At 72.7% G+C, this 222,485-nt stretch carries 219 protein-coding genes, 2 pseudogenes and 2 riboswitches (2 of these 223 only partly in view); of the genes and pseudogenes, 102 read left to right on the forward strand and 119 right to left on the reverse strand.

The annotated features are described in order from the left end of the window. Positions 1–31 carry the final stretch of an HNH endonuclease signature motif containing protein gene (locus HHX30_RS14945; protein ID WP_283246792.1) on the forward strand. 1,877 nt of this gene lie to the left of the window's left edge, so 31 of the gene's 1,908 nt are visible here — the last part of the coding sequence; its start codon lies beyond the left edge, outside the window; the stop codon is at positions 29–31. Between the two features lie 16 nt (positions 32–47). On the opposite strand, the gene HHX30_RS14950 is transcribed toward HHX30_RS14945, so the two are convergent. Then, on the reverse strand, positions 48–395 hold the full coding sequence (locus tag HHX30_RS14950; RefSeq protein ID WP_169982551.1) for a VOC family protein: 348 nt from the start codon (positions 393–395) through the stop codon (positions 48–50). 138 nt (positions 396–533) lie between these two features. Between HHX30_RS14950 and HHX30_RS14955 the strand changes: the two genes are divergently transcribed. Together HHX30_RS14955 and HHX30_RS14960 are read left to right on the forward strand one after the other, a co-directional pair. Then, complete coding sequence (locus HHX30_RS14955; protein ID WP_169982552.1) at positions 534–1,091, forward strand: YceI family protein; 558 nt, start codon at positions 534–536, stop codon at positions 1,089–1,091. Positions 1,092–1,163: 72 nt separating this feature from the next. Next, positions 1,164–1,979, forward strand: coding sequence for an NAD-dependent protein deacetylase (locus HHX30_RS14960; protein ID WP_169982788.1), 816 nt, complete (start codon positions 1,164–1,166; stop codon positions 1,977–1,979). On the opposite strand, the gene HHX30_RS14965 is transcribed toward HHX30_RS14960, so the two are convergent. From HHX30_RS14965 to HHX30_RS15030, 14 genes are all read right to left on the reverse strand, one after another. After that, positions 1,976–2,845 (reverse strand): sirohydrochlorin chelatase, encoded by an 870-nt coding sequence (locus HHX30_RS14965; RefSeq protein ID WP_169982553.1) that lies wholly within the window; start codon positions 2,843–2,845, stop codon positions 1,976–1,978. The two genes, HHX30_RS14960 and HHX30_RS14965, sit on opposite strands and share 4 nt — an antisense overlap. Further along, positions 2,842–3,450 (reverse strand): precorrin-8X methylmutase, encoded by a 609-nt coding sequence (locus tag HHX30_RS14970; protein ID WP_169982554.1) that lies wholly within the window; start codon positions 3,448–3,450, stop codon positions 2,842–2,844. Before HHX30_RS14970 ends, HHX30_RS14965 begins: the two co-directional genes overlap by 4 nt. Next, positions 3,414–3,602, reverse strand: coding sequence for a 4Fe-4S binding protein (locus HHX30_RS14975; protein WP_169982555.1), 189 nt, complete (start codon positions 3,600–3,602; stop codon positions 3,414–3,416). The genes HHX30_RS14970 and HHX30_RS14975 overlap by 37 nt, the downstream gene beginning before the upstream one ends. Next, a complete protein-coding gene (cobJ, locus tag HHX30_RS14980) occupies positions 3,581–5,308 on the reverse strand; it encodes a precorrin-3B C(17)-methyltransferase (protein WP_169982789.1) in 1,728 nt (575 codons plus the stop codon). The genes HHX30_RS14975 and cobJ overlap by 22 nt, the downstream gene beginning before the upstream one ends. A gap of 2 nt (positions 5,309–5,310) precedes the next feature. Beyond that, positions 5,311–6,486, reverse strand: a complete 1,176-nt coding sequence (gene cbiE / locus HHX30_RS14985) for a precorrin-6y C5,15-methyltransferase (decarboxylating) subunit CbiE (RefSeq protein WP_169982556.1) — start codon at positions 6,484–6,486, stop codon at positions 5,311–5,313. Then, entirely contained in the window at positions 6,480–7,622 is a 1,143-nt protein-coding gene (locus tag HHX30_RS14990; protein WP_311922413.1) for a cobalt-precorrin-5B (C(1))-methyltransferase, read from the reverse strand. Before HHX30_RS14990 ends, cbiE begins: the two co-directional genes overlap by 7 nt. Next, the gene (cobM, locus tag HHX30_RS14995; protein ID WP_169982557.1) at positions 7,619–8,416 is read right to left on the reverse strand and encodes a precorrin-4 C(11)-methyltransferase; all 798 of its coding nucleotides are present in this window, start codon (positions 8,414–8,416) and stop codon (positions 7,619–7,621) included. The genes HHX30_RS14990 and cobM overlap by 4 nt, the downstream gene beginning before the upstream one ends. Then, on the reverse strand, positions 8,413–9,147 hold the full coding sequence (gene cobI / locus HHX30_RS15000) for a precorrin-2 C(20)-methyltransferase (RefSeq protein WP_169982558.1): 735 nt from the start codon (positions 9,145–9,147) through the stop codon (positions 8,413–8,415). Before cobI ends, cobM begins: the two co-directional genes overlap by 4 nt. Further along, positions 9,144–10,457, reverse strand: a complete 1,314-nt coding sequence (locus HHX30_RS15005) for a cobyrinate a,c-diamide synthase (RefSeq protein WP_169982559.1) — start codon at positions 10,455–10,457, stop codon at positions 9,144–9,146. Before HHX30_RS15005 ends, cobI begins: the two co-directional genes overlap by 4 nt. Next, positions 10,451–11,065 (reverse strand): cob(I)yrinic acid a,c-diamide adenosyltransferase, encoded by a 615-nt coding sequence (cobO, locus tag HHX30_RS15010; RefSeq protein WP_169982560.1) that lies wholly within the window; start codon positions 11,063–11,065, stop codon positions 10,451–10,453. The genes HHX30_RS15005 and cobO overlap by 7 nt, the downstream gene beginning before the upstream one ends. Continuing rightward, positions 11,066–13,003 carry a putative cobaltochelatase gene (locus HHX30_RS15015; protein WP_169982561.1) on the reverse strand — a complete coding sequence of 646 codons (1,938 nt, stop codon included), beginning with the start codon at positions 13,001–13,003 and terminating at the stop codon, positions 11,066–11,068. It abuts the gene before it with no gap. Further along, the gene (gene cobN / locus HHX30_RS15020; RefSeq protein ID WP_169982562.1) at positions 13,000–16,557 is read right to left on the reverse strand and encodes a cobaltochelatase subunit CobN; all 3,558 of its coding nucleotides are present in this window, start codon (positions 16,555–16,557) and stop codon (positions 13,000–13,002) included. Before cobN ends, HHX30_RS15015 begins: the two co-directional genes overlap by 4 nt. Next, a complete protein-coding gene (locus HHX30_RS15025) occupies positions 16,554–18,125 on the reverse strand; it encodes a cobyric acid synthase (RefSeq protein ID WP_169982563.1) in 1,572 nt (523 codons plus the stop codon). Before HHX30_RS15025 ends, cobN begins: the two co-directional genes overlap by 4 nt. 47 nt (positions 18,126–18,172) lie before the next feature. Beyond that, positions 18,173–18,296: riboswitch (cobalamin riboswitch) on the reverse strand. 96 nt (positions 18,297–18,392) lie between these two features. After that, on the reverse strand, positions 18,393–19,856 hold the full coding sequence (locus HHX30_RS15030) for a serine/threonine-protein kinase (RefSeq protein WP_169982564.1): 1,464 nt from the start codon (positions 19,854–19,856) through the stop codon (positions 18,393–18,395). Between the two features lie 103 nt (positions 19,857–19,959). Between HHX30_RS15030 and HHX30_RS15035 the strand changes: the two genes are divergently transcribed. From HHX30_RS15035 to HHX30_RS15050, 4 genes are read left to right on the forward strand one after another with little or no spacing between them, the layout of a single operon-like run. Continuing rightward, positions 19,960–22,614: an FtsX-like permease family protein gene (locus HHX30_RS15035; RefSeq protein WP_169982565.1), complete on the forward strand. Its 2,655-nt coding sequence runs from the start codon at positions 19,960–19,962 to the stop codon at positions 22,612–22,614. Then, positions 22,611–25,073, forward strand: coding sequence for an FtsX-like permease family protein (locus tag HHX30_RS15040; RefSeq protein ID WP_169982566.1), 2,463 nt, complete (start codon positions 22,611–22,613; stop codon positions 25,071–25,073). Before HHX30_RS15035 ends, HHX30_RS15040 begins: the two co-directional genes overlap by 4 nt. After that, complete coding sequence (locus HHX30_RS15045) at positions 25,057–26,010, forward strand: ABC transporter ATP-binding protein (RefSeq protein ID WP_311922415.1); 954 nt, start codon at positions 25,057–25,059, stop codon at positions 26,008–26,010. Before HHX30_RS15040 ends, HHX30_RS15045 begins: the two co-directional genes overlap by 17 nt. Beyond that, positions 26,003–26,671: an ABC transporter ATP-binding protein gene (locus HHX30_RS15050; RefSeq protein ID WP_169982567.1), complete on the forward strand. Its 669-nt coding sequence runs from the start codon at positions 26,003–26,005 to the stop codon at positions 26,669–26,671. The genes HHX30_RS15045 and HHX30_RS15050 overlap by 8 nt, the downstream gene beginning before the upstream one ends. Positions 26,672–26,674: 3 nt before the next feature. On the opposite strand, the gene HHX30_RS15055 is transcribed toward HHX30_RS15050, so the two are convergent. Then, positions 26,675–27,655 carry an aldo/keto reductase gene (locus HHX30_RS15055; protein WP_311922417.1) on the reverse strand — a complete coding sequence of 327 codons (981 nt, stop codon included), beginning with the start codon at positions 27,653–27,655 and terminating at the stop codon, positions 26,675–26,677. 352 nt (positions 27,656–28,007) lie between these two features. Here HHX30_RS15055 and HHX30_RS15060 point away from each other — a divergent pair, with 352 nt between their 5' ends. Further along, entirely contained in the window at positions 28,008–29,033 is a 1,026-nt protein-coding gene (locus tag HHX30_RS15060) for a family 2 encapsulin nanocompartment cargo protein polyprenyl transferase (protein WP_311922418.1), read from the forward strand. Between the two features lie 11 nt (positions 29,034–29,044). On the opposite strand, the gene HHX30_RS15065 is transcribed toward HHX30_RS15060, so the two are convergent. The 4 genes from HHX30_RS15065 to HHX30_RS15080 are packed head-to-tail and all read right to left on the reverse strand — an operon-like array spanning position 29,045 to position 35,374. Next, positions 29,045–30,094, reverse strand: coding sequence for a glucose 1-dehydrogenase (locus HHX30_RS15065; protein ID WP_169982568.1), 1,050 nt, complete (start codon positions 30,092–30,094; stop codon positions 29,045–29,047). Positions 30,095–30,115: 21 nt separating this feature from the next. Beyond that, positions 30,116–30,592, reverse strand: a complete 477-nt coding sequence (locus HHX30_RS15070) for a MarR family winged helix-turn-helix transcriptional regulator (protein WP_169982569.1) — start codon at positions 30,590–30,592, stop codon at positions 30,116–30,118. Beyond that, positions 30,589–33,603, reverse strand: coding sequence for an FAD-binding and (Fe-S)-binding domain-containing protein (locus HHX30_RS15075; protein ID WP_169982570.1), 3,015 nt, complete (start codon positions 33,601–33,603; stop codon positions 30,589–30,591). Before HHX30_RS15075 ends, HHX30_RS15070 begins: the two co-directional genes overlap by 4 nt. Positions 33,604–33,607: 4 nt before the next feature. Continuing rightward, entirely contained in the window at positions 33,608–35,374 is a 1,767-nt protein-coding gene (locus HHX30_RS15080) for a thiamine pyrophosphate-dependent enzyme (protein WP_169982571.1), read from the reverse strand. 103 nt (positions 35,375–35,477) lie between these two features. On the opposite strand from HHX30_RS15080, the gene HHX30_RS15085 reads away from it, so the two are divergent. Further along, positions 35,478–36,566, forward strand: a complete 1,089-nt coding sequence (locus HHX30_RS15085) for an enolase C-terminal domain-like protein (RefSeq protein WP_169982572.1) — start codon at positions 35,478–35,480, stop codon at positions 36,564–36,566. A 4-nt stretch (positions 36,567–36,570) separates the two neighbouring features. Here the strand turns inward: HHX30_RS15085 and HHX30_RS15090 are convergent, their stop codons facing one another. Continuing rightward, positions 36,571–37,266, reverse strand: a complete 696-nt coding sequence (locus HHX30_RS15090) for a response regulator transcription factor (RefSeq protein WP_169982573.1) — start codon at positions 37,264–37,266, stop codon at positions 36,571–36,573. After that, positions 37,263–38,468 (reverse strand): sensor histidine kinase, encoded by a 1,206-nt coding sequence (locus HHX30_RS15095; protein WP_169982574.1) that lies wholly within the window; start codon positions 38,466–38,468, stop codon positions 37,263–37,265. The genes HHX30_RS15090 and HHX30_RS15095 overlap by 4 nt, the downstream gene beginning before the upstream one ends. Before the next feature lie 180 nt (positions 38,469–38,648). Here HHX30_RS15095 and HHX30_RS15100 point away from each other — a divergent pair, with 180 nt between their 5' ends. Both HHX30_RS15100 and HHX30_RS15105 read left to right on the forward strand, forming a co-directional pair. Next, positions 38,649–38,882 (forward strand): hypothetical protein, encoded by a 234-nt coding sequence (locus HHX30_RS15100; RefSeq protein WP_169982575.1) that lies wholly within the window; start codon positions 38,649–38,651, stop codon positions 38,880–38,882. Continuing rightward, positions 38,869–39,849, forward strand: coding sequence for a hypothetical protein (locus HHX30_RS15105; protein WP_169982576.1), 981 nt, complete (start codon positions 38,869–38,871; stop codon positions 39,847–39,849). The genes HHX30_RS15100 and HHX30_RS15105 overlap by 14 nt, the downstream gene beginning before the upstream one ends. A 20-nt stretch (positions 39,850–39,869) precedes the next feature. On the opposite strand, the gene ligD is transcribed toward HHX30_RS15105, so the two are convergent. Beyond that, positions 39,870–40,880, reverse strand: a complete 1,011-nt coding sequence (gene ligD, locus HHX30_RS15110) for a non-homologous end-joining DNA ligase (RefSeq protein WP_311922420.1) — start codon at positions 40,878–40,880, stop codon at positions 39,870–39,872. Positions 40,881–40,974: 94 nt separating this feature from the next. On the opposite strand from ligD, the gene HHX30_RS15115 reads away from it, so the two are divergent. The 4 genes from HHX30_RS15115 to HHX30_RS15130 are packed head-to-tail and all read left to right on the forward strand — an operon-like array spanning position 40,975 to position 44,072. After that, on the forward strand, positions 40,975–41,688 hold the full coding sequence (locus HHX30_RS15115; protein WP_169982577.1) for an ABC transporter ATP-binding protein: 714 nt from the start codon (positions 40,975–40,977) through the stop codon (positions 41,686–41,688). Further along, positions 41,685–42,374: an ABC transporter permease gene (locus HHX30_RS15120; protein ID WP_169982578.1), complete on the forward strand. Its 690-nt coding sequence runs from the start codon at positions 41,685–41,687 to the stop codon at positions 42,372–42,374. The genes HHX30_RS15115 and HHX30_RS15120 overlap by 4 nt, the downstream gene beginning before the upstream one ends. 4 nt (positions 42,375–42,378) lie before the next feature. After that, positions 42,379–43,476, forward strand: coding sequence for a sensor histidine kinase (locus HHX30_RS15125; RefSeq protein WP_169982579.1), 1,098 nt, complete (start codon positions 42,379–42,381; stop codon positions 43,474–43,476). Further along, complete coding sequence (locus HHX30_RS15130) at positions 43,476–44,072, forward strand: response regulator transcription factor (protein ID WP_169982580.1); 597 nt, start codon at positions 43,476–43,478, stop codon at positions 44,070–44,072. The genes HHX30_RS15125 and HHX30_RS15130 overlap by 1 nt, the downstream gene beginning before the upstream one ends. 54 nt (positions 44,073–44,126) lie before the next feature. Here the strand turns inward: HHX30_RS15130 and sigJ are convergent, their stop codons facing one another. Next, complete coding sequence (gene sigJ, locus HHX30_RS15135) at positions 44,127–45,086, reverse strand: RNA polymerase sigma factor SigJ (protein ID WP_169982581.1); 960 nt, start codon at positions 45,084–45,086, stop codon at positions 44,127–44,129. 102 nt (positions 45,087–45,188) lie between these two features. On the opposite strand from sigJ, the gene HHX30_RS15140 reads away from it, so the two are divergent. Beyond that, a complete protein-coding gene (locus HHX30_RS15140; RefSeq protein ID WP_169982582.1) occupies positions 45,189–45,566 on the forward strand; it encodes a hypothetical protein in 378 nt (125 codons plus the stop codon). On the opposite strand, the gene HHX30_RS15145 is transcribed toward HHX30_RS15140, so the two are convergent. The 6 genes from HHX30_RS15145 to HHX30_RS15170 all read right to left on the reverse strand — a co-directional run bounded on the left by HHX30_RS15145 (position 45,563) and on the right by HHX30_RS15170 (position 49,320). Next, positions 45,563–46,012 (reverse strand): hypothetical protein, encoded by a 450-nt coding sequence (locus HHX30_RS15145; protein WP_169982583.1) that lies wholly within the window; start codon positions 46,010–46,012, stop codon positions 45,563–45,565. The two genes, HHX30_RS15140 and HHX30_RS15145, sit on opposite strands and share 4 nt — an antisense overlap. Next, on the reverse strand, positions 46,009–46,242 hold the full coding sequence (locus HHX30_RS15150) for a hypothetical protein (RefSeq protein WP_169982584.1): 234 nt from the start codon (positions 46,240–46,242) through the stop codon (positions 46,009–46,011). The genes HHX30_RS15145 and HHX30_RS15150 overlap by 4 nt, the downstream gene beginning before the upstream one ends. Further along, positions 46,239–47,294 (reverse strand): GDSL-type esterase/lipase family protein, encoded by a 1,056-nt coding sequence (locus HHX30_RS15155; RefSeq protein WP_169982585.1) that lies wholly within the window; start codon positions 47,292–47,294, stop codon positions 46,239–46,241. Before HHX30_RS15155 ends, HHX30_RS15150 begins: the two co-directional genes overlap by 4 nt. 50 nt (positions 47,295–47,344) lie before the next feature. Next, complete coding sequence (locus tag HHX30_RS15160; protein ID WP_169982586.1) at positions 47,345–47,812, reverse strand: hypothetical protein; 468 nt, start codon at positions 47,810–47,812, stop codon at positions 47,345–47,347. Between the two features lie 4 nt (positions 47,813–47,816). Continuing rightward, complete coding sequence (locus tag HHX30_RS15165; RefSeq protein WP_169982587.1) at positions 47,817–48,383, reverse strand: hypothetical protein; 567 nt, start codon at positions 48,381–48,383, stop codon at positions 47,817–47,819. Between the two features lie 196 nt (positions 48,384–48,579). Next, positions 48,580–49,320: a hypothetical protein gene (locus HHX30_RS15170; RefSeq protein WP_169982588.1), complete on the reverse strand. Its 741-nt coding sequence runs from the start codon at positions 49,318–49,320 to the stop codon at positions 48,580–48,582. 417 nt (positions 49,321–49,737) lie between these two features. On the opposite strand from HHX30_RS15170, the gene HHX30_RS15175 reads away from it, so the two are divergent. Continuing rightward, positions 49,738–50,484 carry an SDR family oxidoreductase gene (locus HHX30_RS15175; protein WP_169982589.1) on the forward strand — a complete coding sequence of 249 codons (747 nt, stop codon included), beginning with the start codon at positions 49,738–49,740 and terminating at the stop codon, positions 50,482–50,484. A gap of 39 nt (positions 50,485–50,523) precedes the next feature. Here HHX30_RS15175 and HHX30_RS15180 read toward each other — a convergent pair whose 3' ends face one another. Beyond that, positions 50,524–51,204 carry a TetR/AcrR family transcriptional regulator gene (locus HHX30_RS15180; protein WP_169982590.1) on the reverse strand — a complete coding sequence of 227 codons (681 nt, stop codon included), beginning with the start codon at positions 51,202–51,204 and terminating at the stop codon, positions 50,524–50,526. Between the two features lie 132 nt (positions 51,205–51,336). On the opposite strand from HHX30_RS15180, the gene HHX30_RS15185 reads away from it, so the two are divergent. Together HHX30_RS15185 and HHX30_RS15190 are read left to right on the forward strand one after the other, a co-directional pair. Next, positions 51,337–51,786: a hypothetical protein gene (locus HHX30_RS15185; protein WP_169982591.1), complete on the forward strand. Its 450-nt coding sequence runs from the start codon at positions 51,337–51,339 to the stop codon at positions 51,784–51,786. 182 nt (positions 51,787–51,968) lie between these two features. Beyond that, complete coding sequence (locus tag HHX30_RS15190) at positions 51,969–52,379, forward strand: hypothetical protein (protein ID WP_211592046.1); 411 nt, start codon at positions 51,969–51,971, stop codon at positions 52,377–52,379. Here HHX30_RS15190 and hpnH read toward each other — a convergent pair. From hpnH to HHX30_RS15225, 7 genes are all read right to left on the reverse strand, one after another. Next, positions 52,307–53,311: an adenosyl-hopene transferase HpnH gene (gene hpnH / locus HHX30_RS15195; protein WP_169982592.1), complete on the reverse strand. Its 1,005-nt coding sequence runs from the start codon at positions 53,309–53,311 to the stop codon at positions 52,307–52,309. The two genes, HHX30_RS15190 and hpnH, sit on opposite strands and share 73 nt — an antisense overlap. Further along, positions 53,311–54,837 carry a 4-hydroxy-3-methylbut-2-enyl diphosphate reductase gene (gene ispH / locus HHX30_RS15200; protein WP_169982593.1) on the reverse strand — a complete coding sequence of 509 codons (1,527 nt, stop codon included), beginning with the start codon at positions 54,835–54,837 and terminating at the stop codon, positions 53,311–53,313. Before ispH ends, hpnH begins: the two co-directional genes overlap by 1 nt. After that, the gene (shc, locus tag HHX30_RS15205; RefSeq protein WP_169982594.1) at positions 54,834–56,717 is read right to left on the reverse strand and encodes a squalene--hopene cyclase; all 1,884 of its coding nucleotides are present in this window, start codon (positions 56,715–56,717) and stop codon (positions 54,834–54,836) included. The genes ispH and shc overlap by 4 nt, the downstream gene beginning before the upstream one ends. Then, a complete protein-coding gene (gene hpnE, locus HHX30_RS15210; RefSeq protein WP_169982595.1) occupies positions 56,714–58,072 on the reverse strand; it encodes a hydroxysqualene dehydroxylase HpnE in 1,359 nt (452 codons plus the stop codon). Before hpnE ends, shc begins: the two co-directional genes overlap by 4 nt. Further along, positions 58,069–59,049, reverse strand: a complete 981-nt coding sequence (locus HHX30_RS15215; RefSeq protein ID WP_311922421.1) for a squalene/phytoene synthase family protein — start codon at positions 59,047–59,049, stop codon at positions 58,069–58,071. The genes hpnE and HHX30_RS15215 overlap by 4 nt, the downstream gene beginning before the upstream one ends. After that, positions 59,024–59,875: a squalene synthase HpnC gene (gene hpnC / locus HHX30_RS15220; RefSeq protein WP_169982596.1), complete on the reverse strand. Its 852-nt coding sequence runs from the start codon at positions 59,873–59,875 to the stop codon at positions 59,024–59,026. Before hpnC ends, HHX30_RS15215 begins: the two co-directional genes overlap by 26 nt. Before the next feature lie 171 nt (positions 59,876–60,046). After that, positions 60,047–60,817 carry a polysaccharide deacetylase family protein gene (locus HHX30_RS15225; protein ID WP_169982597.1) on the reverse strand — a complete coding sequence of 257 codons (771 nt, stop codon included), beginning with the start codon at positions 60,815–60,817 and terminating at the stop codon, positions 60,047–60,049. Between the two features lie 47 nt (positions 60,818–60,864). On the opposite strand from HHX30_RS15225, the gene HHX30_RS15230 reads away from it, so the two are divergent. Next, positions 60,865–61,992, forward strand: coding sequence for an MGDG synthase family glycosyltransferase (locus tag HHX30_RS15230; protein WP_169982598.1), 1,128 nt, complete (start codon positions 60,865–60,867; stop codon positions 61,990–61,992). Here the strand turns inward: HHX30_RS15230 and HHX30_RS15235 are convergent. Next, positions 61,916–62,821 carry a DMT family transporter gene (locus HHX30_RS15235; protein WP_169982599.1) on the reverse strand — a complete coding sequence of 302 codons (906 nt, stop codon included), beginning with the start codon at positions 62,819–62,821 and terminating at the stop codon, positions 61,916–61,918. The two genes, HHX30_RS15230 and HHX30_RS15235, sit on opposite strands and share 77 nt — an antisense overlap. 230 nt (positions 62,822–63,051) lie before the next feature. Between HHX30_RS15235 and HHX30_RS15240 the strand changes: the two genes are divergently transcribed. Next, positions 63,052–63,519, forward strand: coding sequence for an SPW repeat protein (locus HHX30_RS15240; protein ID WP_169982600.1), 468 nt, complete (start codon positions 63,052–63,054; stop codon positions 63,517–63,519). An 80-nt stretch (positions 63,520–63,599) separates the two neighbouring features. On the opposite strand, the gene HHX30_RS15245 is transcribed toward HHX30_RS15240, so the two are convergent. The 11 genes from HHX30_RS15245 to HHX30_RS15295 form a co-directional block, all read right to left on the reverse strand. Continuing rightward, positions 63,600–66,206: a glycosyl hydrolase 2 galactose-binding domain-containing protein gene (locus HHX30_RS15245; protein WP_169982601.1), complete on the reverse strand. Its 2,607-nt coding sequence runs from the start codon at positions 66,204–66,206 to the stop codon at positions 63,600–63,602. Positions 66,207–66,277: 71 nt separating this feature from the next. Continuing rightward, positions 66,278–70,663: a caspase, EACC1-associated type gene (locus tag HHX30_RS15250; RefSeq protein ID WP_169982602.1), complete on the reverse strand. Its 4,386-nt coding sequence runs from the start codon at positions 70,661–70,663 to the stop codon at positions 66,278–66,280. Continuing rightward, positions 70,653–71,027, reverse strand: a complete 375-nt coding sequence (locus HHX30_RS15255) for an effector-associated constant component EACC1 (RefSeq protein ID WP_169982603.1) — start codon at positions 71,025–71,027, stop codon at positions 70,653–70,655. Before HHX30_RS15255 ends, HHX30_RS15250 begins: the two co-directional genes overlap by 11 nt. A gap of 145 nt (positions 71,028–71,172) precedes the next feature. Continuing rightward, a complete protein-coding gene (locus HHX30_RS15260; protein ID WP_169982604.1) occupies positions 71,173–72,933 on the reverse strand; it encodes a glycoside hydrolase family 15 protein in 1,761 nt (586 codons plus the stop codon). Positions 72,934–73,093: 160 nt separating this feature from the next. After that, positions 73,094–74,005 carry a LysR family transcriptional regulator gene (locus HHX30_RS15265; protein ID WP_169982605.1) on the reverse strand — a complete coding sequence of 304 codons (912 nt, stop codon included), beginning with the start codon at positions 74,003–74,005 and terminating at the stop codon, positions 73,094–73,096. 34 nt (positions 74,006–74,039) lie between these two features. Further along, positions 74,040–74,885 (reverse strand): serine hydrolase, encoded by an 846-nt coding sequence (locus tag HHX30_RS15270; protein WP_311922423.1) that lies wholly within the window; start codon positions 74,883–74,885, stop codon positions 74,040–74,042. 13 nt (positions 74,886–74,898) lie between these two features. Continuing rightward, a complete protein-coding gene (locus HHX30_RS15275) occupies positions 74,899–76,515 on the reverse strand; it encodes an amidohydrolase family protein (RefSeq protein WP_169982606.1) in 1,617 nt (538 codons plus the stop codon). After that, positions 76,512–77,285 (reverse strand): amino acid ABC transporter ATP-binding protein, encoded by a 774-nt coding sequence (locus HHX30_RS15280; protein WP_283246784.1) that lies wholly within the window; start codon positions 77,283–77,285, stop codon positions 76,512–76,514. Before HHX30_RS15280 ends, HHX30_RS15275 begins: the two co-directional genes overlap by 4 nt. Next, entirely contained in the window at positions 77,282–78,196 is a 915-nt protein-coding gene (locus tag HHX30_RS15285; RefSeq protein WP_311922425.1) for an amino acid ABC transporter permease, read from the reverse strand. Before HHX30_RS15285 ends, HHX30_RS15280 begins: the two co-directional genes overlap by 4 nt. Next, positions 78,187–79,071 carry an ABC transporter substrate-binding protein gene (locus HHX30_RS15290; protein ID WP_169982607.1) on the reverse strand — a complete coding sequence of 295 codons (885 nt, stop codon included), beginning with the start codon at positions 79,069–79,071 and terminating at the stop codon, positions 78,187–78,189. Before HHX30_RS15290 ends, HHX30_RS15285 begins: the two co-directional genes overlap by 10 nt. A 113-nt stretch (positions 79,072–79,184) precedes the next feature. Further along, positions 79,185–80,729 carry a pentapeptide repeat-containing protein gene (locus HHX30_RS15295; protein ID WP_169982608.1) on the reverse strand — a complete coding sequence of 515 codons (1,545 nt, stop codon included), beginning with the start codon at positions 80,727–80,729 and terminating at the stop codon, positions 79,185–79,187. 133 nt (positions 80,730–80,862) lie between these two features. On the opposite strand from HHX30_RS15295, the gene HHX30_RS15300 reads away from it, so the two are divergent. Then, the gene (locus tag HHX30_RS15300) at positions 80,863–81,726 is read left to right on the forward strand and encodes an SDR family oxidoreductase (protein ID WP_169982609.1); all 864 of its coding nucleotides are present in this window, start codon (positions 80,863–80,865) and stop codon (positions 81,724–81,726) included. A 59-nt stretch (positions 81,727–81,785) separates the two neighbouring features. On the opposite strand, the gene HHX30_RS15305 is transcribed toward HHX30_RS15300, so the two are convergent. Continuing rightward, the gene (locus HHX30_RS15305; protein ID WP_169982610.1) at positions 81,786–81,986 is read right to left on the reverse strand and encodes a DUF3072 domain-containing protein; all 201 of its coding nucleotides are present in this window, start codon (positions 81,984–81,986) and stop codon (positions 81,786–81,788) included. 59 nt (positions 81,987–82,045) lie between these two features. Next, a complete protein-coding gene (locus tag HHX30_RS15310; protein WP_211592047.1) occupies positions 82,046–82,582 on the reverse strand; it encodes a hypothetical protein in 537 nt (178 codons plus the stop codon). A 378-nt stretch (positions 82,583–82,960) separates the two neighbouring features. Here HHX30_RS15310 and HHX30_RS15315 point away from each other — a divergent pair, with 378 nt between their 5' ends. The 3 genes from HHX30_RS15315 to HHX30_RS15325 are packed head-to-tail and all read left to right on the forward strand — an operon-like array spanning position 82,961 to position 85,700. Then, positions 82,961–83,602, forward strand: coding sequence for a GPP34 family phosphoprotein (locus tag HHX30_RS15315; RefSeq protein WP_169982611.1), 642 nt, complete (start codon positions 82,961–82,963; stop codon positions 83,600–83,602). A gap of 29 nt (positions 83,603–83,631) precedes the next feature. Then, complete coding sequence (locus HHX30_RS15320) at positions 83,632–85,104, forward strand: APC family permease (RefSeq protein WP_310742246.1); 1,473 nt, start codon at positions 83,632–83,634, stop codon at positions 85,102–85,104. Then, on the forward strand, positions 85,101–85,700 hold the full coding sequence (locus tag HHX30_RS15325; protein WP_211592048.1) for a GNAT family N-acetyltransferase: 600 nt from the start codon (positions 85,101–85,103) through the stop codon (positions 85,698–85,700). Before HHX30_RS15320 ends, HHX30_RS15325 begins: the two co-directional genes overlap by 4 nt. 32 nt (positions 85,701–85,732) lie before the next feature. On the opposite strand, the gene HHX30_RS15330 is transcribed toward HHX30_RS15325, so the two are convergent. Next, positions 85,733–85,993, reverse strand: a complete 261-nt coding sequence (locus tag HHX30_RS15330; RefSeq protein WP_211592049.1) for a GntR family transcriptional regulator — start codon at positions 85,991–85,993, stop codon at positions 85,733–85,735. A 183-nt stretch (positions 85,994–86,176) separates the two neighbouring features. On the opposite strand from HHX30_RS15330, the pseudogene HHX30_RS41645 reads away from it, so the two are divergent. Continuing rightward, a pseudogene (locus HHX30_RS41645) lies at positions 86,177–86,466 on the forward strand (IMP dehydrogenase); the annotation flags it as partial. A gap of 22 nt (positions 86,467–86,488) precedes the next feature. Here HHX30_RS41645 and HHX30_RS15340 read toward each other — a convergent pair. Together HHX30_RS15340 and HHX30_RS15345 are read right to left on the reverse strand one after the other, a co-directional pair. Beyond that, on the reverse strand, positions 86,489–87,715 hold the full coding sequence (locus HHX30_RS15340; protein WP_169982614.1) for an MFS transporter: 1,227 nt from the start codon (positions 87,713–87,715) through the stop codon (positions 86,489–86,491). 321 nt (positions 87,716–88,036) lie between these two features. Continuing rightward, the gene (locus HHX30_RS15345; RefSeq protein ID WP_169982615.1) at positions 88,037–88,852 is read right to left on the reverse strand and encodes a DeoR/GlpR family DNA-binding transcription regulator; all 816 of its coding nucleotides are present in this window, start codon (positions 88,850–88,852) and stop codon (positions 88,037–88,039) included. A 70-nt stretch (positions 88,853–88,922) separates the two neighbouring features. On the opposite strand from HHX30_RS15345, the gene HHX30_RS15350 reads away from it, so the two are divergent. Next, on the forward strand, positions 88,923–89,903 hold the full coding sequence (locus HHX30_RS15350; protein WP_169982616.1) for a YafY family protein: 981 nt from the start codon (positions 88,923–88,925) through the stop codon (positions 89,901–89,903). Between the two features lie 185 nt (positions 89,904–90,088). Here the strand turns inward: HHX30_RS15350 and HHX30_RS15355 are convergent, their stop codons facing one another. Then, entirely contained in the window at positions 90,089–90,925 is an 837-nt protein-coding gene (locus HHX30_RS15355; protein ID WP_169982617.1) for an MBL fold metallo-hydrolase, read from the reverse strand. A gap of 291 nt (positions 90,926–91,216) precedes the next feature. On the opposite strand from HHX30_RS15355, the gene HHX30_RS15360 reads away from it, so the two are divergent. The 7 genes from HHX30_RS15360 to HHX30_RS15385 all read left to right on the forward strand — a co-directional run bounded on the left by HHX30_RS15360 (position 91,217) and on the right by HHX30_RS15385 (position 96,775). Beyond that, positions 91,217–91,753, forward strand: coding sequence for an RNA polymerase sigma factor (locus HHX30_RS15360; protein WP_169982618.1), 537 nt, complete (start codon positions 91,217–91,219; stop codon positions 91,751–91,753). Continuing rightward, positions 91,750–92,232, forward strand: a complete 483-nt coding sequence (locus HHX30_RS15365; protein WP_169982619.1) for a hypothetical protein — start codon at positions 91,750–91,752, stop codon at positions 92,230–92,232. The genes HHX30_RS15360 and HHX30_RS15365 overlap by 4 nt, the downstream gene beginning before the upstream one ends. Before the next feature lie 255 nt (positions 92,233–92,487). After that, positions 92,488–92,736, forward strand: coding sequence for a hypothetical protein (locus HHX30_RS40635; protein ID WP_211592051.1), 249 nt, complete (start codon positions 92,488–92,490; stop codon positions 92,734–92,736). Beyond that, a complete protein-coding gene (locus tag HHX30_RS40640; RefSeq protein ID WP_211592052.1) occupies positions 92,733–93,044 on the forward strand; it encodes a nucleotide disphospho-sugar-binding domain-containing protein in 312 nt (103 codons plus the stop codon). The genes HHX30_RS40635 and HHX30_RS40640 overlap by 4 nt, the downstream gene beginning before the upstream one ends. A 110-nt stretch (positions 93,045–93,154) precedes the next feature. Beyond that, positions 93,155–95,302 carry an RNA polymerase recycling motor ATPase HelR gene (helR, locus tag HHX30_RS15375; RefSeq protein WP_169982620.1) on the forward strand — a complete coding sequence of 716 codons (2,148 nt, stop codon included), beginning with the start codon at positions 93,155–93,157 and terminating at the stop codon, positions 95,300–95,302. 94 nt (positions 95,303–95,396) lie between these two features. Continuing rightward, on the forward strand, positions 95,397–96,035 hold the full coding sequence (locus tag HHX30_RS15380; protein ID WP_311922430.1) for a LysE family translocator: 639 nt from the start codon (positions 95,397–95,399) through the stop codon (positions 96,033–96,035). After that, positions 96,032–96,775 (forward strand): alpha/beta fold hydrolase, encoded by a 744-nt coding sequence (locus tag HHX30_RS15385; protein WP_169982621.1) that lies wholly within the window; start codon positions 96,032–96,034, stop codon positions 96,773–96,775. Before HHX30_RS15380 ends, HHX30_RS15385 begins: the two co-directional genes overlap by 4 nt. A gap of 88 nt (positions 96,776–96,863) precedes the next feature. Here the strand turns inward: HHX30_RS15385 and HHX30_RS15390 are convergent, their stop codons facing one another. From HHX30_RS15390 to HHX30_RS15400, 3 genes are read right to left on the reverse strand one after another with little or no spacing between them, the layout of a single operon-like run. Continuing rightward, on the reverse strand, positions 96,864–97,844 hold the full coding sequence (locus HHX30_RS15390; RefSeq protein ID WP_169982622.1) for an aldo/keto reductase: 981 nt from the start codon (positions 97,842–97,844) through the stop codon (positions 96,864–96,866). After that, positions 97,841–98,083 carry a MerR family transcriptional regulator gene (locus HHX30_RS15395; protein ID WP_169982623.1) on the reverse strand — a complete coding sequence of 81 codons (243 nt, stop codon included), beginning with the start codon at positions 98,081–98,083 and terminating at the stop codon, positions 97,841–97,843. Before HHX30_RS15395 ends, HHX30_RS15390 begins: the two co-directional genes overlap by 4 nt. Positions 98,084–98,129: 46 nt before the next feature. After that, a complete protein-coding gene (locus tag HHX30_RS15400) occupies positions 98,130–100,202 on the reverse strand; it encodes a cellulose binding domain-containing protein (protein ID WP_169982624.1) in 2,073 nt (690 codons plus the stop codon). Between the two features lie 312 nt (positions 100,203–100,514). Between HHX30_RS15400 and HHX30_RS15405 the strand changes: the two genes are divergently transcribed. Further along, positions 100,515–100,994: a pyridoxamine 5'-phosphate oxidase family protein gene (locus HHX30_RS15405; protein ID WP_169982625.1), complete on the forward strand. Its 480-nt coding sequence runs from the start codon at positions 100,515–100,517 to the stop codon at positions 100,992–100,994. Here the strand turns inward: HHX30_RS15405 and HHX30_RS15410 are convergent. The 3 genes from HHX30_RS15410 to HHX30_RS15420 all read right to left on the reverse strand — a co-directional run bounded on the left by HHX30_RS15410 (position 100,981) and on the right by HHX30_RS15420 (position 103,007). Further along, positions 100,981–101,448, reverse strand: a complete 468-nt coding sequence (locus HHX30_RS15410) for a hypothetical protein (protein WP_169982626.1) — start codon at positions 101,446–101,448, stop codon at positions 100,981–100,983. The genes HHX30_RS15405 and HHX30_RS15410 overlap by 14 nt on opposite strands. A 172-nt stretch (positions 101,449–101,620) precedes the next feature. After that, positions 101,621–102,394: an SDR family NAD(P)-dependent oxidoreductase gene (locus HHX30_RS15415; protein WP_169982627.1), complete on the reverse strand. Its 774-nt coding sequence runs from the start codon at positions 102,392–102,394 to the stop codon at positions 101,621–101,623. Positions 102,395–102,440: 46 nt separating this feature from the next. Continuing rightward, the gene (locus tag HHX30_RS15420; RefSeq protein WP_311922432.1) at positions 102,441–103,007 is read right to left on the reverse strand and encodes a MarR family transcriptional regulator; all 567 of its coding nucleotides are present in this window, start codon (positions 103,005–103,007) and stop codon (positions 102,441–102,443) included. A 112-nt stretch (positions 103,008–103,119) separates the two neighbouring features. Between HHX30_RS15420 and HHX30_RS15425 the strand changes: the two genes are divergently transcribed. The 6 genes from HHX30_RS15425 (at position 103,120) to HHX30_RS15450 (ending at position 111,869) form a co-directional block, all read left to right on the forward strand. After that, positions 103,120–106,395 carry an efflux RND transporter permease subunit gene (locus tag HHX30_RS15425; protein ID WP_169982628.1) on the forward strand — a complete coding sequence of 1,092 codons (3,276 nt, stop codon included), beginning with the start codon at positions 103,120–103,122 and terminating at the stop codon, positions 106,393–106,395. Positions 106,396–106,626: 231 nt separating this feature from the next. Further along, positions 106,627–107,559 carry a hypothetical protein gene (locus HHX30_RS15430; protein ID WP_169982629.1) on the forward strand — a complete coding sequence of 311 codons (933 nt, stop codon included), beginning with the start codon at positions 106,627–106,629 and terminating at the stop codon, positions 107,557–107,559. 87 nt (positions 107,560–107,646) lie between these two features. Beyond that, on the forward strand, positions 107,647–108,276 hold the full coding sequence (locus HHX30_RS15435) for a transcriptional regulator (protein WP_169982630.1): 630 nt from the start codon (positions 107,647–107,649) through the stop codon (positions 108,274–108,276). Continuing rightward, positions 108,273–109,592 carry an MFS transporter gene (locus HHX30_RS15440; protein WP_169982631.1) on the forward strand — a complete coding sequence of 440 codons (1,320 nt, stop codon included), beginning with the start codon at positions 108,273–108,275 and terminating at the stop codon, positions 109,590–109,592. The genes HHX30_RS15435 and HHX30_RS15440 overlap by 4 nt, the downstream gene beginning before the upstream one ends. 91 nt (positions 109,593–109,683) lie before the next feature. After that, on the forward strand, positions 109,684–111,111 hold the full coding sequence (purB, locus tag HHX30_RS15445; RefSeq protein WP_169982632.1) for an adenylosuccinate lyase: 1,428 nt from the start codon (positions 109,684–109,686) through the stop codon (positions 111,109–111,111). A gap of 8 nt (positions 111,112–111,119) precedes the next feature. Further along, positions 111,120–111,869: a GNAT family N-acetyltransferase gene (locus HHX30_RS15450; protein ID WP_211592054.1), complete on the forward strand. Its 750-nt coding sequence runs from the start codon at positions 111,120–111,122 to the stop codon at positions 111,867–111,869. Positions 111,870–112,092: 223 nt separating this feature from the next. Here HHX30_RS15450 and HHX30_RS15455 read toward each other — a convergent pair whose 3' ends face one another. Then, positions 112,093–112,692, reverse strand: coding sequence for a YdeI family protein (locus tag HHX30_RS15455; protein ID WP_169982633.1), 600 nt, complete (start codon positions 112,690–112,692; stop codon positions 112,093–112,095). Positions 112,693–112,908: 216 nt separating this feature from the next. Between HHX30_RS15455 and HHX30_RS15460 the strand changes: the two genes are divergently transcribed. Then, positions 112,909–113,904 (forward strand): YafY family protein, encoded by a 996-nt coding sequence (locus HHX30_RS15460; protein WP_169982634.1) that lies wholly within the window; start codon positions 112,909–112,911, stop codon positions 113,902–113,904. A gap of 101 nt (positions 113,905–114,005) precedes the next feature. Here HHX30_RS15460 and HHX30_RS15465 read toward each other — a convergent pair whose 3' ends face one another. The 3 genes from HHX30_RS15465 to HHX30_RS15475 form a co-directional block, all read right to left on the reverse strand. Next, positions 114,006–114,383 carry a GntR family transcriptional regulator gene (locus tag HHX30_RS15465; RefSeq protein ID WP_169982635.1) on the reverse strand — a complete coding sequence of 126 codons (378 nt, stop codon included), beginning with the start codon at positions 114,381–114,383 and terminating at the stop codon, positions 114,006–114,008. Further along, on the reverse strand, positions 114,380–115,195 hold the full coding sequence (locus HHX30_RS15470) for a hypothetical protein (protein WP_169982636.1): 816 nt from the start codon (positions 115,193–115,195) through the stop codon (positions 114,380–114,382). The genes HHX30_RS15465 and HHX30_RS15470 overlap by 4 nt, the downstream gene beginning before the upstream one ends. 524 nt (positions 115,196–115,719) lie before the next feature. Next, positions 115,720–116,484 carry an HAD family hydrolase gene (locus HHX30_RS15475; protein WP_169982637.1) on the reverse strand — a complete coding sequence of 255 codons (765 nt, stop codon included), beginning with the start codon at positions 116,482–116,484 and terminating at the stop codon, positions 115,720–115,722. Positions 116,485–116,582: 98 nt separating this feature from the next. Here HHX30_RS15475 and HHX30_RS15480 point away from each other — a divergent pair, with 98 nt between their 5' ends. Together HHX30_RS15480 and HHX30_RS15485 are read left to right on the forward strand one after the other, a co-directional pair. After that, positions 116,583–117,020 carry a metalloregulator ArsR/SmtB family transcription factor gene (locus HHX30_RS15480; protein WP_311922434.1) on the forward strand — a complete coding sequence of 146 codons (438 nt, stop codon included), beginning with the start codon at positions 116,583–116,585 and terminating at the stop codon, positions 117,018–117,020. Continuing rightward, positions 117,017–117,463: an SRPBCC domain-containing protein gene (locus HHX30_RS15485; protein ID WP_169982639.1), complete on the forward strand. Its 447-nt coding sequence runs from the start codon at positions 117,017–117,019 to the stop codon at positions 117,461–117,463. Before HHX30_RS15480 ends, HHX30_RS15485 begins: the two co-directional genes overlap by 4 nt. Before the next feature lie 98 nt (positions 117,464–117,561). Here HHX30_RS15485 and HHX30_RS15490 read toward each other — a convergent pair whose 3' ends face one another. After that, on the reverse strand, positions 117,562–118,320 hold the full coding sequence (locus HHX30_RS15490) for a MerR family transcriptional regulator (protein ID WP_169982640.1): 759 nt from the start codon (positions 118,318–118,320) through the stop codon (positions 117,562–117,564). Between the two features lie 244 nt (positions 118,321–118,564). Here HHX30_RS15490 and HHX30_RS15495 point away from each other — a divergent pair, with 244 nt between their 5' ends. The 4 genes from HHX30_RS15495 (at position 118,565) to HHX30_RS42700 (ending at position 122,136) form a co-directional block, all read left to right on the forward strand. After that, positions 118,565–120,019, forward strand: a complete 1,455-nt coding sequence (locus HHX30_RS15495) for a pectinesterase family protein (protein WP_169982641.1) — start codon at positions 118,565–118,567, stop codon at positions 120,017–120,019. Positions 120,020–120,173: 154 nt separating this feature from the next. Continuing rightward, positions 120,174–121,037 carry a polysaccharide lyase family 1 protein gene (locus HHX30_RS15500; protein WP_169982642.1) on the forward strand — a complete coding sequence of 288 codons (864 nt, stop codon included), beginning with the start codon at positions 120,174–120,176 and terminating at the stop codon, positions 121,035–121,037. Positions 121,038–121,147: 110 nt separating this feature from the next. Continuing rightward, a complete protein-coding gene (locus HHX30_RS15505) occupies positions 121,148–122,005 on the forward strand; it encodes a GyrI-like domain-containing protein (RefSeq protein WP_311922435.1) in 858 nt (285 codons plus the stop codon). After that, positions 122,002–122,136, forward strand: coding sequence for a hypothetical protein (locus HHX30_RS42700; RefSeq protein ID WP_259401403.1), 135 nt, complete (start codon positions 122,002–122,004; stop codon positions 122,134–122,136). Before HHX30_RS15505 ends, HHX30_RS42700 begins: the two co-directional genes overlap by 4 nt. 7 nt (positions 122,137–122,143) lie before the next feature. Here HHX30_RS42700 and HHX30_RS15510 read toward each other — a convergent pair whose 3' ends face one another. The 3 genes from HHX30_RS15510 to HHX30_RS15520 all read right to left on the reverse strand — a co-directional run bounded on the left by HHX30_RS15510 (position 122,144) and on the right by HHX30_RS15520 (position 124,736). Continuing rightward, a complete protein-coding gene (locus tag HHX30_RS15510; RefSeq protein ID WP_169982643.1) occupies positions 122,144–123,271 on the reverse strand; it encodes a tyrosine-type recombinase/integrase in 1,128 nt (375 codons plus the stop codon). 52 nt (positions 123,272–123,323) lie between these two features. Further along, on the reverse strand, positions 123,324–123,791 hold the full coding sequence (locus HHX30_RS40645) for a ribosomal protein L7/L12 (RefSeq protein ID WP_211592055.1): 468 nt from the start codon (positions 123,789–123,791) through the stop codon (positions 123,324–123,326). Between the two features lie 93 nt (positions 123,792–123,884). After that, positions 123,885–124,736 carry a DUF5937 family protein gene (locus HHX30_RS15520; RefSeq protein ID WP_211592056.1) on the reverse strand — a complete coding sequence of 284 codons (852 nt, stop codon included), beginning with the start codon at positions 124,734–124,736 and terminating at the stop codon, positions 123,885–123,887. Between the two features lie 177 nt (positions 124,737–124,913). Between HHX30_RS15520 and HHX30_RS15525 the strand changes: the two genes are divergently transcribed. Next, positions 124,914–125,423: a cupin domain-containing protein gene (locus tag HHX30_RS15525; protein WP_169982645.1), complete on the forward strand. Its 510-nt coding sequence runs from the start codon at positions 124,914–124,916 to the stop codon at positions 125,421–125,423. A 53-nt stretch (positions 125,424–125,476) separates the two neighbouring features. Further along, positions 125,477–126,787 carry an FAD-binding oxidoreductase gene (locus HHX30_RS15530; protein WP_169982646.1) on the forward strand — a complete coding sequence of 437 codons (1,311 nt, stop codon included), beginning with the start codon at positions 125,477–125,479 and terminating at the stop codon, positions 126,785–126,787. A 145-nt stretch (positions 126,788–126,932) separates the two neighbouring features. On the opposite strand, the gene HHX30_RS15535 is transcribed toward HHX30_RS15530, so the two are convergent. After that, on the reverse strand, positions 126,933–127,883 hold the full coding sequence (locus HHX30_RS15535; protein WP_310742251.1) for a DUF2218 domain-containing protein: 951 nt from the start codon (positions 127,881–127,883) through the stop codon (positions 126,933–126,935). A gap of 120 nt (positions 127,884–128,003) precedes the next feature. On the opposite strand from HHX30_RS15535, the gene HHX30_RS15540 reads away from it, so the two are divergent. Then, entirely contained in the window at positions 128,004–128,621 is a 618-nt protein-coding gene (locus tag HHX30_RS15540; RefSeq protein ID WP_169982647.1) for a transcriptional regulator, read from the forward strand. Here the strand turns inward: HHX30_RS15540 and HHX30_RS15545 are convergent. After that, the gene (locus HHX30_RS15545) at positions 128,531–129,361 is read right to left on the reverse strand and encodes a phosphotransferase enzyme family protein (protein ID WP_169982648.1); all 831 of its coding nucleotides are present in this window, start codon (positions 129,359–129,361) and stop codon (positions 128,531–128,533) included. The two genes, HHX30_RS15540 and HHX30_RS15545, sit on opposite strands and share 91 nt — an antisense overlap. Before the next feature lie 9 nt (positions 129,362–129,370). Then, complete coding sequence (locus HHX30_RS15550) at positions 129,371–129,931, reverse strand: HIT family protein (protein ID WP_169982649.1); 561 nt, start codon at positions 129,929–129,931, stop codon at positions 129,371–129,373. 86 nt (positions 129,932–130,017) lie between these two features. Between HHX30_RS15550 and HHX30_RS15555 the strand changes: the two genes are divergently transcribed. Beyond that, entirely contained in the window at positions 130,018–130,551 is a 534-nt protein-coding gene (locus tag HHX30_RS15555) for an ATP-binding protein (protein WP_169982650.1), read from the forward strand. Here the strand turns inward: HHX30_RS15555 and HHX30_RS15560 are convergent. Further along, the gene (locus HHX30_RS15560) at positions 130,533–131,300 is read right to left on the reverse strand and encodes a group II truncated hemoglobin (protein WP_169982651.1); all 768 of its coding nucleotides are present in this window, start codon (positions 131,298–131,300) and stop codon (positions 130,533–130,535) included. The genes HHX30_RS15555 and HHX30_RS15560 overlap by 19 nt on opposite strands. A 138-nt stretch (positions 131,301–131,438) precedes the next feature. Between HHX30_RS15560 and HHX30_RS15565 the strand changes: the two genes are divergently transcribed. Beyond that, positions 131,439–132,275 (forward strand): sugar nucleotide-binding protein, encoded by an 837-nt coding sequence (locus tag HHX30_RS15565; protein WP_169982652.1) that lies wholly within the window; start codon positions 131,439–131,441, stop codon positions 132,273–132,275. Between the two features lie 871 nt (positions 132,276–133,146). Here the strand turns inward: HHX30_RS15565 and HHX30_RS15570 are convergent. The 4 genes from HHX30_RS15570 to HHX30_RS15585 form a co-directional block, all read right to left on the reverse strand. Beyond that, positions 133,147–133,704 carry a hypothetical protein gene (locus tag HHX30_RS15570; protein WP_211592057.1) on the reverse strand — a complete coding sequence of 186 codons (558 nt, stop codon included), beginning with the start codon at positions 133,702–133,704 and terminating at the stop codon, positions 133,147–133,149. Positions 133,705–133,751: 47 nt separating this feature from the next. Further along, positions 133,752–134,558, reverse strand: a complete 807-nt coding sequence (locus tag HHX30_RS15575; protein ID WP_311922440.1) for a metalloregulator ArsR/SmtB family transcription factor — start codon at positions 134,556–134,558, stop codon at positions 133,752–133,754. Between the two features lie 368 nt (positions 134,559–134,926). Continuing rightward, entirely contained in the window at positions 134,927–135,883 is a 957-nt protein-coding gene (locus tag HHX30_RS15580) for a diacylglycerol kinase family protein (RefSeq protein ID WP_169982653.1), read from the reverse strand. 29 nt (positions 135,884–135,912) lie between these two features. Continuing rightward, complete coding sequence (locus tag HHX30_RS15585; protein ID WP_169982654.1) at positions 135,913–136,308, reverse strand: DUF3224 domain-containing protein; 396 nt, start codon at positions 136,306–136,308, stop codon at positions 135,913–135,915. Positions 136,309–136,508: 200 nt separating this feature from the next. Here HHX30_RS15585 and HHX30_RS15590 point away from each other — a divergent pair, with 200 nt between their 5' ends. Beyond that, complete coding sequence (locus HHX30_RS15590; RefSeq protein WP_169982655.1) at positions 136,509–137,186, forward strand: ATP-binding protein; 678 nt, start codon at positions 136,509–136,511, stop codon at positions 137,184–137,186. A 27-nt stretch (positions 137,187–137,213) separates the two neighbouring features. On the opposite strand, the gene HHX30_RS15595 is transcribed toward HHX30_RS15590, so the two are convergent. Continuing rightward, entirely contained in the window at positions 137,214–137,663 is a 450-nt protein-coding gene (locus tag HHX30_RS15595) for a universal stress protein (RefSeq protein ID WP_169982656.1), read from the reverse strand. A gap of 154 nt (positions 137,664–137,817) precedes the next feature. On the opposite strand from HHX30_RS15595, the gene HHX30_RS15600 reads away from it, so the two are divergent. From HHX30_RS15600 to HHX30_RS15610, 3 genes are read left to right on the forward strand one after another with little or no spacing between them, the layout of a single operon-like run. After that, entirely contained in the window at positions 137,818–138,753 is a 936-nt protein-coding gene (locus tag HHX30_RS15600; protein ID WP_310742253.1) for an ABC transporter ATP-binding protein, read from the forward strand. A gap of 1 nt (position 138,754) precedes the next feature. After that, positions 138,755–139,528 (forward strand): ABC transporter permease, encoded by a 774-nt coding sequence (locus HHX30_RS15605; protein ID WP_169982657.1) that lies wholly within the window; start codon positions 138,755–138,757, stop codon positions 139,526–139,528. Beyond that, a complete protein-coding gene (locus HHX30_RS15610) occupies positions 139,528–140,328 on the forward strand; it encodes an ABC transporter permease (RefSeq protein ID WP_169982658.1) in 801 nt (266 codons plus the stop codon). The genes HHX30_RS15605 and HHX30_RS15610 overlap by 1 nt, the downstream gene beginning before the upstream one ends. 50 nt (positions 140,329–140,378) lie before the next feature. On the opposite strand, the gene HHX30_RS15615 is transcribed toward HHX30_RS15610, so the two are convergent. Together HHX30_RS15615 and HHX30_RS15620 are read right to left on the reverse strand one after the other, a co-directional pair. After that, positions 140,379–141,479 carry a winged helix DNA-binding domain-containing protein gene (locus HHX30_RS15615; protein ID WP_169982659.1) on the reverse strand — a complete coding sequence of 367 codons (1,101 nt, stop codon included), beginning with the start codon at positions 141,477–141,479 and terminating at the stop codon, positions 140,379–140,381. 41 nt (positions 141,480–141,520) lie between these two features. Next, positions 141,521–141,943, reverse strand: coding sequence for a VOC family protein (locus HHX30_RS15620; RefSeq protein ID WP_169982660.1), 423 nt, complete (start codon positions 141,941–141,943; stop codon positions 141,521–141,523). A gap of 167 nt (positions 141,944–142,110) precedes the next feature. On the opposite strand from HHX30_RS15620, the gene HHX30_RS15625 reads away from it, so the two are divergent. Continuing rightward, entirely contained in the window at positions 142,111–143,109 is a 999-nt protein-coding gene (locus tag HHX30_RS15625; protein ID WP_169982661.1) for a YafY family protein, read from the forward strand. Between the two features lie 43 nt (positions 143,110–143,152). Here the strand turns inward: HHX30_RS15625 and HHX30_RS15630 are convergent, their stop codons facing one another. After that, complete coding sequence (locus HHX30_RS15630; RefSeq protein WP_169982662.1) at positions 143,153–144,592, reverse strand: MFS transporter; 1,440 nt, start codon at positions 144,590–144,592, stop codon at positions 143,153–143,155. Between the two features lie 139 nt (positions 144,593–144,731). Here HHX30_RS15630 and HHX30_RS15635 point away from each other — a divergent pair, with 139 nt between their 5' ends. Genes HHX30_RS15635 through HHX30_RS15645 form a run of 3 tightly spaced genes read left to right on the forward strand, consistent with a single transcriptional unit; the run spans position 144,732 to position 147,229 of the window. Further along, the gene (locus HHX30_RS15635; protein WP_169982663.1) at positions 144,732–145,424 is read left to right on the forward strand and encodes a TetR/AcrR family transcriptional regulator; all 693 of its coding nucleotides are present in this window, start codon (positions 144,732–144,734) and stop codon (positions 145,422–145,424) included. Then, a complete protein-coding gene (locus HHX30_RS15640; RefSeq protein ID WP_169982664.1) occupies positions 145,411–146,235 on the forward strand; it encodes an AraC family transcriptional regulator in 825 nt (274 codons plus the stop codon). The genes HHX30_RS15635 and HHX30_RS15640 overlap by 14 nt, the downstream gene beginning before the upstream one ends. A gap of 58 nt (positions 146,236–146,293) precedes the next feature. Continuing rightward, the gene (locus tag HHX30_RS15645) at positions 146,294–147,229 is read left to right on the forward strand and encodes a sterol desaturase family protein (protein ID WP_169982665.1); all 936 of its coding nucleotides are present in this window, start codon (positions 146,294–146,296) and stop codon (positions 147,227–147,229) included. A gap of 24 nt (positions 147,230–147,253) precedes the next feature. Here HHX30_RS15645 and HHX30_RS15650 read toward each other — a convergent pair whose 3' ends face one another. Both HHX30_RS15650 and HHX30_RS15655 read right to left on the reverse strand, forming a co-directional pair. Further along, complete coding sequence (locus HHX30_RS15650; protein WP_169982666.1) at positions 147,254–147,577, reverse strand: VOC family protein; 324 nt, start codon at positions 147,575–147,577, stop codon at positions 147,254–147,256. A 183-nt stretch (positions 147,578–147,760) separates the two neighbouring features. Beyond that, a complete protein-coding gene (locus HHX30_RS15655) occupies positions 147,761–148,159 on the reverse strand; it encodes a TetR/AcrR family transcriptional regulator C-terminal domain-containing protein (RefSeq protein WP_211592092.1) in 399 nt (132 codons plus the stop codon). On the opposite strand from HHX30_RS15655, the gene HHX30_RS40650 reads away from it, so the two are divergent. From HHX30_RS40650 to HHX30_RS15670, 4 genes are all read left to right on the forward strand, one after another. Next, entirely contained in the window at positions 148,095–148,412 is a 318-nt protein-coding gene (locus HHX30_RS40650; RefSeq protein ID WP_211592060.1) for a hypothetical protein, read from the forward strand. The two genes, HHX30_RS15655 and HHX30_RS40650, sit on opposite strands and share 65 nt — an antisense overlap. A 254-nt stretch (positions 148,413–148,666) precedes the next feature. Continuing rightward, positions 148,667–149,155 carry a GNAT family N-acetyltransferase gene (locus HHX30_RS15660; RefSeq protein ID WP_169982667.1) on the forward strand — a complete coding sequence of 163 codons (489 nt, stop codon included), beginning with the start codon at positions 148,667–148,669 and terminating at the stop codon, positions 149,153–149,155. A gap of 90 nt (positions 149,156–149,245) precedes the next feature. Beyond that, entirely contained in the window at positions 149,246–149,965 is a 720-nt protein-coding gene (locus tag HHX30_RS15665; RefSeq protein WP_169982668.1) for a helix-turn-helix domain-containing protein, read from the forward strand. A 337-nt stretch (positions 149,966–150,302) separates the two neighbouring features. Continuing rightward, positions 150,303–151,697 (forward strand): MFS transporter, encoded by a 1,395-nt coding sequence (locus tag HHX30_RS15670; RefSeq protein WP_311922477.1) that lies wholly within the window; start codon positions 150,303–150,305, stop codon positions 151,695–151,697. Between the two features lie 379 nt (positions 151,698–152,076). Here the strand turns inward: HHX30_RS15670 and HHX30_RS15675 are convergent, their stop codons facing one another. The 4 genes from HHX30_RS15675 to HHX30_RS15690 all read right to left on the reverse strand — a co-directional run bounded on the left by HHX30_RS15675 (position 152,077) and on the right by HHX30_RS15690 (position 154,106). After that, positions 152,077–152,475: a VOC family protein gene (locus HHX30_RS15675; RefSeq protein ID WP_169982670.1), complete on the reverse strand. Its 399-nt coding sequence runs from the start codon at positions 152,473–152,475 to the stop codon at positions 152,077–152,079. 52 nt (positions 152,476–152,527) lie between these two features. Then, the gene (locus HHX30_RS15680; RefSeq protein ID WP_169982671.1) at positions 152,528–152,845 is read right to left on the reverse strand and encodes a DUF952 domain-containing protein; all 318 of its coding nucleotides are present in this window, start codon (positions 152,843–152,845) and stop codon (positions 152,528–152,530) included. After that, positions 152,842–153,510: a TetR family transcriptional regulator gene (locus HHX30_RS15685; RefSeq protein WP_211592061.1), complete on the reverse strand. Its 669-nt coding sequence runs from the start codon at positions 153,508–153,510 to the stop codon at positions 152,842–152,844. Before HHX30_RS15685 ends, HHX30_RS15680 begins: the two co-directional genes overlap by 4 nt. A gap of 200 nt (positions 153,511–153,710) precedes the next feature. Then, entirely contained in the window at positions 153,711–154,106 is a 396-nt protein-coding gene (locus HHX30_RS15690) for a cupin domain-containing protein (protein ID WP_169982673.1), read from the reverse strand. Between the two features lie 52 nt (positions 154,107–154,158). Between HHX30_RS15690 and HHX30_RS15695 the strand changes: the two genes are divergently transcribed. After that, positions 154,159–155,169: a GlxA family transcriptional regulator gene (locus HHX30_RS15695; protein WP_169982674.1), complete on the forward strand. Its 1,011-nt coding sequence runs from the start codon at positions 154,159–154,161 to the stop codon at positions 155,167–155,169. Positions 155,170–155,172: 3 nt separating this feature from the next. On the opposite strand, the gene HHX30_RS15700 is transcribed toward HHX30_RS15695, so the two are convergent. Further along, the gene (locus tag HHX30_RS15700) at positions 155,173–155,496 is read right to left on the reverse strand and encodes a multidrug efflux SMR transporter (protein ID WP_169982675.1); all 324 of its coding nucleotides are present in this window, start codon (positions 155,494–155,496) and stop codon (positions 155,173–155,175) included. Positions 155,497–155,739: 243 nt separating this feature from the next. On the opposite strand from HHX30_RS15700, the gene HHX30_RS15705 reads away from it, so the two are divergent. Then, a complete protein-coding gene (locus HHX30_RS15705) occupies positions 155,740–157,287 on the forward strand; it encodes an amino acid permease (RefSeq protein ID WP_169982676.1) in 1,548 nt (515 codons plus the stop codon). Here the strand turns inward: HHX30_RS15705 and HHX30_RS15710 are convergent. After that, positions 157,219–157,959 (reverse strand): TetR/AcrR family transcriptional regulator, encoded by a 741-nt coding sequence (locus HHX30_RS15710; RefSeq protein WP_311922442.1) that lies wholly within the window; start codon positions 157,957–157,959, stop codon positions 157,219–157,221. The two genes, HHX30_RS15705 and HHX30_RS15710, sit on opposite strands and share 69 nt — an antisense overlap. Positions 157,960–158,110: 151 nt before the next feature. Here HHX30_RS15710 and HHX30_RS15715 point away from each other — a divergent pair, with 151 nt between their 5' ends. From HHX30_RS15715 to atzF, 4 genes are read left to right on the forward strand one after another with little or no spacing between them, the layout of a single operon-like run. After that, positions 158,111–158,926, forward strand: coding sequence for an urea amidolyase associated protein UAAP1 (locus tag HHX30_RS15715; RefSeq protein WP_169982678.1), 816 nt, complete (start codon positions 158,111–158,113; stop codon positions 158,924–158,926). Next, positions 158,923–159,549: an urea amidolyase associated protein UAAP2 gene (locus tag HHX30_RS15720; protein WP_169982679.1), complete on the forward strand. Its 627-nt coding sequence runs from the start codon at positions 158,923–158,925 to the stop codon at positions 159,547–159,549. Before HHX30_RS15715 ends, HHX30_RS15720 begins: the two co-directional genes overlap by 4 nt. Next, entirely contained in the window at positions 159,546–163,151 is a 3,606-nt protein-coding gene (locus HHX30_RS15725) for a 5-oxoprolinase/urea amidolyase family protein (protein ID WP_169982680.1), read from the forward strand. Before HHX30_RS15720 ends, HHX30_RS15725 begins: the two co-directional genes overlap by 4 nt. Next, the gene (gene atzF / locus HHX30_RS15730; protein ID WP_169982681.1) at positions 163,144–164,799 is read left to right on the forward strand and encodes an allophanate hydrolase; all 1,656 of its coding nucleotides are present in this window, start codon (positions 163,144–163,146) and stop codon (positions 164,797–164,799) included. The genes HHX30_RS15725 and atzF overlap by 8 nt, the downstream gene beginning before the upstream one ends. Positions 164,800–164,845: 46 nt before the next feature. Here the strand turns inward: atzF and HHX30_RS15735 are convergent, their stop codons facing one another. Next, positions 164,846–166,039, reverse strand: coding sequence for a cytochrome P450 (locus HHX30_RS15735; protein WP_311922478.1), 1,194 nt, complete (start codon positions 166,037–166,039; stop codon positions 164,846–164,848). Between the two features lie 103 nt (positions 166,040–166,142). Between HHX30_RS15735 and HHX30_RS15740 the strand changes: the two genes are divergently transcribed. Both HHX30_RS15740 and HHX30_RS15745 read left to right on the forward strand, forming a co-directional pair. Then, complete coding sequence (locus HHX30_RS15740) at positions 166,143–167,204, forward strand: TetR/AcrR family transcriptional regulator (protein WP_169982683.1); 1,062 nt, start codon at positions 166,143–166,145, stop codon at positions 167,202–167,204. 164 nt (positions 167,205–167,368) lie between these two features. Then, positions 167,369–168,322: a radical SAM protein gene (locus HHX30_RS15745; protein WP_211592062.1), complete on the forward strand. Its 954-nt coding sequence runs from the start codon at positions 167,369–167,371 to the stop codon at positions 168,320–168,322. Positions 168,323–168,415: 93 nt separating this feature from the next. Here HHX30_RS15745 and HHX30_RS15750 read toward each other — a convergent pair whose 3' ends face one another. Next, the gene (locus tag HHX30_RS15750) at positions 168,416–169,060 is read right to left on the reverse strand and encodes a TetR family transcriptional regulator (protein ID WP_169982684.1); all 645 of its coding nucleotides are present in this window, start codon (positions 169,058–169,060) and stop codon (positions 168,416–168,418) included. Between the two features lie 117 nt (positions 169,061–169,177). Here HHX30_RS15750 and HHX30_RS41655 point away from each other — a divergent pair, with 117 nt between their 5' ends. From HHX30_RS41655 to HHX30_RS40655, 4 genes are read left to right on the forward strand one after another with little or no spacing between them, the layout of a single operon-like run. Then, positions 169,178–169,504, forward strand: coding sequence for a sigma-70 factor domain-containing protein (locus tag HHX30_RS41655; RefSeq protein ID WP_249350090.1), 327 nt, complete (start codon positions 169,178–169,180; stop codon positions 169,502–169,504). 41 nt (positions 169,505–169,545) lie between these two features. Beyond that, positions 169,546–169,782 (forward strand): sigma-70 family RNA polymerase sigma factor, encoded by a 237-nt coding sequence (locus HHX30_RS41660; RefSeq protein ID WP_311922449.1) that lies wholly within the window; start codon positions 169,546–169,548, stop codon positions 169,780–169,782. A 23-nt stretch (positions 169,783–169,805) separates the two neighbouring features. Then, positions 169,806–170,462 carry a CatB-related O-acetyltransferase gene (locus HHX30_RS15760; protein ID WP_169982685.1) on the forward strand — a complete coding sequence of 219 codons (657 nt, stop codon included), beginning with the start codon at positions 169,806–169,808 and terminating at the stop codon, positions 170,460–170,462. Positions 170,463–170,467: 5 nt separating this feature from the next. Beyond that, complete coding sequence (locus HHX30_RS40655; protein ID WP_211592063.1) at positions 170,468–170,605, forward strand: hypothetical protein; 138 nt, start codon at positions 170,468–170,470, stop codon at positions 170,603–170,605. A gap of 12 nt (positions 170,606–170,617) precedes the next feature. Here the strand turns inward: HHX30_RS40655 and HHX30_RS15770 are convergent, their stop codons facing one another. Beyond that, the gene (locus tag HHX30_RS15770; protein WP_169982686.1) at positions 170,618–171,577 is read right to left on the reverse strand and encodes a YafY family protein; all 960 of its coding nucleotides are present in this window, start codon (positions 171,575–171,577) and stop codon (positions 170,618–170,620) included. 62 nt (positions 171,578–171,639) lie between these two features. On the opposite strand from HHX30_RS15770, the gene HHX30_RS15775 reads away from it, so the two are divergent. The 3 genes from HHX30_RS15775 to HHX30_RS15785 all read left to right on the forward strand — a co-directional run bounded on the left by HHX30_RS15775 (position 171,640) and on the right by HHX30_RS15785 (position 174,653). After that, positions 171,640–172,788, forward strand: a complete 1,149-nt coding sequence (locus HHX30_RS15775) for an epoxide hydrolase family protein (protein ID WP_169982687.1) — start codon at positions 171,640–171,642, stop codon at positions 172,786–172,788. A 173-nt stretch (positions 172,789–172,961) separates the two neighbouring features. Beyond that, the gene (locus HHX30_RS15780; RefSeq protein WP_169982688.1) at positions 172,962–173,723 is read left to right on the forward strand and encodes a phytanoyl-CoA dioxygenase family protein; all 762 of its coding nucleotides are present in this window, start codon (positions 172,962–172,964) and stop codon (positions 173,721–173,723) included. A gap of 234 nt (positions 173,724–173,957) precedes the next feature. Next, on the forward strand, positions 173,958–174,653 hold the full coding sequence (locus HHX30_RS15785; protein WP_169982689.1) for a GNAT family N-acetyltransferase: 696 nt from the start codon (positions 173,958–173,960) through the stop codon (positions 174,651–174,653). Between the two features lie 73 nt (positions 174,654–174,726). Here the strand turns inward: HHX30_RS15785 and HHX30_RS15790 are convergent, their stop codons facing one another. Further along, positions 174,727–175,158, reverse strand: coding sequence for a helix-turn-helix domain-containing protein (locus tag HHX30_RS15790; protein ID WP_169982690.1), 432 nt, complete (start codon positions 175,156–175,158; stop codon positions 174,727–174,729). 130 nt (positions 175,159–175,288) lie between these two features. Here HHX30_RS15790 and HHX30_RS15795 point away from each other — a divergent pair, with 130 nt between their 5' ends. The 11 genes and pseudogenes from HHX30_RS15795 to HHX30_RS15845 all read left to right on the forward strand — a co-directional run bounded on the left by HHX30_RS15795 (position 175,289) and on the right by HHX30_RS15845 (position 183,331). Further along, complete coding sequence (locus HHX30_RS15795; RefSeq protein WP_142623945.1) at positions 175,289–175,468, forward strand: hypothetical protein; 180 nt, start codon at positions 175,289–175,291, stop codon at positions 175,466–175,468. A gap of 361 nt (positions 175,469–175,829) precedes the next feature. Further along, a complete protein-coding gene (locus tag HHX30_RS42705) occupies positions 175,830–176,945 on the forward strand; it encodes a Tn3 family transposase (RefSeq protein ID WP_169982691.1) in 1,116 nt (371 codons plus the stop codon). Then, positions 176,870–177,358 carry a Tn3 family transposase gene (locus tag HHX30_RS42710; RefSeq protein ID WP_169982692.1) on the forward strand — a complete coding sequence of 163 codons (489 nt, stop codon included), beginning with the start codon at positions 176,870–176,872 and terminating at the stop codon, positions 177,356–177,358. Before HHX30_RS42705 ends, HHX30_RS42710 begins: the two co-directional genes overlap by 76 nt. Beyond that, complete coding sequence (locus tag HHX30_RS15810; protein ID WP_249350091.1) at positions 177,277–177,531, forward strand: transposase; 255 nt, start codon at positions 177,277–177,279, stop codon at positions 177,529–177,531. The genes HHX30_RS42710 and HHX30_RS15810 overlap by 82 nt, the downstream gene beginning before the upstream one ends. Positions 177,532–177,942: 411 nt before the next feature. Then, positions 177,943–178,341, forward strand: a complete 399-nt coding sequence (locus HHX30_RS15815; RefSeq protein ID WP_169982694.1) for a VOC family protein — start codon at positions 177,943–177,945, stop codon at positions 178,339–178,341. A 22-nt stretch (positions 178,342–178,363) separates the two neighbouring features. Beyond that, entirely contained in the window at positions 178,364–178,702 is a 339-nt protein-coding gene (locus HHX30_RS15820; RefSeq protein WP_169982695.1) for a YciI family protein, read from the forward strand. Then, positions 178,699–179,913: an RNA polymerase sigma factor gene (locus HHX30_RS15825; RefSeq protein ID WP_169982696.1), complete on the forward strand. Its 1,215-nt coding sequence runs from the start codon at positions 178,699–178,701 to the stop codon at positions 179,911–179,913. Before HHX30_RS15820 ends, HHX30_RS15825 begins: the two co-directional genes overlap by 4 nt. 111 nt (positions 179,914–180,024) lie before the next feature. Further along, positions 180,025–180,408, forward strand: a pseudogene (locus tag HHX30_RS15830) (arsenate reductase ArsC); the annotation flags it as partial. A 503-nt stretch (positions 180,409–180,911) separates the two neighbouring features. After that, positions 180,912–181,751, forward strand: coding sequence for a helix-turn-helix domain-containing protein (locus HHX30_RS43260; RefSeq protein WP_211592064.1), 840 nt, complete (start codon positions 180,912–180,914; stop codon positions 181,749–181,751). 65 nt (positions 181,752–181,816) lie between these two features. Then, the gene (locus HHX30_RS15840; RefSeq protein ID WP_169982698.1) at positions 181,817–182,398 is read left to right on the forward strand and encodes a dihydrofolate reductase family protein; all 582 of its coding nucleotides are present in this window, start codon (positions 181,817–181,819) and stop codon (positions 182,396–182,398) included. Positions 182,399–182,746: 348 nt separating this feature from the next. Continuing rightward, positions 182,747–183,331 carry a dihydrofolate reductase family protein gene (locus HHX30_RS15845; protein ID WP_169982699.1) on the forward strand — a complete coding sequence of 195 codons (585 nt, stop codon included), beginning with the start codon at positions 182,747–182,749 and terminating at the stop codon, positions 183,329–183,331. 196 nt (positions 183,332–183,527) lie between these two features. Here HHX30_RS15845 and HHX30_RS15850 read toward each other — a convergent pair whose 3' ends face one another. The 5 genes from HHX30_RS15850 to HHX30_RS15870 form a co-directional block, all read right to left on the reverse strand. Then, positions 183,528–184,535, reverse strand: a complete 1,008-nt coding sequence (locus HHX30_RS15850) for an RNA polymerase subunit sigma-70 (RefSeq protein WP_169982700.1) — start codon at positions 184,533–184,535, stop codon at positions 183,528–183,530. A gap of 252 nt (positions 184,536–184,787) precedes the next feature. Beyond that, positions 184,788–184,919, reverse strand: coding sequence for a hypothetical protein (locus HHX30_RS42715; RefSeq protein WP_283246786.1), 132 nt, complete (start codon positions 184,917–184,919; stop codon positions 184,788–184,790). Between the two features lie 8 nt (positions 184,920–184,927). Continuing rightward, positions 184,928–186,094 carry an Ig-like domain-containing protein gene (locus HHX30_RS15860; protein ID WP_311922454.1) on the reverse strand — a complete coding sequence of 389 codons (1,167 nt, stop codon included), beginning with the start codon at positions 186,092–186,094 and terminating at the stop codon, positions 184,928–184,930. A 191-nt stretch (positions 186,095–186,285) separates the two neighbouring features. After that, the gene (locus HHX30_RS15865; protein WP_169982702.1) at positions 186,286–187,095 is read right to left on the reverse strand and encodes an isocitrate lyase/phosphoenolpyruvate mutase family protein; all 810 of its coding nucleotides are present in this window, start codon (positions 187,093–187,095) and stop codon (positions 186,286–186,288) included. Further along, a complete protein-coding gene (locus HHX30_RS15870; RefSeq protein WP_169982703.1) occupies positions 187,092–188,159 on the reverse strand; it encodes a cytochrome P450 in 1,068 nt (355 codons plus the stop codon). The genes HHX30_RS15865 and HHX30_RS15870 overlap by 4 nt, the downstream gene beginning before the upstream one ends. A 319-nt stretch (positions 188,160–188,478) precedes the next feature. Here HHX30_RS15870 and HHX30_RS15875 point away from each other — a divergent pair, with 319 nt between their 5' ends. Next, positions 188,479–189,573, forward strand: a complete 1,095-nt coding sequence (locus tag HHX30_RS15875; protein ID WP_169982704.1) for a hypothetical protein — start codon at positions 188,479–188,481, stop codon at positions 189,571–189,573. Between the two features lie 38 nt (positions 189,574–189,611). Here HHX30_RS15875 and HHX30_RS15880 read toward each other — a convergent pair whose 3' ends face one another. From HHX30_RS15880 to HHX30_RS15895, 4 genes are all read right to left on the reverse strand, one after another. Continuing rightward, positions 189,612–191,867 (reverse strand): ATP-dependent RecD-like DNA helicase, encoded by a 2,256-nt coding sequence (locus HHX30_RS15880; protein ID WP_169982705.1) that lies wholly within the window; start codon positions 191,865–191,867, stop codon positions 189,612–189,614. A gap of 109 nt (positions 191,868–191,976) precedes the next feature. After that, positions 191,977–192,813, reverse strand: coding sequence for an SDR family oxidoreductase (locus HHX30_RS15885; RefSeq protein ID WP_169982706.1), 837 nt, complete (start codon positions 192,811–192,813; stop codon positions 191,977–191,979). A 62-nt stretch (positions 192,814–192,875) separates the two neighbouring features. Next, positions 192,876–193,064 carry a hypothetical protein gene (locus HHX30_RS15890; protein WP_169982707.1) on the reverse strand — a complete coding sequence of 63 codons (189 nt, stop codon included), beginning with the start codon at positions 193,062–193,064 and terminating at the stop codon, positions 192,876–192,878. A 311-nt stretch (positions 193,065–193,375) separates the two neighbouring features. Further along, positions 193,376–193,966, reverse strand: coding sequence for a TetR/AcrR family transcriptional regulator (locus HHX30_RS15895; RefSeq protein ID WP_169982708.1), 591 nt, complete (start codon positions 193,964–193,966; stop codon positions 193,376–193,378). A gap of 207 nt (positions 193,967–194,173) precedes the next feature. Between HHX30_RS15895 and HHX30_RS15900 the strand changes: the two genes are divergently transcribed. The 4 genes from HHX30_RS15900 to HHX30_RS15915 all read left to right on the forward strand — a co-directional run bounded on the left by HHX30_RS15900 (position 194,174) and on the right by HHX30_RS15915 (position 197,910). After that, positions 194,174–195,088: an alpha/beta fold hydrolase gene (locus HHX30_RS15900; RefSeq protein ID WP_169982809.1), complete on the forward strand. Its 915-nt coding sequence runs from the start codon at positions 194,174–194,176 to the stop codon at positions 195,086–195,088. Positions 195,089–195,153: 65 nt separating this feature from the next. Continuing rightward, complete coding sequence (locus HHX30_RS15905) at positions 195,154–195,591, forward strand: MarR family winged helix-turn-helix transcriptional regulator (protein WP_169982709.1); 438 nt, start codon at positions 195,154–195,156, stop codon at positions 195,589–195,591. Then, positions 195,588–196,433 carry an alpha/beta fold hydrolase gene (locus tag HHX30_RS15910; RefSeq protein WP_169982710.1) on the forward strand — a complete coding sequence of 282 codons (846 nt, stop codon included), beginning with the start codon at positions 195,588–195,590 and terminating at the stop codon, positions 196,431–196,433. The genes HHX30_RS15905 and HHX30_RS15910 overlap by 4 nt, the downstream gene beginning before the upstream one ends. A gap of 124 nt (positions 196,434–196,557) precedes the next feature. Next, positions 196,558–197,910: a serine hydrolase gene (locus HHX30_RS15915; protein WP_169982711.1), complete on the forward strand. Its 1,353-nt coding sequence runs from the start codon at positions 196,558–196,560 to the stop codon at positions 197,908–197,910. A 4-nt stretch (positions 197,911–197,914) separates the two neighbouring features. On the opposite strand, the gene HHX30_RS15920 is transcribed toward HHX30_RS15915, so the two are convergent. The 4 genes from HHX30_RS15920 to HHX30_RS15935 are packed head-to-tail and all read right to left on the reverse strand — an operon-like array spanning position 197,915 to position 201,559. Beyond that, positions 197,915–199,111 carry an ABC transporter permease gene (locus HHX30_RS15920; protein ID WP_169982712.1) on the reverse strand — a complete coding sequence of 399 codons (1,197 nt, stop codon included), beginning with the start codon at positions 199,109–199,111 and terminating at the stop codon, positions 197,915–197,917. Further along, positions 199,108–199,983: an ABC transporter ATP-binding protein gene (locus tag HHX30_RS15925; RefSeq protein WP_169982713.1), complete on the reverse strand. Its 876-nt coding sequence runs from the start codon at positions 199,981–199,983 to the stop codon at positions 199,108–199,110. Before HHX30_RS15925 ends, HHX30_RS15920 begins: the two co-directional genes overlap by 4 nt. Continuing rightward, the gene (locus HHX30_RS15930) at positions 199,980–201,041 is read right to left on the reverse strand and encodes a peptidoglycan-binding protein (RefSeq protein ID WP_311922460.1); all 1,062 of its coding nucleotides are present in this window, start codon (positions 201,039–201,041) and stop codon (positions 199,980–199,982) included. The genes HHX30_RS15925 and HHX30_RS15930 overlap by 4 nt, the downstream gene beginning before the upstream one ends. Further along, positions 201,038–201,559 carry a hypothetical protein gene (locus tag HHX30_RS15935; RefSeq protein WP_169982714.1) on the reverse strand — a complete coding sequence of 174 codons (522 nt, stop codon included), beginning with the start codon at positions 201,557–201,559 and terminating at the stop codon, positions 201,038–201,040. The genes HHX30_RS15930 and HHX30_RS15935 overlap by 4 nt, the downstream gene beginning before the upstream one ends. A 152-nt stretch (positions 201,560–201,711) precedes the next feature. On the opposite strand from HHX30_RS15935, the gene HHX30_RS15940 reads away from it, so the two are divergent. The 3 genes from HHX30_RS15940 (at position 201,712) to HHX30_RS15950 (ending at position 204,555) form a co-directional block, all read left to right on the forward strand. Continuing rightward, entirely contained in the window at positions 201,712–202,365 is a 654-nt protein-coding gene (locus HHX30_RS15940) for a response regulator transcription factor (protein ID WP_169982715.1), read from the forward strand. After that, the gene (locus tag HHX30_RS15945; protein WP_311922463.1) at positions 202,362–203,603 is read left to right on the forward strand and encodes a HAMP domain-containing sensor histidine kinase; all 1,242 of its coding nucleotides are present in this window, start codon (positions 202,362–202,364) and stop codon (positions 203,601–203,603) included. Before HHX30_RS15940 ends, HHX30_RS15945 begins: the two co-directional genes overlap by 4 nt. Positions 203,604–203,730: 127 nt before the next feature. Beyond that, positions 203,731–203,869, forward strand: a riboswitch (cyclic di-AMP (ydaO/yuaA leader). A gap of 14 nt (positions 203,870–203,883) precedes the next feature. Further along, the gene (locus HHX30_RS15950; protein WP_169982716.1) at positions 203,884–204,555 is read left to right on the forward strand and encodes a CHAP domain-containing protein; all 672 of its coding nucleotides are present in this window, start codon (positions 203,884–203,886) and stop codon (positions 204,553–204,555) included. A 90-nt stretch (positions 204,556–204,645) separates the two neighbouring features. Here HHX30_RS15950 and HHX30_RS15955 read toward each other — a convergent pair whose 3' ends face one another. The 5 genes from HHX30_RS15955 to HHX30_RS15975 all read right to left on the reverse strand — a co-directional run bounded on the left by HHX30_RS15955 (position 204,646) and on the right by HHX30_RS15975 (position 209,470). Next, positions 204,646–205,449 carry a MerR family transcriptional regulator gene (locus HHX30_RS15955; RefSeq protein WP_169982717.1) on the reverse strand — a complete coding sequence of 268 codons (804 nt, stop codon included), beginning with the start codon at positions 205,447–205,449 and terminating at the stop codon, positions 204,646–204,648. A gap of 22 nt (positions 205,450–205,471) precedes the next feature. Further along, positions 205,472–205,843: an alpha/beta fold hydrolase gene (locus HHX30_RS40660; RefSeq protein WP_249350092.1), complete on the reverse strand. Its 372-nt coding sequence runs from the start codon at positions 205,841–205,843 to the stop codon at positions 205,472–205,474. A gap of 251 nt (positions 205,844–206,094) precedes the next feature. After that, a complete protein-coding gene (locus tag HHX30_RS15965; RefSeq protein WP_169982718.1) occupies positions 206,095–208,485 on the reverse strand; it encodes an excinuclease ABC subunit UvrA in 2,391 nt (796 codons plus the stop codon). Positions 208,486–208,604: 119 nt separating this feature from the next. After that, the gene (locus tag HHX30_RS15970; protein ID WP_169982719.1) at positions 208,605–209,015 is read right to left on the reverse strand and encodes a VOC family protein; all 411 of its coding nucleotides are present in this window, start codon (positions 209,013–209,015) and stop codon (positions 208,605–208,607) included. A gap of 5 nt (positions 209,016–209,020) precedes the next feature. Next, entirely contained in the window at positions 209,021–209,470 is a 450-nt protein-coding gene (locus tag HHX30_RS15975) for a helix-turn-helix transcriptional regulator (RefSeq protein WP_169982720.1), read from the reverse strand. Positions 209,471–209,756: 286 nt separating this feature from the next. On the opposite strand from HHX30_RS15975, the gene HHX30_RS15980 reads away from it, so the two are divergent. Next, positions 209,757–210,959 (forward strand): PAS domain-containing sensor histidine kinase, encoded by a 1,203-nt coding sequence (locus HHX30_RS15980; RefSeq protein ID WP_169982721.1) that lies wholly within the window; start codon positions 209,757–209,759, stop codon positions 210,957–210,959. 25 nt (positions 210,960–210,984) lie between these two features. Here HHX30_RS15980 and HHX30_RS15985 read toward each other — a convergent pair whose 3' ends face one another. The 7 genes from HHX30_RS15985 to HHX30_RS16015 all read right to left on the reverse strand — a co-directional run bounded on the left by HHX30_RS15985 (position 210,985) and on the right by HHX30_RS16015 (position 219,284). Then, the gene (locus HHX30_RS15985; RefSeq protein ID WP_169982722.1) at positions 210,985–212,313 is read right to left on the reverse strand and encodes a glycosyltransferase; all 1,329 of its coding nucleotides are present in this window, start codon (positions 212,311–212,313) and stop codon (positions 210,985–210,987) included. Then, positions 212,306–212,908, reverse strand: coding sequence for a TetR/AcrR family transcriptional regulator (locus HHX30_RS15990; RefSeq protein ID WP_169982723.1), 603 nt, complete (start codon positions 212,906–212,908; stop codon positions 212,306–212,308). Before HHX30_RS15990 ends, HHX30_RS15985 begins: the two co-directional genes overlap by 8 nt. A 173-nt stretch (positions 212,909–213,081) precedes the next feature. After that, the gene (locus HHX30_RS15995; protein ID WP_169982724.1) at positions 213,082–213,837 is read right to left on the reverse strand and encodes a GntR family transcriptional regulator; all 756 of its coding nucleotides are present in this window, start codon (positions 213,835–213,837) and stop codon (positions 213,082–213,084) included. Continuing rightward, positions 213,834–214,649 carry a tryptophan synthase subunit alpha gene (gene trpA / locus HHX30_RS16000; RefSeq protein ID WP_169982725.1) on the reverse strand — a complete coding sequence of 272 codons (816 nt, stop codon included), beginning with the start codon at positions 214,647–214,649 and terminating at the stop codon, positions 213,834–213,836. The genes HHX30_RS15995 and trpA overlap by 4 nt, the downstream gene beginning before the upstream one ends. Continuing rightward, on the reverse strand, positions 214,646–215,851 hold the full coding sequence (gene trpB, locus HHX30_RS16005) for a tryptophan synthase subunit beta (protein WP_249350093.1): 1,206 nt from the start codon (positions 215,849–215,851) through the stop codon (positions 214,646–214,648). The genes trpA and trpB overlap by 4 nt, the downstream gene beginning before the upstream one ends. A 461-nt stretch (positions 215,852–216,312) precedes the next feature. Next, on the reverse strand, positions 216,313–217,737 hold the full coding sequence (gene rox, locus HHX30_RS16010) for a rifampin monooxygenase (RefSeq protein ID WP_211592065.1): 1,425 nt from the start codon (positions 217,735–217,737) through the stop codon (positions 216,313–216,315). 350 nt (positions 217,738–218,087) lie between these two features. Further along, on the reverse strand, positions 218,088–219,284 hold the full coding sequence (locus tag HHX30_RS16015; protein ID WP_169982726.1) for a hypothetical protein: 1,197 nt from the start codon (positions 219,282–219,284) through the stop codon (positions 218,088–218,090). Positions 219,285–219,902: 618 nt separating this feature from the next. On the opposite strand from HHX30_RS16015, the gene HHX30_RS16020 reads away from it, so the two are divergent. Together HHX30_RS16020 and HHX30_RS16025 are read left to right on the forward strand one after the other, a co-directional pair. After that, positions 219,903–221,765: a hypothetical protein gene (locus tag HHX30_RS16020; protein ID WP_169982727.1), complete on the forward strand. Its 1,863-nt coding sequence runs from the start codon at positions 219,903–219,905 to the stop codon at positions 221,763–221,765. Then, a protein-coding gene (locus HHX30_RS16025; RefSeq protein WP_169982728.1) for a TOMM precursor leader peptide-binding protein crosses the window boundary here: on the forward strand, positions 221,755–222,485 show its 5' end (the start). The gene runs 1,243 nt beyond the window's last position; 731 of the gene's 1,974 nt are visible here — the first part of the coding sequence; the start codon lies at positions 221,755–221,757; the stop codon falls past the right edge of the window. Before HHX30_RS16020 ends, HHX30_RS16025 begins: the two co-directional genes overlap by 11 nt.

The following is a 222,485-nucleotide window of genomic DNA, read 5'->3' on the forward strand; positions in this document are numbered from 1 at the left end:
GCCCCGGAAACCGCAAAAATCTACAACGTAAAGGAGGCGGGTTGTGATCATGCGGGAGAGTAGAAGACGACGTCCCAGCCACTTGGCCCACGTACCGTGCACCTGCGCTCGTGCGGACCCTGCTCGACCTCACCGACCGTGAGGCCGTGTGCGGCGGCCCGCTCCCTGGCGCGCTCGACGTCGGGCACCTTCACCATGACGGACGGCGCGGTCGTCGCCTGGTCGGTGCCGGCCAGTGCCAGGCGCCCCGACGGCAGGTCGAACTGGGCCCAACGGTCGCCGTCGACGAATGTCGGGGTGGTTCCCAGCAGGGCCGACCACGCCTCGACCGCCGTGCCGAGGTTCGTGCACGGCACGACGGGTGCCAGCGAGAGCGCCTTGTCGTCCTGGTCCACGCTGCTACCGCCTTTCGTCAGGGATGCGGCTTCGAGCACGGTAGACCACGCGGTGGATCATCGCCAGGGGGCAGGGCGACCTTCAGCCGGGTGTCCGGCACTGACATCTCCGGCCCGTTTGCCGGGAATGCCCATGAAATGGACGTCGAGGCGGGCACGTACGCGCTGGGACCGAGGTCGGGCAGGCTCCTGGTCCTCACCGGCCGGGCCGGGCTGGGCGCCAAGGCCGGGCACGACCTGACGATCGAGGTCACGCGGTGGCGGGGCGAGGCGGTGGTGACGCCGGGCGACCCGGCGGGCTGCCGGGTGACGGTGGAGGCCGAGGTGGCCTCGATGCGGGTCCGGGAGGGCACGGGCGGGGTCAAGCCGCTCACCGACTCCGACCGGGTCGAGATCGAGAAGAACATGCGCGACAAGGTCCTCAAGGCGGACCAGCACCCTCTGGTCACGTTCCGGTCGACCCGGGTGGAGGGCGGCCCCGAGGCGTTCCGCGTCGAGGGCGACCTGACGATCCTGGGGGTCTCCCGGCCGGTCACGGTGGACGGCGCGCTCGCGGATGGGCGGGCGCGTGGCAGGGCGACCGTCGTGCAGTCCCAGTGGGGGATCCGCCCCTACTCCGCCCTCTTCGGTGCGCTCAAGTTGCGCGACGAGGTCGAAGTGATCTTCGACGTACGGCTGGGGGAGGGCCGGGGCTGACATGCGGCGGGCGTCGGGCACCATGGAAGCGTGACTGTGGTGCGCGACGCGGGGACCGCCGAGCGGTGGGGCATGCTGGCCGATCTCGTGGCAGACGGTGAGGTGGTGGTCCTCAGCGGGGCCGGCCTGTCGACCGAGTCCGGGATTCCCGACTACCGGGGGGAGACCGGCCGCAGGCGCAGGGCCGAGCCGATGACCTACCACACCTTCGTCAGCAGTGCCGCCGCCCGCAGGCGCTACTGGGCGCGCAGCCACCTGGGGTGGCGTCACATCGTGGACGCCGCGCCCAACGCCGGTCACCGCGCGGTCGCGGAACTGCAGCGCCGCGGCCTGGTCGCCGGGATCATCACGCAGAACGTGGACGGCCTGCACCAGGCGGCGGGCGCGGACGGGGTCGTGGAGCTGCACGGCAGCCTGCACCGGGTACGCTGCCTCGCCTGCGGGCGGCGCACCCCGCGCCACACGCTCGACCGGCGGCTGCACGCGGCCAACCCCGGCTGGCACGCCCGCCGGGAGGTGATCAACGCGATGATCAACCCCGACGGTGACGCGGTGCTGGGCGCCGACGAGGTCGAGACGTTCCGCACGGTGGACTGCGAGGGCTGCGGTGGCGTGCTCAAGCCCGACGTGGTGTTCTTCGGCGAGAACGTGCCGCCGTCGCGGGTCGAGGAGTGCTACGGGCTCACCGAAGGGGCCGGCCTGCTGCTCGTCCTGGGGTCGTCGCTGACCGTCATGTCCGGCTACCGGTTCGTCCGGCACGCCGCCGCCCGCTCGATCCCCGTCGCGATCATCAATCAGGGGCCGACCCGGGGCGACGGCGAGGCGCTGATGACCTTCGACGCCCCGCTCGGCCCGGCCCTCACCACGCTCGTGCAGGAACTGGCCTAGACGTGCACGTGCGCCGGGTCGTCCGGGTGGTGGTGCGGGTGCTGCGCCGCGCCCACCCGGTGCTCGTGGCCCGGCAGCGGCACGCGGTAGAGGCAGGTGTCGCAGTTCATCCGGATGTCGCCGCGCAGCGCCTCGTCGTAGCGCTCCAGCACCAGGCCGGCCAGGGCGGGCGCGGGCCCGATGACGCCGGCGCAGCGCACCTCGACCTCGGGGTGCGCCGTGGCCCACTCACGCGCCTGGGCGGCGGTGCGGTCCGGCAGCACCCCGCTGAACAGGAAGTACGGCAGGACGACGATCCGGCGGGCGCCGAGCGACCGGGCCCGCTCCAGCGCGGCGGCGACGCCGGGATCGGCGAGGCTGATGAACGCGGGTTCGACACCGGCCAGGCCGCGTCCCTCCCACAGCAGCCGGGCCACCTTGACGTGCTCGGCGTTCGCGTCCGGGTCCGAGGAGCCGCGGCCGACGAGCACCACGGTCGTCTCCGCGCGCTCGGACGGGTCGAGCACGGCGTCCAGCCGCTCGTCCAGCAGGCCGAGCAGTGTGGGGTGCGGCCCGAGCGGCCTGCCGTACGCGTAGCCGAGACCGGGGTGGCGCAGCGCCTCCCGGCGGAGCGCCGCGGGCACGTCGCCCTTGGCGTGCCCGGCGGCGACCAGCACGAGCGGGACCACGCCGAGTCTGGTGTGCCCGGCCCCGGTGAGCGCGGCGACCGCCTCGCGCAGGGGTGGGCGGGACAACTCGATGAACCCGCCGGCGACCGGGACGGGGGCGCGGGCGGCCACCTCCTCGACCAGCAGGTGGAAGTCGCGGACACCGGCCGCGTCGCGCGTGCCGTGACCGACGAGAAGCAGCGCCGGCGAGCCGGTCATAGGGGATCCTCCCAGTACAGCAGTGCGTTGACGGCGGCCGCGGCGACCGCCGAGCCGCCTTTCTCGCCGCGGTTGCTGACCGCGGGCAGTCCCGACGCGCGCAGGGCCGCCTTGCTCTCGGCCGCTCCGACGAACCCGACCGGCAGGCCGACGACGAGCGCGGGGCGTACGCCGAGGCGCAGGATCTCCTCCAGCGCGGTGGGGGCGTTGCCGACGGCCCACACCGCCCCCGGGCCCACCTCGTCGTAGGCGAGGCGGACGGCGGCGGCGCTGCGGGTCAGGCCGTCCCGGGCGACGGCCCGGCGGACGTGGCAGACGGGGGTGACGGCGGTGACGCCCGCGGCGACCATCTCGACGTCGGTGACCACGGGGGCGCCGGCGCGCAGGGCGGCGGCGGCCCGCCGCAGGTCCTCCTCGGCCGAGACGACCAGGTCGGTGAGGTAATCGAGGTCGGCGCTCGCGTGGATCACCCGCTCGGTCACGGCCCGGGTCAGCGGCGACAGCCCGGAGGTGTCCGCGCGCGAGCGCAGGATGTCGTACGACCGGGCTTCGATCGGGTGCACCCTCCTCAACCTGACACCTCCAATACGGCGTCGACGGGGCATACTTCGGCGCACTCGCCGCAGCGTGTGCACCGGGACCCGAGCACGATCAGCGCGCCGTCGGCGCCGGGCCGGATGGCGTGCTCGGGACAGGTGAGCAGGCAGGCGCCGCAACCGGCGCACGCGCTGGTGACTACGTAGGAGAGGGCTGCCACGCGTACCCCCTCGGTGTCACGAAGCGGCCCGCCACGGCCCGGCTGGACGTGGCGCCGACGATCACGAGGCTGCGCATGGTCACGGCGGACACGTCGAGCCCGTCGAGCGTGGTCAGCGCGACGCTCTCGCCGGGGCGGCTCGCGTCGGTCACCACGGCGGCCGGAGTGTCCGGGCGGCGCCGCTCGCCGAGGATCTCCAGCGCCCGGGGAAGCTGCCAGTCGCGGCCGCGTGAGCGGGGGTTGTAGAAGGCCACCACGAGGTCGGCGTCGGCCGCCGCGCGCACCCGCCGCTCGATGGCCTCCCACGGCGTGTGCAGGTCCGACAGGCTGATCGCGCAGTGGTCGTGTCCGAGCGGCGCGCCGAGCAGCGCACCGGCGGCGAGCATGGCCGTCACCCCCGGCACGCCGACCACGTCGAAGGTGTCGTCGGCGAACTCCAGAGCGGGTGCGGCCATCGCGTAGACGCCCGCGTCGCCGCTGCCGACCAGCGCGACCGCGTGGCCCTCGCGGGCCAGCCGTACGGCGGTGCGGGCGCGTTCCTCCTCCGCGCCGAGGCCTGAGGTGATCACCCGGGTGCCGGGGCGCAGCAGGTCGCGGATCTGGTCGACGTACTGGTCCAGGCCGACGAGGTAGCCGCAGCGGCGTACCTCGGCCACGGCGCGCGGGGTCATCAGGTCGCGGGCGCCGGGACCGAGTCCGACGATGGCCAGCCTGCCGCGGGGGCGCAGCCGGGCGACGGCGGCGGTCGCCATCGCCGACCTGCGTTTGGGCACGACCAGGTCGCCGCCGTCGGCCAGCGCGGCGGCCTCGGCCACGCTGGGAGTGCCGACCGCCCGCCGGACGACCTCGCTGGGATGCGGCACCTCGACCCCGGCGAGCCGTTCGGCGGGGTGGGTGACGAGCGGCACGCCGAGCACGCGGGCGGCCGCCACGATGCCGGCCTCGTCCGCCTTCACGTCGGCGGTGGCCAGGCGTACGACCGAGCGGGGCGACAGCCCGGCCTCGGCCAGCGTGTCGCGGATCAGTGCGAGGACCTCATCGGCGGCTACGCCCCGGCTCGCGCCGACGCCGACGACGAGGCTCGGCGGCCGGACGACGACGGCCGGGCGCGGCGGGTCCACGACCCGATCCGTCACCCACACACACGGGGGGCGTGGCGTGGCCGACGGGGTGGCGGGCAGCGGCGGCAGCGGCCAGGTGGCGTCGGCGGTGAGCGTCACCTCCTCGCCGTCGGGCAGACCGCCGGGCAGACCGCCGGGCAGACCGCCGGGCAGACCGCCGGGCAGGCTGTCGAGCATGGCCCGGGTCACGGCCGCGACGTCGCCCTCGACCGGCAGGCCGAGTGTGTCGAGCGCGCCGGTGCCGGTGGCGTCGGTCGCGGTGGTGACGACCGGCGTCGCGCCCAGCACGGAGGCGACCTCGTGCGCGAGCCGGTTGGCGCCCCCGTCGTGGCCGCCGGTCAGGGCGACCGCGAAGCGGCCCGCCTCGTCGACGCACACCACTCCGGGGTCGTCGTGCTTGTCGCCCAGCAGCGGCGCGAGCAGCCGTACGGCCGCGCCGACCGCGAGGAAGCACACGACGCGGTCGCATTCGCGCCAGGCCCGGGCCAGGTCGGCCACCGGATACCACCGGGTCTGCGGCCACGCCCGCTCCAGCAGACCGGCGGCCGTCCGCCCCGCCCTCGTGGCCGTCACCAGGCCGATCACTGTCAACGATGCCCCCATACGAGAAAGACCGGATTGGCCGCGGCGAGACGTGTGGCGCCGCCGGGCAGATCGGCGAACCTGCTCGCCGCGAGCGACACGCCGCCGACGTCGTACGCCGCGGCGCGCAGCGCGTCACGTACGGCGGGCACCCTGTCGACGGCGGCGAGCGCGGCGACCACGGATCGCGGGCCGAGACCCGCCACGTGGCCTACCACATCGGCGCCGCCCCCGCCGACGAACACCGCGTCGGGGCCGGGCAGCCCGGCCAGGCATCCGGGGGCCTCGCCGTGCACCACCCGCACCTCGACGCCGTACGCGGCGGCGTTGCGGCGCGTCCGGTCGCACTGGGCGGGGTCGCGGTCGGCGGCGACGACGGCGGCACCGAACCGGGCCGCCTCGACGGCCACGGAGCCGCTGCCGCAGCCGAGGTCCCAGACCAGGTCGCCCACGCCGGGACCGAGGTGGGCGAGGGCCAGCGCCCGCACCTCCGCCTTGCTGATCATGCTGTCGCGGTGCTCGAAGCGCTCCTCGGGCAGCGCCCAGCGCTCCGGAGTCAGGCGCGGTGGCGCCGCCCAGCCGCGCGGAGACGGGCGATCCACCAGGGAGAGCACCACGTTGGGGTCGGTCCACTCCCGCCGGGCGGCCTCGTCAGGCGTGCATTCGGTCACCCGCCGTCCGGCGGCGCCGAGGCGCTCCGCGACCAGGAGCCGGCGTGGCCAGCCGCGCAGCGCGGCGCCGATCTCGGCGGGACCCGCGCCCGGCGCGGTGAGCACGGCGACCTTCGCCAGCGCCCGGCAGGCGTTGACGGCCCGGCGCGGGTCGCGCCCGTGCGCGCTCACCACGACGGCGTCGTCCCAGTTCAGGCCGGCCAGCCCGAAGGCCGCCGCGACCGAGGAGACGGCGGGTGCGACCTCGACGCCGAGACCGTGCTCGCGCAGCAGGCGGACGAGGCCGAAGAACCCGGGGTCGCCCGAGGCGAGCACGACGGCCGGGCCGTCATGGGCCGCGAGGGCCCGCACTCCCGCCGCGACGTCCCCCAGCACGACGCGCGCGGCCCGCGCGGGCACCGGCAGCGCGTCCAGGTGGCGGGCGGCGCCCGCCACCAGCGTCGCCCCGGCCAGCCGCGCGGCGGCCCATGGAGCGAGGGGACGTCCGTCGACGCCGATGACCGTCACCACCCGACGGCCTCCCCGCTGGAGGCGACCGGGGCGTGGCCGTCCGGATCGACCATGATCACCGAGGCGGTGAGCGCGCCGTCGCAGAACCGCTCCAGCACGTTCTTGACCCGCGCGCACAGCACGCGCCCGGCGGGTTCGAGCAGCCCGGCGGCCTCCCACAACTCGTACGCGTGCCGGGCGGTGTTGGCCTCGGCGACCCGCCCGGCCAGGGCCTCGTCGCCGCCCGCCTCCCGGGTCATCCCGGCCAGCAGGTCCTTGTCGATCTTCGACCGGGTGTAGTGCGTCATGAGCACGCCCGCGGCGAGCTTGGTCAGCTTGCCGACCATGCCGACGAACAGCACGTCGGTCAGCCCCGCGTCGGCGGCCCGGCGCAGCGCGGCCCCGGTGAAGTCGCCGACCTCGACGAAGCACACGGCGGGCAGGCCGGGCCGCAGCCGCATCGCGGCCCGGTCGGTGCGCCCGCCCGTGGACAGCACCAGCGTGCGCTCGCCCTGCGCCGCCATCACGTCGATCGCCTGCAGGACGGAGGAGCGCCACGACTCGGTGGAGAACGGCCGCACGATCCCGGTGGTGCCGAGGATCGAGATGCCGCCGAGGATCCCGAGCCTGGCGTTGGTGGTCTTGCGGGCCATCCGCTCGCCCTCGGGCACGCTGATGACCACGCGGACGCCGCGCCGCCCGAGGTCCACGACCTCACCGACGGCCTGGGTGATCTGCGCCCGGGGGACCGGGTTGATGGCCGGGCCGCCGACCTCCAGGCCGAGGCCCGGCCGGGTGACCACGCCGACGCCGACGCCGCCGTCCAGTTCGATGCCGGCTTCGGGACGCCAGGACACGGTCGCGGTCAGGTGCGCGCCGTCGGTCACGTCGGGGTCGTCGCCGGCGTCCTTGACGACCACGGCCGTGGCCCTGGCGTCGCCTACGGCGTAGGAGTCGACCGGCAGCGTCACCCGGCCGCCGCCGGGCAGCGGCGTGTCCACGGTGGGCGGGGTGTCGCCGTGCGCGAGCGCGATGCTGGCGGCCTTCGCGGCGGCGGCGCCGCAGGTGCCCGTCGTCCATCCGGTGCGCAGCGCCCGCTTGCGCACCCGCATCGTGCGCGGCAGGTCCGGCTCGCGCAGCTCAGGGCCCTCGGTCACCGGGATCCCTTCAGCTCGCGCCGGGCCGCGGGCTCGGAGCGGCGGTGGCCGTGGAAGTGGCCCGGGTGGTAGAGGTGTGAGCGCGTCCCGTGGGCCTCCAGCGCGGGCCCGACCAGCACCAGCGTGTGCTTCCAGAGCCGATGGGCGCGCACGGCTGCCGCCAGCTCGTCCAGGCGGCAGCGCAGCACCAGCTCGTCCTCCCACGTGACCCGGTAGCCGACCACGCAGGGCGTCTCGGGCGGGTAGCCGCCCGCCAGCAGTTCCTGCTGCAACTGCGCCGAGCGGGCCGCCGACAGGAACAGCGCCATCGTCGTGCCGTGCGCGGCGAACTCCCGCACGGTCTCGCCCTCGGGCATCGGCGTCTTGCCGCCCTCCAGCCGGGTGAGCACGACCGACTGCGCGACCTCCGGCACAGTCAGCTCCCGCCGTACGGCGGCGGCGACGGCGGTGAAGCTGGAGACCCCCGGCACGACCTCGGTCTCCAGCCCGAGCGCGGTGCACCGGTCGAGCTGTTCCTGCACGGCCCCCCACAGGGCGGGGTCGCCGGAGTGCACGCGGGCGATGTGCAGCCCGTCGAGGGCCGCCTCCTCGTACACGGCGACGACCTCCTCCAGGGGCACCGCGGCGGAGTCGACGATCCGGGCGCCGGCCCGGGCGTGGCCGAGCAGGCCGGGGTGCACCAGGCTGGAGGCCCAGACCACGACGTCGGCGGCCGCGATGGCCGCCGCGCCGCGCAGCGTGAGCAGGTCGGGCGCGCCCGGCCCCGCGCCGACGAAAGTGACCTTCCCGCTCACAGCCGGCCTCCCCGGCCCGTACGCTCCCGGGTGACCAGCAGCGCGGACAGGTACGGCCCGGTCCCGGCCGGGTCGAGCCCGGCGGCGGGCCGCACGTCCTCCTGCGGCAGCCCGAGCGACGCGCCGTACACCGCGCCGGCCAGCCGGCCGGACTCGCGGACGGCGGCCAGCACTCCCGGCAGCATGCGCCCTCCCTTGTAGGCGACGACGGTGTCGTGGACGTCGAGCGCCGCGCGCAGGGCGTCCAGCCCCGCCGTCAGCGGCATCAGCGCCAGCGACTCCCGGCCCTCGACCAGGACGGTCCCGCTGCTCGCCGCGAGCGCCTGCATGGCGGTGACGCCGGGGACCGTGCGGACCTCCAGCTCCGGCACGAGCCCGCGCACGGTCCCGGCCAGGTAGGTGAAGGTGCTGTAGACGTTGGGGTCGCCGATCGTCGCGAACGCGACCGTCCGCGCGCCGGTCTCATAGACGGCGGCGACGGCGGCGCCCGCCGCGTCCCAGGCCGCCTCACGCCGGGGACCGCTGCCCGGCGGATCGGCCAGGGCGAACTCGAGGCGGGTCACCTCGCGGCCGGTGTGGGCGCGGACGATGCGCTCGGCGCGGCCCTCCTCCCCGGTGTCGGCCACCGGCACCACGACCACGTCGGCCTCGCGCAGCACGCGCACGGCCTTCACCGTCACCAGGTCCGGGTCGCCCGGGCCGACGCCGACCCCCATCAGCACGGGCCTCATGCGGCAGCCTCCACGAGATCGCGCGCCAGGCGCGGCGCGCCCGCCCAGTGCGGGTGGAGGTAGGAGGCGTGCACGCCGCCCCGGACGAATCCCTCCCGCCTCGGCAGCACGTACGCCGGGGACTCCCCGGCGGGCGGAGAGCAGGCGGTGCGGTGGAACTCGTGGGCGCGTACGACCGTGCCGTCGGGCCGTACGGCCTCCCGGTAGCCGAGCGTCAGCCGCTCGGTCATCCGCGCCTCCACCGGCAGCACCCCGCACATCGGCGCGCCGTCGAGCGAGGCGGCCAGGTAGAGCAGACCCGCGCACTCGGCCGCGATCGGCAGGCCGCGGGCGGCGAGGCGGGCGACCTGTCCCCGCAACGGCCTGTTGGCGGCCAGGTCGGCGGCGTGGACCTCGGGGAACCCGCCGCCGATCACCAGCGCCCGGGTGCCCGGCGGCAGCGCCTCGTCCCGCAGCGGGTCGACGTACGCCACCTCGGCCCCGGCGGCGCTCAGCAGCTCGGCCGTCTCGGCGTAGGAGAACGTGAACGCCGCGCCGGCGGCGACCGCGACCACGGGCCGCCCGGAAACCGGGATTCCCACCGCGTCGGCGGCCGACCAGGGGGCGGCCGGAAGCGGCGGCGCGGCCGACGCCAGGCGCAGCACGAGGTCGAGGTCGCAGTGCCGCTTCACCAGCGTCCCGAGGGCGGCCACGGCCCGCCGCGCCTGCGCGTCGCGCTCGGCGGCGGGCACCAGGCCGAGGTGCCGCGACGGCACGTGGACGGCCGCGTCGCGCGGCAGGACCCCGGCCACCGGGATGCCGAGCGGCCGCAGCGCCTCGCGGAGGATCTCCTCGTGGCGGGCCGAGCCCACCCGGTTGAGCACCACCCCGGCGATCCGTACGGACCGGTCGAAGGTGGCGAAGCCGTGCACGAGGGCCGCGACGGACGCCGACTGGGACGACGCGTCCACCACGAGCAGCACGGGCGCGTCGAGCAGGCGGGCGATGTGCGCGGTCGAGGCTTCCGAGGTCGGCCCCCGGCCATCGAACAATCCCATGACGCCTTCGACGACCGCGACGTCCGCGCCGCGCGCGCCGTGCGCGAACAGCGGGGCCACCAGGTCCTCCCCGACGAGGAACGCGTCGAGGTTGCGGCCCGGACGGCCGGTGGCGAGCGCGTGGTAGCCGGGGTCGATGTAGTCGGGGCCCGCCTTGTGCGGCGAGACGGCCAGGCCGCGCGCGGTCAGCGCCGCCATCAGCCCGGTGGCCACGGTGGTCTTGCCCGTGCCCGAGGCCGGGGCGGCGACGACGAGCCGGGGGACGCTCACCATTCGATGCCCCTCTGGCCCTTCTGTCCCGCGTCCATCGGGTGCTTGACCTTGGTCATCTCCACCACGAGGTCGGCGGCCTCGACCAGGCGGTGATCGGCGTCGCGGCCGGTGATCACCACGTGCTGGCGGCCGGGCCGGGCGCGCAGGGTCTCGACCACGTCGTCCACGTCGACCCAGCCCCACTTGAGGGGATAGGTGAACTCGTCGAGGACGTACAGGCCGTAGGTCTCGGCGGCGAGGTCGCGCCTGATCTGCGCCCAGCCCTCGCGGGCGTCGGCGGCGTGGTCGGCCTCGGTGCCGGGCCGCCGGATCCACGACCAGCCCTCGCCCATCTTGTGCCAGGTCACCGGCCCGCCCTCGCCGGTCTGCTCGTGCAGCCGGCCGAGGGCGCGCAGGGCGGCCTCCTCGCCGACCCGCCACTTGGCGCTCTTGACGAACTGGAACACTCCGACGGGCCAGCCCTGGTTCCAGGCGCGCAGCGCCAGGCCGAAGGCGGCCGTCGACTTCCCTTTCATCTCCCCGGTGTGCACGATGACCAGCGGGCGGTTGCGCCGCGCGCGCGTGGTCAGCCCGTCGTCCGGCACGCTCGCCGGCCTGCCCTGCGGCATCTACGCCACCCTCCTGACGTCACGGACCACCGCGGCCAGGTGATCGGCCGCCAGCTCTTCCAGACGGATCGCCGTTCCGCCCAGCGCGGCGGCGAGCCGCCCGGCCAGGCCGAGCCGTACGGGGCCGTGCTCGCAGTCGACGACCACGCTCGCGACCCCGGCCAGCCGCCGGGCGGCGTCGACCGGGTCGGGGCCGAAGGTGTGCCTGCCGTCGGTGACGACCACGAGCAGCGCGCGGCGGCGGGGGTCGCGCAGCCGCTCGGCGGCCAGCACCCGTTCCGCCCGGCGCAGCCCGGCGGCCAGCGGGGTGCGCCCGCCGGTGGCCAGCCGGGCCAGCCGGCCGGAGGCCAGCTCGACACTGGAGGTCGGCGGCAGCGCGACCGTCGCGTCCTCGCCCCGGAAGGTGACCAGGCCGACCTTGTCGCGGCGCTGGTAGGCGTCCAGCAGCAGGGACAGCACGGCGCCCTTCACGGCGCGCATCCGGGCCCGGGCGGCCATCGAGCCGCTGGCGTCCACGCAGAACAGCACGAGGTTCGACTCGCGTCCCTCGCGTACGGCCTCGCGCAGGTCGTCGCGGCGCAGCACGAGGCCGGAACCGGCACGGCCGCGTTCGCGCTGGTGGGGCGCGGCGGCGGCCAGCGTCGCCGGCAGGTCGAGCCGCCGCAGCCGCCCGCCCGGCGTACGGGCGCCGACGGTGCGGCCGGACTCACCCGTGGTGCGCCCGCGCCGTCCGGCGGGCCCGCCCCGGCCGACCGCGGCGGGGGCGAGGAGCCGGGTCCGATAGGGCGCCCCCGGCTGGGCGGGCTGGGACGCCGCGCCGCCCCCGGACCCGTCGCCGTCGCCGGAACCGTCGCCGGACGCGCCCCCACCACCCGGCCCGTCGTCGTCCGGTCCGTCGTCGCTTTCGGAAGCGGCCTCCGACAGGGCCTGTTCCAGGCGTTCCTCGTCGAGTCCCCGGCCCGGGTCGTCGAACGGGTCGCGGCGGCGCCGGTGGGGGAGTGCCAGGCGGGCGGCCGCCCTGACGTCGCCGGAGGTGACCTCGGCCCTGCCCTCCCACGCGGACAGGGCGACCGCCGTACGCGCCATCACGAGGTCGGCGCGCATCCCCTCGACGTCGAAGGCCGCGCACACCGCCGTGATGCCCCGCAGCGCGGCGTCGGGAAGCGCCACGCCGGGCAGCCGGTCACGCGCCGCCGTGATGCGCCGGGCGAGGTCGCGCTCGCCGCCGGCGTACGCGGCGGCGAAGCCGGCCGGATCGGCGTCGAAGGCGAGGCGGCGGCGCACCACCTCGGCACGCTCGTCCGGGTCGCGGGAGGCGCGCACCTCGACGGCGAGGCCGAACCGGTCGAGCAGTTGCGGCCGGAGCTCGCCCTCCTCGGGGTTCATCGTGCCGACCAGCAGGAAACGGGCGGCGTGGCGGACCGACACGCCCTCGCGCTCAACGTGGGCCACACCCATCGCCGCCGCGTCGAGCAGCAGGTCCACCAGGTGGTCGTGGAGCAGGTTGACCTCGTCCACGTAGAGCACGCCACGGTGCGCCGCCGCCAGGAGGCCCGGCTCGAACGCCTTGACCCCCTCGGTCAGCGCCCGCTCCAGGTCGAGCGACCCGGCCACCCGGTCCTCCGACGCGCCCACCGGCAGTTCGGCCAGGCGGGCGGGGCGTGGCCGCCCGGACAGGCCGCTCTCGTGCGGGCCGTCGGGACACGACGGATCGGGCGCGGCGGGATCGCAGGAGAACCGGCAGCCCGCCACCACCGTCACCTCGGGCAGCAGCGCCGCGAGCGACCGCACCACGGTCGACTTCGCCGTGCCCTTCTCGCCCCGCACGAGCACGCCGCCGATCGCGGGCGACACGGCGTTGAGCAGCAGCGCCAGCTTGAGGTCGTCGTGCCCGACGACCGCGCTGAACGGATACGCGGTGAAGGGATGTCCGGTCACTTGCCCGCCTCCAGGTCGCCTTCCATCTCCAGGTACGTCGCACGCAGGCCGTCGAGGGTCTCCGGCGACGGCTCGGCCCACAGGCCCCGGTCGGCCGCCTCCAGCAGCCGTTCGGCGATGCCGCGCAGCGCCCAGGGGTTGGAAGCCCGCATGAACTCCCGCACCTGCGGGTCGAAGACGTAGGAGGCGGCGAGCGACTCGTACATCCAGTCGTCCACCACCCCGGCCGTGGCGTCGAACCCGAACAGGTAGTCCACCGTGGCCGCCATCTCGAACGCCCCCTTGTATCCGTGCCGCCGCATCGCCGCGATCCAGCGCGGGTTGACCACCCGGGACCGGAACACCCGCCGCGTCTCCTCGCCCAGCGTCCGGGTGCGCACCGCGTCGGGGACGTGCGAGTCGCCCACGTACGCCGCGGGGGACGTGCCGGTCAGGTGGCGGACCATGGCCACCATCCCGCCGTGGTACTGGAAGTAGTCGTCGGAGTCGGCGATGTCGTGCTCGCGGTTGTCCTGGTTCTTGGCCGCCACGTCGATGCGCCGGAACGCCGCCTCCATGTCCGCGCGTGCCTCCCGGCCGTCCAGGCCCCGGCCGTAGGCGTAGCCGCCCCACACCGCGTACACCTCGGCGAGGTCGGCGTCGTCACGCCAGTTGCGGGCGTCGATGAGCGGCAGCAGGCCCGCGCCGTACGCGCCGGGTTTGGAGCCGAAGACGCGGCTGGTGGCGCGGCGCTCGTCGCCGTGCCGGCCGAGGTCGGCGTGGACGTGCGCCCGCAGCGGGTTGACCTCGGCGGGCTCGTCCAGCGCGGCGACCGTCCGTACGGCCTCGTCGAGCAGCGTCACGACGTGGGGGAACGCGTCGCGGAAGAAGCCGCTGATGCGCACGACCACGTCCACCCGGGGGCGGCCCAGCTCGCCGGCCTGTATGACCTCGAACCCGGTCACCCGGCGGGAGGCGTCGTCCCACTCCGGCCGCACGCCGAGCAGCGCCATGATCTCGGCGATGTCGTCGCCCTGGGTGCGCATCGCGCTGGTGCCCCAGACCGTCAGGCCGACCGTGCGCGGCCACTCGCCGGTGTCGGCGCGGTAGCGCTCGACCAGCGAGGCCGCGAGCGCCGAGCCGGTCTCCCAGGCCAGCCGCGACGGGATCGCCTTGGGGTCGACCGAGTAGAAGTTGCGGCCGGTGGGCAGCACGTTGACCAGCCCGCGCGTGGGCGACCCGGACGGCCCGGCGGGCACGTAACCGCCGTCCAGCGCGTGCAGCACGTGCGCGACCTCGTCCGTCGTCCGGTCGAGCCTCGGCACGACCTCCTCGGCGGCGAAGCGCAGCACCCGGGCGGCCTCCGGCACGTCCGTGACCGCGCCGGCCGCCGCCGGGTCCCAGCCGTGGTCCTCCATGGCCTGGACCAGCCGCCGCGCCTCGCCCTCGAACGCGTCCACCTCCGCCGTCCCGGCGTCTCCCGGCAGGCCAAGGGTCTCGCGCAGGCCGAGAGCCTCGCGCAGGCCGGGCAGCGCCCCGGCGGCGCCGGCCCAGACCTGACGGGCGCGCAGCACGGCGAGCACGAGGTTGACTCGGGCCTCCCCGGTGTGGACCTGGCCGAGCACATGGAGGCCGTCGCGGATCTGGGCGTCCTTGATCTCGCAGAGATAGCCGTCGACGTGCAGCAGGAAGTCGTCGAACTCCGCGTCCTGCGGCCGCTCGTCCACGTGCAGGTCGTGGTGGAGCTGGGCGGCCTGGATGAGCGTCCAGATCCGCGCTCGTACGGCCGGCAGCTTGGCCGGGTCGAGGGCGGCGACGGTGGCGTGCTCGTCCAGCAGCTGCTCCAGCCGGGCCAGGTCGCCGTACGAGTCGGCCCTGGCCATCGGCGGGATCAGGTGGTCGACGACGGTGGCGTGCGCGCGGCGCTTGGCCTGGGTGCCCTCGCCAGGATCGTTGACGATGAACGGGTAGACCAGCGGCAGCGCGCCGAGCGCGGCGTCGGGCGCGCACGACGCCGACAACCCGAGCCCCTTGCCCGGCAGCCACTCCAGCGTGCCGTGCTTGCCGAGGTGGACGACGGCGTGCGCGCCGAACTCGCGGGCCAGCCACCAGTACGCCGCGAGGTAGTGGTGGCTCGGCGGCAGGTCGGGGTCGTGGTAGATGGCCACCGGGTTCTCGCCGAACCCCCGGGGCGGCTGGATGGCGAGCATGACGTTGCCGAACCGCAGCGCGGCGACCACGATGTCGCTCCCGTCGACGTAGAGGGAGCCGGGCGGCGGGCCCCAGTGGGCGGTCACCGCCTCGCCCAGCTCGGCGGGCAGCGCCGCGAACCACTCCCGGTAGGCGTCCAGCGGCACCCGGGCCGGGGCGGCCTCCAGCTGCTCCTCGGTGAGCCACTCAACGTCGTGGCCGCCCGCCGCGATCAGGGCGTGGATCAGCGCGTCGCCGTCGTCCGGCGCGCCACCCACGTCGTACCCGGCCGCGCGCAGGGCCCGCAGCAACACGACGGCGGAGGCGGGGGTGTCGAGCCCGACGGCGTTGCCGACCCGGGCGTGCCGGGTGGGGTAGGACGACAGCACGATCGCCAGGCGCTTGTCGCCGTTGGGCACATGGCGCAGCCGGGCGTGCGCGACCGCGAGGGCGGCCACGCGGGCGCACCGCTCGGGGTCGGCGACGTAGACCGGCACGCCGTCGGGCCCGTCCTCCTTGAAGGAGAACGGCACGCCGATCAGCCTGCCGTCGAATTCGGGCACCGCCACCTGCATCGCGGCGTCCAGCGGGGACAGGCCGGCGTCGGAGTCCGCCCAGACCGCGCGGGGGGTGGTCAGGCACAGCGCCTGCAGCACCGGCACGTCGAGGGCGGCGAGCGCCCCGGCGTCCCAGGCGTCCTCGTCGCCGCCCGCGCTCGCGGCGGCGGCCACCGCGCCGCCCGCGGCCAGCACGGTGACGACGAGGGCGTCCACCGGCCGCAGCGGTTCGAGCAGGTCGTCGCCCGCCCCGCGCAGCGACCCGCAGAAGACCGGCAGCACGTCGGCGCCCGCCGCCTCGACCGCGTCGCACAACGCGTCGACGAACGCCGTGTTGCCCGACAGCTCGTGGGCCCGGTAGTAGACCACGCCGACCAGCGGGCGGCCCTCCCGGCGGGCGCGGCCGGGCCGCACGCCGCAGGCGGGGGTGGGTCTGGGCGGCGCGAAGCCCTCGCCGGTCAGCAGAAGCGTGTCGGACAGGAAGCGCCGCAGCTCCGCCAGGTTGTCCGGGCCGCCCTCCGCGAGATAGGCGAGCGCCTGGGCCGCGACCCCCGACGGCACGGTGGACAGCGCCATCAGCGCGGCGTCCGGGGCCTGCTCGCCGCCGAGCACGATCGTGGGCAGCCCGGCGGCCAGCACGGCGTCGAGCCCCTCGGGCCACGAGCGCCTGCCGCCGAGCAGCCGGACGACGACGGCGTCCACGCCGTCCACGAGCGCGGGCACGTCCCCGACGTCCGTACGCGCGGGGTTGGCGACCCGCCAGCCCGCCCCGCCGCGGGTGGCGGCGAGCAGCTCGGTGTCGGCGGTGGACAGCAGCAGCATCGTCATGGACGGTCCTCCCGCAACGCGATCTCGGCGGTGGGCAGGCCGCCGGGCACGCCCCGCTCGATGAGCCGCCACACGGCCTCGGTGTCCAGGTGCTCCTCGACGAGGTCGCCCAGCGCGTCGAGACGGGCCTCCCGGTGCGCGGCGAACGTGCCGCTCCCCGGCAGCCAGGCCCGGCCGCCGGCGGCGGCGACCTCGGCGAGGAAGGCCCGGCGGAAGCCGTCCCGTTCGAACAGGCCGTGCCAGGTCGTGCCCCACACCGCTCCCGCCCGGCAGCCGTCGAGGAACGGCTCGCCGCCCTCTGCCGTGACCCGGCCGTGGTGGATCTGGTAGCCCGCCACCTCGTGGCCCCGCCACTCGCCCTCCGCGAGCGCCAGCACCTTGTCCGGCGCGTACGCCGTGCGGGCGGGCAGCAGGCCCAGGCCGGGAACCCGGCCCGCCCGGCTCTCCACGTCGTCGTCGACGACCGTGCCGAGCATCTGGTAGCCGCCGCAGATCCCGAGCACCGGGCCGCCCTCGGCGGCGCGGCGGCGCAGCGCCTCGTCCAGGCCCCGCTCGCGCAGCCAGGCGAGGTCGCCGACGGTGGCGCGGGTGCCGGGCAGCACGACGAGGTCGGCGTCGGCGAGCTCGGCGGGAGTGGTGACCAGGCGCACACTCACCCCCGGTTCGGCGGCCAGCGCGTCGGCGTCGGTGACGTTGGACATCCGCGGCAGCCGTACGAGGGCCACGCGCAGGATCTCATCTCCGACCGGCGGGGTGAGCAGGCCGGGACGGCTGTCGAGGTCGAGAGAGTCCTCCACGTCGAGCCAAAGGCCCGAGCGCCACGGCAGCACGCCCAGACACGGACGGCCCGTCGCCTCCGCCAGCCAGTCGAGCCCCGGCCGCAGCAGCGCGAGGTCGCCGCGGAACTTGTTGACCACGAAGCCGGCGATGTGCCGCTGGTCGTCCCGGTCCAGCACCGCGAGGGTGCCGGCGAAGTGCGCGAGCACGCCGCCCCTGTCGATGTCGCCGACGACGAGCGCCGGCAGACCGGCCGCGCGGGCCAGGCCCATGTTGGCGATGTCGCGGTCGCGCAGGTTGACCTCGGCCGGGCTGCCCGCCCCCTCGCAGATCACCACGTCGTAGCGGCGGCGCAGGCCGTTCAGCGCGTCGAGGGCGACGTCGAGCAGGCGCATCTTGTGGTCGCGGTAGGACACGGCGTCCACGTCGGCGTGCGCCCGGCCGAGCACGACGACGTGGGAGTGCCGCTCCCCGGCCGGTTTGATGAGCACCGGGTTCATCGCGGCCTCGGGCTCGACCCGGGCCGCCGCGGCCTGCATCGCCTGGGCCCGTCCGATCTCGCCGCCGTCGGCGGTGACCATCGAGTTGAGCGCCATGTTCTGCGCCTTGAAAGGCGCGACCCGTACGCCGCGCCGGGCCAGCCACCGGCACAGCCCGGCCACCAGGACGCTCTTCCCGGCATCGGAGGTCGTGCCCGCCACGAGCAGGCCGCCGCCGGCCGCCACGTCAGGTGATGGAGCGCGAAACCGGCAGTGAGGCGCGTCTGCGCAGGCCTGTCCGGGCCATGGCATGTCCCCCCTGGGGGTGTCCGCGCCCCCGGTAGAAGGTCCGACGGCCGGAGTATCCTGGCTCCCGGATCGGCGCTTCCCTCAGCCTTCCCGCCCGTGCTGGGCAGTGGCGTGGGTGAGGGTCGCTCCCCGGTGACAGTGGCGGGACCGCGCCGGATTCACACCGGCTTCCTCCGCGTCCGTCGCTTGCGGTGGTCAACATACACCTTTGTGTCGGATGTCCCGCAAGTGTGGTCTGTCTGATCTAGTGGGGACGCTAGGTGCGCTTGGTCACATGCGCTTCAAGGTGGCGATCATGTAGAACGGCTCGTTCTTCGTCCACTTGTTCTCGCCGTGCCCGTTGTAGTCGAACGTCATCGTGCCGTTGTCGTGGACGGTGAGATAGATCGTGCCGTTGCGCACGCAGTTGCCCCGCATCGAGACCCGCTTCAGCCGCACCGTCGTCCCGCTGACCACCTGGAGCCTGGAGGTGCCCACGCAGTGGTAGTCGACGAACTGCTCGGTGACCGTGTCGCCGCCCTTCGGCACGGTCAGCACGAGCGTGTCGTACGCGCCGGGCTCGTAGTCCACCCTGCCGCGCCACACGCCCGCGAAGCGCGCGGTGAAGCGCAGCGGCACGCGTGCAGTGGGCGTCGGAGCGGACGCCGGGGTGGGCGAGGGGCTGAGTGAGGGGCTGGGACTCGCCGCCGGAGTGGACACGGCGGCGGCGACCGCCGTGCCGCGCGCGTCGCCCCCGGCGACGTTTTCGGCGGCGCCTTCGGACGGCGGCACCGACAGCAGCACGCCCCCGGTCGTCGCGGCCGCGAGGGTGACCGCCGCCCCCGCGAGCAGCCCGCGGCGGCGGCCGGAGCCCCGCCGTGAGGGGACGGTGCCGGGTTCCGGAGCCACGGAATGCCGTCCGGCGGTGAGCACGGCGGGGAGGCTCCCGGCGGTCCCCTCCGGAACCGCGGCGAGCAGCCGCATCGTGATGTCGAGGATGCCCGGGCGCTCGGCGGGGTTCTTGCGGAGGGCCAGCGCGACGATGGAGCGCAACGGCTCTTCCAGGTCGCCGAGGTCGGGCTCCTTGGTGAGCACGCGGTTCAGCACGGCGGGCAGCGCGTCGTCGCCGAACGGCGGCCTGCCGGTGGCCGCGAACACCATCACGCCGCCCCACGCGAACACGTCCCAGGCGGGCGCGGGCGGCTCGCCGGCGATCTGCTCGGGCGCCATGTAGGCGGGCGTGCCGACGGTGCCGCCGGTCGCCGTGGTCGCGCCGAGACCGCGGGCGACCCCGAAGTCGACGACCCTCGGACCGTCGGACCCCAGCAGCACGTTGGCGGGCTTGAAGTCGCGGTGGACGATCCCGGCCTGGTGCACGGCGGCGAGTGCGGTCGCGGTCGCCACGGCCAGCCGGTGCAGGGCGGGCCCGGACCGCCGTCCTGCCCGCTGCAGCGTGGGGCCCTCCACGTACTCGCTCACGACGTAGGGCCGCGGGCCGTCCAGGTCGAAGTCGAGCACCCGGGCCACGCAGAACGGCGCGACCCGCCCCGCGGCGGCGATCTCCCGTGCGAAGCGGCGGCGGGCGTCCTCGTCCCCCGACCAGCCCTCATGCAGCAGCTTGACCGCCACCGGCGCGCCCCCGGCCGCGCGGCCGAGGTAGACCACCCCCTGGCCGCCCGCGCCGAGGCGGCCCTCCAGCCGATAGCCGCCGATCTCGGCCGGATCTCCCGTGAGCAGCGGCCCCACCGCAGGCATGCAGCCCTCCTCGGCCCGTTTTCCCCACACCTTAGATGAACGTAACGGTGGTGCTTCTCGATCATGCTTGTCATGATGCCGGGATGAGCGTGGTCAGGCCCGGATGGTGAGGATGGTGCGGGCGCGGCTGCCGCTGGTGGTCCGGCGCGCGCCGGCCGAGCCACTGCTGCTGGCCGCCGCGTTCGGCTCCATCCTGCTCGCCACCACCGCGATCTCGGCTCTGCTGCTGCACGCGGGGTCGGCGACCCAGGCGGGTGTGCGCCGGGCCCTGGAGACGGCGCCGCTCGCGTCCACCGCCACCGTCGTCACCTCCTCGGTCACGGCCGGGGACTTCGCCCGAATCGACCGCGCCGTCCGCGCGGGGATCGCCCACGCCCACGAAGAGGTGCCCGTACGGGTCACCGTACGCGTCGAGTCCGCCTCGTACGCGCTGAAGGGACAGGATCGAGGCGACCAGCCCGTCCTGACCCGGTTCGCCGCGTACGAGGGACTGGACGGCCAGGCGGACCTGGTGAGCGGGCGCTGGCCCACGGAGAAGACGGCGGTGGCGCTCTCGGAGCCGGCCGCCCGGGCGATGGGCGTGTCCGCAGGCGACGAGTTCACCGTCGTCGGACGCCTGGACGGAGAGCCGGTCCGCGTGCACGTCACCGGCGTCTTCCGGCTCCGCGACCCCGACGACCCGCGCTGGAAGGGGGAGGACCTGCTGCGTTACGGCACGCGGACCGGCGACTTCACCTCCCGCGGGCCCCTGGTCGTGCCGGAGGGCGCCTTCCTCGGCCGCTTCGGGACCGGTGTCTCGGCCCGCTGGCTCGCCGAACCCGACCTGCGCCGGCTTTCCCCCGACCGGCTGCGGCCGTTCGCGGCCTCGGTCGCCGGGACCTCCGCCGCCGTGCGGTCCGGCTGCCCACGGTGCACGGTCACCGAGACGCTGTCCGGCATGCTGCTGCGGCTCGACCGCGGCGCCCTGGTCGCCCGCTCGACCATGCTGGTGCCGGTGCTCCAACTGCTGGTGCTGAGCGCGTACGCGCTGGCGCTGACCGCGCGGCTGCTCGCCGAGCACCGCCGGATGGAGACGGCCCTGCTGCGATCGAGGGGCGGCGGGTCACCGCGGCTCGCCGCCATGGCGGCGGGGGAGGCGCTGCTGATCGCGCTGCCCTGCGCGCCCGCGGCGCCGTTCCTCGCGCCCGTGCTCCTGCGACTGGTGAACGCGTTCCCCTGGATCGAGGCCACCGGCGTGGCGCCGCCCCGCGCGCCTGACGGGGCCACCTTCGCGGTCGCGGCGGCGGTCGCGCTCGCCTGCGCCGTTATGCTGGCCGCCCCGCCGCTGCTCGCCGCCCGCCGCACGTACGTCGAGGAGCAGGCGGCGCGCGGACGCGCCGACCGGCCGGGCCTGCTCCAGCGGGCCGGAGCCGACGTGGCGCTGCTCGTCCTGGCGGCGCTCGCCGTCTGGCGCCTGCGCGGACAGGACGCGCCGGAGACCACGCGCCTCGGCGGCGAGCTCGGGCTCGACCCGCTGGTCGGGGCGGGACCGGCGCTCGCCCTGCTCTGCGGGGGGATGGCCGCCCTGCGGCTGGTGCCCGCAGTCGCCAGGGTCGCCGAGCGGGCGACGCGCCGGCGCCCCGGGTTCGGGCCGGCGACGGCCGCCCGGCAGGTGAGCCGGCGCCCGGCCCGCTATTCGGGTCCGGCGCTGCTGCTGACGATGGCGACGGCGATCGGCGTGCTGTCCCTGACCACCGCCGCGACCTGGCGCGGCGCCCAGGAGGACCGGGCCAGGCATCTCGCCGGCGCCGGCCTGCGCGTCCCGGCCCTCCCCGGGGACGACGCGCGAACCTTCACCACGCTGCCTGGGGTCGCGGCGGCGGTGCCCGCGCACCGCGCCACGGTCGTCGCGGACGGCGCGGACGCCACCCTTATCGCCGCGGACGCGGCGCAGCTGGGCCGTGTCCTGCTGCTGCGCCCCGACCTGTCGGAGCTGTCGCCGGCCACGCTGGCCTCCCGGATCGCCGGGTCCGCCGGACAGGCGCTTCCGGTCGTGGTGACCCCCGGATTGGCGGACACCACCAGGATCACGGCCGGCACGGCGGCGATCCCGATCCGGGTCGTGGGCGTCGTCACCGCGATGCCCGGCACGCCGGAGGGCGCCCCGGCCCTGCTCGCCGACCTTACGGCGCTTCGGGGGAAAGGCGCCGAGGGGCAGGCGACGGAATGGTGGCTGGCCGCCGACGGGCACGACACCGCGCGAGCCGCCGCCGCGCTGGCCGCCGGCCGCGGGGACGTCGTCGACGTGGCCGCGCTCACCGCGAGTCTCAGGGACGACCCCACGGCGGCCGGCCTGCAGGGCGCGCTGCTGCTCGGCTTCGCGGCGGCGCTGGCGTTCGCCGTGCTGGGATTCCTGGTCAACGCCGCGGTCGCGGCGCGCGAGCGGAGGGGCGAGTTCGCCGTGCTCGGCGCCCTCGGCGTGAGCTTCCGGCAGACGCTCGGCCTGCTCGCCGCCGAGCAGTCGTTCGTGATCGGGCTGTCGCTGGCCGGCGGAGCGGCGCTTGCCGTGGCAGTGTCCGCCGCGGTGGTGCCGCCGATGGTGACCGCGGGATACGCGACCGCAGGCGGGCTGCCGGTGCTGCTCCACGTGCCGTGGTCTCAGGTGGCGGCGCTGGCCGCCGCGGTCCTCGTGGTGCTCCTCGTGATCGTGGCGGGACTCGCGCGGTCGCTGCACCGCCGTGAGCCGGCCGCCGCGCTGCGTGCGGGGGAGGCGTCGTGATCCGCCTTCTGGGTGTGCACAGGGGGGTGGCGGCGCTGCTGGCCGCGCTGGTGTTCGGCGCCGCCCTGGTCGTCTCGGCTCTGCCCCGGATGGTCGAGTCCTCCCTCGACGCGGCGGCAAGGTCGGTCATCGGCTCCGCCCCGCCCGCCACGGCGTCGCTGGCGGTCCAGTTCACCCGCCGCTTCGACCTGACGCCGATGCGGACGACGGCCGAGGCGGCCAGGGCGGACGCCGCCTGGCGCGAGCTGCTCCCCCCGGCGCTGCGGGAGGTCGCCGACCCCGTCCCGTTCTTCGATTTCTCCGCCCCGCCGATGCTGCTGAACGAGCAGACGCATCGGTATCTGACGCTGAAATGGGTCTCCGGGGCGGACCGGCGGGTGCGGTACGTCGAGGGCGGCCCCCCGGGCCCCGGCTCGGGCACCCGTCTCGAGGTGGCCGTCCCCGTGGTCGCCGCCACGGAGATGTCGATCAAGACGGGCGACACGCTCCGCCTCGGCGCTTTGACCGCGAAGGTCACCGGCCTGTTCGAGCCGGCGCGTCCCGCCGACCGGTTCTGGGCCATCGAGCCGGAGCTCACCTACGTCATCCACCACCGCGTGCCGCTCGCCACGGAGGACGACCTGATCGTCACCGCGCTCACCGACGGCGACAGCCTCGCGGGCGCCGAACTGCCGATGGTCTTCCGATGGCTCGTCACCCCGGCGGCGGACCGCGTCACCGCGGGCAACGCGGCGGCCGTGCTCGCCGCCACGGAGGAGTTCGGCCGCCGCCTGGGCAGGCAGGACCTCGAACTCGCCCTGTCGACCGGGTTCGACCGGATCCTGCGGGAGTACCTGGACCGGTTGGCCGTCACACGCGCGCTGATCACGGTGTTCCTGGGAGGGCTGGCCGTCGTGTGCCTGGGCACCACGGCCCTGGCCGTGCTGCTGCTCGTCGGGCGGGTGCACGGCGATCTGCTGCTGATGCGCGCCCGCGGTGCGTCCCTGGCCCAGGTCGTGCTCGCCTGCGGGGGAGCGGTCGCGCTCGCGGCGGTGCCGGCGGCCGCGGCGGGCCAGGTGGCCGCGGGCTTCGTGCCGGGCGCCCCGACGGCGGTCGCGCGGCTGGGACCGGCCGCGCTGGCGGCGGGGACCGTCGCGATCGCCTGCGCCGCCGTCGCGATGCGCCAGTCCACCGACCGACGGTCCGGGAAGGCTCTCCGCAGGATGGTGATGGAGATCCTGGTGCTCGTGGTCGCCGTGACGAGCCTCCATCTCCTGCGCACCCGCGGCCTCGCCACCGGCGACGCCTTCCTCGCACTGGCGCCCGTGCTGCTGGCGCTGGCGGCCGCGCTGGCGGTGCTGCGCGCCGGCCCGGCCGTGATCCACCTGGCCTTCCGGGCCGCCGCCCGGCGCTCCGCCGCCGTGCCGTTCCTCGGCCTCGCCGCCGCCCGGGCCGTGCCGGGCGCCGCGCTGCCGGTGCTCACGCTGCTGCCGGCCGTCGCGCTGGCGGCGTACGGCATGGTCACCGCCGGAGGGCTGGAGGAGGCCCAGCGGCAGGCGGCGTGGGAGCGGATCGGCGCCGAGATCAGGGTGGAGCGCGCGCAGGGAATCGCTCCGGAGACGCTGGAGCGGATCCGCCACGCGCCGGGCGTCAGGGCCGTCGTCCCGGCCGCGGCCGGGGCGACGGTCGCCGAGGTGGGCTTCGGCGGGCGGCCGGCCACGGTCGTCGCGGTCGACCTCGGCGCCTACCGCCGGCTGGTCGCGGGCAGCCCGCTCCACCTGCCTGCGCCGGGGACCGGTGTGCTCGTCTCGCCCGACCTGTCCGCCATGCGGAGCTTCGAGATCGGCTGGCCCGCGCGGATGACGGTCACCCCGGCGGGGACCGTCGACGCGATGCCGGGGGTGCGGGCGGGGGACGGCGCCCTCATCGTCCTCCCCACGGCTCCCGAGCACGTCAACACGTTGCTGATCGCGGGAGACGCCGGCGCGGTCAGGCCGCTGCTGCCGTCCGGCGCGAGCATGACCACCGTGGCGGACGCGCTCGCCGACATCACCGGCACGCCGCTGACGGCGGCGCTGACCGCCGCGCTGCGGGTCGCCGCCGCGGCGCTGGCCGCGTACGCGCTGGCGGCCGTCGCGATCGCGCTGACCGGAGGCGCGGCCCGGCGGGCGGAGGACCTCGGCCTGCTGCGCGCCCTCGGCCTCAGCCGCAGGCAGGCCGGCCTGATCACGGTCCTGGAGGCGGCCCCGCTGCTCGTCCTGACCGCCGTCGCCGGGCTGGCGGCCGGTCTCGCCATGCCCGCGCTGCTCGGGCCCGGAATCGACCTGTCGGCGTACGCGGGCGGGCGCCAGGGCGCCCTCGCGGCCGCCGCGCTCCTGCCCGTCCTGCCCTGTGTCCTGGCCGGTGCCCTCGCCGCCGGGGTCGCCGCCGTCGCCCTCGCGGGCGCCTATCTGGGAGGAAGCCGTGGACACGCTGGCTGACCTGGAGGCCCGGGCCACGCGGGGTGGCCCCGCGTTCGGCGCGGACGCCCACATCCTGTGCGACAACCTCGTGCGGATCTACAAGACCGAGGGATCCGCCGCGGTCGAGGTGGTCGCCCTGCAGGGCCTCGACCTGCTCATCGGCCGGGGTGAGCTGGTGGCGATCGTCGGGGCCTCGGGGTCGGGCAAGTCGACGCTGCTCAACATCCTGTCGGGGCTCGACGTGCCCACAGCCGGGCTGGCCCGGGTCGCCGGGATCGACCTGCTGTCCATGACCCCGCGCGACCGCCTCCGCTACCGGCGCTCGGCCGTGGGCTTCGTCTGGCAGCAGACCGCCCGCAACCTGCTGCCGTACCTCACCGCCCGGGAGAACGTCATGCTCCCCATGCGGCTGGCCGGCGGCACGTCCCGGCCGGTCAGGTCGTCCCGTACGGACGAGCTGCTGGAACTGACGGGGATGGCGGACCGCGCGGACCGGCGGCCCGGGGAGATGTCCGGCGGCGAGCAGCAGCGGGTGGCCGTCGCCGTCGCCCTCGCCAACGCGCCCGAGGTGGTGCTCACCGACGAGCCCACCGGGGAGCTGGACAGCGAGAGCGCCGAGACGGTCTTCGGCGTGCTCCGCCACGCCAACCGGGAACTCGGCGTCACGACCGTCGTCGTGACGCACGACCCGATGGTGTCGGAGCGGGTCGACCGGACCATCGGCATCCGGGACGGCCGCACCTCCAGCGAGACGTTCCGCCGCACGTCCTCCGACGGGAGGGTGGTCGCCGAGGAGTACGCGGTGCTCGACCGGGCCGGGCGCCTGCAACTGCCGAGAGAGTTCATCAACGCCCTGTCGATGGAGCACCGGGTGCGCCTGGAGCTCGAACGCGACCACATCGGGGTCTGGCCCTCGGCCGCCGGCGACGACACGGAGGAAGAGACGAATGAGTGAGCCGCTGGTCGTCGTCGAGGGCCTGCGCAAGACCTATCCCAAGGGCGTGCGCGCGCTGAGAGGGGTCTCCTTCGAGGCGCACCCCGGCGAGCTGGTCGCGATCCGCGGTCGTTCCGGCGCGGGCAAGACGACGCTGCTCAACCTGGTCGGCGGCCTGGACCGGCCCGACGAGGGGCGGGTGCGGGTAGCAGGGCAGCCGGTGCCCGAGCTGCCCGAGGAGGGCCTGCTGCGGCTGCGTCGCGACGTCGTCGGGTTCGTCTTCCAGTCGTTCCGGCTGATCCCGGTGCTGTCGGCCGCCGAGAACGTGGGCGTGCCGCTGCGGCTGGCGCGGGTTCCGGCCAAGGGCAGGGAGGAGCGGGTGAAGGTGCTGCTGTCCCTGGTCGGGCTGTCCGATCAGGCCGAGCAGCGGCCCTACGAGCTGTCGGGTGGCCAGCAGCAGCGCGTGGCCATCGCCAGGGCCCTGGCCAACCGGCCCCGCCTGCTGCTCGCCGACGAGCCGACCGGTCAGCTCGATTCCCAGACCGCCCGCCAGATCATGGAGCTGCTGCGGGTGCTCGTCCGGGGCGAGGGCGTCACCGCGCTGGTGGCCACGCACGACGAGGGCCTCGTCGGCCTGGCCGACCGCGTGCTGGAGCTCATGGACGGCGAGTTCCTGAGCTGACCGTCAGGTCCAGGGGAGGGCGGCGCGGCGGGCCCAGTAGGTCTCGGCGTCCTCCGCCAGTCCGGCGAGGGTCTCCTCGGCCTCCTCGTCCCAGGTGACGGCGAGCGCCGTCAGGTTCCCGGAGAGCTGAGCGGTCGTGGCCGCGCCGCTCAGCACGACCCCCGCCCACGGGCGGGCGAGCACGGCGGCGAGTGCCAGGGCGTCGGGGGTGACGCCGCGTTCGCGTGCCGCGCGCGCCAGCGCCGGCGGCGCGCCGTGGGCGGTCAGCCTGCCGTTGGCCACGCCCTCCTTGACGATCACGCCCAGGCCGGCGGCGTGCGCCCGGGCCAGGGCCTCGCCCGCCGAGCGCTCCAGCAGGTTCCACGTCGACTGGACGGTGTCGAAGAGCCCGGTCGCGACCGCCTTCTCGATGGTCGCCGCCTGGCGGGGGCCGGTGGTGGACAGGCCGACCGCGACGCCCTCCGCGCGCAGCGCCCGCAGCTCCCCGAGGACCTCCTCGTCGTCGAGCACACCGCTCTCGACGGTGGCCGAATGGATCTGGTAGAGCGACAGATGGCCGCCGAGCAGCTCCCGGGTCTCGCCGAGCTGACGGCGCAGCCGCTCGGCGGACAGGTCCTTCTCCTCGTGGCGGCCGGCGTCCATCCGCCAGCCGCCGACGTACTCGTAGCCCCACTTCGAGCCGACGGCGACCTCGCCGGGCCGGACGCCCCGATCGGCCAGCCAGCCCGCGAGGAACTCCTCCGCCAGGCCGTAGGAGCGGGCCGCGTCGACGTACCGCACGCCGGCCGCCCACGCGGCGTCCAGCACCTCCCAGGTGCGCGCCCGCATCGCCGCCACGTCACGGTCGCCGCCGAGGTCGGCGTCCCGGCCGAGCGTGATGTACGCGGGCCGGCCGAGCGCGGCGAGCCCGAGACCCATCGGGGTGACCTGAAGGCGACCGCGGCCCAACGGCCGCAGGACCATCTCCTGAACGCTCTCCTGCACGGGACACACGTTAGTGACTCCGCCGGGTGCCGCTAGCAGCGGGTGCGAGCGCACGCCGGCCGAGCTCGCTCCAGCGGTAATCACCTTGCAGTCTCGACTGCAATCCCCATTTTGGGCGGCGCGCCACATTCGTTGTCGCGGTCCTCGGCGAGGAGGGCGACTACGGCCCCACGGTGTCATTCCGGTCGGCGTGAAGCAGTCGATCCGGCGAGCTCGGTCCGACCACCGGTGGCGGGTTCCGGGCCCTGCCTGACCCGATGGGGCGAGGGGTACGTGTCGTGAGGTGACGGCCGGGGTATGCCGACAAGTCCAACCGGCCTGTGGGTCCACTCGAGCCCGAGGTGGTGGGAGCGTGACGGAACCGGTGGCAGCGGGAGTGCGGACCGCGGGAGACGTGCTCGCCCGGACGCGCGACCTGGTGGAACCCGCCCTGCGCCATGCGGTCGGCACCCTGCCTCCGTCGATGCGCAGGGTGGCGGGGTACCACTTCGGCTGGTGGGACGCGCGGGAGCACCCGGTGCGGGCGAGCGGGGGCAAGGCCCTGCGGCCCGCGTTCACGCTGCTGGCGGCGGAGGGCGCCGGGGGAGACGCGGACGCGGCGCTGCCGGCCGCCGTCGCGGTCGAGCTGGTGCACAACTTCTCCCTGGTCCACGACGACGTGATGGACGGCGACACGGTCCGCCGCCACCGCCCCACGGTGTGGAACGTCTTCGGCCGCGCCGAGGCGATCCTGGCCGGCGACTCCCTGCTGGCGCTGGCCTTCACCGTGCTCGCCGGGGGCGGCAGGCCCGCCGAGAGCACGCGGGCGCTGGCCCGCTGCGTCCAGTCGCTGCTGGACGGCCAGAGCGCCGACCTCGGCTTCGAGCAGCGCGCGGACGTGAGCCTGGGGGAGTGCGTGCGCATGGCGGAGGGCAAGACGGGCGCCCTGTTCGGCTGCGCGTGCGCCCTCGGCGGGCTGCACGGAGGCGCCACCACCGAGCAGGTGGCCGCCCTGCGCGTGTTCGGCGAGCGCGTGGGCCTGGCGTTCCAGCTCGTCGACGACCTGCTGGGTATCTGGGGCGACCCGGCCGTCACCGGCAAACCGGTCCATTCCGACCTGCGCAACCGGAAGAAGTCCCTGCCGGTCGTCGCCGCGCTGACGTCGGGCACGCGGGCGGGCGGCGCGCTCTCCGTGCTGTACCGCCGCCCGCTCGCGCAGACCGACCTTCCGCGGGCGGCGCGGCTGGTGGAGGAGGCGGGTGGGCGGGCGTGGAGCCTCGCCAGGGTCGACGACCTGCTGTCCGAGGCGCTGGAGGCGCTGCGGTCGGCGGAGTCGGCGCCCGGGGCGGCGGCGGGTCTGGAGGCCCTGGCCCGCCTGGCCACCGACCGCGACCGCTGACTCGTCCGTCCTCAGCCGAGGGTGAGCACCACCTTGACGTCGTCGTCCCGGCGCTCGAAGGCCTCGGTGTAGCGGTGCAGCGGCACCCGCCGGGAGATCAGCCGGGCGAGCCAGCCGGAGTCGGCCCGGGCGAGGGCGCCGGCCGCGAAGGCGTAGTGGTCGTGGTTGGCGTTCACGGTGCCGATGACGACCTCGTTCTCCAGCACGATCTCCCGGTTGAGCGTCCCGGCGTCCAGGGTGAGCCGCCGCCCGCTCGGAGAGACCCCGGTCAGGCAGACGATGCCGTACGGGCCGGCCGCGGCGATGGCGCCGAACACCACGTCGGCGGCGCCGGTGGCCTCGATGACGACGTCCGGCCGGGTCGAGCGCACCACGTCCTCCACCCAGCCGGTGTGGTACTCCGCGCCGAGGTCCGCGACGAGTGCCGGCTTGGGCCCTGTGGCGACGCGGTCGAGCACGTGCACGGCGAGGCCGCGCTGCACGCCGAGCAGCGCGGCGAGCAGGCCGATGGGGCCCGCGCCGGTGACCAGCGCCGTACGCGGCTCGAACCACGAGCGCGCCCCCACCTTGTCGACCTGCTCCCACGCCTTGGCCACCACCGACGCGGGTTCGAGCAGCACGCCGCACTCGCCGAGGCCGGGGGCGAGCCGGACCGCGTAGGACGCGTCGACGCACCACGTCTCGCTCGCGTAGCCGTCGAGCTCCTTGATGCCCCGCTCCGTGTAGCGGCCGTTGCGGCACATGTCGTACTGCCCGTGCGCGCAGGCTCCGCACGGCACGGGGTCGGGCCGGCGCACGAGGCCCACCACGAGGTCTCCCGGCGCGAAGCCGGAGCCGGGCGGGGCCTGCCGTACGCGGCCGAGGGACTCGTGCCCGATGACCAGCCGTTCCCGGTCCGGCGGAGCCCAGCCGTAGTCGCCGGCCACGATCTCCCGGTCCGTTCCGCAGACCCCGACGGCCACGCCCTCCACGAGGAGGCCGCCCGGCCCGGGCTCGGGATCGGGCACCTCGGTCAGCTCCGGCGAACCGGCGCGGTGCGGGACGACGGTGAGGGCACGCATGCGGGACTCCTCTCCCGGTGGTCAGTCGTGGCCGCCTGCGCCGGGGCCGTCCGACGCCGCCGCGGTGAACTCGCGCAGTGTCCGGGCGAGCGTACGGCGGCTGTCCGGCGGCAGACGGCGCAGCGCGGCCGCGATGTGCCGGCGGCGCGCGGCGCGGACGCGTTCGAGCGAGCGTCTGCCGGTCTCCGTGACGTCGATACTGACCTCGCGGCGGCTGTGCGGGGACAGCAGGCGCGTCAGCAGCCCGGCGGTGTGCAGACGGGCCACGAGGCGGCCGGTGGCCGAGACCGACATGCCCAGCAGGTCGGCGAGCCCGCTCAGGTTCAGCGGGCCGTGCCGGTCGACCGCGAGCAGCACCCGCAACTGCGTGACCGACAGGCCGGCGCCGCGCGTCACCGCGGTGAGGGTCATCTCCACCAGGGCGAGGGAGGCGTCCTCGACCGACCACGCGTCCTCCTCGAGCGCGGGGTCGGTCTCCTCCGCGATTTCGGCGCTCATCGCGTCCCCAGGACCCGCGCCGGGCCGGGCCTGCACGCGACGCGGCACTCGGGAAGGTCGCCGAGCGGGGTGCCGCGCACCCCGGCCGCCAGCAACTCCGCGAGGTGGACCGCCCGCCGTCCCACTCCCGCCTGCTCGATCTGCGTACGGCAACTGAACCCGTCGGCGAGGACGAGCGTCCCGGCCCCGGCGGCCCGGATCGCCGGCAGGATCTCGTGCTCGGCGCAGGTCATCGACACCTCCAGGTGACCGGCGGTGAAGCCGAAGTTCCCGGCGAGGCCGCAGCAGCCGCCCACCGCCTCGGCCCGCACCCCGGCGCGGGCCAGCAGGGCCAGGTCGGCGCCGAAGCCGAGCACCGAGTGGTGATGGCAGTGCGGCTGGGCGACGGCGTCCCGGTCGATCCGGGGCGGGTCCCAGCCGTCGGTCTCGCCGAGCAGTTCGGCGAGGGTTCTGGTCTGCTCGCGCAGCCGGGCGAAGTCCCGGTCGTGCGCGAACAGCTCGGGCGCGTCGGCGCGGAACACCGCCGTGCAGCTCGGCTCCAGCCCGACGATCGGGATGCCGCGGCGCAGCGCCGGGGCGAGGGTCCGCACGGTGCGCCGCAGCACCCGCCGCGCCACGCCGAGCTGGCCCGTCGAGATCCAGGTCAGACCGCAGCACAGCGTGCGCGGCGGGATCAGCACGCGATAGCCCGCCGACTCCAGCACCTCCACGGCGGCGCGGCCGACGTGGGGATGGAAGTTGTCGGTGAAGGTGTCCGGCCACAGCACCACGGGCCCGCGCTCGCCCCCGCGCTCCCCTCCACCCCGGGGCCCGCGCGTCCGGTACCAGTCGCGGAAGCGGACCGGCGCGAAGTCCGGCACCGGCCGGGCCGTTTCGAGGCCCGCCAGGCGCTTGCCCAGCGCGGACAGCACGGGCGCGTGCGCCAGCGCGTTGACCACGCCGGGGGCGAGCGCGGCGACGCGGGCCCACACCGGCAGCCACCCCATCGCGTAGTGGTCCGCCGGCCGGATCCGCCGGGCGTAGTGATGGGCGAGGAACTCGGCCTTGTACGTCGCCATGTCGACCTGCATGGGACAGTCGTGCCTGCAGCCCTTGCAGGCCAGGCACAGGTCGAGGGCGTCGCGCACGGCGGCGGAACGCCAGCCGTCCCGCACCGCGGAGTCGGCGTGGCCGTTCAGCATCTCGAACAGCAGCCGGGAGCGTCCGCGGGTGGAGTGCTCCTCCTCGCCGGTGGCCCGGTAGGACGGGCACATCACTCCGCCGGTGTGCTCGCGGCACTTGCCGACCCCCACGCACCGCATGACGGCCCGCTGGAAGCTGCCCTCGTCGTCGGGATAGCCGAAGTGGACGGGCGGGTCGGCGGGTGTCCACTCGGGGCCGAGCCGCAGGTTCTCGTCCAGCTTGTACGGTGCGACGATCTTTCCCGGGTTCATCCGGTCGCCGGGGTCGAAGACGGCCTTGACCCGCTCGAAGGCGGTCATGACCTCGGGCCCGAACATCCTGGTGAGGAGTTCGCCCCTGGCCTGCCCGTCGCCGTGCTCGCCCGACAGCGAGCCGCCGTAGGAGACGACGAGGCCGGCGGCCCGTTCAAGGAAGGCCCGGAAGGCCGCCACCCCGTCGGCGGTCACCAGGTCGAACGGGATGCGGGTGTGCACGCAGCCCTGCCCGAAGTGCCCGTACAGGGAGGCGTCGCCGTAGCCGAACTCCTCGAACAGGCGGCGCAGGTCGCGCAGGTAGTCCCCGAGCCGGTCGGGCGGGACGGCGGAGTCCTCGAAGCCCTCCCACGTCTCGCGCATTCCGGGAACGCGCGCGGTGGCGCCGAGCCCGGACTCGCGAACCTCCCACAGCTTCTTCTCGATCTTCGCGTCGTCGATGAAGGAGATGTGCGGCGCGTGCTCGCTGCCCTTCAGCTCCTCGAGAAGGTCACATGCCCTGGCGTCCGCCTCCTTCTGCGAGTCGGCGCCGAAGGAGACCATGAGCCAGCCGCCGCCCTCCGGCAGCCGCTTGAGCGCGTCGGGGTGCATGTGCTTGCGCCGCTCGAAGTCCACGAGCTTGTCGTCCACCCCTTCGAGCTGGAGCGGGCCGTAGCGGGCGATGCGCGGCACGGCGTCGGCGGCCACGCCGATGTCGTGGTAGCCGAGCAGGACGAGGCACTCCGCCTTCGGCGCGGGCACCAGGCACAGCTCGGCCCGCAGCACGGTGACCAGCGTGCCCTCCGACCCGACCAGCGCCCGGGCCAGGTCGAACCCGGCCTCGGGCAGGAGCTGGTCGAGGTTGTAGCCCGACACCCGCCGGGGGATGTCGGGGAAGCGCCGGTGGATCTCGCCGGCGTGCTCGTCCACGATGGCCCGCAGCTCGCGGTAGATGCGCCCCCGCGGCCCGCCCTCGGCGACGATCCGGCCGAACTCCTCGTCGCCGGTCGGCCCCACCCACATGCGCTGCCCGTCGTAGGTGAGGATCTCCAGCCGTGAGACGTTGTCGGCGGTCTTGCCGTACGCCTGGGCGGTCGAGCCGCAGGAGTTGTTGCCGATCATGCCGCCGAGCGTGCACTGGGAGTGCGTGGACGGGCGCGGCCCGAACATCAGGCCGGTGTCGGCCAGCAGCCGGTTCAGCACGTCGAGCACGATGCCGGGCTCGACCACGCAGGTGCGCGCCGCGGCGTCCACCGACACCAGCCGGTGGCAGTACTTGGACCAGTCGATCACCACGGCGGCGTTGCAGGTCTGACCGGCCAGGCTCGTCCCGCCGCCCCGTGAGGTGACGGGCGCGCCGTGCTCCCGGCAGACCGCGATCGCCTCGGCCGCCGCGTCCACCGTGCGCGGCACCACCACGCCCAGCGGCACCTGGCGGTAGTTCGACCCGTCGGTGGAGTAGGCGCCCCGGCTGCCGGGGTCGAACCTGACCTCGCCGTCCACCCGGGCGGCGAGGTCCCGCTCCAGGTCGCGCACCCGCACGTACGGCTGTCGCGGCCGCTCCGTCACGGGTGCGGGTACGAGAACCTGGCCGGTCATGGCGTCACCGCCCCAGTTGAGAGATCTTGTCCTTGAACAGCGTCGTCGCGATGGCCGCCTTGTGCGGCTGCCCCTTGAGGAACGCCTCGGCGAACTTGACCGCCTGGTCGCGGGCGACCTTGCCCGGCATGGGCGGCTCGTTCGGGTCGACGTCGACGTCGACGAGCGCCGGCCCGGGATGGGCGAGGGCCTGCCGTACGGCCTCGTCCACCTCGGCGGGGTCGGTCACCTTGCGGCCGTACCCGCCGCAGGAGCGGGCCCAGGCGGAGAAGTCGGAGGTGGGCGGACCGAACCTGACCCCGTGCTCGGGGAACCCCAGCACCATCTGCTCCCACAGGATCTGGCCCAGCGAGCCGTTGTTGTTCACCACCACCGTGATCGGCAGGCCGAGACGCGCCGCGGTGAGGAACTCGGCCATCAGCATCGCGAAGCCGCCGTCGCCGATGAAGGCGATCACCTGTCGCCCGGGGTGGGCGAGCTGCGCCGCGATCGCGTACGGCAGGCCGGGGGCCATGCTGGCGAGGTTGCCCGACAGGTAGAACTCACGGTCGCCGCGGATCGTCCAGTGCCGGGCCGCCCAGGTCGCGATCGTGCCGGAGTCGCAGGTGAGGATGGCGTCGTCGGCGGCGGCCCGGTCCACGCAGCCGATCAGGTACTGCGGGGCGACGGGGGTGCGCCCGGGGTTCTCCAGGGCGGTCATGTTCTCCCGCCACCCGGCCATGGCCTTCTGGTACTTCTCCAGGTGCGCCCGGTCCTCGTTCCGGTGCAGCAGCGGCAGCAGCGCGGCGAGCCCCTCCTTGGCGTCCCCGATCATCGGCACCTCGGTCGGCATGCGCACGCCCGCGCGGGCGGGGTCGGCGTCGATCTGCACGACGCGGACCTTGCCGGGCTCGGGCAGGTGCTTGGTGTAGGGGAAGTTGGTGCCGACCATCAGCAGCGTGTCGCAGTCCTCGACCAGTTCCTCGCCGGGCCTCGTGCCGAGCAGGCCGATCCCGCCCACGGCGTACGGCGAGTCGTCGGGGATGACCGCCTTGCCGGGCAGCGTCTTGATCACGGGGGCGCCCAGCGTCTCGGCGACGGCCAGCACCTCCGCGCGGGCGTGCAGGGCGCCGGCCCCGGCCAGGATCGCGGGCCGCCGGGCCGCGTTCAGCACCTCGGCGGCGGCGGTCAGGTCGTCGGTGCGCGGCACGCCGGGCGGGGACAGGTAGACGGGGGAGGCCGCGGGCGGCCGGGCGGGGGCGACGTGCTGGTAGGGGTCGGCGTCGGCCGGGGCCACCTGCACGTCGTTGGGCAGGCACAGGTGGGCGACCCCGCGCCGGGCGTAGGCCGTGCGGATGGCGATGTCCACCACCCCGGGCAGCTGCGCGGGGTTGTCCACCACCAGGTTGTACTCGGCCACGTCCTCGAACACCCGGTCGAGGTGGACCTCCTGCTGGTAGCCGGTGCCCAGCACGCTGGTCTCCTGCATGCCGGTGATGGCCAGCACCGGCTGGTGGTCGAGCTTGGCGTCGTACAGGCCGTTGAGCAGGTGGATGCCGCCGGGGCCCGAGGTGGCCAGGCACACGCCGATGCGGCCGGTGGCCTTCGCATGCGCGGCGGCCATGAACGCGGCCGCCTCCTCGTGGTGCACCAGCACGAACCGGACACGGTCGGATTGGCGGCGCAGCCCCTCCATGATGCCGTTGATCCCGTCCCCGGGGAGCCCGAAGACGGTGTCGACACCCCAGTCGGTGAGCCGTCTGATGAGTACTTCGGAGGCGATTTCCGTCATATAGGCCGCGCTGCCCGGGGAATGGGAAGCCGAACACTCACCACATGGAAAATCTTTCCTCTGTGCCAGAGTCGGAGGGTCATGCCCGGGTAGGGGCACGCCTGTGATCAGAGACCTCCACGTGGCGGCGTACCGCGTGCCGACCGACCGCCCGGAGGCCGACGGCACGCTGAGCTGGGACGCGACCACGATCGTGGTGGTCCGCGCCGACGCGGGCGAGGCGGCGGGGCTCGGCTGGACCTACGCGCCGGCCGCCGCCGCGACGGTCGTCACGGACCTGCTCGCGCCCCTGGTGCGCGGCGGCGACCCGATGGACGTGCCGCGCCTGTGGACCGCGATGGTCCGCCGGGTGCGCAACGCGAGCCGCACCGGCGTCGCCGGGTACGCGATCTCCGCGGTCGACGTCGCGCTCTGGGACCTCAAGGCCCGGCTGCTCGGCGTGCCGCTCGCCCGCCTGTTCGGCCTGGCCAGGGAGCGCGTGCCCGTGTACGGCTCGGGCGGGTTCACCACGTACGACGACGACGTCACGACGGCGCAGCTCGCGCGCTGGGCGCACGAGCAGGGCATCCCCCGCGTCAAGATCAAGATCGGGGAGTCGGCCGGCACGGCGCCCGGCCGCGACCTGCACCGCGTCGCGCTCGCCCGCCGCGTCATCGGGGACGCCGCCGAGCTGTACGTGGACGCCAACGGCGGTTACAGCGCGAAACAGGCCGTGCGGATGGAGCGCCGGATGCGCGACCACGACGTGCGGTGGTTCGAGGAGCCGGTGTCCTCCGACGACCTGGCCGGGCTGCGCCTGGTGCGCGAGCGGGCCGACGCCGACGTCGCGGCCGGGGAGTACGGCGGCGACCTCGTCTACTTCACCCGCATGTGCGCGGCCGGCGCGGTCGACTGCCTGCAGATCGACGCCACCCGCTGCGGCGGCTACACGGGCTGGAACGGCGCGGCCGCGATCGCCGCCGGGCACGGCCTGGAGGTGTCGGCGCACTGCGCGCCCAACCTGCACGCGCCGGTCGCCGCGGCGACGCCGAACCTGCGCCACATGGAGTGGTTCCACGACCACGTGCGCATCGAGGGCGACCTGTTCGAGGGCGCGGCCGACCCGGCAGGCGGCGCGGTGCGCCCGCCGGACGCGCCCGGCCACGGCCTGACGCTGCGCGACGACGTGGCCGAGCCGTACCGCGTCGCGTAGGGGGTCAGCCGTCCGTGCCGAGCGGATCGTCGAGCAGCCCGGCGTCGTGGACGAGCAGGGCGATCTGGACGCGGTTGTTGAGGCCGAGCTTGGCGAGGACGCTCGACACGTGCGTCTTGACGGTGGGGACGCTCAGGTGGAGCCGGGCGGCGATCTCGGCGTTCGGACTGCCCCGGCCGACTGCCACCGCGACCTCCCGCTCCCGGTCGTTGAGCAGCGCCAGGCGCTCCGCGGCCCGGGCCCGCCGCCGGTCCTGACCGTCCTCGGCCACCCGGGCGATGAGCCGCCGGGTGACCGCCGGCGACAGGACCGGATGCCCGGCGGCCACCCGGCGGATGGCGTCGACGATCTCGCCCGGCGGGGTGTCCTTGAGCAGGAACCCGGCGGCGCCCGCGCGCAGGGCGCGCAGCACGTGCTCGTCGGCGTCGAAGGTGGTCAGCACGATCACCTCGGGCGCGCCGTCGCGGGCGCGCAGCGCCTCGGTGGCGGCCAGGCCGTCCATGACCGGCATCCGGATGTCCATCAGCACCACGTGCGGCCGCGCCCGCCCGGCCATGGCCAGCGCCTCGGCGCCGTCACCGGCCTGGGCGAGGACGCGGATGTCGGGGGCGCCGCCGAGCATCATCACCAGGCCGGCCCGGACCAGGGGGTCGTCGTCGGCGATGAGCACGCCGATCGGCGCGGCTTCTGGCGTGATCATGTAGGCCACGGTAGCCAGGCCCGCACGCGCCAGCCACCCGGGCCCCCGTCGCCGTCGCGACGCACGGGCCCGTGCTCCAGCCGTCCCCCCGCCAGCGTGACGCGCTCGGCGAGGCCGGCGAGGCCGTGGCCCCCACCGGCGGCGTCCGGTGCGACGGCGGCGGGGGCGTCGTTGACCACGTCGTTGACCACTTCGACCGTCAGGCCCTCGCCGGGAGCGCCCGTCAGCCGCAGGCGGACGCCGGCCCCCGGCGCGTGCTTGCGGGCGTTGGTCAGGGCCTCCTGCGCGACGCGGTAGGCGGTGCGGCCCGTCCCGTCCGGAACCGTCTCGCGCGCGCCGAGGTCGTCGCACAGCTCGACCCGCATGCCCGCCTGCCCCGACTCCGCGACGAGCCGTTCCAGGTCGGCGAGGGCGGGCGGGCCGGGCCGTGTGGGCGAGGACGCCTCGCCGGTCGGGGCGCGCAGCACACCGATCACCTCGCGCAGGTCCTGCAGGGCCTGGTGGGCGCTCTCCCTGATCACCCGCGCCGCGCGGGCGACGTCGGCGGGGTCGGCGCCGGGGTTGAACTCCAGCGCCCCCGCGTGCACGCTCAGCAGCGACAGCCGGTGGCCGAGCACGTCGTGGATCTCGCGGGCGATGGCCTCGCGGACCTGGTGCTGCGCCTGCTCGGCCCGCAGCCTCGCCTCGGTCTCCATCCGGGCCACGCGGTCGCGCTGGGCCAGCACGAGGCGGCGCCGGTGGTGGACGAACAGCCCCCAGCCCACCGCCGCGCCCTGGAGGGCCAGGCCCAGCGTCAGCAGCGCGAGCGGCGGCATGTCCGGATCGGGGCGCAGATATGTGAAGACGACCGCGGCGAGGACGCTGAGCCCGAACACCGCTCCGGAGGTCCGCGGGCGGCGGTGGACCGCGACCGAGAAGAGCGCGACCAGCATCGGGCCCGCGACCATCTCGAAGACGGCCGACAGCGCGACGAGCGTCACCGCGAGCCCGACCGGCCATCTGCGGCGCAGCCACAACGCCGCGCAGCCGAGCATGCTCACGAGCTGGTCGAGGGAGAAAAGCCACGCCGGTGGCAGGGGCGTGGCGTGCAGACGCTCCACCGACGTGTAGAAGCCGAAGGCGACGGCGAGCACGAACATCGCGGAGTCCACGAGCCAGTCGCGCCGGCTGCGCCGGTGCCGGGGGGCGGCGGAGGGATCCATAACCCCCGCAGCGTACGACCCGGCGGAAGGCGCGTTCACGGCCGCGTGGCGAAGACCATACCGAAGTCGGGCGCCGTCCGACTTCGGTCGGCGGACACCCGTGCGCCGGCGACCTTCGCCGGACGGGAGCATGCCGACGCCCGATCCCCGGCGGGTCCGCCGGTCCCTAGCGTCGGCGCCATGCGTAACGTCACCCGACTCGCCGGGGCGTTCCTGGTCCTCGCGGGCATCAGCGGGACCATCGACCACCTGGCCGTGCAGCCGTTCTGGGGCGCGATACTGAACGTCTTCAACCGTCAGGTCATCCCGCGCCTGGACTTCCTGACCGGCTACGAGATCTACGCCAACCTTCTCGTCGCCGTCGTCGGCGCCGTCGTGCTCGCCGCCGCCTGGAGGCGCGATGACGAAGCCTGATCCGCGGCGTCTCGCCATCGCGGCCGCGCTGCTGGTGCTGGCACCGATGTGCGCCGAATACGTCACCGGCTACGACGACAGCACGGGCGACCCGCTCGCGCTCGCCGCCGGACTGCTGATCTTCGGCCCGCTGTACGGCGCGCCCGCGCTGCTGATCCGTGAGACGGCCCGCCGCCTGGGCCTGGGCTGGCCGGCGATCCTCGCCCTCGCGGCGGCGTTCGGCGTGCTGCAGGCCGGCGTCGTCGACCAGTCCATGTTCAGCGAGGGCTATCGGGACATCCCGTACTGGGAGGAGATGGTCCGCCCGACGTACGTCGCGCCGCTCGGACTGGCGGCCCACACCACGGTGTCCTTCGTCGCGGGCCACGCGATCTGGAGCTTCGGCGTGCCGATCGCGCTGACCGAGGGGCTGAGCCCCCGGCTGTCGCGTACGCCCTGGCTGCGGGCGCCCGGCCTGGTGACGGCCGCGGCCTGCTACCTCGCGGCGGCGGCGCTTGTCCTGCGCGACCACCTGCGGACCGAGGACGACCACGCCTCCGCCGCCCAGATCGGGGGATCGCTGGCCGCGGTCGCGCTGCTCGTCCTCTTCGCGCTGAGCCGGCGACCACGGGACCGTGCCGTGCGGGACGGCGTGCCGCCCCGGCCGATCGCCGTGGCGGCGGGTGGCCTGCTGGCGGGCCTGGTCTTCGACTTCCTGCCGTCTACCTGGGCCGGGGTCGCGGCAGGGCTCACGGTGATCGCCCTGTGCGGAGCGGTCGTCGCCCGTCTGGCCCGTTCGCCGGGGTGGACCGTCCGCCACGCCGCCGCGCTCGCCGCCGGAGCCCTGGCCGCGCGTGCGGCCGTCGGCTTCTTCGCGGTCCCGCTGGGGGAGGTCGCGCCGGTCGCGAAGTACGCGCACAACGTCGCGTTCCTCGCGGGGGCGGTGCTGCTCGGCGTGCTGGCGGCGCGGCGTCGCGGCACCGCGTGATTCGACGTGACCCGGCGCATTCATCCCTCCCCGCGGACGACCTCGCCGGGGTCCTTGTCGTCGCGCAGGCCCCGCCAGGAGGGGTGGCGCAGCCGCCCCTCGCCGGTCCACTCGGCGAACTGCACCTCGCCGACCAGGACCGGGTCCACCCACCGGCCGCCTCTGGCCTCCTCACGGGTGATCCCCTCGAACGGGGGCGTGTCCCGCCGCAGCGGGGCCAGGCGCTCGCCGAGCCGCCGCAGCGCCTCGTCGGTGAACCCGGTGCCGACGCTCCCGGCGTACCGCAGGCGCCCGCCGTCGTCGTTGACGCCCACGAGCAGCGAGCCGACGGTGTTCGCGCGGCGGCCCTCCCCGGCCCGCCAGCCGCCGACGACGACCTCCTGCGTACGGACGTTCTTGACCTTCACCCAGTCCGGGGAGCGGCGGCCGGGGCGGTAGGGGGAGGCGAGCCGCTTGGCCACCACGCCCTCCAGCCCCAGCCGCCGGGAGTCGGCCAGCGCGTGCTCGCCCCCGTCGGTGTAGTGGGGCGGGACGGCCCAGTGGCGTCCGGCGCGGACGAGGTCCTCCAGGCGGCGCCGCCGCTCGGTGTAGGGCATGGTGATCGCGGCCGTGGCGTCGACGTGCAGCACGTCGAACAGCAGGTACGTCACGGGCGTGGTGACCACGAGCTGCCTGATCTTGAGCGGGTTGCGCTGGTGCATGCGCGGCTGCAGCGCCTCGAACGACGGCCTGCCCTGCTCGTCGAAGGCGACGATCTCCCCGTCGAGCACCGCCGCGTGGCCGCCCGTGGCGTCGGCGAGACCGGCGAGTTCGGGGTAGGCGGCGGTGATGTCCCTGCCGTTGCGGGAGATCAGCCGCAGCGTGCCGTCCTCGACGTACCCGAGGGCGCGGACCCCGTCCCACTTCATCTCGTGCGCGTAGTCGCCTTCGGGCTCGGGCAGCCGCCCGAGCTGAGCCATCATCGGCGCGTACGCCGGAAGGGCGGCCATGCCCTGCTGGTACCCCAGCGAGCCCGCCGCGTACCTCCTCACCTGCGGTGACGCGCTCCACCATCCTCCAAAGGGGGGATGCCGGGCGACGAGTCGGGTGATGCCGCGCGAACGGCGCCGCCGCGAACCTTGAGGCATGGAAGCCATCGAGGTGACAGACCTCCGCAAGGCGTACGGGGACACCCACGCCGTGGACGGGGTGACGTTCGCGGTCCGGGCCGGTGAGACGTTCGGGATCGCCGGCCACAACGGCGCCGGCAAGACGACGACCGTGGAGTGCCTGATCGGGCTCAGGCGAGCCGACGCGGGCACGGTCCGCGTGCTCGGCGAGGATCCGGCGCGCAGGCGGCGGGCCCTGGCGCAGCGCCTGGGCGTGCAACTTCAGGACAGCTCGCTGCCCGAGCGGATGAAGGTGGCCGAGGCGCTGCGCATGTTCGGCTCCCTCTACCGCGACGCGGCCGGCTGGCGGCAGGTGATGGATCGCTGGAGCCTGCGGCCGCTGGCGAGGAAGGCGTTCGGCGACCTGTCGGGCGGGCAGAAGCAGCGGCTGATGCTCGCGCTCGCCATGGTCGGCGACCCCGAGGTGGTCGTACTCGACGAGCTGACCACGGGCCTCGACCCGGTCGCGCGCCGGGAGACCTGGCGGCTGATCGGCGACCTGAGGACGGCGGGCACCACCGTGGTGCTGGTCAGCCACTACTTCGACGAGATAGAGGCGCTCTGCGACAGGGTCGCCGTCTTCGCCCGCGGCCGTGTGGAGGCGGTGGGCACCCCCGCCGAACTCATCGCCCGGACCGGTACCGCCTCGCTGGAAGAGGCCTACCTCGCCCTGGAGGGTGTGGACCGATGAAAGCGTTCACGGCTCTGACGGCCGCCGAGCTCAGGCTGCTGGCGCGCGACCCCGCCTCGCTGTTCTTCATGGTGGCCTTCCCCCTCATGCTGCTGGTGCTCAAACGCGGCGACGGCGGCGCGGTCCCGGGCTATCTCGCGATGATCGCCGCCATCGGCGGCATGGGCGCGCTGCCGGGCCTGCTGGCCTCCTACCGCGAGCGCAAGGTGCTCAAGCGGCTGGCCACCACGCCGATCTCCCCCGTTCTGCTGCTCGGCGCCCAGCTGGTGGCACAGGTCGCCGCGGCCCTGGCGGGCGCCGTGCTGCTGGTGGCCGTGACGATCACGGTGTTCGGCGCGCAGGCCCCCGCCGACGTCCTCATGCTGGCCGCGGCCTTCCTGCTCTGCTCGGTGATGGTCTGCACGCTGGGCTTCGTGATCGCCGCCGTCGTGCGCAACACCAGGGGCGCGAGCCTGATCGGCATGCTGGTCATGTTCCCCATGATCTTCCTGTCCGGCGCGGCCGTGCCCAGGAAGGCCCTGCCCGGCTCGCTGCGTCAGATCGGCGACTTCCTGCCCCTGACCCCGGCCGTGGAGGCACTGGGGGACGCCTGGTCCGGCACCGCCGCGATCTTCCCCCTGCTGATCCTGGCGGGGATAATCGTGGCGGCCACGGCCGCCGGCGCCGCGCTGTTCCGTTGGGAGTGAGGACGTGAACGTCTGGGAGGCGCGCTGGCTGCGCGCCTTCCACATGTTGTACTACGCCTGCCTGGCACTCGGACTTGTCCTCTCGACCGGGGAGGGCACGGGCGGGGGCGAGGCCCCCGGCCCGCTGACGCTGGCGATCGTCGCGCTCATGGCCGGCTGGCACGGTTTCTTCGTGGCACGGCGGCCGCGTCTGCTCGGGCGGCCGAATCCGATGGCGTTCCACCTGGCGGTCGTCTGCGCGCTCTACATTGCGCTGGTGACGCGGGACCGGTCCTTCGACGTGGTCGTCTTCGGGCTCATGCCCCAGCCGTACCTGATGCTGGCGAGCCCCTGGTCGTACGTGGGGGCGGTGGCGACGGTCCTCAGCACGTTCGCCGCCAGAGGCTATCTGGACGAGCCCGGCGTCCTGTGGCGGCTCGTCGGCAGTTCCGGCCTCGTCGTGGCGATCGGGCTGTTCGTCGACTACGTGTCCCGGCAGAGTGCGCAGAACCGGACGGTCGGGGTGCTGGAGGAGCGGGCGAGGCTGGCCAGGGAGATCCACGACACCCTCGCCCAGGGGCTGAGCGGCATCGTCACCCAGCTGGAGGCGGCCGAGCAGGCGATGCCCGACCTGCGCGCCGTACGCACGAGGATCGCGCTGGCCAAGGAGCTGGCGCGCGACAACCTGCGGGAGGCGCGGCGCTCGGTCGACGCGCTGCGGCCGGGCCCTCTCGCCGGCGCGGGTCTCGAGACGGCGCTCGCGGAGGTGGCCGCGCGGTGGTCGCGGACGTCGGGAGTGGCGGCGGCCGTGTCGGTGGAGGGGACGCCCCGGCCGCTGCCCGGTGAGGTGCAGACGACGCTGCTGCGGGCGGCGCAGGAAGGGCTGTCGAACGCGGCCAGGCACGCCCGGGCGGGCAGGGTCGCGATCACGCTGACCTACATGGACGACGAGGTGACGCTGGACGTGTTCGACGACGGGGTGGGTTTCGACCCGGACGCGCCCGGCGCGGGGTACGGGCTGGCGGCCATGCGGGAGCGGGCCGGCGGCGTCGGGGGAACGCTGACGGTGGAGTCCGCACCGGGAGAGGGGACGGCGCTGTGCCTGCGGATCCCCTCAAATTGATGATCGTCGACGACCATCCGGTGGTCCGCGACGGGCTGCGCGGGATGTTCGACCACGTGGCGGACATCGAGGTGGTGGCGGAGGCGTCCGACGGGTTCGAGGCGCTGGCCATGGCCAGGCGGGCGCGGCCGCACGTGGTGCTGATGGACCTTCGCATGCCCGGCCTGGACGGCGTCGGGGCGATCGAGCGGCTCCGGGCGGACCACCCGGAGATCAAGGTGGTCGTGCTGACCACCTACGACACGGACGCCGACGTGGCCCGGGCCATGGCCGCCGGGGTGGCGGGCTACCTGCTGAAGGACGCGCCACGTGAGGAACTGCACCGGGCGGTGCGTACGGCCGCCGCAGGCGGAGCCGTCCTGGCTCCGTCGGTCGCGTCCGCGCTGATGAGCAGGCCCGCGACGCAGGAGCCGAGCCCGCGCGAGCTGGAGGTGCTGCGCCTGGTGGCGCGGGGCTCGGCGAACAAGGAGATCGCCAGGGCCCTGCTGATCAGCGAGACGACGGTGAAGACGCATCTCAAGCACGTCTTCGCCAAGCTCGGCGTCGACAGCAGGGCCGCGGCCGTCGTCGTCGCCATGGAGCGAGGGCTCATCTAGGGCCCGCGTCGAAACCGCGTCGAAACCGCGTCGAAACCGCGTCGAAAGCGGAGCTCAGCCGTCGCGCGCCCACGGCCGCAGCTTCTCCGGGTTGCGGACCGCCCAGATCCGGGTGACGCGGCCGTCGGCGACGTCGAACGAGGCCACGGCCATGACGACGCCGGCACTCCGGGCCACCAGGCCCGGCACGCCGTTGACCGGCCGCTCCAGGAGTTCGAGCTCCGGAGCCTTGCCGGCGATCGCGACCATGTACTGGGCGATGCGCGCGGCGCCCTCGATCGGGCGCAGGGCGGTCCCGGCGATGCCGCCGCCGTCCGCGGTCATCACGGCGGCCGGGTCGAGGAGCTCGACGAGGGCCGCGACGTCCTTCGTCTCCCATGCCTGTTTGACCCGCCGCACCACGCTGGCCTGGCCGGCCTGCCCGGCCGCCGTCATCGGGGCGCGCGCGGCGGCCACCCGCCGCCGGGCGGAGGCCGCCAGTTGCTTGCAGGCCGCGGGGGTCCGGCCGAGGACGCCGGCGATCTCGGCGAAGGGGTAGCGGAAGACGTCGTGCAGGACGAACGCCACCCGCTCGGCGGGCGTCATCGACTCCAGGACGACGAGGAAGGCCATGGTCACCGATTCGTCCATGACCACCTGGTCGGCGGGGTCGGCGCCGCGGCCATGCGGCGCCCTGTGCAGCGGCTCGGACAGCGGCTCGGACAGCGGCTCGGACAGCGGCCCGGACAATGACCCGGGCAGCGGCTCGGGCAGCCACGCGCCGACATAGCGTTCGCGCCGGGCCCGTGCCGAGCCCAGCAGGTCCAGGCAGACGCGCCCGGTCACCGTCGTCAGCCAGGCGCCGGGGGACACGATCTCCTCCTGCCGGCTTCGCGGCAGCGCGTACCAGCGTGCGTAGGCCTCCTGTACGGCGTCCTCGGCCTCGGCCAGCGAACCGAGCAACCGGTAGGCGACATTGATCAGTTGGCGCCGCTCACCGGTTATCTCATCGGTGCTCGTCCCAGCCGTCCCCATGCTCCCGGCGGCCCCCTCGCCTTACCTTTCGCAGGCCCGCGTCGTCGGGCTGGTGAGACCTTATCGATCTACTGCCCCCGGGGCGGAACAGGGGACCGTGACATGGCCATCCAGGCGACGGCACAGCGCACCTTCTCGTTTCTGCGGATCGCGATCATCCTGCAGACCCTGACCATCTTCCTCCAGGCGGTCTCCGCCGGACTGCTGCTGACCGCGTCCTACGGAGAGACGCTGCACAGTGCCGGAGCCCGCGTGATGTACGGGGCGTCGCTGCTGTACCTGCTCGCGGCGGTGCTGGCGTGGAAGCCGGGCGGCGGCTCGCCCCGGCCCGTCTGGCACGCGGCCGGCTTCCTCGTGCTCGCCTCCGTCCAGGTCGTGCTCGGCATCGCGCACGTGCCGGCGGCCCATCTCCCCCTGGGCGTCCTGATGTTCGGGCTGAGCGTGCTGGCGCTGGTGCGGCCCCGTCGTTCGCACGTCTAGGGGAGGATCTCCAGGCGGATGTCGAGGCCCTCGTACAGGTAGGGGGTCGCCGTGATGATCCGCCAGCCGCGGCGGGTGGCGTGGACGGCGGCGTGGGCGGCCACCAGGACGTCGGGCAGGTGCGCGTCGGCGGCCGCCGGCCGGTGGCGCCGCAAGCTCGCCATGATCGCCTGCGCGTACGGCCCGCCTTCGACGGCGTCGTCGGGGGAGAGCGCGCCGGTGACCACCATCGACATGCGCAGGAACCGTTCGAGCCGGGGCTGGATGGGGCCCAGCGACAGCACCTGGACGGCGAGCGCGGGGACGAGGAGGGTGACGCCGTGGGCCGAGGACTGGCGCACGACGGCCCTGCCGTACATGCTCTTGCCCTCGATCAGGTGGACGACGGCGTCGAGGTCCAGCACGTGGCCGGACAGGACGCCGGCCGGTGGGACGGGGTCGGTCACGCGGCGTCCGCCTTGGCGCCGCCCGTCATCAGGCGCGCCGCGCGGGCGCTGTCGTCATCGGTGATCCCGTCCTGCCAGCCCGGCCCCCATAAATCGGCCATGATGGCCAGGTCGCCCTGGATGCGCCGCCGCTCCCGCAGCGCCGCGGCGATGTAGGCCGAGGCGTTGCCGGACGCCTGCGCCTCGTCGGCCAGTTCGTCCGGCAAGGAGATCGTAATCTTCTTGGTCATACTTGGGAGGCTACCCAGTCATACTGTCGGCGGTCCACCGGTTCGCGGAAAAGCGCCGATGTGGCGGCGGGCACACGGCAGGCGAACCGGACGGCTCTGGTCGGCGCGGTCTCCTGGTCGCCGCGGGCCGCGCTCACCCGCACCTCGTACGTCCCGTCGCCGGGCAGCCGCAGGTCGCAGCCGCAGGCCGCGATCGGCAGCGGCGAGCGCTCGAATCCCGTTCCGGCGTCCACGTCGCGCAGGTCGAGCCAGTAGCCGCTCGCGCCGAAGACCCGTGACCAGGAGACCCGGGCCGTGGAGCCGTGGAGCGCCACGGCGATCTCGCCGGGCGGGCGGATCGGCAGCGGCTCGGCGACGGCGGGAACCGGCGTGGCGAAGGCCGGCCCCCCACCGTGGAAGGCCCGGGAGTACGCGTCCGCGAAGGCCTTAGCGATCTTGAACTCGCCGACGCTGTTGGGGTGCAGCCCGTCGTAGGTGTCGGTGTACGGGTCGTAGACGGCCGCGAGGCCGACGGGGACGACGGGGGAGCCGGGCGTGGACAGGGCGGCCAGGACGCCCGGCAGACGCGCGTTGTACGTCTCGACGATCCCCGGCAGGTGCGGCAGGTGGGGCAGCGGAGTGCGCCGGACGACGTCGGCCACGAGGAAACGCAGGTCCGGGCGGGCTTCGCGGGCCCGGCGCACGAACTCCCCGACGTTGGCCAGCAGCCGCTCGGGGCCGCTCACCCCCCAGGCGAGGTCGTTGAACCCCAGCGCGACCATGAGGTGGTCGGGCCGGTGGGCGGCGACGGCGTCCGCGACGCCGCCCCTGGCCTCGTCCATGAGGCCGCCCCAGCGGGCGTGGTGCCGGTCGCCGGGGAAGACGATCCCCGGGCGGTAGCCGCCCGCGCGCACCTCGGCGGCGCCCTCCTCCGGCGCCAGGTCGGGCAGGGCGCAGGTGCCCGTCCACGGCCCGGCGAACCGCACGGGCGCGCCGCACGCGGCGAAGTGGCGGGCCAGCCGGTATCGCCAGGTGTAGTCGCCCTCCAGGCCGTGGCTGATCGAGTCACCCACGATCATGATCGTCGGACGCGGAATGGCACGCCTCCCGGGTGGATCGTCGGTCACCGACCGGCCGTCGCGGTGGTGCGGGCACCGAGCAGGTTCCGCACCGGCCGGCCGTACGCGGCGTACAGGATGCCGAGCGCGGCCAGCAGCAGCAGCGCGGTGAACACCCACTCCATCGAACCACCGGGGCCGTAGACCCGGTTCTGCCGCCCCACGTCCACGGCCGGGGTCCGCTGCCCCTCGCGCAGCATCTCGCGGTCGGCGCCGTACAGCGCGACGCCGGTCCGGAGGACCGCGCCGTCGGACGACCGGAAGTCGCCCGTCCAGGTGCAGGACTCGTGCCCGGGGTGCCGGACGCACTCCACCTGCCGGGCGGTGAAGGACCCGGGGACGCCGTCCGCCCTGGCGGCCCGTACGACGGGACCGATGCTCGGCACGGCCAGGAAGAGCAGGAAGGCCGCGAGGAACGTGAGGACGGCGATGAAGAACGGGGAGCGGCGGCCTGCCCCGGGCCCGGCCGTCACGCCGTCACCTCGCGAGCGCCGGGGCGCAGGAGCAGGCCATCAGCGTGCGCTCGGCGGTGCTGGGACGACGGTGCAGGATCATCGCGACGACCATCGGGATCGTCACGAGGGTGTTGTAGAACAGGTGCAGCTCCATGCGCGGCACCAGCAACTGGATGATGCTGGTCGGCGCCGGGCGGCCCAGCAGGTTGGCTCCGACCAGCACCTGCATGAGCAGCAGGAAGTGCTCGAAGTGGTGCCAGACCTGGATGCCGAGGGACACGTTCCACCAGACGCGGGCCCGGCCGGTGAAGCCGTGCCTGAGCATGATCAGCCCGACCAGCATCAGCAGCGCGTAGCCGTAGTGCATCCACTCGGACGTGACCAGCCACGGGAAGGGCAGGCCGAGCACGCCGCGGGCCTCGGGGAGCTTCCAGCCGAGCACGTAGACCTGGACGGCCTGGGCGATGTGCTCGGCCCAGTGGGCCACGACGATGAAGGCGAAGACGTTGAGCGCGGCCCGGTGGTGCCGGGCGTTGAGCTCCCCTCCCCGGCGGGAGGGGTGGAATGCGGAAACCGCTTCGGTCGCCATGCGCAAACCTCGATCCGGGAAGGGTGGTCTGCGGGCCCGGCACGGGATCACGGGCCCGTACGCCCCATTGTTCGATCACGCTCGCGCGGCGCCTTCTCCCATCGTGCGGTGTTCCGGTCACCGGCCGGCACGCGGACGGCCCCGCACTCGCGGAGTGCGGGGCCGTCTCTGATACCGGGCGGTGGCGCCGAACCGGTCAGTGCGTCCGGAAGGACGAACGGCGCTCGTACCGGACGCTCTTGAACTGCCGCTGCTCGTACCGGCCGCCGCCCCGATACGCCGTCTCCCGCACGCGCTCGCTGCGCCGGGACTCCACCCGTTTGACGAGGCGGTCACGCCGGCCCGACACCCTCTCGAGCAGGCGGGAGCGCCGCTCATCGACCCTCTTGGACACCCGCGCGGTCCGGGCCGACTCCCTCACGCGCAGCTCGGACAGCCGTTCCCGCATCCGGTAGCGCACCGGGGCCGTGCGGACCGTGCCGTAGCTCACCGACCGTGCCCGGTAGCGCTCGGAACGGTACTCGGACCGGGTGCGTGAGCCGTCGTGGTACGAGGCGGGCGGGTCGGACCCGGCGCTCCCGGACGACTGCCACTCGCTCGCCCTGATCCGGTCGCGTTCGGCGCGGGCCTCGGCCCGGATGCGGTCCCGGTCGGCCCGGCCCTGGGCCCGGATGCGGTCGCGTTCCGCCCGCGCCTGATCGACGATGCTCTGCTCCTCGGCCCGCGCCTGTTCGGCGGTCATCATCAAGGGGCTCTCCGAGTACGAGTACGTCGTGGTCTGTACCGAGCCGCCGGGCTCGCTCGCCTGGGGCGCGATACCGGCTATGGCATAACCGTCGGTGGCGAGGGCGGGACCGCTCAGGACCGCGGTGCCTCCGGCCGTCATCGCCGAGACGAAGACAGTCGCTAATGCCAGCTGTCTGCACTTCCGGTACATGGTGCCTCCTTGAGCCCGACTGGGCTGGGCAGATCAGATCACCAGGGTTTCGTGGTCCTGGATCCGGCCGCGGCTCACCCCTGGGTCGTTCCGTCGGACGACGGGAATCGGTGTGATGGACGAGGGGTCGGTTTCGCCAGGCGGCATCGCGCATTACGGCCTTGTCTCGATCCTCCGCCGGGCCGCGCGAAGCCGTCTAGGGCGTTTGACCCAAGCGTTCCCTCCGGCCTTGGAGGATCTGACCGCCGGGGGCAGTGCTGCGGAAGTATCCGCCGGGGTGTTTGCGGCCGCTTGTACGCGCGAGCAGCTTGGGGTTGCCCCAGCCCTTCTCCGGTCACATCCGCCACTCCCGGCACGTGCGGCAAGCCGGGCGCCTCCCGCGAGGCGGGTACACCCAGGGACGAGGGGGTGGGGCGGATGCGGCTTGCGGGGGCACGGGTGCTCGTCACGGGCGCGTCGTCGGGCATCGGCGCCGCCACGGCGCTGGAGCTGTCGGCGCGCGGCGCGCGGCTGGTGCTGTCCGGGCGCGACGAGGAGGCGCTCGCCGGCGTCGCCGCCCGGACCGGCGGCGAGGCGCTGCCCGCCGACCTGTCCGACGGCACCGTCGACCGGGGCGCGGACCTCGCCGTACGCGCCGGGCGGGTGGACGTGCTGGTGGCGTGCGCGGGCGAGGGCTGGAGCGGGCCGCTCGCGCGGATGTCCGGCGGCACGGCCGAACGCGTGATCGCGGTCAACCTGACGGCCCACCTGCAGCTCACCCGGCTGCTGCTGCCCGGGATGATCGAGCGCGGCCGGGGGCACCTCGTCTACGTCGCCTCGATCGCCGGCGTGGTCGGCGTGCGGGAGGAGGCGGTGTACGCCGCGACCAAGGCGGGGCTGCTGGCCTTCGCCGAGAGCCTGCGCTACGAACTGCCGGCGGTCGGCGTGACGGCCGTGGTGCCCGGGGTGGTCGACACGCCGTTCTTCGCCCGGCGCGGCCGGCCGTACACCCGCCGCAGACCGACGCCCGTCCCACCCGAGCGGGTGGCCCGGGCCATCGCGGTCGCCGTCGAGCGCGGGCGCGCCGAGGTGTACGTGCCGGCCTGGCTGCGGCTGCCCGCCCGCCTGCACGGGGCCGCGCCCGGCGTGTTCCGCGTCCTCGCCCGCCGCTTCGGCCGCCCCTGAGCGTTCCTCCGAGGTGTACGACTGTCCCGATCTGGTGATCTACATCGTAAAGGAACTCGATGGGGGAGGCGCCGAGGTGCCGGGGTGATCGCGCTCGGAGGACGGATGCGGTGCGCTCCAGATGCTGCGTAGGGGCCGCATGCCTTCCTCGACGTAGTCGGCGATAGGGCGGTTGCCGCCGTCGAGGTACCACTGCTCGAGTGCGGCGAAGTAGCCGAAGGCGAGGGCCTTCGCGATCACGCGAGCCTGCGTTTCGCTCACCTCTCCAGGCACGGTGATCAGCGGCGCGATCCGCTGGCTGGCGCGGTCGAGTGTGCCGCAGACGGCCATGCGCACCGATGGCTCGGCGAAGAAGTAACGGACCCTGCGCCACGGGCTCCTGGTGGCCTGAGAGCCTTCGCCCGCGTTGCCGGAACCGGATTCGCCTTCTGGTGGGGATTCGTACGCACGGACGGCTCGGAGCAGGCTTCCGATGGGATCGGCGGGGTCCAGGATGCTCTCGAGTGCCTCCGGGCTCATGCTGTCGAACTCGACGTCGGCGACCACGATCCCTTCCTTGGTGCCGAAGATGCGGTACACCGACGACGGCGAGACCTCGGCCGCCGCCGCGATCTCCTCGATGGTGACGGCGCCGAACCCTCTCTCGTCGAACAGGTCGAGGGCACGTTCCTGGATGGTGCGCATGGCCTTGAGCCGCCAACGCTCACGAAGCCCGCTCATGTGCTCACGGTAGCAGACAGTCACGCTCTCAAGCGTGTGACTGCTGTCCGGACATTGACTGTCTGAAAACAGATCCCTACAGTCACTTGCTGGAGACAGTGACTTTCTCTTTACTCCGGAAGGACTCATGCCATGACCACGCTGAAGCAGAGATCGCGCACCCGGACCGCGTTGGCGATGATGTACATCGGGGCAGGACTCACCTCGATCGCCGCCCTCTTTCCGTTCGTCGACCGGGCCACCACGACCGTCTTGGCGGACCACATCAAGGCCGGCTACCCGGCCTACGCGCCCGGTGCGATCGACACTGCCGTCACCGCCTACCTGGTCATCCTGTCTGTGGTCGGGGCGCTGGGACTCCTGGGCTGGATGGGCACGATCTGGGCGGCCCGCGCCGGTAAGCGCTGGACTTCCCCGCTGGCGATCGGGCTGTTCGGGATCGCGCTCTGCGTCGCGATCGCCGCACTGACCGTCCAGGACACCTCGGGTGATGTCGGTCTGGCCCCGCTGCTGGGCTGGCTGCTGGTCCTTCCTTGTGTTCCCGGTCTCGCCGCGGTCGTGCTGTGGAGAAGGGCGGGATGACCAAAGGTCCCACGGCGGCGCAAAGCGTCGGCCGTGCTCTGACACGCGGGGTCGCCGCACTCAAGCGTGCGATGTATCGAGGAGGGCGGCCGAACGCGCTCATGCGGCTCGGGAACCGGCTTGACGTCCTGCTGTATGGGGCTCGGTGGCTGTCACCGCGGCGTGCCGCCGTCTTGAAGGTGGTGGGGCGCCGCAGCGGGACCATCACGCCGGTTCCGGTCGCGGTCACCCACTACCGCGGCGCCGACTTCCTCGTCTCGATGCTCGGGCCGGACGCGAGCTGGGTGCGCAATGTCGAGGCCGCGGGCGGCAAGGCCGCGCTTCGCCGTCAGGGGCGCGAGTGTCCGATCCTGCTCGAGGAGATCCCGTCTGAGCATCGTGCGCAGATCCTGCGTCGCTACCTTGCCGGCGCGCCGGGTGCGCGGCCTCATCTGGGGCTGGGGCCGACGGCGCCGCTGCCGGAGTTCCACCGGATAGCGCCTCGGCACCCCGTCTTCCGCATCCATGAGCGCCCCGGCTCCTATGTGCCGCGCAGGGCGCGCAGGGACTCGCGCAGCGAGCCGAGGGTGGCGAAGACCGCCGTCGGCTCGTAGCCGCAGTGCGCCATGCAGTTGGCGCAGCGCGCGTCCCGCCCCCGGCCGTAGGAGTCCCAGTCGGTCTCCTCGACCAGCTCCCGGTAGGTCTTCGCGTACCCGTCGGCCATCAGGTAGCAGGGCCGCTGCCAGCCGAACACCGAGTAGGACGGGATCGCCCAGGCCGTGCAGGGGAAGTCGGTCTTCCCCTCGAGGAAGTCGAGGAACAGCGGCGAGTGGTTGAACCGCCAGCGCCCGCGGTTGCCGCCCGCGAACGCGGCGCGGAACAGCTCCCGCGTCTGCCGCACGCCCAGGAAGCAGTCCTGGTCGGGCGCCTTCTCGTAGGCGTACCCCGGCGAGATCATCATCTGGTCGACGCACAGCTCGTCATTGAGGAAGTCGAGCACCTCGACGACCGTGCGCGGGCTGTCCCCGGCGAAGAACGTGGTGTTGGTGGTGACGCGGAAGCCGCGCCGCCGGCACTCGCGCACCGCCGCGACCGCCTCGTCGAACACGCCCTCCTTGCACACCGACGCGTCGTGCCGCTCGCGCAGGCCGTCGATGTGGACCGCCCAGGCGAAGTAGGGCGACGGCTCGAACCGGTCGATCTTGCGCGGGATCAGCAGCGCGTTGGTGCACAGGAAGACGTACTTCCTGCGCGCCACCAGCTCCTCGACCATCTCCCCGATCTGGGGGTGCATGAGGGGCTCCCCGCCCGCGATCGACACCATCGGGGCGCCGCACTCCTCGACGGCGGCCACCGCCTGCTCGACCGGCATGCGCTGTTTCAGCACGCCGGCCGGGTGCTGGATCTTCCCGCAGCCCGCGCACTTCAGGTTGCACGCGAACAACGGCTCGAGTTCGAGCAGCAGCGGGAACCTCTCCCGCCGGCGAAGCCGCTGGCGCAGGATGTAAGCGCCGACACGCAGGCTCTGGCGTAAGGGCATCGGCATCAGGGTCGCACCTCCTTCGGCAACGTGAACTCGACGTTCTCCTCGATCACCCGGCGCTCCTCCACCTCCAGCGGGCCGAGTCCGCCGAGGGCCGCCACGACGGCGTCCACCAGCGAGCCGGGCGTCGACGCCCCGGCGGTCAGCCCGACCGTCCGCACTCCGCGCAGCCAGTCGAGCGCGACGTCGCCCGGACCGTCGACCAGGCGGACGAGCGGCGCCCCACCGTGACCTGAGCGCCCGGCGACCTCGGTGAGGCGCAGGGCGTTGGAGGAGTTCGCCGAACCGACGACCAGGACCAGGCCGGCCTCCGCGGCGACGGCGCGCACCGCGCGCTGCCGGTTGGTCGTCGCGTAGCAGATGTCGTCGCCGCGCGGGCCCTCGGCGTCCGGGAAGCGCCGCCGGACCGCCGCCGCGACCCGCCCGGCCTCGTCGGCCGCGAGCGTGGTCTGGGTGAGGTAGGCGACCCCGCGCCCCGGCCGCAGGCCCTCGACCGCGCCCTCCACCCCGGCCTCGTCCTCGACCAGCACGCCCGCGCCGGGCACCTCCCCGAGCACGCCCTCGACCTCCTCGTGCCCCGCGTGGCCGATCAGCACGACGAGATCGCCCCGCGCGGCGAACCTGCGGGCCTCCGCGTGGACCTTCGCGACCAGCGGACAGGTCGCGTCGACGACGCGCAGCCCGCGCCGCGCCGCCTCCTCCCGCACGGCGGGCGCGACCCCGTGCGCGGAGAAGACGGTCACCGCGCCCTCCGGCACCTCGGCCAGGTCGTCGACGAACACCGCGCCGAGCCGCTCCAGGTCGCGTACGACGTGGATGTTGTGCACGATCTGCTTGCGCACGTACACCGGCGCGCCGAACCGGTCCAGCGCGCGCTCCACGATCTCGATGGCCCGCTCGACCCCGGCGCAGAACGAGCGGGGCGAGGCCAGCAGGACCCGGCGCGGGCCCACGGCCGCCGCCCACCGCGCCAACACCGGGCCGATCCGGGTGAGCGCGCGGCGCGCGGCGACCGCGCCGCCCAGGGTGGCGGGGTTCAGCAGGGGGACACCCGGGGTGTCCACGATGACCCGCACGGCCGCGAACGGCCGCCCGTCCGCGGCTTCCGCGATAACAGCGCTCTCCATGTCGACGGCGCAGGCGCCCTCGCGGGCCAGGGCGAGCCGGGCCCGGCCCGTCACTATCCCCGGCGAGGTGACGAGCGGGCCGGTGCGGGCGGGCAGCCCCGCCCGGACGAGCTCTCCGGCGAGCAGCGGGGCCGACGGGCACGGCCACACCCGGCCGCCGGAGCGGACCTCGGTGGCGACGAGCACGTCCCCGGGACGCAGGCCCTCGTGGAGGGCCCCGCCGAAGCCGGTGACGGCGAGGGCGGCGGCGGGCGGGAGCAAGGCCGCCGCGCGCGCCGCGCGCTCCGGCCCCATCCCGATCCGGAAGACCCGGACGCGGGGGTGGTCACGCGCGGGCCGCAGGCCGCGGGCGACGGCCCGCGCCTCCATCCCCAGCGCGGTGCACACGATCAGGCCGGTCATGGCGTCACCTCCCGGGCGCGCAGGTAGCGGCCGAGCGCACTGAGGGGGAAGACGAGGCGGTAGAGGTGGTAGTTGATGAAGAAGTCGCCGGGGAAGCCCGTCCCGGTGTAGTGCGGCTCGTCCCACGTGCCGTCGGGGCGCTGGCTGCCGGCCAGCCAGGCCGCCCCCCTGTCCACGGACCGGCCGCGCTCCCCGGCGGCGAGCAGGCCGATGAGGGCCCACGCCGTCTGCGAGGCGGTCGGCTCGCCCCGCCCGATCCACGCGGGGTCGCGGTAGGAGCGCATGTCCTCGCCCCAGCCGCCGCAGGGGTGCTGGTGGGCCTTGAGCCAGGCCACGGCCCGCCGTACGCAGGGGGCGCCGGGCGGCATCCCGGCCGCCGCGAGTGCGGGCAGCACCGCGCCGGTGCCGTACACGTGGTTGGCCCCCCATCTGCCGAACCACGAGCCGTCGGGCTCCTGCGCCCGCAGCAGCCACCTCACGGCCCGCCGTACGACGGGGGAGCGGGCCAGGCCCTCGGCGGCCAGCGCCTCGACCACGTGCGCGGTCACGTCGGCCGTCGGCGGGTCGATGACCGCGCCGAAGTCGCAGAACGGCAGCCGCAGGCACAGCGTGCGGGTGTTGTCGGCGTCGAAGGCGGCGAACCCCCCGTCGCGGCAGGCCATCCCGGCCATCCAGCGCAGCCCCCGCTCCACCGCCGGGCGGGCGTCGGGCCGGCCCCACCGGCGCAGCGCGAGGACCACCTCCGCCGTGTCGTCGACGTCGGGGTAGCCGTCGTTGTCGAACTCGAACGCCCAGCCGCCCGGCGCGAGCCCGGGCCGCCGCACCGCCCAGTCGCCAGGCCCGCGCACCTCCTCGCGCAGCAGCCACTCGCCCGCTCTGTCCAGCGCGGGGTGGTCGCGGGGCAGGCCGGCGTCCAGGAGAGCGGTCATCGCGAGCGCGGTGTCCCAGACCGGCGACTGGCACGCCTCCAGCCGGCGCGTGCCGTTCTCCCTGATGGTGAACCTGTCCAGCCCGGCCAGGCCGGCCCGCATGACGGGATGGTCCAGGCCGTACCCGCTCAGGCTAAGGGCGATCAGCGAGTAGACCCAGGGAGGCTGGATGCCGCCCCAGGAGCCGTCGGCCTCCTGGCGGGCCACGACCCACTCGGCGGCCCGCCGCAGCGCGGCGCGGCGCAGCCCCGCGAGCGGCCGCCGTTCGTACCGGTGCAGAGCGCGGTCGAGCGCCGCGAACGCCGCGTCCCAGCCGGTACGCGCGGCGCGGCGCGGCGGATGCCCGGCCCGCAGCTCCGGCAGGGCGAACGGCAGCGGGCGGACCGGCCGGTGCGCGGTCACGATCGTGAGCGGCACGATGGTCTGCCGCGCCCAGCAGGCCCAGTCGTAGACGTTCAGCGGGCACCACGGCGGCAGGAACATGATCTCCGGTGGGATGACCGGCAGGTCCTCCCACCGCCACTGGCCGAACAGGGCGAGCCAGATCCGGGTGAAGACCCGGGCCGACTCGACGCCGCCGGCCCCGCGCGCGCACGCCGCCGCGGCGCGCATGTGCGGGGCCGAGGGCGGGTCGCCCGCCAGGCGCAGCGCGGCGTACGCCTCGACCGTGGTGGACAGGTCGGCGGGACCGTCGTGGAAGTTGGCCCAGCCGCCGTCCGCCCGCTGCTGCGACCTGATCCACCGGGCTGCCTCGGCCGTCTCCCGCGCGGTCCGCACGCCGAGGAACTCGCGCAGCAGGAGGTCCTCGGCGTCCATCGTCACGTTGGCCCGCAATTCGCCCTTCCACCATCCCCCGGGCGACTGCAGGCCGAGCAGGTGGTCACGGGCCGCCTCGAGGGCGGTCTCGGCGCGGGCGGCGCCGGTGGCGACCCCGGTGGTGACGCCGGTCACCGCGCCTGCTCCCGTTCGAGATGCCGCCTCACGAGGCGGGCCGCCTGGAGTCCGCTGCGCACGGCACCCTCCATCGTGTCGGGCCAGCCCGTGTCGGTCCACGCGCCGGCGAGGAACACACCCGGCCACCGGGTGGCCGCGCCGGGGCGCAGCCCCCCGCTCCCCGGGACCTGCCGGAAGGTCGCCCGCCGCTCCCTGGTGATGAACAGGTCCACGACCCGCGCCGCCCGCGCGGCCGGCAGCAGCCGCTCCAGCTCGGGCAGGAACACCTCCCGCATCACCGCCGTGGGCACGTCGATCCAGTGCCGCGCCGCCGACACCGAGACCGTCAGGTACTGGCCCCGGGCGAGCCCGCCCGCCTCGGTCCTGTCGAAGATCCACTGCACCGGTGAGCCGACGACGGCGGCGAACGGCAGCCGGGTGACCGGCCGGTCGTAGACCACGTGCACGTTGACGATCGGGCTCGCGCCGAGGCCGGCCCAGGCGTCCCGGTCCGGCGCCGCCTCCGCGGGGACGAGCCGCGCGGCCTGGCCGTGCGGGGCGGCGACGACGACGGCCGGCGCCTCGACCCGCCGGCCGCCCACGAGGACCGAGGGCCCCGGCAGCACCGCGTCCACCTTCGCCCGCAGCCGCACCTCGCCGCCCAGGCGGGCGATGGCCGCGAGCGCGGCGCCGCCGTGCAGGTCGCCGAGCGGCACGGACGGCACGCCGATGTCGGCGGCGTCGGCGCGGCCCAGTAGAGCCGTTTTGAAGACCATCGCCGCCGGCCCCAGCGCGGCCTCGTCGGACGGGATGTTGAGCGCCGCCACCGCGAACAGGTCCCACAGCGCCCGGCGTACGGCCTCCCGCTGGCCGTTGGCGGCCAGCCAGCCGCCGAGCGCGGCCCGGTCGAGGGCGGGCGCGGCCGGGTCGAGCCCGCGCAGCGCGAGCGCGCCGCGCGCCGCGCGCAGCCGGTCGGCGGGGGACAGCAGGCGGTAGCCCGCGAGCGCCGGGAGCAGGTGGAACGGCCCGGGCAGCGCGGCCCGGCGCAGCCGTCCCCGCCCGCCGTGCGGGGTGAGCACGCACACGTCGAAACGCTCCTGCAGGCGCACCCGCCCGGTCCCGCCGAGCCGGTCGAGCAGGCCGAGGTACGCCGTGCAGCAGCGCAGGAAGACGTGCTGCCCGTTGTCGGCCGTCAGGCCGCCCCTGGCGAAGGAATGGGTTGCCCCGCCGAGCCGGGGCCTCGCCTCGTACAGGGTCACCGGCCGGCCGGCCTCCGCGAGCGCGAGGGCCGCGGTGATGCCGGCGAGGCCGCCGCCCACCACCGCCACGGGCGCAACCCCGTCGTAACCCGTGCCGTTCGTCGGGCCGTTCATCGGGCCGCTCCCGCGATCGCGCGGGCCGCGACCATCGCCTTCGCCCAGGGCGTGAGCGACAGGCGCCCGGCCAGCGCCCGGGCCGGGTCGGCGGCGATTCGGGCGAGCAGGCGCCGGTAGATGCCGGCCATCGCCGCGGTGCAGGCCGCGCTGCGCCGGTCGAGCAGCGGGATCAGGCGCATCCCCTCGGCGTACCAGGCGAGCGCCCGCCCGGCCTCGTACCGGACGAGCCGCGCCAGCCGCTCGGGCGGGTCGGTGAACGCCCCCGACGCGTCCAGGCCGAGCGTGCAGCCGAACCTGCGCAGGTCGTCGGCCGGCAGGTACACCCGCCCGGCGCACCGGTCCTCACGCAGGTCCCTGAGCACGTTGGTGAGCTGCAACGCCACCCCCAGGGAGTCCGCGAGCCGCGCCGCGCGCCGCAGCGCCCCGGGATCGCGGCCCGGGCCGCCGGCCAGGCCGAAGACGCCGAGCGACAGCCGCCCGATGGACCCGGCGACCTCCCGGCAGTAGCCGACGAGGTCGTCGTGGGACTGGTAGCGCGCGCCCGCGACGTCGGCGGCGCATCCGTCGATCAGCTCCTCGAACGCCTCCAGCGGGATGGGGAAGCGCGCGGCGGTGTCACGCAGGGCCACCAGCACGGGGTCGGCGGGGTCCGGCCGCGGCGCCCGCAGCCCCGCCCGCGCCTCCTCCAGCGCCGACAGCCGCTCGTCCACCGGCCCGGCCGCGTCGCCGATGTCGTCGATCCGCCGGGCGAAGGCGTAGAGCGCGCAGAGCGCGCGGCGCTCGGGCGGGGCGAGCAGGCGGATTCCGTAGGCGAAGTTGCGTGCCCGGGTGCGCACGACGCGCTCGCAGTGCCGGTAGGCCAGCGGCAGCGGTACGGGCGCCGGCGTGCGGGCCGGTCCCGCGCCGACGGGGCGCAGCGCGGGGCCGGGCGGGCGGTCGGGGACGGGATCAGGAATCGCGCCGGGAACCGTCACCGTTCACCTCCTTCAGCACGCGTGCCCACTCGCCGAGCACCGCGCGGCGGCGCGCGCGGACCGCCCGGCCGAGGACGTCGTGCCGCCCGCGCTCCAGCGCCGCGAGCGCGGCCCGCCCGCCCGCGACGTACCCGGCCACCGCGGTGCGCGCGAACCCGCTCAGCGTCTCCAGCAGCGGCATGCCCTCGTCCAGCAGCGTGGCGGCGCGGCGGGCCTGCAGGGCGACGGCCCGGCGCAGCCGCGGGGACGCGTGCGGGGCGCCGAGGTCGGCCTCGCGGCAGCCGAACCTGCGCAGGTCCTCGGCGGGGAGGTAGACCCGGCCGCGGGCGTGGTCCTCACCCACGTCCTGGCAGTGCTCGATCACCTGCAGGGCCGAGCAGATGCGGTCCGACAGCCGCGCCCGCTCCGGCGTGGCCGCGCCGAAGACGTGCAGGACGATCCGGCCGACCGGGTTGGCGGACAGCTCGCAGTAGGCCAGCAGTTGCGCGAATGTGTCGTAGCGCCGCACCACCTGGTCGCGCCGGTTGGCCTCCACGAGGTGGAGGAAGTGCGCCCGCGGCACGCCGCGCCCGGCGACCAGCGGCGTCAGCGCCCGCACGGCGGGCAGCCGCGGGCTCCCCCCGGCGTAGAGCCGGCCCAGGTCGGCCTCCACCGCGTTGAGCAGGGCGGGCCGCTCGGCGGGGTCCGCCTCGTCGCCGACGTCGTCCACGTAACGGGCGAAGCAGTACACCGCCATCAGGTCGAGGCGGTACGCGCGCGGCAGCAGGCGGGAGGCCACCGGGAAGTTCTCCCGGCGCGCGGCGTCGCGTACGTCCGCTGCGGACATGCCTGAAGAATCTCCACCGCAATTCACCACAAAACCCGATAGAGCGGGCGGGCGTTTTTACGTGCGCAACCTCCCGGGAAAAGCGGCGTACACCGCCGCGCCGCTAACGGAAGAAGCGGTAAAAACGTGGTCGGGAAAGACGGTGGAAGTAAGCGGCCTTTTTCCCGCTTCTTACGCTTCCGGCCGTGGGTAAAAGCTTGCCGGGAGCGGGAGCCGGTGGGCCCCCGCGCCGCCGGGTACACCCACGCCGTGGGCGCCCAGCGGTCCGACCCGCAGTCCGGCGGCGCGGCAGCGGCCGACCACGCCGGCGAGCGCGCCCAGCGCCGAACGCCAGGAACCCGGGGCGGAGGTGTGGTCGCAGTCGTGCAGCAACAGCGTCGCCCCGCCGCGCAGGCCGGGCTCCAGGGTGCGCAGCACCGAGCCGGGCGTGGCCCGTGCCGTCCAGTCCGCGCCCCAGGCCGTCCACAGCACCGGCCGCAGGCCGTGCCACCGGGCCGCGAGCAGCGCCTCGGCGCTCAGCACGCCGTACGGCGGGCGGTACCACGAGGGCGGTACACCGGTGACGGCGGCGACGAGGCGCGCGGCCCTGCCGATCTCCGCGGCGACCCTGCCCGGCCGGGCGACCAGGGCGTTGCCGTGCCGCCAGCCGTGCACGGCCACCTCGTGACCGGCCCGCGCGACGCTCCGCCCGACCTCGGGGTGGCGTTCGAGCAGCTCGCCGAGGAGGAAGAAGGTCGCCCGGCACCCGAGCCGGTCCAGCTCGTCGAGGAACAGCGGGGTAGAGCGCGGGTCCGGCCCGTCGTCGAAGGTCAGCGCCACGTGCCCGGGATCGCCCTCGCCCGCCAGAGACGGCAGCAGGCGGCGGACCGGAGGCAGCCAGGCCGCCCCCGGTCCCGCGTGGAGCAGGGCCAGTCCGGCGGCGGCGAGCGTGTGAGGTCGCATCGCCTTCCAGTGTCCGCCACGCCGCCCCCCACCCCGGAAGGAGGGCCATGAGGGACAGGGCATTGATCGTCAGCGCCTCGATGGGCGCGGGCCACGACGCCGTCGCCGCCGAACTGGCGCGCCGCCTGACCGCCGCCGGGGTGCGCGCGGAGATCGTGGACGTGCTCGCCCTGCTGCCGCTGCGGCTCGGCGCGCTGCTGCGGTGGTGGTACCGCGTGGTGATGCTGCGGGCGCCGTGGCTGTACGCGCTGGTCTACCGCGTCTTCTTCGTCTCACGCCGGGCCCCGTCCACCTCGCCGCTGACGGTGGTGGCCGCCGCCGGGCTGGCCCGGGCGGTGCGCCGCGTCCGCCCCTCGCTGGTCGTGCCGGTCTTCCACGTGGCCGCGCAGGCCGCGGGGCACCTGCGGGCGCGGGGGCGGCTCGCGGCGCCGAGCGTGGTCGTGCTGACCGACTTCGCCGTGCACCGCCTCTGGCTGCACCCCGGCAACGACCGCTACCTGTGCCCGGACGCGGCCACGGCCCTCGCCGTGACGGCCGCCCTCGGCCGTCCGGCCTTCCGCTGCGCCCCGATCGTCCGCCCCGGGTTCGCGGCGCCCCGGGACCGCGCCGGCATGGCGGACGTCCGGACCCGGATCGGCCTGCGGGACGGCGGGCCGATCGTGCTCGTCTGCGCGGGATCCTGGGGGGTCGGCCGGGTCGCGGAGACCGCCGGGATCCTGGCCCGGTCGGGCCGGTACGCGCCCGTCGTGCTGTGCGGGCGCAACGAGCGGCTGCGCCGCCGTCTCGTGCGGCTGCTCGGCCGCGCCGGAGCGGGCGCCGCTCTCGGCTGGCGTGACGACCTGGCGGACCTGCTCGCCTCCGCGTACGCGCTGGTCGACAACGCGGGCGGGCTGACCTGCAGGGAGGCGTTCGCCGCGGGGGTGCCGGTCGTCACGTACCGGCCCATCGCGGGTCACGGCGGGGACGGCGTGCGCGCGATGGCACGCGCCGGGGTGAGCGTCCACGTGCGCCGCCGCGCGGACCTGCTGCGGGCGCTCGACCGGCTCCAGCCCGGCCTGCCCGGGCGGGCCGCGCTCACCGCGCGGGCCGCCGCCCTGTTCAGCGCTTCGCCGGCCGAGTCCCTTCTTCTCCCGGACCTCGCCGCCGCGTCCCGATCATGTGAGCCTGCCTCCTGAGCGGCGCGTACCGCGACAGCAGCACGCTGCCGTACAGGATGAGGGCCATGCCCGTCAGCTCGGGCACCACCCACGGGCCGGTGCGGATGTCCTCGCCGAACATCGCCACGCCGTACGCCGTGCTCGCCACGGGGTCGGTCACGGTCAGCGCGGGCTGCACGGCGACGAGCGGACCGCTGTGCAGGGCGTTCTGCAGCAGGAACAGGCTGCACAGCCCGGCGGCCACCATGGCCCACAGCGACCAGGAGCCGGCGAGCGTCCGCGCGCCGGCCGGCAACTCGTCCACCGTGCGCTTCATGAGGACGGCGGTGTAGGCGAAACCCAGCCCGGCGGCCATCCCGAGCAGCACCGCGCGGGCGGCCCCGCCGGCGGCGATCGCGGCGGTCACGAAGCAGGCGAGGAGCCCGATGGTCACGCCCGCCGAGATCACCCAGGTCAGCAGGCCGGGAAGCCGGTGGCCGGGGGTGGGCGAGGCCGCCGCGAGGAACCCGGCCAGGCCGGCCGTCAGTAAGCCGACGGCCAGCCAGGTCTTGGGGTCGAGGCGGACCCGGAACATCCAGCCGGCCACCAGCATCGTGATCGGCAGTTCCGCGACGAGCAGGGGCTGGACGAGTGCGAGTCCTCCGCTCGTCAGGGCGCCGGCCTGCAGCAGGAAACCCGCGATGAGCGCGGCGATGCCGCCCAGCCAGGTGGGCCGCCGGACGAGGTCCCAGATCAGGCCGGGCCGGAACGCCTCGGTGGCGGGGGCGGCGCGGGCGGCCCGGCGCTGCAGTACGGACGCGACGGCGTTGGCCGCCGCGGCGAGCACCGCCAGGACAACAGCGATCATGACCCCCGCGCCCCGTCTCAGGCTTCTCGTCGTCGCGGGCCCTCTGATCGAGGCCCTGTCAGTACCCTCCCCGGCGATGGCCGCCGCATGTCGGCGTGAACGCTCCGAACCCTTTTTATTGGGCTATAACCAAAGAAAGACACGATTATTAATACAAAGCGAGAATGCCGGGATTTTTGGGGGTATGGCCGTTTGCACAAACGCACGCAGCAGGAAAGGCGGAACCAGACATGGTTGGACCCACCGGCCTCGAGCGTCATCCCGACGTCACCGAACTGCGACAGACCTACGATCGGGCGGGCTCGACGGCCCCCGCCCAGGTATTGGAGGGGTTGTCCTTCCTGGCCGGCCTTTACCTGGCCCTCTCGCCGTGGATCGTCGGGTTCTTCGGACTCCGCGGCCTGACCGTCAGCAACCTCGTCACCGGCCTCGTGATCTCCGCTCTCGCTCTCGGGCTCGCGTCCGCCTACGGCCGCACGTACGGACTGGGGTGGCTGCTCCCGCTGCTCGGCGTGTGGGCGATCGTCTCGCCGTTTGTGGTGCGCGCGGGACGTGAGGCCACGGCGACGACCATCTGGAACAACGTGGCGATCGGCATCGTGACCCTTGCGCTGGGAGCCGCCGCACTGGCGATGGCACAGGCGTTCCGCCGGCATGAGCGGGGCGAGCGGAGCGCGCGCAGACTGGGCAACTGGTGACAGAAGCGGCGCCCGGCCCGCGGCAGGCGGGCCGGGCGCCGTTTTCACCTCGCCTGGCCCTGTTGTGGCCTTGTCGCCCCTCACGATACGGGGATCGATGTGGCGGGCACGTTGTAGCCGCCGACCCGGAGGTGGAGAGGCCGGCCGCGCAGATCGTCGCTGTGGTAGGAGGCCGTGATGATCGTGCGTTCGCCGGGCCAGAGCGACACGTAGTTGTCGCTGTACGAGATCGGCAGGATCTCGGTGCCGCCGTCGCCGGCGATGAGTTCGGCCCGTACGAAGAAGGCGATGTCCGTCGCGCTCGCGTTGGTCAGGATGACGGTGACCGTCTCCCGGTCACCGTGCCGGGCTCGTGAGGCGGCGGCGGTCAGATCAGAGTCGAGGGGCAGCCTGTTCAGCCCGCTGAGATCGGCATAGGCGGCCACCGGTGTTCCCTTGTAGTCACCTCCGGGGCCGAGCACGTCCGGCGAGGCCGAGTACCAGTACAGGTTCTCGCTGACGACGACGCCGTGCGCGTCCCGAAGCCGCAGCCTGATGAGATGGGTGGCCGGCGGCCCGGTGAGAGCCGGGATCGTCGTCACCCGTGTGGAGGCGTTCGCTGGGACGTCCAGTGTGACTTCGGTCTCGTACCTCGTGGTCAGGTCCGGGACGCCGTGAACGGTGACGGTGGCGGACAGGTCACGTCGCCCGGACAGGGTGGAGTTGGCGACGTACACGTCACGCGTGACGTAGTCGTACATGATGTGCACCGGTTCGTTGGCCTTCTTCGCGCCGAAGTAGGCGCCGCCGGGTTTGAAGTAGTAGTCGTACAGGCTCCATCGCATCGACGGCCATGCGCTGTCGAGCATCCAGAAGACCGTCCCGAAGGTTCTGGTGTGCTGCTGCGCGTTCCAGGCCTCGAAGAACGATCGGGTGGTCTCGTAGGCCTGCAGTTCCGCCTTCCTCGCGTAGTCGGTCACATCGGTGACCTCGCCGTACCGGCGGGTCAGGCCGCGGGTGAAGGGGGCGAGACTCGCGAAGGGGCTGCCGGGCCTGCCCGCGTGGTAGTCCCAGACGCCGCCTATCGGCCACAGGTGCGCGGGCGGGATGAAACGCCGCAGGCTCTCCAGCGGCGGCGGCGCCTCGGTTCCGGCCTCGGCGGTCGTCCCGGACGCGCCGCCCGCCCTGGTCCGATCCCACCACAGGACGGGCGGCTCCCACTGATAGGGGCCGTCCATCTTGACTCCCGCGTGCGGGTTGGACCAGGTGGCGACGTTGTCGAGAGTGGGATTCGGCCAGTGGAGGCGGTGGGCGATCTTCTTGTAGGCCGTCAGGTGGGCCGCGCTCACGGGCTTGTCACTGCCGTATGCCCAGACGAAGGCGCTCGGGTGCGCGCGCAGGGCGCGCATCTGGCTGTTCAGGGAGGCGAGCGCGATGTGCTCCTGCTGTGCGGACCAGCGGCGGTCGTTCTCCCACGCGCTGCAGCACGCGAAGCCGGCCATGATCAGGATGCCGGAGCGGTCCGCCAGATCGTACAGCTCCTCGTTGCCGAGCGTGCCTTCGAGGCGGATCATGTTCAGGCCCATCTCCTTGGCGTACCTGATGTGGGTGGCGTTGGTGCGGGTGTCCCACCGCTGGAGCAGGTCCCAGGTGTATCCGCCGCCCCGGAAGAGCAGATCGCGCCCGTTGACCCGGTAGCCGACGAACGAGGTGCCGTTCACGGCGGTCCGATGCGCGGTGACCTGCCGCACGCCGAAATCGATCGCCGTGGTGTCCGAGAGGACCGTGCCGGCGTGCGCCGACATGGTGAGCCGATACAGCTCGGGAGAGCCGAACCGATGCGGCCACCAGAGAGCGGGCTCGGTGAGGTGCAGCGCCGGGTGCGTCTCCGTGGTGAAGGCGATCTCGCGCCGCTCACCGGGCTTCAGCCTGATGTCCCGGCTGAAGCCGATCGCCGGACGGCCCGGCTTGGTGACGCTTCCGCGCACGGTGGCGTCCACGGGACTGTCGGTGGCGTTGACCGCGTCGACGTAGACGGTCAGGTCCGCGCTGTCCGTCCTCGGCAGCGGCAGGGTCGTCGTCACGTGCGGATCGCGCAACGCGACCGGGCCGCTCGTGATGATCGAGGTCTTTCCCCACAGGCCGGCGTTCATGTCGGGGGCCTCGGGGTTCCAGTCGACGGTGCAGAAGGACAGGTCCGCGCAGCGGTGCCGGGGCGGGGTCACCAGGACCGCCAGCGCGTTCCTGTCCGGCCTGAGCAGGCCGGACACGTCGTACTCGTGGACGACCATGCTGCCCGCGGTGCCGGCGTCGAGCGGCCTGCCGTTCAGCCAGATCCGCGCCCGGTAGCCGATGCCCTTGAACCGGAGCCACCGCACCCGTCCCGGTCCGGTGGCGGGGGTGGTGAACTCGCCCCTGAACCACCACCGCCGCCGGGTCAGATCCGGGACGGACCGCAGGTTCGTTCCGCGGTAGATGTCCTGGTAGACGCCGTTGGCCACCAGCCCGGCCAGGACGGTGGACGGCAGCGTGACCGGTTTCCAGCCCGTCGTGTCGTAGCCGGTGCGGGAGACGGCGGCGCCGCCGTCCGCTACCTCGTCCGCCGGCCGGAGGAACCACCCGGTCGTCAGGTCCCGCGAGCCGACGGCCGCCGACCGCCGGGGAGCGGCGGCGGAGCCGCAGGTCAGGACCAGCAGCGTGATCAGCATCGCGCACAGAAGACGCCCGGCCGCCGCCGGCCGCCGGTGCGCGTGAGCGGCCGGGCTTATGCGGCCGGCACTCAGGGGCACCGCGGGTCGTACTCCCTGCCCGGCAGGTAGCGGTGCCACTCCTCCTCGGTGATTGTGGCGGTTCCCGCGCTCTGACAGATGTGCGTGAGCGCCTGGCCGAGGTCGTCGTTCCACATCTGGACGTCGCCTTTCTGCCCGGCGGTGACCACCGTCCGGGGGGTGAGGAACACCACGCCGTAAAGTCCCAGGCCGCCCCTGCCGATGGGGTAGACCAACCGGGAGCGGGGATGTGCGCGGTCGGTTGTGTCCCACAGATGCAGGAGGCCGACCCCGGCGGCGGCGAGCGTCCGCCCGTCGGGGCTGAAGGCCGCGTCGACGACCTCTTCCGTCGGCTCGATGAGCCTGGCCAGCGGGTGCGGCCGGAGCGGATCGGAGACGTCCCACAGGCGTGCGGTGCCGTCGGTGGCGGTCGTCACCAGTGTGCGCCCGTCGGGTCCGAAGGTCACCGCCTGCAGTCTCCCGGTGTGACCGGAGAGGACGGCCGTCCGAACCGGCCGCCGCGCGGTGCCGATGTCGTAGAGGTAGGCGTTGCCGTCGGCCGCGGCGAGGGCCAGGAGCCGCCCGTCGGGGCTGCGCGCCAGGTCGCGTATCTGCGCCGGCATGTTCGGCAGGGTCAGGAGTGGCTTTGGCGACCGGGGTCCGGCGACGTCCCAGAACTCCACCCTCTCGTCCACGGCGATGACGAGCGTCCGGCCGTCGGCGCCGAACTCCACCCCGGACGCCTTGTCCACGCCGCACCGGATGACGGCGAGCGCCTTCGAGGGCCTATCGGGATCACGGACGTCCCACAGCCGTACGGTGGCGTCGTCGGAGGCGGTCGCCAGGAGACGTCCGTCCGGGCTGAACGATGCCTTGGTGACGGCTTTCGTGTGCCCGGTGTGCACGGGAAGCGGACGCGGATGCCGAGGGTCCCGGACGTCGCTCAGGTGCACGGTCGTGTCGTCCGACACGCTGGCGAGCGTGCGCCGGTCTGGACTGAGCGCCACGTGATCGGCGTCCTTGCCCGGCCCGTGGCCGAACAGTCGCGGCAGCGGAGGGACGAATCCCGATGTGTCGACGTGCCACAGCCGTACGGTGCGATCGGCCGATCCGGTGGCTATCGTGCCGTTCCTCGGATTGACCGCGACCGCCTGGCAGTCGTTGGTGTGTCCCTGCAGGCTCCGGAGGAGTCGCGGACCGCCCTTGTCGGAAACATCCCAGATATGGGCGAAATTGTCGATCGAGGCGCCGACCAGGATGCGGCTGCCGGGACGGAACGCCAGATCGTGGATGGGCGTTTCGCCGTCGAGAGGCAGGGGGATCGGCGGCCTGGCCAGATTGCGCGGGTCCCATTTCAGCACCTCGTTGCCCCCCCCGCCGGCGACCAGCGCACCGCCGTCCGGGGAGAAGGCGACGGCCTCCAGAGGTTTCGCCCGCCTCCGCGACTCCCACAAGGGCCACGGCGACCCGGGGTCGGCGACGTCCCACAGCCGGACGCTGCGGTCGGAGGACGCGGTCGCCAGCCACCTGCCGTCCGGGCTGAACGCGACGTCCCGCACCTCGCCGGCATGGCCGTGCAGGTTCCCGGCGAGCCGGGGACGCGAGGGGTCGCGCACGTCCCACAGGGTCGCCGTCCCGTCGGCGGAGGACACCGCGAGCAGAGGCTCCCGAGGGCTGAAGGCGATCTCGTTCAACGGCCGGGCGCCGGCGCGGAACGACGAGAGCAGGCGGGGACTGCGTGGATCGGCGGGGTTCCACAGTGTGACCGCGCCGTCATGGGAGGAGACCGCGAGCAGGCCGCCCCCGGCGCTGAAGGCCACGCCGCGCATCTCGTCGCGGCCCACGTGCCGGAACACCTGCCTTGCCGGTCGCCCGCCGGTGTCCCACAGCCGCAGCGTCCTGTCGGCCGAGACGGAGGCGAGGGTGCGGCCGTCGGGGCTGAAGGCGACGTCCCACACCGTCCGAGTGTGACCGAACAACCGAGCGCTGATCGGCTGGCTGCGGGAGGCGAGGACGGCGCCGCGGGTCTCGGGCAGGTCGGCCAGGTGATACGCGGCGAGGGAGAGATAGGCGGCGAGGCTCCTGTCCTTCACTTTTTGCGCCGTGTCCACCAGCTGGCGGGCGACCGCCTCGTTGCGCTGCCGGTCCGCCTCGTTCCGCTTGACCAGAGCGAGGACGCCTGTCGAGACCGCCGCCAGGAGCAGGACCGTGAGCGTGGCGATCACGGCGGCCGCCGTACGTCTGCGCCTGCTGGCGCGGCGGGCAGACGCGTCGAGGAAGCGCCGCTCCAGGTCGGTCGGCTCCGTGTCCGGAGCGTCGCGTACGGCGGTCTGCGCCGCGGCGAGACGGCTGTCGGGGTAGAGGTAGGCGGGGTCGCGCCCGTGCTCGTCCCACGCTTCGGCGTCCGCGACCAGGTGCTGGCGGACGAGCAGGCTCGCCCGATCGGCGTCGATCCACGTACGCAGACGCGGCCAGGCGTGGATGAGGGTCTCATGGGTGAGTTCGGCGCTGTCCTCGCTCACGGTGACGAGACGGGCGTGGACGAAGGCTCCGAGCACGTCGCGCGCGACCGGTTCCTGACCGGCGAGCAGGTTGCGGAGCGCGACGCGCTGCCGGGTGTCGTCGGTCCTGTCGTCGAGGTGCACCAGACGCAGGAGCAACTGGTGGGCGACCGCCTGTGCGTCCGGCCCCAGTCGGCCGAGGGTCTCGTCGGCGCTGAGGGACAGGGACCGGGAGATGCCGCCGGAAGCGCGGTAGGCGGCCATGGTGAGAAGACGGCCGCTGCGGCGCTGCCATGTGGACAGCAGGGCGTGGGAGAGCAGGGGAAGCACACCCGCGAGTCCCGGCCCGCCCACGTCGTCCGCTCTCAGGTCCTCCAGCAGCAGGTCCGCCAGTCCCTCCTCCAGAACCAGGCCGTAGCGTTCCGCGGGTCTCTCGATGACCTCGCGGAGCTGGGCCTTCGTCATCGGGCCGACGATCTCGGGGTGCTTGAGCGCCTCCAGCAGCTCGGGATAGGAGGCGCAGTATCCGAAGAAGTCGGCCCGGATGCCTATCACGACCGTCGCGGGCGGCTCTTCCCGCCGGTCGCCGGGGCGGCAGGCGCCCGCAAGGGCCTCGACGAAGACCCGCCGCCGGGACTCGTCCCGGCATACGGTGAACAGCTCCTCGAACTGGTCGGCCAGGATGAGCGGAGGACTGGGACAGGCCTGTACGACGCGGCGCAGCGTGAGCGGGTCGGCCTCCAGTTTCGTCCTGAGGTCGTCCGGATCGAGGTCGGTCAGGGCGGCGATCCGCCGGGACAGCTCCCGCAGCGGGTCGGCTCCCGGCGTGAAGATCGCACAGCAGAGACCCCCGCTCGAACGCCGCAGGGCGGGAATCACGCCGGCCTGCAGCACCGACGACTTTCCCGAACCCGACGGACCCGTGACCAGCAGGGGGCCGCCTCTGCGGCGCCGGGTCTCCACCCGCCGCACGAGCGTCCGCGTCAGCTCCTCACGGCCGAAGAAGACGTCCTCGTCCTGAGGCCCGAACACGGCCAGGCCCCGGTAGGGGCTCTCCTCCCCGTCGGGCGATATCTCCGGCGCCCCAGGTGCGGCCGGCGCGCGGTAGGCGGGATTCATCAGGAAGGGGGAACGGTCCCCGAGGTCGGTCGCCTGCCGTCGCGGCCGCGGAAACCCCTTCTCCGCCAGAGCGTGCACCAGGCTCCGGTAGACGTGGTCGAGCGTGAGGACCGGCGGGCCGGCCGGATCGCCCTCGTCCATGAGCCGGATGAGTTCTCCGCTGAACGCGGTGTACCGCTCGCCGGGTAAAGCCCACGACGACTCGTCTCTGCTGGAGGAGGTGAGCAGGTAGGCCCCCGACCAGGCCGTGTCGAAGACGGCGCCCACGGAGTCGTGCGCGACGCCGTGCGCGCGGCCGGCGAAGCAGCAGTCGAGCACGATGACGACGAGTTCGGCCCGGCACTGGGAGAGCACCTCGTGGACCACGGAGAACGGCAGCGCCTGATACGCGGGGACGCCCCGGGTGAGGTCGGCCGTGGCCCGGGTGGCCAGGTGTAACTCGTTGCGCGGGCTGACCACCCCATGCCCGACATAGTGGAACATCACGACCGATGTGGCCTCGGCCGCCGTACGCACCAGAGCGTCGCTGAGAGCCCGGGGGTCGGGCGGGTCGACCACGCGCGTGAGCGCGGCCGGGTCGAGCCCGGCCCGCTCGACGAGGCGGTCGCCCAGGTCGCCGAGAGTGGCCGGCACGGCGGGAATGGCCGGCAGCCGCGACGGAGGGTCATGGACGCCGGTCCCCGCGACGAGCACCCGAGCGCCGGGAGAGGACAGCATGAGCGGGCAGACCCGGGGAGCCGCGCCGGCGCCGGCCGGGACGGGTCGCTCATCCGCCATCTGATGTCCCCAGGTTCGCGACGATCTGCCTCGTCAGGTCGGCGACTCCATCGGAGTCGAGGTTCTTCACCCCCTTCGCGCTGACCTCGATCTCCTTGGTAGCGCGGTTGAGCCTGATGCTCACCTCGCCCGAACGGGTGTGGAGCCAGGCGACGACGGCCGAGGCCAGGGCGGCGATCGCCTTCCCGCCGGCGAGCACGATCTCCAGCGCCGCCACGGGCGCTCCCATCGTCCCGGGTGCGGGCTCCTCTTCGGCCACCTGTACGCAGCCGCGTAGATCGGGCTCCTCCGCCAGCCAGGCGTACAGCTCCCGGAGCTGGTCCGGGTTCGCGGACTGTACGAGGAGCGGCGCGTTGTCGTCCATGAAATCCACGCTAGGAAGGAGCGGGTCTGGGGTGAGCATGGACAGAGTTCACATCCGGTTCAGGGTCCTCCAGGAGAGCGTCAATGGAACCGCTCGGGCATATGGTGCGGAGGCCTGATCCGTGAAGGCATGTCGTACTGCCGGATCACCCCAGGGCCAGCGCGGTGCGGATCAGGTGGATGTGGCTGAACGCCTGGGGGAAGTTGCCGACTTGGCGGCTCGACCGAGTGTCGTACTCCTCGGCGAGCAGGCCGACGTCGTTGCACAGCCCGACGAGGTGCTCGAACAGTTCGACGGCCTCCTCTCGGCGGCCGATCAGGGCGCGTGCCTCGGCGAGCCAGAAGCTGCAGGCGAGGAAGGCGCCCTCGCCGCCCCGCAGGTTGTCGATCGGGTTCTGCTCGGCGACGGGGTAGCGCAGGACGAGGTCGTCGACCATCAGCTCGCGTTCGATGGCCTCCACAGTGCCGATCACCCGAGCGTCGTCGGGTGGGAGGAAGCCGAGGATCGGTATCTGCAGCAGGGCCGCGTCCAGTTCGCGGGAGCCGTAGGACTGGGTGAAGGTGTTGCGTCCGGGGTCGTAGCCCTTGTCGCAGACCTCGGCGTGGATGCGGTCGCGCAGGGCACGCCAGCGCTCGACCTCGCCGTGCTGGCCGAGTTCTTCGATGATGCGGACCATGCGGTCGGCGGCGACCCAGGCCATGACCTTGGAGTAGACGAAGTGCCGGCGTGAGCCGCGCACTTCCCACAGTCCCTCGTCCGGCTGGGTCCAGTGGCTCTCGAAGAACTCCATGATCTCGGTGACCATGGCCCACGCGCGATCGTCGGGCGATATGCCCTGCTTGCGGGCATGGTAGAGCGTGTCGACGACCTCGCCATAGATGTCGAGCTGGAGCTGATCGGTCGCGTCATTGCCGATGTGGACCGGCCGTGATCCCTCGTAGCCGCACAGCCACTTGAGCGTCATCTCCGGCAGCCGGCGCTCGCCGGCCACGCCGTACAGGACCTGCATGTCCTCAGGGCGGCCGGCGATGGCGCGCAGCAGCCAGGTCTGCCAGGCGCCGGCCTCCTCGACGTATCCCGACCGCAGGAGCGCGTCGAGCGTCATCGCCGCGTCGCGCAGCCAGCAGTAGCGGTAGTCCCAGTTGCGCTCGCCGCCGATGTGCTCGGGCAGCGAGGTCGTGGGCGCCGCGACGATGCCACCGGTGGGCTTGTACGTCAGCGCCTTGAGAGTGATCAGCGAGCGGACCACGGCGTCGCGCCAGCGGCCGCGATACCGGCACTGGGAGGACCACTCCTCCCACATCAGCCTGGTCTCCTCAAGCTGGTCCAGAGGATCGATGTGCTCGGGTTCCCCCTCATGGGAGGGCCGCCAGGTGAGCACGATCGGCACCTGCCTCCCGGCGGTCACCGTGAACGTCGCCGTATGCCGGTAGTCGCCGCCCCGGAGGGGAACGTCCGTGTGCGCGTGGATCCAGACGGCGTCCGGCCCGCCGATGGCGAGCGGGTGGCCGCCCTCCCTGCGCACCCACGGGACCAGGCGGCCGTAGTCGAAGCGGACGCGGATCTCCGTCGTCATCTCCACGGTCCCTGAGAGGCCCTCGACCACCCGTACGAGATCGGGACTGGCGTGCCGCGGCGGCATGAAATCGAGCACCCTGGCCGTTCCCGTGGGGGTTTCCCAGACGGTTTCCAGGATGAGCGTGTTTCCGACATAGGATCGCCGGGCGGCCGTGTGCTGTCCAACGGCGGCCAGGTGCCAGAAACCGTTGGACTCGTCGCCCAGCAAACGCGCGAAGCAGGCGGGGGAGTCGAATCGGGGCAGGCAAAGCCAGTCGATTGATCCGTCCCTGCCGATGAGGGCGGCTGACTGCATGTCCCCTACCAGGGCATAGTCTTCGATCCGCATATCCGTCAGGGTAGCGCTGCCGAATTTTTCGCAGCACCGGGTATTTTGTAAAGCCTTTTCATGTCATCAGGCGATCCCGATGCTCTTGGCGCGCCTGGGTGATATCAAACGCGATTCACTGCGGCAAGAAAACCCCGGTAATTTCGCTTTCAAACGCGCATCAGCGCAGGGTGACGCTGAGACGGGCCGAGGCGTCTCTGAGGTAGTCGACGAACGCGCGCAGGGCGGGGTTGGGGTTGGTCGGGCGGAGGGCGGCGCCGACCCGCCGGTAGAGCTTCTGCCCCTCGACCTGGCAGACCTGGATCCCCGCCGCTCCCTGCACGCCGAGGCTCGGCACGAGGGCCACGCCGAGCCCGGCCCGGACCAGGCCGAGCGTCACCTCGTAGTGGTCGCTGCGGCAGCGGATGGTGGGCGTGAACCCCTCCAGGGCGCTGGCCCGCTCCAGCACCGACACCGGGGTCTCGGTGCCGAACGTGGTGATCCACGGCTCGTCGGCCAGGTCGGTCAGCCGGACGCGGGGCCGGCTTCCCACGGGGTGGCCGAGCGGCATGACGAGCAGCTGCGGCTCGTCGAACAGGTGGACGACCTCGACGCCCTTCGGCGCCTTCCAGGGGTCCAGCGCGTGCTCGAACACGACCAGCACGTCCAGCTCGCCGCGTTCCACGTCGGTCAGCAACTCGTGCGGCTGCCCGAGCACCAGGTCGAGCACGACGCCCGGATGGCGGGCCGTGAAGGACGACAGCGCCATCGGCAGCAGCCGGTAGCCGGCCGAGGCGAAGAACCCGATGCGCAACTGCCCGGCGTCCGCCCGCGCCTGCGCGAGCAGGTCCTTCTCGGCGGATTCGATGAGGTCGAGCACCTCCTGGGCCCGCCCGGCCAGGCGGTGACCCGCCGCGGTCAGCCGCAGGCTGTGCGCGGCCCGCTCCACCAGCCCGACCCCCGCCTCCTCCTCCAGCCGGGCGAGCTGGTGGGAGACGGCCGAGGGCGACAGCCGCAGGGACTTGGCGGCTCCGGCGATGCTCCCGGTCCTGAAGACCTCCAGGAGCACCTTGAGGCGGTGGCTGCTGAGCATGCCCCCAGTATCGGCGACCTGGCATCCACGCTGGTCACAGCGGGAAGCCGAGCCATCGGGGCGGAATTACGCTGGCGGCGACGGCGAGGCCCGCCTGCCGGATCGCCCGGACCAGGGCGTGCTCGCGGCCCACCGGCCCGTGCGCGAGCACGGCGTAGCCCTCCCACCGCGTCCCGGCCATGACGCCCACGTCGGCCCGGGTGCCGGCGTCGGTGCCGGTCTTGTTCGCCACCCAGACCCCGGCGGCGTACGGCAGGGCCACCGGCGGGTCGCGGTCCTCGGGCTCGTGCGGGAGCAGCGCGGGCACCAGGGCGCGGTCGGTGTTGTGCGCCATCCAGCCGAGCAGCAGCCGCTGCCACGGCTCTCGGCCGTGCGCCAGGGACCGCATGAGCCCGGCCAGCTCGCGCGCCGTCCCGGTGGCGAAGGCCGGCGGATGCACCGGGAGCCTGGGCTCGCGGATCCTGTCGTGGATCCGGGTCCTGGCCAGTCCGAGCGCGGCGGCGGCCGCGTCCACCCGGGCGAGCCCGAGCCGCCGCAGCAGCGCGTTCGTCGCGGTGTTGTCGCTGACGGAGGCGGTGAGCAGGGCGAGGTCGCCGGCCGTCCAGACGCGGGCCGAGAGATCGGTCAGCAGGCCCGACCCGCTCGCGTAGTCCTCGTCGAGCAGCGGCACCGGCTCGTCCGGGTCCACGACGCCCGCCGCCACGTCCTGGGCGAGCGCCGCGAGCAGCAGCACCTTGCCGGTGCTGGCCAGCGGCAGCACCACGTCCTCGTTCACGCCGAGCAGGCCGGGAACGCAGACGGCCAGCGTGCCCGGACAGGCGGCCGCCGCCTCGGCCAGCCGTGCCGCCCCCGGCACGTCGCCGGCGTCCTTTCCGCTCACCACGTCATCCCTTTCACAGAGCCAGCACCGAACCCGGACGCGCGCCGGTCTCCTCGCCGTCGCGCACCACCACCTGACCACCCGCGACGACCACGTCGATCCCGGTGGGCGGCAGCAGCGGCTCGGTGAACGTCGCCAGGTCGGCCACCGCCGCGGGGTCGAAGACCACCAGGTCGGCGTGCGCGCCGTCGCGGATCACCCCGCGCCCGGTCAGCCCGAAACGGGCCGCGGCCATCCCGGTCATCTTGTGCACCGCCTCCTCCAGCCGCAGCAGCCCCAGCTCCCGGACGTACCGCCCGAGCACCCGGGGGAACGTCCCGGCCCAGCGCGGGTGCGGGCGCCCGCCCGGCTTCGGCACGCCGTCGGAACCGATCATCGTGTACGGCGCGGCCAGCACCCGCCGCACGTCCTCCTCGACCATCGAGTGGCTGATGATCGTCACCTCGCCCGCCTCGGCCACCAGCAGGTCGGCGGCCACGTCGAGGGGATCGGCGCCGGCCGAGGCCGCGAGGTCGGCGATGGTCCTGCCCTCGGCCTGAGGATGGCGGGGCGCGCAGGCGACCGAGATGCGGTCCCAGCCGCCGTTGCCGACCGTGTTCTCCCAGCCGGGCACGCCCTCCGCGATGGCCCGGCGCATCCTGTCCCGCTCGGCGGGGTCGCCGAGCCGCGCCGTGAGCGCCCCCAGGCCGCCGTCGTTCGCCCAGGGCGGCAGCATGGCGGCCAGCGCCGTGCTGCCCGCGGTGTAGGGGTAGACGTCACAGGTGACGTCCATCCCCTCGGCCCGCAGCGCGGCGATGCGCGGCAGCGTGCGCTCGGTGCGTCCCCAGGCGTACCGGCCCGCGGTCTTGTGGTGCGAGACGTGCAGCGCCGCGCCGCTGCGCCGGGAGATCTCGATCGCCTCCTCCAGCGCCTCCTCCACGCGCGACATCTCGTCACGCAGGTGGGTGACGTACGGCTTGCCGTGCCGGGCGGCCACCGCGGCGAGCGCCACGACCTCGTCGGTCCCGGCGTACGAGCCGGGGGTGTAGATGAGGCCGGTGGACAGCCCGGCCGCGCCCTGCGACAGGGAGGCGTCGAGCAGCGCGCACATCGTGCGCAGCTCATCGGGCCGGGCGGGCCGGTCGACCGGGCCGAGCACGCCCGCCCTGAGCGTGCCGTGGCCGACCAGCGAGGCCAGGTGGTTGGCCCGGGGCACCCGCGCGTGCGCGGCGGCGAAACCCGCGAAGTCGGCGTACATGCCGACGTCGCCGCCGAAGGCGATCCGCGCCTCGGCGCGCATGGCCGGCAGCCGCTCCGGCAGGGCCGGGAAGAGGCCGGACCCGCAGTTGCCGCAGATCTCGGTGGTGACCCCCTGCAGCACCGACGCCCGCACCAGCGCCCTGCCGGAGCCGCCGCCGGACGGGCCGAGCAGCGTGACGCCGTCGGAGTGCGTGTGCACGTCGACGAACCCGGGGGAGACGACGCGCCCGCGCGCGTCGATCACCTCCGCCGTGCCGCCCGTGCGGGGGGCCTCGCCCGGGGCCAGCACGGTCAGCCGCCCGGCGGCCACGCCGACGTCGGCGGGCCGCCCGGGGCGGCCCGTGCCGTCCACCAGCAGGCCGCCCCGGATGAGCAGGTCGAAGCCGGTCACCGGACCTGCCCGAGGAAGGTGCGCAACCGCTCGTGGCGGGGCGCGGAGAGCACCTCGCGCGGGTCGCCGCGCTCGACGATGACGCCGTCGTCCATGAACACGAGCTGGTCGCCGACCTCCCGGGCGAAATTCATCTCGTGGGTGACGACCATCATGGTCATGCCGGTCGCCGCGAGGTCCCGCATGACGGCCAGCACCTCCTGCACCAGCTCGGGGTCGAGCGCGCTGGTCGGCTCGTCGAACAGCATCAGGCTGGGCCGCATCGCGAGGCTGCGGGCGATGGCCACCCGCTGCTGCTGGCCGCCGGACAGCTGGGCCGGGTAGTGGTGGGCGCGGTCGGCCAGGCCGACCCGCTCGAGCAGCTCCTCCGCCTGCCGTCTGGCCTGGGCGGCGCGCGTGCCCAGCACGGTGACCGGCCCCTCCATGACGTTCTCGATCGCGGTGCGGTGCGGGAACAGGTGGAAGCGCTGGAACACCATGCCGATGCCGCGCCGCTGCCGGGACAGCTCGGCCGGGCGCAGCGCGTGCAGCCGGCCGCCGCGCTCGGCGTAGCCCATCAGCTCGCCGTTCACCCAGATCCGGCCCGAGTCGATCGTCTCCAGGCGGTTGACGCAGCGCAGCAGGGTCGACTTGCCCGACCCCGACGGGCCGACGATGCACACCACCTCGCCGGCGGGGACGTCGAGGTCGATGCCCTTGAGCACCTCCAGCGCGCCGAACCGCTTGCGGACCGCGCGGATGCGCACCATCGGCTGGTCAGGGCCGCTCATGAGGGCTCCTTCTGCAGGGGCCGCAGGTTGCGGCGGACCCGGGAGGACAGCCGCACGTGGCCGCGTTCGAACCGCTTCTCCACGAAGTGCTGGCCGACGCTCGCGATCGTGGTGAGCACGACGTACCAGATCGAGGCGACCACGAGCATCGCGATGACCTCGAAATTGCCGAGGTAGATGCGCTGCGCCACGGTCAGCAGCTCGGCTCCGGCGATCACCGAGACCATCGAGGTGGTCTTCAGCATCGAGATGAACTGGTTGCCGGTCGGCGGGATGATCACGCGCATGGCCTGCGGCAGCACCACGCGGCGCAGCACCTGCCGGTGCGACATGCCGAGCGACTCGGCCGCCTCCCGCTGGCCGGGGTCGACCGAGCGGATGCCCGCGCGGACGATCTCCGCCATGTACGCGCCCTCGTTGATGGCCAGGCCGAGCAACGCCGCGGTGAACGGCGTGATGACCTCGTTGGCCTGCCATTCGATCAGCTTGGGCCCGCCGAAGGGGACGCCGATCGCGAAGGCGGGGAAGACCAGCCCGATGTTGAACCAGAAGATGAGCTGCACCAGCAGCGGCGTGCCGCGGAAGAACCACGTGTAGAGCGCGGAGGTGCCGCGCAGCGCGGGGTTGTCCGACAGCTGCATGACGGCGGCGAGCACCCCGAGCACCAGGCCGATGGCCATGGACAGCACGGTGAGCTGGATCGTGACCCACAGACCGCCGAGGATCCTGCCGTCGGCCAGGTAGGCGACGATGACGTCCCAGTGCAGGTTCTCGTTGACGATGACCGTGTAGGCCAGCCAGACCAGGAAGAGGAGGGCGGCGGCCGCCCCGAGCCACCGGCCGGGCCGTACGGGACGCACGGCCTCGATCGGCAGCTCGGCGGCGGCCTCGTGCTCCCGGGTCACTTCCACGGCTGGGTGTTGACCAGCACGCCGTCGACGGCGTTGGCCGCCACGCCGTACTCGTCGAGCACGGCCTTGTAGCCGCCGTCGGCCTGGAGCTCCTCCATCGCCTTGGCGACCGCGTCGCGCAGCGCCGTCTTGCGCTTGTCGACGGCGATGCCCCACGGCCCGGCGTCGTACTGCTCGGGCAGCACGTCGTACTTGCCGGTGTCCTTGGCGTACATCACGGCGACGGGGTAGTCCACGATCGTGGCCACGGCGCGCCCGGAGTCGATCGAGAGCAGGCCGGTGGGCGCGTCCTCGCTCTGCATGATCTTCATCTTCGTGGCGCACTTCTCGTTCTGCTTCTCGCCGATGGCGAGGTTGGAGCTGCCCTTGGCCAGCACCACCGTGCGGCCGCACAGGTCCTCGAGGTTCTTGATGCCGTCGGGGTTGCCCTTCTTCACCATGATGGCGCCGCCCGCGTTGAAGTAGTCGACGAAGTCGACCGCCGCGCGCCGCTCCTCGGTGTCGCTCATCGAGGACATCACGATGTCCCAGCGCCCGCCCTGCAGGCCGGGGATGAGCCCGTCGAAGGCCGCGTTGGTGATCGAGAACTTCAGCCCGAGCTTGGCCGCGATGGCCGCGCCGAGATCGGGGTCGACACCGGTGAGCTCCTGGGTGCCCTTCTTGTACATCTCCATCGGGGGGTAGCCCTCGGACGTGGCGACCCGCAGCGTACCCGTCTTGCGCACGTCCTCGGGGACCAGGTCCTTGGCGGTCTTGCCCGTCGTCGCCGCCGCGTTCTCGCCCGCGGCGGTTCCGGACGACGAGCGCCCGCAGCCGCCGGCGAGCGCCGACACGACCAGCGCGCCGACTATGGCCACATGTAGGCGCTTTGTCATGGAACCTCCTGTTTTGCGAACGATTGAGCTTATGCTGGCGACAGGAGGTAACGGCCGTAACACTCGTGAACGCTTGCGCTTCTGAGCATCGAAGATTTCGATGCTCGCGCGCCTCAGCCTCCGGCCTCGTGCGCCGGGCGGGAGGCGGACGCCGCGGGCCGCACGACCGCGACCCGGGCACGCTGAACGCCGTGCTTGCCCGCCGGGCGCGCCATTGCGGTCCAGCACACCGCGCCCGCGGCGAGAGCCGCCACCAGCGTGAGCCACCCGAGGGCACGCCCCGCGCGCAGGCCGTACCCGCAGGCGAGCCAGTACAGCGACAGCAGCAGCCTGGCCCGGCCGCGCGCACTGCCCAGCCGCCGCATCTCCATCGCGCCGAACGCGAAGTCGGCAGCCACCCGCGCGTCGTCGACGCCCGGCCGCAGCCGCTCGTACACGGCCGCCAGGCGCACCGGGTCGGGCGCCGGGTCCTCGGCGGGGACGGCGGCGGTGTGCCCATCCGCCTCCGGCGGCCAGCCCCGCCACAGGTGCTCGTCGGCGATGACCCGGCGGCGGCTCCACCACCGTACGGGCGGCCAGCCCAGCCGTAGCCCGAACCCGCCCGGCGGCGCGGCGAACAGGCACTCCCGCAGGCGCAGGCCCTCGGGGCGGCGCAGCCCGCCGAGGCCGCACCCGCGCAGGTCGGCGCCGGTCAGCGTGAGCGCGCCCGCGTCGAGGCCGTCGAGCGAGGTCACGCGCAGCCGGCCGGCGCGACGGGTGACGGCGGACGGCCCGGCGAGCGTGGCGTCCCGCAGGTCGACCTCGGCGTCGGACAGCCGTGCGGTGAGCCGCCCGAGAACGGCCGAACGCAGCACCACCCGGCACCCGCCGGTGTCCAGGTGCAACGGCGCGCGGGACCGTACGCCCGCCAGCGACAGCCGCCGCACGACCCGCATCGGGCCGAGGTAGGCCGCCCCCTCGAAGCGGGCGCCCTGGAAGTCGGCGCCCGCCTCCCAGCCCGAGCCGCGGAAGGAGACGGCCCGGTGGAACCGGGCCCCGCGGAAGCGGGCGTCTCCATGGAAGACGGTCGCGTCGAACGCGGCGAATCCGTGGAACCGCGCGTCCTGGAACGACGCCGTCCCCGCCCTTTCCGGCAGGGCCCCACCGAACCGTGCCTCACCGAACCGTGCCCCGCCGAACAGGGCGTCGCCGCGCACCGTGACCCGGTCGAACGCGGCGTGGCCGCACACCCGCGCGTCGTGCAAGGACAACTCGCGCAGGAACCGGGCCTCGCGGAAGGAGACGTTGCGCAGGAACCGGGCTCCGTAGAACGAGGCGAGACGCTCGAACCCGGCGTGGTCGAAAGTCGCGTCGCCGGCGAAGACGACCTCGGCGAAACGGGCCGGGCCGGTGAAGACCGCGCGGTCGAACCTGGCCCGGCCGAGACGGCGCTCCACGCCGTCGAGGACCCGCGTGAGCAGGTCCTCCGGCAGGACGGTGCCGCGCAGGTCGAGGGACTGACCCGGCGCCAGGCCCCGCAGGACCTCGGCCGACTCGACCGGCGTGAGGTGCGCGAGGCACCTGCCGTACGGTTCGCAGACGACGCCCAGGCACTCGGGCACGGCGTCGCACGTTCTCCAGACCACGTCGAGCGGAGCGATCCGCGACCGGGGTGTCATGGCAACGTCATACCCGATGTCCCATCTCGGGGCATTAAAGCGTGATGGATAGGTAACACTGTGTATCGATCGCGATCGCCCCGGGGCTCGCCGGCGGCCGTTTGCCCTGGCGGGCCGGGGGTACCCGACGTGCATGTCTGAGCAGCCGAACTCCACACCGCCACCGCAGACGCAGCAGTACCCCGGCCGGACGGGCGAGATGGCGCCCGAGCCCAGAGACGAGATGCGCGACTACGCCGGACGCGACCTGCTGGCCGGCAAGCGTGCGCTCGTCACCGGGGGAGACTCCGGCATCGGGCGCGCCGTGGCCGTGGCGTTCGCCAAGGAGGGGGCGGACGTCGCGATCGCGTACCTGACCGAGCACGACGACGCCGAGCACACCAGGAAGCTGGTGGAGCAGGAGGGGCGCCGCTGCGTGATCATCCCGGGCGACCTCGCCGATCCCCGCCACTGCGAGGATGTCGTCGAGCGCACGGTCCGCGAGCTCGGCGGGATCGACGTGCTGGTGAACAACGTGGCCACGCAGACCCCCGTGCAGTCGCTGGAGGAGCTGCCGGACGACCAGTGGGAGCGCACCTTCGCCGTCAACATCCACAGCTACTTCCGCGTCACGAAGGCGGCGCTGCGGCACATGCCCGAGGGCGGCTCGATCGTGAACACCTCGTCGATCAACGGGCTGCGCGGAAACAAGCAGCTGATCGACTACTCCGCCACCAAGGGCGCGATCAACGCGTTCACCTACTCGATGGCCCAGGTGCTGGTCGACCGGGGGATCAGGATCAACGCCGTGGCTCCCGGCCCGGTCTGGACGCCGCTCATCCCGGCGACGTTCCCGGAGGAGAAGGTGGACAAGTTCGGTCAGCAGGTGCCGATGGGCCGGCCTGCCGACCCGGACGAGATCGCTCCCTCGTACGTGTTCTTCGCCGCCAACCGGCTGTCGTCGTACTACACCGGGGAGGTCCTCGCCCCGATCGGCGGCGAGACGCTGCCCGGGTGACGGCGCCTGAGCATGCCGAAGGCCGCCCGGGGCCGTCCCGGGCGGCCCTTCGGCTCCGTTCACCCGTTGTCGTTCAGGCGGCGGCTCTGGTCCTGCAGCTCGTCGATCAGCTGGGAGGCCTCGGCCTTGCTGAGTCCCTCCGGCACGTCCCGCCCGGCCTCCCTGGCCAGCGTGCGCAGGTAGGACTCCTGCGGCGCGGTCATCGGCTCGTCCCCCGTCGCCCACTCCTCGGGGTCCTTCTCCACAGGTCCTCGGTCCATGACTCCTCCATTGCCGAACTGCCGTTCGCTCTACCCGTCGTCGTGGCCCGTAACCTGGCTCACCGCGCCGCGGGATGGCGCAGGTAGCGGGCCCGGGTGAGCTCGGAGTCGCCGAAGTCCGGCCGCCGCCGCAGCATCCGCGTGGCCAGCGCGGCGCCCGTGGCACAGCCCGCGGCCAGCGCCGCCGCCGCGGCGAACACCGAGCCGGCGCGGGTGGACGGAGGCTCCGGCCGTACGGCCCGGGCCCGCCAGGCGCGCAGCCACATCGCCTCGGCCGCCGCGTCGAGAAGATAGACGGGCCGGATGCGGCCGGTGGGCACGTAGACCAGGTCGACGGCGAGCAGCGTCGCCGCCGTGGCCATGCCGAGACGGCGCGCGTGGTCGGCGCCGCCGGGCGCGGACGCGGCGCGGACCTGCGTCCATCCGATCCCGACGAGCAGTCCGGCGACGGTGCGTTCCAGCCACCGGTCGGTCTTCGCGCCGAACACCCTCTCGAAGCTCGGCAGGTGCAGGAGCGGCCACAGCCCGCCCGCGATGTTGAAAAGCCCGTGGGCGCGGGCCAGAGCCGCCGCGCCCCTGTCGTCCTGGGTCGTCATAGGCCGACGATGCCCGGCCGCAAAACGGACAAACCGCGCTCGGTTCGGCCTGTGGGCCGTGGGTAGGCGCACGTGGAGCAGCGAGGGGGAGGATGTCATGCCAGGAAATTTCAAGATTCGGCCACTCGGGGGAGCATCGGGCTGCCTCATGATGATCGTCATCTCGATCGTCGTGTCGATCCTGCTCACGATCCTGGCGAATGTCCTGATCCGCTGACACGTTCCGCAACCGTCAGTGCGACGGACCGTAATTGCATTACCCAAAAGCGCATTCCGGTTGGCATTATTTATGTATCGGGCGGAGAACCGCGAAGTCGCTCACACAATACGATTTCGTGCGATGACAGATGAAACAATTCGCCTATATGATCGCCGACCGTGGCTGAAAGCGATCTTTCGAGCCCGTCCCTTGTCGATGATCTGTACTTTGTCCTGCACGACAATGTGACGGGTCATCCGTTGCTACATCCCCGGCTCACGGGGCTGGCGCTGGCCGGCGCGGTCATCGCCGAGCTGATGCTCGCCGAGCGCGTGGCGTTCGACTTCGCCTCGAACCCCGAGCGCCTCCACGCGACGGTCCGGGAGGCCACCGGGGACCCGCTCACCCGCACGGTGCTCGGTCACGTCATCGCCGAACCGCACCACCCGGTCGGCACGTGGCTGCTCTTCTTCGCCCGGACGATCCACGCCGACGTCACCGCCCGGATGATCGCCGCGAACCTGCTGAAGCCTCCGGTCAGGCACCTGCTGAAGCAGCAGCCCGCGGCGCCGGCGGACATCAACACGGCCGCGTGGCCGCTCGCCCGGCTGAACCTCGCCGTGCAGCGGCGCAAGCCGCCGGCGGTCCGGGACTGCGTCCTCCTGGGCTTCCTGGCCGCGGCCGGCTGCGCACAGCGGATCCTGTCCGAGCACGATCCCCGGTTCGTGGCCGCCGCGATCGCCCTGCTCCCCGTAGCCCTGCAGCGACTCATCGCCCAGACCAAGGTCGCCGTCGGCGAGGCTGTCATCAGCCGCCGGTGACCTCCGACCCCCCTCACACGGAGTTCCAGGTGTCCCTCACAGAGCAACGGCCCAGCGTCGTCACCGCGGCACTGGCCCAGGACCGGCTCGGCGTGCCGTCCATCGTGTTCTTCGTCATCTCCGCGGCGGCGCCGCTGATGGTCGTCGCGGGTTCGGTCCCGACGGCGTACACGGTGACGGGCGTCATCGGCGTCCCGTTCGCGTTCCTGTTGCTGGGCGCCGTCTTCGCGCTCTTCGCCGTCGGATACGTGACCATGGCCAGGCACGTGGTGAACGCGGGCGCCTTCTACGCCTACGCCGCCCAGGGGCTCGGCCGGACCCAGGGAGTCGCGACCGCATGGGTGGCGCTGCTGGCCTACAACGCGCTGCAACTCGGCCTCTACGGAATCATCGGATCGGCCGCCGAGCCGCTGCTCGTCGACTGGTTCGGCGGCTCGCCCCCGTGGTGGGTGATCGCGCTCGTGGCCTGGGGGCTGACCGGCCTGCTGGGTCTGCTGCGGGTGGACGTTAACGGGAAGATCCTGTCCGTCCTGCTGATCAGCGAGATCGCCATCGTGCTGCTGTTCGACCTCGGCGACGTGACGCACGCGGGCCCGGGCGGCATCAGCTTCGAGGGCTTCAGCCCCGGCGCGCTGTTCGTGCCCGGCGTGGGTGCGGCGCTCGCCACCGTCGTCGCGGGGTTCGCCGGCATCGAGTCGTCGGTGGTCTTCGCCGAGGAGTCCAAGGACCGCCACCGGACCGTGCCGATCGCCACCTACCTGGGCATCGCGATCATCGCCCTGCTGTACTCGTTCTCCGCCTGGGCGCAGACGGTGCCGACCGGGCCGGACGGGATCGTCAAGGCCGCCTCGGAGCAGGGGACCGAGCTCATCTTCAACCAGGCCGCCGCGCACCTGGGCTCCGCCGTCTCGACGATCGGCTCGGTGCTGTTCGTGACCAGCAGCGTCGCCTGCATGATCGCCTTCCACAACACCACGGCCCGCTACATCTTCGCCCTGGGCCGGGAGAACGTCCTTCCCTCGATCTTCGGCCGTACCTCGGCCCGCACCGCCGCTCCGATCGCCGGGTCGCTGCTGCAGACGGTGCTCGGGCTGATCGTGATCACCGTTTACGCGATCTCCGGCCTCGACCCGGTCACCAAGATGTTCTTCATCTTCGGCACCTTCGGCGGTCTCGGGCTGCTGACCCTGCTCACCGTCACCTCGATTTCGGTGATCGTGTTCTTCTCCCGTGACCCTCGGGGGGAGACGACCTGGCGCACCCGCATCGCCCCGGCTCTGGCGATCCTGGCGCTCTGCGTGATCATCGGCCTCACCCTGGTCAACTTCGACACGGTCCTCGGAGTCGAGCCCGACTCGATCCTCCGCTGGATCCTGCCCGGCATCTTCGTCGTCGCGATCATCCTCGGCCTCGTCTGGGGCCGGGTGCTGAAGTCGACGCGGCCCGAGGTGTACGCCAACATCGGCCTGGGCGCGCAGGCCGTCGGCGGGGGCGTCAAATGACGGTCGAGATCATCCGGATGACGGACGCGGACGCCGCCGGCGGGCTCATCGCCGACACGTTCCACATCGACGAGATCACCAGGTGGCTCATCCCGTGCGCGGAGGACCGCCTGCCCATGCAGCGGCGGTTCTTCACGCTGTGGGCCGGGCACGCGCTGGAGCACGGCGACGTGTACGGCATCCGGGAATCGGGTGAACTGGCCGGTGTGGCGGTCTGGTTCGCCGCGCCGTTCCCCGAGATCCCCGGAGAGCAGGAGGCGATCGCGTCCTTCGCCGGGGACAACGCCGAACGCTACGGCGTCCTCGGTCAGCTGTTGGACAAGCTCCACCCCCGTGAGCCGCACCACTACCTGGCGTTCATCGCCCTGGAGCGGGGCAGGACCGGCCGCGGCCTCGGCAGCGTGCTGCTGGAGGAGCACCACCGCAGGCTCGACGCCGACGGGATCCCGGCCTACCTGGAGGCCAGCAGCGAGGCGAGCCGGCGGCTCTACCTCCGCCACGGCTACACCGACATGCCGGAGCTGCTCCGGATTCCCGGCGGCCCGGTCATGTATCCCATGTGGCGCGAGCCCCGCTCGTCCGGCGCCGCCGGATAGCACCTGCCGGTGGGGACGGGGCGGCCGGCCGCTCAGCCGCCGCCCGTCTCCTCGGCGCGGGTGGACACGTACGCCCCGCGCCCCTCGATCGTGTACACGAGGCCCTCGCCGCTGAGCACCTCCACGGCGCGGCGCACGTCCTCGGGGGCGAACCCCTGCTCGCGCACCAGGCGCTCCTCCGGCGGCAGGGGGCGGTCGGGCTCGATCCGGCCCCGCACTATCTCCTCGCGGAGCATCGCCGCGAGCCGCCGGTACGCCGGGACCGGCTCCTGGGGATCGTTGGTGACGGCCACGCCCCACCCCTGCCCGGCGCCGTCGGCCCCAACCCTCGCCCCCTCGATCGCGTCCGCAGGGGTGCCCTGTCAGTACACCTTTCGCCAGTGCCTTCCTGCCCGGCTGACCAGCTCCTGTGATAGGTAGTAGCCAGTCCGCCGATCCGGCCGTGACGGCCGGTGGCCTGACGGCATGGCCACCCCCGGCACCTGGGCGCGGACCGGATCGTCGTCTTCAGCAGGCACGCCGACCGGCAGAAACTCGCGATCGAGTTCGGCGCCACCGACATCATCGCCGAACGCGGCGACGACGGCGTCGCCGCACTCAAAGACCTCACCGGCGGCCTCGGGGCGCACTCGAGCTCATCCGGCTCATCTGGGATCGCACGATCGACCCCGGCAAGGTCTTCGACCTCGACCTGCCCCTCGACCGGGCCGCCGAGGGCTACCGGGCCATGGACGAACGCCGCGCCGTCAAGACGCTGCTCCGGTGACCGATCACCGCCCCCGCGGCTGTCATCGGGCGGGCTCGGCGTCGCGATCGGCCGCGGGTTCCGGCCGGGGCGTGCGCAGCGCCGGTGCGGCGAGGGCCACGAACAACGCGAGCACGGCGGGCACCAGCAACGCGTACGGCAGGGTGACGGCCTCGGCCAGGCCGCCGATGAGAACGGGCCCGGTGAGGAAGCCGGTGTAACCGAGGCTCGCCACGGCGGCGAGCGCACGGCCCGACTGGGCGGGGTCGCGGTGCCCGGCGGCGGAGAACACCTGGGGAACGATGCACGACAGGCCCGCGCCGAACAGCCCGAATCCCACCACCCCGGCCACGGGGTGACCGACGAGGATCCCGGCCGCGAGGCCCACCCCGGCCAACCCTCCGCAGCAGCGGACCAGCGTGACCGGCCCCAGCCGGGCGGCGAGACGGTCCCCGGCGAACCGGCCGGCCGTCATCATGATCGAGAACGCGGCGTACGCGGCCGCGGCGAAGCCGGGGGAGGAGCCCAGGTTGTCGCGCAGGTAGACCGAACCCCAGTCGGCCGAGGCGCCTTCTCCGACAAGGCAGCAGAAGGCGAGGACACCGAGGAACAGCACGGCGCTGTTGACCCGCCGCCGCCGCGCCGGGCCGGTTCCGGGGGACGCGGCCTGCGCCGCTTCGCGCGCTGGGTCGTCGCGGACGGCCCAGCGCGCGCTCAGCAGGGCGATGAGCAGGATCACCGCGCCCATCGCCGCGAAGGTCACCCCCGGGCTCACTCCGGCGTGGGCGAACAGCCCGCCCGCGGACGCCCCCGCGAACCCGCCGACGCTGAACACCGCGTGGAAGGACGACATGATCGGCTTGCCGTAGGCCCGCTCGACCACGACGGCGTTGGCGTTCATGGCCACATCGAGGGTGCCGTGCACCGCGCCGAACGCGAACAGGGAGAGCGCGAGCGCCGGCAGGTTCGGCATGTAGGCGGGGATCACCAGGACCAAGCCCTGGACGACGGCCATCGGCAGCATGGTCCGGTAGCTGCCGTGACGGTCCACCAGGCGGCCGACGACCTGCATGCCGGTGATGGCGCCGGCCGCGATGCCGAGCAGTCCCAGGCTGAGCGCGCCGTCGCTGAGCCGCAGGTCCGCCTTGATGGCGGGGATCCTGCTGGTCCACGTGCCGATGGCCATGCCGGACAGCAGGAACAGTCCGTAGACGGCCACGCGTGCGCGTAGGAGCGCCGGGTGGGGTGGGGCGGACAGAGCAGCGGCCATGTCGTGCTCCTCGGGGGCACTGGAGGTTCGGACTGGAAGGTTCTTCTGTGCAGCCCGCGCGGGGGCGCCCGGCGGGGACGGGCTGGTGAGCGGCGGCGGCCGGCCGAAGTCCGCTGCTATGTGGACGGCGCGTGCCGGACGGTGGACGTGAGCTGTGCGAACGCTCACGCCCGGTGTTCGCGGCGCGCCGCCATGAGGCGGCGACGGCCTGGGTTCGCGCGGGCGGGGGAGTGGAGTGGTCCTCTGGTGTCGTGTCCGCCCTGGCCTGTACGGCGCGGACGCGGGCCTGGGCCCGGGAGCGTGCGAGGCGAGAGGCGCCGCTCAGGTGGCAGGGCTCGACTCCGGGGCCGAGACGGGGGATGAGACAGGAGCGGAGGCGGGGACGGCCCTTACGGTGACGCCGGCGGCGGTGAGCGCGTCATGCTGGTCCCGGGGAATGCCCTCGTCGGTGACCACCACGTCGAGCCGGTCGAGCCCGCAGACCGCGCCGAAGGCCGTACGGGTGAACTTGCCCGAGTCGCACACGGCGACGACGCGGCGGGCCGAGGCGATCGCGGCCTGTTTGATCGCCACCTCGGGCAGGTCGTGCGCGGTCAGGCCGTGCTCGGCCGAAAGGCCGCAGCAGCCGATCACCGCGGTGTCGAACCGGAGGGCCCTGATCGAGGTCTCGGTGAGCGGCCCGACGAAGTTCAACTCCCCGTGCCGCACCTCCCCGCCGGGCAGGACGAGGCGGACGCGGGGGGCGCCCGTCAGTTCCTGGGCCGCCTGCAGTGCCAGCGGCAGGACGGTCAGACGGCGCTCGCGCACGGCCCGGGCGACTTCGAGCGCGGTCGTGCCGCCGTCGAGCAGCACGGCCTCGCCGTCGGCCAGAAGAGCGGCGACCTCCGCGCCGATGCGGCGCTTGGCGTCGATCGCCTCTCGCTCACGCACGCCGAAGGGCGGTTCCTCGCCGCGCAGAAGCAGGCTCAGCGCACCACCGCGGACACGCCGGACCACCCCCTGCTGGGCGAGCTCGTCCAGGTCGCGCCGGATGGTCATCTCCGACACGCCGTACGCCAGCGCCAGTTCTGCCACGGAGACGCTGTCGGACGTGCGCAGTGCGTTCATGATCGCCCGGATCCGGTCGGCACTTTCCATGTGTGCATTTGAACACAGCGGATGTGCGAAAGCAAGTAAATCTACTTTGTAAAGGTGGCAGACTGGTTACATGCGCGCGAGCCGGTTGCTGTCCCTGCTGCTCCTGCTGCAAACCCGCGGCAGGATGACCGCCACAGAAATCGCCGAAGAGCTCGAGGTGTCGGTCCGCACCGTCTACCGCGACGTCGAGGCCCTGTCGGCCGCCGGCGTGCCCGTCTACGCCGATCGCGGGCCGCTCGGCGGATACCGGCTGCTCGACGGCTACCGTACGCGCCTCAACGGGCTCACCGTGGAGGAGGCCTCGTCCCTGTTCCTGGCCGGTCTGCCGGGCCCGGCCGCCGAGCTGGGGCTCGCCGACTTCGCCGCGGCGGCGGAGCTGAAGCTGCTGGCCGCGCTGCCGCCCGAACCGCGATCCCATGCGGCCAGGATGCGGGAGAGGTTCCACCTCGACGTGCCGGGCTGGTACCGGGGGGCCGACGAGGCGCCGTTCCTCACGGAGGTCGCGGAGGCGGTGTGGGAGGAGCGGACGCTGCGGCTGCGCTACCGCCGGTGGGGGCAGACCGAGGTGGAACGGCTGGTGCGTCCCTACGGCCTGGTGCTCAAGGGCGGTTCCTGGTACCTCGCCGCCGCCTGCGACGGCACGGTGCGCACCTACCGCGTGGGCCGGATCGTCGAGGCCGAAGTGCTGCCCGAGCGCTTCGAACGGCCGCCGGACTTCGACCTCGCCGAGTTCTGGCGCGGCTTCGCCGCGGGGTTCGCCTCACGGATGTACACGGCCGAGGCGGTGGTGCGGCTCGCGCCGGGAGCCGAGGACCTGCTGCGATACACCCTCGGCCGCGACGTCGTCGACAAGGCGCTGGCGGACGGGCAGCCGGAGCCCGGCGGCGGGACCCGGCTGACGCTGCCGATCGAGTCCCTCACACACGCCCGGTGGCTGTTCCTGCGGATGGGCGTCCTCGTCGAGGTGCTGGAGCCGGCCGAGCTGCGCGCGCTGATGGCCGAGGCCGTCGCCGACCTGTCCCGTGTGTACGGCGCGGCACCCGACGGCTGAGCCTTCAGCGGATGTTCCGCGGCCGGGCCCATGCGCTGTCGTCAGCCGCCGGAAACGGCTCGCGGCCGCGGCGCGGGCCGCGTCCTGCGCGGCGGCCGGACGGCGGCCAGACGGTGGGCGGCGTGGTCGACGCGGGGCTTGAGCGGCGGCGGCCCGCGCGCACCGGCCGTGTCGCACACCGATCGCTAGCGGGGCGCCCGGTCGCGGTCGCTTCTTCGGGCGAGGCGTTGGAGTTGTCCTTGGTGCACGTCGCTCACCCACTCCCAGCCGGGCTTGGCCGATGGGCCGATCCGTGGGTCGGCGGGGACGTGACCGTTTCGCAACGCGAGTACGTACGCCCGATCCTGGTCGATGCGTGCCTGTACCTGGCCGGATCCGCCGACGGAGCCGTGGCCCGGGACGACGACGTCGACGCCGCCGGCCACGCCCTCGAGCAACCGCAGCGCGGCGAGGTAGTCCTCGATCGGGTCGGTGGGGCCGTCCGCGTCGAGCATCGGAATCAGGACATCGGAAAGCATGTCGCCGGCGAGGAGAACCCCGCGTTCCTCGATCAACAGCGCCGCGTGGCCCGGGGCATGCGCTCGATGCTCGATGATCCGGACCCCGGGGCCGTCCCAGGGAATCCGCGCGGTTTCGGCGGGCAGACCGGTGATGAGGCCGAGCAGGTCCAGCGGTACCCGCCCGGCGATTTCCGTCTCCAGCAGGTGGGCGGCGATACGGGCCTTCGCATCCGCGTCGGGCAGCTGATCTCGGACAGTGGCCGCGCAGCGCGCCGTGCCGTAACGGGGCGCCTCGCCGAGCCGGGCGTGCCAGAGCAGGTGATCCCAATGCGGATGGGTGGAAAACCCTGCCACAACGGGCTGACCCAACTCGCGAAGGTCGTTCGCGAGGCAGTCGATCTCGGAGCCGGTCACCCCGGGGTCGATGAGCAACACACCGGCCCGGCCCTGCACCGTGACGGCGTTGCTCTGCACGAACTCGCTCTCGTGGACCCACACACCCTCAGCGACCCGCCTCAGCACGAGCCCGCCTCCTTGAGAAGCCCCGCCCGGAGCACCTGCATCGAGTAAACGAAGCGGTCCAGCAGCTCCCAAGGTAATTGCACTCTGCAACTACTACATGGGGAGCGAAGCACCTGTCAAGGAGCAATCGTGGAACCACGGTCCGGCCGTCGACGGGGACCGACTCCTCGACTTCTGTAGTCTCGCGGAGCGCACACCACCCGACCGGCACCTGCCCGACCACGCCTTCGTCCGGCGATCGTGAACCTTCTCGGTCTCTCGCCCGACTGTGCAGGGTGACGGGAGGACGAGATGACCGATGAGCTGCTGGTGGTCCGCGCTCAGCTGGGCGAGCGCGGGGCGCTGGCCGAGCTGCTGGTTCGGTGGCGGATGCCGGTGTGGACGTATGTCCGGCGCATGCTGGACGCCGACCGGGCCGACGACGTGAGCCAGGAGATCTGGCTGGCTGTGGTTCGCGGCCTGCCCCGCCTCAGGGAACCCGGCCGGTTCGTGCCGTGGTTGTTCACGATCGCCCGGCGGTCGGTCACCGACCGGCTGCGTGACGAGTACGCCCAGGCCGAGGAAACCTCGGCATTCGGGGACATCGCGGGCGAAGGGATCGCCGAAGACCCGGCTGAGGTCATGGTGGAGCGTGCCGCGCTGGTGAGCGTGCTGTCGGCTCTGCCGGTGCTGGAGCGGGAGATCCTCGTCCTGTTCTACCTGGGGGACCTGCCGGTCGAGGAATGTGCCCACGTCTGCCAGGTCCCGGCCGGAACGGTCAAGTCCCGGCTCAACCGCGCCCGTCGCCTGTTGCGGGAGCACCTTGAGGAGAAGGGACACACGTCATGAACAACGAGCCGCGCCGGTCGGCGCAGGACATGATCGAGCACCTGGCGCCGGTGCTGTCGCTCAGAAGGCGGATCCGGGCGGTGACGGCGCTGCTGGCCGGCGTGGCCGGCGCGGTCTTCGTCAGCACGTTGTGGTGGTCGGAGCCCGGCCCGCTGCCCGGACGCACTCATCTGGCGTTCGCGTTGTTCACGGCGCTCTGCCTGGCCTGGGCCGCATACGGGGGATGGCTGCTGACGCGCCGGGTTCCGCTGTTCGCCGCCGACCGGGTGATCGCCGCCTGGATCGGCCTGGCCGCCTCGCTGGCCACCACCGCGGTCGTGACCGTCGTGGCCGTGCGACGCGGCACGGGGGCGGGGCTCGCCCTGGCGGTCGGGGGGCTGTTCGTCGCGGTGGCCGTGGTGCTCGTGGTGCGCGCCCACCTCCGGCGGGCGGCGCTGCTGCGCCGCATGCGCGAGCTGACCGGCCGGGGGAACCCGTGAACGCGCTGGAGACCAGTGGGCCGAGCAGGCGTTACCGCGCCGGTGACCTTGAGCGGGATCGCCTGTCTGGCGATACGACGCCGGGGCCGGCCTTCTAACGGATCGACGACGTCCGGGGTTTATGAGGGGAAAGGGGGATGTCCGCTCCCTTCCATTCTCAACGTATAGCGCACAGGGGGTCTTGCGGCAAGACCCGGGTCGTACCGCAGAATCGTCGGCCTGAGGCCGGAGTCCGCGAAAACGGGGGAGCGCGAAATGCGCGTGTTGTGGTCGACCTATGGGTCACGGGGGGACGTCGAACCGCCGGTGGCGCTCGCCGTACGGTTGCGGGAACTCCGCGCGGAGGTGCGGGTGTGCGCGCCGCCCGACGAGGACTTCGCGCAGCGGCCGGCCGGCGTGGGCGTGCCGATGGTGCCGGTCGGCCGGTCGGCGCGCGCACTGACGACGGCCGCGCCGCCGCGCAGGTGGCCGTCGAGGCGATCCGCGCGCGGGGCCGCCGTGTGATCGTCCCCCGCGCCTGGGCGGACCTGGCCCTGATCGACGACCGGTACGACTGCTTCACCGTCGGCGAGGTCGACCATCAGGCGTCGTTCGCCCGCGTGGCCGCCGTCGTGCACCACGGCGGCGCGGGCACCACGACGACGGCAGCCCGGGCCGGCGCACCCCAGGTGATGGTGCCCCAGGCGGCGGGCCGACCGTACTGGGCCGGCCGTACTGAGCCGCCCGCGTGGCCGAGCTGGGCATCGGCGGCACACGACGGTCCGGCGCCGTCGATCCAGGACCCGGACCACGAGAACCCGCAGGCCTGTTGACCGGCCGCAGTCGGCTGACGAGGCCGCCAGGCGGAGCCACTCGTCACGCCGGTCGCGATGCCCTGCCGTGCGTAACAGTCGCGAAGCGACCTCAGATCGGAGCTGATGACGTGAATCCTTTGACCACCAGCGCCTTCGACCTTCCCGAACGCCTGTCTCACAAGGCGGACCCGGCGCTGATCTCCGCCGACGAGCGGCACCTCGCCGCCGTCGCGGAGACCCTCGAGCAGTCGATCGCCGAGCTGTCCGCCCGCCTCGACGCCGAGCGCAGGGCGCCCGGCGGTCTGGGCCGGCAGGCGCTGGACCGGGACCTGGAGATCCACCGGCTGACCGCCCGCCTGCGCCTGCTACGCCGCTTCGGCCTGGACCTGTGCCTGGGACGCATGGTCGGCGCGGACGGCTCCGAGCCGGTGTACGTCGGACGGCTCGGCCTCACGGACGGCGAGGGTCGCAGGCTGCTGCTCGACTGGCGCTCCCCGGCGGCCGAGCCGTTCTTCGGAGCCACCCACGCCAACCCGATGGGTCTGGCGAGCCGCCGCAGGTATCGCTGGACCCGCGGCCGGGTCAGCGACTACTGGGACGAGGTGTTCACCCCGGACGGGCTGGAAGGGCACGCCGCTCTGGACGACCAGTCCGCCTTCATCGCCAGCCTGGGCGGCAGCCGGTCGGGACGGATGCGGGACGTGCTCGGCACCATCCAGGCCGACCAGGACGCCGTCATCCGCGCGGGGTCCCAGGGCGCTCTCGTCGTCGACGGCGGTCCGGGCACGGGGAAGACCGTGGTCGCCCTGCACCGCTCCGCCTACCTCCTCTACTCCGATCCCCGTCTCGGTCACCGCAGGGGCGGGGTGCTGTTCGTGGGCCCGCATCAGCCCTACCTGGCCTACGTCGCCGACGTCCTGCCCAGCCTCGGCGAGGAGGGCGTGCAGACCTGCACCCTGCGGGACCTCGTCGCCGAGGGCGCCACGGCGGCGATCGAGACCGACCCGGACGTAGCCCGCCTGAAGTCGTCCGCGGACCTGGTGAAGGCCATCGAGCCGGCCGTCCGGTTCTACGAGAACCCGCCCACCGAGGGGATGACGGTCACGACCCCCTGGTCCGACGTCTGGCTGAGCCCCGGCGACTGGGCCGAGGCGTTCGACGCGCCGGAACCCGGCACCCCGCACAACGAGGCGCGTGACCGGATCTGGGAGGAGCTGGTCACGATCCTGGTGGACAAGCACGACGACGAAGCGCCGGCCGAGCTCGTCCGCAGGTCGCTGCTGCGCAACAGGGAGCTGCTCACGACCGTCAACCGCGCGTGGCCGCTGATCGAAGCGGCCGACCTCGTCGGAGACCTGTGGTCGGTGCCCGCCTACCTGCGGCTGTGCGCGCCCTGGCTCGCCCCCGAGGAGGTCCGGAAGCTGCAGCGTGCGGACGCCCAGGCGTGGACCGTGTCCGACCTGCCGCTCCTGGACGCGGCACGGCAGCGGCTCGGCGATCCGGAGGCGTCCCGGCGCAGGCGTCGCCATGACGCCGCCGTCGCCGCCCAGCGCGAGCACATGGCGCGGGTCGCCGAGGATCTGATCGAGGCCGACGACTCCGAGATGCTCGTGATGTCGATGCTGCGCGGACAGGACATGCAGGACGCCCTGGTCGACGAGGCCGCGCTGTCCGGCCCCGTTCCGGACCGGCTCGCCGGCCCGTTCGCCCACATCGTCGTGGACGAGGCCCAGGAGCTCACCGACGCGGAGTGGCAGATGCTGCTGCTGCGCTGCCCGTCCCGGAGCTTCACGATCGTCGGGGACCGCGCCCAGGCCAGGCACGGGTTCACCGAGTCGTGGCGGGAACGGCTCGAACGGATCGGGCTCGACCGGATCACCCTGGCCACCCTGAGCATCAACTACCGGACGCCGAAGGAGGTCATGGCGGAGGCCGAGCCGGTCATCCGGGCCGTGCTCCCGGACGCCAACGTGCCGGCCTCGATCCGCGGCAGCGGCGTCCCCGTCGTCCACGGATCGGCCTGCGACCTGGGCCCGATCCTCGACGCCTGGCTCGCCGGGCACGCCGACGGAGTCGCCTGCGTCATCGGCGACCCCGCCTTCCGGGAGATGCCCCGCGTCCGTTCGCTGACTCCGGAACTGGCGAAGGGGCTCGAGTTCGACCTGGTCGTCCTCGTCGACCCGGAGAGGTTCGGCGAGGGCGTCGAAGGCGCCGTCGACCGCTACGTCGCGATGACCCGCGCGACCCAGCGGCTCGTCATCCTCACCGGCTCCTGACGCCGGCCGTCCGGCGCCGGATCCGCGTGCCCGGATCCGGCGCCGGACGGCAAACAAGTTGCGGCGCTCCGGCCGGCGCCGGGACGATGGCCGTGTGATCTGGCTCGTATTCGCCGGTTCTTGCTTCCTGCTCGCGATGATCCCGGGCGTGAGCACCGCGGTGATCCTGCGGCAGACGCTCAGGGCCGGGCGCTCCTCCGGGGTGGCCGCGCTGCTCGGCAACGAGACCGGCATCTTCCTGTGGTCCATGGCCGCCGTGTTCGGGCTGTCCGCGCTTGTCGTGGCATCCGAGGTCGCGTACGGCGTGATGAAGGCGGTGGGTGCGGCGCTGCTGGTGCTGATGGGCGTGCAATCGCTGTGGAAGGCCAGGCGCGCGCCGGTGGCACTCGACCCGTCCGCGCCGTACGCCGGGGACGAGGCGCGGGCGGCCGCCGGGTGGCGCCGCTCGTACGGGCTGGGGCTCGCCACCTGCGGCGCCAACCCCAAGGCCGCCGTGTTCGCGATGTCGTTTCTGCCGCAGTTCGTGCCGCAGGGCGCACATGTGCCGCTGACGCTGACGATGCTCGCGGTGATCTGGGTGGTCGTGGACGTGATCTGGTACGTCGGGATGATCTGGCTGGTAGGCCGGGCCGGCGCCGTGCTGGGCAGGCCCGCCGTGCGCCGCCGGCTCGAACAGGTGTCGGGGGTGGTGCTGGTGGCACTAGGCCTCCGTGTGGCGGTGGAGGCCCGATGACGATCTGGCACGAGGAACTGGGCTCCGGTGATCCCGTCGTCCTGCTGCACTCCGGCGTCGCCGACTCGGGCATGTGGGATCCCCAGTGGCAGCCGCTGGGGGAGAGGTTCCACGTGATCCGGCCGGACTTCCGGGGCCACGGGCGGACGCCGTACGCCGCGGAGGGGCCGTACTCGGACGCGGGTGACGTCGCGGACCTGCTCGCGGCGCTCGGGCTGCGCAGGGTCGCGCTCGTCGGATCGTCGTACGGCGGCCGGGTGGCACTGGAGCTGGCGACGGGGCATCCCGATCTGGTCTCGCGGCTCGTGCTCCTGAACGCGGGCTGCGGGCTGCCGCCCACCCCCGACCTGGAGGCGTTCGGGTCGGAGGAGGACCGGCTGATCGAGGCGGGTGACGTCGGGGGAGCGGTGGACCTCAACGTCCGCACATGGCTCGGCCCGGAGGCGGACGAGCCGGTCAGGACGCGGCTGGCGGCGATGCAGCGTCACGCGTTCGAGGTGCAACTGGCCGCCGACCCCGAGCCCGAGCGGAGGAGGGATCCGATCGACCTGCCGGCGGTCACGGCGCCGGCGCTGGTAGTCGTCGGCGGCCACGACCTGCCGTACTTTCAGGGGAGCGGACGGCACATCGCGGAGGCGATGCCGGACGCGACGCTGCTCGACCTCGACTGGGCCGGTCACCTGCCGAGTCTGGAACGCCCGGCGGAGATCACGAGTCTGCTGTGCGACTTCCTCTCCTGATCTACATTGTAAAGGCGCCCGGTTAGTGGTAAAACCGTGATCAACTACAAAACCTAAACGCACCGAAGGGCCCGGCGGCACCTTCGGGTCAGTGATTGACGGTGCTCATCCCCGCCGGGTTGTACCGGTCGCCGGCGACCTGAGCGGCGAGGGAGTCGAGCGCGTCGAGGTGGCCGGGCTCGAACTCGATGTCCAGGGCCGCGGCGTTCTCCTCGATCCGCGCGACCCGCTTGGTGCCGGGGATCGGAACGACGTCGTCTCCGCCCCGGGTCAGCACCCAGGCGAGCGCGACCTGGGCCGGGGTCGTGCCGAGCGAGGCCGCGATCTCGCCGACCTTGGCCACCAGGGCCTGGTTGGCGGCGAAGTTGCCGCCCTGCCAGCGGGGGTTGTGGTGACGGAAATCGTCGGTGGACAGTTCCCCTGTGCTCGTGAACGCCCCGGTCAGCAGGCCGCGGCCGAGAGGGCTGTAGGCGACCAGGCCGATGCCGAGCTCCCGGAGGGTGGGCAGCAGCTCGTTCTCGATGTCGCGGGTGAACAGGGAGTACTCGTACTGCCCGGCGGTGACCGGGTGGACGGCGTGCGCGCGGCGTACGGTGGCGGGCGCGGCCTCGGAGATGCCGAGATGACGCACCTTGCCCGCCTCGACCAGCTCCTTCATCGCGCCCCAGGTCTCCTCGACGGGAACGCCGGGGTCGACGCGGTGCTGGTAGTACAGGTCGATGTGGTCGACGCCCAGGCGTTCGAGCGAGGCGTCGCAGGAGCGGCGCACGTAGTCGGGCCGGCCGTTGACGCCCACGCGGGTACCGTCGGGCAGCCGCTCGATGCCGAACTTGGTGGCCAGAACGACCTGGTCGCGCCGGTCGGCGACGGCCTTGCCGACGAGCCTCTCGTTGGTGAACGGCCCGTACGCGTCGGAGGTGTCGAGGAGAGTGATCCCCAGGTCGAGCGCGCGGTGGAGGGTCCGGATCGACTCGGACTCGTCGCCCGGGCCGTAGAAGTCGCTCATTCCCATGCAGCCCAGACCGAGCGCCGAGGTGTGAAGGCCCTGGCCGAGCGTGTGCTGCTTCATTGTTCTCCCGTGATTCTGCGGCGGTAGAGGCCGATCTTGTGGTCGACGACCTCGAGATCGCTTCGGAGCTGCTCGATTTCGGCGATCACGTCGGCCCGGTGGGCCTCGAGCAGCTCCTGGCGGGCCACGTATGTGTCCTGGCCCCGGCGGGCGAGTCCGGCGCGTTCGTGGTAGCGCAGCGTGCGGGCGGTGAGGCCGGTACGCTGCGCTACCCGCGCGATGGTCATCCCCTCGTCCATGGGGACCAGTCTGGGAGTTGGAGCGCGCTCCAGGTCAAGCCGAAGATCACTGCGCGGTGCAGAGGGCGCCGTTGAGGGTGAAGGCGGCCGGCAGCACGTTGGGGCCGCTGTAGGCGCCGACGAAGCCGATGGAGGTGCTCGCGCCGGGTGCGAGCTTGCCGTTGTCCGGGGTGCTGGTGACGGTCACGGAGGTCCCGTTCTGCGTCCAGTTGCCGCTCCATCCGCTGCTGACGGTCTGCCATCCGGTGGGCCAGGTGTAGTGAAGCGTCCAGCCGTCTACGGCGGCGGTGCCGGTGTTGGTGATGTCGATGCTGCCGACGTATCCGTTGCCCCAGTCGTTGGTGTCCCTCAGGCGTACCGAGCAGGAGCTCTTGCCGGGTGTGCCGGTGGTGAAGGTGAGCGGCGGCGATGCCCAGGAGACGCGGCCCGCGGTGTCGCGGGCGATCACGTTGACGGTGTAGCGGGTGCCGGGGACGAGGTTGTGGACCGTGAAGGAGGTGCCGGGGGTCTCGCCGAGCTGTTCGGTGACGGCGCCCTTCTGGCGGTGGATCTCGTACTTGGCGACGGGGCTCGCGCCGGGCGCGGCGACGGGCCAGGAGATGGTGGCGGTCTTGTCGGTGACGTCGCTCGCGGTGGGCTGACCGGGGGCGGCGGGGGCGCCGGTGGTGGCGGTGGCGGGGTGCAGCACCAGCGTGGTCAGTGAGTACGGCGGGAGGGTCTGGGTGGTCGCGGTGCCGCCGTGGCCGGTGCTGACGGACGTCGCGCCGTTGGTGAGGGTCTGCACCGTCGGCGCCTCGCCGGACGGGGTGAACCCGTCATAGTTGATCTTCACCTGGTGCTCGCCGTCGGGGTCGCGGTTGATCAGCAGGACGGCGAGGTCGCCGTTGGGGCGGCGGGCGGCGTGCGCGGCGACCAGCGGCTCGTCGGTGGCCGCGCGGACGAACCGGTCGCCGGGGCGGGCGAACGTGCTGATCATGGAGAGCGCGTGGTAGGGGGCGAAGGGCGTGTTCAGCGGTGGTTCGCAGGTGTCGCCCGAGCAGGTGGCGCTGGACAGCATGCCGAAGTCGCCGTAGTCGGTGTGGCCGGCGACGGTGCTGATGGTGCCCGCGCCGTTGTGGACGTTCCACCAGTCGATGGTGAAGACGCCCTGCTCCATGAGGCCGGCGTAGGCGTCGGCGGCGAACAGCGCGCCGGGCTGGGTGTTCGGCGCGATCCCGCTGTTGATCTCGGTCATCGCGATGCCGATGTCCCCGGCGCGGGCGCCGGCGTGCTTGGCGATCTGCCCGCGCACCAGGTGGATCATGTCGGGGATGTGCGCGGTCTTGGTGAGGACGTCGGCCACGTCGTTGTGCGGGGGATACCAGTGCAGGATGACGAAATCGATCTTCGAGGCGGCGATCGACAGGACGGTGTCGTTCCAGGTGCCCTCGTCGCCCGCGGCGACGATGCCGTCGGGCCAGTTGGCGGGGGTGGTGAGCACGGCGCCGATCTTGATGGTCGGGTCGACGGCCTTCATCGCGTCGGAGTACGCCACCAGGTTCCTGGCGTACTCGGCGGGGCTCTTGTCGGCGTGGTCGTCGGCCTCCCAGTCGGCGCCGTAGTGGCCGTTGCCGTAGTTCTCGTTGCCGATCTCCCAGTATTTGACGCCGTACTTCTTGGTGACGTTGGCGTACTCGACCCAGTCGGCGGCCTCCTGGGCGCTGCCGGTGCCGTAGTTGGCGATGATGATCGGCTGCGCGCCGGTGCGCTTGGCACCGCTGATGAAGGTGTCGAAGTCGGTGCCGGGGGCGACGTAGCCGCCGGGGGCGGTGTGGGTCTTCCAGTGGTAGATGTCGGCGTACGACCCGCCCGGGTAGCGGAGCATCTTCACCCCGGCGGCCTTGAGAAGATCGGCCGTCTCGTTCGTGCCGAGGTTGCTGTCCCAGATCGCGTGGTTGGCGCCCACCGCGGTGTCGGACGCGGCGGCCAGGCCCGCGCGGGTGTTGACGGTGACGGTGACGGGCGAGGCGTCGGCGGGGGTGTCGGCGGACGCGGCGGGTACGCCGGTGAGGAGCTGGGCGGCCACCGCTGCGCCCGTGAGGAGTGCGATGGCCGGCCTGGCGATGCGCAGGGTGCTCATTACGTCCCTTTTCTGGAGGATCTTGCCGTGCGATCGTGATCAGGACGTCTGAAACGGTCAAGCAGGCACCCTCGGGCGCGGCCGTGAGCTGCGGCGGAGTTAGGCGGGGCGTGCAACTTTCACAGGGCAGGTCGCGCGTGGAAACGCCGGAAGAAGTCGCGGACGTCGGCGGTGAGCATCACGGTGGTCGGCAGGCGGTCGCGGGCAACTGAGGGAACCGGTTCAGGTCGGCTTCGTGCTCGCGCCACACCTTGACGTCAAGCCGCCTTGACGCGATGACGGAATGTCGGCGGGGGGTGACAGGATCGCGGCATGACTTCCTGGCGGGAGATAGAGAAGGAGATCCCCGAGCTTGCCGCCCGTGTGCTGGCGAGCATGGGGAAGGGCAGGCACAAGACGATGGCGACGCTGCGGCGGGACGGCTCGCCGCGCATCAGCGGGACCGAAGTGGATTTCCGGGACGGCGAGGTCTGGCTGGGGTCCATGCCGGGCGCGATGAAGGCCCTCGACCTGCGGCGCGACCCCCGGGTGGCGATCCACAGCCCGTCCGACGATCCGGACGAGGCGAACCCGGGCGCCTGGAGCGGCGATGCCAAGCTGGCCGGCCGCGCCGTCGAGATCACCGATCCGGCCGTGCGTGAGGCGTTCGGCGTGCCGCCCGGGGAGGATTCCCACCTGTTCCGCGTCGACGTGACCGAGGTGGTCTTCACGCGTACCGACGCGGCGGGGGAGCACCTGGTGATCGAGATGTGGCACGAGGGCTCCGGCCACCGGGTGGTCAAACGCCGCTGACCGCCGCCGGCCGCTGCTGGGCGGCGGGGGTCACTGCCGCTTGCTGACCGGCATGTTCTGTCCGAGCAGGCAGCTGTCCGGCTGCGATCCGCAGAAGAACGGACTGCACCTCGAACCCGCCCTGGTCGGTGATGGCCTGTTGCGCCTGTCCCCTCACGAAGGTGGGGCTGATGACGCCGTTCAGGCTCTGGTTGTAGTGGCCCTGACCGGACCGGCCCTGCGCGCCGCCCGCGCGCCCTCCTCTGATCACCTGGCCGCCGCCCCTGCCCGGGCCGGGGTCGCGGAGGGCCGTGACCCCGTGGGGCGGATGATGCGGGGCGACGCGGGCGATCGCGGGCTGCGCGGCCGCGATCCCCGCCGCCGTGATCACGAGCGCGGCCAGGGTCGTCCACCGGGTCGCGAGGGCCATCGCGACGTTGGGGTGGCGCGGGTCGCGCCCGCGGGAGCGGGACATCTCGGTGTGTGCCTTCCTGTTCCTGACCCGGCGTTCAGCTGTCGCTCGTCCGGTGCCGCCGGGACGTGAGGCACATACCCGTCCGGGTGGCGGCCGCGGCGAGGCTGGTCAAGATCGGCACAGGTCATTGCCGGTCCTTTGGCCTGTTCGCCGGCCGCTCCGTCCGGCGGCCCTAGTGGACGCTGAACCCCCCGTCGACGCAGATGGCCTGGCCGGTGACGTACGCCGAGGAGTCGGAGGCGAGGAAGACGGCCACGCCGCGGAAGTCGTCGGGGAGGCCGTTGCGTCCGGTCATGGAGCGGGCGGCCAGTTGCTCGACCCGCCCGGGGACGGCCTGGGCGGGCACGGTCAGCGGAGTCAGGACGAAGCCGGGGATGATCGTGTTGCTGGTGACGCCGTGGGCCGACCACGCCTCGGCCTGGGAACGGGTCAGCCCGCAGACGGCGGCCTTGGCGACGCCGTAGACGCCGCTGTCGCCGAAGGCGCTGATCGACTGCTGGGAGCCGATGTTGATGATCCGCCCCCGGCCCCGGGTGGCCATGTGGGGGCCGAAGTGCTGCCCCAGCAGGAACGGCGCGGTGAGGTTGACGGCGATGGTCTGGTCGTAGTCGCCGGCGGTCAACTCGGCCATGGGCCTGCGGATGTTGTTGGCGGCGTCGTTGACGAGGATGTCGATCGCGCCGAAGAAGCCGTCCGCCTCGTCGCACACACGGGCGATGCCGGCGCGGTCGCCGAGGTCGGCGCTGATCGCCGCCGCGCGCACGCCGTGGCCTTCGAGCCTGCCGACGGCCTCGGCGAGTTCCTTGGGCCGCCGGGCGACCAGGACGACGGCGGCGCCGGCGCGTCCGAGTGCCTCGGCGATGGCGTATCCGATGCCGGAGCTGCCTCCGGTGACCAGGGCGACCCGGCCGGTGAGCGAGAAGAGTTCCTCGATGTAGATCGGCATACCGCCGCAAGGTAGCAGCGGGACCGGCCGGGGCCGGGAGACGGGGTCAGGCGGTGCCGGCGTCGTCGGCGTGCATGTCGCGCATCGCGTCCTCGATCTTGCGCATCACGGTCTCCATGGTGCGCAGGGTCTCGGTGTCGAGGCGCCGTAGAAGGCGGATGTAGCCGCCCGTCCCGGCCTCGATGATCTCGCTGGTGAGCCGCCGCCCGGCCTCGGTGAGCTCGACGCGGCGTACGCGGCGGTCGTGGGGGTCCTCGTGACGGGAGGCCAGGCCCTGGGCGACCACCCGGTCGACGATGCCGGTGACGGTGGCCAGGCCGACGCCGAGGTGGCGGGCGAGCTCCTGCCCGGAGGTGGACCCGGCGAACGACAGGAACATGACGACTTTGAGCTGCTGCATCGTGAGGGTGGAGGCCAGCAGCGGCATCGAGCGGTCGCGGGCGAAGAACCGCCCCATGCTGCGCTGCAGCTCCGCCAGGCGGGCGATGATGCATCCGCGCTCGGCGTCCTCGGCGACCTCCTCCGGCGTCGGCAGGGTGGCGGGGTCGTGCTGCGGGCGGGGGGTGGCCGCCGCGCCGGTTCCGGTGCGCCGCTCGGCTGGGCTGTCGTTCACTGTCACCTCTCGAGAGGAGAGGTTACCAGCCGTTAATCCAACAGCTGAATGTTCGGATAGTGCGAAGTGTTAGTGTTGGCCGAACACTCTTCTCCCGATGTCAGGAGCTCGGATGACCTCCTTGGCCAGGCTGAGCCTTGCCAACCGCACTCTCGTGATCATGATCTCGATGGTGCTCGCGGGTTTCGGCTTGTTCGCGATCCCCTCGCTGAAGCAACAGCTCTTCCCGTCGCTGGAGTTCCCGGCGGCGTTCACGGTGGCGACTTATCCCGGTGCCGCTCCCGAGATCGTGGAGGAGCAGGTCACCAAGCCGATCGAGAGCGCGTTCCAGGGTATCGCCGGTGTCACCGACATCACCTCCACCTCCCGCGAGGGGATGTCGCAGGTCCAGGTGGCCTACGAGTTCGGCACCGACATCGACCAGATGGTCGGGAAGATGCAGCAGGCCGTGAGCCGGATCAAGGCGCAGCTGCCGGCCGACGTCGATCCGCAGGTGGTGGCGGGCAGCACCGACGACATCCCGGTGATGGCGATCGCGGTGGGCGACGGCGGCGATCAGCACGCCATGGTCGACAAGATCGAGAAGATCATGGTGCCGGAGCTGCAGTCGATCGAGGGCGTGCGCGACGTCACCGTCAGCGGCGCCCGTGCGCAGCGGGTCGTCATCACTCCCGACCAGGGCAGGCTCGCCCTGCTGGGGCTGTCGGCCGCGGCCATCCCCGACCTCCTGCGGGCCAACGGGGTGTCCATCCCGGCCGGCACGCTGACCGAGGACGGCAAGTCGCTGACCGTGCAGATCGGCGACCCGGTGCGTACGGTGAAGGACCTCGAGAACCTCTACCTGACCCCTGCCGGCGCGCCCGCGGCGGGCCAGGCAGCGGCGGCCGGGCAGCGCGGCGGCGCGAGCGCGGGACAGAGTGCGGGCCAGGGCGCGGGTGCGACCGCCGGGCAGGGCGCGGCGCAGCGGCCGACAGCGCAGGCGCGGGCCGCCGCGGCCCCGCCGAAGCCGGTCAAGCTCGGCACCGTGGCCGACATCAAGGTCGAGGACGCCGTCGCGACCACGCTCACCCGGACCAACGGCACCCCGAGCCTGGGCGTGTCGGTCACGATGGTGCCCGACGGCAACGCCGTGCAGATCTCCCACGACGTGAACGACGCCCTGCCGGGCCTGACGCGCGCCCTCGGTGACACCGCCGAGCTGACCGTGGTGTTCGACCAGGCGCCGTACGTCGAGCGGTCGATCGAGGACCTCACCACGGAGGGTCTGCTGGGCCTGGCGTTCGCCGTGGTCGTCATCCTGGTGTTCCTGCTGTCGGTCCGGTCGACCCTGGTCACGGCGGTATCGATCCCGATGTCGGTGGTGATCGCGCTCATCGCGCTGTGGATCGGCGACTACTCGCTGAACCTGCTGACGCTGGGGGCGCTGACGATCGCCGTGGGCCGGGTGGTCGACGACTCGATCGTGGTGCTGGAGAACATCAAGCGCCATCTCGCCTACGGCGAGGAGAAGCGGCGGGCGATCCTCACTGCCGTGCGCGAGGTGTCCGGCGCGGTGACCGCCTCCACGCTCACCACGGTGGCGGTGTTCCTGCCGATCGCCTTCGTCGGCGGAATGGTGGGGCAGTTGTTCAGCCCGTTCGCCATCACGGTGACCGTGGCGCTGCTGGCGTCGCTGCTGGTCTCGCTGACCGTCATCCCGGTGCTGGCGTACTGGTTCCTGAAGGCGCCGGCGCTCACGCCGCAGGAGGCGCAGGCCGTACGCGAGGACGCCGAGCGCAGGGAGCTGCGCAGCCCGCTGCAGCGGATCTACCTGCCGGTGCTGCGTTTCGCCACCCGGCGGCGCCTGGTCACGGTGCTGATCGGGGTGGTGGTGTTCGCCGCCACGATGGCGCTCGCGCCCAATTTGAAGACGAACTTCCTCGACAACTCGGGCAACGACACGACGCAGATCAGCCAGCGGATGCCGGCCGGGACCGACCTGGCGACCACCGACGCGGCGGCCAAGAAGGTCGAGGAGGTGCTGGCGGCCGACGGGGGCGTGAAGTCCTACCAGGTGACGGTCGGCGGCGGGAACCGCTTCCTCGGCGGGCTCGGCGGCGGCGCCGACCGGGCGTCGTTCTCGGTGATGCTGAAGGGGGGCGTGGACACCTCCGCCCTGGAGGAGCGGCTCCGGGAACGGCTGAAGGGCCTGACGGGGGTCGGCGATGTCACGGTCGGCGGCAGTGGCGGCGGGTTCAACTCCGACCAGGTGCAGGTCATCGTGCAGGGCTCGGACCAGGCCGCGCTGAAGACGGCGGCCACCGCGGTACGCGACGCGATGGCCGGGGTGGACGGGCTGCGGGACGTCGCCTCCAACCTGGAGGACAGCGTCCCCCGGGTCGAGGTGCACGTGGACCGGGAGAAGGCCGCCGCCCGGGGCCTGACCGAGACCGGGATCGGGCAGCTGGTCGCGCAGGCGTTCCGCGGCGCGCCGGTCGGCTCGATCGACGTCGACGGCCGCTCCAGCGACGTGATCCTGCGCGCCGGCGGTGACGCGCCCGAAGACGTCGCGGCGATCAGGAAGCTGGCGATTCCCACGGCGACGGGTCTGGTCAAGCTCGGTGACGTGGCCGACGTGGTGAAGGCCGACGGGCCGACCCAGATCACCCGTCAGGACGGCGACCGGACCGCGACGGTGTCGGGCACCGCCGACGCGTCCGATCTGGGGGCGATCACCGCGAAGGTCACCGACACCCTGAAGACGCTGACGTTGCCGGCGGGGGTGACGTACGAGATCGGTGGCGCGAGCTCCGACCAGCAGGAGGCGTTCGCCGACCTGGGGCTGGCCATGCTGCTCGCGGTGGCGATCGTCTTCATGATCATGGTGGCGACGTTCCGCAGCCTTGTGCAGCCGCTGATCCTGCTGGTGTCGATCCCGTTCGCGGCGACCGGCGCGATCGGGCTGCTGCTGGTCACCGACACGGCGCTCGGCGTGCCCGCGCTGATCGGCATGCTGATGCTGATCGGTATCGTCGTCACCAACGCGATCGTGCTGATCGACCTGATCAACCAGTACCGCGAGCAGGGGCTGGGCGTGGTGGAGGCGGTCATGGAGGGCGGCCGGCGGCGGCTTCGTCCTATCCTGATGACCGCGATCGCGACGATCTGCGCGCTCACCCCGATGGCGCTGGGCGTGACCGGTTCGGGCGGGTTCATCTCCCAGCCGCTGGCCATCGTCGTGATCGGCGGCCTGATCTCCTCGACGCTGCTCACGCTGGTGCTGGTGCCGACGCTGTACACCGTGGTGGAACGGCTGAAGGAGCGCATGCGCCGCACGCCGAAGCCGTCCGCGCCGGGCGAGGGCGACCTGACCGTGTACGGCGAGGAGGCCCTCGAACCGGCCAAGTGATCCGGCCGCCGTTTCCGGCGGTTCGCTCGGATTCGCCTCCTGCTGCCGGTACCGGCAGCAGGAGGCGCGCTTGTCGGCGTGCTGCTTCGCCGGTGAATTCGGCCTGGCTTCCGGCCCCGCGGGGACGATAATCGGCGGATGTCGCCTGTTCCCGATCCTGTTCCCGATATGGAAGCGCCGGCCGCGGGGCCCGTCGGCAGACCGGCACGGCAAAGCCCTGCCCGAGGATGCGTGTTCAGCGTTCTGGCGTGGGCGCTGGGCGCGCTGGGGCTGCTGCTGTCCTTCAGCGGCTACGCGATGTACAAGGTCCTCGTGTCCGAGGCGGATGGCGATGTGGCACGTCTCCCGTTGTGGGTACGCCTGCTGATCATGGCCGTGGTCTTCGTGGCCGGGATCCTGCTCTTCGCCGGCAGCGGCGGTCTGCTGAAACGGGGAAGGCGGCACCGCCACCGGATCATCCCCTCGTTCGACGAGCTCGTAGGGGAGCGCTATCTGCTCTACCTGCGGCCCTTCTCCATCGATCCCCTCATGGCCCTGCCGCCGGCCGAGGCCCCGGGCTGGGGGTTCCGCTCGCCCTTCGAGCTTCCGGGGCTTACGCAGGAGGAGTTCCTGGTGCGGCAGTTCCGCGGCCTCGGCCGGGTCGTCGCGATCGGGCAACCCGGGGAGCGTCTTCCCGAGATCGGGGCCGAGCGCGGCTATCTGCCCGTCGAGGAGTGGCAGGAGTCGGTGAGCAGGCTGCTGCGGGGCACACACGCGGTGATCATGACGGCATCCCCGGGGCCGGGGACGATGTGGGAGTTCACCGAAGCGGTACGCACCGTCGCACCTGCCCGGTTGCTGTTGCTCGTCTACGGTGACGAGGACTATCACGCCTTCCGGGAAGGCGTGGCCCAGGAGTACGCGACGAGGTCGTCCGCCGAGTGGCCACCGCTACCGCGATTACCGGACATCCCGCCCGCTCCGTACGTCAAGGGGCTCCCGTGGGATTTCCCCCTCGAAGGAATCCTGTCCTTCGACCCCCGATGGCGTCCGCGGTTCACGCGGTTCCCGCCGGCCGTACCGCGGGTGCGGCATGTCTGGACCATACGCCGGCTGGTACGGCGCGAACTCAAGCCGGTTCTTGACCAGGTGTCCCGGTTGCCTCCGGCGCCATCGCTCGCGTAGCGGGCCAGGGGCCGGCGACGGCAAACCGCAAACAGCTCTTCGCGAAGAACTGTTTGCGAAGAACTGTTTGCGGTTTATAGTGGCGGCATGACCGATCACGGCGAGACGCCCTACTCTCCGGCCGCGCAGGACGCGGTCGTCCTGGACGCCAAGGGGCTGCGCGCGCTCGCGCATCCCGTGCGGGTGCAGGTGGTGGGCCTGCTGCGCAAGCACGGCCCGTCGACGGCCACCCGGCTCGCCGAGCTGCTGAACATCAACTCCGGCGCGGCCAGCTACCACCTGCGCCGCCTCGCCGCCGCGGGCTTCGTCGAGGAGGACACCGGGCGCGGGAACGCCCGCGAGCGCTGGTGGCGCGCGGTCCACTGGTCGACCTGGCTCAACGACCCGGACCTGATCGAGCGCGAGCCCGAGGCGACGCTGGCATATCTGCAGTCGGTCGCCGCCACCCACACCCTGCGCGTCCAGCGGGGGATCAACGAGCTGCAGACGATGCCGCCCGTGTGGCGGGACGCGCTCGACATGAGCGACTGGGCGCTGCGGCTGACCCCGCAGGAGGCCACCGCCCTGCGGGAGGAGCTGTGGGCGGTCGTCACCCGGCACCGCAGGGACACCCCCGAGGCGGACGGCGCACCGGCGGGCGCCGAACGCGTGTCCGTGATCGTGCACATATTGCCCGAACTGGACACGCCCGCCGCGCCGGAAGACGACGCGCGATGACCGGAGAGGACGCGATCATCGCCGCTCCGTCCCGCGTTCGCAGGCTGCGCCCGCTGGGCGGGCTGCTGGCGGCCATGGCGGTCGCGCTGACCGGCACCCGCGTGTCGGCCATCGCACTGCCGTGGTTCGTCCTGGTCACGACCGGCAGCGCCACCCAGACCGGGCTGGTGGCCTTCTGCGAGATGACCCCCTACGTGGTGGTCAAGGCGCTGACCGGGCCTCTGGTGGACCGGGCCGGACCGCGGGTGATCTCCTGGAGCACCGACGCGGCCAGCGCGGCCGCCGCCGGCGCCGTGCCCCTGCTGCACGCCACGGGCCTGCTGTCCTTCCCGGTGCTGCTCGCCCTGGTCGCGGTCATCGGCGCCGTACGGGGCCCCGGCGACCTGGCCAAGGAGATCATGGTTCCGGAGGCGGCCGAGCGCGCCCGCGTGCCGCTGGAGCGGGCCACCGGCCTGTCCGGCGTGACCGAGCGGCTGGCCTCGACCCTCGGTCCGGCGGCCGGCGGCTTCATGGTGGCGTTGCTGGGACCGCTGACCGGCCTGGTCCTCAACGCCGTGTGCTTCGCCCTCGGCTCGCTGATCATCGCGCTCGCCCTGCCGCGCGGCATGGGACGCCCGGCGGACCAGGCCCCGCCCGCGTCCGGCTACTGGCGGCGCTTCGGCGAGGGCTTCGCCTTCCTGCGGGGGGAGCCGCTGCTGCTCACCGTCATCGTCATGGTCGGGATCACCAACCTGCTGGACGCGGCGTTCAACACCGTCCTGCTGCCCGTGTGGGCGCAGCGGTCCGGCAACGGCCCGACCGCGATCGGCCTGAGCAACGGCGTGTGGAGCGCCGCCGCGGTCGCCGGAAGCCTGGTCGCCGCGGCCGTCGCGCACCGGATGCCGCGCCGGGTGGTGTTCTTCGCGGGGTTCCTGCTCGCCGGGGCGCCGCGGTTCCTGGTCCTCGCGGCCGACGCGCCGATGTGGGCGGTGCTGGCGGTGTTCGCCGGGAGCGGGGCCGGCGGCGGCTTCCTCAACCCGATCCTGGGGGCGATCGCCTTCGAACGGGTGCCGCACGGGCTGCGCGGCCGCGTCAACGCCCTGGGCGACTCGATGGCGTGGGCGGGCATCCCCCTCGGCGGGCTGATCGCGGGGGCGGCGGTTGTCACGTTGGGGCTCGTACCGGCGCTGCTGATCGCCGGCGCGGCGTACTTCCTGACCACCAACCTGGCCGCGCTGCTGCCGCAGTGGCGTGAGATGGACCGCCTGCGCGGCCGGGGCGCGCGGCCCCGGGCGGCCGAGCCCGACGTCCGTCCCGTCGGCAGCGACGTCCTGTGAGGCGCCCCTGTGAGGCGCCGGGGTGCGCGGATTTCCGTGGCCCGGCACCTGCGGACGGCCGGGAGGTGCGGGCTCAATAGACTGGGCCAACGTGAATGCCAAGCCGCGTATCCCGAATGTCCTGGCCGCCCGTTACGCCTCGCCGGAGCTGGCCCGCCTGTGGTCTCCCGAGTACAAGGTGGTGCTGGAGCGCAGGCTCTGGCTCGCCGTTGTGAAGGCCCAGGCCGACCTCGGGATCGAGGTGCCCGAGCAGGCGATCGCCGACTACGAGAAGGTCGTCGAGCAGGTCGACCTGGCCTCCATCGCCGAGCGGGAGAAGGTCACCCGGCACGACGTGAAGGCCCGCATCGAGGAGTTCAACGCCCTGGCGGGCCACGAGCACGTCCACAAGGGCATGACCTCCCGCGACCTGACCGAGAACGTCGAGCAGCTGCAGATCCGCGACAGCCTGCTGCTGGTGCGCGGCCGGGTCGTGGCGCTGCTGGCCCGCCTGGGCCGCCTGGCCGCCGAGCACTCCGCGACCGTCATGGCCGGGCGCTCGCACAACGTCGCCGCGCAGGCGACCACGCTCGGCAAGCGCTTCGCCACCGCCGCCGACGAACTGCTGGTGGCCTACGAGCGGCTGGAGGACCTGCTGCAGCGCTACCCGCTGCGCGGCGTCAAGGGCCCGGTCGGGACCGCCCAGGACATGCTCGACCTGCTCGGCGGTGAGGACCGGCTGGCCGCGCTGGAGGACCGCGTCGCCGCGCACCTCGGGTTCGCCCGCCGTTTCACCAGCGTCGGCCAGGTCTACCCCCGCTCGCTCGACTACGACGTGCTGACCGCGCTGGTGCAGCTGGCCGCCGCCCCCTCCTCCCTGGCCAAGACGATCCGCCTGATGGCCGGGCACGAGCTGGTCACCGAGGGCTTCAAGGAGGGCCAGGTCGGGTCGTCGGCGATGCCGCACAAGATGAACACCCGCTCCTGCGAGCGGGTCAACGGCCTCACCGTCATCCTGCGCGGGTACGCCTCCATGACCGGGGAGCTCGCCGGCGACCAGTGGAACGAGGGCGACGTGTCCTGCTCGGTCGTCCGCCGGGTCGCCCTGCCCGACGCGTTCTTCGCCTTCGACGGCCTGGTGGAGACGATGCTGACCGTGCTCGACGAGTTCGGCGCGTTCCCCGCGGTGATCGAGGCCGAGCTGGGCCGCTACCTGCCGTTCCTCGCCACGACCAAGATGCTGATGGCGGCGGTGCGGGCCGGGGTCGGCCGCGAGACCGCGCACGAGATCATCAAGGAGCACGCGGTCGCCTCGGCGCTGGCCATGCGCTCGCGCGGCGCCGGCAACGAGCTGCTCGACCGGCTGGCCGCCGACGAGCGCTTCCCGCTGGGCCGGGACGAGCTCGACGCGCTGCTGGCCGACCGTGCCTCCTTCGCCGGCGCGGCCGCCGGTCAGGTGGCCGCCGTGACCACGCGGATCGGTGAGATCACCGCGCGCCATCCCGGCGACGCCGCCTACGTCCCGGGTGCGATCCTGTAGGAACACCGGTGCGTGAACTGGTGAGCGAGGCCGAGGTCGCCGCCGCCTCGGGCGACGACGACCTCCTCGTCTGGGCGGCGCAGGGCATGCGGCCCGGCGTACGCGCCTGGGCGTACGGCGACGCGGTGGCGGTGGCGAGCCCGGAGGCCTCCCGACGCGACCGCCTGGTGGTGCGGGGCGCACCCGGCCGGGTCGTCCCGCTTGTGCGGCACGCCCTGGCCGAGGCCGGGCCGTCGTACCGTCCCCTCGGCGACGCCGCGCTCGTCGAACAGGTCGTCGAGGCCGTGCCGGAGCTGGAGTTGGCGGCCCGCTTCTCCTGGATGGGCACCGAGAAGCTCGCCCCGCCCCGGGAGGGGACCGCGGGCCGGGAGTGGCCGCCCGAGTGGCTGGCGGACTCCGCCGCACCGGAGGTGGCCGCCCTGCTCGACGCCGCCAGCCCCGGCTCCTACGCCGTGCCGGGGCTGCCGCGGGTACGCCGGTGGGCCGGCGTACGGGACGGTTCCGGGGCCCTGCTGGCGGTCGCGGCCGACGCGTGGTCCGCCCCGGCGGTGGGCCTGCTCGCCGGTGTCGCGACCGCCGTACCGGCGCGGGGACGCGGGCTGGGGGAGCGGGTGTGCCGGTTCGTGGCGTCCGCGCTGATCGCCGAGCACGGCCGCGCGGCGCTGATGGTGGACGACTGGAACCATGCGGCCTTCGCCGTCTACGAACGGCTCGGCTTCGCCCGCCGCCGCGTCGCCGCCGCCGGGCTCCGCGCCTGACCGCCCACACCCGCGGCCGCCAGGTCGCGCCGCGCGTCGGGTAAGGGTGGCGGTGTCGACGCGGTTGTTCTCCGAGATCGGCCGGGATGATCTGATCCGGTTCTTCGGCTGATGTCGCGTTCATCGACCCGGGTCACGGGCGGGGTGCAACGGACCGCCTGGGGCTTGCTGTCCAGCTATGTAGGTTGCCGTGGCTTGGGTTCGTGCCGGATTGGGCCGGCATTCAACTGCCGAGGGCGCGCTTTTGCGGGTGGATCGCCTCACCGCGGGCGAGCATGTCAACGAACTGGGTGATACGGCGGGCTCGGGTCTCGGCGCGTTTGGCGTTCGCGATCCGATAGAGAACGGCGTAGCGGTTTTGGGAGGTGAGGATGTCGAACATCGCTTGTGCCTGGGGGTTCGCGGCCAATGCGGCGGCCAGGTCGGCTGGTACCTCGATGCCGGCTTGTCCCGCATAGGCCGTGTCCCAGCGGCCGTCGGCCTTGGCGCGTTCGACCTCGGTCATTCCGGCCGGATGCATCCGGCCCTCGCTGATCAGACGGGTGACGATGGAAACGTTCCGCGCTGACCAGGGACTTTGCCTTCCGCGAGGGGTGAAGCGCCGGCAGAAGGTGATCTCATCCCGCCGTCGTAGCCGACCATCGATCCAGCCGTGGCACAGCGCTTCGTCGAGCGCCTGGTCATAGGTCAGGCTGGTGGGCCGGGTCGTGTTCTGCTTGGCGAGGACCAGCCACACCCCTGCCGAGCTGTCGTGGTGCCTGCTGAGCCACTCCCGCCAGGCTCGGGCATCGGTAACGGTCAGTTCCAGTAGTTCGTTGCTCATCGTCGTACGCCCCTGATGATCATCAAAGGTTGGTTGCCGGCGGTCGCCCGAAGGTGGGAGCAGCCCAGGACGGGGGCCTGCCGGAAGTGGCGCTGGATCCGTCCATGGTGGAGCTGGCCGATCACGTCCTTCGCCACGTCGCCACCGCGGCCTCTGGACGGATGACGCCCGCCCGCCTTCACGAGGAGTTTTCGTTCATGCCGGCGACGTTACGGTATGACCCGGTCAAAAACGGTCCTGGTTATCGAGCAGACTGTTAGCCGTGGTCACACCTCGGCGCGGCTGCTGCGGCTGCTGTCTTTGCTGTCAACGCGGCAGTCCTGGACGTGCGCTGATCTGGCCGCCCAGCTGGAGATCACCGAACGGACGGTTCGCCGGGACATCGCCCGGCTACGTGAACTCGGCTACGGCATCGAATCGGAGATGGGCCCATGGGGCGGCTACCACCTCGGGCCCGGAACCAGCATTCCGCCACTGATCCTTGACGAGGAAGAGGCCCTCGCGGTCGCTGTCGGGCTGCGCACCGCCGCCTTCAGCGGAGTCTCCGGCAGCGACCAGGCAGCCCTGTCGGCGCTGCTGAAACTACGCCAGGTGCTGCCGGCCAGGATCGCAGGCCGGCTCGGCGAGCTGGACGCCGCGTTCACCCACACCGCACGACCCGACGACGACCAGATCTCCCCCGCGCTGCTGCTCGACCTGGCCACCGCATGCCGGCGAGGCGAACGCACCCGGTTGACCTACCGCGACAGGGCCGGAACGACGTCCACCCGACGAGTAGACCCCTACCGGCTCATCTACACAGGCCGCCGCTGGTACCTCCTCGCCTACGACCTGACGCGGCAGGACTGGCGCACCTTCCGTACCGATCGCATCATCGATGCCACAGCCACCGGGCAGGCCACTGCCCTGCCCGACCCGCCAGATCCAGCACAGATGGTCAGCACGGGCATCGCGCTGAGGCCATACCGGGTGCGGGTGACCATCCGCCTGGCCGTACCGGCCGATGAGGCCCGCAGGCTGGTGCCGCCAACGGTCGGCGTCCACCACCCGGACGGTGATGACGCCACGATCATCGACATCGGCGGGCCAGACGCCGACGGCCTGGCCCGCTACCTGCTCAGCCTCGGCCGACCACTCCAGATACTGCACCCGGAAGAGGTCCGCCAGGCATTCCTCGCCCGCACGCGACAACTCCTCAAGGACAACCAGTAACACAAACGATGATCGTGGGGGCGAGCGGCCCGGACGCGACCTGATCGGCCGCTACGCCGACGCCGCGCGCCCGGCGACGTGACCCCGCGGCCGGGTCACGGTCATGACGAGGCCGGGGCTGCCCCGCTTGACTTCAGAGCCGCCTGTACGATGCGGATCGCCTCGCCCGCGTCGATGCCGACGCTGGCGATCACGGCCGCGTAGTCGGCGGCGGCCCGGCGGGCCCGCTCGCGGCCCTCCTCCCCGGCGGCCGACACGAACGAGCCCGCCCGTCCGCGCGTTTCGATCAGCCCCGCCTCCTCCAGCTCCCGGTAGGCCCGGCCGACCGTGTTGACGGCCAGGCCGAGGTCGGCCGCGAGGTGGCGGATTGTCGGCAGCCGGGCGCCCACGGCAAGCGTGCGGTCCTGGATCTGCCGGGCGAGCTGGGCCCGCAGCTGCTCGAACGGCGGTACCGGCGAGGCCGCGTCGATGACGATCATCGGACGCTCATCACCCGCCGGGCCGCCGTCGCGCTCGACGGCGTCCTGACACGGAGCGCGACGCACGCGACCAGGCCCAAGATCACGTTTGCGACCGCGGCGGCACTCCACCAGCCGGGCGCGGTGCCGAACAGCAGCACCATGGGCAGCGACCACTGCACGTTCGGCGTGGTGAGGTCGCGGGCGTCCTCGACGCGCATGATGACGTCGGCGGTCAGCGACTCCTCGTCCTCCGCCACCACCGGGCGCCGCAGCAGGTGGCGCAGTTGCAGGACGGTGATGGCTGTCACGCCGAGCAAACCGATCAGCAGGACGACGGCCAGCTGCCGCACGGTGGGTTCGGGCACGGCCAGGGCGCTCCCGGCCAGCGCCATCGCGCCGGCGAACGTGGCGGCCGCGAAGACGGCGTACGGCAGGCCGAGCACGGCCCGCCAGCCGGGCTGGATCAGATGGGCGGCCCTGCGGGACAACGTCGCGCCCGCCCGCTGATCGACGCGTCGCACCCACCAGTCCAGCAGCGATTGTGCGAGCAGCAGCCCGGCCACCAGCGCGGTCAGGGCCAGCAGCGGCAGCGGGCGATGCGACTCGCGACCGTCGAAGACGGGAACGGCGGCGAGCGCGCTCGCGACGATCAGCACGGCCGGAATCGTGGCAGCGGCGAGGCGGGCACGTCCCCGGACCGCCAGCCTGTCGGCCAGCAGCGGCGTCGGGCGCGCACCGGAGAGGCCGTGCCGGGCCAGCCACGCGCCCGCCAGTCGCAGGTCGGCCGCACGCGCCGACGGGTCGGCGTCCGGTAACGGTTCACTGGTCATAGCCCCTCCTTTGTCGCAAGCTTTGTAGCAGTATGATGCGTCATACCTTGAGACAAAGTCAACGCTCCGCGGGCTCTCGCCGCCCCGGTGCCGCCGACGGCCCCGCCCTGCGTGAACCTGGTTGCACGAGCCTTACTGACGCCCTGCCTCGCCCCGCACGAGCACGCCGGGTCCCGTACCAGAGGCGGGCCCGAAATGCCCGTCCCAACCCAGCGGATAGGCGGTCCCATCGACCGACGTCGCGCATGGCTTCCGGAGCCGCCACGAGCACGACGCCGACCAACTTGATGATCAACGACGCCCGCGGCCCTTTCAGCCGTATTCCGGCCGTACCCCTTCTGCGGGCTTCGACCGGCAAGGCTCGCTGATGACGCGGACACTCTCCGCGACCGCGCCGCAGGCCCCGGCCGGTACGGCCCGGGCGCAGGCGGCAGGAGCGGCGCCGCAGGCGGACGATGGCAACCGCGCGGCAGCCGTGGCTTGGGTCCCCTTCGAGCCCGGCTCCACCGCTGGAGATCCGGTCGTCAGCGAGCCAGAACCGCCTCGCGACCGCTGATCTTCGTTCCGATGTTCCCGCCAGGCCGATTCAGCGCGGCCAGCACATCGGGCAGATCGCGCAGCGTGGTGATCCTCGTGACGGCGGGGGAGGAGGGACCGGGCTCGGCGCGGTACCGGTCGAGCCACACGCCCTGCATCCCGGCCCGGGCGGGGGCGACCGCGTCGAGCAGGAGGTTGTCGCCCACCATGAGCACCTCCTCGGGAGGCAGGCCCAGCTTCGCCGCCGCCCGCCGGTAACACTCCACGGACGGCTTGAACGCGCCGAGCGCGTCGGGCGTCAGGACCACGTCCATGCGGTCCAGGAGTCCGATGCGGCGCAGCTTGGCCTCCTGCTGCACCGGCAGGCCGTTGGTGAGCACGCCCAGCGCCGGGGCGTCGTCGAGAGCAGCCAGCGCCTTCAGTGTCCGATGTACGTCGGGGAAGGCGGCCCAGGCCGACTCGTAGTGGGTCAGGAATCCGGCGAACGCCGCGTCCGGGTCGGCCGGCTGGGGCAGCCCGAGCCGACGGCAGAACTCCCGTAGCCGCCTGCGCCGCTGCTCGGCGAACGAGCACTCCCCGGCGTGCCACGCCGGCAGGTGCTTGTTCTCCAGGTCGAGCCAGAGCGCCGGTGTCTCCGGCAGCAGCTCGTGACCGGGGCAGACCGACTCGGTCCAGCGGGTCGCGGCGTGCGCGACCGCCCGGCGATGGTCGAAAAGGGTCTCGTCGAGGTCGAACAGAATGGCCCTGATCACGAGTCCCCATCTTGACTGGGCCGTGTTTCCGTTGCGTTTCCTGACTGTGAAGGCATCGGGAGATGACAGGTAGGATATTTCCTACCTATTATGGGGTCGTGGACGTCACCCCCACCGCCGTACGGCGGCCGTCACCGACGGAAGACAGCGTCTTCGCCGCGCTCGCCAGCCCCGTGCGGCGCGAGGTCCTGCGCCTGCTGCGCGAGGACGGCCCCCAGTCCGTGCAGGACCTCGCCTCGCGCTTCGCCATGGCCAGGCCCAGCTTCTCCGAGCACCTGCGGGTGCTGCGCGAGGCGGGCCTGGTCAGCGAACGCAGGGACGGCAGGCGCCGGCTCTACCGCCTGGAGCCCGTCCCGCTCGCCCACGTCCGCGACTGGCTGGACCCCTACGAGCGGTTCTGGCGCGACAGGCTGTCCACCCTGCGTCACCTGCTCGACGACACCGCCAACGACACCGCCAACGACACCGCCAATGACACCGCCAACGACACCGCCGATGACACCGGCACCCGCGCCCATCCGGAGGAGAGGCCATGACCGACGCCGACGACCCCACCGTGCTGCACCTCGACGAGTACCTGGCGCACCCGCCCACCCGCGTGTGGCAGGCCCTGACCGACCCCGAGCTGCTCGCCCGGTGGTTCATGCCGGGGGACTTCCGCCTGAGCGTGGGCCACCGCTACACGATGCGCGGAACCGCCATGCCCGGCACCGGGTTCAGCGGCACCGTGCAGGCCGAGGTGCTGGCCTTCGAGCCCGGGCGCATGCTCCGGCTGGGCTGGCGCGACGCCGACCCCGACAGCCGGGCCGGCGCCGACTGGACCATCACCTGGACGCTCGAACCCGAAGGCCGGGGCACCCGCCTGTTCCTCACCCACGAGGGCTTCGACCCCGGCAACGAGTTGCAGCGCAGGGCCCGCACCATCATGGACGGCGGATGGCGCCGCTTGATGACCGGTTCGCTCGCCGCCGTGCTGTGACACCCGGCCGGGGCTCGATCGGCGACGATTCACTGCCAGGATCTGTACCGATCCTCAGCTGAAGGCCGTCTCGTCCGAGCCGACGGCCTTTCCGCGGGTCAGGCGTGCCGCGCCGCGTTCGCGTGGACGGCGTCGCGTACGTAGCCGCTCAGCCCTTCGGCGACCCGCTCGTAGTTGGCCGCGAAGCGCGGGTCGGCCACGTACATCTCCCCGAGACCCTTGTGGATCTCGTACGTGCAGTCGTAGAACCAGCGGGTGATGTGTGCCCGGTGCCGCTCGGCCACGTCCATCGCCCGTTCGCCGTCCGCCGGGACCCCCTCGGCGAAGGCCGCGGCGAACGCCTCCAGCACCTCGCCGGCCTCCGCCGCGATGGCCCGCCAGTCGTCCTTGGTGTAGCGGGCCGTGCGGCGGCGGCTCTGCTCGAAGGCGTCGGTGCCACCCCAGCGTTCCTCGACCTCCTCGGCGTACCGGTCGGGGTCGAAATCGCCGAACACCTCGAACCGCTCCTCGGGCGTGAGGGAAATGCCCATCTTCCTCGCCTCCATCGCGCGCTGGACCGCCGCCGCCATCTCCTCCAGCCGTCCGATCCTGCGCCGCAGCAGCTCGTGCTGGCGGCGCAGGTGGGTCAGCGGATCGGCGCCCGGATCGTCGAGGACGACGGCGATCTCCTCCAGGGAGAACCCGAGCTCCCGGTAGAACAGCACCTGCTGCAGCCGGTCGAGATCCGGCTCGGTGTAGCGCCGGTATCCGGCCGCCGACCGCTCGCTGGGCGTCAGCAGCCCGATCTCGTCGTAGTGGTGCAGCGTCCGCACGGTCACCCCGGCGAAGCGGGCGACCTGGCCGACCGAGTAGCCCACGGGTCCTCCTCCCTTCCGGACTTCGAGCCTGGGGCCTCACGCGGCGTGAGGGTCAAGCGGATCACGCGCGATGAAACTTTCGGCCCAGCTCACCTTGCTTGAGCAGCGCCAACAGAGGGATTTAGTTTGGACAATTGACATATTCCCGAATTTGATTCTACGGTGCGGGGGCTATCGTGCCGGGCGGTGGCCGTACGGCGCGAGAGCCCTCTCCGTCCCGTGCGCGCGTCCCGAAGGAGCGCAGATGCATCTCACACCCCCCACCACAAGTCCTCCGATCCTGCGGCGTGCGGCACGCCGGGCCGCCGCCGTGGCGGCGCTGCCGCTGGCCGCGGTGGCGTTGCACGCGGCGCCCGCGAAGGCGGCGGTCCCCGCGGCCGGCGGGACTTACCAGATCAGCGTCACCAAGAGCGGCATGTGCCTGGACGTCGTGTCCGGCTCCAAGAGCAATGGCGCGCTGCTGCAGCAGTGGGGCTGCTCCGGCGCCGCCTGGCAGCAGTTCACCCTCAAATCCGCCGGGTCCGGCGTTTTCACCATTGTGAACGTTAACAGCGGCATGTGCGTCGACGTCCCGGGCGGCTCGACCACCTCCGGGGTGCAGATCCAGCAGTGGGGCTGCGCCGACGGCCAGACCAACCAGCAGTGGCGGCTGGTGGCCTCCGGGTCGGGCACCTACCAGATCGTCAGCGTCGCCAGCGGGCTGTGCCTCAGCGACAAGGGCGCCTCCACCTCATCCGGCGCCGCCGTCATCCAGGAAACCTGCACCGCCAACACCAACAAACAATGGCTGTTCACCCCCGCCGGCACGCAGGGCACGGCCACCGTGGCCGCCGACGGCACGGGCAGGTACCGCACCGTCCAGGCCGCGATCGACGCGGTGCCGGCGAACAACGGCAGCCGCGTCGTCATCACCATCAAGCCCGGCACCTACCGGGAGATCGTCACGATCCCGGCCAACAAGCCGTACGTCACCCTGCAGGGCCTCGGCGGGTCGGCCCAGGACGTCGTGATCGTCAACAACCACTCCGCCGGCACCTACGGCACCTTCAACAGCGCCACCGCGTTCGTCAACGGCCACGACACCGCACTCACCAACCTGACGGTCTCCAACGACTTCGACGAGAACACCAGCAGCACCGGCCAGCAGGCCGTCGCGCTCAACCTCAACGCCGACCGGGCGGTCCTGTCCAACGTACGGCTGCTCGGCGACCAGGACACGTTCCTGGTCAACGCGTCCGCCCGCGCCTACATGACCCGCTCCTACGTCGAGGGCACCGTCGACTTCATCTTCGGCGACGGCACCATCGTGATCAACGACTGCGACATCTACGAGAAACGCAGCACCGGCGGGCCCATCACCGCCGCGCGGACCGACGCCGCCAAGACCTACGGCTTCCTCATCTACAAATCGCGCATCACCGGGGCGACGAACAACACCACCCAGCTGGGCCGGCCCTGGGGACCCAACGCCCAGGTGCTCTACCGCGAGTCCACCCTCAGCTCAACGATGAAGACCTCGCAGCCCTGGACCGACATGTCCGGCAACTCCTGGAAGAACGCCCGCTTCCTCGAATACAGGAACACCGGCGCCGGTGCCGGGGTGAACGCCAACCGGCCGCAGCTGAGCGACTCCCAGGCCGCGAACTACACCCCGCAGAAGTACCTGGCCGGATCCGACGGCTGGAACCCGGCCGGCTGACCACCCCCCGAGGAACAGACATGCGTGTCACCACACCCCGGGCCGCCGCCGTGGCGGCGCTGCCGCTGGCCGCGGTGGCGTTGCACGCGGCGCCCGCGAAGGCGGCGGGCGTACCTGGCCGGACAGGGCCGACGGCTTCGCCTCCACCAGCGGCATGGGCGACAGCACCACCACCGGCGGCGCCGCCGGCGCCACGGTCACCGTCACCACCTACGCCGACCTCGTGAAGTACGCCACCGCGAGCGAGCCCTACACGATCAGGGTGAACGGCACGATCACCGCCACCCCGTACGGCACGGAGCTCAAGGTCGCCTCGAACAAGACCATCGTCGGCGTCGGCACCAAGGGCCACATCGTCAACGGCGGCTTCTTCCTCGGCTCCGGCGTGCACAACGTGATCTTCCGCAATCTCACCATCCGCGACACCCGGATGGCCGACGACGACCCCGACGACAAGCTGTACGACTACGACGGCATCCAGATGGACAGCGCCCACCACGTCTGGATCGACCACAACACGATCACCCGCATGAACGACGGCCTCATCGACAGCCGCAAGGACACCTCCTACCTGACCGTGTCCTGGAACGTCCTGTCGGACAACAACAAGGCCTTCGGCATCGGCTGGACCGACAACGTCACCGCGCGCATCACGATCCACCACAACTGGATCCACGACAACAACCAGCGCAACCCCAGCACCGACAACGTCGCCTACGCCCACCTCTACAACAACTACCTGCAGAACATCGGCTCGTACGGCGACTACGCCCGGGGCGCGACCAAGATGGTGCTGGAAAACAGCTACTTCGACAACGTCAAGGACCCCTACTACAAGGACGACGCGGCGCAGCTGAAGCAGAGCGGCAGCATCGTCGTCAACTGCAGCGGACAGCAGGAGAGCGGCGGCTCGGCCTTCACCCCGAGCTCGTTCTACTCCTACACGCTCGATCCCGCCGCGGACGTCCCCTCCCTCGTGAAGACCTACGCCGGCCCCCAGGCGAACATCGGCCTGTGAGCACCCGGCCGCCGGAGGCCGCGACACCTCCGGCGGCCGGCCCGGCGACTCGCCGGCCGGCCGGGGGAGCGCTGGACTCTCCCACAGAGGGAGGGACCATCCTTGAGCACGTGAACGACCTCCTGTCGATCGGGCAGTTCGCCCGCCTCACCCGGCTCAGCGTCAAGCAACTGCGCCACTACGCGACACTCGGCCTGCTCGAACCCGCCTGGATCGACCCCGCGAGCGGCTACCGCTACTACCGCACCGCCCAGGCCCGCGACGCGCTCGTCATCGGACTGCTGCGCTCCCTCGACGTCCCCCTGCCCGTCGTCGCGGCCGTCCTGGCCGCCGGAACGGACGACGGCCAGGACGGCGGCACGGACGGCGGCCAGGACGCCAGGGGAGACGGCACCGGGGGAGCAGCCGCCGTGGCCGCCGCGCTCGCCAAGGTCAAAGAGGACCTGGAGGCCGAGCTCGCCCGCCGCAGGCGCGCCCTCACAACCCTCGAACGCGTCCTCGCCACCGGCCTGCCCACCGCCGAGGCCGCCGTCGTCACCGAACCCCCGCGGCCCGCGATCGTCGTCCGCGACCTGGCCGCGACCCCCGAGGACATCGGCCGCGCCACCTCCGCCTGCGTCGCCCGTCTCATGGCCGTCCCCATGACCGCCGCGCCCGCGCTCGTCGGGTTGTTCCCCCTCGACTACGGCGAGGCCGTCCCGGTCGCCGTCGCCCTCACCGGGCCGGACCTGCCGGACGTGCCCGGCGCCCAGCCCGACATCCTGCCCGGCGGCGTGTTCGCCACCGCCACCCACGTCGGCCCCTACGACCATGTCCCGCTCACCGCCCACGCCCTGCTCACCTGGTGCGCCGAACGCGGGCACACCCCCACCGGCCCCCTCCGTGAGGTCTACGTCTCCGACCCCGCGACCACCCCGCCCGAGCGGCTGGTCACCCACCTGATGATCCGGCTGGAGGGCGAACGATGAACCGGCACACCACCGCCCACATCCCCGAACTCGCCCACGCGGGCCTGCCCCACGAGATCCACCTCACCGGCGCCGAGACCGGCCCGGCGGCCATGCGCACCACCGTGCGCCGGCCCGTACGCGCCGCCTGAACACCCGCTACGCGTCCGGCCCGGCCTGGCCGTCCCGCCCGGCCTGGCCACGCCGGCGGCGCAGCAGCGGATGCGACCCCATCGCCACCTCGAGCTCCCCGGGCAGGTCGTCCCGGTAGCGGCCGAGCGTCGACAGATCGCTGTGCCCCAGCACCCGCCGCACCGCGTCCATGTCCGTGCCGTCCGCCAGCAGATGCGTAGCCGTCGTGTGCCGCAGCCCGTGCGGCGTCACCGCCCGCCGCCGCCCGGGATCCACCTGCCGCTGCACCCGGTCGATGACCGCCTGCACATCACCCCGCGCCAGCCGCCTGCCCCGCCACGACAGCAGCAGCGCCTTCTCGCCGTCGCCGCCCGCCCGCACCGCCAGGTACGCGTCGAGCGCCCCCGCCACCGCGTCGGGCAGCGGAACGTCGCGGGTCCGCCCGCCCTTGCCGAAGATCCGCCAGTAACGCAGCCCGTCGTTGGTGTAGAAGTCCTCCACGTTGGCCCGCACCAGCTCCGACACCCGCGGTCCCAGCGTGGTCAGCAGCAGCACCACCAGCGCGTCACGCACCTCCGTCCGCTGGTCGGCCCGCCGGCGGCGCCGCGCCGCCGGGCCCGCCGCCTCCGCGGGCGGCGCGGCGGGGGAGCCGGCCGCCTCGATCAGGCCCTCGGCCTGCTCCCGCGTCAGCGCCCGGCGCTCCGGCCGCAGCCCGCCCCGCTCCCGCGCCCGCACCGATGAGGCCGCCATCGGGTCCAGATGCACCCACCCCGCCGCCGCCGCGTGCCGGAACAGCGCCGACACCGACCGGCGGAACCTCGCCTGCGACGCGGCGCTCTGCCCTGTGCTAGTCCCGGTGCTCGTCCCCGGGCCTTTCGCCGTGCCTTTCCCCGTGTCCTTGCCCTTGACGTCGCCCTTCCTGCGCTCGTCCGGCTTGCGCGCGAAGGCCAGCAGCACCGCGTCCACGTCCTCGCCGGTCAGGTCGTCCAGCACCCGGTCCGGCCCGGCCAGCCGTACGAACGTGGCCACGTCCCGCGCGTACACCTCGGCCGTGGCGGGCGACAACCCACCCGTCACCGTCTTGGCCCGGACCAGCTCCACATAGCGGTCCGCGGCCTCCTGCACGGTCAGCCTGTTCACCTGTGCGGGCAGCATGATCGACACCGTACCGACACGCACCGACAGCGAACGCCGCGGCGGCGGTCTCCTACGCCCCGCCGCCCCCCGGGTCGGCGACGTCGATCGCCTCGACGAACAGCTCGGCCTCCGCCTGGCCCATCCCCGTCTCGCCGCGCACCAGGAACACCGCCTGCTCGCCGCGCCCAGCTGCCTTCAGCTCCCGCACCCGCGACGCCAGATCCGGCCGCGCGTGCCCCGGCGCCACCGGCAGCGGCCGCCCGGAGGCCAGGGCCTCGGCCAGGTCCTTGGCCTCCTTCAGCCCCAGCCCGGTCTGCTCGCGGATCAGCTTGATCGCCTCGATCTTCTTGCCCTCGGCGTACAGGTCCCGCACCCGGTGCTGCAGGTCGGCCGAGACCGGCGGCAGAAGCCCGGGGCTGCGCCAGGCCAGCGGCCCGGCGGGACGGGCACCGGCCCGCACGGCCGCGAATCCCACAGCGAGCAGCGCGATCACGATGATGGCGAGGATCAACACCTCGACCGTGCCCAAGCCGAACATGTGGTGATCGTAAGCCCTGCCCCACGGGACAGTCAGCCTTTCGGCATCGGCTTCAGCCGAGATACGGGATAGGACCGGCCATTCGCAGACCGGTCATGGTCGCGGCGAGGCCGCGTCCAGGAGAGCGCGTCCAGCCTTGGTGAGCTCGTGCGTGGCCGTACGACCGGCCCGGCTGCTGTCGATCAACCCGGCGTCCCGCAGGATCGCCAGGTGTTCGCTCGCCGTCGGGGCGGTGACGCCCACCAGCCTGGCCACAACGGTCGTCTGCAACGGAGTGGTGAGCGCGGCCAGGATCCTCGATCGAGTCGCTCCCAGTAGCCGGTCAAGGGATCTCGGCGTGGGGGGTGCCGCCCAGAGGTACCGCCCGGAGGCCGGGTAGTAGATCACCGGAGCCCAGTGATCTGAGGTGGTGCACTGCACCCGGTCGGTGATGAACAGCGACGGAACGAGAATGAGTCCCTCGGGACAGTCGACGTCGATGTCGACGGTCGACGCGACGGTGATGGTGTCGCCCTCGCACGCCGCGGAGTGGTGCAGGCGCGGGAGGACCGTGCGCAGCCCCTCTCGGTTGACCTGGATGGCCCGGTCCAGCATCTCGGCACGCAGCGCCTGCCGCATGGACGGCCACTCCGGTTCCATGGCCGCCTTCCAGAGGCGGCGCACCGCATCGGCGGCCTCCAACCTGGCCCGGTCGGGGTCATCGAGCAGTCGGCGGCCTACTTCTGCCCCACGCCCGACACCGGCGTCGACCAGCTCGGCGTGGACCTGGTCCGTCGGGGTGGAGAGGAGGGCATCCATGCCTTCGTCGAAGGTCGGCTCACTGGACATCGGCGACGGGTCAAGGAAGTCGGGCCGATACGCTCCATCGGCCATGAAGACCGTGAGCGCGCTCAGATCCAGGCCCGAAAGGCGGTGGCGGCGACGGCGAAGCCACTGGTGGAACATCGGGTGACGCTGCGGTTCGGTCAGGAGCCGGGCAAGACTGACCACTTCGTGGATCGGCGACATCGCCCATCGCACGCTCGCAGCACCAGCGCCCAATCGGTAGCGGATCACCTCCCTATTGTTAGGCCACCGCCGAAATGAGCGCGAGCGAAGCGGCGAAGCCCCGAGACTCGGGCCATGACCGAGACCAAGCAGACGGACTGGTTCTGCACGCAACCCGAGCAAGCCCGAAAGACGCGGACGATCCGGCTGGGCGCCGGCGGATCGACCATCGAAGTCCTCGCCGGCCCGGAGGAGACCAGCGGGATCGTGAGCGTCTACCGGTGGCGCATGTCGCCCTCCAGCCGGGGACCCGCACCGCACTTCCACACGACCTTCAGCGAGACCTTCATCGTCGAAGAAGGTGAAGTCGACTACTTCGACGGGCGGGCCTGGCGGACACTGCGGCCCGGCGACACCGCGCATGCCGCGGTGGGCGACGTCCACGCGCTCCGGAAGAAGCGCGCCGAACCTGCCACCCTCCTCATGGCGCTCTCGCCGGGCGTACCCCGGGAGGAGTACTTCGCGGAGCTCGCCACTGTGAACGAGCGGGACCTGAGCCGACTCCACCAAGCCCACGACAACCATTTCGTCGACGACCACGAACGCGTCCCGCCACCCCCGCACCAGCCGCCGTCCTTGCCGTAGTGCGGCACGGGTGTGCCTTCGCATTTTCCGAGAACTCGAAAAAGGAGACGACGATGACGATCAACGATCTGCGCGGTGTCCTCAAAGGGCGCGTGCTCCTGGCCGGTGATGACGGCTTCGAACAGGCGGCCACCGCGTGGAATCTGACCGTCAGGCAACCGGTGGCGGCCGTGGCGGACGCCGCGGATGCCGATGACGTGGCGGCCCTCGTACGTTACGCGCGGCGGGCGGGTATGACGGTGACCGCGCAGCCGAGCGGGCATGGCGCCTCGGGTGATGTGGAAGGCCTGATCCTGTTGCGCACCGGCCTGCTGGACGAGGTGGAGGTACGCGCGGAGGAGCGCGTGGTCCGGGTGGGCGCGGGCGTGAAGTGGGGGCAGGTGCTGGCGGCGGCCGGTCCGCTGGGTCTGACCGGCCTGTCCGGCAGCGCACCGGGGGTCAGCGTGACCGGCTACACCCTGGGCGGTGGGGTCGGCTGGTTCAGCCGCAAGCACGGCTTCGCCTCCGACAGCGTGCGGGCCATCGACATCGTGGACGCCGATGGCGAGCCGGGCCGGGTGACCGCCGAGTCCGATCCCGAGCTGTTCTGGGCGCTGCGCGGCGGTGGCGGGGACTTCGCGGTGGTGACCGCCCTCGAACTCGAGCTGTATCCCGTGCCCGTCCTGTACGGCGGGCGCGTGATCTGGCCGGAGCACCGGACCAGGGAAGTGTACGACGCGTTCCTGGAGATCACCGCCGAGGCGCCGCGTGAACTCAGCGTCTGGATCAACCGGTTCCAGCCACCCGGCGCGCCGCCGATGGTCACGCTGGATCTGACCTACCTGGGCGAGGCTGCTCGCGGGGAGGACCTGCTGGCGCGCATCGGCAAGATCGAGGGCGCGATCTCCGACAGCCGCGGCGTCGTCCCGGTCGCCGACCTGGGTGACATCACCGCCGAGCCCACCGATCCGGCCCCATCGATCGCTCGTGCGGAGCTGCTCACCGGCCTGGACGCGGACGCGGTGGAGCTCCTGCTCGCCAAACCGGTCGAACCACTCATCAACGTGCAGATCAGGCACCTGGGCGGGGCGCTCGCCGAGCCGGGCGACGGGGCCGGTGCGAGCGGCGCGGTGACTGAGCCGTACCTGCTCGGCCTGCTGGGTCTCGGCCTGCCGCACACGGCCGATGCGACGCGCGCCAAGCAGGCCGAGGTCGTGGCCGACCTGGAGGCCTACATCAGCGGCCGAAAGCCGTACACCGTGCTGTCGCCCGGTGAAACGGCGGCGAAGTCCTTCTCCGGCAGCGTGCTCGCGCGGCTGCGGGAGATCAAACGGGCCCGTGACCCGCACAACGTGTTCCGCGCGAACTACCCGGTGCTCGGATAGATCGGTTCCCAGCAGGTCACGGTTCCCCCGCAGCCGCCTGACAGATCGCTGCGAGCACTGTGAAGGGCACACCCACACCGGAGGGACTCGCACATCGACTCAAGTCAAGGCCGGTTTCACCCGTATCTCGGCTTGGACCCGGGCATCAGCCCACCCGCCTGGCGATGGTGACGCCGTCGCGCACCGGCAGCATCACCGACTCGACCCGCTCGTCACGTGCGATCGTCTCGTTCAGGCGGCGCACGGCCAGCTGCGCGTCCCCCTGGAAGGCCGGGTCGAACACCCGCCCACCCTGGAACACGTTGTCGACCACGACGAGGCCGCCCGGGCTCAGCCGCGTGACCACCTCCTCGTAGTAGTCCGGATAGCTCTCCTTGTCGGCGTCGATGAAGGCGAAACCGACGACCGGCTCGGCCGGAAGCGCGCGCAGCGTCTCCAGCGCCGGCGCGATCCGCAGGTCGATGCGGTCGGCCACGCCCGCACGCTCCCAGTAGTTCCTGGCGATCGACGTCCACTCCGTGCTCACATCGCACGCCAGCAGCCGCCCACCCGGTGGCAGCCCCCTGGCGATGCAGATCGAGGAGTAGCCGGTGAACACCCCCACTTCCACCGCCAGGCGGGCGCCCGACATCCGCGCCAGCATCGTCAGCAGGGCGCCCTCGTCGTGCGAGATCTGCATGCCGGCCGCGCCGCCCGTCTCCTCCCGCGTCCTGACGACCAGGTCCCGCAGCACCTCGTCGGCGGGGGAGCAATGCGTGAGCAGGTAGTCGTCCACGACAGGGGACAGGTCCCACACCGCGTCGCCCGCGAGCGGGGGCGACCAGTCGACCACGAGTTCCTCACCGGCCCCGAACCGCAGCAGGCGACCGGTCACGACGTCCCGCACCCCGGCCAGCGCCTCCTCGTCGGCGGCCGTCGCGATCATCTCGAACCCGCCCGCGCACGGCCGCAGCACGCACCGCCCGGACCGCAGGTCGATCACGGCCCGGCCGTCGCCGCCGAGCACGGCCTCCGCATCGTGACCCGGGTGCGACACCAGCTGCCCGATGTAGCGGTCGGGCCGATCGGTCATGACGTACGCCGTCGAATGAGGCATCGGCTTTCCTCCAGATTCGGCACATCAAGCGTCGAGAAAGATCGACGCTTCCGGCCCGGCGATTCTGCTGGCCCGCCGGCCCGTTCGTCAAAGCGTCGACGATCCTCGACACTTTCCCCCGTGAACGACGAGACGACGACGGGGGAGCACCCCTCCACACCTCCGCACGACCCCGACACACTGGAGCTACGTACCCCCGCCCAGTTCAAGGCTCTCGGCCACCCCGTCCGTCACCGCATCGTCAACCTGCTCCGCCAGCGCCCCGCGACACTGGGGGAGTTGGCCACGGCACTGAACGCCGCCAAAGGCACCGTCGGCTACCACGTCCGCGTCCTGCGCGAAGCGGGCATCGTCCGCCTCGCGGCCACCCGGCACGTACGCGGCGGCACCGAACAGACCCTCGCCCTCGTCAGCCGGGCCTTCCGGCTGCACCCGGAGGCGGTGGCCGGCCCCGACTTCCTCGTCAGGGCCGCCCTCGCCGAGATGCGTCCCGCACGCCCCGGCCAGGCCGAGCACACCCTGCTCAACCACCTCTGGCTCACCCAGCACGAGGCCCACGCCCTCATCGCCCGGCTCCGCGACCTCCTGCCCCCTCCCGGCCGGACACCGTTCACCGGAGGCGAGCCGTACGGACTGCTGCTCTCGCTCTACCCCGCCGACATCCCCGCCCTGCCGCCGTCCGGCTCCTCCGGCGACAGTGCCGCCAGGAACAGTGCCGCCAGGAACAGCGCCTCATGACGCGCCATGTGCGCACTGTCGGTGAGATACAGCAGATCATGCCCCTCCGCGACATGGGCGGCGAACGCCTCGTGACCCGCCCCCGCCTCCGCGCGCATGTGGGCGACCAGGTGCTCCAGCCGCGCCCGCGCGGTCTCCACCAGCGCATCCCGGTCCTCCGCCCCGAGCCCGTAGGCGTCGGCGAACACCCGCAACCTCCACGCCTGCTCCTCCACACCGGGAGCGCTCTCGTCACGGCCGGGATCGTGCAACGGCACGAACCGATAGGCGGCATACGCCACATCCCACACCCGCGGCCCCGGATGCGCCGTGTCGAAGTCGATGAACGCCACCGGCCGCCCCTCCCGGAAGACGCAGTTGTACGGCGCCACGTCACCATGGCAGATCACCTCGGCCGGAACGCGCGGAGGGAAGTACCACTCGGCGGCCTCCGCGGACCCGAAGCCCGCCGTCGCGTCGTGGTAGTCCCGCAGCAACGCCCCCACACCCGCCAGCGCCTCATCCGTCATCGCGTACGCCGGCAGCGGATAGCCCGGCACCTCACCCGGGACGAAGTCCAGCACCTCCCGGCCCTCGCCGTCACACCCGTACGCTCTCGGCGCCCCGCCGAACCCGGCCGCCGCCAGATGGTCCAGCAGCGCGTGCACCGCCGGCGTCCACCGGCGCGCGGGCCGGCGCACCGTGCCGCCCACCCGGACGACACGGTTGACACCGCCCCCGGTCAGCTCCTCCTCGTCCATCTCCGGAAATCACCCTCCGGCCGGACCGGCCAGCGCCGCGCGCAGCCTCACCGCCAGCTCGGCCGCCTGCCGGAGTGACCAGGGGATCACCCCGTTCTCGGTCATCAGGGCGTGGAACTGCTGCCGCTCATACGGTGTCCCCGGCGGTAGCGGCGCGATGTGCCAGTGCAGGTGCGCGTTGCCCTGCTTGCTGCCCAGCGACAGCAGATACGTACGCTCGGAGGAGACGACGGCCTCGACCGCCAGCGTGATCCGGCGCACCGTCCGCATCAGCCGCACGTACGCCTCCTCGTCCAGGTCGCGGACGACATGCTCGATGTGGGCCTTCGGCGCCACCAGCACCTTCCCCGGCAGCGTGGGATGACGGTCGAGGAACGCGATGTGCTGATCGTCTTCGAACACCACCTGTTCGAGGTCGTACGCCGGGTCGCCCGCCACCACCGCGCAGACGAAACACCGGCCGCCCCTGGTGCGCCGGACATACCCGGCGACGTCGAACTTCTCCTTCACGAAGGGGAACGGCCCCTCCGGACCGTCCCCCTCACGGTCGTGCCGATCACGCTCCGCCATGCCGTGATCGTACGTAACGAGCGCGGCGAACATCGTCCGCGGGCGCGGGGGATCGGCGGCGGGAGAACACCGGGGGAGAATGAGGTATGACCCCCGACGTGCGATCCGCAGCCGTTACAGGCCGGGAGGTCGCCGTGCTCGTCGGGCTGCAGGCATCGGGAAAGTCCACCTTCTACCGGCAGTGCCTGGCGGCGACGCACGCCCATGTCAGCAAGGACAACTGGCCCAACGCCCGCCATCGGCAGCGACGCCAGCTCCGAGTGATCGCCGAGGCATTGGGGGAGGGGCACGACGTGGCCGTGGACAACACCAACCCCGCTCCCGAGGAGTGGGGCCCGCTCATCGTGACGGCCAAGGAGCACGGCGCCCGCGTCGTCGCCTACTGGTTCCCTCCCGATCTCACCGCGTCCCTGGACCGCAACGCCAGGCGAACCGGCCGCGCGCGGGTGCCCGAGGTCGGCGTCCTCGCCACGGCGGAACGCCTCCGCCGCCCCCGCCTGTCGGACGGCTTCGACGCGGTCCACACGGTGACCTTCGACGGCCGGGGCGGCTTCACCGTACGCGAGGAGGACGACCCACGCGCGGCGGGCACGGGACCAGGTCACGACGCGGGAATGTAGGGCGGGGCCACCCCCCAGCCCCAGCGGGGGACGGGAGCCTGCTGCGGGGGACGGGCCCCGGGCTGGGAGTTGGCGAAGGCGAGTCGGGTGCCCCACTCGATGTAGCCCGCGAAGGCGGCGCGGAACTCGGGATCGGCGGGCAGCCCGACCACGTCGGCGGCGTCCATCAGAAGACTGACCCAGCGGCGGCGCTGCGGTTCGGTGATGGCCTTGCCGAGATGCTGGAGGAGCATGTGGTGGTAGCCGCCCCGTTCGTCGGTGTAGCGGGACGGGCCGCCGAAGACCTCCGCCAGCCACATGGCGACGTACTTGGGGTGGCCCGGATCCATGTGGGCGAAGAGAGGACCGATCAGATCGTCCTTGAGCACCTGCTCGTAGAACGTCTCGGTGAGCCGCTCGAACGCCTCGGCGCCGCCCGCCCAGTCGTACAGGCTCGGGACCGAGGAGCCGGTGCCGCGCACAGACGTGCGTTCGTAGTGCCGCATCTCCTCGATCTGCCGGACGTACGGCTTGATCTCGGCGAAGAACGCCCTGAAGTGCTCACCACCCCGGAAACCCCGCAGGTGGTCCTCGGCGGAGGTCCAGGTGATGCGCAGGACGTACCACTCGGGCTCTTCGACACAGCGGGACAGTTCGTAGTCCACACACTGGGGCGCGGCCGTCAAGGGCACCGCGGCGCGTTCGTAGGCGGCTTCGAACTCCTCGGCGTCCTGCCGGTCGATCCGGTAACGGATGTACTCCACGATCATGTGCGCATCGCCCCAAAGGCCGCGGTATCAGGGATGAGGAAGATCTTGTAATAGTGTAATCAATGTATCCCTGTCGCTGGGGCGTAGGCGTGAATTTCGCCCGCCATCGTGGTCGCGGAGTGCCTATGGTGGTCGGCCATGAGAGTTCTCATCGTCGGCGGCAGTGGTTTTCTCGGCGGGGAACTGGCTCGCCGGTGTTCGGCGGCCGGCCATGAGGTGATCGCGACCTACCTCACCCGCCCAGGGGAGGCCCCGGGTGTCGAGTGGATGCCACTCGACGTACGCCGGCGAGGGGACGTCGACGCACTGGTCCGCGCATCCCGGCCGGAGGTGGTCGTCAACGCCGCCTACCGGCAGGCCGACTGGACGACCACAGCGGCCGGAGCGGCGAACGTGGCCCTCGCCGCCTCCGCGGTAGGCGGGCGTCTGGTGCATGTGTCCAGCGACGCGGTCTTCTCGGGCGCCGCGATCCGCTATGACGAGACCTGTGTCCCCGACCCGATCACCCCGTACGGCGCGGCCAAAGCCGCCGCCGAGACGGCAGTGGACGCGATCGCGCCCTCCGCGGTCATAGCCCGGACGTCCCTGATCATCGGTGACGGTGACTCTCCCCACGAGGCGCTGGTGCGTTCACTGGCCGGAGGCGGGGCGAGGGGAGTGCTGTTCACCGACGACGTGCGGTGTCCCGTGCACGTCACCGATCTCGCCGCCGCGCTCCTTGAACTCGCCGCGTCCGAGCATCACGGAATCCACCACGTCGCGGGACCCGACGCGGTGAGCCGATACGAACTGGGAGTGCTCATCGCCCGGCGTGACGGCCTCGACGAAAGCGCTTTGCCGCCAGGCCGGCGAGCGGACACCGACATACCGGGACCGCTTGATGTGCGTCTGGAGTGTGACATGACCCGGCGGCGACTTCGGACCACGCTACGCGGCGCGCGGCAGTTTCTGGCGCGAAGGGGAGTCGGGAGGTAAATGTCCCGCAGCGAGATCATTCGAGTGGACAGAGACTTCTTTGTCTATACCAAACAGAATTCACCTTCTGTCCGGTATGAGATCGAGCGGGTGTTTATGTCCGATAGGCGAGAGCATCGCAGCGGGTCGGCATTCACTTCAGGGAGCAGGTGCTCGGCGGCGCGGTGATGGCGCGATCGCGGTCCGACCTCGTCCGCGCGTCGGGTGTGGCGGGATGCGACGCGGGCGAGTGGCAGGCCGCCCGGGTCCGGCGGGCCCTGACGGCCTGCCGGACCCTCGAAGCCTGTGTGGCCCGGTAAACACGGAAACCCGTCCGGCCGGCGCCGCGTACACGGCGCGGCCGTGGCCACCACGTCGGCGCGCCTGTCGTCGAGTCCGAGGACCCCGACGGACCTGACCGACGACCGCAAGAAGGCTGCCTGACGAGGAGGAACGGCTCATGGCCTCCAGGAGTCTCAGCTGGCCGGATTGCCCCGCCTTCCCGGCCCTGTGCACCCCTTCCGGCGTTGCTCGATAATGAACATTATGTCAAGTAGCGACTGAAGGCCCTCCTCCGGAGGGTTCCCGCCGTCGCCCGGGCAGGGTGCTCATGCTGCCAAAATCGAAGCGAACGGACCGGGCTGGCGTGACGCCGACGACACCGGAACCGAGTGCGGGCCCAGCGGCCGCTCTCCTTGCCGTGGACGGACTGGTGTCGCGCGGTCCGAGGCATCCTCGTGGTTCGCCCGCAGACCACGGCGAGAGCCGCAATGCTCACGTCCGCCCCTGCGGAGATTCGATGCGCCGGGCGCACCTGTCCCAGAGCCGGATCGCGCGAGAAGCCGTTTCTGCGCGAGCCGCGGTGCCCGCCGCCGAGCTCTGTGAGAGACGGTCACGGACGGTGACCACTGCCCTCTCCCCCGCTGTGTCCGCCGTTCGTGCCCACGAGCGCGACCTCCCTGTGGCCGTCCGGCAGCAGGGCCAGGAGTTGCCGCGTATGACCGGGAAGTTCCTCTTCGGCGAGGCCGGTGATGAGGTCGCGCAACGCCACGGGCTGATCGACCAGGACCATGCCCTTGGACAGGAGCAGAGCGGGCACGAGTGTGTCGAGCTCGGCCTCGCTCAGCATCGGCCCGCCGAGTGCGCACAGGGCCTCCCCCTGGAGGCGGATGCGGTCCCGAAGCCCGGCGTTGCCGCCGGCGCGCACGATGACGCGTTCGATGGTCCAGGTGTCGAGCGCCATGCGGTTGTCGTACGCCGCGCTCGCTCCCGCGGCGACCGAGGAGGCGGCGGTGATGGTGACGGCGTTGACGATGGAGACGTGCGCCAGAATCTGGTCGGCGTTCCACTCGCCGGGAGGCGGGACGAGGCTCGCTCCCCCGCCGTCGGCCACCGCGGCGGCGTCCAGCAGTGTGCGATAGGCCTCGCGGAGCGGAGCGCTGTCCACCATGTCGTCCTCTTTCTTCGCTGTTCGAAGTCGTGCGTGGGAGTGCCGTCTCAGGCCTGCGCGGGCGACATCTCCCATGGCGCCTGCGGGAGGACGTCGCCCGTCTCGATCAGCGACTTGAGGTTCGCCAGCGCGGCCGGCCATCCGTGCGAAACCGCGTCGCGCATGTCCTCGTTGGCGAGGTTCTCGTGGGTCACGCTGAGACGGACGATGTCCTGGTGCGGTTCGACGAGGAAAGTGACGACCGACGGTTGCCTCGGCTCGGCGTCGAGGGCGTCCTCGAAGGTGATGACCAGTCGCGTCGGAGGTTCGGCCTCGATCACCCGGCCGGCGACGTCGACGACGCCTGATCCGTCGACGCGCCGGTGCTCCCAGGTCGAGCCCGGCTGCCAGTCCGAGACGTTGGCGTGTCCCCAGTAGCGCGCCGTCAGGTCCGCGTCCGTCAGGGCGTGCCACACCTGCTCCGCGCTCGCCCGGATGTAGGTGACGTAGACGTAGGTCGGCACGGACGTGGGTTCGTCGCTCATGGCGTACTCCTCTGCTTGTTCCTTGATGGCACTGATCGCGTTCAGCCGGGGCCTGTCGAACCCCGCTATCCAGCGCTGCTCGATCTCGTGGATCGGCACGGGGTTGAGGTAGTGAAGTCGTTCCCGTCCGCGCCGTACGACGGTGACGAGGTTGGCCCGCTCGAGGATGTCGAGGTGCTGGGTCGCCGACTGGCGCGCCATGTCCAGGCGCTCGCACAGCTCGCGCAGCGTCTGACCGTTGTGCTCGCGCAGGCGGTCGAGCAGGAGCCGCCGGGTGGAGTCGGCCAGTGCCTTGAAGACCACGTCCATCTGTGTCGCTTCGGACTTCACATCCGAGATTATGCAGGCATTCGCCTGCCCATTGTCAATGCCGCTGTTCACGCGGCATGCCGCACCTCTTCGGTGCGAGGATGCAAGGCGGCCGTACGTCGGGATGTGGGAGGGGGCCGCTGGCGCATGCCGTGCCGGGCGGCACTCCACTCAGCCTCGCGAACCGGTCGTTTCTGCGAGTCGCACGGCTACATTCGAGTTCGCGCGTACGTGTGCAGCGCGTCTCGGACGACAACCAGACCCGCGCCGCCGGGAACACTCCCGCAGCTCTGGTCCCGGTGGCCGTACGCGTGCTCATCCGCCGTTGCGAGCGGGGCCCGTACTCGGCGTTCTCGTCCAGGCGGAAGAACCGCTCCGGCTCCCGGTGGTCAGGCGGGGGTTTCGGGCAGGCAGACCGTGATGGCCTGGGGCGCGACTTTGACCGTGATGCGATCGACCCGGTCGCGGGCTCCCCCGTCCAGTTCGTACGCCATGGGGGTGCGGAGTTTGACCGTTACCTTCCTGGCGCGGGTGATGCGGACGAAGGGGGACTTCTCGGCGTCTCCGGCGCTCATCCGGCCGAGGGCGCGGGCCCATTGGATGGGGCCTTCGGCGGTGGAGACGCCGACTTCGAGCCAGCCGTCGTCGAATCGGGCGTCTTCGAAGACGTCGATGCCGCCGGTGACGGTGCCGACGTTGCCGACCAGGACGCAGCTCGCGTCGCCTTCGAACCAGTCGTTGCCGTCGATCTTGATTTTCATGGGGGTCACGGCGCCGCCGACGTGGCGCAGCCCGGTCCAGATGTAGGCGAAGCGGCCGAGGCGGTCCTTGAGGCCGCGGTCGGCGTCGGCGATCATTTCGGCGTCGAACCCGACGCCGGCCATGACCGCGAAGTGCTCGCCGTTGATCTTGCCGAGGTCCATCTTGGCGCGGCGCCCTTCGAAGCCGATGCGTACGGCCTCGGGCAGGTCCTCGGGGATGCCGAGGTTGCGGGCGAGCAGGTTGGCGGTCCCCGCGGGGATGACGGCGACGGTGGCGTCGCTTCCGGCGAGGGCGTCGACGCAGCGTTGCACGGTGCCGTCGCCGCCCCAGAGGAAGAACAGGTCCGCGCCGTCCTTGAGGGCCTGGCGGACCTTCTTGGGGGCCTTCTTGCTCTTGGGGACCTCGTACCAGAGCAGGTCGTCGACGTCGTAGCCGGCGATGAGCTTGCGGAGCTCGTCGAGGCCGCCACCGATGGTTTTCTTGCGGTGTGCGATGACGGCGACGCGGGGCGTCTTGGTGCGGGGGGTGGCGGTAGCGGCGGTGGCGGGCTTGTCCGTGGACCGCCGGTCAGCGGATTTCACCATGGACTGCCGGCTACCCGGATGGGGGCGGGTTAGGCGTCGGGCAGGGTGTAGTCGAGGAGGTAGTGGTGGCCGTCCTCCACGCGGATCGTGCCCTCGCCGGTGAGTCCGGCCAGTTCGCCGGTGCCGCTGGTGGGGACGATCTGCCACTTCAGCCACTGTTCGCCGTTGTGGCTGGCCGCGCTGTGCTGGAGTACGAAGGTGCCCTTGCGTCCGTGGAGGGTGCCTTCGAAGTGTTCGACGCCGACGTAGGCGGCGGGGCCGCCGGGGGTGACGACGGTGAGGATTTCGGTGGTGCTGGTGCCCAGGAGGTCGCCCTGGAAGGTTTTGGCGATGTGGTTGCGGCCGAAGGTGGCGCCTTCTTTCTCCTCGGTCGCCAGTTCGGTCCAGCCGGTGATGTCGAACGTTCCGGTCGCGTGTCCGTGCATGTGTCCAGCGTGCCGCGTGTTCCTGTCATCTTCCGTCAGGTATGGCGGTGACTTGCGGGTGAGGGGAAGGAGAAATCTCGGCGAATGCCGTTAAGCCGGCCACTTTTCAGCCGTTCATGACAGATGATCGGAGGCATGGGTTTTCCCCGACCGGCCGCCCCGGTCCCCGCCGGCCGGTCCGTCCAGGCGCGTCCACCGGAATGCTGACCTCTCCCTTTCCTTCCCAGGAGGGCCGCAGGACCGCGTTCGAGGTGTTCGGGTCGGCTGCGACGGCTCCGCGGCGGGCGCGCGCGTTCGTACGGTGCCAGTTGCGGGGGTGGGAGCTCGCGCATCTGGCCGAGACGGCGGAGCTGGTCGTCTCCGAGCTGGTGACGAACGCGGTGCGGGCGACGGACGCCGTGGTGAGCCCGCCGGTCGCCTCGTCGATGTTCCCGGTGGCCCTGCGGACGGTGGCGCTGCGGGTCCGGGTGGCGTCCGGGCGGCGCAGCCTGTTCATCGAGGTGTGGGACGTCAGCGACCGTGAGCCGGTGCCGCGCGGCGATGTGGAGGGCGAGCTGGGCGAAGGCGGCCGGGGGCTCGCGCTGGTCGGCGGCCTGGCCCGGAACTGGGGGCACTACCCGGCGCCGGATCGGGGCAAGATCGTGTGGTGTGAGCTGGCCATCGTCCCGGTCGAGGGGGCGCGTCCGCGGGGGGCGGCCGGCGCCCCGGACACCGGTCCCGGGCGGCGCGGACGGGCGGGAGCGTCCGCGGGGCCGTCGCCGGAGGGGCTGCCGCGGCGGGACCGGCGGCATCCGGTGGGCGTGCGGGCGGACGGTCCGGACGAGGCGACGTTGCGGCGGGTGCTTGAGGGCCTGCGGGCGCTGGACGTGCGCGGCTGAGCGCCGGGCCGCGGGATGCCGGGCGGGTCAGGGGACGACGGTGACCGGCCAGCGGCCGGCGCGCACCAGGCGGAGGGCGACCGAGCCGATGAAGCGGTGGCCGGCCTGTGTGGAGGCCCCCACCACGACCGCGTCCGCTCTGATCTCGTCGGCGATCCTGGCGAGGACGCCGGAGGCGTCGCCGTATTCGGTGCGGAAGGTGTAGTCGACGCGCGAGTGGGCGGCCTGGGCGAAGCGTTCCACCTGGTCGCGCAGCTCCGCGGCGACCTGCTCCCCCGCCTCGATCACCGAGGCCGACGCGGCGGGCATCATCGTGCTGATCGTGCCGGGGCTGGTGACGTGGACGAGGACGACGTGCGAGCCCTGACGGCGGGCGAGCCCCCAGGCGTAAGCCGCGGCGCGCATGGAGGTCTCCGAGCCGTCGATGCCGGCGAGGATCACCCGCGGGCCGTCGGTGCCCAGCTCGAACGTGTTCACGCAAGTCAGCGTACGGCGTCGGACGGGGCGTACGGGCACCGGACCAGGTGGCGTGCGATCGTCGCGGGCCGCCGGGGAGGCGGGACAGGGCCCGGCCCGCGGCGCGGATAACCTGTTGCGGAAATGTCGGGGCCGTTGGTTAGGGTCTCGGATCGTGGCTGATCAACCTCTGATCTACGCGCGCGGCCTGGTCAAACGCTTCGGGAAGTTCACCGCCGTCGACGGGATCGACCTCGAGGTGGCGCCGGGTGAGGCGTTCGGTTTCCTCGGGCCCAACGGGGCCGGTAAGTCCTCCACCATGCGGATGATCGGCTGCGTGTCCACGCCGACCTCCGGGGAGCTGCGGATCCTGGGCATGGACGCGGTGCGCGACGGGCCGAGCATCCGGGCGCGGCTGGGGGTGTGTCCTCAGCTGGACAACCTCGATCCCGACCTGACGGTGCGGGAGAACCTGGTGACGTACGCCCGTTATTTCGGGCTGTCGCGGGCGGAGAGCCGCAGACGTGCCGACGAGTTGCTGGAGTTCGTGCAGCTCGCCGAGCGTGCGGGCGGGAAGGTGGAGCCGCTGTCGGGGGGCATGAAGCGGCGGCTGACGATCGCGCGGGCGATGGTGAACGACCCTGATCTCGTGCTGCTCGACGAGCCGACGACGGGGTTGGACCCGCAGGCCCGTCACCTGTTGTGGGAGCGGTTGTTCCGGCTGAAGCAGCGGGGCGTCACGCTGGTGCTGACGACGCACTACATGGACGAGGCCGAGCAGTTGTGCGACCGGCTGGTGGTGATGGACGGCGGCAGGATCGTGGCGGAGGGGTCGCCGCGGTCGCTGATCGAGACCTACTCGACGCCCGAGGTGGTCGAGGTGCGTTTTCCCGGCATGTCCGAGTCGGGGGCGCGGCATGCGGCGGCGCTGGAGGGGGTCGGCAAGCGGGTGGATCCGCTGCCCGACCGGGTGCTGGTCTATGTGGACGACGGCGACGCGGCGTTGGCCGAGATCCAGCGGCGGGGGCTGGAGCCGTCGAGCGTGCTGGTGCGGCGGTCGACGCTGGAGGATGTGTTCCTCCATCTGACGGGCCGGACGTTGGTGGACTGAGATGGCTGTGACCCATGGGGTGCATCCGACGGTCGCGGTGCTGGAGCGGCATCTGACCTTGTACCGGCGGTTGTGGCAGGCGTCGGTGTTCTCCTCGTTCGTGCTGCCGGTGCTGTTCCTGCTGAGCATCGGTATCGGTGTGGGCGGTTATGTCGGCAGGGTTCAGGGGGTCGACTACCTGTCGTGGATCGTGCCGGGCGTGCTCGCGTCGACGGCCTTCCAGATCGCGGTGGGTGAGTCGACCTATTCGGTTCTGGGCGACTTCAAGTGGGTCCGGGCCTATCACGCGATGCGGGCCACGCCGGTGGGGCCGGCGGACATGGTCCGGGGTCAGCTGCTCTACCTGGTCCTCCGGGTGACGATCGCGGTGGTGGCCTTCCTGGTCGTGGTGGTGTTCTTCGGCGGGCTGCATTCGCCGTGGGCGCTGGTCACTCCGCTGGTGTGCGCGGTGCTGACGGTGTCGGTGTCGGCGCCGGTGACGGCGTTCGCCGCCACGATCGACCATGACAGTTACTTCTCGCTGCTGTTCCGGTTCGTGGTGATCCCGTCGACGTTGTTCGCCGGGGTGTTCTTCCCGGTGGAGCAGCTGACGGCGGTGTTGCGTCCGCTGGCGTACGCCTCGCCGTTGTGGCATGCGGTGGAGTTGTGCCGGGCGGCGACGCTCGGCACGGCCCCGTCCTGGCCGGTCGCGGTGCATGCCGGGTATCTGCTGGCGTGGGCGGCGGCGGGGTTCTTCCTGGCGGTGCGGGCGTTCCGGAGGAGGTTGGAGGACTGATGGTGACCGCGTTGGTGGCGTCCCGGGTCTCCCCTGGCCGGGTGGGCGCCGTCATCGGGCGCAACGTGGGGGCGCTGCGCTCCGGGCCGTCGTACTGGATCATCCTGGTGTCGGGCTTCTTCGAGCCGCTGCTGTATCTGCTGTCGATCGGTGTCGGGGTCGGTGCGCTGATCGGTGATCTGACGGTGGACGGGCGGACCATGTCGTACGCGGCGTTCGTCGCGCCGGCGATGCTGGCGGTGTCGGCGATGTCGGGGGCGCTGGCCGAGACGACGTTCAACTTCTTTTTCAAGTTGAAGTACATGAAGACGTTCGAGGCGGTGCTGGCGACGCCGGTGCGGCCCATCGAGATCGCGTTCGGTGAGCTGGTCTGGTCGATCGTGCGGGGTTCGCTCTACACCGGGATCTTCCTGGTCGTGATGGTCGCGATGGGGCTGACGGAGCCCGGCTGGGCGTTGGCCGCGTTTCCCGCGACGGTGCTGGTGGGGCTGGCCTTCGGCGGGCTGGGGATGGCGATCAGCACGCTGATGCGGGGCTGGCAGGATTTCGACCTGATGGGGACCGGGCAGTTCGCGTTGTTCCTGTTCTCCGGGACGTTCTCCCCCGTGCGGGATTATCCGGCCGCGGTCGAGGTGCTGGTCCAGCTCACGCCGCTGTATCACGCGGTGGAGCTGGTGCGTGGCCTGTGCATGGGCGTGCCGGGGTGGGGGCTGCTGGGGCACGTGGCCTACCTGGCGGCGCTGGCCGGCGCGGGGGTCTGGTTCGCCTCCCGGCGCCTGGCCCGGGTCCTGTGTGACTGAGGGTGCGGCTGACGGCGCGACTCCCCCACGCCCACGGCGGTGTCTCGCGCTCAGGCGGAAGACGGGTCGATCTGCACGCGGTCGCTGTCGCCGTCCGACAGGAACGACGCCAGTGACCACCCCTCCTCGGTCACGGCGGCGCGCTCGGATCGGGACAGACGGCGCAGCGGGGTGACGACGACGGTGCCGCTCGTGACGTTCCAGGTCGCGGCGACCCGGCCGTCCACCAGGACGACGCGGGCGCCGGCGACCGACAGGCCGCGGTGGTCGTCGTCGACGATGCGGCTGCGGTCGTGATAGCCGAGGAGCGCGTTGTCGAACGCCGGTAGGAAGCGCACGGGCGCGGGGGCGCCGGGGTCGGGACGCGGCGCGTCGGGCAGGTCCAGCAGTTGCCGCCCGCGTTCGTCCCGGAAGGCGATGAGTTCTCCGCGTACGGCTTGCACCGCGGCGGGCAGCCCGGCCAGGCCGCACCAGGCGCGCAGGTCGGCGGACGCGGCGGGCCCGTACGCGGCCAGATAGCGGCGGACCAGCGCCTGGCCGGCCTGGTCGGGTCCGTCCGGGCGGAGCGGGGCGACGTCGCGTCCCAGCCATGTCGCGAGGGGAACGTTGCGTACCCCTGCTCTGGTGCGCCACAGGCCGCGCGGTGGCAGCTGGGCCATCGGGATGAGCGCGGCGACGAGCAGCTCACCCAGTGCCCGGCGCGGCGGCGCGGGCCAGCGGTCGGCGAGCGCGTCGACGAGTTCGGCCATCGTGCGGGGCCGTCCGTCGGCCATGACCTCCCGGCCGGCCGCCGCCACCTCGTCCGGGTCGAGCCCGGCGAGTTCGCGGCGGTAGGTGGTCAGCACCCGCTGGCGCAGCATGGTGTCGTGCCGGGCGCGCCAGGCCAGTGCGTCGTCGGCGGTGACGAGGTGGACGGTGCGGCGCATCAGGTGGGTGCGTACCACGTGGCGTCCGGTCAGCAGACCGTCCAGGGCCGCGGGGTGGAAGGCGCGCACCCGCGACCACAGGCCGACGAACGGCTCCTGCGGTTCCTGTGCCTGCATGCCGCCCAGGTGTGCGACGACATCGAGGACCGGTGACCCGGTGCGGTCCAGGAGGAACTGCCGGGCGAGCGTGGCACGGTTCAGTGCGCGGCTGTCGAGGACCGTCATGGTGTCAGGCCGCACGCAGTGCCGGCGCGGTTCCGGCGTGCTCAGCCGTCGTACCGTGCCGCGACGTCGAGGACCCAGACGACGCCGAAGCGGTCCTTGAGCATGCCGTAGAGCGGCGCCCACTGCGCGGGCTCCAGCGGCCGCACGACGGTCGAGCCGATGGTCAGCCTGTTCCAGAGGGCGGTGATCTCGTCGGTGTCGTCGCCGCGTACGGAGACGAAGACGGCGTTCTCGCCCGGGTTCCACGGTGTGTGGGAGGGCACGTCGTAGGCCATGACGTGGAAGCCGTTGTCCGCGGTCACCTGGCCCCACATCACCCAGTCCGCCTCGTCCGGATTCTGCGCGTCGCCCGCGTCCTTGTAGGTGACGGCGACGATGTTGCCACCGAAGACGGAGTGATAGAAGTCGAGCGCTGCGCGGGCGTCGCCGCGGAAGTTCAGGTGGGTCGTGGTGGTGATGGACATGATGGCTCCTCGCCTTGGATCACTCGGACAAGCGCCGGTCGGGCCCGTGCCGGAAGCGGCCGGGCATGCGTCGCTGCCGGGGTTCGGCCTCGGCCGGCGTCGACGACCCTCACATTTCCATGGGTAGAGGACAGGGTGTGTCCTCTACTTGGAGGAGGATGGGTCTCGTGCCGAAGACGTCCGCGCGGCTGCTCGCGCTTCTGTCGCTGCTGCAGACCCGTCGTCACTGGTCGGGCGAGGACCTGGCCGAGCGGCTGCGGATCAGTGCGCGCACGGTCCGCCGTGACGTCGACCGTCTGCGCGAGCTCGGTTATCCGATCGCGACCGTCAAGGGGCCCGACGGCGGATATCGGCTCGACGCCGGTTCGCAGATGCCTCCGCTGCTGTTCGACGACGACCAGGCCGTGGCTCTCGCCGTGGCCCTCCAGACAGCCACCATTACCGGCGCCGGCATCGGGGAGGCCGCGGCGCGGGCGCTGAACACCGTCCGGCAGGTGATGCCCGCGCGGCTGCGCCGCCGGATCGACACGCTCCAGATCACCGCCGTCGAGCGGCCGGACGTACGGGTCGACGGCAGCGTGCTCATGGCGCTCAGCGCCGCCGTCCATGCCGGTGAGGTGCTGCGCTTCGACTACGCGGCCCAGGCGGGGGTGGGCGACGGCGGTGTGCTGAGGCCGCCGCGCCGGGTGGAGCCTCATCATCTGGTGGCCCGGGGCGGGCGCTGGTATCTCGTCGCCTGGGACCTCGACCGTGAGGACTGGCGGACCTTCCGCGCCGACCGGATCACCCCGCGTTCCCCCGCCGGGCCGCGCTTCACCCCGCGCGAGCTGCCCGGGGGTGATGTGGCCGCCTTCGTGTCCGCGCGGTTCCGGGGCTCGGGCGGCTCTGGCGAGTGGCCCTGCCGGGGCGAGGTGATCCTCGGGCTGCCCGCCGCCTCCGTGTCCCTGTACGCCCGAGACGGGGTGGTCGAGGAACTCGCCCCGGGCCGTTGCCGGCTCGTCTTGGGGTCGTGGTCGTGGGCGGGCCTGGCCGCCGACATCGGCAGGTTCGACGCCGACATCGAGGTGGTCGGTCCGGCCGAGCTCAGGGATGCCTTCGCGCGGCTGGCCGGCCGTTTCGCCGAAGCGGCGAGCGGCCCACCGGTCACGCCGTCCCCGTTCCCGTGAGCGCGGCCGGACCTCCGGTCCCCCGCCGGTCTGTCTGTCCTGGTCAGTCCCGGGCGGGCAGCAGGTCGGGGTCTGCGGTGTGCTCGGCCTGTGCCGGGGGCCCGGTGCGGCGCAGGACGGTGAGGGCGATGAGGACGGCGGCGACCAGGAGCGCGGCGCCGAGGGTCAGGCCGAGGGCGTATCCGTCGCTGAGGGCCTCGGGTGTGGCGGTCTGTCCGGTGCGGTTGTGGGCGACGGTGCCGAGGGCGGCGAGTCCGAGTGAGGCGCCGATCTGGCGTGAGCTGTTGAGCAGGCCCGAGGCGGTGCCGGTCTCGTGGGGTGCGACGCCGGCGGTGGCGGTGGAGACGACCGGTGCGAGGCAGAGCCCGAAGCCGACGCCGGCGACGATGGAGGGGCCCAGGACGTCGGTGGTGAAGGTCCCGTCGGGGCTGATCAGGCCGAACCAGACGAACCCGGTCGCGGTGAGGAGCCCGCCGGCGACCAGGAGGGTGCGGGCGGCCAGGCGGTAGCCGAGTTTGACGGCGAGTACGGAGCCGGCGACCACTCCGAGGGCGAACGGCAGGAACGTGACCCCGGTCAGTGCGGGCCCGGTCCCGAGGACTCGCTGGAGGTAGAGGGACACGAAGTAGAAGGCCGAGGCCATGGCCGCGCCGACCAGGAGGTTGTAGGCGTTCGCGCCGGCGACCGAGCGGTTGGCGAACAGGCCGAGCCGGATCAGCGGTTCGCGGGCGGTGGTCCGTTCGACGTGGAGGAAGGAGGCCAGCAGTGCGGCGGTGACTCCGAGGGTGGTCAGGGTGACCGGCGAGGTCCACGAGTAGTGGTCGGTGCGGACGATGCCGAACACCAGCAGGGTCATGCCCGCGGTGGCCAGGACGGCGCCGAGCACGTCTGGGCGGCCGCCGGGGGCGGGAGGCGGGCCGGGGTCGGCTCGCCAGGTCAGGGCCAGCGCGCACGCGGCCATCGGCACGTTGACGAACATGACCCACCGCCAGCCGGCGTACTCGGTGAGCAGGCCGCCGATGAGGACGCCGAGGGCGCCTCCGGCGGCGTTCATCGCGCTCCATACGCCGTAGGCCCGGATGCGGGCCCTGCCCGCGGGAAACGTCGCGGTCAGCAGCGCGAGCGCGGCCGGGGCCAGTGCGGCGGCCCCGATGCCCTGTGCCGCGCGGGCGGCGACGAGGTGGCCGGGTTCCTGGGCGAAGCCGCCGAACAGTGAGGCGAGGCCGAACAGGGTGAGGCCGAGCAGCAGGACGCGTCTGCGGCCGTACCGGTCGGCGGCCTTGCCGCCCAGCAGGAGCAGGCCTCCGAAGGTGAGGGCGTAGGCGTGGATCACCCAGGTCAGGCCCACTGCGCTGAAGCCGAGGCCTGCGGCGATCTGCGGGAGTCCGACGTTCACGACCGACAGGTCCAGCGACACCATGAACTGCACGACGGCCACCGCGGTGAGGGTGCGCCCTGGCCGGGCGGTCGGGCTATGCGTCATCGAGGGCTCCACTCTCTGTGTGGCCGTCGACTTTTGGAACACGTTCCGAAAGTAGCATCCGGACGGGCCGCGGGGAACTCCGTGGGCGGAATCGCACTCTGTTTCGCGACCGGGGACGGCGGGACGGCATGATGGGGCAATGCCCCGACCGCCCGCAGCGCACGGCCGCACCGGCCGGCCACCCCTGACCTCCCGTACGCAGATCGTGGCGGCGGCCCGCCGGCTCATCGACCGGGACGGCTGGGAGAAGCTGACCATCCGGAGGCTGGCCGCCGAACTCGGCATAGGGGCGACGACCCTCTACCACCACATCCGGGACAAGGACGACCTGCTGGTCCTACTGCTGAATCACTACGCCGACCAGCTCGAACGCCCCCCGCTGCCCGACGAGCCGCGCGAGCGCGTCGTCGCGGCCGCCATCGCCCTGCACGACGCCCTCGCGGCCTGGCCGTGGGCGGCGGAGGTCCTCACCTCCGACGGTTTCGTCGGCCTGCTGGACGAGTCGGCGCTGTGGATGGTCGAAGCCATCGTGGCCGGAGCCCACGACCACGGATGCACGCCCGTACAGGCCGTCGACCTCTTCCGCGGCATCTGGTACTACACCATCGGGGAGATCCTCGTCCGCGCCCACTCCGCCCGCCGGCCGGCCGGCGGCGAACGCCACCGTGAGGCCCTGTTCAGCGGCCTCGACGCGTCCCGGGTGCCTCACCTGGCCGCCATCGGCGACCAATGGCCCGCGCTCGCGGCACGGGACACCTACCCCCAGGGCCTGCGCGCGCTCGTCGACGGGCTGCTCGCCCACGCGGCGTCGGCCCCTCATGGCGCGGGCTGACCGCCGCACCGGATCGGGCCGCCGGAGCCCCACCACGGGGAGCGACGACGACCCCGATCCGGCGATCGCGGACGGCGGGTGGCGTGGCACGACTCTGCTGCGGCCGGGCTGGCTGGCCTACACCGGGGTGGCGGGCGCCGCCGAGCCGCACTCCCACGCCGCCGTGCAGGTCCTGATCGTCACCGACGGGGTGGTGGAGCTGACCGACCCTCATCAGGCCAGCGGCCCGGTGCGGGCCGCGATCATCCCCGCCCGCGTCCGGCACGCCCTGCGCGCCGGGCCGGACGCGCGCGCCACCATGATCTATCTCGACCCCGCCGGTGGCGCCGGCCGCCGTCTGACCGCCTGCCTGAGCGGCCCGGACCACGACCGCCTCGATGGGTGGACGGCCGCCGCCCGCGCACTGCTCCCGCCCGCGGTCCCCGGCGTGGCGCCCGACCCGGCCGCGCTGGTCCGTGGCTGGAGCGCACCCGCCGGCGCTCGGCATCCGGCGCTGCAGCACGCCCTGCGGGTGCTGCCGGAGCTGCTGCACGGCCCGGTCCGGCTCACCGACCTGGCCGCCGCGGCCGGGATCTCGGCCAGCCGTCTGGGTCACCTGTTCTCCGCCGAGCTCGCCCTGCCGTTCCCTCCGTACCTGCGCTGGGCCCGGCTGCGCCGCGCCGTGGAACTGGCGGCCGGTGGGGCGAGCCTCACCCAGGCCACGCACGGGGCCGGCTTCGCCGACAGCTCCCACCTGACCCGCGTCACCAGGGAGATGTTCGGGTTGGCCCCCTCCCACCTGCTCGCCGCCCTGTCCCCGCCCACGCCCTGAACGAGGTCAGCGGATCCGTCCAAGCCCGCCGGGCCGCGTCTCCCCCAGCCTGGACGGCATGAATCGCACCGTGCACCGGACCGTGAACCGGGCCGTGATCCGCTACGGCTACGTGCCGTTCATGCTCCTCGGGGTCGACGGCTCCGGCGTCGCCCTGGCCGCCGCCGGCGCCGGAAAGCTCTGGCTGCTCGGCCTGCTGCTCCTGGCCGTCGGCTGCTCGTTCGCCGCCGAACGCCTGCTGCCGTACGAGGACGACTGGAACGCCCCGCTGGCCGGGGACGGGCGGCGCGACGCCGTCCACGCCTTCGTCAACGAGAGCCTGCTGCTCGTCAGTGTGGCCGCCATTCCGCTGCTGGCCGCCCACGTCACCGTCGTCGAGCTGTGGCCGCGTTCCTGGCCCTTCGTCGTGCAGGTGACGGCCGCCGTGCTGGTCGCCGATCTGGGGATCACCCTGGTCCACTACGCCAGTCACAAGGTCGGCGTGCTGTGGCGCTTCCACGCCGTCCACCATTCGGTGAGACGGTTCTACGGCCTCAACGGGCTGATGAAGCACCCCCTGCATCAGACCGTGGAGATGATCGCCGGGGTCGCCCCGTTGCTGCTGGTCGGCCTGCCGGTCGAGGTGGCCTCCGCGCTGGCGCTGGCCGTGGCGGTCCAGTTGCTGCTGCAGCATTCCAACGTCGACTACCGCGTCGGAGCGGCCAGGTACATGCTGGCTCTGAACGAGGGCCATCGTTTCCACCACCTCAAGTGGGCCGGCGCCGGGGATGTCAACTTCGGCCTGTTCACCCTCGTCTGGGACCACCTGCTCGGCACCTTCTCCTACGACCCCGCCCGCCGTTTCTCCTCCGAGCTGCTCGGCATGGCCGCCCGACCGGACTACCCCACCGCATATCTGCCGCAGCTGTCCGAGCCCTTCCGCGCCTCGGGCGCCTGTCACGCCGAGCCGATCCGGCCCGAGCCCGTCGTCCCGGACCGGCGAAACGCGGTGTGAATCGGTGTGAAGCCGCGCCACCGCTCAGGACACGCAGAGGCAGAACTCGTTGCCTTCGGGGTCTCGCCAGACCTGCCAGAGGTTCTCGTGCATCTCCCCCACGGGGGTGGCTCCGAGCGCGGCGGCGCGGGCGACCGCGCCGGGAAAGTCATCGGTGACCAGGTCCAGATGGATCCTGTTCTTCGCGGTTCTGGGTTCGGGGACCCGTTGCAGGGCCAGGTCGGGACCGAGACTGACCCAGTCGTTCTCGCGACGGGTGACGTCCCGTTCCAAGAGCCGGCTCCAAAAATCGGCGAGCTCGTCGAGGTCGTTGGCGTCGATCACCACGCCACCCAGGCGAATGTTCATTCTTTCCTCTCGGCGTACGGTTCGATCCTGCCGGGACCCGTTAGGGTCCCGGCAGCAATGAAGGAATTTCCACGAAGTTGCGTCTGAACTGCGATAACCGCAGGAGTATCCGGCTGGCGTCTCGGTTCGATCGCGGTGTTGGTCGTGACACCGAGGACCCTCGCCTACGGAGCGGCTGACCGGTCAGGACCTGGGGCCGGACTGCGCGGCAGGACCATGGATGATCTGTTCCAGACAATCGCGGAACAGATCGTCGACGGTGCGGCCAGGCTGGAAGTACTCTGTCACGCCGGCCATCACGGTGGGGTACGCCGCGGCGTAGGCGGCCATGTCGAAGCCGTCCAGGGCGTCCGTGTCGGGGCGGCCGGCCTGTTCCTCCAGGACGTAGCCGACGGTGAAGCGCAACACCGTCAACACGATCAGGCGAGCCTGCCGCAAGGGGATGCCCCGCCCGACCAGTGTGCTCATCGCCAGTTCGGAGATGGCGGCCATCTTGAGGGACAGCTGAGAGGCCGCGATGATCCGGGCTCCGTCCGGGTGGGCCAGCAGCGCGCGGCGCAGCCGCTCGGCCAGGCCGATCAGCCAGTCCTGCCAGCGCTCCTCCGGCGCGGGCGACGCCGGCCGGGCGACCCATCGCGTTCCGGGGATTCCCGCGCACGCCGAGCGGCCGGCCGGGCACCAGGGCCAGGCCCGCCACGGTCATGGGTGGCGGCACTCGCTCACGCACCACCGTTCTCACCACCACGGGTTCAACCACTCTCCGGCCCGTCCGCCTCGCGTCCTGGCGGCGTGGCAGACACGGATCGCCCGCCTGTTCGGTCAGGAGCTGGGATGAAGGCAGCGGTGCTCCACGAGGTCGGGGCATCCCGCGCTATGAGGCGGCCGCTATCGAGCTCGCCCTCGCCGGGTCGAGCCTGCGCACCTCCGGTATGGAGATCTACGGCGCGGCCAATCACATAGACCGCAGGTCAGGCGCTACTTCGTTGAAGATTTCTTCACTGCTACCGCGATCCCCCGTTGTCCAGACCGTTACGGATCTCGACCATGGCAGAAGGAGGATCATCCGAAGAAGAGCGGAGAATCACGAGCATGGATCCGGTTGTCATCCGCCGTCTCGGCGGCGAGGACTGGCGTACCTGGCGCGATCTCCGGCTGGCGGCGCTCGCCGACGCGCCGGGCATCTTCCACGGGGACCTGGAAGAAGAACGTGCCTACGACGAGGCGCGGTGGCGGAGGTGGACCGAGGACGGCGTCAAGGTGGCCGCGTTCGGCGCGGATGTGCCGGTGGGTGTGGCCGCGGGGCGTGTCCCGGCGGACCGGGCCGGAGCCGTCGAACTGTTCGGCATGTGGGTGCGTCCCGAGGTCAGAGGTGGGCGGATCGCCGAACGTCTGGCACTGGAGGTGACGGCCTGGGCGCGGGAGACGGGACGCTCCCGGGTGGAGCTGTGGGTCGTCTCCGGCAACGATCCCGCTGAACGCGTCTACCGGCGGCTCGGATTCCGCGGCACGGGCGAATACCAACTCCATCCGCGCGACCCGGGCCTGCGCAAGTACGTCATGGCCAAAGGCATCGGCTAAAGGCATCGGCTGACGGTGGGCCGGATCCCCCGCTGAGTCGGGTGATGCCGTTGTCGGTGAGGGCGCCGTGAGGCGCGGGATAATGCCGGCGTGTACCGGGAGAGAGCCTCGCGTGTGCCGGGGGCGGTGCTGTGGTGGAGCACCTCCCCCGGCTCCGGCGCCGCCGAGCGGCGGGTGCTGCCGGACGGGTGCATGGACGTGATCTGGGCGGACGGCACGCTGCTGGTGGCGGGCCCGGACACCGCCGCGCACGTGGTGAGCGACCGGCCCGGCGCCCGCTATGTGGGGTTGCGCTTCGGCCCCGGCACCGGTCCGGTGGTCCTCGGGATCCCGGCGTACGAGTTGCGCGACCGGCGGGTGCCGCTGGCCGGCCTGTGGCCCGGCGCCGAGGTACGGCGGCTGACCGAGCGGGCGGGCGAGACCGCCGACCGGCACCCGTCGCCGGATGTGTGCCTGGGCGCGGTGCTGGAGGAGGCGGCGGCTCGCCGGCTGGACGTCGCACCCCGTCCCGTCGACGCCGGTCTCGTCGGCTCCGTCGTGAACGGCGTGCGGGCGGGCCTGCCGGTGGCGCGGATCGCCGCCGACGCCGGGGTCGGCGAACGGCGGCTGCACCGCCGGTGCCTGGACGCGTTCGGGTACGGGCCGCGCACGCTCGGCCGCATTCTGCGGATGAACCGGGCGGTGGACCTGGCCCGCCGGGGCGCGCCGTTCGCCACGGTGGCCGCCGTGGCCGGGTACGCCGACCAGGCCCACCTGTCCCGTGAGGTGAGGTCGCTGACCGGTGTGACGCTCGGTGCGCTGGCCCGCTGAGCGTCACACCGGCCCCGGGGGGCGGGACCCGGCGGTGCGATGCCGCTGACCAGGGGAGATTTCGGGCAGCGAGAGTAGACTCGAAGTACTGCCTGAGACAGATGCCGGGTTGCCCAGCCTTCCGCGACAGATGATGAGGGGCCGGTGAGACCCGCGCGCGGAGGCATCGTGTCGACCAGCCGGATTCGGGGGTCTCGCTGTGACACGCGACTCGTCAACCCGTCCTCTCCGTTCCGGCGACGGGTGCGGTCCGTTTCGGCCACCACCGGGTGCGCGGCACCGAGGGCGCTGAGCGGGTGTGGCCCGGCTGCTGAGGGAAAGGGCGCGTCCGGCTCGTGTGCGGGGGCACCGGCACGCGCCGTGGTTCGCGGTGGCGGCGGTGTGCGTCGGTGCGTTCATGGGGCAGCTGGACGCGAGCATCGTCACGTTGATCTTCCCGGCTCTTCAGCGCGGGTTCCATGCGCCGCTGGCGGCGGTGCAGTGGGTGGCGTTGGCCTACCTGCTCACCGTGGTCGCCTTGCTGGCCGGTGCGGGCCGCCTGGCCGACATCGCAGGGCGGAAGCTGGTCTACCTGTACGGGTTCGTCGTCTTCACCGTCGCGTCGGCGGCATGTGGGTTCGCACCGTCGCTGCCCGTCCTCGTGGCCTGCCGGGTGGCGCAGGCGGCGGGGGCGGCGATGTTGCAGGCCAACAGCGTGGCTCTGGTGGTGACCAGTGTCCCCCGGCACCGGGCGAGGGCGGCGCTGGGGGTCCAAGCCGCCGCCCAGTCGCTGGGGTTGGCCCTTGGCCCGCTGGTGGGCGGACTGATCGTCGCGATGGCCGGCTGGCGATGGGTCTTCTGGATCAACGTGCCGGTCGGGCTGGTGGCCGTGCTCGCCGGACGTTATCTGCTGCCTCGCACCCGCGAGCGGGCGCATGGCCGCGCCTTCGATCTGACCGGCCTGGTGCTGCTCGCATGCGCCACGTCGGGCCTGCTGCTGGCCGTCTCGGCGGCGTCCGGAATGGGATGGCCGATCTGGGCGGTCATCGCTCTGCTGGCGGCCGCCGCGGCGTCCGCGCTGGCCTTGCGGGGCAGGGAGCGGCACGCGGCCGCCCCTCTCCTCGATCCCGCCATGGTGGGCAGACGCACGGTGGCGCTGGGGCTGGTCGGCGCGATGTGCGGGTATCTCGTCCTGTTCGGCCCGCTGGTGCTCATCCCGCAGGTGCTGCTCGCCGCCGGTCTGAGCGAGCCCCACGCGGGGCTGGTGCTCAGCGCGCTGCCGGCGGGATTCGCACTGGCCGCGCTCGCGGCCGATCACCTGTTGCCGCGCCGGTGGGGGAATCGGCCGCGCTGTCTGGCCGGTGCTGTGGTGGCCGCCGCAGCGGTCGGGCTGGCGGCGGTCGCGCCCACCGCTCCCGGTCCGCTCGCCGTCTACCTGACCGTGCTGGGCGCCGGTCTCGGCGTGTTCGTCCCGGCCAACAACGCCGCCGTGATGGCCGCCGTTCCGACACGGTTGTCGGCGACTGCCGGAGGATTGATCAATATGTCACGCGGTGTCGGGACCGCGCTGGGCATCGCCGTCGTCACCCTCGCTCTGTACACCGCGGGAGGACCGGGAGCCGCCGGAGCCCGGGTCGCGCTGGCGGGGCTCGGGGGCGCGGCGCTGGCCGCCGCGCTGACAGCGGTTCCGCCACCCAGGACGGGTGCCGCCCACGACGGGGAGGACGACCGTGAACATGACACGATCACATGAGGGGGACGACCTCGCGACACAGATCCGGCTCACCGCACGGCTCCGGTATCTCACTTCGCTCACCGCTGCCGCGGCGGCTGCGGTGATGCTGGGCTTCGCTCGCAACGACACGGTACTTGCGGCGGGCGCTCTCAGCTGACCAACGCCTTGGTGATGGCCGTCTATGCGTTCCGGCGCCGCCCGCGCCCTATGACGTCGGGCCGGGCGCCGGGCCGATGGCGCATGGCCCAGCCCTCGGCCGGGTTCATCCACTTGATCGCTGTGTTGAGCACGGTCGCCGTGCTCCTCATCATGGTCAGCCTGCTGCCTGGATAGGCCGCACTGCCGCCGCCGATCATGAGGAGCCCGGCAGGCGTCGTGGGCTCGTGAGCGGGGCGGGTCAGTCGCCGGGCAGGGCGGCGAACAGGTCCACGCCGTTGCCGTCCGGGTCGTGCACCACCGCGTAGCGCTGCCCCCAGAAGGCGTCCCACGGCGGCAGGTGCCCCTCGTATCCGGCCTCGACCAGGTCCGCGTACACGCGGTCGACCTCGTCGGGGGTGTCGCAGCGGAAGGCGAGCGACATGCGCGTCGCGCCCTCCATGGGCGTCCAGGAGGGGTCCAGCGCGCGGACGGTGCTTTCGGTGTCCCAGGCGAGGCGCAGCCCGCCGGGCAGGGTCACCTCCACGTGGGGCTCGGTGTCTGCCGAGGGCGGGATGTCCAGGCCGAGCCGGCGGTAGAAGGACAGGGAGGCGGCCATGTCGGTCACGACCAGGCCGATGAGATCGAACGTGGGTGCCATGCCTGCCACGTTAGGGGGCGGGCGGGCCGGCCGTCTTGAACGCTTCGGACAGTCAGCGGGAGAAAGGCGTGACGGCGGTGACGGCGGTCACCGGGATCGGGCCGTAGATGTGGGGGAAGGCCTCGTTCGCCCCTTCTGGCACCTCCCGCCTGACCGGGCAGCCGAGCCGGTCCTCGTCTATCTCCAGCAGCACCAGGGGCTCGGCGACGCCGGCGTAGTAGCGGCTCGCGACCCCTCGCGCCTGGGTCAGGTCGGCGGAGGCGTGGATGTAGCCCTCCTCCGCCAGGGTCCGGCCGAGGGTCGAGACGCGGTATTCGCCCGCCGTGACGGCCGCGTTCCAGTCGGCGGCCAGCGCGAGATGGAAGATCATGGGCTGACCCTAGCGGGCGGTCCGAGCGCGGCGAGCGCGCGGGCCACCGCCTCCCCGGCCCGGTCCCTGGAGTCGGGGCGGGCCTCGACGACGTCTTCGACCCACAGTCCCGACAGCAGCCCGGCGACGAAGCGGACCTCCGCCGGCCCGCAGGGGTAGCCGGCGCGCTCCAGCACCGCGGCGACGATGCCGTCGCAGCCGTCGGTCCAGGCGCGGGCGATGGCCTGCAGCGCCGGGTCGCGGCCCGCCTGCAGATACAGCTCCCACAGGCCGAGCTGGCGCAGCCGGTCGGAGGCGTACACGCCGGTGAGCGTCTCGGCGACCTCAGGCGGCGTACGGCCGGGAGGCCGGTCCACCGACTCCCGCATGCGGGCGAGTTCGCGCTCGACGAGCAGGGCGAACGCCTCGGCCAGCAGCTGGTCGCGGCTGGTGAAGTAGTAGGAGGTGGCGGCGAGGGGAAGGCCGGCCCGCCGGGCGACGGCGCGGTGGGTCACGGCGGCGAAGCCGCCGTCGCCGAGCAGGTCGACGGCCGCGTCGAGCAACGCCTCCCGGCGGCGTACGGCACGCTCCTGCGGGCGCCGCGGGTGGGGTGTGACCGCCCGCACGGCGACGCCGCGCGGGGAGGCCGCCGCGGGGACGGGTGCGGGCCGGTCCTGATCGGGCACGCCGTGATCCTCCCCTGGATCGTCAGGGCTCCCCCTCGTCCGGGGAGCCGTCCGGATCACCCATAGGTCGCTGACAATCATGCCCTGCCGTGCGCGGCTCCGCGTCCGGGTGACAACGGGAACGGCGGAACGGCGGGATCACAGCCCGGTGGTGGTCCTCGTCCGCTCCCCCTCTGTGTCGGTTCAGGAGACGTGCCGGTTCAGGGGCCGAGCGGGTGCCCGGTCGTCGCGTCGACGTGGCCGGGGATCTCGGCGTGGCGGTCGCCGACCGTCGATGTCCCGGTGGGTTCGAACATGAGGATCGCGGCTCCGGCGGGAGCCGACGGCTTGTGCTCGGTGCCGCGGGGGACGGTGAACACCGCGCCCCGGGGAAGCCGGACCGTGCGCTCGCCGCCGGGCTCCCGCACGGAGATGAACAGCTCCCCGTCGAGCACCAGGAAGAACTCGTCGGTGTCGTCGTGGGCGTGCCAGATGTGCTCGCCTTCCACCTTGGCGACGCGTACGTCGTAGTCGTTGACGCGGGTGACGATGCGCGGGCTCCACAGGGCGTCGAAGGAGGCCAGGGCCTCGCCGAGGGCGATGGGTTCGTTGCTCACGAGTGCATCCTGGCCCCTGCGGCGCGATCGGCGTGAGTGCTAGGAATAGCGCATGACGCAAGGATCCTCGCACGACGCGCACGGGGCCGGCCCGCACCGGGTCGTCGTGATCGTGGACGAGAACTCCAACCCCTTCGAGCTGGGCTGCGCGACCGAGGTGTTCGGCCTGCGCAGGCCCGAGCTGGGGCGCGATCTCTACGACTTCCGCCTGTGTTCCCCCGAGCCGCGCACGCTGATGCGCGACGGGTTCTTCACGCTCGCGGGCGTCGCCGGCCTGGAGGCGGCCGAATCGGCGGACACGTTGATCGTCCCCAACCGTCCCGACGTGGAGGTGCCGCGCCGCCCCGCCGTACTCGCCGCGATCCGGCGGGCGCACGCGCGGGGCGCCCGCCTGGTCGGCTTCTGCAGCGGTGCCTTCACTCTGGCGGAGGCCGGGATTCTCGACGGGCGCCGTGCCACCGCGCACTGGCAGTGGGCGGCCTCCTTCCGGGCCCGCTTCCCCGCCGTCCGGCTCGAGACGGACGTGCTGTTCGTGGACGACGGTGACATCCTGACCTCCGCGGGGAGCGCCGCCGCGCTCGACCTCGGGCTGTACATCGTCGGCCGCGACCACGGCGCGGAGGTCGCGAACTCCGTGAGCCGGCGGCTCGTCTTCGCCGCGCACCGGGACGGCGGGCAGCGGCAGTTCGTGGAGCGGCCGGTGCCCGATGCGCCGGACGAGTCCTTGGCGCCGGTCCTGGCCTGGGCGCAGGAGCGGCTGGACGCCCCGCTCACGGTGGCCGATCTCGCGGCTCGTGCCTCGGTCAGCGCGGCGACGCTGCATCGCCGTTTCCGGGCGCAACTGGGCACCACGCCGCTGGCGTGGCTGACCGGGGAACGGCTCGCCCTGGCGTGCCGGCTGATCGAGCGGGGAGAGTCGCGCTTCGAGACGGTCGCGCGGCACAGCGGGCTGGGCACGGCCGCCAACCTGCGCGCGCTGATGCGCCGCAGGATCGGGCTCACTCCGCTGGAGTACCGGCGCCGGTTCGGACCGGTGACAGCGGAGCGTGTGCCGCAGGGGTGACGGTCAGTGCGCGCCGGAGAGGTTGAGCACGGCGACCCCGGCGATGATCAGCGCGATGCCCGCGGCCTTGACCAGGTTCATGTGCTCGCCGAGGAACAGGGCGCCGATCAGCGCGATCGCGGCGGTCCCGGTGCCCGCCCAGACCGCGTACGCGATGCCGACGGGCATGCGGAGCTTGAGCGCCCAGGCCAGCAGGACGAACGAGGCGATGTAGCCGGCGGCCACCACGATGGTCCAGCCCCAGCGGCTGAAGCCGTCGCTGAGTTTGAGCGCGGAGGTGGCCAGGACCTCCGAGGCGATCGCGCCGACGAGCAGGAGCCAGGCCATGGGGAACCTCTCCGAACAAAAACTGTACGCTTGTCCCAATTTTACTCGGCAAGGCGCCGCAACACCATGGGCGGGCCAACCGGGTGCTCCAGGCTTGTGAAGCAGCGGGAGCACGGGCCCTGTTCGCCCGGCGGGCGGTGAGGGATGCGTTACGGCGGATGAACGCGCCCGTGACGACGTGGAAACGACGGCCCCGTACATATCTGTCAACCGACAGAAATCCCCCCAGCTCCGGGAGCCCCGATGGCCGTCACCGTCCCTCCCTCGCCCCCCACCGACGAGAGCGCCCTGCAGACGTTCGGCTACCGCCAGGAGCTGCACCGCAGCATGGGCAGGTACGCCTCGTTCGCCGCCGGATTCTCCTTCATCTCCGTGCTGACCACGGTCTTCCAGTTCTTCGCCTTCGGGTACGCCTCCGGCGGCCCGGCCTTCTTCTGGACCTGGCCCGTCGTGCTGGCCGGGCAGATCATGGTCGGCCTCTGCTTCGCCGAACTGGCCGCCCGCTACCCGATCTCCGGCGCCATCTACCAGTGGTCCACCCGGCTCAGCACGGCGGCGTTCGGCTGGTTCGCCGGATGGATCATGATTCTCGGGCAGATCGTCGTGATCGCCGCCGCGGCGCTCGCCCTGCAGGTCGTGCTGCCGGCGATCTGGCCGGGCTTCCAGCTGGTCGGCGGCGACCCCGCGCCCACCACCGCCACGGGAGCGGCCAACGCCGCGATCCTCGGCCTCGTCCTGCTCGCGCTCACCACGACCGTGAACGCCGTCGACAACCGCGTTCTCGCCCGGATCAACAGCATCGGCGTCACCGCCGAGATCATCGGCGCGGTGCTCATCGTGGTGCTGCTGTTCACCCACGCCGAGCACGGCCCCGGCGTCACGTTCAGCACCGGCGGGCACGGCGGAGCCGTCGGCGCGCTGCTGGTCGGCTCGTTCACCGCCGCCTACGTCCTCATCGGGTTCGACAGCGCGGGCGAGCTGAGCGAGGAGACCCGCAGCCCCCGGCGGGTCGCCCCGCGCACCATCCTGACCGCGCTCACGGCGGCCGGGGTGCTCGGAGGGCTCATCCTGTTCGCCGGTCTGCTCGCCGCGCCCAGCCTGACCGACGGAAGGCTGGCCGCCGAGGGCCTGTCCTACGTGCTCACCAGCAGCCTGGGCGACTGGGTGGGCAAGCTGCTGCTGGCCGACGTGGTGCTGGCGATCACCGTGGCGACCATGGCGATCCAGACCGCCGCCACCAGGATGCTGTTCTCCATGGCGCGCGACGGGGTGATGCCGCTGTCGGGCGCGCTGTCCAGGGTCTCACCCCGCACCGGCATGCCGACCGGGCCCGCGCTGGTCACCGGGGTGGCCGCGGCGGCCGTCCTGCTGCTCAACTTCGCCTCTCCCGAGGCGTTCCTGGCCATCGGCACCACCTGCATCGTGCTGCTCTACCTGGCGTACGCGATGGTGACGGGCCCCCTGCTGTTCCAGCGCCTGCGCGGCGGCTGGCGGGGCGGGGCGCCGGACGGGTTCGCCGAGGACGGCAGCCCGCTGTTCAGCATGGGCCGCTGGGGCCTGCCGGTCAACGCGCTGGCCCTCTGTTACGGCCTGGCGATGGCGGTCAACCTGGCCTGGCCGAGGGCCGAGGTGTACGCCCCGATCACCGGCCACTGGTTCTTCCAGTGGTTCACGCTGCTCTTCCTGGCGGCGGTCGTGGCTCTCGGCGCGCTCTACCGGCGGCTACGCCGGCCCGTCGCCCTTCTTCCGCAGGTCGGGCAGATCCCCGTCGGCAACACCGGCCAGGCGTAGCGCCGCGTCGGCGGTGGCGGCGGCCAGCGTCTCCAGGACGCCGGCCGCCATCGCGCCCGGGGTGTCCCTGCGGATCAGGATGACGCCCTCGATCAGCGCGAACAGCAGATCGGTGCGCAGCGCCCGTTCGGCGGGTGTCAGCGCGGCACCGGCGGAGGTGGCGGCCAGCAGTCGCCCGTAGGTGTCCTTGAGCTCCCCGCGCATGCGCCGGAAGCCGGCGAACCGCTCGGTGTGCACCTCGGGCAGGAGGTAGAGCGCGCCCAGGTTGTGCGGGCCCGAGCACAACAGCCTGGCGTCGCAGTGGCACAGCTGCCACAGCCGCTCTTCCGGCGTGGCGCCGGTCAGGGCGCGGGCGGTCTCCAGCGAGGGCCGCACCGTGCTCTCCAGCAGTTCGGCGAGGATGTCCTCCTTGCCGTCGAAGTAGTGGTAGATCGACGCCTGCCTGATCCCGGCCCGCTCGGCCATCGCCCTCGTCGAGGTCGCGGCGTAGCCGTGCGTCGTGAACAACTCCGCCGCCGCCGTGAGGATCTCCTCCCGCGGGCTCAGGTCGCCGCGCGGGCGCGCGACGGCTCGCGGCCTGCCGACTCTCCGCACGCCGGAGCCGGTCCCGCTGGAACCGGTTTCGCCGGCACCGGGCACGTCGGAAATGGGCAGGTCGGAACGGGCACTCACCCCACGATCGTCGCACACCTCCCCCGAACCCTCGCGGCTGTGCGATCTCGGTAACCGACGGGAAACCTCACGGCGCGTGAGAGGAAACACGCGCCGCCTAATTTCTGTCGCACGACAGAAATTCCTGCCCCCTCTCACAGGAGATCGCGTCATGGCGACCAGCACGACGTACGGCGCGCGAGAGCACGCCCGCGCCCAGGAGGGCACCAGAAGCGACACCATGCCGGTGCTCCCGGCCTCCGACTGGCCCGCCCCGCCGGACGGTGTCGCCCCCGCCGACCTCGTGTGGGCCGAAACCGTCGCCGGGGGCGGCTACACCCACAAGGTGCTGGCCCGGGGCACCGAACTGCGCCTCACCGACCTGGCCGGCGACGCCTGCGCGCACCTGCTGCTCTACGTGGCGGGCCGTCACTGGGAGCGGCTCAACGTCGCCGACACCGTCAAGGTGCTGTGGAACGCCTACCTCGGCGAAGGCCACCTGCTGCTGTCGGACCAGGGCCGCGTGCTGGCCTCCGTGGTCGCCGACACCTCCGGCCGCCACGACACCGTGTGCGGGACATCCACCCTGCGGCGCAACACCGAACGGTACGGCGACGGCACGCCGCACGGCCCCGCCCCCGCCGGGCGGGAACTGTTCACGCTGGCCGCCGCCAAGCACGGCCTGGAGCCCCGGGACCTGCCCCCGTCCATCTCCTTCTTCCAGGGCGTCCGGGTCGGCCCCGACGGCCGCCTGACCTTCACCGGCTCCGCCGGGGCCGGCGCGTCGGTCACCCTGCGCGCCGAGATGCCGCTGACCGTGCTCATCGCCAACACCGCCCACCCGATCGACCCCCGTCCCGCCTACACCTGCACGCCGCTGGAGGTCCTGGCCTGGCGCGCCCTGCCGACCGGCCCCGGCGACCCCCTGTGGCAGGCGAGCCCCGAAGGCCGCCGCGCCTTCCTCAATACCGCCGAGGTGACCCGATGACCCCGCCCGACGTGCTCGCGCTCGACGTTCCCGTACTCGATGTCACCGTGCCCGCCCGCGCCCCCTGGTCGGCGATCGTCCGCGCGGGGCAGGAGCTGACCATCACCGACCTCGGCGGAAACCAGGCCGTCGACTGCCTGCTGTACGACGCGCACGACACCGCCGTCCGCTACAGCGCCCCCGACACCGTCCACGCCCAGGGCGGCATCTTCCTCACCACCGGCAGCGTGCTGATGTCCAACGAGCACACCCCGCTGATGACCGTCGTCGCCGACACCTGCGGCCGCCACGACACCGTCGGCGGTGCCTGCTCCAAGGAGTCCAACACGCTCCGCTACGGACACCACACCTCCTCCCAGCACGCCTGCGTGGAGAACTTCCTCATCGAGGGCAGCCGCCACGGGCTCGGCAAACGCGACCTGGTGAGCAACATCAACTGGTTCATGAACGTCCCGGTCGAACCCGACGGCACACTCGGCATCGTGGACGGCATCTCCGCCCCCGGCCTCGCCGTCACCCTGCGCGCCGAGACCGACGTGCTGGTCCTGGTGTCCAACTGCCCGCAGATCAACAATCCGTGCAACGGCTTCGACCCCACGCCCGTGCGGATGACGGTCCGATGAACACCCTCCTCGTCGCCAATCGGGGCGAGATCGCCGTCCGCGTCATCGCCACCGCCCGCCGCCTGGGCCTGCGCACGGTCGCCGTCTACTCCGACGCCGACCGGGGCGCCGCCCACGTCCGCCTGGCCGACCACGCCGTACGGCTCGGCCCCGCCCCCGCCCGGGAGAGCTACCTGGACGCCGGCCTGGTGCTGCGGGCCGCCCTGGACAGCGGCGCGGACGCCGTCCACCCCGGTTACGGCTTCCTGTCGGAGGACGCCGCCTTCGCCCGCCGGGTCGAGGCCGCCGGGCTGGCCTTCGTCGGCCCCACCCCCGAGCAGCTCGACCTGTTCGGCGCCAAGCACACCGCCCGCGCCGCCGCGGAACGGGCCGGCGTGCCCCTGCTCCCCGGCACCGGCCTGCTCCCCGACCTGGACGCGGCTCTGCGCGCCGCGCGGGACATCGGCTACCCGGTCATGCTCAAGGCCACCGGCGGAGGCGGCGGCATCGGCATGCGCGCCTGCCGCGACGCCCGTGATCTGGCCGAGGCGTGGGACAGCGTGCGGCGCACGGCCGCCGCGAGCTTCGCCTCGGCCGGGCTGTTCCTGGAACGCCTCGTCGAGGGCGGCCGGCACGTCGAGGTCCAGGTGTTCGGCGACGGCATGGGCGGCGTCGTCACGTTCGGCGACCGCGACTGCTCGCTGCAGCGGCGTCACCAGAAGGTGCTGGAGGAGGCCCCCGCCCCCGGACTGCCGCCGCGGGTGCGGGCCGGGCTCGCCGGCAGCGCCGCCGGCCTGTGCGCCTCGGTGCGCTACCGGTCGGCGGGCACGGTGGAGTTCGTCTACGACCCGGTGCGCGCCGAGCCGTACTTCCTGGAGGTCAACACCCGGCTGCAGGTGGAGCACCCCGTCACCGAGGCGATCTACGACGTCGACCTGGTCGAATGGATGCTGCGCCTGGCCCAGGGCGACGTGAGCCACGTGCACGCCGCGCTGCGGAACCCGCCCCGGGCCGCCGGCCACGCCGTCGAGGCCCGAATCTACGCCGAGGACCCGAGCCGCGACCACCGGCCGGGCGCGGGCCTGCTCACCCGGGTCGAGTTCCCCGAGGGCGTACGGGTCGACGGCTGGGTGGAGACGGGCACGCAGGTGAGCAGCGCCTACGACCCGCTGCTCGCCAAGGTGATCGCGCACGGCGCCGGCCGGGACCAGGCCCTGGACCGGCTGGCCGCGGCGCTGGCCGAGATCCGGATCGACGGCGTCGAGACCAACCTCGGGCTGCTGCGCGCCGCCGCGGGCGATCCCTCCGTACGGGCGGCCACGCACGGCACCGCCACCCTGGCCGGGCTCGCCGACGGCTCCCGCCGCATCGAGGTGGTCCGGCCCGGCACCCTCACCACCGTCCAGGACTGGCCGGGACGGACCGGCTACTGGCAGGTGGGCGTGCCCCCGTCGGGGCCGATGGACGACCGCTCCTTCCGGCACGGCAACACCGCGCTGGGCAACGACCCCGGCGCGCCCGGCCTGGAGTGCACGTTGCGCGGCCCGGCGCTGCGTTTCAGCCACGCCACGACCGTCTGCGTCACCGGCGCGCCCGCGCCCGTCACCGTGGACGGCACGCCCGTTCCCCAGTGGGAGCCGGTCACCGTGCCCGCCGGCGGCGTGCTGGACATCGGCGCCGCAGAAGGGCCGGGACTGCGCGTCTACCTGCTGATCGCGGGCGGGTTCGACGTGCCCGACTACCTCGGCAGCGCCGCGACGTTCACGCTCGGGGGGTTCGGCGGCCACGGCGGCCGGGCCCTGCGTGCCGGGGACGTCCTGCACGGTGGCTGTCTCAAGCACGGTGGCTGTCTCAAGCACGGTGGCTGTCTCAAGCACGGTGGCCGTCTCAAGCACGGTGGGCACCTCGCCCCGCACGCGAGCGCGGAGCCCGGCGAGCGGCCCGAGTTCGGACGCGAGTGGCGGATCGGCGTGGTCGAGGGCCCGCACGCCGACCCCGAGTTCTTCACCGGCGACGACATCCGCGACTTCTACGCCGCCCAGTGGAAGGTCCACCACAACTCCGCCCGCACCGGCGTACGCCTGATCGGCCCCAAACCGCGCTGGGCGCGCCTCGACGGGGGCGAGGCGGGACTGCACCCCTCCAACATCCACGACACGCCCTATTCGGTGGGCGCGGTGGACTACACCGGTGACATGCCGGTCGTGCTCGGTCCCGACGGCCCCTCGCTCGGCGGTTTCGTCTGCCCCGCCACCGTCGTCACCTCCGAACGCTGGAAACTCGGCCAGCTGCGGCCCGGGGACACGGTCGCTTTCGTCCCCGTGCCCTCCGCGGTCGGCGCCCCCGGCGACGGCGGCGTGCTCCACCGCCTTCCCGAGACCGGCGAGCGGCCCTGCGTCACCTACCGGCGCAGCGGGGACGACAACATCCTCGTCGAGTACGGGCCGATGGAGCTCGACCTGGGCCTGCGCATGCGCGTGCACGCCCTGTCCGAGGCCCTCCCGGAGGCGCTCGCCGCCCAGGATCTGCCCGGCGTCGTCGACCTCACCCCCGGCATCCGCTCGCTGCAGATCCACCTTGACCCGGCCGTGCTCTCCCAGCGCGACCTGCTGGACGAACTGCTCCGCGTCGAGGACGGCCTGCCGCCCACCGGGGAGCTGGAGGTGCCGAGCCGCGTCGTCCACCTCCCCCTGTCGTGGGACGACCCCGCCACCCGGGAGGCCATCGCCCGTTACATGGCGGGCGTGCGCGACGACGCGCCCTGGTGCCCGTCGAACATCGAGTTCATCCGCCGCGTGAACGGCCTGGAGGACGTGGCCGACGTGCACCGCGTCGTCTTCGACGCCGAGTATCTCGTGCTCGGGCTCGGCGACGTCTATCTCGGCGCGCCCGTGGCCACGCCGCTCGATCCCCGGCACCGGCTGGTCACGACCAAGTACAACCCGGCCCGCACCTGGACCGCCGAGAACTCGGTCGGCATCGGCGGCGCCTACCTGTGCGTCTACGGGATGGAAGGGCCGGGGGGTTACCAGTTCGTGGGCCGTACGACGCAGGTGTGGTCGAGCTGGCAGCAGCGCGGCGCGTTCCAGCCGGGCTTCCCCTGGCTGTTGCGTTTCTTCGACCGTATCCGCTGGTATCCGGTGACGGCCGAAGAGCTGCTCGAACTGCGCGCCGACCTGGCGGCGGGGCGGTTCGAACCCAAGATCGAAGAAGGTGTGTTCCGGCTCGCCGACTACCACCGTTTCCTGGCCGAGCACGCCGAGTCCATCGCGGCCTTCCGCGACCGGCAGGCCGCCGCCTTCGCCGCCGAACGCGCGGCCTGGCAGGCGGCGGGCGAGTTCGACCGGGCGGAGCAGTCCCAGGGCCCGGCCGAGACCGAGCTGGAGCTGCCACCGGGCTGTGAGGTGGTGGAAGCGGAGTTCACCGCGAGCGTCTGGCAGGTCAGCGTCACGCCGGGCCGGCGGGTCGCGGCAGGGCAGCCGCTGGTGGTGCTGGAGGCGATGAAGATGGAGTCCGCCGTCCCGGCCCCGGCCGGCGGCGTGGTCGAACGGGTCCTGGTCGCCCCCGGTGACCAGGTGGAGGCGGGCGCCCCGCTGGTGGTGCTGAGGAGCGATCGTGGCTGAGACGGCACGGGAACGGGTCAGCAGGGCCTACGCCCGGATCACCGAGACGGACCGTCCGGAGATCTGGATCGACCTGCGGCCACAGGCCGAGGTGGAGGCCGAGGCCGCCGCCGTGGACGCCCGTGTGGCGGGCGGCGGCCACCTCCCCCTCGCGGGCCGGCTGCTGGCCGTGAAGGGCAACATCGACGTGGCCGGGCTGCCGACCACCGCCGGCTGCCCCTCCTACGCCTACCGGCCGGACGCCGACGCCCCCGCCGTGGCCGCTCTCCGGGCGGCCGGCGCGATCGTGCTGGGCACCACCAACCTGGACCAGTTCGCCACCGGGCTGGTCGGCACCCGCAGCCCCTACGGCGCGGTGCGCGCCGCCACCGACCCGGCGCGGATCTCCGGCGGGTCCAGCTCGGGCTCGGCGGTCGCCGTCGCGCTCGGCCTGGCCGACCTCGCGCTCGGCACCGACACCGCGGGCTCGGGCCGGGTCCCGGCCGCCTTCAACGGCATCGTCGGGCTCAAGCCCACCCGTGGCCTGGTCCCCGCCGGCGGCGTGGTCCCGGCCTGCCGGAGCCTGGACTGCGTCAGCGTCTTCGCCCGCACGATCCCCGAAGCCCAGCGGGCCCTGGCCCTCATGACCGGCCCTTCCGCACGGCCCGCGTCGCGCCCGGCCCGCCGCCCCGGGCCGTGGCGGGTGGCCGTGCCCGCCACGGCCGACCTCGGCGCGCTCGCCCCGGGCTGGGCCGAGGCGTTCGAGACGGCGGCCGCCGCTCTGGCCTCGGCGGGCGTGGAGATCCGCCCGATCGACCCCGCCCCCTTCCTGGAGGCCGCCACGCTGCTCTACCAGGGCGCGTTCGTCGCCGAGCGGTACACCGCGGTCGGCGCGTTCGTGGAGAAGGGCGGCCCGGACCTGGATCCCACGGTCGCCTCCATCATCACCGCGGCCCGTGACCTGCCCGCCCACCGCCTGTTCGCCGACCGGGAACGCCTGGCGGAACTCCGCGAGCGGGCCATGTCCCTGCTCGGTGACGGCGACGCCCTGCTCCTGCCGGTCACTGTCCGCCATCCCACCCTGGCGCAGGTCGCGGCCGACCCCGTCGGCGTCAACAGCGACCTCGGCCGTTTCACCAACTTCGTCAACCTCTTCGACATGTGCGCGCTCGCCGTACCCGCCGGGCAGGTGGACGGGCTGCCGTACGGGGTGATGCTGGCCGGCCGGGCCCACGCCGACGACGACCTGGCCGCCGTCGCCCGGCTGCTCCAGCCGGCCGCCCGCCTGGCGGTTGTCGGCGCGCACCTGTCGGGACAGCCGCTCAACCACGAGCTCACCGCGCGCGGCGCCCGCCTGCTGGCCGCCACCGGCACCGCCGCGCGCTACCGGCTGCACGCCCTGACCACCGATCCGCCCAAACCCGGGCTCGTACGCGTCGCCGAGGGCGGCGCGGCCATCGAGTGCGAGGTGTGGGAGCTTCCCGCCGGAGGGCTGGGCGACCTGCTCTCGGCCCTTCCCCGCCCGATGACGCTGGGCCCGGTCGAACTGGCCGACGGCACGGACGTGCCCGGCTTCCTGTGCGCGCCGGAGGGGCTGCGAGGCGCCACCGACATCACCGCGTACGGGGGGTGGCGCGCCTACCTCCGATCCGAGGGGGTCCGTTTCTGACGCGACGGGCACCGCGTCCCGCGGCCGTGGCCACAGGGGCGGTCGCTCACAGGGTCACCGGCAGCGCGGTCAGCCGCCACGTGCCGGGGTCGGGGGCGCGCAGCTCGTCGATCGGGGCGGCCAGGGCCAGGCCGGGGAAGCGGCGCAGCAGCGCGGTGATCGCGGCCTGGGTCTGCACGCGGGCGAGGGATGCGCCCAGGCAGAAGTGCGGCCCGTGGGCGAACCCCAGGTGGCCGGCGCCGGGCGCCCGGGTCACGTCCAGCCGGTCGGGGTCGGCGAACACCCGGGGGTCGCGGTTGGCCGCGGCGATCAGGGCGGTGACCTTCGCGCCCTCCGGCACGGTCGCGCCGTACAGCTCGACGTCCTGACGGGCGTGGCGCGGGATCGCCAGCAGCGCGGGGCCGCACCAGCGGATGAGCTCCTCGACGGCCGCCGGCATCAGCGCGGGATCGGCGCGTACGGCGGTCAGCTGGCCGGGGTGGGACAGCAGGGCGGCCACGGCGTTGGCGATCAGGTTGGTCGGCGTCTGCCCGGCGAGGACCAGGTGCCAGACCATGGTGACGATCTCGGTGTCGCTCAGCCGGTCCCCGTCCTCGGCCTGGGCGCGGGCGAGGTCGGCCAGCACGCCCCCGGGGGCGTCCGGTTCGGCGCGGGCGGCGGCGACGGCGGCCTTGGCGCCCGCGACGATGCCCGGGATGGCCCGCGCGAAGTCCCCGCCCGCCCCGGCGACGACGGTGGCGCCCCATTCGCGCCAGCGCGGGCGGTCCTGTTCGGGGATGCCGGCCAGCGTGCAGATGACGTCCATCGGCAGCGGCCGGGCGAAGTGGCGCAGCAGGTCGACCTGTCCGCCTTCGGCGTGCGCGGGCAGGTCGTCGAGCAGGGCGCCGACGCTGGCGTCGATGCGGGGCCGGAACTCGGCCGCGCGGCGGGGGGTGAAGGCCGGGGCGGCCAGTTTGCGCAGCCGCGCGTGCTCGGGGCCGCTCATCTCGCTCATCGTCCGCATGTACGGCAGGCAGTCGTCGGGGACCGGCGGGCGCATGAAGCTGTCGGCGGTGAGGGCGAAACGGGCGTCGCCGAGCATCGCCCGCGCGCCGTCGTGCCTGGTGAGGGCCCACACGGGGCCGAGGCCGGGGATCAGCAGCCGCGCGAGCGGCGCGGCCTCCCGCGCTCGTCGGTACACGGTGAAGGGGTCGCGCAGGACCTCGGGGTCGGTGAGGTCCACCTCGGGCAGGGAAATCACGGGCAACTCCAAATGCTCATCCCAGATGTTCATGTCATCTGGATGGCGACGGTATCTTGGGCCTCGTCGTACGGCAAGCGGGCGTACGCGGACGAGGAGATCGATGGAACGCCTCACGAGGGCCGAGCTTCAGGCGCGAAACCGGGCCAGGGTGCTGGCCGCCGCCCGGGAGGAGTTCGCCGATCGGGGGTTCCGCGACGCCAAGGTCGACGCGATCGCCGACCGGGCGGGGCTCACCCGCGGCGCCGTCTACTCCAACTTCCCGGGCAAGCGGGCCCTGTACTTCTCCGTGCTGGCCGACCTGGCCGAGCGGGAGGCCGCCGTGGACGGCGCGGCGTCCGGAGCGGGCACGGCCCGGGAGGCGCTCGCCGCGTTCGCCCGCGCCTGGATCGCCCGGCTTCCGCTGGCCACCGACGGCCCGGCCAGGCTCGGCATGGACCTGATGCCGGAGGTGCTCGCCGACCAGCGGGTCCGCCGGCCGTTCGCGCAGCTGATGAAGCTGAACGCGATCGTGCTCGGGCTCGGGCTGGAGGGCCTGGACGGGCCCGGGCGGCGTCTGGTGCGGGTCGCGGAGACGGCCCTGACCACCCTGTACGGCGCGAGCCAGATGGCCGACGCGGCGCCCGGTTTCGCCGAGCCGTTCGACGTCGTCGCGGCGTGCGCCGCCCTGGCGGACCTGGATCTCGGCGACCGGTGGGACGCCCCCCACCTGCCGTTCGTCCCCCGCGCGCGGCCCGACGACGGGCCGTGGTCGCCGCCGCCCGCGGTGGACGCGCTCGGCGGCGAACCGGCCCCGCTCGCGCGCGACGGCGTGGTGGCGGTCCTCGGGCTGCACCGCCTGGGGGCCGTGGAGGAGGCGGTGCGGGCCGCGCCGCCCGCCGGCGAGGTCACCGTGGCCCTGGTGACCGGCGACCCCGGCGAGCTGGGGCCGCTGGCCCGGCTGGCCCTCGCCGAGCTGCGTTCCTGCCTGCGCCGGGCGCTGCCCGCGCGGGCCTGGCCGCGCCTGCGCGTGGTGCACGACGAGGAGGGGGCCGTCGCGGCGGCGGCCGGGGTGACCGCCGTGAGCGACGGGACCGAGGCGGCCGTGCGGGTGCGGTCGGGCCGCGTGGTCGCCCGCGCGGACGGGTACGGCGCCTGTCACGCCGCCGCCTCCGCCGAGTCCTGACAGCGCGGGACGCGCGGGGCGTGGACACTTGGCGCAACGGTCGAATGCGTGTTCTACTGAACCTCATGCGTCGCGACGCCACTTCCCGCGCCGGGGACCAGAGCCCGCCGCGGCCCCGCGTGCATGAGACGGTGCAGGAGCCGCTCGTCGGTGAGGGCGGTGAAGTGACCGCAGCCCGCCCGCGCATCGAACGGCAGGCCGTCACCCGCGTCTTCGACGGCATCACCTGCTACGAGGTGCCGGCCCGCGCGGCGCTGGAGCGGGTGCCCGAGGCCGCCGAGCTGCCCTTCGCGTGGGGCGCGAGTCCCTATCGCGGCTGCGAGGCTGGCTGCGGCTACTGCACCGCCCGTCGCGGTCACCGCTACCTGGGCCTGGACCCCGGCGGCGACTTCGCCACGAAGATCGTGGTCAAGACCGACCTGGCCCGGCGCCTGCGGCGTGAGCTCGCCTCCCCCCGCTGGGGCGGCGAACCGGTCGCGCTGGGCCTCACCGGCGACTGCTACCAGCCGGCCGAGGAGATCTACCGCCTGATGCCCGGTGTCATCCGGGCCCTCGCCGACGCGGCCAACCCGTTCACCGTGCTCACCAAGAGTCCTCTGGTCCTGCGCGACCTGGACCTGTTACGCGACGCCGCGAAGGTGACCCAGGTCGGCGCCCTGGTGTCGGTCGGCTTCGTCGACGACCGCCTGCGGCGCGCCGTGGAGCCCGGAGCCGCGACGCCGCAGCGGCGCCTGGAGGTCTGCGCCGCGCTGAACGAGGCCGGCATTCCCTGCGGTGTGCTGATGGCCCCGATCCTGCCGCTCATCACCGACTCCACCGACCACCTGCTGGCGACCGTACGGCGGGCGGCCGAGGCGGGCGCGGTCAGCGTCACGCCCATCGTGCTGCGCCTGCCGGCGGGAGCGCGGGAGTGGTACCTGCGGTGGCTGGAGCGCGAGCACCCCGGTCTCGTGCCGCGCTACCAGGCGCTGTACGGCAGGGGCCAGGTCGCCGAGGAGGGCTACCGGCTGCGGATCGCCGAGCAGGTGCGGGCCCTCGCCGAGACCTACGGCATCGGCAGGGACGCCCGGCGCTGGCGGCGGCGCCGCTCCCCCGCCCGCCAGCTCGCCCTCGTGTGATTCCTCGGGTGACCGGTGCCGCCACCGGTCCCGTACCGCCCGATCCGCGGAAGGCCGGGCCGTGGCAGGGCGGGCGTGGCAGGGCCGGGCCGTTCAGGCGGCGGGGCGGACGGCATAGCCGCCGAGAGAGGGTTCCAGTAGGCCGAAGGCGGCGTCGATGTAGCCGGTGAGAGCCGTCTCGATCTCCGCGTCGTCCTGCCCCGCGATGGCGCGGCGGAGCGTCTCGTCGAACAGCAGCCGGTGGACGCCGCCGAGCTGGGCGGCGGCCGCCCGGGGCAGGATGTCGCCGGGGCCGGCGCCGGTCTCGGCGGCCAGCGCGTCGGCCAGGGCCTTCTCGCGTTCGTCGTGGAACTCCCGCAGCCGGGCCGTCAAGGCCGGGCTTCCGGCGATCATCCGGGCGAACGCGGGACCGGAGAAACCGATGACCGGGTCGTGCTCGGCGACCGCGGCAAGGTAGGCGCGCCGGAGTGCGGCCAAGGCGGAGTCGCCGGGCGCCCTGTCGCGGACGGTCCGGGCCAGGGACTGCACGAACTCCTCGCTCAGGTCGAAGACCAGATCCTCCTTGCGTGGGAAGTAGTTGGTGACCGTCATCTTGGCCACCTGCGCCGCCTCCGCCACTTCGGCGATCGTCACCTTGTCGAAACCGCGCTCAAGGAACAGTCGGGTGGCCTCGTGGGAGATCTTCTCCCTGGTCTGCCGCTTCTTGAGCGCTCTGAGGCTGGTCTTCTCCGTGTCCATGCGCCCACCTTACATTGATTCGACCTAATTTTAGAGTTGACATGATTCTAGGTTGGACATAAGTTTTGACCTTGCCAGCCGATCCGGGCTCTCGTGCGACACCGAAGGGACCTGCTTTTGACCACTGCCGCGCTCCCCGCCAGCCCCGCCCGCCATCCGAAGGGAGCCGTGGACATCGACCCGGTGAGGGACTATCTCAAGCAGATCGGGCGCACCCCGCTGCTCACCGCCGAGCAGGAGGTGGAGCTGGGCGAGCGCATCGAGGCCGGCCGGCTCGCCGCGGAGCGCTTGGCCGCCGATTCCGGCGACCCGGCCGAACGGTGCGAGCTGGAGCGGCTGGCCGCCGACGGCCGCCGCGCCAGGGACCACATGGTCGAGGCCAACCTGCGGCTGGTCGTGTCGATCGCCAGACGCTACGCCGCCAGGGGCGGGCTGCCACACTGAGCGACCTTCTCGCCGATGACGCGCCCGGTCCCGCGGCCGAGGTGGCCGCTTCCTCGCTCCGCCATGACCTGGAGGCGGTGCTGGCGACGCTGAGCGAGCGGGAGGCGGCCGTCATCACCCACCGGTACGGCCTGGCCGACGACAGGCCGCGGACCCTCGACGAGATCGGCCGGACGTTCGGGGTGACCCGGGAACGCGTCCGCCAGATCGAGGCCAAAGGCATGCGCAAGCTGCGCGAGCCGGCCCGCGCCCGCGCCCTATCCGACCTCCTCGCCTGACCTCCCCTCGAAAGGACTCCCCCGTGATTCCCGACCCCAAGACCGTGCACCCGCTGCCCGCCCACGAGCGGGTGGTCTTCCTGAAACCGCTGGTCAGCTCGCCGAACATCGAGGTGGGTGAATACACCTACTACGACGACCCCGACGGCGCGACCGGCTTCGAGCATCGCAATGTGCTGTACGCCTACGGGCCGGAGCGGCTGATCATCGGCAAGTACTGCGCCATCGCCTGCGGCACCCGGTTCCTGATGGCCGGCGCCGACCACCCGACGATGGGCGTGTCCACCTTCCCGTTCACCATGTTCGGCGGCGAGTGGACCGAACGCACCCTCGACATCGTCACCGGCATGCCCAGCCGCGGCGACACCGTCATCGGCAACGACGTCTGGTTCGGCTACCAGGCCACGGTCATGCCCGGGGTGACCATCGGCGACGGCGCGATCATCGCCACCGGCGCCGTGGTCACCGCCGACGTCCCGCCGTACACCATCGTCGGCGGAAACCCGGCCAGGCCCCTCCGCCGCCGCTTCGCCGACGCCGACATCGAACGACTGCTGCGGGCCGCCTGGTGGGACTGGCCCGTCGAGCTGGTGACCGAGCACGCGCGCGTCATCATGGCCGGCACCCCGGCCGACATCGCCCGCGTCGCCGCCGAGCACGGACTGGAGAAGAGCCTTTGACCCACGTGACCATCACGGAGCACACCGTGGCCGGCCGCGACGCCGGGCCGTACGCGATCACGACGGGGCCGGACGGCGCGCTGTGGAGAGCGCTGGAAATCGGCGCGCCCGCCCGCATCGCTCCGGCCCGCGACGAGGGCTGAATTCGAACCCCGTCACCTTCGGCGCCGTCCGGCCGCGCGGGCGAATCGGGCCGACAGCGTGCGCAGGTGGCGGGCGAGTTCCGGCGGCGACTCGACGTCGAAGTCGACCCCGAGCGTGCCCACTGCGAGCGCGACCAGCTCGAGTGAGTCGGAGGCCAGCTCCAGCACGCAGGTCTCGTCGTCGACGGGGGTGACGATCCCGTCGACGCGCCCGGCGACCCGGGAGGCGGGTGCGTACACCCGCAGCCGCGAGCGATACGGCCAGACCTCGTGGCCGATCGATCTGCGCAGGTAGGCCGCAACGTCGCCGCCGGGTGGATCACGGTGGGCGAAGCGAGGCCCGTTGGGCGTGCGCAGCGAGATCCGGTCGGCCCGGAAGGTACGCCAGCCGGCCCGGTCGGCGTCCCAGGCGACCAGGTACCACCTGCGGCCCCAGGCGACCAGGCGGTGGGGTTCGGCGATCCGGGTGGACCGGCCCCCGTGGTGGCCGGCGTAGTCGAAGCGGAGCGACTCGGCGGCGCGGATCGCGGCGGAGATCGCGGTGAGGACGGCCGCGTCCACCGTGGGCCCGCCACGCGGCGGGATCGCGACCATGGCCTCTTCCAGGGTCTGGACCCGATGGCGCAGCCGGGACGGCAGGACGTGCTCGACCTTGGTCAGCGCGCGCAGCGCGGCTTCCTCGATCCCGCTGACGCCGCTCGCGGCGCCGGTGCGCAGCCCGACGGTCACCGCCACCGCCTCCTCGTCGTCCAGCAGCAGCGGAGGCAGCGAGGCGCCGGCTCCGAGCCGGTAGCCACCCGCCGGGCCCAAGGCGGCGTGGACCGGATACCCCAGCTCGCGCAGCCTTTCCACGTCGCGTCGCACGGTACGGGTCGTGACGTTCAGGCGTTCGGCGAGCTCGGCGCCCGGCCAGTCGCGGCGCGCCTGCAGCAACGACAACATCCGGAGCAGGCGGGCGGAGGTGTCCGACATCCGTCCATGATTACCGGAGTGCAGGACCGTAGCTGTCCTCCATGAGCGTAATGCTTCACGCCATGAGCACACCGGAACCGTTCCGCGTCGAGATCCCGCAGGCCGATCTCGACGACCTGGCCGTCCGCCTGGCCCGCACCCGCTGGCCCGACGAGCTTCCCGGCGCCGGCTGGTCCTACGGGGTGAGCAAGGACTACCTCATGGAGCTGGTCGGCCACTGGCGCACCGGCTACGACTGGCGCGCGCACGAGGCCCGCCTCAACGAGGTCCCGCAGTTCACCACCGAGATCGACGGCCAGACCATCCATTTCCTGCACGTCCGCTCCCCCGAGCCCGACGCCACGCCGCTGATCGTCACGCACGGATGGCCGAGCACGGTGTACGACTTCCTGGACATCCTCGGGCCGCTGACCGACCCGCGGGCGTACGGCGGGGACCCGGCCGACGCCTTCCACGTCGTCGCGCCCTCGGTGCCGGGCTTCGCGTTCTCCGGCCCGACCCGCGAGACCGGCTGGGGCGTCGGCCGGGTCGCGCGGGCCTGGGCCGAGCTCATGCGGCGCCTGGGATACGAGCGGTACGGCGCCCAGGGGGGCGACTTCGGCAGCATCGTCTCCCCGGAACTCGGCCGCATCGCGCCGGAGCACGTGATCGGCGTACACGTCAACGCGCTGGCCAACGCCTCGACACCGGCCGGCCCCGGCGTGCTGGACAAGCTGTCCGGCGAGGAACGCGAACAGGCAGAGCGCAACCAGAAATGGTGGTATGCCCACTCCGGCTACGCCACCCAGATGTCCACCCGGCCGCAGACGCTGGCCTACGCGCTCAACGACTCCCCCGCCGGGCAGCTGGCCTGGAACCTGGAGTGGTTCGTGGACTGGGACCCCACCCGGACGGAGCGCACCCCCGTCGACCGCGACACCGTCCTGACCAATGTCACGATCTTCTGGCTGACCGCGACCGCGGGCTCGGCCGCGCGGCTGTACTTCGAGAGCGCGTCGGAAGCCTGGGGCCGGCGGCCCGCGCCCTCACCGGTGCCGACGGGGGTGGCGAACTTCCCCGGCGACCGGGCGGTCCGCGGGCTGGCGGAGCTGTCGAACACCGTCACGCACTGGTCGCGGTTCCCCCGTGGCGGGCACTTCGCCTCGCTGCAGGCTCCCGACCTGCTGGTCACCGACGTCCGGGACTTCTTCCGGAAGCTGGGAGCCCGGTAGCTGGGCGGCGCCGCCGGCGTGCGCTCCGGCCGCGCGTCGCATCCTGGAGCGGGAGGCCGCGCGCCTCAGCGCCGGGCTCGACGCGACCCGCCGCCCGCCGGAGCTCGGCGGGTGTGCGGCATCGAGGGGTAAATCGATCGACATCGGGCGCGGAAGGTCGCTACCGTCCCGCCATGGCTGTGTTCAGCGAGACCGACCTCGACCGCTTCGTCTCCGACGGGTTTCTGAAGGTGGAGGAGGCCTTCCCCCGCGAGACCGGTGACCGGATCAGGGAGCGGCTGTGGCGGCAGATCGGGTTGTCCCCCGACCGGCCGGAAGACTGGACGCAGCCGGTGGTGTGGGCGGCCCCCGACCCGACGGGGCAGGGCCCGTCCGGGGAGGCGATGCGGAGCCCACGCCTGACCGAGGCGCTGGACCTGATCGCCGGCAAGGGCGGATGGGAGCCGCGCGGCACCATCGGCAACACCCCGGTCCGCTTCCCCCACCCCTCCGACGCCGGGGACACCGGCTGGCATATCGACCAGAACGACCCCGGACCGGCCGGCGCCTGGGGAACCGTCACGCTCAGGTCCCGCACCATGCTCGTGCTGGTCCTGCTGTCGGAGATCGGCCCCGACGACGCGCCCACCCGCATCAGAGCCGGATCCCACCTCGACACCGCCCGCGTGCTGGAGCCGCACGGCGAGCAGGGGCTGGAGTTCTTCGCCTCCGGCCCGCTGCTGGACGAGGCGACCGCGCACCGCCCCGAGACCTACGCCACGGGACTGCCCGGCGACGTCTACCTGTGCCATCCGCACCTCGTCCACGCCGCCCAGCCCCACCGCGGGACGCGGCCGCGTTTCATGTCCCAGATCCCGTTCTTCCTGACCGATCCGCTGGCCCCCGGCGACGCCACCCCCCTCGCGCGGGCCGTACGGCTCGGGCTCGGCGGCTGAGAGGATCGCGACGGGGCCGGCGGCTCTCGCCCCGCCACAGCCAGGGGCCGCATCCGCCTGCCGGAGCCGGCAGCCGCCGCCCGGCCATACCCTGAACGCTGGGAATTGTCAGTCTGTGCTGCTTGACCGTCAGGCGGGACCACAGCCAACCGGGAGCGCGAGTGCCCATCCGCCCGCCGTCGACCGCGCACGACACGACATCACACGACACGGCACGAGAGGTGCGGCACAGCCGTGGACCGCGACGCCGCCGTGCTGGACGACCCGGTGGGCGAATCACTGCGCGGTCACCACGCACATCTCGCCCGCCGGCTCGGCGGGGCCGCCACCTACCCGCCGGAGGTCGCGACCTTCTCCGCGGTCACCTCCGACCCTGATCCGGAGGAATGGGCCGACCTCGCCCGGCTGCTCGGCCGGGGCGAGCTCGCCGACATGTTCAGCTGTCCGGCGGCACCGCCGCCGGACTGGGAACCGGTCTTCGTCCTGGAAGGCCGCCAGATGATCTGGCCCGGCGGCCGGCCCGATCACCCCGGCGCCGACGACATCGAGGTGGTCGAACTGGGCGCCGACAGCGTGCCCGAGATGCTCGACCTCGTCGCGCGGACCCATCCGGGGCCGTTCTGGCCGCGCACCCACGAACTCGGCACCTACCTCGGCGTCCGGGAGCACGGGGCATTGGTGGCGATGGCCGGCGAGCGGCTCCGGCCACCGGGATGGACCGAGATCAGCGCCGTCTGCACCGCCCCCGAGGCACGCGGACGAGGGCTCGCCGCCCACCTGGTCAGCGCGCTCGTCTCGCGTGTCGTGGCCCGGAACGAACGCCCGTTCCTGCACGTGGCCGAGGCGAACACCGGCGCGATCGCCCTCTACGAGCGGCTCGGATTCGACACCCGCACGCCCGTGACCTTCCGAGGGTTCCGCACGCCGTGACGGCCTCCGGCGCCGGGACGCCCGCGCCAGGAGTGGGGCCGCCGCCGATCGCCCTGGGACTGCCGGGCGGCGGTCACGCCGGCTCCTCCACCAGCGTGGTGACGAGCCGGAACACCTCGGCGGTGTCGGCCACGCCGCCCACGATGATGATCTTCAGGCTGGCCCGCTCCTCGTCGTAGACGGTCTCGACGCGCAGGGGCCGGTCGGCGGGGGAGCGGCTCGCGGCGGCGGCCATCAGCATGTTGCCCAGGGTCGTCATCTCGTCGGGGGCGATGGCGTCGATCTGCACGATGCTCGAGGCCTCGACGTGGCGCCGGGCGGTCTCGGTTACCGACGGCTCGGCCGGGTGGCCCATGAACGTCTCCAGGTCCTCGCGGGCGATGCGGTACTGCTTGCCGATGCGCACCGCCTTCAGCCGCCCGTCGCGCACGTAGTTGCGCACGGTCTTCACGTGCAGGCCCAGCAGGTTCGCCACCTGCTCCACCGAGTACGGCTGCTGCGGCATCCCACTCCCCTCCGTCCGGCTCCCCCACGTACCCTATCCAGCTGTCCGACGAGGGACGTTAGGGAGTTTCGAGGGCGTAGACGGCCAAGGTCGCGAGAGGGGCGGGCGACACGGCCGGTAGTCTGCGTTCATGTTCCACCGCAAACCCATCGAAGAGCGCATCGCCGAGCGCGTCGCCAAGCGCCCTCCACTCAAGGAGGGCAAGCACTTCGAACACCGCCCCGCGCTGATCGTGTTCTGCGTGGTCATCGCGCTCGTCGCACTGAAGATCGTGGGCGCGTTCGCCCTCATGAAGTGGGGCGTCCAGTAGGACGCCCAGCTCACGCGGCGGATCGGACGCCGACGCAACTGAGGCGCGCGACGCGAAATAGATTTATGCCGACATAATCCGATAAAACTCCTCGATAAATTGCCGTGGTCACCGTTTCGCATCAATGCCTGGCCAAGGCCTGCACGAAGCAAGGTGCTGCTGCCGGGGGTGACCACGCTGACCCGGCTGATCGCCCGGGTGCTCGATGAGGCGACCGAGCGGCTGTATGAAACGCTGTACGGCATCTTGTCGCCGCGGCAGCAGGCGATCCTGGCCCGGCTGCTGGAGGTGCCGGAGGGGGGCGCGCTCGTCGGATCTGGAGCGCTGGCGCAAGGGCCCATCGGTGCCCTCGGGCCGGAACATGGAAAAGGCGCTGGAGCGCGCCGGGGAGATTCTCAGCGTCGGGCTGGGGTCGATGGAGCTGCCGCCGGGGGTGCCGCACCGGCGGATGGTGGATCTGGCCCGGTACGGGATGACCGCCACGGCGACCACGCTGCGCCGGCACGGCCCCTCGCGTCAGCTGGCCACGTTGCTGGCCACGGTCATCTACCTGGAGGGCAAGTCGGTCGACGACTGCCTGGACCTGCTCGATCTGCTGATGACCACCGAGCTGATCGGCAAGGCCGAGACCGCCACCGACAAGGAACGGGCCCGCCAGCACCCCAAGCTCGCCCGTCACTCGGCCACGCTCGCGGTCGCGGTGGAGACACTGCTGGAGGTCACCGAGTACGGCGAGGAGCTGCGGCTGGAGCAGGTGTGGGAGGCGATCGACGCGATGGTGCCGCGCCGGGAGCTGAAGGAGGCGGTGGCCACGGTGACCGGGATGGTGCCGCCGCCGGACGCCGACGCCGACGGGCAGATGCGGGCGCTGCTGCATCCGGAGACGCTGCTGGCCGAGCACGCGCTGGTGCTGCATCTGGCGTTGCGGGACGTGGCCGCCCGGCTCGGCACCGAAGGCGTCGACGTCACCGTCGATGAGGAGGGGCGGTTGCACGTAGCCAGGCTGCAGGCGATGCCTGAGCCGCCGTCGCTGGTGGATCTGCGCAAGCGGGTGGCCGGCATGCTGCCCCGGGTGGACCTGCCCGAACTGCTGCTGGAGGTGATGGGCCGCGTGCCCGGTTTCGAGGCGGCCTTCACCTCGGTGGCGGGCGGGGTGAGCAAGCTAAGCGACTTCCACGTCTCGGTGGCGGCCTGCCTGACCGCGCAGGCGCTGAACATCGGCTACGCGCCGGTCATCAGGACTGGCACCGCAGCGCTGGAGCGCGCCCGGCTCAGCCACGTGGCGCAGAACTACCTGTCGGCTGAGACGTTCTCTTTGGCCAACGCGCCGCTGATCGAGGAGCAGGCGAAGATCGGCCTGCCCGGCAGCTCGGCGGCGGCCTGGTCGCCGCGATCGACGGCATGCGGTTCGTGGTCCCGGTGCCGTCCATCTACACCCGGCCCAACCGGAAATTTTTCGGCGGCAAGAGGGGTCTGACCTGGCTCAATATGATCAATGATCAGGGGGCAGGGCTGGGCGCGAAAGTGGTCACCGGCACTGTCCGGGACTCGCTACACATGATCGATGTGCTGTTTCGGCGTGACGGCGGGCAGCGGCCAGACATCATCGTGACCGACACCGGGTCCTACAGCGACGTGGTCTTCGGACTGATGCATCTGCTGGGCATGCAGTACCGGCCGGCGCTGGCCGACCTTCCCGATCAGAAGGGCTGGCGGATCCAGGACGCCGACTACGGGCCGCTGGCGCGCTTCGCCCGCGGGAAGATCGACCTGGCCAAGGTCAAGCGGCACTGGGACGACATCTGGGCATGGAGGACCAGCTCGGGGCGCTGGGCCTGGTGCTCAATTGCGTCACGTTGTGGAACAGCTTCTACGTCGACAAGGCTTTGAGCGCTCTGCAGAAGGCGGGCTACTCGCTCACAGAGGAGGATGTCGCCCGCTTGTCGCCGTTCGGCCGCCGGCACATCAACGTGATCGGCACTTACACCTTCGCGCTGCCCGATCTCGGCCCTGGAGGCATGCGGGAGTTGCGCAACCCGGACGAGCCCGAGTGGGACGACTGACGATGACGTCAACGATCGCGCTGCGCTCCAGGCACGCTGAGGCGGCGCAGCACGGGTCCAGCTGCCCGCTTGCCTCGGCCGGTACGGCGCTCCAGGTACGCATCAGGCTCGCGCGTCGCGATCCCACGGGGCCGCGGTGGGGCGGGGCACCCGGTTGGGATGCGGCGTGCTCCGCCCTGGAGGGCTTGTCGTCATGGGTCGCCTGGACTGATAAGGCTGCGCTTCCGGCGCGGGAAGGTTTTCGGCGCTGGTGTCGTATCGAGGCCTCGGCCGATCGTCTGTGAGGTGAGGGCCAGGCCGTCAGCGGGCATCTCGCAGTGTTCACCTCGCGGTCAGGCGAGGTAGACCCCCGAGGGCAATCTCGCGGACGGGCTGGGAATCCTCACCGGCCGAGCCCCGAAGGAGCGCAACATGCATCCCATCCTGAACACGATCGACATCGTGGTGTCCGACCTGAACGCCTCGGTAGCTTTCTACGCCCGCCTGGGCCTGGAGTTCAAGGTCGACGAGCACTCGCCCGAGCACGCCGGCTGCGACCTGCCGAACGGGTTGCCCGTCATGCTGGACACCGAGGGTTTCCGCACGCCGTTCCTGCCCGGCTGGAGCGCGCCGACCGGCGGGCCGCGTACCCTCCTGTGCTTCGAGTTCGACACCACGGCCGGGGTGGACGCCACCTACGCCGAGCTCGTCGCGGCGGGCTACCGCGGGATCGCCGAGCCGTTCGACGCGTTCTGGGGCATGCGGTACGCCACGGTGGCCGACCCGGGCGGCAACGGCGTCGACCTGTACGCCACCCTCCCGGCGAGCTGAGACGGAAAGGCAGGCAGCGACGGTGAAGTACGTGCTGATGTTCATCGAGACCGAGGAGTTCGCCCAGCAATTGGAAGCGATGGGCGAGCTGGAGCAGCAGGCCGCCTACGCGGCCGTCGGCCAGTGGTTCGCCGACCACGCCGACAAGATCACTCACCATACGCATCTGGCTCCGGTGCACACCGCCACCACGATGCGCCTGGGTCAGGGCGAGCCCGTCGTCACCGACGGGCCGTTCGTCGAGGGCAAGGAGGTGGTCAGCGGGTTCGCCGAGGTCGAAGTGGCCGACCTGGACGAGGCGCTGAAGATCGCCCGCTCCTGGCCGGCCTGCCCGATCGTGGAGATCCGCCCGGCCTCATGAACGAGCCGGTGCACGGGCAGGTGAGCCAGAAGGTGCTGGCCCGCGTGGTACGTGAGCACGCGGGGCGGCTGGCCGCGTCCCTGGTGTCGCTGCTGGGCGACTTCGCCGCCGCCGAGGATCTGGTCCAAGACGCCGTGGAGACCGCGCTGCGGCGCTGGCCGGCAGAGGGAATCCCCGAGCGGCCGGACGCGTGGTTGTTCACCGTGGCCCGGCGGCGCGGGCTGGACGTGCTGCGCCGGGAGTCGAACTACCGGGCCAAGCTCGCCCAGCTCACCTGGCCGGCTCCCGTCCCGCGTGCGGACCGGCTGCGGCTGATCTTCACCTGCTGCCATCCGGCGCTGTCGCGGGCCGCGCAGATCGCGCTCACGTTGCGAGTGGTGTGCGGGCTGTCGGCCGCGCAGATCGCCGCCGCGTTCCTCGTGCCCGAGTCCTCGGTGGCGCAGCGCATCACCCGCGCCAAACGTAAGATCGGCGAGGCCGGGATCCCGTACCGCATTCCTGCCGAGGAGGAGTTGCCGCAGCGCGTCGAGGAGGTGCTGGCGGTCATCTACCTGCTGTTCAACGAGGGCTACCTGTCCAGCACGGCGGAGCGGGCCCAGGCGCGCGACCTGGTCGACGACGCCGAGTGGCTGGCCGCGCTGCTGGCGAACCTGCTGCCCAAGGAGCCTGAGGCAGCCGGGCTGCTGGCGCTGATCCGGCTGCACCGGGCGCGCGGTGCGGCCCGCTTCGACGCCCAGGACCGTCTGGTGCTGCTGGCCGACCAGGACCGCGGCCAGTGGGACCGCCAGGCCATCGAGCAGGCCACCGCCCTGCTCACACGCGCGGCCCGCACCCACCGGCGGCCGGGACCGTACCAGCTGCAGGCGGCGATCGTGGCCTGCCATGCCGAGGCCAAGACCTTCGCCGACACCGACTGGGCGCAGATCCTGGTGCTCTACGACATGCTGCTGCATCTGTCGCCCTCACCGGTCACGCGGCTGCACCGGGCTATCGCACTGCGGCACGTCCACGGCCCTGGCGCGGCCCTGGCCGAGCTGGAAGAGCTGGGCGACGTGCTGGATCGCTACCCCCTCTTCCACGCCACCCGCGCCGAGCTGCTGCGTGATCTGGGCCGCCGTGAACAGGCGCGGGGAGCCGATGAGCGGGCGCTGGAGCTGACCGCCAACCCGGCCCAGCAGGCGCTGCTGACGCAACGCCTGGCCTGGCACTGAGGTTGCACCCTCATCGCTACATGGGCCACATCGGCGAAAGCGCTCTGGCTGGTAGCCGGGCGGCCTGCCCGCCCGGCGGCCGCCGCCGACCTGCCCTGAACAGGAGAACCGATGCCCGACCAGCCCCATCCGGGCGACCGGCCGGACCGGCCGCAGGTGTTTTTCGTCTGCGTGCACAACGCCGGCCGCTCCCAGATGGCCGCCGCCTTCCTCACCCACCTGGCCGGCGATCGGATCCTGGTCCGCCCGGCCGGATCGGCGCCCGCCGAGACGGTGAACCCGGCCGTGGTCCAAGCGATGGCCGATGCCGGCATCGACATCTCCGCCGAGATCCCCAAGGTCCTCACCACCGGCGTCGTCCAGGCCAGTGACGTGGTCATCACCATGGGCTGCGGCGACGCCTGCCCGGTCTTCCCCGGCAAACGTTACGAGGACTGGCAGCTCGACGACTCCGCCGGCCAGGGCCTGGACGCCGTGCGCCCGATCCGCGACCAGGCCGATCAGTACGGCGGCACGGGCGAGTCATCCGGCCACCTGCCGGGCTCGGACTTCGGCGGGCAGGATCCCGGTCACCTCCCCGGCCCCGAGCACACCGCGCCGGGCACCGGCTTCGGCATGGATCACGGCTTCGCCCATCACGCGGATCTGGGTCCACCGCCCGGCATCGCCTAGCCCTGTTTCCGCACATCGGGGTTGTATGAGTGGGATGGCCGGACGATCAAGGATCACCGTAAGGACATCCGGAAGTACTTCTGGTTCCGGGAATGCTCGCTCACCGATTCCGACAAGGCCCGGCGTGGACGCCGACCGGCGCGGGATCACGCCGCAGTTCCACACCGACATAACCACCTACGGTGAGATCCAGCCGCGCACCGACCGGCGCCTGGACCTCACCGACCTGCCGACTGCGTAACGCCGGACGCTCGCCCGATCCGGCGGCAGCACGGCTGGACCAGCCAGGCGCGCGATGCCGGCGGGGCATCGGCGATACTGCGGGCGTGGAGTACGTGTCCAGAGTGCCGCGACCGCCGCTGGACGGGCTGATCGACGACCTTTACTACCTGGAGGGTGCGCCGCCGTACGCCCGGCTGACGCTGCCGCCGGGGCCATCGGCGTTCCTCATCGTCAACCTCGGGGCGCCGTTCCGCATCCGCGCCGGCACCGACATCGAGACGGCCGAGTACGCCGACGGCTGCGTGGTCACCACGCCCACCCGCGCGTTGGAGTTCGGCTACCCACTCCGGACCCGGTCCGTCGGCGTGCACTTCAGGCCGTGGGGGCTGGCGCCGTTCCTGCCGATGCCCGCGGCCGAGCTGTGTGACCGGCCTGTGACGGTAGAGCAGGTTTGGGGCCGGCCCGCCATTGCTGAACTGCGAGACCGGCTGGCCACGGCGGACGGACCGCACGAGATGCTGACGCTGCTCGAGGAGGAGCTGATGCGACGGCTGTGCGAGACCGCCGGCCTGGGGCTGGTCCGCCATACGAGCAGCGTCATCGCGGCGACCAGCGGGGCGGTGGCGATCGGCGACCTGAGCGTGGCAGCCGGTGTCAGCAGCACTCATCTGGCACAGCGGTTCAAGGAGCTCATCGGTGTCACGCCGAAGCGGCTGGCCCGCACCTACCGCTTCGCCGCCACCGTGTTCGCGATCAACCCCGCCGGACCGATCGACTGGGGCGACCTCGCCGGTGGCGCGGGCTACTTCGACCAGGCCCACTTCGGCCACGAGTTCCGGGCGTTCACCGGGCTCACGCCGACCCGGTACGTCGAAGTCCGGCGGCGGTTCCTGCGCGAACATCCCGGCCACGCGCTGGACGGCTGGCCGCTGCCGGCCGATTGATTTCTTACAAGAGCGACAGCTCACGACACGCTAATTTGGGGCACCCCAAAGCAGAGGAGAGCCCCGTGGGCAAGGTGGTCATGTACAGCTCGGTGTCGGTGGACGGCTTCGTCGCGGACGAGAATGACCAGCCCGGACCGCTGTTCGACTGGTTGTCCAGCGGTGACGTCCCGTTGGACGAGAGCGGCGAGCTGAAGGTGTCGCAGGCGTCCTACGACTACACCCGGCCGTACTGGGACCAGATCGGAGTCACGATCGTCGGCCGCCACGTCTTCGACATGACGGACGGCTGGGACGGGAGGCCTCCGGGCGGCATCGACCACGTGGTCGTCGTGTCGCACCGGCCGATGCCCGAGGGCTGGGACCCCGAGGCGCCGTTTCACTTCGTCGACGGCGTCGAGGCGGCCATGGCCAAGGCGCAGGAGCTTGCGGGTGACCGCATGGTCGAGGTCGCCGCCGGCGACGTCGGTGGCCAGGTGCTTGCCGCGGGCCTGATCGACGAGGTGCGCATGGACGTCGTGCCCGTCGTGTTCGGGTCCGGCAAGCGCTACTTCGGCTCGGTCCACGCGCAGCACCTGTTGGAGGATCCTGACGTGGTGATTCAGGGCAACCGGGTGCTTCACCTGCGCTATCGGGTGCGCCGTTGACCGATCTGAGCGGGTACGCGAAGAAGTCCACTGCGAACGGTGACACAAGATCGGGCCTCCGGCTGCGTTTGCGCATCGCTGTCCCTGGTCGGGCAGCCGACGCCGATCCGCCCCAGCACCTTACCTGCGGCAAGTTCAACTCAAGATCACCGGTTGCCGGTTTCCGTCGTACTTTGGCCGACCCCCGAACGGACTCGGACTGAGCGTAGCCTCGGGACTTCGGGCCCCGAGTACGCCGTGCTGAGTCCGGAACGCGAGGACTACCCGCGGACGCAGATCGCGCACCGATTAGGTTTCCGCGCCGTGCCCGTCTGTACGTGTGAGATCGACTCAAGGGAGGCTGGCACGATGCGGAAACTGATCTTCGGCATGAACGTGACGCTGGACGGCTACATCGCCGCGCCCGGCGACGACATCGCCTGGGGTGGGGGGGAGGGACCGGACTCGTCGCCGAGCGCCGAGCTGTTCCAGTGGTGGTCCGACCGGGTGGACGCGACGGGCCTGGCACTGTACGGGCGCAAGCTGTGGGAGACGATGAGCTCCCACTGGCCGACCGGCGACCAGCAGCCCAACGCTACCCCGGCGGAGATCGAGTTCGCGCGCCGCTGGCGGGACATGCCGAAGGTGGTGTTCTCATCGACGATCGACAAGGTCGACTGGAACACCCGCCTGGTCACCGGCGACGCGGTCGCCGAGATCGCCCGGCTCAGGGCCGAGGACGGCGGCCCGATGGACATCGGCGGCGCGACGCTCGCCGGGGCGGCCATGCGGGCCGGGCTGATCGACGAGTACGCGCTGGTCACCGTGCCGGTCCTGGTGGGCGGCGGCACGCCGTTCTTCACCGCGCTGGACAGCTGGGTGAACCTGAACCTGGTCGAGACGCGGACATTTCCCGGCGGCGTGGTGCTGACCCGATACGAGACGAGGCGATGAGCACGGGCCAAATGCTCGGCCCGTAAGGCCAGGTCGAAATCCTTCCTGGCGTGCTCACCGGGCCCCTCGGCGATGAGGGAACCTTTTCCGGCCCTTCCTTGCGTTCCGAGTGAGCTGTTGACCGACTCGCTGAAGATGAGGACGACGGTGACGCCGGCCCGTGCGCTGGACTCGTCGACGAGGGGGACGTGTCTGATCACAGCGTCGCGGGCAGGCTCAGCCATGGTTTGTCGGTGGCGTCGAATCCGGTGAGTTCGGCGATCTTGCCGTCGACGATGTGCAGGACCGCGATGGTGAACAAACGGTATTCCGGGTCGTCGGGCGTGCGGAGGTACAGCGCGGCGGCAGGCATGCGGTTGACCGTGGTGGCGGTGCAGCGCCAGTCGTCGTAGCCGCGCTGGAACAGCCCACCGGAGACCCAGCCGTCCACCGCGTCCTTGGCCGTGACGGTCACGGTGCCCGGGTCGGGCAGCATCGCGAAGCGCAGGTCGTCGCGCAGCAGGGCCATCAGCCCGTTGAGGTCGTTGCGCTCATGGGCGTCCATATACGACTTCACCACGCCGCGCTCGTCATCCGACAGCTCGTGCGCGGCAGGGCTCCGCCAGTCGAGGCGGCGGTCGGGCAGCTGCTCGCGCATCGTCACGCGCGCCCGTTGCAGTGCGCTGGTCACCGATGCGACGGTCAGTTCGAGGGCGTCGGCGGCCTTCGACGCCGGCCAGCCGAGGACGTCGCGCAAGATGAACACCGCCCGCTGCCGCGGTGGCAAATGCTGGACGGCGACGATGAACGCCAGCTCGACCGTCTCCCGCGCCACCACCGATTCCTGCGGGTCCTCCGGGAGCATCCGGTCCGGGTAGGGCTGCAGGTAGCGCACTTCCGAGCCCGCGCCCGGCAGCTCGGCAGGCACGGGTGTGCGGTCGTTGCGCTTGTCCAGGAAGTCGAGGCAGGCGTTCGTCGCGATCCGGTACAGCCAGGTCCGCAGCGCGGCGTGGCCCTTGAACGACTCCCGCTTGTTCCACGCCCGCAGGAACGTCTCCTGCGTCATGTCCTGGGCGTCCTCGTAGTTCGCGAGCATCCGGTAGCAGTGCACCTGCAGCTCACGCCGGTAGCGCTCCGTGGTGAGCGCGAACTGTGCTGCGTCATTTGAGCGGGCCGCCGCGATGAACGCGGAGTCGTCGTCGCCTGGCAGTCTGGCGTCGGTCATGGTCGTCAATCCTTCCGCAGGTGGCGAGGGGCTACCAGAACTGACGACGTGGCGGAGGATTTCTGAGCGGTGAAGCCACTGACACCGGGCTGTTCGTCAGGCCAGATGGGTCGGGTCGATCCAGGGGACGTGTTCGGGCCGGGCACACCGCGGGTCACGCAACGGACGGTGGCTGCCGCCTCCGCGTACGCCCTTCTGCCGGCGTCACGCGGCCGGGAGCGGCTTTCCCGGTCGCCGGACACGCCGTGGATGCTAGAGGGACTCCCCCAGCGTGGCGACGAGCCGGGCGATGCGCTGCTCGTCACGCTTGTAGTGGGTCCACTTGCCCACCCGCGTGGCCTTCACCAGGCCCGGCCGCTGCAGCTCGGCCGTGTACGCCGACACGGAGCGGATCAGGACTCCAGCGCGCTGCCCTGCTGCCACTTGCTGAACGGCATCTGCCAGAAGCCCCAGCCGTTGTTCCACTCCAGGGCCCGGTCGGTGCCGACGATCTTGACGACGTCGCCCCGGTGGTAGTTGTCGTAATACCACTTGGCGTCGTTGGGGTGGGCGTTGATGCAGCCGTGGCTCACGTTGGCCCGGCCCTGGGAGCCGACCGACCACGGCGCGCCGTGGACGTACTCGCCGCTGTTGGAGATGCGCACCGCGTGGTTGACGACCTCCTTGTAGTACCCGGGGTCGCCTTCCTTCTTCCCGGGAGAGATCATCGTGACCGGGTTGCCGCGTTCCATGGTCAGATGGATGCCGCTGGTGGTGGTGTACTCGCGGGTGGTCGCCTTGCCGGCGCTGATCTTCATGGTCTTCACGACCTTGCCGTCGCGCCGGACCACCATCATGTGGGTCCTGGTGCTGACCGAGCTGATCCAGGCCGCGCCGATCTTGATGGTCGTGCTGTGGTCCTCGACGCCGTAGGTGTCCTGCCCGGCCTTCACCCCGGTCAGGTGCGCGGTGAACTTGACCTTCTGGTGCGCGGGCCAGTACTTGGCCGTCCGGTAGATGACGAACTTGTCGTCGATCCACCGCCAAGCGCCCTTGACCGGCTTCTCCGCGTCCACTTCGAGGGCCTGTTCCACGGCGGCCTTGTCCTGCACCGGCGCGTTGAACCTCACCATGATCGGCATGCCGACGCCGACGGTCTCCCCCTTGATGCCGGGGGTGACGTCCACGACCTCCAGCCCGACCTTGGGCTTGAGGGTGGTGAAGCGGCTGGTCGCGGTCGCAGGGCCGCCCTCGCCGGTGGCCCTGGCCGACACCGTGTATCTGCTGGAGGGCTTGAGCGGCTGCTTGGAGGTCCATTTGGTGCGGGTGGCGTCGAAGTCGCCCTCGATCGTCTCGCCGCCCACCTGGACCGTGACCTCCTCCAGCTGGCCGTTGGCGGCGGTGACGACCACGGTCTTGTCGGGACGCACCTTGGCGCTGCCCGTCGCGGGGCTGATCTTGATGGCGGGAGCCGGGACGGCGGGCGCGGCGGCGTCGCCGGAGCCTCCGGAGCCGCCGCCCGCCGAGCCTGGCGCGCCCGACCCACCGGAACACGCCGACAGAGCCGCGGTCAACGTCACGGCGACTGCGGCGATCGGCCACCTCGAACGACTACCAGTGCTCAGCACAACCACTACTCCCCCATGAGCGCGTAGGTGCACCATAAGACCTTATTCGGGGTTGCCTCTTATGTTGTCATTTTCTCCTGCGCTAAGGTCACATTTCGGTCGCTTCTCCGGTGGAGTCGTCTCTGTTGACGGTAAGGTGCGGGTCAAGACTGATCAAGCACCCAGTCAGCGCAGGTCGTGACGAGTTCCTGCACGTCCGCGTACGACGGGAGGCCGGCGGGGATGTCCCCGCCTCCGGCGACCGCCCGGGCGGTCCCCACCACGGCGTGCAAAGCGGCCCGCAGGAGCAGCGACCCGGTGCTGATGCGCCGGACGCCGAGCGTGGCCAGCCCGGCGACCGTGTGGCGGCCGGGCAGGAACAGCACGTTGAGCGGCAGATCGACCGCGTCCACCAGCGCCCGCACGTCGCCGGCGTCGGCGACCCCGGGAACGAACACGCCGTCGGCCCCCGCCTCGGCGAAGGCCCGCAGCCTGGCGATGGTCGCGCCCGGGTCCCCGGCGCCCAGCCAGTAGGTGTCGGTGCGGGCGTTGACGAACAACTCCGGCGCCCGCGCCTTGACCGCCGCGATCGTCTCGCACCGCTCGCCGAGGTCGGCCAGCGTGCCGTCCGGCCGGCCGTCCTCGATGTTGACGCCGGCCACGCCCAGGGCGGCCAGTTCGGAGGCGATCTCGGCCACCCCCTCCGGCGTGTCCGCGAAGCCGCCCTCGATGTCCACCGACACCGGGCACGGCAGTCCGGCCAGCCGCCGGGCCAGCGCCAGCGTCTCCGCCGCGGTCTCGCCGGTCGCGTCGGGCTTGCCCGCCGCCGCGGCGACGCCGAGGCTCGTGGTGCCGATCGCGGCGAACCCGGCGGCGGCCAGCGCGGCCGCCGAAGCGTGATCCCAGGCGTTGGGCAGCACCAGGGGGCGCTCGGCATGGTGGAGCGCCCGGAACGTCTCGGCGTGCGTGGTCATCGGGGTCCTTCCGCTGTCTCGGGGTTGTGAAGGCAGAGCCGGGCGGGCACGCGCAGGTTCGGCGACGGCTCGTACGGGATCTGCTCGTACGGAATCTGGGGGTCGGCGAGCCGATGGCCGGCGGCGGCCTCCACGACGCCCGCGGCCAGGGCGAGCGCTGCGGCCTCCCCCGGGCAGGGCCTGATCCCGTCACCGAACCCCAGGTGCCCGCCGCTCCCGCCGCGACCCCGCGGAGAACGGGTGGGGTCGAAGCGGTGCGGGCCGGGGAAGACCTCGGGGTCCCGGTTGGCCGCCGCCAGGTCCAGCACGAGGACGGCCCCCGCGGGCACGGGGACTCCCCCGGCCGTGGCGTCCTCGGCGGCCACGCGGCGCGTCACCCGTACGGGCGGGTCCCACCGCAGGATCTCGGCCAGCATCGCCTCGACCGGCCACCGAGGGGCCGGGTCGGCGGGCATGCGCGTCACCACGGCGAGGGCGTTGCCCACCAGACCCGCGGTGGCGTCGCACGCCTGGACCAGCACCCCGGCCACGGCGGCCAGCAGGCCGGGCTCGGGCGCATCCCCTCCGCCGAGCGCGGCGGCCAGCACGCCCACCGCCGCGTCGGCCGCGTCCCGGGCGGGCGGCGCGTCGGAAACGGCGGGGAGGTGGTAGGCGGCTGCCATGGCCGTCACCGCGGCGACGACCTCCTCCCTCCGGTCGTCCGGGACGCCGAGCCGCGTGGCGAGGACCCCGACCGGGACGCGGCGCGCGATCGTGGCCATCACGTCGACGGGTGCCCCGCCCGCCAGTTCGGCGCGCGTCCGCTCCCGGGCCTCGCGGCGCAGCCGTACGGGGTCGAGGGCGTCGAGCAACCCCAGCACGCGCGCGCGGCGGCGGGCGTGCTCGGCCCCGTTGCTGAACCTGCTGACCGCTCCCCGCAGCCAGGCCATCCCCGGTCCCGAACCTGTTCCGAGCGGCACGGCGGGGGCGGCCGGGACGAGGAAGCGGGGGTCGGCGAGCACGGCACGCACGTCCGCGTACCGGGTGAGCCGCCGTTCCCGTACGGCGGGCGGATCTGCTGTCATCGGTGGGCGGGGGCGCGTGGAGGCCGCCCCCTTCCCCCTTCCGTGGTGGTCGTCGCCTCCCGGGCAGGCTAGGGCCGCGATCCTTCGGCTCCGGTCGAACGATGAACGTTTCACGCCCGGGCATGCTATGCGCGGCTTGTGGGTCTTTGGGTCTTTTCAACGATCGCCGCGCGGGTTATCACAGGGCGGGAGGGCGAATGTGATCCTCCCGCTTTTCTGAGCGCGTTCCACGGCTCCACCCGACGTACCGGCTCCACGCGCCGGATCACCGGCGTCGACATCTGCACGCCCACTGGGCACCATCGCGATGGAGGACGGCATGCGCCTGTTACGTACCGTGGTCACTCGATTACTCCTGTTGTGTGCGATGGTCGCCGCGGGCGCCACCGCCGGGGCGGGGGCCGCGAACGCGGCGGTTCCCGACGTGTGGGGATTCGCCTACATCGACGTCACCTCCGGCGTGCCGAACCTGGCCTACCAGGCGGGCAGCTGGGCGCCCGGGCCGACGGTCAGCGTCACGCCCGGCGGCTCCGGCGAGTACTTCGTGCGGTTCCCGAAGATCGGCATCCCCAAGGGCGGGATCGCGCACGTGACCGCGATCTCGCAGTCGGCCGAGTGGTGCCAGATCGAGAAGTGGGGGCCGGCCGGCTCCGACGAGATCGTGGCGGTGCGGTGCTACCGGTTCGGCGGAACCCCCGTCAACGCGCGCTTCTCGATCGTCTTCGCCAGCAGCAGCGGGGCGCTGGCCTCGGCGACGCAGGCGTACGGCTACGTCTACTGGAACGGCACGTCCATCGCCTCCGACTACAACTCCTCGCTCGGCGTGAACGCCGTCTTCCCCAACACGACCGGAGACTGGACCGTCTGGCTGCCCGGGCTCGGCTCCTCCGTGCAGGCCGGGAACATCCAGGTCACCGCGGTCGACTCGAGCAAGCCGGCGCGGTGCAAGGTGGGCGCCTGGAGCTGGGCGCCGTCGGGCCAGAAGATCCAGGTGCTCTGCCACGACGTGGCCGACAAGCCGTACGACACCGGCTGGACTCTCACCTACCAGCGTGAGCGGGCGATCACCGGGGCGTTCGCGCCGCCGAAGCTGTTCGCCTACACCTTCGACAACGTCCCGGCCAACCCCGGGCCGTACGCGCCGGTTCCCCCCGGGGTCAACTACAACTCCCAGAGCGGGGTCAACACGGTGCGGACGGCCGGGACCGGCATGCGCCTGGTGTACTTCCCCAGGGTCGGGTCGCCGCCCAACAACGTCCAGGTGACGGCGTACGGCCCCGGGCCGGAGTACTGCAACCTGCTCACGCTGTGGACGACCTCCGGTGCCGACGTGTACGTGCGTGACGTGGTCTGTTACAAGGGCACCACCCAGGTCGACCAGCCGTCGTTCGTGACCTACGTGTCCAGGTACTGACGCGGACCGGGGCGGGCGCCCCGGCCAGGACCCGCGGATCAGGGCACGCGGAGGCGGTGGGTCAGCCCCGTGTGGCGGCGGCCCGCCCCCCGCGTGCGCACCGCCTGGCCGAGCGCCCGCCGTGACCCGACGACGACCACCAGCTTCTTGGCCCGGGTGATGGCGGTGTAGAGCAGGTTGCGCTGCAGCATCATCCAGGCGCTGGTGGCCAGCGGGATGACCACCGCCGGATACTCGCTGCCCTGGGAGCGGTGGATGCTGACCGCGTAGGCGTGGGCGAGTTCGTCGAGCTCGTCGAAGGAGTAGTCGACGTTCTCGTCCTCGTCGGTCAGCACGGTCAGCCTGCTCTCCTCGGGGGTGATGGCGGTGACCACGCCGACCGTGCCGTTGAACACCCCCGCCGCGCCCTTGTCGTAGTTGTTGCGCAGCTGGGTGACCTTGTCCCCGACGCGGAAGACCCGTCCGCCGTACCGGCGTTCGGGCATGCCCTCGCGGGCGGGGGTCAGCGCCTCCTGCAGGGCGGTGTTGAGCGCTCCCGCGCCGGCCGCGCCGCGGTGCATGGGCGCGAGCACCTGTACGTCCCTGCGCGGGTTGAGGCCGAACTTCCTCGGGATGCGCCGGGCGACCACGTCCACGGTCAGGGCGGCGATCTCCTCGGGTTCCTCGCAGGGGAACAGGAAGAAGTCGGGGAACTCGCGCACCAGCGGCTGCTGCCCGGTGTTGACGCGGTGGGCGTTGACGACCACGCCGGACTCCTGCGCCTGGCGGAAGATCTGCGTCAGGCGCACTCGGGGAACGGCGGGGGCGGCCAGCAGGTCGCGCAGCACCTCTCCGGCGCCGACCGAGGGAAGCTGGTCGACGTCGCCGACGAACAGCAGGTGCGCTCCCGGGGCGACGGCCTTGGCGAGCTTGTTGGCCAGCAGCAGGTCGAGCATGGACGCCTCGTCCACCACGACCAGGTCGGCGTCGAGGGGGTTGTCGCGGTCGAAGGTGGCGTCCCCGCCGGGGCGCAGCTGGAGCAGCCGGTGCACGGTGGTGGCCTCGTGCCCGGTCAGCTCCGCGAGCCGCTTGGCCGCGCGGCCGGTCGGAGCGGCCAGAATGACCTTGGCCCGCTTCGCGCGGGCGAGGGTCACCACCGAGCGCACGGTGAAGCTCTTGCCGCAGCCGGGGCCGCCGGTCAGCACCGCGACCTTCTCGGTCAGCGCGAGCCGTACGGCCTGGGCCTGCTCGGGCGCGAGGTCGGCGCCGGTCCGGCCGCGCAGCCAGTCGAGGGCGGCCGGCCAGTCGACGTCCGTGAACGCGCCGAGCCGGTCGTGCCCGGCGGACAGCAGGGTGCGCAGCGTGCCGGCCAGCGACAGCTCGGCGCGGTGGAAGGGGACGAGGTAGATCGCGGGGACGGTGCTCTCGCCCTCGTCCCCGTTCTGCTCACCGTTTCCCCTGGCCGGGATCTCCTCGCGGACCACCCCCTCCTCGGCGACCAGCTCCTCCAGGCAGGCCGTGGTCAGGTCGGCCGGCACCTCCAGGATCTTCACGGCGTCGGCGACCAGGTTGGGCGCGGGCAGGAAGCAGTGGCCGTCGTCGGCGGCCTGGGAGAGCGTGTAGCGCAGCCCGGCCTTGACCCGCTCGGGGCTGTCGTGCGGGATGCCCACGGCCTGCGCGATGGTGTCGGCCGTCTTGAAGCCGATGCCCCACACGTCGTCGGCGAGCCGGTAGGGCTCCTTGCGGACCACGTCGATGGAGTCCTCGCCGTACTGCTTGAAGATGCGCACGGCGATGGAGGTGGACACCCCGACGCCCTGCAGGAAGATCATCACCTCTTTGATGATCTTCTGCTCCTCCCAGGCGGCGGCGATCATCTTGGTCCGTTTGGGCCCGAGGCCGGGGACCTCGACCAGCCGCTTCGGCTCCTCCTCGATCACCCGCAGCGTGTCGGTGCCGAAGTGGTCCACGATCCGCTCGGCCATCTTCGGGCCGATGCCCTTGATCAGGCCGGAGCCGAGGTAACGCTGGATGCCCTGAATCGTCGCCGGCAGGACGGTGGTGTACGACCAGACCTCGAACTGCCTGCCGTACTTGGGGTGGGAGCCCCAGCGGCCGGTGAGGCGCAGCGACTCCCCCACCTGCGCCCCGAGCAGCGGCCCGACGACGGTCAGCAGCTCGGTGCCCGACCGTTCGGTGGCGACCCTGGCGATCGTGTAGCCGGTCTCCTCGTTGGCATATGTGATCCGCTCCAGTACGGCGTCGAGCTGCACGCCGGGCGGCCTGCCCGCGGCGCCCCCGGGAGGATTCGTCATGGGTCGCATTGTCTCCCACCCCGCGGGGCCCGCCCGACCGCGACCGGTCGCGTGGGGATGAAGCCGTCCCCGTCCTGCCAGGAGGCCGGGGACGGCCGTTTTCGCGGTGCTACCCGGTGAAGGCCGCGGCGTGGTCGCGAGCCCAGGTGGCGAAGGTGCGGGGAGCGCGGCCGGTGACCTGCTCGACGTCGTCGGTCAGCGGCACGTGGCGGCCGTCGTTGGCCTGCCAGTAGGCGAGCAGGGCGTCGGCGTACGGACCGGGGATGTGGTCGGCCATCTCCTTCTTCCATTCTCCGGGCGTGACGTGGCCGACGGCGATGGACCGCCCGGCGACCTCGGCGAGCCGCTCGATCTGTTCGGTGAACGTGAGGCTCTCCGGGCCGGTCAGGTGCAGGCGCCGGCCCTGGTGGCGTGGGTCGGTGAGCACGGAGAAGGCCACCTCGGCGAGGTCCCGTTCGTGGATGGGGTCGGTGTGGGAGCCCGGGTAGGGCAGGCTCACCGGTCTCCCGGCCCTGATGGACCAGGCCCAGGCGCCCGCGTTGCCGGCGAAGGAGCCGGGTCGCAGGATCGTGGTGGTCAGCGGTGCGGCGAGCAGTGCGGTCTCGACGTCGAGGTGCGACTTGGCCAGCGGGTCGCCGGCGGCGCCGGGGTTCAGCACGCTGGCGGACGACAACAGGACCACGTGCTCGACGCCGGCCGCGACGGCGGCGTCGGCGAACTCCGCGATGTGCGAGGCCTCGGCGTACAGGAAGACCTCCGTGACGCCGGCGAGGGCGGCCGGGAAGGTCGCGGGATCGGTGAGGTCGCAGGTGACCGCCGTGACGCCGTCGGGCACCCGCAGCCGGCCGGGGTCGCTGGAGGCCACCCGTACGGGGCGGCCGGCCTGAAGCAGCAGGGTCAGCAGGTGGGTGGCGACCGCGCCGCGGCCTCCGGTGACGAGAATCATGGGAATGCTCCTGTGAACGGTACGGATGTGGATGCGGATGCCTTCCGGGAGGCGGGGAAGGTTCAGCGGGCGTGCGCGCCACGGCGCGCGGGCAGCGGGATGCTCGTCGCGCATGCGGCGGTGACGGCCCTGGCCGGCCGTGTCGACGGCGGCGCGACGCCGGTCACCGTGGCGCCGAGCGGGTCGAGCGCGTCGGCGGCGACCACGAGCAGGAAGATCGCCCATGCGGGCGGAGACAGGGGTGAGGACATGGCGAGGCAGACTCTCCGCTGAGAGATCCGGACAGCCTGTACTGAGGCTGTCGTGCCGGCCGGATGTCCCGACACGCTCATAACCGAGCGCCGCACCTTACGATCAAGAAGCTACCACGGCGGTCACATGCCCGGAGAACGCGGCCCGACAGGGCCCGGCCCGGCGTCGGCAGCCGGCCGGGCCGGAAGCCGGGCGGCTCCTCCCACACCGGCTCGCGGACATGAGGCGGACACCATGTCGGCGGGATCCGCCCGTGAACGGCCAGATCGAGCATCGTCCGCCGCGTCACCGGCCCGACGGCCGGATACGGCTAGCGCGGCAGGCGCAGTCCTGCGATGAGGATCCCGGCCAGCCGGCGCGCGTCGTAGCGGGGATCGCTGTCCGCGCCGATGCAGAGGTTCCCGACGCCGCGCATGAGTTCGATGGCCTCGATGTCGGAGCGGATCTCGCCGGCGGCGGCCGCGGCGTCGAGCAACTCGGCGCACACGGGCACGAGCCGGTCGAGGAAGTAGGCGTGCAGCGTCTCGAAGCCCGCGCTGTCGGAGCGCAGCACGGCGGCCAGGCCGTGCTTGGTGACCAGGAAGTCGACGAAGAGGTCGATCCATCGCCCGAGGGCGGCGTACGGGGTCTCGCCGGCCGCCAGCAGGGCCGGCCCGGCCTCGGCGCAGGCCTCGACCTGGTGCCGGTAGACGGCGATGATGAGGTCCGCCCGCGTCGGGAAGTGGCGGTAGATCGTGGCCGTCCCGACGCCGGCCTTGGCCGCGATGTCGCGTACCGGCGCGTCCACGCCCGAGGTCACGAAGACCGCGGCGGCCGCGTCGAGCAGGGCCTTCTCGTTGCGCCGGGCATCCGCCCGCCTGGGCCGAACCGCACGCCCCGCGCCCCGGTCGTCGTCGTTCATCGCGTCGTTCCCTCCACCGCCGAGCTTGCTAAACGGGACGTTGTTCCGTATCGTCAAACGGGACACGGTCCCGCTTGTTCATCTTGCCAGATCAGCGGCCCGGTCACCAAGAGCGCGCCGCCATGCCTCACCCGCGATACGGCCGTGCGTGCCGCCTCTCCTCATCCCCGCGAACAACTGAAGGACAATCCTGTGAACGAATCGCTCATGACCATCGGCGCGCCCACTCCGGTCGTCTCGGTGAAGCCGGTGGTGCTGCCGGCCCCCGGCCGTGGCCAGGACCTGCACGTACGGGTGTCCGCCCCCACGACCGGGCACGAGTTGCCGGTCGTCGTCTTCTCGCACGGCTTCGGCGAGTCGCTGAACGGCTACGCCCCCCTGGCCGACTTCTGGACCGCCCACGGCTTCGCGGTGATCCAGCCCACCCACCTCGACTCCAGGACGCTGAACCTTCCCCCCGACGACCCCCGCACCCCGCTGATCTGGCGGTCGCGGGTCGAGGACCTCAAGCGCGTCCTCGACCGGCTCGACCTCGTGGAGGACGCCGTCCCCGGCCTCGCCGGGCGGCTCGACCGCGGCCGCGTCGCCGTCGCCGGCCACTCCTGGGGCGCCCAGACGGCGAGCATGCTGCTGGGCGCGCGGGTCCTCGACGCCGAGGGCGTGCCGGGAGAGGACATGTCCGACCCGCGCGTCACGGCCGGGGTGCTGCTCGCCCTGACCGGCAGGGGTGGCGCGGACCTGGCCCCGTTCGCCGCCGAGCACTTCCCCTTCATGAACCCCGGCTTCGCGGAGATGACCACACCGGCCCTCATGGTCGCCGGCGACAAGGACCAGTCCCCTCTGTCCGTACGCGGACCGGACTGGTTCACCGACGCGTACCACATGAGCCCCGGCGGCAAGAGCCTGCTCACGCTGTTCGGAGCCGAACACTCGCTCGGCGGGATCTCCGGATACAACGTCACGGAGACGACGGACGAGAACCCCGAACGCGTCGCCCTGCTCCAGAGGGTCACGTGGGCCTACCTCCGCCACGCTCTCGGCATCGAGGATTCCGCGTGGTCGGCGGCGCGCACGGCCCTGGCGGACGGCGGCCATCCGCTGGGCCGGATCGAATCCCGGTGAATCCCGCCGCGTACGACCCCGCGAGGCATCTTGCGGTGGCTAACTTAGCTTGCTAAGTTAGCCGCATGGAACGAAACCTCAGCCTCAACCTGCATGTGCTCACCGCCCGGCTGGACCGCGCCGCCGACCGGATCCTCCGGGCGGAGCACAACGTCTCCTACAGCCGCTTCCTGGCGCTGACCCTGGTAGGAGAACTGGGCGCCTCGACGCAGCGGACCCTCGCCGACTATCTCGGCGTGACCGAGCCGTCGGTGAGCCGCATGACGTCCGTGCTCGCCGCCGAAGGTCTCCTCGACGTCCAGCCCGACCCCGGCGGGGGAAACCGCCGGCGGCTCAGCCTCACCGACGACGGGAAACGGCTGGTGGCCTCCATCCGGCAGGAGTTCGAAGACCGGCTGGCCGCGGTCGTCGCGGAGAGCGGCGTGCCGTACGCGGAGTACGCCGAGCACACCGCGCGACTGCTGGCGACGTTCGACCGGCTGGAGCGGGAGGCGGGCAAGTGAGCCGGGACATCGACACCACGCCCTTACGCCGGCACACGGCCGTCTCGGCCGACGGCACGGAGATCGCCTACCGGACGCTGGGCGCGGGCCCCAACCTCATCCTGGTCGGTGGCAATCTCAAGACCTCCGAGGACTACCTGCCGCTGGCCTCCGCGCTGGCCCACTCCTTCACGGTGCACGTGGTCGACCGGCGCGGACGCGGCGACAGCGGCCCCCAGGGACCCGGCTACTCCCTGGCGAAGGAAGTGGAGGACCTGCGGGCCGTCCAGGACGCGACCGGGGCGCGCCTGGCCTTCGGGCACAGCTACGGCGGGCTCGTCATCCTCGAGACCGCGCGCTCGTTCCCGCTGTTCGACCGGATCGCGGTCTACGAGCCCGGGGTGCCCTGCGCGCCCGTCCCCACCGCCTGGATGGCGCCCTTCCGGGAACGGCTGGCCGCGGGCGACGACTACGGGGCGTTCATCCACTTCATCCAGGGGTCGGGCGGCGCGCCGGACTTCATGACCAGGCTGCCGCACTGGTATCTGCGGATGGTCTTCCGCATGGCCTTCCGCGGAGCGGCCTGGCAGCGGATGCGGCCCCTGCTGGGCGCCTGCCTGGCCGAACACGAGCAGCTCGCCGCACAGTACGGCCGGCTCCCCGAGTTCGCGGACGTCACCGCCCCGGTGCTGGTCCTGGTGGGCGGCCGCAGCAAGCCGGCGCACCAGGAGGAGTACGCCACGCTGGCCGGCACCCTTCCCAGCGCCGTGCTGCGAACCGTCGGCGGCCTCAACCACATGGGCCCCTCGGAACGCAAAGCGGCCCCCGCCGTGGCCGAACAGACGCTGCCGTTCCTCCTGTGACGATCCGCCGGCTGCGGCTCCCCGCGCGTGCCTCCCGGAACGAGGCGTGGCCTGGGCCGTCTCCGGGGTCGCCGGGGCGGCGGGACGCTAACCTGGTGCGGGTCACGGAAAGGGGACGACCGGAATGGTGCTGGAGGGGACGGCTCGCGCGCTGCTGCGCAGGCTGGCGGTCGAGCAGGCGGAGGCGCGGGTGCCGTCGCTGGTGGCGGCGATCGTGCGGGGCGGCGAGATCGCCTGGTTCGGGGCGCGCGGCCGGGTGGACGGCGAACCGCCCACCCGCGACACCCAGTACCGCATCGGATCCATCACCAAGACCCTCGTGGCGACCGTCGTCATGCGGCTGCGCGACGAGGGCAGGCTCGACCTGCTGGACCCCCTGGACAAGCACGTGCCCGGCACGCCGCTGGGCGACGTCACGGTCGCCCAGCTGCTGTCCCACAGCGGCGGGCTGACCGCGGAGTCACCCGGCCAGTGGTGGGAGCGCACCCCGGGGGTTCCGGTGGGCGACCTGGTCGCCACGCTCGGCCCGGAGTCCGCCCGGCACCGGCCCGGGCGCCGCTACCACTACTCCAACCTCGGATTCGCCCTGCTCGGCGAGCTGGTCGCTCGCAAGCGGTCGGCGCCGTGGGACGAGGCCGTACGCGAGGAGGTCCTCGAGCCGCTCGGCATGCGCGACACCACCCCGCGCCCCCGGGCGCCGCACGCCACCGGGTACGCCGTGCACCCCTGGGCCGACGCGCTGCTGCCCGAGCCCGAGAACGACCACGGCGCCATGGCCCCCGCCGGCCAGTTGTGGACCACCACCGCCGACCTGGCCCGATGGGCGGCCTTCATCGGCGGCGACACCGGCGACGTGCTGCGCCCCGCCACGGTCGCCGAGATGCGCGAGCCGGCCGTCGTCGAGGAGGGCGACATCTGGGTGCGCGGCTACGGGCTGGGCCTGCAGCTCGCCCGGCACGTCGGCCCCGGCGGCCCGCGCCGGCTGGCCGGCCACAGCGGGTCGATGCCCGGCTTCCTCGCCAGTGTGTGGGCCGACCCCGCCGACGGCGTGGCCGTGCTGTGGATGGCCAACTCCACCTCGGGCATGCGCAACCTCGACACCGCCCTGCTGGACATCCTGGCCGAGCACGAGCCGCCGCTGCCGGCCGAGTGGTCGCCCTCCCCGGTGGACGAGGACCTGCTGGAGCTGACCGGGCCGTGGTATTGGGGCCCCACGCCGTACGTGGTCCGGGTCCTGCCGCACCGGGGCCTGTCGGTGACCCCGCTGAGCGGGCAGGGCCGGGCCTCCCGGTTCGTCCCCCAGGCCGACGGCACCTGGCTCGGGCTCGACGGCTACTACGCCGGGGAGACCCTGCGGGTGGTCCGCTCCCCCGGCGGGGTGACCCACCTGGACCTCAACACGTTCGTCTTCACGCGTGAGCCGTACGCCCCGGAGGCCCCGGTGCCGGGCGGGGTCGACCCGGCCGGCTGGCGGTGACCGGTCAGGTGGCGGCCAGCGCGACCGTCGGCGACAGGCCGGCGGCGCGCATCGCCGGGTAGAGGCCGGCGAGGGTGCCGACGACGAGCGTGGCGCCGACGGCGCCCGCGAACGCCCAGCCCGGGATCACCGGCGGCCACCCGCGCGACAGCGCGTAGCCGGCGGTGGCCAGGCCGCCGAGCGCCGCACCCGCGGTCCCGCCGAGCGCAGACAGCAGCAGCGACTCCGCGAGGAACTGCAGGCGCACCTGCCCGCGGGTGGCGCCCAGCGAGCGGCGCAGGCCGATCTCCCTGCGCCGCTCCAGCACCGAGATCACCATCGTGTTGGCCACGCCGACCCCGCCGACCAGCAGCGCGACCGCGCCGAGGCCGAGCAGCAGGCCGGTGAACGCGTTCGCCGCCGCCGCCCGGGCCGCCAGCGCGTCTGAGGGCCTGCTGACGGTGACCTCCTCCGGGTTCTCCGGGTTGACCGTGCGCGGCAGCACGGCCCGCACGGCCTCCACCACCTCCTCCGCGGACCGCTCGTAGATCGTCGTCGGGTGACCGTCGAAGCCCAGGTACTTCCGCGCGGCCGGGAACCCGACGAGTGCCGAGCGCTCGATCTCCGGGGCGAGCGGCATCGGGCCCAGGACGCCGACGACGGTGAACCACCGCTCGCCCATCCAGACCTGTACGCCGGTCCGGGTGATGCCGAGCCGTTCCGCCGCCTTGGCGCCGAGCACGACGGCGGGCCGCGCCTCGGTGGCATCGTTCAGCCAGGCGCCCGTCACCACCCGGCCCTCCAGGGTGGTGAGCAGGTCGGCGGTGGCGGCCTGGACGGCGATTCCGCCGGTTACGGCCTTGGGGATGCGGTCGGTGCGCCTGATCGTGGTGTCGACCGAGCCGGTGGCCGAGGCGGTGCGGACCGGCCCGATGCGCCGGACCATGCCGAGCGCCTCGGTCGGCAGCGTGGCCTCCTCGCCGAAGACCGACTGCCCGGGCGTGACGGTGAGCAGGTTGGTGCCGAGCCGGTCGAGCTGGCGCAGCAACTGCTCCCGGGAGGAGGACGAGACGCCCAGTACGGCGATCATGGTGGCGATGCCGATGGCGATGCCCAGCGCGGACAGCATCACCCGGGCGGGACGGGTGCGCAGCGCGGCCACGCCGGTCCGCAGGACGTCGGACGGCGCGAGCCTGGCGGGGGTCAGCCTCTGACCGGTCATCGTGGTGCTCCCTTCGGCGCCGTTCCGGGCTCGTCCGCCGTCTCGTGCATGGGTGCCGCCTTACAGGTGGGCTTGGGACCAGCCCCGGGGGTGCGGCGTCCGGCGCCGGCCCCGGCGTCGGCGACGACCCGGCCGTCTCGCACGCGCACCTGCCGGGGGCACCACGCGGCGATCTCGGGATCGTGGGTGATGACCGCGATCGTGGTGCCGGCGGCGTGCAGGTCGCGCAACACCCCCAGCACCTCGGCGCCCGCCGCCGAGTCCAGGTTGCCGGTCGGCTCGTCGGCCAGCAGCAGCGGCGGGTCGCCCGCCACCGCGCGGGCCACCGCGACCCGCTGCTGCTCGCCGCCGGACAACTGGCCGGGCCGGTGGCCCAGCCGGTGGCCGAGGCCGACCCGTTCCAGCGCGGCGGCGGCCCGCTCCCGCCGCGCCCGCAGCGGCGTCCCGGTGTACAGCAGGCCGTCGGCGACGTTGTCCAGCGCGCTCGACCCGGGCGCGAGGTGGAACTGCTGGAAGACGAACCCCAGGTGGCGGGCGCGCAACGCGGACAGCTCGCGGTCCGCCAGGCCGGCCACGTCGTGCCCGGCGATCCGCACGGTGCCCGTGGTGGGCCGGTCCAGGGTCCCGATCAGGTGCAGCAGGGTCGACTTGCCCGAGCCGGACGGCCCGGCGATGGCGACCAGTTCGCCGCGTTCGATCAGCAGATCCACGCCGCGCAGCGCCCGCACGCCGCCGCCGTACACCTTGGTCACCTCGCGCAGCTCCACCACGTACGGCCCGCCCCGCGCGAGGGGCTGCCCAGGTGGCACGTCACCGAGGGGATCGGAAGCGTGCGCGGTGCCCGGCCGGCCGGGCCGGATCAGCCGGTTCATGTGGCGGGCACCCCGACCCTCATGCCCGCGGCGAGCCCGGCGCCGGTGATCTCGACCATGCCACCGCCGAAGGCGCCGAGCTCCACCGGGATCACGCGGGTGGATGCGCCCTCGACCAGTTCGACGCCGAATCCGCCCTCCCGCAGGGCCAGCAGCGCCTCCACGGGAACGGCCAGCACGTCCTCGCGCCGCTCGCTGACCAGCTCCACCTCGACCGGGGCCCTGTCGAGCCGGGTCCTGGGGGTCTTGCTCAGGGTGATGTCGACGTCGACCGTGCTGCCCTCGTCCTGTCCCCGCTCGCCGGGGACGGCCTCGGCCACCGTGCCGACCGAGGTGATCTTCCCGGTGACGCGCTCGCCGCCGGGCAGTTCGACGGTGACTTTGGCACCCTTCCTGGCCAGCGTCTGGTCGTCGGTGGACAGGTCCACGTGCACCAGCCGCCGTACGCCCGACACGGTCAGGGCCGGGCGCCCGGGAGTGATCCTGGCGCCGACCTCGACCCCGGTGTCGGTCACCCGGGCGGCGGCGGGCAGGAAGACCACCTGGGAGGCGTCCACCTGCCCGGTCTCGGGCAGCCCGGCGTCGTCCTGCCACCGCTTGACGGCCAGATGGGTCGCGTAGCTGAAGTGGTCGTCCACGGTCAGGTCGTCGCCGTAGCCGAGGATCTTGAGGTTGCGTTCGAGCTGCTCGACGTCCGGGCCGTCGTCGACGCCCTGCCGCAGCGGCCGGTACATCGGCAGCGTGCCGTACATGAGGACGACCGGCCTGCGGTCGACCCTGAGCAGCGGGCGGCCGCGCCGGACGACCGCGCCCTCGGCGGGCGCCCAGGTCACGGTGCCGGAGGCGTCGGTGCTGACCCGCCGTTCGCCCGAGTAGGTCAGCGCCCCCTCGACGGTCTTGGTGTCGACCAGGTCCTGGCGGGTGATCGGCGCGGTGGCGGGGACCGGGGGCGGAGACGGCTCGGCCGCGCCGGCGTCGTCGCCGCCCGCCACGGCGACGACCGTTCCCGCGGCCAGTGCGAGGAGGCCGGCGCCCGCGATCACCAGGCTCGTCCTCACCCGTTCCTCCCCGGGGCGGACTCCTCGCAGGCCTTCTGCGCCTCGTCCATCGCCTTCTCCTGACCCGGCTTGATCTTGATCTGGAGTCCCTGCCCGGGGGCCGGGTCGGCGACGTCGACGCCGTGCTCGCGCATGCACTGGGCGAACTTGACCATGCGGTCGCGCGCCTCGGGGTCGTCGCCGCCGAGCTTGTCGCCGACCGCGTCCTTCATGAAGTGCTCGCAGGCCTGCATGGCCTTACGCATCGTGGCCTCCTCGCCCTTCTTGCCGGTGATGCGGACGCGGCCGTCGGGACCGGGGTCGGGCATGTCCACGCCGTGCTCGCGCATGCACTGGGCGAACTTCAGCTGGGCCTCCTGGCGGTCGGCCGGGCCCGGCGCGGACGGCTTCGCCGTCGCGGTCGAGGCGGCGCCGTCGGCCCTGGCGATCCCGTCGTCCGCGGGGGCCGCGCCGCAGGCGGCCAGTGCCAGCGCGAGCCCGAGGGCCGGTGCCAGGGCACGCGGCGGTCGTATGCGCATGAGTCGCTCCTCCTCTCCCGGGCCGTTCGCCCGGGACGCGGCCCAACGCCAGCGGAGGCGGTGCTAAACGCGGATAAGCGAGATCGGCTTATCCGTGCTTATCCGCGGCTAACACCTCCTGCGTCACTCTCGAAGCCGAGCGGGAGGTTGGGATGCGGGTGCTCGTGGTCGAGGACGAGGAACAGCTGGCCGACGCCGTCGCCCGGGGGCTGCGGCTGCACGCGATCGCCGTGGACGTGGCCTACGACGGCCGGGAGGCGCTGGAGCTGACCGCCTACGTCGACTACGACGTGGTCGTGCTGGACCGCGACCTGCCCGACGTGCACGGGGACGAGGTCTGCCGGGAGCTGATCGGCGCCGGAGGGGCGAGCCGCATCCTCATGCTCACCGCGGCCGGGCGGGTCAGGGACCGGGTCGGGGGCCTGTCCCTGGGCGCCGACGACTACCTGGTCAAGCCGTTCGCGTTCGCAGAGCTGGTGGCCCGGGTCCGGGCGCTGGCCCGGCGCTCGTCCCGTACGGTGCCGCCCGTGCTGGAGCGGGCCGGGATCCGGCTCGACCCCGCCCGCCGTACGGTCGTGCGGGACGGGCGGCAGGTGGCGCTGGGCCGCAGGGAGTTCGACGTGCTGCACGAGCTCATGCGGGCGGGCGGCGACCTGGTCACCTCGGCACGGCTGCGCGCGGACGTGTGGGACGAGCACTCCGACGCCGGAACGGGCGTGCTGCGCGTCACGATCACCTCGCTGCGCCGCAAGCTGGGCGTCCCTGCCGTGATCGAGAACGTGCCGGGCCGGGGGTACCGGCTGTGACCCGTGCCCTGTTCTTCTGGGGCAGGCTGGGCCTGCGCATGCGGCTCACCCTGCTGTACGGCGGGCTGTTCTTCGTGGCGGGGTCGGTGCTGCTGTGGTTCACCCACCTGCTGACGGCTCGGGCGCTCAACCAGCGGTTCGTGGTGGCGGTGGCGTCGAAGGTGACCGGCGCGGGCGCCTCCGACGCGGTTCCGGGGGGCGCGCTGCCCGACGCCGACATGCTCGCGCGGCGGGTGCGCACCGATGTCGAGCAGGGGGCGGCCGGCGTGCTGAGCGACGTCCTCGGGTCGTCGGTGATCGTCATGATCCTGGTCGGGGCCGTCGCGGTTCTGCTGGGATACCTGGTGGCCGACCGCGCGCTGCGCCCGCTTGAGCGGGTGACCGAGACCGCGCAGCGGCTGTCGGAGAGCACGCTGCACGAGCGGATCGCCCTGAGCGGCCCCCAGGACGAGGTCAAACGGCTCGCCGACACCTTCGACGCGATGCTCGACCGGCTGCACCGGGTGTTCGACGCCCAGCGCCGGTTCATCGCCAACGCCTCCCACGAGCTGCGCACCCCGCTCGCGGTCAACCGTACGGTGCTGGAGGTGTCGCTGGAGGAGCCGGCGGCGTCGGAGGACCTCAAGGCGCTGGCCCGGGCGCTGCTCGGCACCAACGCCAGGCATGAGCGGCTGATCGAGGGCCTGCTCATGCTGGCCCAGTCGGAACAGGAGCTCACCGCCCGCAGGCCGGTCGACCTGCGGCAGGTCGTCCGTACGGCCATGGAGCAGATCGATCTGCAGCCGCGCCGCAGGAAGGTGGTCGTCCACGAGGACCTGTGCCGGGCGGTCGCGTACGGCGATCCGCTCCTCCTGGAACGCTGCCTGTTCAACCTGCTGGAGAACGCGATCAAGTACAACGTGCGGGACGGGGATGTCTGGGTCCGGCTGCGGGAGGACGAGAGCGGAGTGAGCGTGACGGTGGAGAACACCGGGACCCTGGTCCCGCCCTACGAGGTGGACGACCTGTTCGAGCCGTTCCGCCGGCTCGGCGGCGACCGCGTCCGCTCCGCCCGGGGGGCGGGGCTGGGCCTGTCCATCGTCCAGGCCATCGCGGTGGCACACGGCGGCACGGCGGAGGCGCTCGCCCGGCCGGAGGGCGGCCTGGCGGTGACCGTACGCCTGCCCGGGCCCGCCAGGGGTGATCACATCCGGGCTTCCCTACCCACTGTCGCCCGGCCTCTCCCTACTCGCGAGTAAAATCCGAGTTGTTCTAACTTGACCGGTTTGACCTGGTCTATTACCTTTTAGGCAGCTCAGGGCGCACTTGCTCATTCATTGGCCAAGAAGCCCTCCTCAGACCGACGCGGCCGGCCGATCCCGGCTTGCCGCCCGGCCGCCGAGTCCGCGTCCGCGCGGAGCCGGGGACCCACCTCTCCTGGGGTGAATCGGCATGCCTGCCATGCCGTAGGGCGCCTTCCAGCCCGAACCCGTCAGCTAACCCGGTAGGCGGCATGGAAGTAAGGGAGTTCGCCCCACCATGCACGTCCTCAACACCTGTGTTCGCGCTGCCCTCGTAAGCGGGGCCCTCGCTTCGGCCGTGCTGGTCGCGGCGCCGGCCGCGCACGCCGACAACCCCGCCACCGGCAAGGGCCCGGCGGCCGCGCAGTCCATGGCCGAGATCGCCTCGACCCTGCCCAAGGTCAGCGCGGTCGACGTGCTGAGCCTGGCCAAGAGCCAGGTCGGGATCAGGGAGAACGCCTACGGCGGCGGGACCAAGTTCCAGCAGTGGTACATGTCCTCTCCCCGCGCCCAGGAGACCCTCGCCCGTGACGGCGGCACCCTGAAGGGCTACCTGAACGCGCCCTGGTGCGACATGTTCGTCTCCTGGGTCGGCCACGAGCTCGGCATCGGGCCGGTCATGGGCTCCGACGCCTACACCGTCGAGCACGCCAACTGGTTCGCCGACCACGGCCGCTGGGGCCGGACGCCCAAGCCGGGCGCGGTGGTGTTCTTCAACTGGAACGGCAGCAAGGACATCGGCGACATCGTGCACGTCGGCTTCGTCGTCAAGGACAACGGCGACGGCACCATCCGGACCATCGAGGGCAACACCGGCAACGGCGCCGTCGAGGTCCGCACCCGTCCCACCTGGCAGGCTGTCGGGTACGGCTACCCGATGTACCCGGGCGAAGCCGCCGCCTCCGCCTGACGGCTGACGCCCCGACCCACGAAGCGCGCCGGTGATCCCGGCGCGCTTCGCCATACCCCCGCCCGCCGCGCAGGCGCCCGGCGCTGATGCTCAAGGCGCCGGCCTCCGAGGTGGCGCAGCCGGTCTGGGGGCCACGCGCTCGAGCTTGGTCCAGCCCGTCCAGCCTCGCTGCTTCAGCAGCTCGATCAGCCGACGCGCCGGCGGCACGGTGTCGACCGCCAGCGTGTCCATGAGCTTGACGAGCGGTGACTCGATGTCGGTGTCGTCGACATAGTGCTCGCCCCGCTCGTCGGCCATACGCGTGATGTAGACGGCCAGCTTGTCGGCCAGCTCGACCAGCCGCGGGTCGTCGTCGTCTCGATCGAGAGCCTGACTCAAGGTGAGGTAGAAACCGACGAGCCGCGGGTCGTCGATCTGCTCCCGCTTGCGTGCCATCCACTCCGCGACTCGCCCGGGTGAGTGCGCGGCCAGGGGGATCCAGCCGTCACGCTCGGCCCGGACGATCCGCTCGTCGACCCCGAGCGCCCGCAGCCGGTCGAGATACTCGACCACCTCCGGGGGGAGTGCCAGGCTGTCCCCGGAGGCGAGCCGGGCAATTCGCTCGCGATGCCGCTGCCGCTCCCGGATTTCCGCCCGCAGCCGCCTGTCGATGTCCGCGACCGCCGCGGCGAACTCCTCCTCACCGGACTGCAGCAGCTCCCGCACCCGCGCCAGCGGAACCCCGGCCTCGGCGAGGGTTCGGATTCTGATCAGCTCGATCACGGCGCCGGCGTCGTATCTGCGGTAGCCGGAGTGGTCCCGCTCCGGCTCCGGCAGCAGCCCCTTGGCGTGGTAGTGCCGTACCGCGCGCACCGTCACTCCGGCATAGGACGCCAGCTCGCCGATGGTCAGCATCAGACCGGTCTCCGGGAGTCGCTCACGAGGTCGCGTGGCCGGCCGGGCCTTCCACGCCACGGATGATCTGGGCGATTTCCGGGGCATGGGTGAAGACCAGCTGATGGTCGGCGGCGAGGCCATGGCCGCGCAGGTCGAATGTCACCACGTCGTGGTCGTGCCGCAGCAGCTCGGCCAGCTCCCGCAGGTCGGCCTGTGTCGAGTTCAGCCCGGGGCACAGGACCAGCGGTCGTCCCCGGCCGCCGCGAGACACCGGGATCGTGACGCCGTCGTGGTGGATCGTGAAATGCCGCGTCGTCCTGTCGCCTCTCTCGGCCCGCTGTCCACCATCGTCGTGCTCGCCGTACGTCTCGCGCGGTCCGGCGACCTCGGTCGCACTGGTTTCCCTGGTCATGCCACCATGCTGAGAGATTGCCCCAGCGTCAGGGTCAAGCGGTGTGACGTCCACACTTCGTGACCGCCGGCCCCTGCTCCGGCGGGGCAGGGGCCGAGGGCAACGCACCGGTGGACGCATCCCGATCGACCGGCACTCCGACCGGCCGATCGGGCGACGACCTCCGGCGCACCACTCCCCCAGAGTCCCGCTGCTTCCCTCGGCCCCCGGCGACGGCGACCTGCCCGTACGGCTGCCGCGGGCGGCCCGCGTCAGGCGCCGACGTAGGCCGCGAGGTGCTCGCCGGTGAGGGTGGAGCGGGCGGCGACGAGGTCGGCCGGGGTGCCCTCGAAGACGATCCGGCCTCCGTCGTGCCCCGCGCCGGGGCCGAGGTCGATGATCCAGTCGGCGTGCGCCATCACCGCCTGGTGGTGCTCGATGACGATGACCGACTTGCCGGCGTCGACCAGCCGGTCCAGCAGCCCGAGCAACTGCTCGACGTCGGCGAGGTGAAGGCCGGCGGTCGGCTCGTCGAGGACGTAGACCCCGCCCTTGTCCGCCATGTGGGTGGCCAGCTTGAGCCGCTGCCGCTCGCCGCCGGACAGCGTGGTGAGCGGCTGGCCGAGGGCGAGGTAGCCTAGCCCGACGTCGGCGAGCCGGTCGAGGATGGCGCGAGCGGCGGGCGTGCGCGCCTCGCCGGAGCCGAAGAACTCCCGGGCCTCGGTCACCGGCATCGCGAGCACCTCGCTGATGTCGCGCCCGCCGAGCTTGTGCTCCAGCACTGCTGCCTGGAACCGCTTCCCTTCGCACTCCTCGCAGGTGGTGGAGACGCCGGCCATCATCGCCAGGTCGGTGTAGATGACACCGGCGCCGTTGCAGGTGGGGCAGGCGCCCTCGGAGTTGGCGCTGAACAACGCCGGCTTCACGCCGTTGGCCTTCGCGAACGCCTTGCGAATCGGGTCGAGCAGTCCGGTGTACGTCGCCGGGTTGCTCCGCCGCGAGCCGCGGATCCCGCCCTGGTCGACCGACACCACCCCAGTGCCGCCCGGAATCGACCCGTGGATGAGCGAGCTCTTGCCGGAGCCGGCGACTCCCGTGACGACGACGAGTACTCCGAGCGGGATGTCGACGTCGACGTCGCGCAGGTTGTTCGCCGTGGCGCCGCGGATCTCCAGCGTGCCGGTGGGCGTGCGCACCGTCTCCTTCAGGGCGGCCCGGTCGTCGAAGTGGCGGCCCGTGACGGTGCCGCTGGTCCGCAGGCCCTCGACGGTGCCCTCGAAGCAGACGGCGCCGCCCGCCGTACCGGCGCCGGGGCCGAGGTCGACGACGTGGTCGGCGATCGCGATCATCTCCGGCTTGTGCTCCACGACCAGCACCGTGTTGCCCTTGTCCCGCAGCCGCAGCAGCAGGGCGTTCATCCGCTGGATGTCGTGGGGGTGCAGGCCCGTCGTGGGCTCGTCGAAGACGTAGGTGATGTCGGTGAGGGAGGAGCCGAGGTGGCGGATCATCTTGACGCGCTGTGCCTCGCCGCCCGACAGCGTGCCCGACGCCCGGTCGAGCGACAGGTAGCCCAGCCCGATCTCCACGAACGAGTCGAGGAGCTGCTGCAACGTGGTGAGCAGCGGCGCGACCGACGGCTCGTCCAGGCTGCGGACCCAGCGGGCCAGGTCGCTGATCTGCATCGCGCAGGCGTCGGCGATGCTGACCCCCTTGATCGTGGACGACCGGGCAGCCTCGCTGAGCCGGGTGCCGTCGCACTCCGGGCAGGTCATGAACTTCACCGCCCGCTCCACGAACGCCCGCACGTGCGGCTGCAACGCGTCCTTGTCCTTGGACAGCATCGACTTCTGGATCCGCGGGATCAGTCCCTCGTAGGTGAGGTTGATGTTGTCGACCTTGATCTTGGTCGGCTCCTTGTGGAGCAGGTCCTGGAGCTCCTTCTTGGTGAACTCCCGGATCGGCTTGTCCGGATCGAAGAAGCCGGAGCCGCTGAAGATGCGGCCGTACCAGCCGTCGACGCTGTAGCCGGGGATCGTGAGCGCGCCCTCGTTGAGCGACTTGGAATCGTCGTACAGCTGAGACAGGTCGATGTCGGACGTCCGGCCCATGCCCTCGCAGCGCGGGCACATGCCGCCGGTGATCTTGAACTCGCGCCGCTCCTTCACGGTCTTGCCGCCGCGCTCGAGTGTGACCGCGCCCGCTCCGCTGATCGAGGCGACGTTGAAGGAGAACGCCTGGGGCGAGCCGATGTGCGGCTGCCCGAGCCGGCTGAACAGGATGCGCAACATCGCGTTGGCGTCGGTGACGGTGCCCACGGTCGAGCGGGGGTTGGGGCCCATCCGCTCCTGGTCGACGACGATCGCGGTCGTCAGCCCGTCGAGCACGTCGACCTCGGGCCGGGACAGCGTCGGCATGAAACCCTGCACGAAGGCGGAGTAGGTCTCGTTGATCAGCCGCTGCGACTCGGCGGCGATCGTGGCGAACACCAGCGAGCTCTTGCCCGAGCCGGAGACGCCGGTGAACACCGTGAGCCGGCGCTTCGGGATCTCGATGCTGACGTCCTTGAGATTGTTCTCCCGGGCACCGTACACACGGATCAGGTCGTGGGTGTCGGCGGCGTGCGCCTCGGGCGGCTGCGCGTCCGTACTCGGGGCCATGCTCATCGTGTCTCCATATCCTGCGGGCAGGCGGCGTCGCCTGGCATGATCTCACCAGCTTCGGCCGGTACGTCTGGTTTCTCCGCGTCGGCGCGGTCCCTGAACCGGCGTGCGTCGGCGCGGGTTCAGCGCAACTCGTTGATGCGGAGCAGGTTGCCGGCGGGATCGCGGAAGGCGCAGTCGCGGACCCCGTACGGCTGCTCGATCGGCTCCTGCACGACCTCGGCGCCGCGGGCCTGCAGCCGATCGAAGACGCCGTCGAGGTCCCCGGTGGTGAAAACGATCATCGCATAGGTGCCCTTGGCCATCATCTCGGCGATGGTGCGGCGTTCCTCGTCGGTGGTGCCGGGGTCGGCGGCCGGCGGGTGCAGGACGATCGACGTGCCGGGCTGGCCGGGAGGGCCGACCGTGATCCAGCGCATCCCGCCGTATCCGACGTCGCCCCGGACCTCGAAGCCGAGAGTGTCCCGGTAGAAGGCCAGGGCCGCGTCCGGGTCGTCGTGCGGGAGGAAGACCGAGTGGATGGTGACGTCCATGGCGGTCACGCTAGCTGCGGCTCGGCGAGCCGCGCTTCTCGATTCCTGACCGGTCTGGTCACCTGTTTCGTCACGCATGAGGGCATGCCGGCCGTCGCGCTCCCGGCCTGTCGCCGATAGGTGCTGGGCGGCACACCGACCAACTCGGTGAAGCGGGTGCTGAAGGTGCCCAGCGACGAGCAGCCGACCGCGAAGCAGACCTCGGTGACGCTCAGGTCGCCGCGGCGCAGCAGCGCCATCGCGCGCTCGATCCGCCGCGTCATCAGGTACCCGTACGGCGACTCCCCGTAGGCGAGCCGGAACTGCCGGCTGAGGTGCCCGGCCGACATGTTCACGCCGCGGGCGAGCGCCTCGACGTTCAGCGGCCGGTCGTACTCCCGGTCGATCCGGTCACGGACGCGGCGCAGCAGCGCGAGGTCGCGCAGATGCTGTGCCGTGGCGGTTCTGCTGGTCACCTGAATACCGTACGTGCCGCCACCGACATTTCGCGTGCCGCCGCCGCGGACGACGATCACCCGGTTGTCCGCCCGGACGGCCCGGACGCCGGCCGGCTGAGGCGATGAACTGCCCTCGTGATGGCTCCGGACCCGTTCATCTGCTTTTCCGTCACCGCTTCGCTGCCCCTTACCCGTTGACACGCGGCCTCACGGGAATGGAGAGTTCACGGCCGCGTGGCATGGGCGGCCGGGAGTCATGCCGGCTGCGGGGGCTGGAAGGCTGGTGCGGAAAGGCACCGTGGGCATGAGGTCGGAAATCGACTACGGGGCGGTGTTCAGGGCCGGTCAGGCCCCGTCTGCGGTGCTGACCCCCGATTTCGTCATGATCGACGTGAACGACGCCTTCCTGCGGGTGAGCGGGCGGGGCCGCGAGGAGTTGCTGGGCCGCGACATCTTCGCCGTCTTCCCGCCCAATCCCGCCGCGCCGGAGGACCACGAGCAGCAGGGAGCGCGGATGCTGCGGACCTCCCTGGAACAGGTGCTGACCACCCGCCGGCGCGATTTCGTGCCGCTCCAGAGGTACGACGTCGAGATGGCGGATCGGCCCGGGGTGTTCGAGGAGCGGTACTGGAGCACGGTCATCACTCCCATTCCCGGCCCGCACGGCGAGGTCCGGTGGATCGTCCTCAGCACCGAGGAGGTCACCGACTTCGTCCTCGCGTTGCGGCGCTCCGGCGTCGGCGGCGAGCACGAGGGAAGGACGGACTGCCTGGCCCTGCAGTTGCAGACCCTCAACGACCAGCTCAGGCAGGCGCACCGGGAGCAGCGCGAGACGACCTCGGCTCTGCGCGAGGCCATCGAACGGCAGCGGCGACTGGTCTACGACGCCTCCCACGATCTTCGCAATCCTCTCACGGGCCTGCTGACGGAACTGGAGGTCGCGCTGTCCGAACCCGGCTGCGACCTGCAGCGGATGTTGCGCAAACTGCTGCGCGACGCGGAACGGCTCAACGACATCGTGGCGGACCTGCTCGATCTTGCCCGATTGGACACCGAGACCCATGAGAACGACCGCCTGATCGACCTCGCCGAGTTCGTCACGGACGAACTCGACCGCCGCACCCCGGGCACCTGCGTCCTCACCCGCCTCGACCCGCAGGTGCGCGTGCGCGCGTCGGAGATCCGCCTGGCCCGTCTGCTGAGCAACCTGATGACCAACGCCGAGCGGTACACGAACACCACGATCGAAGTCGTCGTCGTCGCCGACCCGCCCGACGCCGTCCTGGAGGTCGTCGACGACGGCCCCGGCATCCCGCCGGAGGACCGCGAACGCGTCTTCGAGCGCCGCTACCGGCGGGAGGAGGCCCGCCTGCGGGATCCGGGCGGGTCCGGGCTCGGCCTGTCCATCGCCCGGGAGATCGCCCAGGAGCACGGCGGCCGGCTGTACGTCGCCGAACACCACGGCGGGGCCCGTCTCGTCCTCCGCCTGCCCCTCGCCACCAAGTGACGCCCCTGAAGGAAGGTGTGCGCGATCAGCTCGGTGCGTGATGATGGCCGGACGCTTCGGCCGTACCGCGTCCGGGGGCGCCCCCGTCTCCGCCGGCCGCTCGTCCGGTGAGGGACTCGAGTTCGGCGACGGCTCGGTCGGTGGCCGTCTCGGCGGCGATCTCGGCCGCCAGTCGTCGCGCCTCCCGCCGGAAAGAGGGCTCGCTTAGGACGCGGTCGACCGCCCGGGCGATCGTGCGGGGTGAGGCGTTCTTGCTCACGGTGATCCCGGCGCCGGCGAGTTCGACATGCCGTGCCACCTCGCCCTGGTCCCGTCCGAGCGGCAAACAGACCAGGGGGACTCCGGCGGCCAGGGACTTGACGGCCGTACCGTGGCCGGCGTGCGTGACCGTCACCGCGGCGTGGCGCAGCGCGATGGTGTGCGGGGCGGCCGCGGCGACCAGGACGTTGCCGGGCGCCCGGACCGTCGCGGGGTCCACGGCCGGGCCGGTGGTCAGCAGCCCGCGCACCGGCAGCGTGCCGAGGGCTTCGGCGATGCGCTCGAGTTGCGTGCGCTGGTTCATGAACGACGAGCTCAGACTGGCCAGAACCAGCGGCGCGTCACCGTCCGGCAGCTCGCACTCCCCGGCCCAGGCCGGGTCGTCGAGCCGTGGGCCGACGTGCCGCAGGCGGGCGGGAAATCGTCTGCCGGGATAGTCGAGCGCACGCGGGGACAGCACGAGCACAAGGTCGGCGCGGTCGAACGCGTCGATCACCGAGTCCACCGGCGGCAGGCCGTGCGCGGTGCGGGCGGCGTTCAACGCCGGCAATCCCTTCCCCCACGGTTTGAGGACCAGCTGTGTCAGCACCCGATCACGCGGGCGCCCCAGCGCGCCCGCAGCGGGAGCGAGGCCCGGACCGGGCGGCGGCGCCCCCGGAGTGGGAAGCGGGTAAAGGGTCGTCACCAGCGAGGCCACGGGGATCCCGGCGGCCTCGCCGCCGATGAGCGCGCCGAGCAGCATGTGCTCGGCGACCAGCACGTCGGCCGGGCGGGCGCGCAACTCGGCCAGCGTGTCCCGCGCGTAGTCGGCCGCCGGACCGCAGACGATGCGATCTCTCAGCCGCGCGAACGCGCCGAGCGGCGTGCGGGCCTCGAAGTCCCTGATGACGTCCTTGGCCGGATCGGTGACGTCGCCCTGGGGCGCCGTGGTCCAGGCGATCGGCTCCAGGCCGGCGGCATCGATCTCCTCGTGCAGTGACCTGTCGGCCAGCACGCGAACGCTGTGGCCGCGTTCGCGCAGCGCGCGGGCGACCGACAGGACGGGCGGCACGGCTCCGCCGCCGGCCCAGGTGGCGAACAGGAAGTTCTCAGGCATCGTGGCTCTTCCGGGGGTCTATGGAGGTCAGCAGGTCGCGCATGGCTCGTTCGGCGTCCTCGCGCGACAGGCCGAGGTCGCGCCGCCACAGCTTCCACAGGTAGACGTCCGTGGCGGCGTAGTGCAGGTTCAGCGCGTGCTCACGGGCGGGGCCCTGGGTCGGGAGGCGGTCGGCGAAGGCCCGTTCCAGCCACGCCCGATGCCGGACGCGGGCGTCCGCGGCCGCCCGCGCGATCGCCGGGACACGGTCCATCTGCGCGGTCCAGAGCACGTTGGCGTCGCCGTGCCGCTCGTAGTCCTCGAAGAGGACGGCCACGATCGCCGCCACATCACCGGCCGGCGCCTCACGAGTGAGCGCCGCCTGCGACGCCACCGTCTCGGCGACGGCGTCGGCCAGCCCGTCCTTGCCGCCGAAGTGATTGACGATCGTCTGCACCGACACACCCGCCTCGTCGGCGACGTGCTGCAGCGTGACGTCGTCGTACCAGCGCCGCCTCCACAGCGCGGCCGCCGCCTCCACCACGCGCGTACGTGTGACCTCCACGGCCGCGGCCCGGGCACCCATGCGGTACGGACGCCTGGTCTCGCTTTCCATGGAGTATTTCCTATATTCAATTGACGGCCGGATCAAGTGAAATCTGCTCGCACTCCGTCCGGCCGAGGACCCCGGATGCGTAAGGACCTGATCCCTGAAACCAAGGCCCGGTGTGACAGCCGTGGTGCTCACGCGACGTGCAGAGTCCGCAGGAGCATGCCCGGCACAGGTCCTCAGCTGGTGGCGCCCCAGGTGAGAGAGATGCCGGTGGCGGCGCGCTCGGTGCGGATCTCCATCATGCTGCCGAGGATGGTGGCATGGTCGGACACCACGGGCGTGGCGTCGAGGGTGTAGGTGATGCGGCTGCTGACGAGCACCGGGCTGCCCTGCGGCTCGTGGAGGTGGCGGGCGGCGGCGGGGTCGAGCAGACCGGGCCGGACCACCTCGGACGCCCGGGCGACCGTCACTCCCGCGTCGGCGAGGGCCGTGTAGAGGGAGACGGCGGTGAAATCGCGGTCCCGGATCTGGTCGGCCACCGGCCGGCGGACCCAGGACACCTGGTGTACGGCGGGGCGTCCCGCGAACTCGCGGACCCGCTCCAGCCGCAGGGCGGTGTCGCCGGGACGCAGCCGCAGCTCCGCGACGATCCGGGCGGGGGCCCGGCGCACCGCCCGCCCGGCCACCGCGGTGCGCACCTCGTGGCCCTGTTTACGCAGGTCGTCGACCAGGCTGCGGAGGGAGTCGAGCTGGTACGCCAGATGGGGCGGGGCGACGAACGTGCCCCGCCCGGGCTGCTGCACGATCAGCCTCTCGTCGCTGAGCTGCCGCAACGCCTGGCGCAGCGTCATGAGGGTCACCCCGTAGGAGGCGCTCAGCTCCCGTTGCGGCGGCAGGGCCTCACCGGGGGCGTAGTGTCCCGACCGGATCTTCGCGGCGAGGTCGGCGGCGATGGCGCGGTATCTCGCCTCGTGCCCGGCGTCGGGGGTCATCGTGGTCGGTCACACTCCTGGTCGAGGGCCTGCCGCAGGGGCGCGAGGAAGGCCCGCAGGTCGTCCGGCCCGGCCCCGTCGAGCACCCGCCGCATGACCGCGGCGCCCACCACGACGCCGTCGGCGTGCCGGCGGGCTTCGCGTGCCTGGTCCGGGGTGGAAATGCCAAATCCTAGCAAGACCGGCAGGTCCGAGACGCGCCTGATCCGCTCGGCGAGCTCCGCCGCCGAAGCGGCGAGGGCGGCCCGCTCACCGGTGGTGCCCATCACCGACACCGCGTAGACGAATCCGCGACTGCGGCACGCGATCTCCCCCAGCCGCGGCTGCGGCGTCGCCGGCGACGCCAGCAGGACCAGCTCGATCCCGGCGGCGGCGGCCACCTCCGTCAGCTCGTCCGCCTCGTGCACCGGCAGGTCGGGCACGATCAGGCCGTCCACGCCGGCCCGGCGCAACGCGGCGCAGAACGCCTCGGGACCGTCGTGCAGCACGAGGTTGTAGTAGGTGCTGGCGACGAGCGGCACGCCCAGGTCCAGCACGCCGGACAGGTCGGCGAGGATCCGGCGGGTGCTCGCCCCCCGGGCCAGCGCCGTGTCACTCGCCTGCTGGATGGTGACGCCGTCCAGCGTGGGGTCGGAGAAGGGCAGGCCGACCTCGATCGCGTCCGCCCCGGCGGCGGCGAACGCCCGCAGGTAGTCCGTCCAGCCGGGCGTGATGCCCCCGGTGACGTACGGCATGAGCAGGCCGCGGCCGGTGTCCCGGCGGGCACGCAGGTGGCGTTCGACCGCGCCGGCGGCCAGGGTGGGGTCCGTCACAGCAGCTCCTTCAAAGTCGAGACGTCCTTGTCTCCCCGGCCGGACAGCGTCATCAGCACCGTCGATCCCGCGGGCAGCTCGCCGTCGCCCGCCGCGCGGATCACCCAGGCCAGGGCGTGCGCCGATTCGAGCGCCGGGACGATGCCTTCGGTGCGCGCCAGCCGTACCGCCGCACCGGCCGCCTCCTCGTCGGTCACCGTGACGTAGCGGGCCCGGCCCAGGTCACGCAGGTGGGCGTGCTCCGGGCCGACTCCCGGGTAGTCGAGGCCGGCGGCGATGGAGTGCGCCTGGACGATCTGCCCGTCGTCGTCCTGCAGGAACAGCGAGCGGCAGCCGTGCATGACGCCGAGCCGGCCGCGGGCCGCCCCGGCGCCGCCCTCCGCCTCGACCCCGACCAGGCGCGCCCGGGTGTCGGCGAATCCGGCGAACGTGCCGGCCGCGTTGGAGCCGCCGCCGACGCACGCGACCACGTAGTCCGGCACGCCGGTCCGCAGCTCGGCGGCGCACTGCCCGCGGGCCTCGTCGCCGATGATCCGCTGGAACTCCCTGACCATCCACGGGTACGGATCAGGCCCGACGACCGAGCCGATGCAGTAGTGGGAGTCGCCGGTCACGCCCACCCAGTGCCGCATGGCCTCGCTGGTCGCGTCCTTGAGAGTGCGGCTGCCCGTGGTGACCGGGACCACCTCGGCGCCCAGCATGCGCATCCGGAAGACGTTCAGGGCCTGCCGCTCGATGTCGCGCTCGCCCATGAACACTGTGGCCTCCAGCCCGAGCAGCGCGGCGGCGGTCGCGGTGGCCACCCCGTGCTGACCCGCTCCCGTCTCGGCGATCAGTCTCCGCCGTCCCATCCGGGTGGCCAGCAGAGCCTGGGCCAGCACGTTGTTGATCTTGTGGGATCCGGTGTGGGTGAGATCCTCGCGCTTGAGGTACAGCCGTACGCCCAGCGCCTCCGACAGCCGGTGCGCCGGTGTGAGCGGGGTCGGCCGCCCGGCGTGCACGGCGAGCAGCCGCGCCAGGGCGCCGCGGAACCCCGGATCCGCCCAGGCCTCCCGGAACGCCTCGTCCACCTCGCGGCACGCCTCCACCAGAGACTCCGGGGCGTACCGTCCGCCGTACTCGCCGAATCGGCCCCGCGCTCGGGGCTCGCCCATCGTCCCGTCCGGCGGGGCCGGCTCACGCAACGGCAGCACGTCTCGCATGCCATTCTCCCATCGTTCTAGAACTCTTGAGTGAGTTCTATAACAGTTAGTGTGGCATGGGCGACGTGGACGCGCCACATCCGTTCACTCAGTCCTCGTGCAGCCTGCCGACGCTCTCGTAGAGCTCCAGCAGCGCGGGCCGCCACGGTTGCCGGGCCGGAGGCCGGCTCTCGCATGGCGAGGGCCGGACCTCACAGGTGGTCAGATCGAAGCCTCGCCGGCCAGCGAGGGCACGGCGCCCAAGCTGGGCGAGGTACTGAGCGCACGCCAGATCTTCGTCGGCGCGCCCGTCCTCGCCGGTGATCACGAACGTGACACGACCGCCGCGGACGGGGCTTCCACCAGCTCGGCGATGCCACGGAAACGAATGTCCATCCCGCATGCCCGGCCCGCCCGTTCCAGCGTTACGCGCTCCCGCTCTCCCGCCGCGTATACGCGAGACGACCACCGTTCAGGCGAGATCAGCCGGCGGGCTTGCCGAACCAGCGGGAGAGGCGGTCGTCCAGGTCCTGCTGATCGTCGCCGATCCAGGCGACGTGGCCGTCGGGGCGTAGCAGGACGCACGGAACATCCAGTGCCGCAGTGGGATCCGCGAGGTAGTCGACCCGATCCGACCAGCGGTCGGCGGTCAGGCGTTCGGTGCGGTCCAGCAGCAGGCCGCGGCCGCGATGCAGCAGAGCGTAGAGGTGCCCCTGTTTCACGTCGATGTCGCGCAGGCGGCGGCCGAGCAGGTCGGGGCCTTCGCCGAAGTCGTAGCGGATGCCGGTCGCGGTGATCTTTTCGATCAGGTAGCGGTTCACCTCGTCGAAGTCCATCAGTTCGGTGAGCAGCCTGCGTACGGCCCGCGGGCCCGGTTCGGCGGACAGCAGTTCCATCTGGGCGCGGGTGTTGTCCAGCACGTCCTCGGCGACCGGATGACGTTCGGCCTGGTAGGTGTCCAGCAGTGTTTCCGGGGCCCAGCCGCGGATCTGTGCGGCCAGTTTCCAGCCGAGGTTGAACGCGTCCTGAACGCCCAGGTTGAGGCCCTGTCCGCCGATGGGCGGATGGATGTGCGCCGCATCGCCGGCCAGCAGCACCCGCCCGGCCCGATAACGTTCGGCCAGCCGGGTGGCATCTCCGAAGCGGGACAACCAGCGCGGGGAGTGCACGCCGAAATCGGTTCCGGCGATCGCCCGCAACTGTTGTTTGAAATCTTCGAGGGTGGGCGGTTCCGCGCGGTCGCCGACTCCCGCGGCGGGGACCACGACGCTGTAGACCCCTGCGCCGAAGGGCCGGAGCGAGAACCGCTGATGGGTCTCGCGGGTCTCGGTCACCTTGGCGGCGATCTCCTCCTGCGACACGCCCACTTCCATCTCGCCCATCAGCGTCTCGGTCTGTGAGGGCACGCCGGGAAAGCCGACGCCGAGCAGTTTGCGGACCGTACTGCGCCCGCCGTCACAGCCGACGAGATAGCGCGAACGCAGCTGTTCCCCGTCGGCCAGCTCGACGGTCACCCCCTCGTCGTCCTGCTCGAAACCGGCGACCGCGCAACCGCGCCGGACCTGCGCACCCAGTTCGAGCGCATGCTCTTCGAGCAGGCGCTCGATGACCGGCTGCGGGATGCCCAGCAGATAGGCGTACGGGGAATCCAGGCCCTTGGGGGCGGGTTTGGGGATGGCGGCGAAGAAACCGGCCGCCGGACGCTGTCGTCCATGCCGGAGAACGCGCTCCAGCAGTCCGCGCATCGCCATCAGCTCGAGGCTGCGGATGTGCATACCGACTATGCGGACGAACGACTTCGGCTCGGTTTCCTTCTCCAGGACGAGCACCCGCACGTCGTGCAGCCGCAGTTCGGCGGCCAGCATCGCACCGGTCGGCCCGCACCCGGCGATGATCACGTCGAACATGAGGGGCGCGCGATCGGCGCCGGAGGCCGGCGACCGGGGTCCGGGGACGTCCCCCACGGTGGAGTCGCGCTCGACCATGTCGTTCGACGACGGCTCGGCGGTGAACTGAGAGTCCATAGGTGTTGCCTTTCGGGAGTGCCTTGTTGGCGAGGCGCTCCCGGCGACACCTACGTCAATCGCCCGACCGTGACGGGAAGGGGGAGCACCCACATCGATACAGCGTTCATGGGTCTCACCTCCTCGGGCGGTGTCACGGGCACCTGCAAACTACAAGCCCGGGCATCATCCCGTCGAGTCCTTTCCCAGCCACGTGATCGCTTCCGCCCGGCGGAGGAGTTGACGATGCGCCGTCACGTCGCCGGCGGCGGCTCGGCGGTCTCCCGGCGCAGCCGCAGCTCGGCCGCGACCGCGCGTTCGCGCAGCTGGGCCGCCTCGGCCCGGGCCACGTCGAGCTGGGCACGCAGGTCGGCCAGTCGTGCCCGTTCCAGCGTCAGCTCCGCCTGGACGCGCTCCCGCTCCCCCGCCGCGGCCCTGGCGTCCTGCCCGGCCCGGGTCGCCTCCGCGTCCGCCGCACCGGCGCGTGCCTCGGACTGCGCCGCCTCCGCACGCAGCCGGGCGGCCTCCGCGACGGCCTGCTCGCGGGCCGCCTCGGCCGCCTGGGCCCGGGCCAGCCCCCGGTCACGCTCGTCGTGGGCCTGCGCCACGGCCCGGTCGCGTTCGGCCTCCGCACGCGCGACCGCGCGGTCACGTTCGGCCTCGGCCGCCTGGGCCCGGGCCAGCGCGGCGGCGCTGGCCTGCTCGGCCTCCCGATGCGCGCGGCGGGCCAGCTCGGCCTCCGCCCGCGCCGCCCGCACGTCGGCCTGCGCCGCGTCGCGTTCCTGAACGGCCTGCTCGGCCTGCTCCCGCGCCGCCCGCACGTCGGCCGCGGCCCGGTCCACCCGCTCGGCCAGTTCGCGTACGGCCTGCTCGCGGGCGGCTTCGGCGATCTCGGCCCGGCGGGTGGCCTGGTCGGCCTCCTGCCTGGCCCGGCGTTCCGTGCTCGCCGCCTCCCGCAGCGCGGCCAGGGCCTGCTCGCGTGCGGTCTCCGCGTCGGCGAAGGCCGTGTCGCGCTCGGCGTAGGCCTCCTGCGTCCGGCGGCGTGCCTCCTCCGCCTCCCGGCGTGCCTCCTCGGCGGCCTCGCGGGCCAGCCGTACCTGCTCCAGGGCCTGCTCGCGCTCGGCGCGGGCGATGGCGACGCTCGTGTGCGCCTCGGCCTGGATCGCGCTCAGTTTCGCCTCGACTCCCGCCGGGCTCAGCTCTTCGGCGAGCACCCGCGCCAGCGGCTCGATCGCCGCCGCCAGGCCCTTCTCCATGCGTTCGTACAGGTCCTCCACCCGCGCCAGCGCGCCCTCCAGGCCCGGCGTGGCACGGCGGAGCTCCCGCTCCCTCTTGGCCGCCGCCTGGCAGTCGCCGTCCGGGCAGTACTCCCGCGGCCTGCCCCGCCGTACCGGCTGCTCGATGGGCGCGCCGCAGTGCTTGCACGCGGTGATGGTCACGGAGCTCGTCACGGCCGCCCAGCCTAGCGACTTTCTGATTTTCTGGAAATAGAAAATAGAAACTGCTCATCCGTTGCGTCACGCCGTCAGGCGGATCACTTGGGAGATGGGTAATTCTCGCAAGCTATCCGAACCGAGGGCTGCCGTCTGAGCCGGCCGAGGAGGTGGGGTGCGTGCACGGCGCGCCGTCGGGCCGGGGCTGAAACCAGCATCTTTGGGGCCTGGTCTGCGAGAACACCTCGCCAAGAGCGGCCAAGAACCCCCAGCGCGGGGTCGGTCGTCCCGGTCGCCCGCGCCGGCTCGCCGACGATCCTGCGCCGTCCGGGGTCGCCTGCCCCGGTGATGCGCGCAACGCAACGGTACGACCTCCCCCGACGGGAGGTTCAAGGCTCGTGTACGGCCTCTTCGGGGGAGAGAAGCAAATCATGTTTCCGGTCACTGCCCGAAACCTGATGCAGTCGGGAGCTGGGGATCGTACACGGAAACGGATGCACAGAAAAGATCAACACATACTTTACTTAATTGTCATTCGATCTTAATATCGAGGTCATGGGAGCGCTCCCACGGCCCGATAGGGCGATACGGCCGCGATTGCGGGACGACGTTCGGTTCGTCGAATGTCCAGAGGGGGTGTACGTCCACAGCGACTACGGATCGTGCACGCTGCGGGGCCGCCAGGCGTACGCCTGGCTCAGCAGGCTGGCTCCGGTGCTCACCGGGCGGCACAGCCTGGCGGAGCTGACCGCGCAGTTGCCGGATGACAAGCGCGACATGGTCGAAGGCCTGGTGCGCCGGCTGGCGGAGCAGCGGTTCGTCGTCGATGCCCGGCAGGTGCGGCCCCACGGCCTGACCGAGGCCGAGCGGCGCACGTACGCGGAGGAGATCGCCTTCATCGGCTACGTACTCGACTCCCCCGAGTGGCGGTTCGAGCGGCTCCGCCGCTCCCGGCTGGTCCTCGCGGGCGACGGTCCCCTGCTGGTGGCACTCCTGGAGGCGTGCGCCGGGTCGGGCTGGCAACGGATCACCGTGATATGCCCGGACACGGAGGCGGTCGCCCAGGCCGCGGACCGCGCCCGCCGCGATCCGCGGCAGGAAATACACGCCGTTTCCGCCGAGGACCATCCCCGCGCCCTAACCCGGGACGCGGACGTCGTCCTCCAGGTCGGCACGGACATCGACACCCTCGTGACGAGCGCCCGCGCCTGCGAGGCGGCCGGAGTCGTCCTGGGGCAGGCCCTCGTCCGCCCCGCGGAGGTGTGGCTCGGCCAGGTCGGCAGGCCCTCGATGACGGCTGTCGAGTCGGGCTGGCACCGGCTGGCCGCCCTGCCCGCCGTGCCCCCGCCCCGCTCTCGCGAGGACTGGCTGGTGGGCCCGGTGCCCGCGGTGGTGGCCTCCATGCTGGCCCTGGCCTGTTTCTCCCATCTGACCGGCCTCGACGCCGTCGGCACGAGCCGGAAGCTCCAGCTCACCCGAGTCGATCTGCGCAACCTCGACGCCGTCCCGCACCGGTTCGTCCCCCATCCCCGCGCGGGCGCCCGTACGGCCGCCCCGCGCGCCGAGGCGGTGCGGGACGCGGTGCTGTCGCCGGCGGCGGTCGACGCGGTCGACGCGGGGGAACTGCTCGACCGGACGAAGGACGTGGTCGACTCCCGGCTGGGCCTCCTCGGCATGCTGGACGAGGGGGGACTGGCGCAGGACCCGCTGTCCGTCTGCCTGGCGACCGTCTCCGACCCGTTCGGGGCGCTGCCCCGCTGGACACCGCCTCCGCGGGTCGTCGGGTGGGGCGAGGACCGGCGGACGGCACGGCTGCGCTGCCTGCTCGCCGCGCTCGCCACCTACGGCGTCCTCGCCGCCGGGCCGGCCGCTCACGCCGACGAGGAGGACGTCCTGTGGGGCGTCGAGCTGCCGGACGGCCGGACGCGCCCGGTGCCCACGGCCGCCCTGCGCCTCGCCGGAGCCGGGGCGCTCCAGTCCGCCGACGGCGCGGGGGCGGGTCTGAGCTGGGCCGAGGCGGTAGCCGCCGGGCTGCGGACCCACTGCGAAACCCTGCTGGCCGCGCGCCTGCGGCAGGACCCGACGGCGGAAGCGGGCGTACCGGTTGATCTCACTGGTGCGCTGGCGCGGCAGCTCACGCTGGCCGGCGAGCGACCGGACGTGCGCGACCACACGTCCGTCCTCGGCGTACCCGCCCTGTCTTTCACCGTTCCCGGCGGGCCGGTCCTGGTGTCGGCCGCGGCCACCGCACCGGCCGCACTGCGGGACGGACTGGAACGGCTGCTGCTGCGCTGGCAGTCCCGGGCCGAAGGGCAGAGCGCCTACGCCGGGGCCCGTCCCCTCTGGGCGCCCGCAGGGGACCCCGCGGAGGCCGTGCGGTTGATGGCGGGCGCGTTGCGCGCGACCGGCAGGGTGCCGGTCGCGGTGCCGCTCGGCGGCGATCCCGAGGCTTCGCGGCTGCTCCCCTACGTCACACAGGTCGTGCTCCTTGAGGGCTGAGAACGCGCCGACGAGCGCGCTCGCCGAGTCGCCGGCCTTCGTGACCGTGCTGGGAACCGGCAGGCTGCGCGCCGCGATCCGCGCGGCCGTCACAGCTCCGGGACCCGCCGGTCCGGGCGGCGGAGCGATCGTCGTCGCGAGCGACGCCGACGACACCCGGCCGTATCCCTCCGTGGCGCGCCGCGCGGCCGAGCAGGGTGTGCCGTGGCTGCCGGTCCGGGTCGACGCCGGCTGGGTGCTGGTCGGCCCGGCGGCACGCCCGCCGCTGCCGGGCTGCCCGACCTGCGTCGAACGGCGGCGCAGGGGCAACCGGCCCGACGCGCTGGGGCGTGACGCGCTGCGTGAGCGGTACGGCACGGAGCTGGACACCCGGCCCTGCGCCCTCCTCACGCCGCTCGTCGCGAAAGCGGTCGCGGCACTGGTGGCCGACGAGGTGGACCGGCTGCGGCGCGACCCCGCGTCCGCGCGGACCACGGGCGCGCTGCTCAGGGTGCACGTGCCGACCGGCACGGTGCGCCGTCATCTGTTCCTGCCCGACCCGCTCTGCCCGGACTGCGGCGACCGGCCGGACGACGGGCCCGACGCCGGCCGCTACGTCCCTGCCCCGGCGCCGAAAGCGCATCCGGGGGCGTTCAGGGTCGGCGGCATCAGCGGCAGGGCCGACGAGCTGGAACGGCGATTCGTCGACGCCGAGACCGGAATCGTGCAGGCCTTGGTCGC

The organism is Microbispora sp. H10836, from assembly GCF_012999525.1.
In the GTDB taxonomy this organism is placed as follows: domain Bacteria; phylum Actinomycetota; class Actinomycetes; order Streptosporangiales; family Streptosporangiaceae; genus Microbispora.

Bases quoted from the DNA above. Each gene is read 5' to 3' on its own strand.
- HHX30_RS14955 (WP_169982552.1), top strand. From the start codon at position 534: ATGGACGTCGAGGCGGGCACGTACGCGCTGGGACCGAGGTCGGGCAGG.
- HHX30_RS14960 (WP_169982788.1), top strand. From the start codon at position 1,164: ATGCTGGCCGATCTCGTGGCAGACGGTGAGGTGGTGGTCCTCAGCGGG.
- HHX30_RS14965 (WP_169982553.1), bottom strand. From the start codon at position 2,845: ATGACCGGCTCGCCGGCGCTGCTTCTCGTCGGTCACGGCACGCGCGAC.
- HHX30_RS14970 (WP_169982554.1), bottom strand. From the start codon at position 3,450: ATGCCCCGTCGACGCCGTATTGGAGGTGTCAGGTTGAGGAGGGTGCAC.
- cobI (WP_169982558.1), bottom strand. From the start codon at position 9,147: ATGAGGCCCGTGCTGATGGGGGTCGGCGTCGGCCCGGGCGACCCGGAC.
- HHX30_RS15005 (WP_169982559.1), bottom strand. From the start codon at position 10,457: ATGGTGAGCGTCCCCCGGCTCGTCGTCGCCGCCCCGGCCTCGGGCACG.
- cobO (WP_169982560.1), bottom strand. From the start codon at position 11,065: ATGCCGCAGGGCAGGCCGGCGAGCGTGCCGGACGACGGGCTGACCACG.
- cobN (WP_169982562.1), bottom strand. From the start codon at position 16,557: ATGACGATGCTGCTGCTGTCCACCGCCGACACCGAGCTGCTCGCCGCC.
- HHX30_RS15025 (WP_169982563.1), bottom strand. From the start codon at position 18,125: ATGCCATGGCCCGGACAGGCCTGCGCAGACGCGCCTCACTGCCGGTTT.
- HHX30_RS15030 (WP_169982564.1), bottom strand. From the start codon at position 19,856: ATGCCTGCGGTGGGGCCGCTGCTCACGGGAGATCCGGCCGAGATCGGC.
- HHX30_RS15035 (WP_169982565.1), top strand. From the start codon at position 19,960: ATGGTGAGGATGGTGCGGGCGCGGCTGCCGCTGGTGGTCCGGCGCGCG.
- HHX30_RS15050 (WP_169982567.1), top strand. From the start codon at position 26,003: ATGAGTGAGCCGCTGGTCGTCGTCGAGGGCCTGCGCAAGACCTATCCC.
- HHX30_RS15065 (WP_169982568.1), bottom strand. From the start codon at position 30,094: ATGCGTGCCCTCACCGTCGTCCCGCACCGCGCCGGTTCGCCGGAGCTG.
- HHX30_RS15070 (WP_169982569.1), bottom strand. From the start codon at position 30,592: ATGAGCGCCGAAATCGCGGAGGAGACCGACCCCGCGCTCGAGGAGGAC.
- HHX30_RS15075 (WP_169982570.1), bottom strand. From the start codon at position 33,603: ATGACCGGCCAGGTTCTCGTACCCGCACCCGTGACGGAGCGGCCGCGA.
- HHX30_RS15080 (WP_169982571.1), bottom strand. From the start codon at position 35,374: ATGACGGAAATCGCCTCCGAAGTACTCATCAGACGGCTCACCGACTGG.
- HHX30_RS15090 (WP_169982573.1), bottom strand. From the start codon at position 37,266: ATGATCACGCCAGAAGCCGCGCCGATCGGCGTGCTCATCGCCGACGAC.
- HHX30_RS15095 (WP_169982574.1), bottom strand. From the start codon at position 38,468: ATGGATCCCTCCGCCGCCCCCCGGCACCGGCGCAGCCGGCGCGACTGG.
- HHX30_RS15100 (WP_169982575.1), top strand. From the start codon at position 38,649: ATGCGTAACGTCACCCGACTCGCCGGGGCGTTCCTGGTCCTCGCGGGC.
- HHX30_RS15105 (WP_169982576.1), top strand. From the start codon at position 38,869: ATGACGAAGCCTGATCCGCGGCGTCTCGCCATCGCGGCCGCGCTGCTG.
- HHX30_RS15115 (WP_169982577.1), top strand. From the start codon at position 40,975: ATGGAAGCCATCGAGGTGACAGACCTCCGCAAGGCGTACGGGGACACC.
- HHX30_RS15120 (WP_169982578.1), top strand. From the start codon at position 41,685: ATGAAAGCGTTCACGGCTCTGACGGCCGCCGAGCTCAGGCTGCTGGCG.
- HHX30_RS15130 (WP_169982580.1), top strand. From the start codon at position 43,476: ATGATCGTCGACGACCATCCGGTGGTCCGCGACGGGCTGCGCGGGATG.
- sigJ (WP_169982581.1), bottom strand. From the start codon at position 45,086: ATGGGGACGGCTGGGACGAGCACCGATGAGATAACCGGTGAGCGGCGC.
- HHX30_RS15140 (WP_169982582.1), top strand. From the start codon at position 45,189: ATGGCCATCCAGGCGACGGCACAGCGCACCTTCTCGTTTCTGCGGATC.
- HHX30_RS15150 (WP_169982584.1), bottom strand. From the start codon at position 46,242: ATGACCAAGAAGATTACGATCTCCTTGCCGGACGAACTGGCCGACGAG.
- HHX30_RS15165 (WP_169982587.1), bottom strand. From the start codon at position 48,383: ATGGCGACCGAAGCGGTTTCCGCATTCCACCCCTCCCGCCGGGGAGGG.
- HHX30_RS15170 (WP_169982588.1), bottom strand. From the start codon at position 49,320: ATGTACCGGAAGTGCAGACAGCTGGCATTAGCGACTGTCTTCGTCTCG.
- HHX30_RS15175 (WP_169982589.1), top strand. From the start codon at position 49,738: ATGCGGCTTGCGGGGGCACGGGTGCTCGTCACGGGCGCGTCGTCGGGC.
- HHX30_RS15180 (WP_169982590.1), bottom strand. From the start codon at position 51,204: ATGAGCGGGCTTCGTGAGCGTTGGCGGCTCAAGGCCATGCGCACCATC.
- HHX30_RS15185 (WP_169982591.1), top strand. From the start codon at position 51,337: ATGACCACGCTGAAGCAGAGATCGCGCACCCGGACCGCGTTGGCGATG.
- hpnH (WP_169982592.1), bottom strand. From the start codon at position 53,311: ATGCCGATGCCCTTACGCCAGAGCCTGCGTGTCGGCGCTTACATCCTG.
- ispH (WP_169982593.1), bottom strand. From the start codon at position 54,837: ATGACCGGCCTGATCGTGTGCACCGCGCTGGGGATGGAGGCGCGGGCC.
- hpnE (WP_169982595.1), bottom strand. From the start codon at position 58,072: ATGAACGGCCCGACGAACGGCACGGGTTACGACGGGGTTGCGCCCGTG.
- hpnC (WP_169982596.1), bottom strand. From the start codon at position 59,875: ATGTCCGCAGCGGACGTACGCGACGCCGCGCGCCGGGAGAACTTCCCG.
- HHX30_RS15225 (WP_169982597.1), bottom strand. From the start codon at position 60,817: ATGCGACCTCACACGCTCGCCGCCGCCGGACTGGCCCTGCTCCACGCG.
- HHX30_RS15230 (WP_169982598.1), top strand. From the start codon at position 60,865: ATGAGGGACAGGGCATTGATCGTCAGCGCCTCGATGGGCGCGGGCCAC.
- HHX30_RS15235 (WP_169982599.1), bottom strand. From the start codon at position 62,821: ATGATCGCTGTTGTCCTGGCGGTGCTCGCCGCGGCGGCCAACGCCGTC.
- HHX30_RS15240 (WP_169982600.1), top strand. From the start codon at position 63,052: ATGGTTGGACCCACCGGCCTCGAGCGTCATCCCGACGTCACCGAACTG.
- HHX30_RS15245 (WP_169982601.1), bottom strand. From the start codon at position 66,206: ATGCTGATCACGCTGCTGGTCCTGACCTGCGGCTCCGCCGCCGCTCCC.
- HHX30_RS15250 (WP_169982602.1), bottom strand. From the start codon at position 70,663: ATGGCGGATGAGCGACCCGTCCCGGCCGGCGCCGGCGCGGCTCCCCGG.
- HHX30_RS15255 (WP_169982603.1), bottom strand. From the start codon at position 71,027: ATGGACGACAACGCGCCGCTCCTCGTACAGTCCGCGAACCCGGACCAG.
- HHX30_RS15260 (WP_169982604.1), bottom strand. From the start codon at position 72,933: ATGCGGATCGAAGACTATGCCCTGGTAGGGGACATGCAGTCAGCCGCC.
- HHX30_RS15265 (WP_169982605.1), bottom strand. From the start codon at position 74,005: ATGCTCAGCAGCCACCGCCTCAAGGTGCTCCTGGAGGTCTTCAGGACC.
- HHX30_RS15280 (WP_283246784.1), bottom strand. From the start codon at position 77,285: ATGAGCGGCCCTGACCAGCCGATGGTGCGCATCCGCGCGGTCCGCAAG.
- HHX30_RS15290 (WP_169982607.1), bottom strand. From the start codon at position 79,071: ATGACAAAGCGCCTACATGTGGCCATAGTCGGCGCGCTGGTCGTGTCG.
- HHX30_RS15295 (WP_169982608.1), bottom strand. From the start codon at position 80,729: ATGACACCCCGGTCGCGGATCGCTCCGCTCGACGTGGTCTGGAGAACG.
- HHX30_RS15300 (WP_169982609.1), top strand. From the start codon at position 80,863: ATGTCTGAGCAGCCGAACTCCACACCGCCACCGCAGACGCAGCAGTAC.
- HHX30_RS15305 (WP_169982610.1), bottom strand. From the start codon at position 81,986: ATGGACCGAGGACCTGTGGAGAAGGACCCCGAGGAGTGGGCGACGGGG.
- HHX30_RS15310 (WP_211592047.1), bottom strand. From the start codon at position 82,582: ATGACGACCCAGGACGACAGGGGCGCGGCGGCTCTGGCCCGCGCCCAC.
- HHX30_RS15325 (WP_211592048.1), top strand. From the start codon at position 85,101: ATGACGGTCGAGATCATCCGGATGACGGACGCGGACGCCGCCGGCGGG.
- HHX30_RS15340 (WP_169982614.1), bottom strand. From the start codon at position 87,715: ATGGCCGCTGCTCTGTCCGCCCCACCCCACCCGGCGCTCCTACGCGCA.
- HHX30_RS15345 (WP_169982615.1), bottom strand. From the start codon at position 88,852: ATGGAAAGTGCCGACCGGATCCGGGCGATCATGAACGCACTGCGCACG.
- HHX30_RS15350 (WP_169982616.1), top strand. From the start codon at position 88,923: ATGCGCGCGAGCCGGTTGCTGTCCCTGCTGCTCCTGCTGCAAACCCGC.
- HHX30_RS15360 (WP_169982618.1), top strand. From the start codon at position 91,217: ATGACCGATGAGCTGCTGGTGGTCCGCGCTCAGCTGGGCGAGCGCGGG.
- HHX30_RS15365 (WP_169982619.1), top strand. From the start codon at position 91,750: ATGAACAACGAGCCGCGCCGGTCGGCGCAGGACATGATCGAGCACCTG.
- HHX30_RS40635 (WP_211592051.1), top strand. From the start codon at position 92,488: ATGCGCGTGTTGTGGTCGACCTATGGGTCACGGGGGGACGTCGAACCG.
- HHX30_RS15385 (WP_169982621.1), top strand. From the start codon at position 96,032: ATGACGATCTGGCACGAGGAACTGGGCTCCGGTGATCCCGTCGTCCTG.
- HHX30_RS15390 (WP_169982622.1), bottom strand. From the start codon at position 97,844: ATGAAGCAGCACACGCTCGGCCAGGGCCTTCACACCTCGGCGCTCGGT.
- HHX30_RS15395 (WP_169982623.1), bottom strand. From the start codon at position 98,083: ATGGACGAGGGGATGACCATCGCGCGGGTAGCGCAGCGTACCGGCCTC.
- HHX30_RS15400 (WP_169982624.1), bottom strand. From the start codon at position 100,202: ATGAGCACCCTGCGCATCGCCAGGCCGGCCATCGCACTCCTCACGGGC.
- HHX30_RS15405 (WP_169982625.1), top strand. From the start codon at position 100,515: ATGACTTCCTGGCGGGAGATAGAGAAGGAGATCCCCGAGCTTGCCGCC.
- HHX30_RS15410 (WP_169982626.1), bottom strand. From the start codon at position 101,448: ATGTCCCGCTCCCGCGGGCGCGACCCGCGCCACCCCAACGTCGCGATG.
- HHX30_RS15415 (WP_169982627.1), bottom strand. From the start codon at position 102,394: ATGCCGATCTACATCGAGGAACTCTTCTCGCTCACCGGCCGGGTCGCC.
- HHX30_RS15425 (WP_169982628.1), top strand. From the start codon at position 103,120: ATGACCTCCTTGGCCAGGCTGAGCCTTGCCAACCGCACTCTCGTGATC.
- HHX30_RS15435 (WP_169982630.1), top strand. From the start codon at position 107,647: ATGACCGATCACGGCGAGACGCCCTACTCTCCGGCCGCGCAGGACGCG.
- HHX30_RS15440 (WP_169982631.1), top strand. From the start codon at position 108,273: ATGACCGGAGAGGACGCGATCATCGCCGCTCCGTCCCGCGTTCGCAGG.
- HHX30_RS15455 (WP_169982633.1), bottom strand. From the start codon at position 112,692: ATGAGCAACGAACTACTGGAACTGACCGTTACCGATGCCCGAGCCTGG.
- HHX30_RS15460 (WP_169982634.1), top strand. From the start codon at position 112,909: ATGACCCGGTCAAAAACGGTCCTGGTTATCGAGCAGACTGTTAGCCGT.
- HHX30_RS15465 (WP_169982635.1), bottom strand. From the start codon at position 114,383: ATGATCGTCATCGACGCGGCCTCGCCGGTACCGCCGTTCGAGCAGCTG.
- HHX30_RS15470 (WP_169982636.1), bottom strand. From the start codon at position 115,195: ATGACCAGTGAACCGTTACCGGACGCCGACCCGTCGGCGCGTGCGGCC.
- HHX30_RS15485 (WP_169982639.1), top strand. From the start codon at position 117,017: ATGACCGACGCCGACGACCCCACCGTGCTGCACCTCGACGAGTACCTG.
- HHX30_RS15495 (WP_169982641.1), top strand. From the start codon at position 118,565: ATGCATCTCACACCCCCCACCACAAGTCCTCCGATCCTGCGGCGTGCG.
- HHX30_RS15500 (WP_169982642.1), top strand. From the start codon at position 120,174: ATGGGCGACAGCACCACCACCGGCGGCGCCGCCGGCGCCACGGTCACC.
- HHX30_RS42700 (WP_259401403.1), top strand. From the start codon at position 122,002: ATGAACCGGCACACCACCGCCCACATCCCCGAACTCGCCCACGCGGGC.
- HHX30_RS15510 (WP_169982643.1), bottom strand. From the start codon at position 123,271: ATGCTGCCCGCACAGGTGAACAGGCTGACCGTGCAGGAGGCCGCGGAC.
- HHX30_RS40645 (WP_211592055.1), bottom strand. From the start codon at position 123,791: ATGTTCGGCTTGGGCACGGTCGAGGTGTTGATCCTCGCCATCATCGTG.
- HHX30_RS15520 (WP_211592056.1), bottom strand. From the start codon at position 124,736: ATGTTCCACCAGTGGCTTCGCCGTCGCCGCCACCGCCTTTCGGGCCTG.
- HHX30_RS15525 (WP_169982645.1), top strand. From the start codon at position 124,914: ATGACCGAGACCAAGCAGACGGACTGGTTCTGCACGCAACCCGAGCAA.
- HHX30_RS15530 (WP_169982646.1), top strand. From the start codon at position 125,477: ATGACGATCAACGATCTGCGCGGTGTCCTCAAAGGGCGCGTGCTCCTG.
- HHX30_RS15535 (WP_310742251.1), bottom strand. From the start codon at position 127,883: ATGCCTCATTCGACGGCGTACGTCATGACCGATCGGCCCGACCGCTAC.
- HHX30_RS15545 (WP_169982648.1), bottom strand. From the start codon at position 129,361: ATGGACGAGGAGGAGCTGACCGGGGGCGGTGTCAACCGTGTCGTCCGG.
- HHX30_RS15550 (WP_169982649.1), bottom strand. From the start codon at position 129,931: ATGGCGGAGCGTGATCGGCACGACCGTGAGGGGGACGGTCCGGAGGGG.
- HHX30_RS15555 (WP_169982650.1), top strand. From the start codon at position 130,018: ATGACCCCCGACGTGCGATCCGCAGCCGTTACAGGCCGGGAGGTCGCC.
- HHX30_RS15560 (WP_169982651.1), bottom strand. From the start codon at position 131,300: ATGATCGTGGAGTACATCCGTTACCGGATCGACCGGCAGGACGCCGAG.
- HHX30_RS15565 (WP_169982652.1), top strand. From the start codon at position 131,439: ATGAGAGTTCTCATCGTCGGCGGCAGTGGTTTTCTCGGCGGGGAACTG.
- HHX30_RS15570 (WP_211592057.1), bottom strand. From the start codon at position 133,704: ATGGTGGACAGCGCTCCGCTCCGCGAGGCCTATCGCACACTGCTGGAC.
- HHX30_RS15580 (WP_169982653.1), bottom strand. From the start codon at position 135,883: ATGGTGAAATCCGCTGACCGGCGGTCCACGGACAAGCCCGCCACCGCC.
- HHX30_RS15585 (WP_169982654.1), bottom strand. From the start codon at position 136,308: ATGCACGGACACGCGACCGGAACGTTCGACATCACCGGCTGGACCGAA.
- HHX30_RS15590 (WP_169982655.1), top strand. From the start codon at position 136,509: ATGCTGACCTCTCCCTTTCCTTCCCAGGAGGGCCGCAGGACCGCGTTC.
- HHX30_RS15605 (WP_169982657.1), top strand. From the start codon at position 138,755: ATGGCTGTGACCCATGGGGTGCATCCGACGGTCGCGGTGCTGGAGCGG.
- HHX30_RS15610 (WP_169982658.1), top strand. From the start codon at position 139,528: ATGGTGACCGCGTTGGTGGCGTCCCGGGTCTCCCCTGGCCGGGTGGGC.
- HHX30_RS15615 (WP_169982659.1), bottom strand. From the start codon at position 141,479: ATGACGGTCCTCGACAGCCGCGCACTGAACCGTGCCACGCTCGCCCGG.
- HHX30_RS15620 (WP_169982660.1), bottom strand. From the start codon at position 141,943: ATGTCCATCACCACCACGACCCACCTGAACTTCCGCGGCGACGCCCGC.
- HHX30_RS15630 (WP_169982662.1), bottom strand. From the start codon at position 144,592: ATGACGCATAGCCCGACCGCCCGGCCAGGGCGCACCCTCACCGCGGTG.
- HHX30_RS15635 (WP_169982663.1), top strand. From the start codon at position 144,732: ATGCCCCGACCGCCCGCAGCGCACGGCCGCACCGGCCGGCCACCCCTG.
- HHX30_RS15640 (WP_169982664.1), top strand. From the start codon at position 145,411: ATGGCGCGGGCTGACCGCCGCACCGGATCGGGCCGCCGGAGCCCCACC.
- HHX30_RS15645 (WP_169982665.1), top strand. From the start codon at position 146,294: ATGAATCGCACCGTGCACCGGACCGTGAACCGGGCCGTGATCCGCTAC.
- HHX30_RS15650 (WP_169982666.1), bottom strand. From the start codon at position 147,577: ATGAACATTCGCCTGGGTGGCGTGGTGATCGACGCCAACGACCTCGAC.
- HHX30_RS40650 (WP_211592060.1), top strand. From the start codon at position 148,095: ATGATCCGGGCTCCGTCCGGGTGGGCCAGCAGCGCGCGGCGCAGCCGC.
- HHX30_RS15660 (WP_169982667.1), top strand. From the start codon at position 148,667: ATGGATCCGGTTGTCATCCGCCGTCTCGGCGGCGAGGACTGGCGTACC.
- HHX30_RS15675 (WP_169982670.1), bottom strand. From the start codon at position 152,475: ATGGCACCCACGTTCGATCTCATCGGCCTGGTCGTGACCGACATGGCC.
- HHX30_RS15680 (WP_169982671.1), bottom strand. From the start codon at position 152,845: ATGATCTTCCATCTCGCGCTGGCCGCCGACTGGAACGCGGCCGTCACG.
- HHX30_RS15695 (WP_169982674.1), top strand. From the start codon at position 154,159: ATGACGCAAGGATCCTCGCACGACGCGCACGGGGCCGGCCCGCACCGG.
- HHX30_RS15700 (WP_169982675.1), bottom strand. From the start codon at position 155,496: ATGGCCTGGCTCCTGCTCGTCGGCGCGATCGCCTCGGAGGTCCTGGCC.
- HHX30_RS15705 (WP_169982676.1), top strand. From the start codon at position 155,740: ATGGCCGTCACCGTCCCTCCCTCGCCCCCCACCGACGAGAGCGCCCTG.
- HHX30_RS15715 (WP_169982678.1), top strand. From the start codon at position 158,111: ATGGCGACCAGCACGACGTACGGCGCGCGAGAGCACGCCCGCGCCCAG.
- HHX30_RS15720 (WP_169982679.1), top strand. From the start codon at position 158,923: ATGACCCCGCCCGACGTGCTCGCGCTCGACGTTCCCGTACTCGATGTC.
- HHX30_RS15725 (WP_169982680.1), top strand. From the start codon at position 159,546: ATGAACACCCTCCTCGTCGCCAATCGGGGCGAGATCGCCGTCCGCGTC.
- HHX30_RS15740 (WP_169982683.1), top strand. From the start codon at position 166,143: ATGGAACGCCTCACGAGGGCCGAGCTTCAGGCGCGAAACCGGGCCAGG.
- HHX30_RS15750 (WP_169982684.1), bottom strand. From the start codon at position 169,060: ATGGACACGGAGAAGACCAGCCTCAGAGCGCTCAAGAAGCGGCAGACC.
- HHX30_RS15770 (WP_169982686.1), bottom strand. From the start codon at position 171,577: ATGTCGGACACCTCCGCCCGCCTGCTCCGGATGTTGTCGTTGCTGCAG.
- HHX30_RS15775 (WP_169982687.1), top strand. From the start codon at position 171,640: ATGAGCACACCGGAACCGTTCCGCGTCGAGATCCCGCAGGCCGATCTC.
- HHX30_RS15780 (WP_169982688.1), top strand. From the start codon at position 172,962: ATGGCTGTGTTCAGCGAGACCGACCTCGACCGCTTCGTCTCCGACGGG.
- HHX30_RS15790 (WP_169982690.1), bottom strand. From the start codon at position 175,158: ATGCCGCAGCAGCCGTACTCGGTGGAGCAGGTGGCGAACCTGCTGGGC.
- HHX30_RS15795 (WP_142623945.1), top strand. From the start codon at position 175,289: ATGTTCCACCGCAAACCCATCGAAGAGCGCATCGCCGAGCGCGTCGCC.
- HHX30_RS42705 (WP_169982691.1), top strand. From the start codon at position 175,830: ATGGAAAAGGCGCTGGAGCGCGCCGGGGAGATTCTCAGCGTCGGGCTG.
- HHX30_RS42710 (WP_169982692.1), top strand. From the start codon at position 176,870: ATGCGGTTCGTGGTCCCGGTGCCGTCCATCTACACCCGGCCCAACCGG.
- HHX30_RS15810 (WP_249350091.1), top strand. From the start codon at position 177,277: ATGGAGGACCAGCTCGGGGCGCTGGGCCTGGTGCTCAATTGCGTCACG.
- HHX30_RS15815 (WP_169982694.1), top strand. From the start codon at position 177,943: ATGCATCCCATCCTGAACACGATCGACATCGTGGTGTCCGACCTGAAC.
- HHX30_RS15825 (WP_169982696.1), top strand. From the start codon at position 178,699: ATGAACGAGCCGGTGCACGGGCAGGTGAGCCAGAAGGTGCTGGCCCGC.
- HHX30_RS15845 (WP_169982699.1), top strand. From the start codon at position 182,747: ATGCGGAAACTGATCTTCGGCATGAACGTGACGCTGGACGGCTACATC.
- HHX30_RS15850 (WP_169982700.1), bottom strand. From the start codon at position 184,535: ATGACCGACGCCAGACTGCCAGGCGACGACGACTCCGCGTTCATCGCG.
- HHX30_RS15865 (WP_169982702.1), bottom strand. From the start codon at position 187,095: ATGACCACGCACGCCGAGACGTTCCGGGCGCTCCACCATGCCGAGCGC.
- HHX30_RS15870 (WP_169982703.1), bottom strand. From the start codon at position 188,159: ATGACAGCAGATCCGCCCGCCGTACGGGAACGGCGGCTCACCCGGTAC.
- HHX30_RS15875 (WP_169982704.1), top strand. From the start codon at position 188,479: ATGCGCCTGTTACGTACCGTGGTCACTCGATTACTCCTGTTGTGTGCG.
- HHX30_RS15880 (WP_169982705.1), bottom strand. From the start codon at position 191,867: ATGACGAATCCTCCCGGGGGCGCCGCGGGCAGGCCGCCCGGCGTGCAG.
- HHX30_RS15885 (WP_169982706.1), bottom strand. From the start codon at position 192,813: ATGATTCTCGTCACCGGAGGCCGCGGCGCGGTCGCCACCCACCTGCTG.
- HHX30_RS15890 (WP_169982707.1), bottom strand. From the start codon at position 193,064: ATGTCCTCACCCCTGTCTCCGCCCGCATGGGCGATCTTCCTGCTCGTG.
- HHX30_RS15895 (WP_169982708.1), bottom strand. From the start codon at position 193,966: ATGAACGACGACGACCGGGGCGCGGGGCGTGCGGTTCGGCCCAGGCGG.
- HHX30_RS15900 (WP_169982809.1), top strand. From the start codon at position 194,174: ATGACCATCGGCGCGCCCACTCCGGTCGTCTCGGTGAAGCCGGTGGTG.
- HHX30_RS15905 (WP_169982709.1), top strand. From the start codon at position 195,154: ATGGAACGAAACCTCAGCCTCAACCTGCATGTGCTCACCGCCCGGCTG.
- HHX30_RS15915 (WP_169982711.1), top strand. From the start codon at position 196,558: ATGGTGCTGGAGGGGACGGCTCGCGCGCTGCTGCGCAGGCTGGCGGTC.
- HHX30_RS15920 (WP_169982712.1), bottom strand. From the start codon at position 199,111: ATGACCGGTCAGAGGCTGACCCCCGCCAGGCTCGCGCCGTCCGACGTC.
- HHX30_RS15925 (WP_169982713.1), bottom strand. From the start codon at position 199,983: ATGAACCGGCTGATCCGGCCCGGCCGGCCGGGCACCGCGCACGCTTCC.
- HHX30_RS15935 (WP_169982714.1), bottom strand. From the start codon at position 201,559: ATGCGCATACGACCGCCGCGTGCCCTGGCACCGGCCCTCGGGCTCGCG.
- HHX30_RS15940 (WP_169982715.1), top strand. From the start codon at position 201,712: ATGCGGGTGCTCGTGGTCGAGGACGAGGAACAGCTGGCCGACGCCGTC.
- HHX30_RS15950 (WP_169982716.1), top strand. From the start codon at position 203,884: ATGCACGTCCTCAACACCTGTGTTCGCGCTGCCCTCGTAAGCGGGGCC.
- HHX30_RS15955 (WP_169982717.1), bottom strand. From the start codon at position 205,449: ATGCTGACCATCGGCGAGCTGGCGTCCTATGCCGGAGTGACGGTGCGC.
- HHX30_RS40660 (WP_249350092.1), bottom strand. From the start codon at position 205,843: ATGACCAGGGAAACCAGTGCGACCGAGGTCGCCGGACCGCGCGAGACG.
- HHX30_RS15965 (WP_169982718.1), bottom strand. From the start codon at position 208,485: ATGAGCATGGCCCCGAGTACGGACGCGCAGCCGCCCGAGGCGCACGCC.
- HHX30_RS15970 (WP_169982719.1), bottom strand. From the start codon at position 209,015: ATGGACGTCACCATCCACTCGGTCTTCCTCCCGCACGACGACCCGGAC.
- HHX30_RS15980 (WP_169982721.1), top strand. From the start codon at position 209,757: ATGAGGTCGGAAATCGACTACGGGGCGGTGTTCAGGGCCGGTCAGGCC.
- HHX30_RS15985 (WP_169982722.1), bottom strand. From the start codon at position 212,313: ATGCCTGAGAACTTCCTGTTCGCCACCTGGGCCGGCGGCGGAGCCGTG.
- HHX30_RS15990 (WP_169982723.1), bottom strand. From the start codon at position 212,908: ATGGAAAGCGAGACCAGGCGTCCGTACCGCATGGGTGCCCGGGCCGCG.
- HHX30_RS15995 (WP_169982724.1), bottom strand. From the start codon at position 213,837: ATGACCCCCGACGCCGGGCACGAGGCGAGATACCGCGCCATCGCCGCC.
- trpB (WP_249350093.1), bottom strand. From the start codon at position 215,851: ATGCGAGACGTGCTGCCGTTGCGTGAGCCGGCCCCGCCGGACGGGACG.
- rox (WP_211592065.1), bottom strand. From the start codon at position 217,737: ATGTTCGACGTGATCATCGCCGGGTGCGGGCCGACCGGTGCGATGCTG.